This window comes from Pseudomonas sp. HLG18 (assembly GCF_051903985.1).
Taxonomy (GTDB): domain Bacteria; phylum Pseudomonadota; class Gammaproteobacteria; order Pseudomonadales; family Pseudomonadaceae; genus Aquipseudomonas; species Aquipseudomonas fluorescens_BT.
On the sequence record NZ_CP195831.1, the window covers coordinates 1,807,525 to 2,038,210 of the forward strand.

At 60.0% G+C, this 230,686-nt stretch carries 185 protein-coding genes and 1 pseudogene (2 of these 186 running past the window's edge); 84 read left to right on the forward strand and 102 right to left on the reverse strand.

The annotated features are described in order from the left end of the window. From ACSPX5_RS08395 to ACSPX5_RS08410, 4 genes are all read left to right on the forward strand, one after another. On the forward strand, positions 1-190 hold the final stretch of the coding sequence (locus ACSPX5_RS08395) for a class I SAM-dependent methyltransferase (protein ID WP_207864497.1). 620 nt of this gene lie to the left of the window's left edge; only the last 190 of its 810 coding nucleotides appear in the window; its start codon lies off the left edge, out of view; the stop codon is at positions 188-190. A 217-nt stretch (positions 191-407) separates the two neighbouring features. Further along, positions 408-725, forward strand: coding sequence for a hypothetical protein (locus ACSPX5_RS08400; RefSeq protein WP_207864495.1), 318 nt, complete (start codon positions 408-410; stop codon positions 723-725). Between the two features lie 114 nt (positions 726-839). Then, positions 840-1,814: a hypothetical protein gene (locus tag ACSPX5_RS08405; protein WP_323161415.1), complete on the forward strand. Its 975-nt coding sequence runs from the start codon at positions 840-842 to the stop codon at positions 1,812-1,814. Positions 1,815-1,955: 141 nt separating this feature from the next. Next, complete coding sequence (locus tag ACSPX5_RS08410; RefSeq protein WP_207864491.1) at positions 1,956-2,627, forward strand: DUF3313 domain-containing protein; 672 nt, start codon at positions 1,956-1,958, stop codon at positions 2,625-2,627. Between the two features lie 61 nt (positions 2,628-2,688). Here the strand turns inward: ACSPX5_RS08410 and ACSPX5_RS08415 are convergent, their stop codons facing one another. Further along, complete coding sequence (locus ACSPX5_RS08415; RefSeq protein ID WP_169430234.1) at positions 2,689-3,114, reverse strand: YciI family protein; 426 nt, start codon at positions 3,112-3,114, stop codon at positions 2,689-2,691. A 219-nt stretch (positions 3,115-3,333) separates the two neighbouring features. On the opposite strand from ACSPX5_RS08415, the gene tpx reads away from it, so the two are divergent. From tpx to ACSPX5_RS08450, 7 genes are all read left to right on the forward strand, one after another. Next, on the forward strand, positions 3,334-3,834 hold the full coding sequence (tpx, locus tag ACSPX5_RS08420; RefSeq protein ID WP_007968505.1) for a thiol peroxidase: 501 nt from the start codon (positions 3,334-3,336) through the stop codon (positions 3,832-3,834). 188 nt (positions 3,835-4,022) lie between these two features. Then, a complete protein-coding gene (locus ACSPX5_RS08425; protein ID WP_439821445.1) occupies positions 4,023-5,330 on the forward strand; it encodes an MdtA/MuxA family multidrug efflux RND transporter periplasmic adaptor subunit in 1,308 nt (435 codons plus the stop codon). Further along, the gene (locus ACSPX5_RS08430) at positions 5,327-8,431 is read left to right on the forward strand and encodes an MdtB/MuxB family multidrug efflux RND transporter permease subunit (RefSeq protein ID WP_207864487.1); all 3,105 of its coding nucleotides are present in this window, start codon (positions 5,327-5,329) and stop codon (positions 8,429-8,431) included. Before ACSPX5_RS08425 ends, ACSPX5_RS08430 begins: the two co-directional genes overlap by 4 nt. Beyond that, positions 8,428-11,535, forward strand: coding sequence for an efflux RND transporter permease subunit (locus tag ACSPX5_RS08435; protein WP_169430238.1), 3,108 nt, complete (start codon positions 8,428-8,430; stop codon positions 11,533-11,535). Before ACSPX5_RS08430 ends, ACSPX5_RS08435 begins: the two co-directional genes overlap by 4 nt. Beyond that, positions 11,532-13,001, forward strand: a complete 1,470-nt coding sequence (locus ACSPX5_RS08440) for an efflux transporter outer membrane subunit (RefSeq protein ID WP_439821446.1) — start codon at positions 11,532-11,534, stop codon at positions 12,999-13,001. Before ACSPX5_RS08435 ends, ACSPX5_RS08440 begins: the two co-directional genes overlap by 4 nt. Positions 13,002-13,225: 224 nt before the next feature. Continuing rightward, the gene (locus tag ACSPX5_RS08445; protein WP_439821447.1) at positions 13,226-15,307 is read left to right on the forward strand and encodes a putative bifunctional diguanylate cyclase/phosphodiesterase; all 2,082 of its coding nucleotides are present in this window, start codon (positions 13,226-13,228) and stop codon (positions 15,305-15,307) included. 84 nt (positions 15,308-15,391) lie between these two features. Continuing rightward, positions 15,392-16,138 (forward strand): SDR family oxidoreductase, encoded by a 747-nt coding sequence (locus tag ACSPX5_RS08450; RefSeq protein ID WP_169430241.1) that lies wholly within the window; start codon positions 15,392-15,394, stop codon positions 16,136-16,138. Positions 16,139-16,314: 176 nt separating this feature from the next. Here the strand turns inward: ACSPX5_RS08450 and ACSPX5_RS08455 are convergent, their stop codons facing one another. From ACSPX5_RS08455 to ACSPX5_RS08470, 4 genes are all read right to left on the reverse strand, one after another. Then, complete coding sequence (locus tag ACSPX5_RS08455; RefSeq protein ID WP_439821448.1) at positions 16,315-16,773, reverse strand: hypothetical protein; 459 nt, start codon at positions 16,771-16,773, stop codon at positions 16,315-16,317. Positions 16,774-16,999: 226 nt separating this feature from the next. Continuing rightward, positions 17,000-18,409 (reverse strand): GntR family transcriptional regulator MpaR, encoded by a 1,410-nt coding sequence (gene mapR / locus ACSPX5_RS08460; RefSeq protein ID WP_439821449.1) that lies wholly within the window; start codon positions 18,407-18,409, stop codon positions 17,000-17,002. A gap of 274 nt (positions 18,410-18,683) precedes the next feature. Beyond that, on the reverse strand, positions 18,684-20,114 hold the full coding sequence (gene ccoG, locus ACSPX5_RS08465; RefSeq protein WP_169430243.1) for a cytochrome c oxidase accessory protein CcoG: 1,431 nt from the start codon (positions 20,112-20,114) through the stop codon (positions 18,684-18,686). A gap of 195 nt (positions 20,115-20,309) precedes the next feature. After that, positions 20,310-20,558 (reverse strand): DUF3203 family protein, encoded by a 249-nt coding sequence (locus tag ACSPX5_RS08470; protein WP_007952135.1) that lies wholly within the window; start codon positions 20,556-20,558, stop codon positions 20,310-20,312. A gap of 123 nt (positions 20,559-20,681) precedes the next feature. Here ACSPX5_RS08470 and ACSPX5_RS08475 point away from each other — a divergent pair, with 123 nt between their 5' ends. Next, positions 20,682-21,218: an MgtC/SapB family protein gene (locus ACSPX5_RS08475; RefSeq protein ID WP_169430244.1), complete on the forward strand. Its 537-nt coding sequence runs from the start codon at positions 20,682-20,684 to the stop codon at positions 21,216-21,218. Here ACSPX5_RS08475 and ACSPX5_RS08480 read toward each other — a convergent pair whose 3' ends face one another. Continuing rightward, on the reverse strand, positions 21,219-21,377 hold the full coding sequence (locus tag ACSPX5_RS08480) for a hypothetical protein (protein ID WP_170928915.1): 159 nt from the start codon (positions 21,375-21,377) through the stop codon (positions 21,219-21,221). It lies immediately after the preceding gene. Between the two features lie 218 nt (positions 21,378-21,595). Here ACSPX5_RS08480 and ACSPX5_RS08485 point away from each other — a divergent pair, with 218 nt between their 5' ends. The 3 genes from ACSPX5_RS08485 to glgB are packed head-to-tail and all read left to right on the forward strand — an operon-like array spanning position 21,596 to position 29,206. Continuing rightward, on the forward strand, positions 21,596-23,593 hold the full coding sequence (locus ACSPX5_RS08485) for an alpha-1,4-glucan--maltose-1-phosphate maltosyltransferase (protein WP_439821450.1): 1,998 nt from the start codon (positions 21,596-21,598) through the stop codon (positions 23,591-23,593). Between the two features lie 37 nt (positions 23,594-23,630). Further along, on the forward strand, positions 23,631-26,972 hold the full coding sequence (treS, locus tag ACSPX5_RS08490; protein WP_439821451.1) for a maltose alpha-D-glucosyltransferase: 3,342 nt from the start codon (positions 23,631-23,633) through the stop codon (positions 26,970-26,972). 2 nt (positions 26,973-26,974) lie between these two features. Then, complete coding sequence (gene glgB, locus ACSPX5_RS08495) at positions 26,975-29,206, forward strand: 1,4-alpha-glucan branching protein GlgB (RefSeq protein ID WP_439821452.1); 2,232 nt, start codon at positions 26,975-26,977, stop codon at positions 29,204-29,206. Between the two features lie 95 nt (positions 29,207-29,301). Here the strand turns inward: glgB and ACSPX5_RS08500 are convergent, their stop codons facing one another. The 18 genes from ACSPX5_RS08500 to ACSPX5_RS08585 form a co-directional block, all read right to left on the reverse strand. After that, positions 29,302-30,372, reverse strand: coding sequence for an autotransporter outer membrane beta-barrel domain-containing protein (locus ACSPX5_RS08500; protein WP_439821453.1), 1,071 nt, complete (start codon positions 30,370-30,372; stop codon positions 29,302-29,304). Between the two features lie 385 nt (positions 30,373-30,757). Further along, positions 30,758-31,555: an endonuclease/exonuclease/phosphatase family protein gene (locus ACSPX5_RS08505; protein ID WP_207864470.1), complete on the reverse strand. Its 798-nt coding sequence runs from the start codon at positions 31,553-31,555 to the stop codon at positions 30,758-30,760. A gap of 89 nt (positions 31,556-31,644) precedes the next feature. Next, entirely contained in the window at positions 31,645-32,406 is a 762-nt protein-coding gene (locus ACSPX5_RS08510; RefSeq protein WP_439821454.1) for a PIG-L deacetylase family protein, read from the reverse strand. A 174-nt stretch (positions 32,407-32,580) separates the two neighbouring features. Continuing rightward, positions 32,581-33,240 (reverse strand): glycosyltransferase, encoded by a 660-nt coding sequence (locus tag ACSPX5_RS08515; protein WP_323161400.1) that lies wholly within the window; start codon positions 33,238-33,240, stop codon positions 32,581-32,583. After that, positions 33,237-33,836 (reverse strand): SAM-dependent methyltransferase, encoded by a 600-nt coding sequence (locus ACSPX5_RS08520; protein WP_439821455.1) that lies wholly within the window; start codon positions 33,834-33,836, stop codon positions 33,237-33,239. The genes ACSPX5_RS08515 and ACSPX5_RS08520 overlap by 4 nt, the downstream gene beginning before the upstream one ends. Then, positions 33,833-34,591 (reverse strand): PIG-L deacetylase family protein, encoded by a 759-nt coding sequence (locus tag ACSPX5_RS08525; protein WP_439821456.1) that lies wholly within the window; start codon positions 34,589-34,591, stop codon positions 33,833-33,835. The genes ACSPX5_RS08520 and ACSPX5_RS08525 overlap by 4 nt, the downstream gene beginning before the upstream one ends. After that, complete coding sequence (locus ACSPX5_RS08530) at positions 34,588-35,586, reverse strand: acyl-CoA dehydrogenase (RefSeq protein ID WP_439821457.1); 999 nt, start codon at positions 35,584-35,586, stop codon at positions 34,588-34,590. The genes ACSPX5_RS08525 and ACSPX5_RS08530 overlap by 4 nt, the downstream gene beginning before the upstream one ends. 1 nt (position 35,587) lies before the next feature. Continuing rightward, positions 35,588-37,747 (reverse strand): glycogen debranching protein GlgX, encoded by a 2,160-nt coding sequence (gene glgX, locus ACSPX5_RS08535; protein WP_169430256.1) that lies wholly within the window; start codon positions 37,745-37,747, stop codon positions 35,588-35,590. 108 nt (positions 37,748-37,855) lie between these two features. Continuing rightward, entirely contained in the window at positions 37,856-38,188 is a 333-nt protein-coding gene (locus ACSPX5_RS08540; RefSeq protein WP_439821458.1) for a DUF2934 domain-containing protein, read from the reverse strand. Between the two features lie 29 nt (positions 38,189-38,217). Continuing rightward, positions 38,218-40,995, reverse strand: coding sequence for a malto-oligosyltrehalose synthase (locus ACSPX5_RS08545; protein WP_439821459.1), 2,778 nt, complete (start codon positions 40,993-40,995; stop codon positions 38,218-38,220). After that, entirely contained in the window at positions 40,992-43,070 is a 2,079-nt protein-coding gene (gene malQ / locus ACSPX5_RS08550) for a 4-alpha-glucanotransferase (RefSeq protein WP_439821460.1), read from the reverse strand. Before malQ ends, ACSPX5_RS08545 begins: the two co-directional genes overlap by 4 nt. Then, the gene (gene treZ / locus ACSPX5_RS08555; RefSeq protein ID WP_439821461.1) at positions 43,067-44,869 is read right to left on the reverse strand and encodes a malto-oligosyltrehalose trehalohydrolase; all 1,803 of its coding nucleotides are present in this window, start codon (positions 44,867-44,869) and stop codon (positions 43,067-43,069) included. Before treZ ends, malQ begins: the two co-directional genes overlap by 4 nt. An 18-nt stretch (positions 44,870-44,887) precedes the next feature. Further along, positions 44,888-46,474, reverse strand: a complete 1,587-nt coding sequence (glgA, locus tag ACSPX5_RS08560; RefSeq protein WP_169430261.1) for a glycogen synthase GlgA — start codon at positions 46,472-46,474, stop codon at positions 44,888-44,890. Between the two features lie 528 nt (positions 46,475-47,002). Then, positions 47,003-47,956 (reverse strand): D-2-hydroxyacid dehydrogenase family protein, encoded by a 954-nt coding sequence (locus ACSPX5_RS08565; RefSeq protein ID WP_169430262.1) that lies wholly within the window; start codon positions 47,954-47,956, stop codon positions 47,003-47,005. Between the two features lie 13 nt (positions 47,957-47,969). Beyond that, positions 47,970-48,995, reverse strand: a complete 1,026-nt coding sequence (locus tag ACSPX5_RS08570; protein ID WP_207864452.1) for an alpha/beta fold hydrolase — start codon at positions 48,993-48,995, stop codon at positions 47,970-47,972. Between the two features lie 85 nt (positions 48,996-49,080). Beyond that, the gene (locus tag ACSPX5_RS08575; protein ID WP_169430264.1) at positions 49,081-49,515 is read right to left on the reverse strand and encodes a YqaA family protein; all 435 of its coding nucleotides are present in this window, start codon (positions 49,513-49,515) and stop codon (positions 49,081-49,083) included. Continuing rightward, positions 49,515-49,961: a DUF411 domain-containing protein gene (locus ACSPX5_RS08580; RefSeq protein ID WP_169430265.1), complete on the reverse strand. Its 447-nt coding sequence runs from the start codon at positions 49,959-49,961 to the stop codon at positions 49,515-49,517. The genes ACSPX5_RS08575 and ACSPX5_RS08580 overlap by 1 nt, the downstream gene beginning before the upstream one ends. A gap of 157 nt (positions 49,962-50,118) precedes the next feature. Then, on the reverse strand, positions 50,119-52,110 hold the full coding sequence (locus ACSPX5_RS08585) for a methyl-accepting chemotaxis protein (protein WP_169430266.1): 1,992 nt from the start codon (positions 52,108-52,110) through the stop codon (positions 50,119-50,121). A 382-nt stretch (positions 52,111-52,492) separates the two neighbouring features. Here ACSPX5_RS08585 and ACSPX5_RS08590 point away from each other — a divergent pair, with 382 nt between their 5' ends. Further along, positions 52,493-53,026: a hypothetical protein gene (locus tag ACSPX5_RS08590; RefSeq protein ID WP_169430267.1), complete on the forward strand. Its 534-nt coding sequence runs from the start codon at positions 52,493-52,495 to the stop codon at positions 53,024-53,026. 38 nt (positions 53,027-53,064) lie between these two features. Here ACSPX5_RS08590 and ACSPX5_RS08595 read toward each other — a convergent pair whose 3' ends face one another. From ACSPX5_RS08595 to ACSPX5_RS08620, 6 genes are all read right to left on the reverse strand, one after another. Next, positions 53,065-53,982: a GNAT family N-acetyltransferase gene (locus tag ACSPX5_RS08595; protein WP_439821462.1), complete on the reverse strand. Its 918-nt coding sequence runs from the start codon at positions 53,980-53,982 to the stop codon at positions 53,065-53,067. After that, on the reverse strand, positions 53,982-55,271 hold the full coding sequence (locus ACSPX5_RS08600) for a phenylacetate--CoA ligase family protein (protein WP_439821463.1): 1,290 nt from the start codon (positions 55,269-55,271) through the stop codon (positions 53,982-53,984). The genes ACSPX5_RS08595 and ACSPX5_RS08600 overlap by 1 nt, the downstream gene beginning before the upstream one ends. Next, positions 55,255-57,705, reverse strand: a complete 2,451-nt coding sequence (locus ACSPX5_RS08605; RefSeq protein ID WP_439821464.1) for an aldehyde dehydrogenase family protein — start codon at positions 57,703-57,705, stop codon at positions 55,255-55,257. The genes ACSPX5_RS08600 and ACSPX5_RS08605 overlap by 17 nt, the downstream gene beginning before the upstream one ends. A gap of 1 nt (position 57,706) precedes the next feature. Continuing rightward, positions 57,707-58,837, reverse strand: coding sequence for a LuxE/PaaK family acyltransferase (locus ACSPX5_RS08610; protein WP_323161386.1), 1,131 nt, complete (start codon positions 58,835-58,837; stop codon positions 57,707-57,709). Between the two features lie 9 nt (positions 58,838-58,846). After that, positions 58,847-60,100, reverse strand: a complete 1,254-nt coding sequence (locus ACSPX5_RS08615; protein WP_323161385.1) for an MFS transporter — start codon at positions 60,098-60,100, stop codon at positions 58,847-58,849. A 262-nt stretch (positions 60,101-60,362) separates the two neighbouring features. Continuing rightward, a complete protein-coding gene (locus ACSPX5_RS08620) occupies positions 60,363-60,500 on the reverse strand; it encodes a hypothetical protein (RefSeq protein ID WP_167443772.1) in 138 nt (45 codons plus the stop codon). A 156-nt stretch (positions 60,501-60,656) separates the two neighbouring features. Here ACSPX5_RS08620 and ACSPX5_RS08625 point away from each other — a divergent pair, with 156 nt between their 5' ends. Continuing rightward, complete coding sequence (locus ACSPX5_RS08625; protein WP_169430273.1) at positions 60,657-60,845, forward strand: hypothetical protein; 189 nt, start codon at positions 60,657-60,659, stop codon at positions 60,843-60,845. Between the two features lie 18 nt (positions 60,846-60,863). On the opposite strand, the gene ACSPX5_RS08630 is transcribed toward ACSPX5_RS08625, so the two are convergent. Continuing rightward, positions 60,864-61,241 (reverse strand): fe2+ zn2+ uptake regulation protein, encoded by a 378-nt coding sequence (locus tag ACSPX5_RS08630; protein ID WP_169430274.1) that lies wholly within the window; start codon positions 61,239-61,241, stop codon positions 60,864-60,866. Between the two features lie 299 nt (positions 61,242-61,540). Between ACSPX5_RS08630 and pvdQ the strand changes: the two genes are divergently transcribed. Then, on the forward strand, positions 61,541-63,883 hold the full coding sequence (gene pvdQ / locus ACSPX5_RS08635; protein WP_439821465.1) for a bifunctional acylase PvdQ: 2,343 nt from the start codon (positions 61,541-61,543) through the stop codon (positions 63,881-63,883). Positions 63,884-63,939: 56 nt separating this feature from the next. On the opposite strand, the gene ACSPX5_RS08640 is transcribed toward pvdQ, so the two are convergent. Together ACSPX5_RS08640 and ACSPX5_RS08645 are read right to left on the reverse strand one after the other, a co-directional pair. Continuing rightward, positions 63,940-64,941, reverse strand: coding sequence for a FecR family protein (locus ACSPX5_RS08640; RefSeq protein ID WP_439821466.1), 1,002 nt, complete (start codon positions 64,939-64,941; stop codon positions 63,940-63,942). 229 nt (positions 64,942-65,170) lie between these two features. Next, positions 65,171-69,799, reverse strand: a complete 4,629-nt coding sequence (locus ACSPX5_RS08645) for a dermonecrotic toxin domain-containing protein (protein WP_439821467.1) — start codon at positions 69,797-69,799, stop codon at positions 65,171-65,173. Positions 69,800-70,168: 369 nt separating this feature from the next. Between ACSPX5_RS08645 and ACSPX5_RS08650 the strand changes: the two genes are divergently transcribed. Beyond that, on the forward strand, positions 70,169-71,200 hold the full coding sequence (locus ACSPX5_RS08650; protein WP_439821468.1) for an Ldh family oxidoreductase: 1,032 nt from the start codon (positions 70,169-70,171) through the stop codon (positions 71,198-71,200). Positions 71,201-71,255: 55 nt separating this feature from the next. On the opposite strand, the gene ACSPX5_RS08655 is transcribed toward ACSPX5_RS08650, so the two are convergent. Continuing rightward, a complete protein-coding gene (locus ACSPX5_RS08655) occupies positions 71,256-71,573 on the reverse strand; it encodes a DUF883 family protein (RefSeq protein ID WP_096820293.1) in 318 nt (105 codons plus the stop codon). 154 nt (positions 71,574-71,727) lie between these two features. Here ACSPX5_RS08655 and ACSPX5_RS08660 point away from each other — a divergent pair, with 154 nt between their 5' ends. Beyond that, positions 71,728-71,982: a hypothetical protein gene (locus ACSPX5_RS08660; protein WP_007957535.1), complete on the forward strand. Its 255-nt coding sequence runs from the start codon at positions 71,728-71,730 to the stop codon at positions 71,980-71,982. On the opposite strand, the gene ACSPX5_RS08665 is transcribed toward ACSPX5_RS08660, so the two are convergent. After that, positions 71,983-72,897: a LysR family transcriptional regulator gene (locus ACSPX5_RS08665; RefSeq protein WP_169430279.1), complete on the reverse strand. Its 915-nt coding sequence runs from the start codon at positions 72,895-72,897 to the stop codon at positions 71,983-71,985. An 84-nt stretch (positions 72,898-72,981) separates the two neighbouring features. Here ACSPX5_RS08665 and ACSPX5_RS08670 point away from each other — a divergent pair, with 84 nt between their 5' ends. Then, complete coding sequence (locus tag ACSPX5_RS08670; protein WP_439821469.1) at positions 72,982-73,905, forward strand: carbon-nitrogen hydrolase family protein; 924 nt, start codon at positions 72,982-72,984, stop codon at positions 73,903-73,905. Here the strand turns inward: ACSPX5_RS08670 and ACSPX5_RS08675 are convergent. From ACSPX5_RS08675 to ACSPX5_RS08690, 4 genes are all read right to left on the reverse strand, one after another. After that, on the reverse strand, positions 73,895-74,452 hold the full coding sequence (locus tag ACSPX5_RS08675) for a GNAT family N-acetyltransferase (RefSeq protein ID WP_439821470.1): 558 nt from the start codon (positions 74,450-74,452) through the stop codon (positions 73,895-73,897). The genes ACSPX5_RS08670 and ACSPX5_RS08675 overlap by 11 nt on opposite strands. A 50-nt stretch (positions 74,453-74,502) precedes the next feature. Next, positions 74,503-74,976: an LEA type 2 family protein gene (locus ACSPX5_RS08680; RefSeq protein WP_169430282.1), complete on the reverse strand. Its 474-nt coding sequence runs from the start codon at positions 74,974-74,976 to the stop codon at positions 74,503-74,505. Positions 74,977-75,046: 70 nt separating this feature from the next. Beyond that, complete coding sequence (locus tag ACSPX5_RS08685; protein ID WP_169430283.1) at positions 75,047-76,513, reverse strand: nucleobase:cation symporter-2 family protein; 1,467 nt, start codon at positions 76,511-76,513, stop codon at positions 75,047-75,049. Between the two features lie 99 nt (positions 76,514-76,612). After that, on the reverse strand, positions 76,613-77,512 hold the full coding sequence (locus tag ACSPX5_RS08690; protein ID WP_439821471.1) for a LysR family transcriptional regulator: 900 nt from the start codon (positions 77,510-77,512) through the stop codon (positions 76,613-76,615). Between the two features lie 99 nt (positions 77,513-77,611). Between ACSPX5_RS08690 and ACSPX5_RS08695 the strand changes: the two genes are divergently transcribed. The 7 genes from ACSPX5_RS08695 (at position 77,612) to ACSPX5_RS08725 (ending at position 83,222) form a co-directional block, all read left to right on the forward strand. Further along, complete coding sequence (locus ACSPX5_RS08695; RefSeq protein ID WP_439821472.1) at positions 77,612-78,703, forward strand: polyamine ABC transporter substrate-binding protein; 1,092 nt, start codon at positions 77,612-77,614, stop codon at positions 78,701-78,703. A gap of 26 nt (positions 78,704-78,729) precedes the next feature. Then, the gene (speB, locus tag ACSPX5_RS08700) at positions 78,730-79,689 is read left to right on the forward strand and encodes an agmatinase (RefSeq protein WP_439821473.1); all 960 of its coding nucleotides are present in this window, start codon (positions 78,730-78,732) and stop codon (positions 79,687-79,689) included. Between the two features lie 88 nt (positions 79,690-79,777). After that, entirely contained in the window at positions 79,778-80,494 is a 717-nt protein-coding gene (locus ACSPX5_RS08705; protein WP_169430287.1) for a helix-turn-helix transcriptional regulator, read from the forward strand. Positions 80,495-80,545: 51 nt separating this feature from the next. Then, a complete protein-coding gene (locus ACSPX5_RS08710) occupies positions 80,546-80,887 on the forward strand; it encodes a nuclear transport factor 2 family protein (RefSeq protein WP_169430288.1) in 342 nt (113 codons plus the stop codon). A gap of 22 nt (positions 80,888-80,909) precedes the next feature. Beyond that, positions 80,910-82,028 carry a cell division protein ZapE gene (gene zapE / locus ACSPX5_RS08715; RefSeq protein ID WP_439821474.1) on the forward strand — a complete coding sequence of 373 codons (1,119 nt, stop codon included), beginning with the start codon at positions 80,910-80,912 and terminating at the stop codon, positions 82,026-82,028. A 17-nt stretch (positions 82,029-82,045) separates the two neighbouring features. Then, positions 82,046-82,627, forward strand: coding sequence for a DinB family protein (locus ACSPX5_RS08720; protein WP_323161377.1), 582 nt, complete (start codon positions 82,046-82,048; stop codon positions 82,625-82,627). 97 nt (positions 82,628-82,724) lie between these two features. Further along, positions 82,725-83,222, forward strand: a complete 498-nt coding sequence (locus ACSPX5_RS08725) for a GNAT family N-acetyltransferase (RefSeq protein ID WP_169430291.1) — start codon at positions 82,725-82,727, stop codon at positions 83,220-83,222. A gap of 81 nt (positions 83,223-83,303) precedes the next feature. On the opposite strand, the gene ACSPX5_RS08730 is transcribed toward ACSPX5_RS08725, so the two are convergent. From ACSPX5_RS08730 to ACSPX5_RS08745, 4 genes are all read right to left on the reverse strand, one after another. Further along, positions 83,304-83,510 carry a hypothetical protein gene (locus ACSPX5_RS08730; RefSeq protein WP_169430292.1) on the reverse strand — a complete coding sequence of 69 codons (207 nt, stop codon included), beginning with the start codon at positions 83,508-83,510 and terminating at the stop codon, positions 83,304-83,306. A 186-nt stretch (positions 83,511-83,696) separates the two neighbouring features. Beyond that, complete coding sequence (locus ACSPX5_RS08735) at positions 83,697-85,943, reverse strand: TonB-dependent siderophore receptor (RefSeq protein WP_439821475.1); 2,247 nt, start codon at positions 85,941-85,943, stop codon at positions 83,697-83,699. 146 nt (positions 85,944-86,089) lie between these two features. Next, positions 86,090-87,838, reverse strand: coding sequence for a phosphoethanolamine transferase CptA (locus tag ACSPX5_RS08740; protein WP_207864413.1), 1,749 nt, complete (start codon positions 87,836-87,838; stop codon positions 86,090-86,092). A 213-nt stretch (positions 87,839-88,051) separates the two neighbouring features. Continuing rightward, positions 88,052-88,234: a DUF6026 family protein gene (locus ACSPX5_RS08745; protein ID WP_439821476.1), complete on the reverse strand. Its 183-nt coding sequence runs from the start codon at positions 88,232-88,234 to the stop codon at positions 88,052-88,054. Positions 88,235-88,506: 272 nt separating this feature from the next. Between ACSPX5_RS08745 and gnd the strand changes: the two genes are divergently transcribed. The 3 genes from gnd to ACSPX5_RS08760 are packed head-to-tail and all read left to right on the forward strand — an operon-like array spanning position 88,507 to position 91,813. Then, positions 88,507-89,487 (forward strand): phosphogluconate dehydrogenase (NAD(+)-dependent, decarboxylating), encoded by a 981-nt coding sequence (gene gnd / locus ACSPX5_RS08750; RefSeq protein ID WP_169430296.1) that lies wholly within the window; start codon positions 88,507-88,509, stop codon positions 89,485-89,487. Continuing rightward, complete coding sequence (gene zwf / locus ACSPX5_RS08755) at positions 89,484-91,007, forward strand: glucose-6-phosphate dehydrogenase (RefSeq protein ID WP_439821477.1); 1,524 nt, start codon at positions 89,484-89,486, stop codon at positions 91,005-91,007. The genes gnd and zwf overlap by 4 nt, the downstream gene beginning before the upstream one ends. Continuing rightward, positions 91,004-91,813 carry an HAD family hydrolase gene (locus tag ACSPX5_RS08760; protein WP_169430298.1) on the forward strand — a complete coding sequence of 270 codons (810 nt, stop codon included), beginning with the start codon at positions 91,004-91,006 and terminating at the stop codon, positions 91,811-91,813. Before zwf ends, ACSPX5_RS08760 begins: the two co-directional genes overlap by 4 nt. A gap of 46 nt (positions 91,814-91,859) precedes the next feature. Here ACSPX5_RS08760 and nhaB read toward each other — a convergent pair whose 3' ends face one another. The 3 genes from nhaB to ACSPX5_RS08775 form a co-directional block, all read right to left on the reverse strand. Continuing rightward, on the reverse strand, positions 91,860-93,362 hold the full coding sequence (gene nhaB, locus ACSPX5_RS08765) for a sodium/proton antiporter NhaB (protein WP_439821478.1): 1,503 nt from the start codon (positions 93,360-93,362) through the stop codon (positions 91,860-91,862). A 74-nt stretch (positions 93,363-93,436) separates the two neighbouring features. After that, positions 93,437-94,726, reverse strand: a complete 1,290-nt coding sequence (locus ACSPX5_RS08770) for a hypothetical protein (RefSeq protein ID WP_439821479.1) — start codon at positions 94,724-94,726, stop codon at positions 93,437-93,439. A 281-nt stretch (positions 94,727-95,007) separates the two neighbouring features. After that, positions 95,008-95,274, reverse strand: a complete 267-nt coding sequence (locus tag ACSPX5_RS08775; protein WP_169430301.1) for a hypothetical protein — start codon at positions 95,272-95,274, stop codon at positions 95,008-95,010. A 344-nt stretch (positions 95,275-95,618) separates the two neighbouring features. Between ACSPX5_RS08775 and ACSPX5_RS08780 the strand changes: the two genes are divergently transcribed. Next, complete coding sequence (locus ACSPX5_RS08780) at positions 95,619-96,944, forward strand: sigma-54 dependent transcriptional regulator (RefSeq protein WP_169430302.1); 1,326 nt, start codon at positions 95,619-95,621, stop codon at positions 96,942-96,944. Between the two features lie 81 nt (positions 96,945-97,025). Here the strand turns inward: ACSPX5_RS08780 and ACSPX5_RS08785 are convergent, their stop codons facing one another. From ACSPX5_RS08785 to ACSPX5_RS08825, 9 genes are all read right to left on the reverse strand, one after another. Next, positions 97,026-98,330 (reverse strand): hypothetical protein, encoded by a 1,305-nt coding sequence (locus tag ACSPX5_RS08785; protein ID WP_323161370.1) that lies wholly within the window; start codon positions 98,328-98,330, stop codon positions 97,026-97,028. A gap of 45 nt (positions 98,331-98,375) precedes the next feature. Beyond that, entirely contained in the window at positions 98,376-99,122 is a 747-nt protein-coding gene (locus ACSPX5_RS08790; protein WP_169430303.1) for a hypothetical protein, read from the reverse strand. A 44-nt stretch (positions 99,123-99,166) separates the two neighbouring features. Then, positions 99,167-99,847 carry a C39 family peptidase gene (locus ACSPX5_RS08795; protein ID WP_169430304.1) on the reverse strand — a complete coding sequence of 227 codons (681 nt, stop codon included), beginning with the start codon at positions 99,845-99,847 and terminating at the stop codon, positions 99,167-99,169. 63 nt (positions 99,848-99,910) lie between these two features. After that, entirely contained in the window at positions 99,911-100,879 is a 969-nt protein-coding gene (locus ACSPX5_RS08800; RefSeq protein ID WP_323161369.1) for a heme utilization protein, read from the reverse strand. Between the two features lie 71 nt (positions 100,880-100,950). After that, a complete protein-coding gene (locus tag ACSPX5_RS08805; RefSeq protein ID WP_207864402.1) occupies positions 100,951-101,520 on the reverse strand; it encodes an adhesin in 570 nt (189 codons plus the stop codon). A gap of 1 nt (position 101,521) precedes the next feature. After that, positions 101,522-101,971 (reverse strand): hypothetical protein, encoded by a 450-nt coding sequence (locus tag ACSPX5_RS08810; RefSeq protein ID WP_323161368.1) that lies wholly within the window; start codon positions 101,969-101,971, stop codon positions 101,522-101,524. A gap of 356 nt (positions 101,972-102,327) precedes the next feature. Beyond that, positions 102,328-102,852: an AAA family ATPase gene (locus ACSPX5_RS08815; RefSeq protein WP_439821480.1), complete on the reverse strand. Its 525-nt coding sequence runs from the start codon at positions 102,850-102,852 to the stop codon at positions 102,328-102,330. Then, the gene (gene pnuC / locus ACSPX5_RS08820; RefSeq protein ID WP_323161367.1) at positions 102,849-103,412 is read right to left on the reverse strand and encodes a nicotinamide riboside transporter PnuC; all 564 of its coding nucleotides are present in this window, start codon (positions 103,410-103,412) and stop codon (positions 102,849-102,851) included. Before pnuC ends, ACSPX5_RS08815 begins: the two co-directional genes overlap by 4 nt. An 81-nt stretch (positions 103,413-103,493) precedes the next feature. Further along, the gene (locus ACSPX5_RS08825) at positions 103,494-105,128 is read right to left on the reverse strand and encodes a methyl-accepting chemotaxis protein (RefSeq protein WP_323161366.1); all 1,635 of its coding nucleotides are present in this window, start codon (positions 105,126-105,128) and stop codon (positions 103,494-103,496) included. 303 nt (positions 105,129-105,431) lie between these two features. Here ACSPX5_RS08825 and ACSPX5_RS08830 point away from each other — a divergent pair, with 303 nt between their 5' ends. Together ACSPX5_RS08830 and ACSPX5_RS08835 are read left to right on the forward strand one after the other, a co-directional pair. Continuing rightward, entirely contained in the window at positions 105,432-106,262 is an 831-nt protein-coding gene (locus tag ACSPX5_RS08830) for an undecaprenyl-diphosphate phosphatase (RefSeq protein WP_169430311.1), read from the forward strand. After that, complete coding sequence (locus tag ACSPX5_RS08835) at positions 106,259-106,687, forward strand: DUF1294 domain-containing protein (RefSeq protein ID WP_323161365.1); 429 nt, start codon at positions 106,259-106,261, stop codon at positions 106,685-106,687. Before ACSPX5_RS08830 ends, ACSPX5_RS08835 begins: the two co-directional genes overlap by 4 nt. A gap of 2 nt (positions 106,688-106,689) precedes the next feature. Here the strand turns inward: ACSPX5_RS08835 and ACSPX5_RS08840 are convergent, their stop codons facing one another. After that, a complete protein-coding gene (locus ACSPX5_RS08840) occupies positions 106,690-107,049 on the reverse strand; it encodes an MmcQ/YjbR family DNA-binding protein (protein ID WP_169430313.1) in 360 nt (119 codons plus the stop codon). Further along, entirely contained in the window at positions 107,046-107,954 is a 909-nt protein-coding gene (locus ACSPX5_RS08845) for a LysR substrate-binding domain-containing protein (RefSeq protein ID WP_169430314.1), read from the reverse strand. Before ACSPX5_RS08845 ends, ACSPX5_RS08840 begins: the two co-directional genes overlap by 4 nt. A 131-nt stretch (positions 107,955-108,085) precedes the next feature. Here ACSPX5_RS08845 and ACSPX5_RS08850 point away from each other — a divergent pair, with 131 nt between their 5' ends. Beyond that, positions 108,086-108,697 carry an FMN-dependent NADH-azoreductase gene (locus tag ACSPX5_RS08850; RefSeq protein WP_439821481.1) on the forward strand — a complete coding sequence of 204 codons (612 nt, stop codon included), beginning with the start codon at positions 108,086-108,088 and terminating at the stop codon, positions 108,695-108,697. 235 nt (positions 108,698-108,932) lie between these two features. Then, positions 108,933-109,970: an alpha/beta hydrolase family protein gene (locus ACSPX5_RS08855; RefSeq protein ID WP_207864390.1), complete on the forward strand. Its 1,038-nt coding sequence runs from the start codon at positions 108,933-108,935 to the stop codon at positions 109,968-109,970. Positions 109,971-109,973: 3 nt separating this feature from the next. Here the strand turns inward: ACSPX5_RS08855 and ACSPX5_RS08860 are convergent, their stop codons facing one another. Together ACSPX5_RS08860 and ACSPX5_RS08865 are read right to left on the reverse strand one after the other, a co-directional pair. Next, positions 109,974-111,161, reverse strand: a complete 1,188-nt coding sequence (locus tag ACSPX5_RS08860; RefSeq protein WP_439821482.1) for an MFS transporter — start codon at positions 111,159-111,161, stop codon at positions 109,974-109,976. A gap of 138 nt (positions 111,162-111,299) precedes the next feature. Further along, a complete protein-coding gene (locus ACSPX5_RS08865; protein ID WP_169430318.1) occupies positions 111,300-112,886 on the reverse strand; it encodes an ABC-F family ATPase in 1,587 nt (528 codons plus the stop codon). A 514-nt stretch (positions 112,887-113,400) separates the two neighbouring features. Here ACSPX5_RS08865 and ACSPX5_RS08870 point away from each other — a divergent pair. Further along, entirely contained in the window at positions 113,401-113,877 is a 477-nt protein-coding gene (locus ACSPX5_RS08870; protein WP_243433207.1) for a hypothetical protein, read from the forward strand. 568 nt (positions 113,878-114,445) lie between these two features. Then, positions 114,446-115,345 (forward strand): lipid A hydroxylase LpxO, encoded by a 900-nt coding sequence (gene lpxO / locus ACSPX5_RS08875; RefSeq protein ID WP_169430320.1) that lies wholly within the window; start codon positions 114,446-114,448, stop codon positions 115,343-115,345. Between the two features lie 40 nt (positions 115,346-115,385). On the opposite strand, the gene ACSPX5_RS08880 is transcribed toward lpxO, so the two are convergent. After that, on the reverse strand, positions 115,386-116,246 hold the full coding sequence (locus ACSPX5_RS08880; protein WP_439821483.1) for a Ku protein: 861 nt from the start codon (positions 116,244-116,246) through the stop codon (positions 115,386-115,388). 193 nt (positions 116,247-116,439) lie between these two features. Between ACSPX5_RS08880 and ACSPX5_RS08885 the strand changes: the two genes are divergently transcribed. After that, positions 116,440-116,763, forward strand: coding sequence for a hypothetical protein (locus tag ACSPX5_RS08885; protein WP_169430322.1), 324 nt, complete (start codon positions 116,440-116,442; stop codon positions 116,761-116,763). Between the two features lie 50 nt (positions 116,764-116,813). Further along, a complete protein-coding gene (locus ACSPX5_RS08890; RefSeq protein ID WP_323160354.1) occupies positions 116,814-117,959 on the forward strand; it encodes a PQQ-dependent sugar dehydrogenase in 1,146 nt (381 codons plus the stop codon). Positions 117,960-117,964: 5 nt separating this feature from the next. Here ACSPX5_RS08890 and rimI read toward each other — a convergent pair whose 3' ends face one another. Next, positions 117,965-119,068, reverse strand: coding sequence for a ribosomal protein S18-alanine N-acetyltransferase (gene rimI / locus ACSPX5_RS08895; RefSeq protein ID WP_439821484.1), 1,104 nt, complete (start codon positions 119,066-119,068; stop codon positions 117,965-117,967). 92 nt (positions 119,069-119,160) lie between these two features. On the opposite strand from rimI, the gene ACSPX5_RS08900 reads away from it, so the two are divergent. Then, positions 119,161-120,735, forward strand: a complete 1,575-nt coding sequence (locus tag ACSPX5_RS08900; protein WP_323160356.1) for a RimK family protein — start codon at positions 119,161-119,163, stop codon at positions 120,733-120,735. Between the two features lie 7 nt (positions 120,736-120,742). Then, complete coding sequence (locus ACSPX5_RS08905) at positions 120,743-121,666, forward strand: magnesium transporter CorA family protein (RefSeq protein WP_169430326.1); 924 nt, start codon at positions 120,743-120,745, stop codon at positions 121,664-121,666. On the opposite strand, the gene ACSPX5_RS08910 is transcribed toward ACSPX5_RS08905, so the two are convergent. Continuing rightward, the gene (locus ACSPX5_RS08910) at positions 121,647-121,985 is read right to left on the reverse strand and encodes a DUF2834 domain-containing protein (protein ID WP_439821485.1); all 339 of its coding nucleotides are present in this window, start codon (positions 121,983-121,985) and stop codon (positions 121,647-121,649) included. The genes ACSPX5_RS08905 and ACSPX5_RS08910 overlap by 20 nt on opposite strands. 250 nt (positions 121,986-122,235) lie before the next feature. On the opposite strand from ACSPX5_RS08910, the pseudogene ilvA reads away from it, so the two are divergent. Beyond that, positions 122,236-123,225 (forward strand): annotated as a pseudogene (gene ilvA, locus ACSPX5_RS08915) (threonine ammonia-lyase, biosynthetic); the annotation flags it as partial. Between the two features lie 26 nt (positions 123,226-123,251). Here the strand turns inward: ilvA and eco are convergent. Beyond that, on the reverse strand, positions 123,252-123,737 hold the full coding sequence (eco, locus tag ACSPX5_RS08920) for a serine protease inhibitor ecotin (protein WP_207864374.1): 486 nt from the start codon (positions 123,735-123,737) through the stop codon (positions 123,252-123,254). A gap of 371 nt (positions 123,738-124,108) precedes the next feature. Between eco and ACSPX5_RS08925 the strand changes: the two genes are divergently transcribed. Beyond that, positions 124,109-124,378, forward strand: a complete 270-nt coding sequence (locus ACSPX5_RS08925) for a DUF1652 domain-containing protein (protein WP_207864367.1) — start codon at positions 124,109-124,111, stop codon at positions 124,376-124,378. Here ACSPX5_RS08925 and ACSPX5_RS08930 read toward each other — a convergent pair. Next, entirely contained in the window at positions 124,375-124,773 is a 399-nt protein-coding gene (locus ACSPX5_RS08930) for a hypothetical protein (RefSeq protein WP_207864365.1), read from the reverse strand. The two genes, ACSPX5_RS08925 and ACSPX5_RS08930, sit on opposite strands and share 4 nt — an antisense overlap. A gap of 91 nt (positions 124,774-124,864) precedes the next feature. Beyond that, positions 124,865-125,134: a DUF2790 domain-containing protein gene (locus ACSPX5_RS08935; protein ID WP_207864364.1), complete on the reverse strand. Its 270-nt coding sequence runs from the start codon at positions 125,132-125,134 to the stop codon at positions 124,865-124,867. Positions 125,135-125,627: 493 nt separating this feature from the next. Here ACSPX5_RS08935 and ACSPX5_RS08940 point away from each other — a divergent pair, with 493 nt between their 5' ends. Then, positions 125,628-125,924 (forward strand): hypothetical protein, encoded by a 297-nt coding sequence (locus ACSPX5_RS08940; protein ID WP_323160361.1) that lies wholly within the window; start codon positions 125,628-125,630, stop codon positions 125,922-125,924. 150 nt (positions 125,925-126,074) lie between these two features. Here the strand turns inward: ACSPX5_RS08940 and ACSPX5_RS08945 are convergent, their stop codons facing one another. From ACSPX5_RS08945 to ACSPX5_RS08980, 8 genes are all read right to left on the reverse strand, one after another. Beyond that, complete coding sequence (locus ACSPX5_RS08945; protein WP_323160362.1) at positions 126,075-126,608, reverse strand: hypothetical protein; 534 nt, start codon at positions 126,606-126,608, stop codon at positions 126,075-126,077. 140 nt (positions 126,609-126,748) lie between these two features. Further along, positions 126,749-127,186, reverse strand: coding sequence for a sel1 repeat family protein (locus ACSPX5_RS08950; protein ID WP_439821486.1), 438 nt, complete (start codon positions 127,184-127,186; stop codon positions 126,749-126,751). A 19-nt stretch (positions 127,187-127,205) separates the two neighbouring features. Further along, positions 127,206-127,733 carry a hypothetical protein gene (locus tag ACSPX5_RS08955; protein WP_439821487.1) on the reverse strand — a complete coding sequence of 176 codons (528 nt, stop codon included), beginning with the start codon at positions 127,731-127,733 and terminating at the stop codon, positions 127,206-127,208. A gap of 175 nt (positions 127,734-127,908) precedes the next feature. Beyond that, on the reverse strand, positions 127,909-128,895 hold the full coding sequence (locus ACSPX5_RS08960) for a tetratricopeptide repeat protein (protein WP_439821488.1): 987 nt from the start codon (positions 128,893-128,895) through the stop codon (positions 127,909-127,911). Positions 128,896-129,119: 224 nt separating this feature from the next. Continuing rightward, complete coding sequence (locus ACSPX5_RS08965) at positions 129,120-130,094, reverse strand: tetratricopeptide repeat protein (protein WP_323160365.1); 975 nt, start codon at positions 130,092-130,094, stop codon at positions 129,120-129,122. A 15-nt stretch (positions 130,095-130,109) separates the two neighbouring features. Further along, positions 130,110-133,400, reverse strand: a complete 3,291-nt coding sequence (locus ACSPX5_RS08970; RefSeq protein ID WP_439821489.1) for a hypothetical protein — start codon at positions 133,398-133,400, stop codon at positions 130,110-130,112. A 35-nt stretch (positions 133,401-133,435) separates the two neighbouring features. After that, positions 133,436-134,299: a hypothetical protein gene (locus tag ACSPX5_RS08975; RefSeq protein WP_439821490.1), complete on the reverse strand. Its 864-nt coding sequence runs from the start codon at positions 134,297-134,299 to the stop codon at positions 133,436-133,438. Then, complete coding sequence (locus ACSPX5_RS08980) at positions 134,290-136,338, reverse strand: type VI secretion system Vgr family protein (protein WP_439821491.1); 2,049 nt, start codon at positions 136,336-136,338, stop codon at positions 134,290-134,292. The genes ACSPX5_RS08975 and ACSPX5_RS08980 overlap by 10 nt, the downstream gene beginning before the upstream one ends. 361 nt (positions 136,339-136,699) lie before the next feature. Here ACSPX5_RS08980 and ACSPX5_RS08985 point away from each other — a divergent pair, with 361 nt between their 5' ends. Then, positions 136,700-138,001, forward strand: coding sequence for an OprD family porin (locus tag ACSPX5_RS08985; protein ID WP_207864354.1), 1,302 nt, complete (start codon positions 136,700-136,702; stop codon positions 137,999-138,001). A gap of 144 nt (positions 138,002-138,145) precedes the next feature. On the opposite strand, the gene ACSPX5_RS08990 is transcribed toward ACSPX5_RS08985, so the two are convergent. From ACSPX5_RS08990 to ACSPX5_RS09050, 13 genes are all read right to left on the reverse strand, one after another. Further along, the gene (locus ACSPX5_RS08990) at positions 138,146-138,766 is read right to left on the reverse strand and encodes a hypothetical protein (protein ID WP_169430337.1); all 621 of its coding nucleotides are present in this window, start codon (positions 138,764-138,766) and stop codon (positions 138,146-138,148) included. 44 nt (positions 138,767-138,810) lie between these two features. Further along, the gene (locus ACSPX5_RS08995) at positions 138,811-139,749 is read right to left on the reverse strand and encodes a carbohydrate kinase family protein (protein WP_439821492.1); all 939 of its coding nucleotides are present in this window, start codon (positions 139,747-139,749) and stop codon (positions 138,811-138,813) included. 13 nt (positions 139,750-139,762) lie between these two features. Beyond that, on the reverse strand, positions 139,763-141,259 hold the full coding sequence (gene xylB, locus ACSPX5_RS09000; protein ID WP_439821493.1) for a xylulokinase: 1,497 nt from the start codon (positions 141,257-141,259) through the stop codon (positions 139,763-139,765). A gap of 308 nt (positions 141,260-141,567) precedes the next feature. Continuing rightward, positions 141,568-143,040, reverse strand: coding sequence for a mannitol dehydrogenase family protein (locus ACSPX5_RS09005; RefSeq protein ID WP_439821494.1), 1,473 nt, complete (start codon positions 143,038-143,040; stop codon positions 141,568-141,570). 16 nt (positions 143,041-143,056) lie between these two features. Continuing rightward, positions 143,057-144,160, reverse strand: a complete 1,104-nt coding sequence (locus ACSPX5_RS09010) for an ABC transporter ATP-binding protein (RefSeq protein WP_169430341.1) — start codon at positions 144,158-144,160, stop codon at positions 143,057-143,059. 23 nt (positions 144,161-144,183) lie between these two features. Beyond that, complete coding sequence (locus ACSPX5_RS09015) at positions 144,184-145,014, reverse strand: carbohydrate ABC transporter permease (RefSeq protein ID WP_007957423.1); 831 nt, start codon at positions 145,012-145,014, stop codon at positions 144,184-144,186. 8 nt (positions 145,015-145,022) lie between these two features. Next, on the reverse strand, positions 145,023-145,949 hold the full coding sequence (locus ACSPX5_RS09020) for a carbohydrate ABC transporter permease (RefSeq protein ID WP_207864344.1): 927 nt from the start codon (positions 145,947-145,949) through the stop codon (positions 145,023-145,025). A 145-nt stretch (positions 145,950-146,094) separates the two neighbouring features. Continuing rightward, entirely contained in the window at positions 146,095-147,405 is a 1,311-nt protein-coding gene (locus ACSPX5_RS09025; protein ID WP_439821495.1) for an ABC transporter substrate-binding protein, read from the reverse strand. Between the two features lie 226 nt (positions 147,406-147,631). After that, positions 147,632-148,537, reverse strand: a complete 906-nt coding sequence (locus ACSPX5_RS09030; protein WP_169430344.1) for an AraC family transcriptional regulator — start codon at positions 148,535-148,537, stop codon at positions 147,632-147,634. 75 nt (positions 148,538-148,612) lie between these two features. After that, a complete protein-coding gene (locus ACSPX5_RS09035; RefSeq protein ID WP_169430345.1) occupies positions 148,613-149,458 on the reverse strand; it encodes a phospholipase in 846 nt (281 codons plus the stop codon). A gap of 151 nt (positions 149,459-149,609) precedes the next feature. Then, positions 149,610-150,899 (reverse strand): glycosyltransferase family 4 protein, encoded by a 1,290-nt coding sequence (locus tag ACSPX5_RS09040; RefSeq protein WP_169430346.1) that lies wholly within the window; start codon positions 150,897-150,899, stop codon positions 149,610-149,612. 83 nt (positions 150,900-150,982) lie between these two features. Beyond that, positions 150,983-154,849, reverse strand: coding sequence for a hypothetical protein (locus ACSPX5_RS09045; protein ID WP_439821496.1), 3,867 nt, complete (start codon positions 154,847-154,849; stop codon positions 150,983-150,985). 208 nt (positions 154,850-155,057) lie between these two features. Continuing rightward, positions 155,058-155,423, reverse strand: a complete 366-nt coding sequence (locus ACSPX5_RS09050; RefSeq protein ID WP_207864338.1) for a response regulator — start codon at positions 155,421-155,423, stop codon at positions 155,058-155,060. Positions 155,424-155,689: 266 nt separating this feature from the next. On the opposite strand from ACSPX5_RS09050, the gene ACSPX5_RS09055 reads away from it, so the two are divergent. The 5 genes from ACSPX5_RS09055 to ACSPX5_RS09075 are packed head-to-tail and all read left to right on the forward strand — an operon-like array spanning position 155,690 to position 162,234. Further along, entirely contained in the window at positions 155,690-159,181 is a 3,492-nt protein-coding gene (locus tag ACSPX5_RS09055; protein WP_207864336.1) for a response regulator, read from the forward strand. Further along, complete coding sequence (locus ACSPX5_RS09060; protein WP_039768267.1) at positions 159,181-160,014, forward strand: CheR family methyltransferase; 834 nt, start codon at positions 159,181-159,183, stop codon at positions 160,012-160,014. Before ACSPX5_RS09055 ends, ACSPX5_RS09060 begins: the two co-directional genes overlap by 1 nt. Beyond that, positions 160,011-160,604, forward strand: coding sequence for a chemotaxis protein CheB (locus ACSPX5_RS09065; RefSeq protein WP_169430350.1), 594 nt, complete (start codon positions 160,011-160,013; stop codon positions 160,602-160,604). The genes ACSPX5_RS09060 and ACSPX5_RS09065 overlap by 4 nt, the downstream gene beginning before the upstream one ends. After that, complete coding sequence (locus ACSPX5_RS09070; RefSeq protein WP_169430351.1) at positions 160,598-161,812, forward strand: hybrid sensor histidine kinase/response regulator; 1,215 nt, start codon at positions 160,598-160,600, stop codon at positions 161,810-161,812. The genes ACSPX5_RS09065 and ACSPX5_RS09070 overlap by 7 nt, the downstream gene beginning before the upstream one ends. 44 nt (positions 161,813-161,856) lie before the next feature. Beyond that, positions 161,857-162,234, forward strand: a complete 378-nt coding sequence (locus tag ACSPX5_RS09075; RefSeq protein WP_007954537.1) for a response regulator — start codon at positions 161,857-161,859, stop codon at positions 162,232-162,234. Positions 162,235-162,247: 13 nt separating this feature from the next. Here the strand turns inward: ACSPX5_RS09075 and ACSPX5_RS09080 are convergent, their stop codons facing one another. The 3 genes from ACSPX5_RS09080 to ACSPX5_RS09090 form a co-directional block, all read right to left on the reverse strand. Next, the gene (locus ACSPX5_RS09080; protein WP_169430352.1) at positions 162,248-163,918 is read right to left on the reverse strand and encodes an ATP-binding protein; all 1,671 of its coding nucleotides are present in this window, start codon (positions 163,916-163,918) and stop codon (positions 162,248-162,250) included. Further along, a complete protein-coding gene (locus ACSPX5_RS09085) occupies positions 163,915-165,417 on the reverse strand; it encodes an ATPase domain-containing protein (RefSeq protein WP_323160378.1) in 1,503 nt (500 codons plus the stop codon). The genes ACSPX5_RS09080 and ACSPX5_RS09085 overlap by 4 nt, the downstream gene beginning before the upstream one ends. Before the next feature lie 128 nt (positions 165,418-165,545). Next, positions 165,546-166,601: a tetratricopeptide repeat protein gene (locus ACSPX5_RS09090; RefSeq protein ID WP_439821497.1), complete on the reverse strand. Its 1,056-nt coding sequence runs from the start codon at positions 166,599-166,601 to the stop codon at positions 165,546-165,548. A 191-nt stretch (positions 166,602-166,792) separates the two neighbouring features. On the opposite strand from ACSPX5_RS09090, the gene ACSPX5_RS09095 reads away from it, so the two are divergent. From ACSPX5_RS09095 to ACSPX5_RS09105, 3 genes are read left to right on the forward strand one after another with little or no spacing between them, the layout of a single operon-like run. Next, on the forward strand, positions 166,793-168,928 hold the full coding sequence (locus tag ACSPX5_RS09095) for an FUSC family protein (RefSeq protein WP_439821498.1): 2,136 nt from the start codon (positions 166,793-166,795) through the stop codon (positions 168,926-168,928). After that, on the forward strand, positions 168,918-169,118 hold the full coding sequence (locus ACSPX5_RS09100) for a DUF1656 domain-containing protein (RefSeq protein ID WP_207864329.1): 201 nt from the start codon (positions 168,918-168,920) through the stop codon (positions 169,116-169,118). Before ACSPX5_RS09095 ends, ACSPX5_RS09100 begins: the two co-directional genes overlap by 11 nt. A gap of 4 nt (positions 169,119-169,122) precedes the next feature. Then, positions 169,123-170,103, forward strand: a complete 981-nt coding sequence (locus ACSPX5_RS09105; RefSeq protein ID WP_169430357.1) for a biotin/lipoyl-binding protein — start codon at positions 169,123-169,125, stop codon at positions 170,101-170,103. A gap of 58 nt (positions 170,104-170,161) precedes the next feature. On the opposite strand, the gene ACSPX5_RS09110 is transcribed toward ACSPX5_RS09105, so the two are convergent. The 5 genes from ACSPX5_RS09110 to ACSPX5_RS09130 form a co-directional block, all read right to left on the reverse strand. Then, entirely contained in the window at positions 170,162-171,583 is a 1,422-nt protein-coding gene (locus ACSPX5_RS09110; RefSeq protein ID WP_169430358.1) for an efflux transporter outer membrane subunit, read from the reverse strand. Beyond that, positions 171,580-174,771 carry an efflux RND transporter permease subunit gene (locus ACSPX5_RS09115; protein ID WP_207864327.1) on the reverse strand — a complete coding sequence of 1,064 codons (3,192 nt, stop codon included), beginning with the start codon at positions 174,769-174,771 and terminating at the stop codon, positions 171,580-171,582. The genes ACSPX5_RS09110 and ACSPX5_RS09115 overlap by 4 nt, the downstream gene beginning before the upstream one ends. 15 nt (positions 174,772-174,786) lie before the next feature. Next, on the reverse strand, positions 174,787-176,040 hold the full coding sequence (mexE, locus tag ACSPX5_RS09120; RefSeq protein ID WP_207864325.1) for a multidrug efflux RND transporter periplasmic adaptor subunit MexE: 1,254 nt from the start codon (positions 176,038-176,040) through the stop codon (positions 174,787-174,789). A gap of 270 nt (positions 176,041-176,310) precedes the next feature. After that, positions 176,311-176,763, reverse strand: coding sequence for a DUF805 domain-containing protein (locus ACSPX5_RS09125; protein WP_169430361.1), 453 nt, complete (start codon positions 176,761-176,763; stop codon positions 176,311-176,313). Positions 176,764-176,779: 16 nt separating this feature from the next. After that, positions 176,780-177,127, reverse strand: coding sequence for a DUF4190 domain-containing protein (locus ACSPX5_RS09130; RefSeq protein WP_439821499.1), 348 nt, complete (start codon positions 177,125-177,127; stop codon positions 176,780-176,782). Positions 177,128-177,453: 326 nt separating this feature from the next. On the opposite strand from ACSPX5_RS09130, the gene ACSPX5_RS09135 reads away from it, so the two are divergent. Beyond that, positions 177,454-178,620 carry a sugar transporter gene (locus ACSPX5_RS09135; protein WP_207864323.1) on the forward strand — a complete coding sequence of 389 codons (1,167 nt, stop codon included), beginning with the start codon at positions 177,454-177,456 and terminating at the stop codon, positions 178,618-178,620. 68 nt (positions 178,621-178,688) lie between these two features. On the opposite strand, the gene ACSPX5_RS09140 is transcribed toward ACSPX5_RS09135, so the two are convergent. Continuing rightward, positions 178,689-179,603: a LysR family transcriptional regulator gene (locus ACSPX5_RS09140; protein ID WP_085709803.1), complete on the reverse strand. Its 915-nt coding sequence runs from the start codon at positions 179,601-179,603 to the stop codon at positions 178,689-178,691. Between the two features lie 270 nt (positions 179,604-179,873). On the opposite strand from ACSPX5_RS09140, the gene ACSPX5_RS09145 reads away from it, so the two are divergent. From ACSPX5_RS09145 to pgm, 4 genes are all read left to right on the forward strand, one after another. Further along, a complete protein-coding gene (locus tag ACSPX5_RS09145) occupies positions 179,874-180,896 on the forward strand; it encodes a zinc-dependent alcohol dehydrogenase family protein (RefSeq protein WP_207864321.1) in 1,023 nt (340 codons plus the stop codon). Between the two features lie 545 nt (positions 180,897-181,441). After that, the gene (locus ACSPX5_RS09150) at positions 181,442-182,896 is read left to right on the forward strand and encodes a hypothetical protein (RefSeq protein ID WP_169430365.1); all 1,455 of its coding nucleotides are present in this window, start codon (positions 181,442-181,444) and stop codon (positions 182,894-182,896) included. Between the two features lie 49 nt (positions 182,897-182,945). Further along, the gene (locus ACSPX5_RS09155) at positions 182,946-184,346 is read left to right on the forward strand and encodes a PLP-dependent aminotransferase family protein (RefSeq protein ID WP_169430366.1); all 1,401 of its coding nucleotides are present in this window, start codon (positions 182,946-182,948) and stop codon (positions 184,344-184,346) included. 109 nt (positions 184,347-184,455) lie between these two features. Continuing rightward, positions 184,456-186,102, forward strand: a complete 1,647-nt coding sequence (gene pgm / locus ACSPX5_RS09160; RefSeq protein ID WP_207864319.1) for a phosphoglucomutase (alpha-D-glucose-1,6-bisphosphate-dependent) — start codon at positions 184,456-184,458, stop codon at positions 186,100-186,102. A 63-nt stretch (positions 186,103-186,165) separates the two neighbouring features. Here pgm and ACSPX5_RS09165 read toward each other — a convergent pair whose 3' ends face one another. Continuing rightward, entirely contained in the window at positions 186,166-186,861 is a 696-nt protein-coding gene (locus ACSPX5_RS09165; protein WP_169430368.1) for a pirin family protein, read from the reverse strand. Between the two features lie 279 nt (positions 186,862-187,140). Between ACSPX5_RS09165 and ACSPX5_RS09170 the strand changes: the two genes are divergently transcribed. Continuing rightward, positions 187,141-189,615: a UvrD-helicase domain-containing protein gene (locus ACSPX5_RS09170; RefSeq protein WP_439821500.1), complete on the forward strand. Its 2,475-nt coding sequence runs from the start codon at positions 187,141-187,143 to the stop codon at positions 189,613-189,615. A gap of 58 nt (positions 189,616-189,673) precedes the next feature. On the opposite strand, the gene ACSPX5_RS09175 is transcribed toward ACSPX5_RS09170, so the two are convergent. Next, positions 189,674-189,946 (reverse strand): DUF1652 domain-containing protein, encoded by a 273-nt coding sequence (locus ACSPX5_RS09175; protein WP_169432639.1) that lies wholly within the window; start codon positions 189,944-189,946, stop codon positions 189,674-189,676. A 264-nt stretch (positions 189,947-190,210) separates the two neighbouring features. Between ACSPX5_RS09175 and ACSPX5_RS09180 the strand changes: the two genes are divergently transcribed. From ACSPX5_RS09180 to ACSPX5_RS09245, 14 genes are all read left to right on the forward strand, one after another. Next, entirely contained in the window at positions 190,211-191,026 is an 816-nt protein-coding gene (locus ACSPX5_RS09180) for a helix-turn-helix domain-containing protein (RefSeq protein ID WP_439821501.1), read from the forward strand. 51 nt (positions 191,027-191,077) lie between these two features. Next, entirely contained in the window at positions 191,078-192,484 is a 1,407-nt protein-coding gene (locus ACSPX5_RS09185) for an NAD(P)/FAD-dependent oxidoreductase (RefSeq protein ID WP_439821502.1), read from the forward strand. A 29-nt stretch (positions 192,485-192,513) separates the two neighbouring features. Then, entirely contained in the window at positions 192,514-192,858 is a 345-nt protein-coding gene (locus tag ACSPX5_RS09190; protein WP_439821503.1) for a cupin domain-containing protein, read from the forward strand. Between the two features lie 56 nt (positions 192,859-192,914). Continuing rightward, entirely contained in the window at positions 192,915-194,000 is a 1,086-nt protein-coding gene (locus ACSPX5_RS09195) for a polyamine ABC transporter substrate-binding protein (protein WP_169430373.1), read from the forward strand. Between the two features lie 389 nt (positions 194,001-194,389). Next, positions 194,390-195,847, forward strand: a complete 1,458-nt coding sequence (locus tag ACSPX5_RS09200) for a serralysin family metalloprotease (RefSeq protein WP_169430374.1) — start codon at positions 194,390-194,392, stop codon at positions 195,845-195,847. 92 nt (positions 195,848-195,939) lie between these two features. Then, entirely contained in the window at positions 195,940-196,368 is a 429-nt protein-coding gene (locus tag ACSPX5_RS09205; RefSeq protein WP_439821504.1) for an AprI/Inh family metalloprotease inhibitor, read from the forward strand. 205 nt (positions 196,369-196,573) lie between these two features. Beyond that, positions 196,574-198,358, forward strand: a complete 1,785-nt coding sequence (locus tag ACSPX5_RS09210) for a type I secretion system permease/ATPase (protein ID WP_439821505.1) — start codon at positions 196,574-196,576, stop codon at positions 198,356-198,358. Beyond that, a complete protein-coding gene (locus ACSPX5_RS09215; protein WP_207864303.1) occupies positions 198,355-199,704 on the forward strand; it encodes an HlyD family type I secretion periplasmic adaptor subunit in 1,350 nt (449 codons plus the stop codon). Before ACSPX5_RS09210 ends, ACSPX5_RS09215 begins: the two co-directional genes overlap by 4 nt. 2 nt (positions 199,705-199,706) lie before the next feature. Continuing rightward, on the forward strand, positions 199,707-201,074 hold the full coding sequence (locus ACSPX5_RS09220; RefSeq protein ID WP_169430378.1) for a TolC family outer membrane protein: 1,368 nt from the start codon (positions 199,707-199,709) through the stop codon (positions 201,072-201,074). Positions 201,075-201,116: 42 nt separating this feature from the next. After that, entirely contained in the window at positions 201,117-204,068 is a 2,952-nt protein-coding gene (eprS, locus tag ACSPX5_RS09225; protein ID WP_439821506.1) for an autotransporter serine peptidase EprS, read from the forward strand. Positions 204,069-204,167: 99 nt separating this feature from the next. Then, positions 204,168-207,254, forward strand: coding sequence for an autotransporter domain-containing protein (locus ACSPX5_RS09230; RefSeq protein WP_439821507.1), 3,087 nt, complete (start codon positions 204,168-204,170; stop codon positions 207,252-207,254). Between the two features lie 57 nt (positions 207,255-207,311). Next, positions 207,312-209,000, forward strand: coding sequence for a polyurethane esterase (locus ACSPX5_RS09235; RefSeq protein ID WP_439821508.1), 1,689 nt, complete (start codon positions 207,312-207,314; stop codon positions 208,998-209,000). Between the two features lie 151 nt (positions 209,001-209,151). Next, positions 209,152-211,005: a polyurethane esterase gene (locus ACSPX5_RS09240; protein WP_439821509.1), complete on the forward strand. Its 1,854-nt coding sequence runs from the start codon at positions 209,152-209,154 to the stop codon at positions 211,003-211,005. Between the two features lie 163 nt (positions 211,006-211,168). Continuing rightward, positions 211,169-211,543, forward strand: a complete 375-nt coding sequence (locus tag ACSPX5_RS09245; RefSeq protein WP_169430383.1) for a hypothetical protein — start codon at positions 211,169-211,171, stop codon at positions 211,541-211,543. 46 nt (positions 211,544-211,589) lie between these two features. Here ACSPX5_RS09245 and ACSPX5_RS09250 read toward each other — a convergent pair whose 3' ends face one another. Beyond that, positions 211,590-211,814, reverse strand: coding sequence for a YgdI/YgdR family lipoprotein (locus tag ACSPX5_RS09250; protein WP_085709821.1), 225 nt, complete (start codon positions 211,812-211,814; stop codon positions 211,590-211,592). Positions 211,815-212,012: 198 nt separating this feature from the next. On the opposite strand from ACSPX5_RS09250, the gene ACSPX5_RS09255 reads away from it, so the two are divergent. The 4 genes from ACSPX5_RS09255 to ACSPX5_RS09270 all read left to right on the forward strand — a co-directional run bounded on the left by ACSPX5_RS09255 (position 212,013) and on the right by ACSPX5_RS09270 (position 218,522). Further along, positions 212,013-213,665: a VRR-NUC domain-containing protein gene (locus tag ACSPX5_RS09255; protein WP_439821510.1), complete on the forward strand. Its 1,653-nt coding sequence runs from the start codon at positions 212,013-212,015 to the stop codon at positions 213,663-213,665. After that, positions 213,662-215,980, forward strand: a complete 2,319-nt coding sequence (locus ACSPX5_RS09260; protein WP_439821511.1) for an ATP-dependent DNA helicase — start codon at positions 213,662-213,664, stop codon at positions 215,978-215,980. Before ACSPX5_RS09255 ends, ACSPX5_RS09260 begins: the two co-directional genes overlap by 4 nt. A 10-nt stretch (positions 215,981-215,990) precedes the next feature. Then, a complete protein-coding gene (locus ACSPX5_RS09265) occupies positions 215,991-217,910 on the forward strand; it encodes a PAS domain S-box protein (RefSeq protein WP_439821512.1) in 1,920 nt (639 codons plus the stop codon). Positions 217,911-217,985: 75 nt separating this feature from the next. Further along, positions 217,986-218,522: a hypothetical protein gene (locus ACSPX5_RS09270; RefSeq protein ID WP_207864288.1), complete on the forward strand. Its 537-nt coding sequence runs from the start codon at positions 217,986-217,988 to the stop codon at positions 218,520-218,522. Positions 218,523-218,577: 55 nt separating this feature from the next. On the opposite strand, the gene ACSPX5_RS09275 is transcribed toward ACSPX5_RS09270, so the two are convergent. The 4 genes from ACSPX5_RS09275 to ACSPX5_RS09290 form a co-directional block, all read right to left on the reverse strand. Then, complete coding sequence (locus ACSPX5_RS09275) at positions 218,578-218,874, reverse strand: hypothetical protein (protein WP_169430388.1); 297 nt, start codon at positions 218,872-218,874, stop codon at positions 218,578-218,580. A 186-nt stretch (positions 218,875-219,060) separates the two neighbouring features. Further along, a complete protein-coding gene (locus ACSPX5_RS09280; RefSeq protein ID WP_439821513.1) occupies positions 219,061-220,404 on the reverse strand; it encodes a cation:proton antiporter in 1,344 nt (447 codons plus the stop codon). A gap of 60 nt (positions 220,405-220,464) precedes the next feature. Beyond that, entirely contained in the window at positions 220,465-221,322 is an 858-nt protein-coding gene (locus ACSPX5_RS09285) for a glucose 1-dehydrogenase (RefSeq protein ID WP_439821514.1), read from the reverse strand. 91 nt (positions 221,323-221,413) lie between these two features. Next, a complete protein-coding gene (locus ACSPX5_RS09290; protein ID WP_439821515.1) occupies positions 221,414-222,568 on the reverse strand; it encodes a MalY/PatB family protein in 1,155 nt (384 codons plus the stop codon). 218 nt (positions 222,569-222,786) lie between these two features. Here ACSPX5_RS09290 and fdnG point away from each other — a divergent pair, with 218 nt between their 5' ends. The 6 genes in view from fdnG to selB are tightly spaced (at most 48 nt apart) and all read left to right on the forward strand, a layout consistent with a single transcriptional unit that may run on beyond the window. Next, positions 222,787-225,852, forward strand: coding sequence for a formate dehydrogenase-N subunit alpha (gene fdnG, locus ACSPX5_RS09295; protein ID WP_439821516.1), 3,066 nt, complete (start codon positions 222,787-222,789; stop codon positions 225,850-225,852). 14 nt (positions 225,853-225,866) lie between these two features. Beyond that, positions 225,867-226,802 carry a formate dehydrogenase subunit beta gene (gene fdxH / locus ACSPX5_RS09300; protein WP_439821517.1) on the forward strand — a complete coding sequence of 312 codons (936 nt, stop codon included), beginning with the start codon at positions 225,867-225,869 and terminating at the stop codon, positions 226,800-226,802. Beyond that, positions 226,799-227,452: a formate dehydrogenase subunit gamma gene (locus ACSPX5_RS09305; protein ID WP_169430394.1), complete on the forward strand. Its 654-nt coding sequence runs from the start codon at positions 226,799-226,801 to the stop codon at positions 227,450-227,452. Before fdxH ends, ACSPX5_RS09305 begins: the two co-directional genes overlap by 4 nt. 3 nt (positions 227,453-227,455) lie before the next feature. After that, positions 227,456-228,382, forward strand: coding sequence for a formate dehydrogenase accessory protein FdhE (fdhE, locus tag ACSPX5_RS09310; RefSeq protein WP_439821518.1), 927 nt, complete (start codon positions 227,456-227,458; stop codon positions 228,380-228,382). A gap of 48 nt (positions 228,383-228,430) precedes the next feature. Continuing rightward, on the forward strand, positions 228,431-229,837 hold the full coding sequence (selA, locus tag ACSPX5_RS09315; protein ID WP_439821519.1) for an L-seryl-tRNA(Sec) selenium transferase: 1,407 nt from the start codon (positions 228,431-228,433) through the stop codon (positions 229,835-229,837). After that, positions 229,834-230,686, forward strand: the start of a protein-coding gene (gene selB, locus ACSPX5_RS09320) for a selenocysteine-specific translation elongation factor (protein ID WP_439822018.1). The gene runs 1,067 nt beyond the window's last position; only the first 853 of its 1,920 coding nucleotides appear in the window; its start codon is at positions 229,834-229,836; its stop codon lies beyond the right edge, outside the window. The genes selA and selB overlap by 4 nt, the downstream gene beginning before the upstream one ends.

A 230,686-nucleotide genomic window follows, 5' to 3' on the forward strand; every position in this document is an offset into this window, starting at 1 on the left:
CAGTGACGCCAATCGAAAAAGCCTGCTGTGGAGGTCCTTTATGGTGATCATGGATCCTCTTGTTGCATGCGGTATGGCGGCCAGAAATGAGGTGGAGAAAGTACTATCAGACTTGAAAATGATAGCCGTAAATCCCTTATATGTTGTGGGTGCTTTGCGGATGATTCAGTTGCATTTGGTGAAACTATAGCGGAGAGGGTCTCCAAACAAATCGGGAACGGCCTTGTCTCTTATGCATTTTGGGTTGGGTTTTGGTTTCCAGTGTCGGTAATTGTTATAAAAAACTGTTATTTCTTACAGTGGAACAGACACTCGTATCGAATTTTAATTAATGCCGGCAAAGCGTCCTTCAATACGGGTTGCCATCAAGGTCTTGTATTCAAATAAACGAGCGTAAGGAGTTTTTTATGTCTATCAAATCGAAAAGAATATTGTTTTCGGCACTTCCTGCCGCTGTCCTGAAAGAAAATCAGGACGGTCTCCACTTCTCTGCCCCGGCGATAAAAATAGCTACAGAACACGAAGTCATAGTTTTTGCTATTTCTGACGCAGGAGAAGGGCTTGCCTTAGATGTTCAGGTATCTAAAGAGCAGATAGGGCATCCCATTAATATTCTTATCCCGGAATCCGACCTGCCTCGTGGGAACCTGACAGTCGATTACGGAGTTCTGCAGAGTGAAAAATCAGTTTTCCGTTCGAAGGTTTCTCATTACAAGCCGAAATAATCGTCCGCCGCCCTTCGCTCCAGTTTTTTAACTTGGGGCGATGGTGGCATTTTGGTAGAGTCCTTTTCGCCGTCGGATTATCGGCTGAGCAAATCAGGAAGGGAGTCTGCTGTTGTGAGTGTTGGCAAGAAAATTCTGGGCCTCACCGCGTTGCTGTTGATGCTGACGCTGTGGGCCGGTTACATCTATGTGTTCAACGAAAACCGCGGCGGCCAGCTTGGCGGTGTCGGCGAAAGCACCGCATGGTGCGGCACGCCGCCGAACACGGAAGCGGCGCTGCTGGGCAAGGATCAACTGACCTTGCGCATCACCAATAACCTGCGCGGCGAGTTCATGCTCAGCGGTGCGGTGGTGGTGTCCGAGCGCACCTTCAACCGCTATGACCTGGGTCGCAACGAACTGCGTCTGCGCCTGGAACCGTTGCAGTGGACGTACGGCGTCACGCCGATCTTCCTTGAGCAAGTGAAAGTCCTGCCCCTGAGCCGCAACCTCGCTTCGACCGACAAAAGCGCCTTCGCCCAGCTCGAATCGCGCCCGATCGGCGTTCAGGGCCGGGTCACCGAGTTCCCTTTCGACACCTATCGCTACGGCTACAAACCGGTACTGTATTACCTCAAGGGTAACGAGCGCATCGACCTGCGCTTCAAGAACATCACCACGCTGATGGAGATGTCCAACACCTTCACGCCGATCCAGAAGTACAACCGCGCCGACTACATCAACGAGAAAAATTCGGTGGTCCGCGACGAAGACTACAAAGCCTACGGCCACCACGAGTGCGCGTTCAGCGTCGAGCGTAAAGGTTCGTTCAAGGTGGTGGTGCTGCTGATGTTGCTGGTGTTGTGCCTGCCGTTGTTGCTGGTGTTCTACCGCGACGAGCCGGGGATCGACTTCCTGGCCACGCTGGTGGGAATCGGCGTGGTGCGCACAGTGCTGGTGGGGCCGGTGCAGGATTTCCAGCTGTACAACATCGATTTCCTGTTCGGCGCGGCGCTGTTGCTGGTGGGCACCGTGTCGCTGATCAAGGCGATGCGGCTCAACAGCCGGCGGGAGATGGCGTTACGCAGCGGGGAAACGTCGACCTGGTGAATCTGATCTGAATCGGGTTCTATCGTGCTTCAGTCCGGGGGCGGGATTCATTTCCCGTCCGGCAAAGCGCAAAGCCTGTGGTTTTAGCTATACCTGTAACTCCCCATGCAATAAATCAGGCCTTCTGACAGGAGTTACAGCATGAAGCTAGCCTTAATGATGAGCACCCTATGCATTGCCTCGCTTGGCGTGGTGGGTTGCTCCAGCAAAACCGTCGCTCCGGATGAGTATTCAGGCTTCCTCAAGGACTACAGCCAGCTCAAGGAGGCCAAGTCACCGTCCGGTGCCGAGGTGATGCGCTGGGTCGATCCCAAACTCGATATCAACAAGTTCACCAGCGTCTACATCGAACCAACCCAGCTGTATCCCAAGCCTCAGCCAACGGCAAAAATCCCGCAACAGACCCTCAACGGCATCACTGCTTACTATGATCAGGCGCTCAAGCGTGAAGTGGGCAAGTCTCTGCCGTTGGCCAGCGGGCCCGGCCCGGGTGTGATCGTTGTGCGCGCGGCCATCACCGCCGTCAACAGCAAGACCGAAGGCCTGCGTGCCTATGAAGTGATCCCGATTGCCTTGGTGGCGGCAGCGGTCACCACCGCCAGCGGCAGTCGCGATCAGGAAACCACCCTGGCCACCGAAGCAGTGTTCATCGATGGCGGCAACAACAAGGTGGTGGCGCAGGTCGTGCGCAAGGGCACCGGTAAACCTCTGGAAAACGATTCTCAGGTAATGAAGGCCGATGACGTTAAAGCCGTGATCGATGGCTGGGCGTCGGACATGCACCAGTCCTATCTGAAAATGAAGTCCAGATAAGGCGGGCCTGATGACCTCCACGGCGTGAGTCGTGGAGGCCGGTCGGGAGCGGAGTGGACTGTCAGTGCTTTTTGGCCTGTTCGCGAATCCGTTCTTCCTGCTCGCGCAGTTGCGGAGTGAATTCGGCGCCAAAATCTTCCGGGCAGAATATCTGGCGAATCTCGATTTCGGCCTCGGTGCCCGGCATGGGATTAGGGCAGCGCTTGACCCATTCGATGGCTTCTTCCTTCGATTTCACGTCCCAGATCCAGTAACCGGCGATCAGCTCCTTGGTTTCGGCGAAAGGGCCGTCGATCACGCTGCGTGTTTCCCCGCTGAAACGTACGCGGGCACCCTTGCTGCTTGGATGCAGGCCATCGGCCGAGACCAGGATGCCGGCCTTGGCCAGTTCCTCGTTGTAGTTGCCCATATCGGTGAGCAATTGCTCGCTTGGCATCACGCCGGCTTCGGAATCCTGGCTGGCTTTGACAATGATCATGAAGCGCATGGGGTTTCTCCGCTGGAAAGTGAGGGATTCAATGCCTTGTCGAACGGCCAGGGCTTGAATCGACAGCCCGTTAAATAAAAGATGCTGACGGTGGCGGCGGGTGAGGGCGGTACGCTCTACACCGACCAATTTCGGTTCAGGCATAGGTCGTCGGACAATTTCGTGGTTAACTTCCGCCTCTTGCATGCTTTCCCAACAACGTTAAGAAGGACTCCGTTCATGGCTCAAGTCACTCTCAAAGGCAACCCGGTTCAAGTCAACGGCCAACTGCCACAAGCCGGTTCCAAGGCGCCAGCCTTTTCCCTGGTAGCCGGCAATCTGTCCGACGTCACCCTGAAAGACTTCGCCGGCAAGCGCAAAGTGCTGAACATCTTCCCAAGCGTCGACACCCCGACTTGCGCCACTTCCGTGCGCAAGTTCAACGCCCAGGCCAACGAGCTGGCCAACACCGTGGTGTTGTGCATCTCGGCTGACCTGCCATTCGCCCAGGCCCGCTTCTGCGGCGCCGAAGGTCTGGAAAACGTACAGAACCTGTCGACCCTGCGTGGCGCCGAGTTCATCGAGAACTACGGCGTGGCCATCGCTGACGGCCCGCTGAAAGGCCTGACCGCCCGTGCGGTGGTTGTGCTGGACGAAAACGACAACGTGCTGCACAGCGAGCTGGTCAAGGAAATCGCTGAAGAGCCGAACTACGATGCAGCGCTGGCTGTATTGAAATAAGTGTTCTGAAACAAGCGCTTTACAATTGTTAACGGCCTGGCCCTGTCCAGGCCGTTTTCATTTGTGTATCAGTGTTTTGGCTCACACCTTGAAACGTAAGTTGAAGGTAAATTGCCGGTAAAGCTGCTTTGCTTTACCCCCACCAGTGCTTATCGTTCAGCCTTCCGTAAAAGAAGCCCACGCGCCCAATGGTTAATCACTCCATGCAATCGTCTTCCCGAAACTCTCGTCGCTGGCTGCTCAGTCTGCTGGTCCTGCTGGTCATCGCCGGCCTGTGCTGGAAATTCTGGCCTGCCGGATCGGCCCACAAGGAGGGCGGCGAGAAGGCTGCGGCCGGTCACACCGGGCGTTCGGGGATGATGCGTCCGGGCTTCGGCGGGGCGGCGGGTCCGATCCCGGTGCGCGTGGCGCCAGTGGTCACCGGTGATTTCCCGCTGTACTACAAGGCGCTGGGCACCGTGACCGCGCTGAACACCATCAACGTGCGCAGCCGGGTCGGCGGCGAACTGGTGAAGATCTATTTCGAAGAGGGGCAGATGGTCAAGGCTGGCGACCTGCTGGCGGAGATCGACCCGCGTCCGTACCAGAACGCCTTGCTTCAGGCTGAAGGCACCTTGCTGCAGAATCAGGCACAGCTGAAAAACGCCCAGGTCGATGTCGAGCGCTATCGCGGTCTTTACAAGGAAGACAGCATCGCCAAGCAGACCCTGGACACCGCTGAAGCACTGGTCGGCCAATACCTCGGCACCGTGAAAACCAACCAGGCGGCGGTCAACGACGCCAAGCTCAACCTCGAATTCACCAAGATCCGCGCGCCGATTGCCGGTCGCGTCGGTCTGCGCCAACTCGACGTCGGCAACCTGGTGGCCGCGAATGACACCACGTTCCTCGCCGTCATTACCCAGACCCAGCCGATCAGTGTAGCGTTCACCCTGCCGGAAAACAGCCTGGAAACCGTGCTCGCCCGCTACCGCAGCGGCGCCAAACTGCCCGCTGAAGCCTGGGACCGTGGCGATACCAAACTGCAAGCCACAGGCGTGCTGCAAAGCCTCGACAACCAGATCGACGTGACGACCGGCACCCTGAAGTTCAAGGCGCGCTACGAAAACCGCGATCAATCGCTGTTCCCCAACCAGTTCGTCAACGTTCACCTGCTGGCCGACACCCTCAAGGGCGTGCTGCTGGCGCCATCGGCCGCGATCCAGTTCGGTACCAACGGCACCTTCGTCTACGCGCTGGACGGCGACAGGAAAGTGACCATCCGCCAGTTGAAGATCGGCGCCAGCGACGGGCAGAACACCGTGATCACCGAAGGCCTGGCCCCCGGCGACCGCGTGGTGCTGGAAGGCACAGACCGCTTGAAGGAAGGCAGTGAAGTGGAAGTGGTCAACGACAGTCAGGATGTGCCGACCACGCCGACCGGACACCTGCAAGGCAAGTCCGCCGCCAGCGCTCCTGATGCTGCCGTCACCGACAAGGCCAAGAAGGGCGCATGAACATTTCGCGTCTGTTCATCCTCCGCCCGGTCGCCACCACGCTGAGCATGCTGGCCATCGTACTGGCCGGTCTGATCGCCTATCGCTTGCTGCCGGTTTCGGCCTTGCCGCAGGTGGATTACCCGACCATCCGGGTCATGACGTTGTACCCGGGCGCCAGTCCGGACGTGATGACCAGCGCCGTCACCGCGCCGCTTGAACGTCAGTTCGGGCAAATGCCGGGCCTGACGCAAATGGCTTCGACCAGTTCCGGCGGAGCCTCGGTGCTGACCCTGCGTTTCAGCCTCGACATCAACATGGACGTCGCCGAACAGCAGGTGCAGGCGGCGATCAACGCCGCAACCAACCTGTTGCCGACCGATCTGCCGGCGCCGCCGGTGTACAACAAGGTCAATCCGGCGGACACCCCGGTGCTGACCCTGGCGATTACCTCGAAAACCATGCTGCTGCCCAAGCTCAACGATCTGGTCGACACGCGCATGGCGCAGAAGATCGCCCAGATCAGCGGCGTCGGCATGGTCAGCATCGCCGGCGGTCAGCGTCAGGCGGTGCGGATCAAGGTCAATCCGGAGGCACTGGCGGCCAACGGCCTGAACCTGTCGGACGTGCGCACGCTGATCGGTGCGTCCAACGTCAACCAGCCCAAGGGTAACTTCGACGGCCCGACGCGGGTGTCGATGCTCGATGCCAACGACCAGCTGACTTCGCCCAAGGACTACGCCAACCTGATCCTGGCCTACAAGAACGGCGCACCGCTGCGGCTCAAGGATGTCGCGCAGATCGTCGACGGCGCCGAAAACGAGCGTCTGGCGGCGTGGGCCAACCAGAATCAGGCAGTGTTGCTGAATATCCAGCGCCAGCCGGGCGCCAACGTGATCGAGGTGGTCGACCGGATCAAGGCGCTGCTGCCGAGCATCACCGACAACCTGCCGGCGGGCCTCGAAGTGACCGTGCTGACCGACCGCACCCAGACCATCCGCGCCTCGGTCACCGACGTGCAGCACGAGCTGCTGATCGCCATCGCGCTGGTGGTGATGGTGACGTTCCTGTTCCTGCGTCGCGCCAGTGCGACCATCATTCCGTCAGTAGCGGTTCCGCTGTCGCTGATCGGTACGTTTGGCGTGATGTACCTGGCCGGATTCTCGGTCAACAACCTGACCCTGATGGCACTGACCATCGCCACCGGTTTCGTGGTCGATGATGCCATCGTGATGCTGGAGAACATCGCCCGTTTCATTGAAGAGGGTGACAGCCCGATGCAGGCCGCGCTCAAGGGCGCGAAGCAGATCGGCTTCACCCTGATTTCCCTGACCCTGTCGTTGATCGCGGTGCTGATTCCACTGCTGTTCATGGCCGACGTAGTGGGGCGGTTGTTCCGCGAATTCGCCATTACCCTGGCGGTGGCGATCCTGATTTCCCTGGTGGTCTCGCTGACCCTGACGCCGATGATGTGCGCGCGCCTGCTCAAGCGTGAGCCGCAAGAACATGAACAGGGCCGTTTCTACCGAGCCAGCGGTGCGTTCATCGACTGGATGATTGCCGCTTACGGGCGCAAGTTGCAGTGGGTGCTCAAGCACCAGCCGCTGACACTGCTGGTGGCCATCGGCACCCTGGCGCTGACCGTGTTCCTTTATATGGTGGTGCCCAAGGGCTTCTTCCCGGTGCAGGACACCGGGGTGATCCAGGGCATCTCCGAGGCGCCGCAGTCGATTTCCTTTGCCGCCATGGGCGAGCGTCAACAGGCGTTGGCCAAGGTGATTCTCGAAGACCCGGCGGTGGAAAGCCTGTCGTCCTACATCGGCGTCGACGGCGACAACGCCACGCTCAACAGCGGTCGCCTGCTGATCAACCTCAAACCCCATGGCCAGCGTGATCTGACGGCGACCGAAGTGATTGCCCGCCTGCAACCGCAGCTGGACAAGCTTGTCGGCATCCGCCTGTTCATGCAGCCGGTGCAGGACCTGACCATCGAAGACCGCGTCAGCCGCACCCAGTACCAGTTCAGCATGTCGTCGCCGGACGCCGAACTGCTCAGCCTGTGGAGCGGCCGGCTGGTCGAGGCATTGGCCCAGCGTCCGGAGCTGACCGACGTCGCCAGTGATTTGCAGGACAAGGGTTTGCAGGTGTTCCTGGTGATTGACCGCGATGCAGCCTCGCGCCTTGGCGTGTCGGTGGCGAACATCACCGATGCGCTGTACGACGCCTTTGGCCAGCGGCAGATCTCGACCATTTACACCCAGGCCAGCCAGTACCGCGTGGTGCTGCAGGCTCAGGCCGGGGAGAAGATCGGCCCCCAGGCGCTGGATCAGATTCACGTCAAGACCACCGATGGCGGTCAGGTGCGGTTGTCGAGCCTGGCCCATGTCGAGGAGCGTCAGGCGCAACTGGCGATCACTCACATCGGCCAGTTCCCGGCGGTGATGATGTCCTTCAACCTTGCCCACGGCGTGGCGCTGGGGCATGCGGTGGACATCATCGAGCAGGTGCAGAAAGACATCGGCATGCCGATCGGCGTGCAGACCCAGTTCCAGGGTGCAGCCGAAGCGTTTCAGGCCTCGCTGTCGAGCACCTTGCTGCTGATTCTGGCGGCGGTGGTGACCATGTACATCGTGCTCGGCGTGCTCTACGAGAGCTACATCCACCCCATCACGATTCTGTCGACCTTGCCTTCGGCGGCGGTCGGTGCGTTGCTGGCGCTGCTGCTCAGCGGCAATGACCTGGGCATGATCGCGATCATCGGCATCATCCTGCTGATCGGTATCGTCAAGAAGAACGCGATCATGATGATCGACTTCGCCCTCGACGCCGAGCGTACTCAAGGCATGGCGCCGGAGCAGGCGATCTATCAGGCGGCGCTGCTGCGGTTCCGGCCGATCCTGATGACCACGCTGGCCGCGTTGTTCGGCGCGGTGCCGTTGATGCTGGCCACCGGTTCGGGTGCTGAATTGCGTCAGCCGCTGGGTCTGGTGATGGTCGGCGGATTGCTGGTGAGCCAGATCCTGACGCTGTTCACGACACCGGTGATCTACCTGTATTTCGATCGTCTCGGCCGGCGTTTTGGCCGTGCGCCTTCGGCCGTGGAGCCGGTAGAACAGCCATGAACCTGTCCGGTCCCTTCATCAAGCGCCCGGTGGCGACCATGCTCCTGAGCCTGGCGATCATGCTGCTGGGCGGTGTGAGCTTCGGCCTGCTGCCGGTGTCGCCGCTGCCACAAATGGACTTCCCGGTGATCGTGGTGCAGGCGAGTCTGCCCGGCGCGAGCCCGGAAGTCATGGCGTCCACGGTTGCTACGCCGCTGGAGCGTTCGTTCGGCGCCATCGCCGGCGTCAATACCATGAGCAGCCGTTCCAGCCAGGGTTCGACACGGGTCATTCTGCAATTCGACCTCGACCGCGACATCAATGGCGCGGCGCGGGAAGTGCAGGCGGCAATCAACGCTTCGCGCAACCTGCTGCCGAGCGGGATGCGCAGCATGCCGACCTACAAGAAGGTCAACCCGTCACAGGCGCCGATCATGGTGTTGTCGCTGACCTCGGATGTGCTGGAAAAAGGCCAGCTCTACGACCTGGCCTCGACCATCCTGTCCCAGAGCCTGTCCCAGGTGCAGGGCGTGGGCGAGGTGCAGATCGGCGGCAGCTCCCTGCCGGCGGTACGCATCGAACTCGAACCCCAGGCCCTGAACCAGTACGGCGTGGCGCTGGACGATGTGCGCAAGACCATCGCCGGCGCCAACGTGCGCCGGCCGAAGGGCTCGGTCGAGGACGACCAGCGCCTGTGGCAGATCCAGGCCAACGATCAACTGGAGAAGGCCAAGGACTACGAATCGCTGATCATCCACTACAACGGCGGTGCCGCGCTTCGTCTGAAGGACGTGGCCAAGGTCAGCGATGGCGTGGAAGACCGCTACAACAGCGGTTTCTTCAATGACGATGCGGCGGTGTTGCTGGTGATCAACCGGCAGGCCGGCGCCAACATCATCGAGACGGTCAACGAGATCAAGGCGCAGTTGCCGGCATTACAGGCCGTGTTGCCGGCCAGCGTGAAGCTGAATCTGGCGATGGATCGTTCGCCGGTGATCAAGGCCACGCTGCACGAAGCAGAGATGACCTTGCTGATCGCTGTGGCGCTGGTGATCCTGGTGGTGTTCCTGTTCCTCGGCAATTTCCGTGCTTCGCTGATCCCGACTCTGGCGGTGCCGGTGTCGCTGGTCGGCACTTTTGCGGTGATGTACCTCTACGGATTCTCGCTGAACAACCTGTCGCTGATGGCGCTGATTCTCGCCACCGGGCTGGTGGTGGACGATGCCATCGTGGTGCTGGAAAACATTTCCCGGCACATCGACGAAGGCGTCAAGCCGATGAAGGCCGCGTATCTGGGGGCCAAGGAAGTCGGGTTCACCCTGCTGTCGATGAACGTGTCGCTGGTGGCGGTGTTCCTGTCGATCCTGTTCATGGGCGGGATCATCGAGAGCCTGTTCCGTGAATTCTCCATCACCCTGGCCGCCGCCATCGTGGTGTCGCTGGTGGTTTCCCTGACCCTGACACCGATGCTCTGTGCCCGCTGGCTCAAGCCGCACACGCCGGGCCAGGAAAACCGTCTGCAACGCTGGAGCCGGCGCACCAACGACTGGATGGTCGGCAAATACGCCACCAGCCTCGACTGGGTGTTGCGTCACCGACGTCTGACACTGTTGAGCCTGATCATCACGGTCGGCGTGAACGTCGCGTTGTATGTAGTGGTGCCCAAGACCTTCCTGCCGCAACAGGACACCGGCCAGTTGATCGGTTTCGTGCGCGGTGACGACGGCCTGTCGTTCAGCGTGATGCAGCCGAAAATGGAAACCTTCCGCCGCGCCGTGCTCAAGGACGAAGCGGTCGAGAGCGTTGCCGGTTTCATTGGTGGCACCAACGGAACCAATAACGCGTTCATGCTGGTGCGCCTGAAGCCGATCAAGGAGCGCAATATCTCGGCGCAAAAAGTCATCGAGCGCCTGCGCAAGGAAATGCCCAAGGTGCCCGGCGCGCAATTGATGCTGATGGCCGACCAGGACCTGCAGTTCGGCGGTGGCCGTGAGCAGACCACCTCGCAATACAGCTACATCCTGCAAAGCGGCGATCTTGGGGCCCTGCGCGAGTGGTACCCGAAAGTGGTCACCGCATTGCGCGCCTTGCCGGAACTGACCGCCATCGACGCCCGTGAAGGGCGCGGTGCGCAGCAGGTGACGCTGATCGTCGACCGCGATCAGGCCAAACGTCTGGGCGTGGACATGAACATGGTCACCGCCGTGCTCAACAACGCTTACAGCCAGCGGCAGATTTCGACGATCTACGACAGTCTCAACCAGTATCAGGTGGTGATGGAGGTCAATCCGAAATACGCCCAGGACCCGGTCACGCTCAATCAGGTGCAGGTGATCACTGCCGATGGCGCGCGGATTCCGTTGTCGACCATTGCCCATTACGAAAGCAGCCTGGAAGATGACCGGGTCAGCCACGAAGGCCAGTTCGCCTCCGAAAGCATCGCGTTCGACATGGCCGAAGGCGTGACGGTAGAGAAGGGCAGTGCGGCCATCGAGCGGGCGATTGCCAAGGTCGGCCTGCCGGAAGACGTGATCGCGAAAATGGCCGGCACCGCCGACGCCTTCGCGGCCACCCAGAAGAGCCAGCCGTTCATGATCCTCGGTGCGCTGCTGGCGGTGTATCTGGTGCTGGGCGTGTTGTATGAAAGCTACATTCATCCGCTGACGATCCTGTCGACACTGCCGTCGGCCGGGGTTGGCGCGCTGTTGTCGATCTACGTGCTGGGCGGCGAGTTCAGCCTGATTTCGCTGCTCGGGTTGTTCCTGCTGATCGGTGTGGTGAAGAAGAACGCGATCCTGATGATCGACCTGGCGCTGCAACTGGAGCGTCATCAGGGCATGGCGCCATTGGAATCGATTCGCAGTGCCTGTCTGCAACGCCTGCGGCCGATCCTGATGACCACGCTGGCGGCGATCCTCGGCGCGTTGCCGTTGTTGCTCAGCCGTGCCGAAGGCGCGGAAATGCGCCAGCCACTGGGCCTGACCATTATCGGTGGTCTGATTTTCAGCCAGATTCTGACCCTTTACACCACACCTGTGGTTTACCTCTATCTCGACAAGGCCCGTCACCGCTTCAACAAGTGGCGTGGCGTACGTACCGATGCCGCACTGGAAACTCCGCTATGAATGACCGTTCGCTTATCCAACTGGCCAGTGTCCGCGGTTCGCGTCTGCTGAGCCTGTCACTGTGCGTGGCGATGCTCAGTGCGTGCGCCGTCGGCCCGGACTACCAGCGCCCGCAGACCGCCGAAGTCGCCCAGTACAAAGAGGCCAAGGGCTGGCGTCAGGCCAGTCCCTCGGATTCCCTGGCCCGGGGCGCCTGGTGGGAGTTGTACGGCGACCGTCAGCTCAATGAGCTGGTGGAAAAGCTCAACCGTTCCAACCAGACCGTCGCCCAGTCCGAGGCGCAGTACCGTCAGGCCCAGGCCTTGGTGCGCGATGCCCGTGGAGCGTTTTACCCGACGCTCGACCTGAGCCTGGGCAAGACCCGCTCCAGCCAGGGCACCGGCAGCAGCAGTTCGAGCCTGAGCAGTTTGTCCAGCGGTATTCGTGATACCTACAACGCCCAGTTGGGCGTCAGTTGGGAAGCCGATGTCTGGGGCAAGTTGCGCCGGGGGCTGGAGGCCGACGAGGCCAGCGCGCAGGCCAGCTTCGCCGATCTGGCGGCGATGCGCCTGAGCCAGCAGTCGGAACTGGTGCAGAACTACCTGCAGTTGCGCGTGATCGATCAGCAGAAGCGTTTGCTCGAGTCGACGGTGGAAGCCTACGAACGTTCGCTGAAAATGACCCAGAACCAGTACAACGCCGGGATCTCCGGGCGTGATGCCGTGGCGCAGGCACAGACGCAACTCAAATCCACCCAGGGCGATCTGGTGGACCTGATCTGGCAGCGGGCGCAGTTCGAAAACGCCATTGCGGTACTGACCGGCCAGCCGCCGGCGCAGTTCAAGCTCGCCGAAACCCAGGACATTCCGAAGCTGCCGCAGATTCCGTTGAGCCTGCCGTCGCAACTGCTGGAACGGCGCCCGGACATCGCCTCGGCGGAACGCTCGGTAATTGCAGCGAATGCCAATATTGGCGTAGCCAAGGCCGCGTACTACCCGGACTTCACCCTGAGCATGAGCGGCGGCTACAGCAGCAGTACTTCGCGGGATTTGATCAGTCTGCCGAACCGTTTCTGGTCGGTTGGGCCGAAAATGAGTCTGCCGCTGTTCGACGGTGGCCGACGCTCGGCGGAAGTCGACCGTACCGAAGCCGTGTATGACCAGACCGTAGCCAAATACCGCCAGACCGTGCTCGACGGCTTCCGCGAGGTGGAAAATTACCTGGTGCAGTTGAAGGTATACGAAGACGAAGCGGCCGTGCGCCAGGAAGCCCTCGATGCGGCACGGGATTCGCTGCGTCTGACCGAAAACCAGTACAAGGCCGGGGTGATTGCTTATCTCGATGTGGTGACCGTGCAGGCCACGGCGTTGAGCAACGAGCGCACTGTCCTGAATATCCTGCAGAGCCGTTTGATTGCCAGCGTGCAGTTGATCGCGGCGCTGGGCGGTGGCTGGGACGGGCAGCTGGAAACCACTGATAACCGCTGACGTGAGGCCATGATCGTTCCGCATGGGAACGATCTGCCGGCGAGGCGGACGATCTTCTCAAGCCCCTGAATTAGAGCCTTGTCAGACGATCAAACAAGCGTTTCATCGGGTTGATGGCCATTTGATTACTTTGTCAGTGAATTCTTTTTCGCAATCAGTACAATCGGCGCATTTGGCCCCGCCGAGAACGGAAGCAGTACGGTGGGGTGGTCACGAGAATTCTCATGCTCATCGGTAGCTATTCCTTCACCCTGGTTTTCATTTCGCTGTGTGTGGCGATCCTCGCTTCCTACACCGCGCTCGATCTCACCGGGCGCATTGCCACCGCCAAGGGACGCGCCGTGCATATATGGACGGCCGGCGGGGCGTTTGCCATGGGCGTCGGCGTCTGGTCGATGCACTTCATCGGAATGCTGGCGTTCACGCTGCCGATCAGCCTCGGTTACGACATTTCGATCACGGCGCTTTCATTGCTGATCGCCGTGCTTTCCTGCGGTTTTGCCCTGTGGCTGGTCAGCCAGCCGAAACTGCCGGCCTGGCAACTGGCCTTTGGCGCGTTGATCATGGGCGCCGGCATCAGCGCGATGCATTACACCGGCATGGCCGCGATGCGCATGCAACCGGGCATCGACTACGATCCGACATTGTTTGGCGCCTCGCTGCTGATCGCCGTCGGCGCCTCGGCGGCAGCGCTGTGGATCGCCTTTCGCCTGCGTCAGCATTCGCCCTATGTGCGGCTGTTCCGTGCCGGGGCGGCGATTGTCATGGGCGTGGCGATTGTCGGCATGCACTACACCGGTATGGCGGCGGCGCGGTTTCCCGAAGGCAGTTTCTGCGGCGCGGTGCTCAGCGGTCTGAATGGCAATGGCCTGGACAACCTGGTGCTGATCACCACGCTGGCGGTGCTGGCCATCGCGCTGCTGACCTCGATTCTCGACGCGCGCCTCGAAGCCCGCACCGCTGATCTGGCCCATTCGTTGACCGTGGCCAACCGCGAACTCACCCAGCTGGCTTTGCACGACACCCTGACCGGGCTGCCGAACCGGATGTTGCTGGACGACCGGATCAATCAGGCGATGAAAAAGGTCAACGAGCAGGGCGGCTGTTTTGCGCTGATGTTCATCGATCTGGACGGCTTCAAACCCGTCAACGACGCTTTCGGTCACCACATGGGCGACCAGTTGCTGCGCGAAGTGGCGGTGCGCCTGCGTGAAGATTTGCGCAGCCTCGACACGCTGGCGCGGATTGGCGGCGATGAGTTTGTGCTGCTGGTGCGCCTGGCCGAGCCTGACGACGCGCTGGGTCTGGCAGCACGTCAGGTGGGCCTGATCGCGCAGTCGTTCCGGGTCGCCGAACATGACCTGCAGATTTCCGCCAGCGTCGGCATCGCCCTGTATCCGGGCAATGGCCAGAGCGCCCAGGAACTACTGATGAACGCCGACGCTGCGATGTACCACGCCAAGGGCGGCGGCAAGAACGGCTACAGCTTCTTCGACGTCTCGATGAACAGTAACGCCCGCAAGCAACTGCAACTGCTGCAGGATCTGCGCGCGGCGTTGGAGCACAGCCAGTTCAGCCTGCATTACCAACCCAAGTTCCATGCCGCCGATGGCCACCCGGTCGGTGCCGAAGCACTGTTGCGCTGGGAACATCCGGTTCACGGCATGCTGATGCCGGACAAGTTCATCGATCTGGCCGAGAAAACCGGGTTGATCATTCCGATCGGCGAATGGGTACTCAATGAAGCCTGCCGGCAGATGCGCGAGTGGTATGTGCTGGGCTACACCGACTGGCGGATCGCGGTGAATCTGTCCGCTCTGCAGTTCTGTCACGCCGGATTGGTGCGCAGCGTGGCCAAGGCGCTGGCCACGCACCATTTGCCGGCCAACAGCCTGACCCTGGAAATCACCGAGACCACCGCCATGAGCGACGCCGACGCAAGCATGACGGTGTTGCAGGAGCTGTCCGACATGGGCGTCGACCTGTCCATCGATGACTTCGGCACCGGTTATTCGAGCCTGATGTACCTCAAGCGCCTGCCGGCCAACGAGCTGAAGATTGATCGCGGTTTTGTCCGCGACCTGGAGCACGACAGCGATGACGCGGCCATCGTTTCGGCGATCGTCGCGCTCGGTCAGGCACTGGGTTTGCGCATTGTCGCCGAGGGCGTGGAGACCGGTGTGCAGCAGGACTTCCTGACGCAACTGGGCTGCGATTCGCTGCAGGGTTACCTGCTCGGCCACCCGATGCCGGCCGACCGCTTCCTGCAGGACATTGCACGCGGCAAACAATTGGCGGCGAGCTGAACGGCTGACGCAGGCCATGCAAAACCCTGCAATGACGGTTATTCTTGCCCCGACTGTTACGTGTACATCGGGGGGAAGGCCAGCATGGATAAAGTCATAGTGATCACCGGTGGCGGGCGCGGAATCGGAGCCGCGACCGCGCTGTTGGCTGCCGAGCAAGGCTATCGGATCTGCATCAATTATCAGTCTGACGAGCAGGCGGCCCACCACGTACTCGATCAGGTACGCGCGCGTGGCGCCACGGCCATCGCGGTACGCGCCGACGTCAGCATTGAAGACGAAGTGATCGGCCTGTTTCACCGGGTCGACACCGAGCTGGGCCGGGTCACCGCACTGGTGAACAACGCCGGCACTGTCGGGCATAAATCCCGGGTCGAGGAAATGTCGGAATTCCGCATCCTCAAAATCATGAAAACCAACGTCCTGGCGCCGATCCTCTGCGCCAAGCACGCGATCCTGCGCATGTCGCCCAGACACGGCGGGCAGGGTGGCAGCATCGTCAACGTCTCCTCGGTCGCCGCACGCCTGGGCTCGCCGAACGAGTACGTCGACTATGCCGCGTCCAAGGGGGCCCTCGACACGTTTACCATCGGCCTGTCCAAGGAAGTGGCGGGCGAGGGGATTCGGGTCAACGCGGTGCGTCCGGGGTACATCTACACCGATTTCCACGCGTTGAGCGGCGATCCGGATCGGGTCAGCAAGCTGGAATCGGCCATTCCAATGGCCCGTGGCGGGCGGCCGGATGAGGTGGCGGAGGCGATTGTCTGGTTGCTGTCGGACAAGGCTTCATATGCCACCGGGACCTTCGTCGATCTTGGCGGCGGCCGTTAAAAACTCGAATATATATGGGAAGTTCCGGTCTCTTTGTGATCAAGTACCTCCCGTATTGTTTTTGCGCATATCACAAAGTGAAAGGCCCCGGTTATGGGGGGGCGCTCTTTTTAAGCCATCTGTCTATTCCTGAATAAGGTTTACACCTGTTTCAGGACTAGGCAATCAGGGGCATATTAATCATCGGGCACAATCAAAATATTGTCGATATATAAGCGGGAGGTCGGCTTTTGATCACCCCTGTAGAAGGCTCCAATATCGAGCGATCCATCCGAAGGCTTACGCAGATCCATATGAAATGAATAGCGTTGCCACTCGCTATTCGGCACAGGGTCTTTCACAGAGGAAATGTTATTTGCACCGGCATTCACCATAATCAAAACATAGTCGTCAGGAGCATCTTTAATACGAAGGTCGAAAGAAATGATAATTTTCTTGCCCTTAAGATCCTGAAATGTTCTGTTTGGGCATTCAAGCAAAGCGCGAGGATCCGCTTGTCGGGTGACTAGACACATACCTTGGCCAGTCCGTTCATCAGGTACCAAATCACAAATTTTTACATGACCAACTTCTCCCCAGCCATTTCGTTCGCCATCATCGAAGTTGCTTTCATGTAGAATTTTTTTGCCAGACATTTTCAAAGTTCCCGTATTTAAAGTGCATCTTTATTAAATCAGGCCAAATCAATACTGGCACCTGTCAGAAATGACAGGTATTTATCGAATAAACTACCGTTTGTCGTAAGTACATATAGCTGTATGCGAATGAAATTGCGTGGGGATGCTGGTGTTTACCGCGACATTGATTTCGCAAGTGCAACATTCTTCGACGCGCGAAGGCGATACTCGTAGCAACAATCGCTCAGAACGACCGCACAATCCGCCCCAACGTCTCCATCGCCTTCTCTGAACTCTCGGTCCACGGGCTGCCGTAATTCAACCGGATGCAATTCCTGAATCGTTGAGTCGGCGAGAAAATCGGCCCCGGCGCAATGCTGATCCCTTGCGCCAACGCCATTTGAAACAACTTCAACGAGTCCATTTGCGGCGGCAGTTCCAGCCACAGGAAATACCCGCCGGCGGGTTGGCTCACGCGGGTCTGCGCCGGGAAGTAGCGGGCGATGGCCGCGAGCATGGCGCTTTGCTGTTCTTCCAGGGCGTAGCGCAGTTTGCGCAGGTGGCGGTCATAGCCACCATGTTGCAGGTAGTCGGCAATGGCTGCTTGCGCCGGCATCGAAGCGCACAACGAAGTCATCAGTTTCAGGCGTTCGATTTTCTGTGCGTAGCGTCCGGCGGCGACCCAGCCAATGCGGTAGCCGGGGGCCAGGCTCTTGGAAAATGAACCGCAATGCATCACCAGACCCTCGGTGTCGAAGGCCTTGGCCGGTTTGGGTGCCTGCTGGCCGTAATAGAGTTCGGCGTAGACGTCGTCTTCGATCAGCGGCACTTGATGCTGTTTCAGCAGTTCCACCAGTTCCTGTTTCTTGGCCTCGGGCATGGTCGCGCCCATTGGGTTCTGGAAACTGGTCATGCACCAGCAGGCCTTGATCGGGTGTCGTTCCAGGGTCTGGGCCAGCACGCCGAGGTCGATTCCGTCGCGCGGGTGTACGGGGATTTCCACAGCCTTGAGTTTCAGCCGCTCCAGCACTTGCAGGCTGGCATAGAACGCCGGGGCTTCGATGGCCACCAGATCGCCGGGTTCTGTCACCGCCTGCAGGCACAGGTTCAGCGCTTCGAGGGCGCCGTTGGTGATCAGCAATTCTTCCATCGGCAGCATCAGGCCGCCGACCATGTAGCGCAGGGCGATCTGCCGGCGCAGTTGCGGGTTACCCGGCGACATGTCGGTGACCACCATCCGCGGGTCCATCTCCCGTGCGGCGCTGGCCAGCGAGCGTGACAGACGTTGCAGCGGGAACAGTTCGGGGCTGGGAAAGGCCGAGCCGAACGGCACGGTGCTCGGGTCCTTGATCGATTCCAGCACCGAGAACACCAGTTCGCTGACGTCGACCTCGGTGGACTCGTTGACCTGGCTGCTGATCACCGGCTCCGAGAACGGGCTCGGGGTATGGGTATTGACGAAGTAACCCGAGCGCGGCCGGGCGCGGATCAGGCCGCGACGCTCCAGCAGGTAGTAGGCCTGGAACACCGTGGACGGGCTGACGCCGTAGGTCTGGCTCGCGTAGCGCACCGACGGCACCCGCTGGCCGGGGCCGAGGACGCCGGAGCGGATCAGTTCAGCGATGTCATCGGCGAATTTTTCGTAGCGTTTCATCGGGGGCCTTGGTGCTGGTTGAATGTGTAGAGTGTCAGGGAAAAGCCCCTCACCCTAGCCCTCTCCCGGAGGGAGAGGGGACTGATTGCGGGATGCTTCAGAGTTACGCCGACCTGAACGTTCTGCTGTGAATCCATAATCGACCCGGTTTTTCAGGTCGATGTGTAGCGCGAGACATCGCAGACGGCTCCCTCTCCCTCCGGGAGAGGGCTGGGGTGAGGGCCAATCGCACTGACACACTACAACCCCACGAAACCGCCGCCATCTTAAAGCCTCACCGATTCATCGGCGCAACAAACCGGCTCTTCGCCACGCTATAAATCGCGGGCTCATCGCTGTCGGCAATCTTGAAGCTCAAGGTCTGCGAGCTGCTGGCCGCACGTTCCGTGGTCATCGCCACCGACACCGGTACATCGACGATCTCGCCCGGCGCCAGGCTCAGCTCGGTCTTGCCTTGCAGCTGGAAGCCGTCGCCGTCCAACAGCGTCAGCTTGTAATCCTGGCGTTGCTGGGTCTTGTTGATGACCTTGAGGGTGTAGATGTTTTCGATCTGGCCCTGACCGTTTTCACGGAACAGGCCCCGGTCCTTGGTCACGTCCAGCGACACCATCGGCCGTTCGACCAGTGCCAGGGCGAGGGCGCCGATCATCACCACCAGCACCGCGACGTAGCCAATCAATCTCGGGCGCAGCAAGTGCGTCTTGCCGCCCTGCAACTCGCGCTCGGAGGTGTAGCGAATCAGGCCACGGGCGTAATTCATCTTGTCCATGATCGAGTCGCAGGCGTCGATGCACGCTGCGCAACCGATGCATTCCATTTGCAGGCCGTCACGGATGTCGATGCCGGTCGGGCAGACCTGCACGCACAACTGGCAGTCGATGCAATCGCCGAGGCCGGCTTCGGCCGGTTTCACCTCGCGTTTGCGCGGGCCGCGGTTTTCGCCGCGAGCTGCGTCGTAGGAAATCGTCAGTGTGTCCTTGTCGAACATCACGCTCTGGAACCGCGCATACGGGCACATGTGCATGCACACGGCTTCGCGCAGCCAGCCGGCGTTGATGTAGGTGGCGGCGGTGAAGAACAGCACCCAGAACAGGCTGACCCCGCCGATCTGCAGGGTCAGCAGTTCTTCGGCCAACGGGCGGATCGGGGTGAAGTAGCCGACGAAGGTCAGGCCGGTGAGCACGCTGATCGCCAGCCACAACGTGTGCTTGGCCGCACGCCGCGCCAGTTTGTTGAGGCTCCAGGGCGCAGCTTGCAGTTTGATCCGCTGGTTGCGCTCACCCTCGGTGATCTTCTCGCACCACATGAAAATCCACGTCCACGAACTCTGCGGGCAGGTGTAACCGCACCAGACCCGGCCGGCGAACACGGTAATGGCGAACAGGCCGAACGCGGCAATGATCAGCAGCGCCGACAGCAGAATGAAATCCTGTGGCCAGAAGGTCGCGCCAAAGATGTGGAATTTGCTTTCGGAAAGGTCCCAGAGCACCGCCTGACGCCCACCCCAGTTCAGCCACACGGTGCCGAAGAACAGCAGGAACAGAAACCCCGCGCCGCTCATGCGCAAGGTGCGGAACAGGCCGGTGAAGCTGCGGGTGAAAATCTGGTTGTCGCTGGTGGCGTGTTTCGCCTTCATTGGGCGCGCCGGTACTTTTTTTATCTGGGGAGATGCTTCTACGGTTCGGACGGGAATTCGTTCGCTCATGGTCGTTCGCTCATCAGCCTCCATCAGGCCAGTGAACTATGAGCGCCGATCTGTTTGCATAACAGACTCAGGTATTTCAATAAAAGGCGTATCAGATGGGATTTGCACCCACGCCTGCGACAACTTGAAGCAGCCCGCAGGCCAAGGCGCAGAGGCCTATCCCAGACGTCTGCGCCAGTTCTTGACCGGGGTCAGTCAAATCACCGAATCACTGTCGTCAGCCTTCAGGTGTTTGCGTCCGTCCCTGGCGCCTGCGACGGTCAAGGCGTCAGCTTCGGCTTCGGTGACGTAGATGCGCCGTCCTTCCACTTCGACGAACGACATGGCTTTTTCGCTATCTGTCCTGACTTCCAGCGTGTCGCAGATCCGGATTTCCTCACCATTTTCAACGGTGAAAAAACAGACTTTCGATTCCGGATTGCTTTCATCGATACGAAGGGGCATGGCGTTGTCCTTTTTTCACGGGAGTCTGAAACGTTAGGGTGCGAGGTTCTGCAGATCGTTCGACGCAACCGATTAATGGTCGGCGCTGTCCATCCACTATCAACGCATTAAAAGGACTGCACGATGAACGCCTGGTGGCATGAAGTGTGGGAAACCCTGCAAGCGGAATTCGCCGATATCGGCGATGCGTCGCAACTGACCCGGATTACCGTGCGTCTGCTGATGGCGGCAATATTGGGCGGGATTCTCGGGTTCGAGCGCGAGCACAAGGGCAAGGCCGCCGGGGTGCGAACGCACATGCTGGTGGCCCTCGGCGCGGCGCTGTTTGTACTGGTGCCGCAATTGTCCGGATCACAGGCCGACGCGATGAGCCGTGTGGTTCAAGGTGTGATTGCCGGTATCGGCTTTCTGGGGGCCGGCACCATTCTGAAAAATCACGAAGGCGATGAAGGGCACGTCAAAGGCCTGACCACCGCTGCCGGCCTGTGGATGACCGCCGCCATCGGCGTCGCGGCCGGTCTGGGCCGCGAGGCGACGGCGCTGCTCAGTACATTGCTCGCTTGGGGGATCTTCAGTGTCATGCCACGGATCGTCAGAGTCTTCGAAAACGATCACGTCGAGAAAGACCGCATCGAGAAAGACCACAACGACCCGCGCTGATCAGACGATTACCGGCGGCATGGTCGTCGGCGGTTCTTCCTTGGGCGGTGGCGTGGAGCCAGGCGGTTCCTGTTCGGGAATCGGTTGCGGCTCGGTCTCGGGCAGGGTCGGTTTATCGATGTTCGGATCGGGTGTTTCGGCTGGAATCGGGATAGTCATCGGGTGAACCTCCGTGTGGCACTTGGCGTGGGAAGTGCTTAAGTGGATTGACCACTTCACTGCGAAATCGATCCGATTTTGTGGCGGGGCAAATCCCTGTGAACTTTTCCCGGCGTGAGTCGCTCGGAACCTGAGAGAGTTCATCATCGGGCGCAGGCCCGGCCGTGATCGCCAAACAGGCAAACGAGCGTCCTTGGGGCGTTAAGGAGAGATGCTCAATGACTGCTGAAAAACCCTCAGAACAGAGCTACAACCCGCATATACCGCTGTCGCAGGCCTTGCTGCTGCCGCGTATCGTCATAGAAAACACCGCGCCGACCCTCGACGGCGGACAGTTTGCCGTCAAGGCAATCGCAGGCCGCAAGATCGTGGTCACCAGCAAGGTGTTCGCCGACGGCCACGACAAACTGGCGGTGCGTATCCGCTGGCGTGAAGAGGGCGATGAAACCTGGCAAACCGAAGTCATGAGCGATCAGGGTAACAACGGCTGGCGCGGAGTGTTCCAGCCGCACCGCATGGGCCGGTACCTGTTCCTGATCGAAGCCTGGATCGACCAGTTCGCCAGTTTTCAATACGAGCTGGAGAAGAAACACACCGCCGCCGTTCCGGTCAGCCTCGAGCTGCAAGAAGGACGCACCATGGTGCAGCAAGCTGCCGAGCGCAGCGAAGGTCAGCTGAGCGAACAACTGGCAGCCTTGCACCACGAATTGTCCGGCCTGCTCGAAACGGAGCAGGTCGCGCTGTTTCTGCACCCGCAAAGTGCGCAGTTGATGACCGAGGCCGATCACCGCCCTTATTTGAGCATCAGCAGTGAATTCCCGGTGGACGTGGAGCGTGAACTCGCCGAGTTCGCCAGTTGGTACGAGTTGTTTCCCCGCTCGATCACCGACGATCCCGCCCGCCACGGCACCTTCAACGATGTGCACTCGCGTCTGCCAATGATTCAGGACATGGGTTTCGACGTGTTGTATTTCACGCCGATCCACCCGATTGGTCGCAGCCACCGCAAGGGCCGCAACAATTCCCTGACCGCCGGCCCCGACGACCCCGGCAGCCCTTATGCGATCGGCAGTGAAGAGGGCGGGCATGAAGCGATTCACTCGCAGCTCGGCACCCGTGAGGATTTTCGTCGACTGGTGACTGCCGCTGCCGAGCACGGTCTGGAAATCGCCCTCGACTTTGCGATCCAGTGTTCCCAGGACCACCCTTGGCTCAAGCAGCATCCGGGCTGGTTCAACTGGCGGCCGGACGGCACGATCAAATACGCGGAGAACCCGCCGAAGAAATACCAGGACATCGTCAACGTCGACTTCTATGCGCCGGAAGCGATTCCGAGCCTGTGGGTCGAGCTGCGCGACATCGTGGTCGGCTGGGTGCAGGAGGGCGTGAAGATCTTTCGCGTCGACAATCCGCACACCAAGCCGCTGCCGTTCTGGCAATGGCTGATCGCCGATGTGCGCACACTGCACCCGGAGGTGATCTTCCTCGCTGAAGCGTTCACCACGCCGGCGATGATGGCGCGACTGGGCAAGGTCGGTTACACCCAGAGCTACACCTATTTCACCTGGCGCAACACCAAGGCCGAACTGGCGACTTACTTCAGCGAACTCAATGAATCACCCTGGCGCGAGTGCTACCGGCCGAATTTCTTCGTCAACACCCCGGACATCAACCCGGCGTTCCTGCATGAGTCGGGGCGTCCCGGGTTTCTCATCCGTGCGGCGCTGGCGACCATGGGTTCGGGCCTGTGGGGCATGTATTCGGGGTTTGAACTGTGCGAATCGGCACCGGTGCCGGGCAAGGAGGAATACCTCGATTCGGAGAAGTACGAAATCCGCGTCCGCGACTTCAACCAGCCCGGCAACATCATTGCCGAGATCGCCCAGCTCAACCGCATCCGCCGGCAGAACCCGGCGTTGCACAGCCATCTGGGCCTGAAGGTCTACAACGCCTGGAACGACAACATTCTGTATTTCGGCAAGCGCAGCGCGGACGGCAGCAATTTCATTCTGGTGGCCGTCAGCCTCGATCCGCATAACGTGCAGGAGGCGAATTTCGAGCTGCCGCTGTGGGAAATGGGCCTGGCGGACGATGCCACCACCCACGGCGAAGATTTGATGAACGGCCATCGCTGGGACTGGCACGGCAAGTACCAGTTCATGCGGATCGACCCGGCGTATCAGCCGTTTGGAATCTGGCGCATTACTGCTTCCTGATCGTGGGCGCCCCAACAGAATTCAACAGGAGTTTCATATGGCGAAGAAACCCAAGGCTGCCACCTTCATCAAGGACCCGCTCTGGTACAAGGACGCGGTCATCTATCAAGTTCACGTCAAATCCTTTTTCGATTCGAATAACGACGGAATCGGCGACTTTCCCGGCCTGATCGCCAAACTCGATTACATCGCCGACCTCGGCGTCAACACCATCTGGCTGCTGCCGTTCTACCCGTCGCCACGGCGCGATGATGGCTACGACATCGCCGAATACCGGGGTGTGCACAACGATTACGGGACGATGGCTGACGCCAGGCGGTTCATCGCCGAGGCCCACAAGCGTGGTTTGCGGGTCATCACCGAACTGGTCATCAACCACACTTCCGATCAGCACCCGTGGTTCCAGCGGGCCCGCAAGGCCAAACCCGGTTCGGCCGCTCGCGACTTCTATGTATGGTCGGATGATGATCAGAAATACGACGGCACGCGGATCATTTTTCTCGACACCGAAAAGTCCAACTGGACCTGGGACCCGGTGGCCGGGCAGTACTTCTGGCACCGTTTCTATTCGCACCAGCCCGATCTGAATTTCGACAACCCGCAAGTCATGAAAGCCGTGCTGTCGGTGATGCGCTACTGGCTGGACATGGGCATCGACGGCCTGCGCCTGGATGCCATTCCGTACCTGATCGAGCGCGACGGCACCAACAACGAAAACCTGCCGGAAACCCACGACGTCCTCAAGCAGATCCGCGCCGAAATCGACGCCAACTATCCGGATCGCATGCTGCTGGCCGAAGCCAACCAATGGCCGGAAGACACCCAGCTGTATTTTGGTGACACCGACGCCGAGGGCGTGAATGGCGACGAATGCCACATGGCGTTCCACTTCCCGCTGATGCCGCGCATGTACATGGCGCTGGCCCAGGAAGATCGCTTCCCGATCACCGATATCCTGCGCCAGACTCCGGAGATCCCGGCCAATTGCCAATGGGCGATCTTCCTGCGCAACCACGATGAACTGACGCTGGAGATGGTCACCGACAAGGAACGCGACTACCTCTGGAATTACTACGCCGCCGACCGCCGCGCACGGATCAACCTCGGCATCCGCCGACGTCTGGCGCCGCTGATGGAGCGCGACCGCCGCCGTATCGAGTTGCTTAACAGTCTGCTGCTGTCGATGCCCGGCACGCCCACCCTGTATTACGGCGATGAGATCGGCATGGGTGACAACATCTACCTCGGCGACCGCGACGGCGTGCGCACGCCGATGCAATGGTCGATCGACCGCAACGGCGGGTTCTCCCGCGCCGATCCGGCCAGTCTGGTCCTGCCGCCGATCATGGACCCGCAATACGGCTATCAGTCGGTCAACGTCGAAACCCAGGCCGGCGATCCGCATTCACTGCTGAACTGGACTCGCCGTCTGCTGGCCGTGCGCAAGCAATCCAAGGCATTCGGTCGTGGCACGCTGAAAATGCTCTCGCCGGCCAACCGTCGCGTGCTGGCCTACACCCGCGAATACACCGGCCCGGATGGCAAACACGAAATCATCCTGTGCGTGGCCAACGTCTCGCGCAGTGCCCAGGCGGTGGAGCTGGACCTGTCGGCCTACGTCGGCATGGTGCCGGTGGAGATGCTCGGTGGTAACGCATTTCCGCCCATCGGCCAGCTCAACTTTCTACTGACCCTGGCGCCTTACGGCTTCTACTGGTTCGGCCTGGCGGCGGAAAACCAGATGCCGAGCTGGCACGTCGAGCCCGCGCAGAGTCTGCCGGACTTCACCACGCTGGTGCTGAAAAAACGCATGGAAGAACTGCTCGAAGCGCCATCACGAGCCACCCTCGAACAGGGCATCCTGCCGAACTGGCTGCAGAATCGCCGCTGGTTCGCCGGCAAGGATGCTGCCATCGAACACGTGAAGCTGGCCTACGGCGTGCGCTTCGGCGATGCACAGCATCCGGTGCTGTTGAGCGAAATCGAAGTGCAGAGCGGCGGGCAGACCAGTCGCTATCAACTGCCGTTCGGCTTTATTTCCGAAGATCAGGTCGGGCCGGCGTTGCCGCAGCAATTGGCCCTGGCGCGGGTGCGTCGGGTGCGTCAGGTCGGGCTGATTACCGATGCATTCAGCCTCGAAGCCTTTATTCGCGCAGTGCTGCAAGGCATGCAGTCCGGGACGGTGCTGGAATCCAGTGATGGCGAGATCCGTTTCGAGGCAACGCCTGAGCTGGAAAAACTCGGTCTCGGCGCGGAATCCGAAGTGCGCTATCTGTCCGCCGAGCAATCCAACAGTTCGGTGGTGATCGGTAACAGTCTGGTGCTCAAGCTGATCCGCAAAGTCGCTTCTGGCGTACACCCGGAACTGGAGATGAGCGCGTACCTGACCGCGGCCGGATTTGCCAATATCTCTCCGCTGCTGGGTTCGGTGATTCGCCGCGACGGGAAGGGCGAAGACAACCTGCTGATGATTGCGCAGGGCTACTTGAGCAATCAGGGCGACGCCTGGGAATGGACACAGAACAACCTCGAACGGGCGCTGCGCGATGAACTGGCCGACGCCGTTTCCGAACAGGCGCAACACTACAATGCCTTGGGTGAGTTGAAGGATTTCGCCGGCATGCTCGGCCAGCGTCTGGGGGAAATGCATCAGGTGCTGGCAGCGCCGAGCGACAACAAGGACTTCGCACCGCAAGTCAGTTCGACCAAGGACGCACAGGCGACCGGCAAGGATGTCGCGGCTCAGGTCGAGCACGCGCTGAAGCTGCTCAAGCAACATCAGGGTGAACTCGACGCGACGGATCAGAAGCTGGTCGGTCGCTTGCTCGACCACAAGAAAACCATCCTGGCCCACGTGCAGGAACTGGCGAAGCAGTCCGCTGGCGGCCTGCGGATTCGCGTGCATGGCGACCTGCATTTGGGGCAGGTGCTGGTGATCAAGGGCGACGCTTACCTGATCGACTTCGAAGGCGAACCGGCGCGGCCATTGCCCGAACGCCGAGGCAAGCACAGTCCGTACAAGGATGTCAGCGGGGTGCTGCGTTCCTTCGACTATGCCGCCGCCATGGCCCTGAATGTGCACAACGTCGACAACAGCCCCGAGGCCGAAGCCGCGCGTCGGCGGGTCACGGAGCGCTACCTGCGTGAAGCCCGGGAAGCATTTCTCCAGGCATATCGCCAAGCGGCAGCTAGTCTTGATCATGCCTGGCAAGATCCTGAAGGTGCCGACGCCGCACTGGCGTTGTTCGGTCTGGAGAAAGCGGCCTACGAAGTGGCCTATGAAGCCGAAAATCGCCCCACCTGGCTGCCCGTGCCGTTGCACGGTCTGTATGGGTTATTGACGGGGCTGGAACCCTTTTCCGATCTTGATGGAGAGTAGTCATGAGTTTCTCGAACAGGGAACAGGGTCACGCTAAAGAAAGATTGCTGCCCACTGCAAAAGATATCGATGCATTGGTGCGCGCAGAACATCAAGACCCGTTTTCCATTCTTGGCCCCCACGGCGATGGCGCCGGCGGGCAGTTTATCCGGGCGTATCTGCCCGGCGCGTTGAGCGTTTCGGTGCTGGACAAAAACACTGGCGAAGAGCTTGGTCCGCTGGACGCCACCGAAACGCCGGGGCTGTTCGTCGGGCATTTCGAGGGCGTACGGCCTTACCTGTTGCGCACCCGCTGGGCCGGTGGCGAACAGGTCGCCGAAGATCCCTACAGCTTTGGCCAGTTGCTCGGTGAAATGGACTTGTATCTGTTCGCCGAAGGCAACCATCGCGACCTCAGCAGTTGCCTCGGCGCACAGTTGAAAACCGTCGAGGGCGTCGATGGCGTGCGGTTTGCCGTGTGGGCACCGAATGCCCGGCGGGTGTCGGTGGTCGGCGACTTCAACGTCTGGGACGGGCGCCGGCATCCGATGCGTCTGCGGCATCCGTCCGGGGTCTGGGAGCTGTTCATTCCGCGCCTGCAAGCGGGGGAGCTGTACAAGTACGAAATCCTCGGCGCCCACGGCATCCTGCCGCTGAAGGCCGATCCGATGGCGCTGACCACCAGCTTGCCGCCGGACACTGCGTCAAAAGTCGCCTCGCCGTTACAGATCGACTGGCAGGATCAGGACTGGATGACCGGCCGCCGCGAGCGCCAGCAACACAATGCGCCGCTGTCGATCTATGAGCTGCATGCCGGATCCTGGCAATGCGAGCTGGACGATCTGGGAGAAGTTGCCCGTCAGTACACCTGGCCGGAGCTGGCCGAGCGGCTGATTCCCTACGTGAAGGAACTGGGTTTCACCCACATCGAACTGATGCCGATCATGGAGCACCCGTTCGGTGGTTCCTGGGGCTATCAGCTGCTGTCGCAATTCGCGCCGAGCGCTCGTTACGGCACGCCGGACGAATTCGCGGCGTTCATCAACGCCTGCCATCAGGCTGACATCGGGGTGATTCTCGACTGGGTGCCGGCGCATTTTCCGACCGATACCCATGGTCTGGCGCAGTTCGACGGCACCGCGCTGTACGAATACGGCAACCCGCTGGAAGGCTTTCATCAGGACTGGGACACGCTGATCTACAACCTGGGTCGCACCGAAGTGCATGGCTACATGCTGGCGTCGGCACTGCACTGGCTGAAGCATTTCCATGTCGACGGCCTGCGGGTCGATGCAGTGGCGTCGATGCTCTACCGCGACTATTCGCGCAAGGCCGGCGAGTGGGTGCCCAATCGTCATGGCGGCCGGGAGAACCTGGAGGCCATCGACTTCCTTCGTCATCTGAACGATGTGGTGGCGCTGGAGGCACCGGGAGCGCTGGTGATTGCCGAGGAATCCACGGCGTGGCCGGGTGTCAGCCAGAGTACCCAACGGGGCGGGCTCGGTTTTGCCTACAAGTGGAACATGGGCTGGATGCACGATTCGCTGCATTACATCCAGCAGGATCCGGTGTACCGCGCCCATCATCACAACGAGTTGAGTTTCGGTCTGGTGTACGCCTGGTCCGAGCGTTTCATCCTGCCGATCTCCCACGATGAAGTGGTACACGGCAAGCACTCGCTGATCGACAAGATGCCCGGCGACCGCTGGCAGAAGTTCGCCAACCTGCGCGCCTATCTGAGCTTCATGTGGACCCATCCGGGCAAGAAACTGTTGTTCATGGGCTGCGAGTTCGGCCAGTGGCGCGAATGGAATCACGATCAGCAGCTGGATTGGTATCTGCTGCAGTATTCCGAGCACAAAGGCGTGCAGAAACTGGTTGGCGACCTGAATCGCTTGTACCGCGAAGAACCGGCGCTGCATGAGCAGGACGATGCACCGCAAGGGTTCCAGTGGTTGATCGGTGACGATGCGATCAACAGCGTCTATGCATGGCTGCGCTGGAGCAAGGCGGGGACGCCGGTGCTGGTGGTGGCCAACTTCACGCCGGTGCCGCGTCAGTCGTATCGAGTGGGTGTGCCGTTTGCCGGACGCTGGAAGGAGCTGCTCAACAGTGATGCAGACACCTATGCGGGTTCCAACTATGGCAACGGTGGCGGGGCGTATGCCGAAGAGGTGCCCAGCCACGGCCAGGCGTTGTCGCTGGAGCTGAACCTGCCGCCGCTGGCGGTGTTGATCCTCAAGCCGGAGGGGTAGGCCAGACACCGTTAACCCCGCTGCGGTTCGGCGATTCGGCTGGCCAGTCGAATCGTCGATCCGCAGCTCCCACAAGGTCCTTCATGATCCGGATATCACCAGCGCATCCGCACCCCCAGACTGCCGATCAACCCGTTCAGATCATTGTCATCCACATCACTGCTGTAGTCGGCGCTGACGTACAGGCTCACGGTCGGCGTGACCTTTGCCACCAGACCCAAGCCCAATTCCACCGTCGATGACTTGCGACTGCTGCTGATCTTGTCCACTTGATCGAGGGTCACCGTGTTGCCGGTGTACACCGTGTGCCAGAGGTTGGTGCGCACGTAGGGTTCCACGGGCAGGCCGCTGAGGTCGTAACTGCCTTTGAGGCGCGCTCCGACCCGGCCGCTCCAGGACGAAAGATCGCTGGACGATGCATGGCCTGAGCCGGCGTAAGGCGTGTCGAGGGTAATTCGCTGATTGATCAACTGCGCCTGCGGTTCAACCACCCAGTTTTCGCCCAGGCCGATCGGGAAGCCGCCTTCCACGGAGAACGTCAGCGCGCTGCCTTCGGTGGCCAGGCGCGCGCCTTGTTCATTGCGACTGAACCCGCTGACCCGGCCACCGCTGGCTGACAGGTCGACGTGCCAGCCTTCGGACCCGGTCAGGCTGTAATAGGCGCCGAGGCTCTGGCCTTGCAGGTTGAGGATATCGGTGGTCGGGTCGGCGAGAGCGCTGTTGACGATCAGCCCGCTGCCATTTGCCAGAATCCGCGTGGTGCCACCGATCAATCCGAACCGCTGGGTCGGCCCGCCGCTGCCTTGCAGAGTCAAGACCGGTGGCCCTTTGATTGCTGTGGAACCGGAAGCCGTAAATCCCGGGCCGAAGGCATCGGGTTGTGCCTGATGATCAGATTGTCCGTAAAGCTGATCCCAGGCCGAGGGTGCCGGATCCTCGGTCATCAGGTTCGAGCCGCGCAGGTCGGGGCGCGGGCTTGTACGCGGCGGATCGGGGGTGATGATGGTTTCAGGCAGGGTCAGGACGGTGACGTCCTGCCGATACCAGGGCGAGGTTTCGTCCGCCGCAGGGCCGGCCTGCGCCTCCATGGACGAACACAGCAGGAGGGAGCTTGAAACGGTGCAGAAGGTGATTTTGATCTCTTGTGAAGTGAGTGAGGTTTTCATGAACGTCTGCCTTGCTATCGCATGCGGTGTCTCGCCTTGGCGTCTCTCCTACCCGAATGAGGGGCGACCGAATGGAGCGAGGCGAACCTTGGGGACTCGTTTTCACGAATCTCCGGGGGCTCGCCCCAGGTAGTGTTTCCGGGGGTAGTAAGGTAGAGCTAAGAAGACCGCTGACACTGCGTCAAGAAAATGAACGATGAGTGGTCGATCTCGAACGGAAGTTGCAAGCTTTTGTTTTTACGTATTTATATAAGCTTTTGTTTGTAGGGTGAATCGCTGCGTCAGCCGTTCGAGTGAGGCCGACAGCAGCCGACAGTCGGTCTGTCACGGGGGTGCTTTGACGTGCCCGCTCCATCGAAACGCCACAGAGCTGTCAATAGTGCGCTTACAAATGCACCTCGACGGCCAGCGGCAGGTGATCGGAGAGATGCGTCCAGGGTTTGCTGCCGAGAATCTGCGGATCGTGACTGCTGGCATTGCGCAGGTAGACCCGGTCCAGTCGCAACAGCGGAAAGCGTGCGGGGTAGGTCTTGGCCGGCCGGCCGTGATGACGTTCGAAGGCTTCATGCAGGTAGTCTCGACGGGCGAGGGCGACGTTGCCCTGCATTTGCCAGTCGTTGAAATCGCCGGCGATGATCACTGGCGCATCGTCTGGCAGGGATTCGAGCAACTGACAGAGCAGCTGCAACTGCAATTGCCGATGGCTTTCGAGCAGGCTCAGGTGCACGCAGATGGCATGCACTTCGGCATGTCCCGGCACATCCAGTATGCAGTGCAACAACCCGCGTCGTTCCGGGCCGGTGATCGAGACGTCGAGATTGCGATATTCGCGGATCGGATATTTCGACAACAGGGCGTTGCCATGATGCCCATCGGGATAGACCGCATTACGGCCGTAGGCAAAATCGCTCCACATGCTGTCGGCGAGGAATTCGTACTGCGAGGTCTGCGGCCAATCGTTGTAGCGACTGGAATGCCGCTCGTGCTCGCCTACCACTTCCTGAAGGAACACCAGGTCGGCACGGGTACTGCGCACGGCCTCACGCAGCTCGGGAAGAATGAAACGCCGATTGAGTGCGGTGAAACCCTTGTGTGTATTGACCGTCAGCACGCGCAGGCGATGGATGACGGATGGGTTCAAGGGTTGTGCGTCGATGGCATGACGCTTGGGGTCGCTGGACACGGTCACTCCTCTGAATCATGACTGCCTGTTCATGCGACTGGCCGGGAGGGCGGGCAGTTCACTTTGAGTGAGGTGCCCGCGGCCGTTGATCACTCTACGAAAACGATCTCATAGGGCAAACGCATGCGCTCCAGAATAGCCTTGGGCAACAGCGGCGCAATGCCGATCGCCGGTTCGCCATTGAGCTGACTGGCGTAGGCATGAGTGGCGTGGCTCTTGCGCGCGACGGTCCAGGTGTCGAGGCGCAGCTTGCGCGCGCGGTGCCAGGGAATCTGTGCCTGATCGCGCTCCGGCCAGTGCCAGGCCCAGACCGGCACATCGTGGTAGGCCGCGCCGACCTGGCGGGCAGCCTCGGCGCTGGCCCGGCCGACCACTTCATGATCGTCGGTGCCGTCTTCGCGCCAGGTGCTGAACACCACGTCGCCGGGGCGCAGGTAACGGGAGATGAACCCGGTCAACAGGGCTTCCTGGTCGAGCAGGGCACTGTCGGTGAAGCCGCCGCGGACCCATTTCAGGCTGTGCATCGGCAAGCCCAGGCGACGCAAGGCCTCGACGCTTTCCTGAGGGCGAAATACGCTCAGGCGTTTCTCCGACCACTGACGCGAACCGGGATGGCTGGCGCTGCCATCGGTGATCGACAGCAATTGCAGGGGATGACCCAGGCTGCACAGCAGTTGCAGCAGGCCGCCGCAGGTGACCACTTCGTCGCCGGGGTGAGGGGCGATGACCACGGCGCGGGCGCCGGCCGGGACCAGATTATGGGTGCTGATGACGGGAATGTTGTCGAGTTGCGCCGCCCTGTTCCAGATTTGTGCAGGCAGGCCGCTTTCATTGAGGGATAACGGTTTCATGGGGCAGGACATCCTTGTGGTGTCGGGCCTTCCGTCGCGCACGGCCACGCGTGCTTGACCCTTGAAGGCTGGTTGATAACCCGGCAGCGCTCCGAACCCTGGATTGCCGCGATGCAGAGTATTGCTCAAGACCGGCGATTCGTCGCGCCGCCGATCAATCTGATCCGCTTTTTTTTATTCAGTCTGTGCCAGCTGTCGCAGATAGTCGCCGAAGCCACCGCGTGCGCGACTGTCGAGACGGGCGCTGGTGACGACTTGCGGCCGATGACTCCAGGCGATGCTGGCCCCGCAACGTTCCAGTTGACGCACCAGTTGCACGTCTTCGTCGCAGGCCAGGGGCTCGAACCCGCCGGCGCGCCGGTAGGCCTGCGCGCTGACTCCCAGGTTGGCGCCATGGATGTGCCGGTGCCCATCGCGGGCCTGGTAGTGGCGGTGATAATGAATCTGCGCCGCGTCATCCAGGGAATCCTGCCAGTGCTCGACCGTCACGGTGCCGCATACCGCGTCGACCCCCAGTCCAAGCTGTGCCACCAGCCAGTCGTCGGCGACACGACTGTCCGCGTCCGAACAGGAGATCCAGCGCGCACCGCGCTCAAGCAGGTGTTGTGCGCCGCAGGCTCGCGCCTTGCCGACATTGCGCGCCTCGATGCTCAGCGTCAGGACCGGGTACTGACTGACGACCTCTGCCGAGCGGTCGGTGCAACTGTCGAGCACCACCAGCACCTCGACCGGCTCGCCACCCAGCAGGGTATGGGCGGCAGCGCGCAGGGCCGCCCGCAGGCAGTCATCGAGCCGTTCCTCCTCGTTGTGCGCAGGGATCAGGATACCGATCATCGCAGGCCCTCCAGCGTGGCCACTGAACGGGGATCGCGACTCCACACTTCCAGCAGGAAATCCGCTTCCTGATGCAGCACCAGTCGCGGCAGGTGCAACTGTTCGTGGATCAGGTCGTGCACCTGGCGCGCATTGAGCGGGCAGCCCTCGATGGCCGGCCGCCAATGACAGGCCAGCAACTGCCCGTCGGCGGTCAGGGAGTCATTGATCCGGCGGATCACGGCGGTCAGATCCTGCCGATCCAGGTAATAGCCGATTTCGCTGAAAACGATCAGGTCGAACTGCTCATCGGGCCAGTCCCCCGGCAGACGACATTGCCGGACTTCGGTATGTTCGTACAGGCTCAACCGGGTGCGTGCCAGATTCACCGCCGCGCCACTGGTGTCGCAGCACAACAGCCGGTCGCAGCGCTCGGCCAGGGCTGCGCTCAGTTCGCCGTTGGCGCAACCCGGTTCGAAGATTGCCCGATAGCGCGGCCGGGGCAGGGCTGCCAGGGTGGCCAGACGTTTGCGTTGCTCGTACCAGCGCTGACGAAATCCCCAAGGGTCATTGTTGTCGGCGAACAACCCCTCGAAGTAACGATCGTCGACGCTCACAGAAACACCACTTCAAACGGTTGCAGCAGTCGGTCGAGCACATGCGGCGGGAGAACCGGCGCCAGGCACGCGTCGGGATCGCCTTCCAGCTGACTGGCGAAGGCGTGCACGGCATGACGTTTGCGCGCCACCTGCATTTTTGTCAGGGCGATTTTTCGCGCCCGCTCCCAAGGCACTTTGGCGTCTTCCGGGTCTGCCCAGTGCCAGGTCCAGACCGGCAGTTCGTGGCAAATCGCCCCCACGCGCCGGGCCGCTTCGACACTGGCACGGCCGACGGCTTCGTGGTCGCTGTGGCCGTCCTCGCGCCAAGTGGTGAAGACCACGTCGCCGGCTTGCAGATAGCCTGTCAGATAGTCGCAGAGTGAAGACTCGCGGGCCGCCACTTGGGTGTCGGGGAAGCCGCCGCGAAGCCATTGCAACTGATGCATCGGCAGGCCGAGGCGGCGCAAGGCCTCGGCGGATTCCTGCGGACGTACCACGCTCAAGCGTTCCACGGGCCAGCGCGCGGATCCGGGATGACTGGCGCTGCCGTCCGTGACCGAAATCAGTTGCAGCACACGCCCTGCAGCGGCGAGCCGTTGCAGGAGACCGCCGCAGCCCAGCACTTCGTCATCTGGATGAGGCGCGATGACCACGGCCCGCGAGCCCGGTGGTACGAGATCAAGAATGTCGATGCTGTCCAGCGCCGCCAACTGACGGGACGCTTGCCATTGCTCCAGACTCGTGCCCTGGCCGACGATCGGATTGTTTTTCATAACGCCCATGCCTCAGCCGGTTGCCGGGCGATCAGTTGGCCGAGTGAGGCGAGGTCGCGTTCGGCATGGCTCTGGCGCAGATACACCGGGAGGTCGGCGATCAGTTGCGCGAAATGTCGATCCTTGCAAAACGGCCCGGCCCCCAGCGCGTGCCCGGTATCACGGATGATCTGTTCGGCAGCTTGCTCGACCACCGCACGGACCCGCCGCGCCAGCAATTCGGCGTTGGCCTGAGGGTGACAGTCAATGTCCAGCGCACTGACGCGCAGGACCTGGGCAGCAGCCTGCAACGCGGCGTCGACCGCACCCAGACTGGCCAGTGCGTAGGGCTCTTCGCGTCTGGCGCAATGCCGGTGCAGGCGTTCGGCAATTTCCCGCGCGGCACCGTACCAGCAGGCGGCGATGCCGATGCCGCCGTGCCAGAACCCCGGTCGTTGCAGGTAGTCCCCGGGGTTGCCGATGGCCTGAGCCTCGACATTGTCGAACAGCACCTCGACGCTGCCGGTGGCCGCCATGCCGATGGCTTGCCAGCCTTGGTCGGTGACGGTCACACCCGGTTGATCGAGCGCCACCGCTACCAGTTGCTGACGATCGTCGTCATCCCAGGCGGTGAGCAGCGCATGGCTGAGCACTGCCGCCCCGGAACACCACGCCTTGCGTCCGTGCAATCGCACCATATGCCCCGAAGGCGTGACCCGGACCCGTGCCTGCGGTGGTTCGGCGGCCCACATGCCCCACGTGCTGCCGGGGGTTGGCGAACCGCCCAGTTGTTCGATGATGGCCAGCGCATCGGTATGGCCTTCGTAGAGTTTGCACAACCCCAGATCATGGCCGCCGACCTCGGCCAGCCGTTGCCAGCGTTCCAGCGTGCGACCGCTGCCGGGCAACGGCAGACGATCCAGTCCCGCCTCGACCATCTCCCGCAGGCAGCGTCCAAGGGCGGCGGTATCGCCATAGTCCGGAGTACGCAGTGCCAGATAGTCAGACAGCTCCATGTCAGTCTTCCTCTTCCCGTTGCAGCTCGAACAACAACAGCGAGCGCCCGGTGACCGAGTACTCGTGGCCGAATTCGAAGCGTTCCTGGCCACGAATCGAAGGTTGATTGGTGTCGACCATGCAGGTCCAGAAACTGCCCTCGGGCACTTCCGGCAAAGTGAAGTTGACGATGTCGTGATGAGCGTTGACCACCAGCAGCAATGTCGCGTCGGCGCCCTTGCGGCGGATGCCGGTTTCCTGGGCACGGCCATCGAGCAGCATGCCGAGACAACGGTTGTGCGCATCGTGCCAGTGCTCGGTGGTCATCTCCGTGGCGTCCGGTGCCAGCCAGGTCACGTCCTTGACCCCGATGTCTTCGTTGTATTCGCCGACCAGAAAACGCCCGCGGCGCAGGATCGGATACGCCAGGCGCAACTTGATCAGGCGCTTGACGAATTTCAGCAGCGCCTTGCCGTCTTCGCTCAGGTCCCAGTTGACCCAGCCAATCTCGCTGTCCTGGCAGTAGGCGTTGTTATTGCCGTCCTGGGTGCGGGCGAATTCGTCGCCAGCCACCAGCATCGGCGTGCCCTGGGCCAAAAGCAGCGTGGCGAAGAAGTTGCGCATCTGCCGGTGGCGCAGCGCATTGATTTCCGGATCGTCGGTGGGGCCTTCGACGCCGTGGTTCCAGGACAGGTTGTTGTTGCTGCCGTCCTGATTGTTTTCGTCGTTGGCCTCGTTGTGCTTGTCGTTGTAGGACACCAGATCGTTGAGGGTGAAACCGTCGTGGGCGGTGACGAAATTCACCGATGAGTAAGGACGCCGACCACGCTGATTGAACATCTCGCCGGAAGCGGTCATGCGGCTGGCGAAGTCGGCGAGCTGGCCGTCGTCACCTTTCCAGAAGGCGCGCACAGTGTCGCGGAACTTGTCGTTCCATTCGACCCAGCCCGGTGGGAAGTTGCCGACCTGATAGCCGCCCGGACCACAATCCCAAGGCTCGGCGATCATTTTCACCTGACGCAGTACCGGATCCTGACGGCAAGCAACCAGGAAACTGTGACGTTCATCGAAACCGTCGTGATAGCGACCGAGAATGGTTGCGAGGTCGAAACGGAAGCCGTCGACGTGCATTTCGCTGGCCCAATAGCGCAGCGAGTCGGTGACCATTTGCAGCACACACGGATGGCTCAGGTCCAGAGTGTTGCCGGTACCGGAATCGTTGATGTAAAAGCGCTTGTCGTCCGGCATCAATCGATAGTACGAGGCGTTGTCGATCCCGCGCATCGACAGGGTCGGGCCTTGTTCGTTGCCTTCGGCAGTGTGGTTGTAGACCACGTCGAGGATCACTTCGAGATTGGCTTCGTGCAGGTGCGCGACCATCTCCTTGAATTCTGCAATCTTGCCGCTGGCCAGGTAGCGCGGGTCCGGGGCGAAGAACGCAATGCTGTTGTAGCCCCAGTAATTGGTCATGCCTTTGTGCAGCAGGTGCTGGTCGTTGACGAAAGCGTGGATTGGCAACAGTTCGACGGTCGATACACCCAGTTTGCGGATGTGTTCGAGCACGTCGTCGACCATCAGCCCGGCAAACGTCCCACGCACATTTTCCGGCACCGACGGGTGGCGCATGCTGATGCCGCGCACGTGGGTCTCGTAAATGATCGTCTTGTCCCACGGCACGCTGACGCGATGGTCGTTGCCCCAGGTGTGCGCCGGGTCGATGACTTTGCATTTGGGCACGTAGGGCGCGCTGTCGCGTTCATCGAAACTGAGGTCGGCATCCGGGTGGCCGATGGTGTAGCCGAACAGCGCTTCGGACCATTTCAACTCGCCCACCAACTGCTTTGCGTACGGGTCGATCAGCAACTTGTTGTGATTGAAGCGATGTCCGTTGGCCGGGTCGTACGGACCGTAGACCCGGTAGCCGTAGATCAGCCCCGGATGCGCATCGGGCAGGTAGCCGTGGTAAATCTCGTCGGTGTATTCCGGCAGCTCGATGCGTTCGAGTTCGACCTCGCCGGCATCGTCGAAAATGCACAGTTCGACCCGGGTGGCGTTGGCGGAAAACAGCGCAAAGTTCACCCCCAGACCATCCCAGGTTGCGCCGAGCGGGAAGGGCAGACCTTCACGGATTCGCGAGGGTTCGGGGTGCGCGGCGGGCTCGGCTTTCTTTGGACGGGTCATAGGTGCTCCTGCAAAAAAATCGGGGGGTGGTTTTTTTCGAGGACGAGTCAGCCCTCGGTGGCGAGCGAACTCGCCACACGGTTACTCAAATCAATGGTTCGGGGAGCGTCAGACCGCAGGCGGCTTGCGCGGCGCGCGGGGCTTTTTCTCGGTGGCTTTTTCGCCCGGGGGAATCACTTTGGCGACACCGGCAGGCTTGGCCTTGGCCGTCGTGGCCTTGGGTTTGGCAGCGGGTGCCTTGCCATCGACGGCTTTGCTGGTGGCGGTCTTGCCAGCGGTTTTACTGCCGGCGGCTTTCGGCGATTTCTTGGGCGCCAATGCCTCGGCTTCAGCCAGTTTGCGCGCCATCTCCCAGTGGCGGGCGTCCTGGCCATCGGGTTTTCCTTCCGATTCCCAGATCTGATAGGCGAATTCGCGGATGCGTTTATCGTCGGTACTCATCGCAATGCTCCTGAACTGAACTCATGCTTCTAGAAGTGTTGGATAAACAGATTGACCGGGAAGTCCCCCAGCGCAGCGCTGACCTCCAGCTCCCTGTTTTTTGTGACTGCGGTGCTCGAAAAAAGTCCCTTCAGATTTTCGTCGGAGGCGGCGAACGGTAATTCAACCCGCGTATCGCCCCAGCGCAGCGCATCGACCTGCGGTACGGCACCGTTTTCCAGCAGGGTTGCGCAACGGATCGGCACGATGACGATGGCCCGTTGCCCCTCGTGCTCGCGGGCAAACGCGAGCACGTTGTGCGCCTGGCTGCCCAGCACCTCGAGGGCCTGGTACGAACCCTGACGAAACAACTGGGCGTAGTCGGCGCGCAGGCGCAGCACCTCGGCGATCAATGCTTGCTTGACTCGTCCGTCGCGCCAGTTCACCAACAGTTCCTGAACCGGCCCTGGTGCCTGCAGCGCCTGCTGCCTGGCGGCATAGTCCACTGGCCGACGGTTGTCCGGATCCACCAGGCTGAAGTCCCAGCGTTCATTGCCCTGATACAGATCCGGCACCCCCGGCACCGTCATGTGCAGCAAGGTTTGCGCCAGACTGTTGAGGGCGCCGGCAGCGGCGATGCTGTTGGCGCTCTTGGCCAGCGCCCCGCGCAGCAGCTCGCCTTCGGGCGACAGCAACAGCCGCTCGGTGAATGACTGGGCGGCGTTTTCGTAAGCCTCGTTCGGCGCACTCCAACTGCTTTGCAACTTGGCTTCGCGCAGAGCCTTTTGCTGCCATTGCCAGATGCGTCCGGCGTACTCAGCGAATCCGCCGTGGTCATCGCCGCGCAATTGCAGCGGCCAACTGCCGAGCAACGCTTGATAGAGGATCAATTCGTCAGCGGCCGACGGCATCTGATGGTCATTGCGCAGCGGCCGGGCGAGGGCGCGCCACAGCTCGACCTGTTCGGCGTACCAGTGGCTGCGCTCGCTGAGCACGGCCAACCGTGCGCGAGTGTCTTCGCCGCGTTTGTGATCGTGGGTGGCGGTGGCCAGCAGGTTGTCGGGGAATGTCGCCAGGCGTTGCTGGTTTGTCGCATGAAAGTCGCTGACCGGGGCGCTGAACTGTTCGGTGTTGTAGCCCACGTCATTGCGCGACAGCAGCACTGCCGAGCGATACAGCGCGGTGTCTTCCACGGCCTTGGCGGCAGCGGGCGAGGTGAGTTGCTGAAAGCGCACGCAGGCGTGGCGCAGGAGCTTGCGCGAACGCCCACGGGGTTTGCGCCGCCATGGCTGGCCGCCGAGCCAGCCGGCCACAGACTCAAGCACCGGCCAGTCGCTTTCGCTCAGTGCCTGACGCGCACCGTCCATGGCTTGCTGGAAAAACACGTCGTCCTGCGTCGTACGACCCATCGCACTGATGTAGGTGCGATACACCGGGAAGTGCACGATCAGCGCCTGCAACACCCGGCGGATCGAACCGAGCGTGAGGTCACGGGTCATCAGGTCGTCCCGCGCCACTTGCAGCAGCGCCTGGGCAACGCTTTCGCAGTCGCTGGCCAGCGAACCGTTGAGGATCTGCTGACGCGCCAGTCGTGCTTCGTCGATGAACGCGGCGGGGCGCTCGGTGCGGCGGTGCCACAGGTCGCCCAGCACGTGTTCACCGGCCGGGTCGTGTTGCAGCAGCGACAGCTGATTCATGAATTCGTAACCGGTGCTGCCATCCACCGCCCAGTCGGCGTGCAGGGTTTCGCCAGCCCCGAGAATTTTCTCGACGTAGATCGGCAAGTGTCGCCCGGGTGCCAGAAAATCGAGGCGTCGCCTTAACTTGCGGCAGTAACCCCGCGGATCGGCGAGGCCGTCGACGTGGTCGATGCGTAAACCGTCGATCAGGCCTTCTTCGATCAACTGGAAGATCTTGCCGTGGGTCGCTTCGAATACCGCAGGCCGCTCGACCCGCAGGCCGCCGAGTTCGTTGATGTCGAAGAAGCGCCGCCAGTTGATGTCGTCCGCCGCCGTGCGCCAGCTCGCCAGACGATAGCTTTGCCGCTCCAGCAATTGATGCAGGCGCTGGAAGCCGTCTTCGGTCTTGGAGTCGTAGCGCGTGAGATGGTGCTCAATGGCTTGCAGGATGTGCGGGTCGCTGGCCAGTTGCTGGAGTTCCTCCTTGAGCGATATCGACAGCGAACGGGCATCGGTCTGGTAGCTGAGGCTGCTGAAGCGGTCCGCCAGCGACTTGAGGGCTTCGTTTGCCGGCTCATCGGGCTTGAGCAGTTCGCCGTAATCGCCGGGGCAGATCGGGAAGTGATGCTCGTAATGCTCGACGTGGAAGGTGCCGGACTCGGCGTTGAACACCAGCGGCAGTGTGCCGTCCTGCAACGCAATGCCGTAATCGGTGCCGAGGAAAGGCAGCAGCAACTGGCCTTCCATCAACGGGTCGGGCGAGTGCCATTGAATGTCGAAGAACTCGCCATAGGGGCTGAGCCGGCCCCATTCCAGCAGGTCGAGCCACCACGGATTGTCACCGCCGCCCACTGCCATGTGATTGGAGACGATGTCGAGGATCAGCCCCATGTCGTGTTCGCGCAAGGCCGCGACCAGTCGGCGCAGCGCCGGTTCGCCACCCAGTTCGGGATTGACCCGGGTCGGGTCGACCACGTCGTAGCCGTGCATGGAGCCGGCGCGGGCCGCGAGCAGCGGCGAGGCGTAAATATGGCTGATGCCGAGCCGGGCAAAGTACGGCACCAGCGGCACCGCCTCATCGAGGGTGAAGCCCTTGTGAAACTGCAGGCGCACCGTGGCTCTCAATGTCTGGTTTTGTACTGCACTCATTGGTCACGCTCGGCGGCTTGCAGGCGGGCACAGGCCAGCAGCTCGAGGCGTCGCGCAGCATCGACGCCATCGAGCAGCGTTTCGCTGTTGCCGGGCAAGCGTCGCGACCAGTTCGGATGAGTGTCGATGGTGCCGGGCAGGTTGGCCTGTTCGTCCAGGCCCAGCGCGTCTTCCAGTGGCAGCAGCACCAGCGGCGCGCGGGTGTGGCCGAGGAAACGCACAGCGGCGTCGACTACCTGATCGGCCTCGTGGGATTCCTCGCGAAAGTTTTGCGGGTCCTGACTCAAGGCGCCGCGCAGGCCTTCACGCTCGCGTTCGCGGTAGCGGCGCCAATCGATTTCGCCGTTGGCGTCGATCAGCCCGAGTCGCGAATTCCAGTCGATATCCCGGCCATGCCACCAGCCATTGAGCGTCGGCAGATCGTGGGTGCTGGTGGTGGCCAAAGCGTTGTCCGGCCAGTCGAGGATCGGTTTGAAATGGGTGTTGTCCTGTTCGAACAACAGCACGCGCATGCCAAGCATGGCCCGGGCGATCAGCTTTTCCCGCAGGCCATCGGGCACGGTGCCGAGGTCTTCGCCCAGCACAATCGCCTGATGGCGGTGGGATTCGAGGGTCAGCAAGCGCAGCAGGTCGTCCACCGGGTAATACAGATACGCGCCGTCCGCCGGCGCTGAACCGTTGGGAATCACCCACAACCGTTGAAGGCCCATGACATGGTCGATGCGCAAACCACCCGCATGAGCGAAGTTGGCGCGCAGCATGTCGATGAAGGCCCGAAAGCCATTGCGTACCAGACCTTCCGGGGAGAACGCCGAGATACCCCAACCCTGGCCGGAGCGATTGAGGATGTCCGGTGGTGCACCGACGGTCAGCGACGCCAACAGTTCATCCTGAAAACTCCAGGCCTGGCTGCCGGCGCCGTCGGCACCCACGGCCAGGTCGGCAATCAGACCGATGCCCATGCCGGCGCTGCGGGCGGCGGTCTGGGCGCGCTCCAGACAACGGTGGATCAGCCATTGGCAGAACGCGAAATAACTGATGCGCTCGGCGTATTCTTCGGCAAACGCGCCAAGTGCGGCGCCGCGCGGGTCGTGCCAGTGTTCCGGCCATTGGCGCCAGTCGAGACTTTCGCCTCGGGCGGCACGCATTTCTTGAATAGTTTCGAAGCGGCAGTGGTTTTCCAGCGCTTCACCGCCGGCATCGCGGAAACTGGAGAAATCGGCATGCAGCGGATGTTCGCCGCTGATGAAACCGTCATACAGGGCTTGCAGCAGTTTCAGTTTGGCATCGGCCGCTTTCGGCCAGTCGGTCAGGGGCAGCTCTTCAAGCTGCTTGAATTGATCGGCCAGGCCGGCCGCCTCAATCGCATCGCGCAGCGCACGCTCACCGAGAATGGCACCCGGCGCCGCGTAGAGCGGATTGAGAAACAGCCGACTGGACGGCGAGTAAGGGCTGTAGCGCCCGGTATCGGCGCTGAACATCGCGTGCAGCGGGCTGATCGCCAAGGCATCGGCGCCGCGCTCGCCGGCCACCCGGGCCAGTTCTTCCAGGGCCTGAGTGTCGCCGAAACCGCCATCGCCGGGGCGGCGCAAGCCATAAAGCTGCACGCTCAGCCCCCACACGCGAGGGATCGGGTTGTCCACCGCGTCACCCACGCTGAAGCAGCGTTGCGGTGCCACGGCGAGAGTGAACTGCTGATCGGCGATGTGCACTTGCTGGTAGCCGACCGGAATCTCGCCGGGCAGCACGGCCCGGGCATCCAGCTTGAGGCTCAGTCGCGAGCCGTCCTCAAGGTGAATCTCGCATGGGGTCTCGGGTTCGAAATAGCGGGCCAGATCCACGCCCACGCCGACATCGGCAGTGAGCAGCGGCGGTAGCTGGCGATTTTCCTGTACTTGTTGCAGTTCGAGCAGGCTGGCGTCGATTTCCTGGGCCGTTCCGGCCGGGTGACCGAGGCCGATCAGCACATTGCGCAGCACCGCCGGGGCGACTTTTTGCGCTCGCCCGTTGGCGTCGATCCAGTCGACGGCAAGGCCGGCTCGGCTGGCGAGAATTTCCAGTTGCGCATCGCTCATAGGCGCTCTCCATCCAGGGGTAGCAAAGGGGTTGCGGCCGTGAGGCTGACGAGCGCGCAATACGGGGGCAGTTGCCCCTCATCCGACAGGCCGGCGTCGGATGGCTGGCGAAACAGCCACACCGATTCGGTCTGTGGAAGGTTGACCACTGGCGTGTCGCTGAGGTTCAGGTCGATTCGCAGCTCGCTGCCATCACCCAGTCGCCAGCGTGCGCTGACGGCGCCAGGCCCCAGCACTTGGGCGCCGAGTGCTTGAGTGCCGGACAGGTTTGGAATGATGTATTGATGGCGCAATTGCAGCAGCCGGCGATACAGCGCCAGTGTTGTCTGTTGCCGAGGTGTGCCGTTACCCATCAGACGCGGTTGTGAGGCGTGAAAGGTCTGCCCGGCGTTGGGGTCGGGAATCTGCTCGCGCTTGTGCGGATCCGAGAAGGCACTGAATGCCGCAAACTCATTGCGTCGACCTTCGCGCACCCGCTTCGCCAGTTCGCCGTGGTGGCTGGTGAAGAACAGGAATGGCTGTTGGGCCGCGTATTCATCGCCCATGAACATCAGGGGAATCATCGGCGACAGCAACAACAACGCTGTCGCAGCATCCACTGCGCGCGGGTCGGCCAATTGATGCAAGCGCTCGCCGAAGGCGCGGTTGCCGATCTGGTCATGATTCTGCAGGAACAGCACGAAGGCGGTGGAGGGCAGATGCTCGCTTGGCTCGCCACGGGGTTCGCCGTGGCGAGTGATATGACCCTGAAACACGAAACCCTGGCTCAGACAGCGGGCCAGTTGCTCCGTGGGTTGCAGTGCATAGTCCGCGTAATAGGCGTCGGTTTCACCGGTCAGTAATACATGCAGGGCGTTGTGGCCGTCGTCGTTCCACTGGGCGTCGTAATTTTCCTCAAGCAGGCTTGATTGGTTGAGTTCGTTCTCGATGGTCAGCCATACATGCCGGGACGGGTCGATCTGCTGACGTATGCGACGTGCGAGTTCCGGCAGGAAGTCGGGGCTTTCGATGGCATGCACCGCATCCAGGCGCAAGCCGTCGAAACGGTATTCCAGCAGCCACATCAGTGCGTTTTCGACGAAGAAGTCCCGCACTTCACGACGACGGAAATCGATGGCCGCGCCCCACGGGGTATGTTTGTCATCGCGAAAAAAGCCCTTGGCGTAGCGATGCAGGTAATTGCCGTCGGGGCCGAAGTGGTTGTAGACCACGTCGAGGATCACCGCCAGACCATAACCGTGGGCGCTGTCGATCAGGTGTTTGAGTTGTTCCGGCGTGCCGTAACTGGCTTGAGGCGCATAGTGCAGCACGCCGTCATAGCCCCAGTTGCGATCGCCGGGAAACTGCGCGATCGGCATCAGTTCAATGGCGGTGATGCCGAGCCCGGCAAGGCGTGACAGGTGCTGCTCGACTTCGGCAAACCCGCCGAGCGCACCGACATGCAGTTCATAAATGACCGCTTCATTCCAGGGGCGGCCTTGCCACGTGGTGTTGCGCCAGGAAAAGAGGTGCGGATCGACCACCACGCTGTGACGGTCCAGGTCACCGTCCTGCGCCCTGGAGGCCGGGTCGGGCACCTCCAGTTCGCCATCAATGTTGAAACGGTAGCGGCTGCCGGCAGGGCAGCGGGTCTTGATGACAAACCAGCCCTCGCCCTGGGGCAGCATGGGCAGGGACTGGCCGTTGTCCAGCTCGACGCTGACGTAAAATGCATCCGGCGCCCACAGCGCGAATTGTGTGTGGTCGGCATCCAGCATGATCGCGCCGTGGGGCCAGCTTTCAGGTGTCCGTGACGGCATCGTTGAAAACCTCCCTGGTTATTTGTGGTGCGTTTTGCCCAGCGCCTTGGCCACCAGTTGTTCGTAGAGTTCGGCGTAGGGTTCGACGGCCTTGCACCAGTTGAACGGTGCCGCCATCGCCCGGCAACGCATGGCGTTGAGCAGTTCGGGAAAGGCAAAGACCTTGAACGCGCGGCTCAGGGCTTCGCGGTAGCTGTCCGCTGTCGATTCGTTGAAGAGAAAACCGGTGACACCGTTTTCGATGGTGTCGGCCAGCCCTCCAGTGTTGCGCGCTACCGGCAGCGAGCCGAAGCGTTGGGCGTACATCTGACTCAGACCGCAAGGCTCGTATCGCGAAGGCATCAGCAGAAAATCGCTGCCGGCAAACATCCGTCGGGCATCGGTTTCGTTGAAGCCGATGCGCACGCCGATCTGGCCGGGGAAGCGCAGCGCCAGTTCGCGCATGGCCTGTTCTTCTTCCGGCTCGCCACGGCCGATGATCGCGATCTGGCCACCGTTCTGGACGATGTATTCCGACACGGCTTCGGTCAGGTCCAGGCCTTTTTGATAGACCAGACGCGAGACCACGGCAAACAGCGGGCCTTTGGAGTCTTGCAGGCCAAACAGTTCGCGCACGTGGGCGGCGTTGACGGCTTTGCCTTCCCAGTCGCCGATGGCAAATGGCGCGAACAGGTGTGGGTCGGTGGCGGCGTCCCAGCTCTCGTCGATACCGTTGGGGATGCCGCTGAGCAAGCCTTGCTGGGTCTTGGCGGCGAGAAAACCGTCGAGACCGCAGCCGAAATCCGGGGTGGTGATTTCCTGCGCGTAGGTGGCGCTGACCGTGGTGATGTGGCTCGAATAGGCCATGCCGGCCTTGAGGAACGACATCTTGCCGTAGAACTCCATGCCTTCCTGTTGCAGGGCATGGGCGGGGATCCCGAGTTCCGGGCATGAGCCCAGGCTGGTCACGCCTTGATAAGCGAGGTTGTGAATGGTGAACAGGGTCGGCGTGCGTTGCCCGCGCCAGTGCATATAGGCAGGCGCCAGCCCGGCCGGCCAGTCGTGGGCGTGCACCAGATCCGGGCACCAGTGGATTTGCGCGAGGTTGGCGGCGATATCCGCGGCGGCCAGACCCAGTCGGGCGAAACGGATGTGGTTGTCCGGCCAGTCGCGACCGTTGTTGGCACCGTAAGGGCCGCCGTCGCGGGCATACAGTTCAGGGCAGATCAACACATAAATGACCAGACCGTCAGGCATGTCCATGCGCCCGATCTTGCAAGGCGGCAGCGCGGCGTGGCCACCCAGTTCACCGATGATGTGGATCGGATTCTCGCTGTTCATCACTTGCGGATAACCGGGGATCAACACCCGGACATCATGCAGATGCGCCATGGCGCGGGGCAGGGCGGCAGAAACGTCTCCCAGACCGCCGGTCTTCACCAGATCGGCGATTTCCGAGGTCACGAACAACACTTTCTTCTTGTTGGGGTTCTGACTGGCCACTGGTGTCAGCGTCTTGGTGCTCGGGACGTTGATCGACCGGCTGCCGGGAACGCTTACGGTGCTCGATTCACCCATCGGCTGATGAGCCCGTTCTCCCTGAATTTCCAATGCCGCACTGATCATATGAATCTCCCGTCTTTTTGATCTGATTCTTGTCTTGAACAAGCGATGTCCACGGCCAGGTCCTGTGGCCGGGCGCAAACGCGCCACGCATCGGTGAGCGAACGCTACCCAACACGCGCAAGCAGAATGGGTGAAGGGGCCGTTGCAAGGAATGAACCAGTCGCTTTGGCCCTGTCTTTCAGATGACCCGTCGCGATCAGCAAAAGTTTCGACAAAATTTCCGCGTTGTGACCGGTCGGTTTCGCCTCGCGAAAACCAGTCTAGGCCAGATCCTAGAGCGGGCCAGGGCAATCGGACGAATTGTTCGACAATCTGTTGCGAGGTCGCAAAAACCGTGGCTTGGGGACGAGACGCGCCCCGACGAAGTGCATGTCTGGCGGCATCGATGATGCAAATTGGTGACCGGTCAGTCACGTTTTCGGGCGCTTGAAAAGTGTGCGCGCACTGTTGCGGTGCGTGCAGGAATGTTGGCGTGCGGTCAGTGGGTGCTGCTTCGCGGGCAGGGGTTGCCCGCGAATGGGACGAAGGTCAGTTCAGCAGGCGAAGCGGATCTCCCGCCGACCAGGCCTGAATGTCCTCGATCATCTGCGAAAAGAACTGCTGATAGTTCTGTCGGCTGACGTACCCGACATGAGGCGTGGCCAGTACATTGTCCAGCGTGCGAAACGGGTGCAGTGCCGGCAAAGGCTCCTGATCGAATACATCCAGAGCCGCCCCGGCGATGCGTTGTTTCTGCAAGGCCTTGATCAGCTCGGCTTCGTCGACAATGGGCCCGCGTGCCGTGTTGACCAGCAGGGCGGTCGGCTTCATCCAGCCCAGCGCCTGGGCATCGACCAGACCACGGCTGCGGTCGCTGAGCACCAGATGCACCGACAGCACGTCGGCCTGTTCGAACAATTGCTGCTTGCTGACATAAGTGACGCCGGCCTGTTCGGCGCGCTCGGCGGTAAGGTTTTCGCTCCACGCAATGACGCGCATGCCGAACACCTGCCCGAACTGCGCGACCCGTTGGCCGATACTGCCGAGCCCCAGAATACCGAGGGTCTTGCCGTGCAGGTCGCCGCCCAGACCTTGCTGCCATTGTCCGGCACGCAGGGCATTGGCCTCGTTCACCAGATTGCGGGTGGCGGCCATGATCAACGCCCAGGTCAGTTCCGGTGCGGCGTGTTTGTAGCTGTCGGTGCCGCAGACCCTGATTCCGAGTCGGGCCGCGGCCGGCATGTCCAGCGCTGCGTTGCGCATGCCGCCCGTGACCAGCAGTTTCAGGTTCGGCAAACGCTTGAGCAGGTCTTCATCGAAGCGCGTGCGTTCGCGCATCACGCAAATCACCTCGAACCGGCCCAGTCGTTCGGCCAGTGTGGCGTTGTCCGCCGGGTACTCATGGACAAAGGTCACTTCACCGAGACTGTCCAGCACCGACCAGTCGACCACGTCCCGCGCCACGTCCTGCCAGTCATCGATTACTGCAATCTGCACCGCCATCAGCCTTGACTCCTCAACGAACGGGATTGGTTTTGTTCAGCCAGTCGAGCAGCGCCTGGTGGAACTGCGTCGGTTCTTCCATTTGCGGCGCGTGGCCCAGGCCGGGGAATTCCACCAGTGTGGATTGCGGGATCAGCTTCGCCACCTGCTTGCCCAGCACCTCGTAGTGACCGATTTTCGCCTTCACTTCGGGCGGTGCGATGTCCTTGCCGATGGCCGTTGTGTCAGACGTGCCGATCAGCAACAGGGTCGGCATCTTCAGATCCTTGAACTCGTAGTACACGGGCTGGGTAAAGATCATGTCGTAGATCAGCGCCGAGTTCCATGCGACCTGAGTCTTGCCCGGCCCGTTGCTCAGGCCGGCGAGCATGTCCACCCAGCGGTCGAATTCCGGCTTCCAGCGACCGTCGTAATAAGTGCTGCGCTCGTAGTCGCGAATACCCTGGGCGGTGACTTTCAGTTCGCGCTGATACCACTGATCGACGCTGCGCCACGGCACGCCGAGGGCTTTCCAGTCCTCCAGGCCGATCGGGTTGACCAGCGCCAGTTGCTCGACCTGATCCGGGTATTGCAGGGCGTATCGGGTGGCGAGCATGCCGCCGGTGGAGTGGCCGAGCAGGGTGGCTTTCTGAATGCCCAGCGCCTTGAGCATTTGCTGGGTATTGGCCGCCAGTTGCTGGAAGCTGTATTGATAATGTTCGGGTTTGCTGGAAGTGCAGAAACCGATCTGGTCCGGAGCGACCACCCGGTAACCGGCCTCGCTCAGGGCCTTGATCGAACTGTCCCAGGTCGCGCCGCAAAAATTCTTGCCGTGCATCAGCACCACGGTGCGCCCGTTGGCCTTGCCGTGGGCGGCGACGTCCATGTAACCCATCTGCAGAGACTGGCCCTGGGACTGAAAGGCAAAGTGCTTGAGGGTGTAGGGATACTCGAAACCTTGCAATTGCGGGCCGTACTGCGGGCCTTCGGCATGAGCAAGCAGGGGCAGGGCAGCGGTCAGCAACAGGCCGGGCAGCCAGCGGGTCAGCGACACAGACATGGGACAACTCCACAGGAAATCGGCCGATGCTGGAACGGCCGGATTAGGGCGACGTTAAACACAGGCAACGTCCACCGCAGAACGTTCAACCGAGCCAGCCGAGGGTGAGCATCGCCAGCACCCCGTAGCGAGCGCCTTTGGCGAGGGTGACGATCAGCAGAAAACGCCCGAGGGGTTCGCGCATGACCCCGGCGATCAGCGTCAGGGGATCGCCGATGACCGGCAGCCAGCTGAGCAGCAGCGACCAGTGACCATAACGCTGATAGTGAACACGGGCGCGGGCCATGTGCTTCGGGCCGACCGGAAACCAGCGGCGGTCCTGAAACCGTTCCAGCCCGCGCCCCAGCCACCAGTTGACCAGCGAACCGAGGACATTGCCCAGTGTCGCCACAGCCAACAGCCCCCACAGCCAGTAACGATCGCTGACCAGCAGCCCGACCAGCACGGCTTCCGATTGCAGCGGCAGCAGCGTCGCCGCGCCAAACGCGGCCAGGAACAGCCCGAGATAACCCGCCGTCATCAATGGGCCGGGTAATCCGCCACCACCACATCGGCACCGTCCTTCTTGAGGCCGATCACCTGATAGGCATCGCTCATGCCGTCCATTTCCATGCCCGGCGAGCCCATCGGCATGCCCGGTGCGGCTACGCCCAGCAGGTCGTCACGCTTGCTCAGCGCCAGCACCTGTTCGGCGGGCACATGGCCTTCGACGAATTTGCCGTTGATGATCGCCGTATGGCACGAGGCCAGGCGTGGCGGTACGCCGTGTTGTTGCTTGAAGGAGCTCATGTCCGCCTCGACGTGATCCTCGACCTTGAAGCCATTCGCCTCCAGGTGGCTGATCCACTTCTTGCAGCAACCGCAGTTGGCGTCGCGATGGACTTCGATCGGGATGAGGTCGGCGGCTTGCGCCAGGGAGGAAAGGAGCAGGGCGCTCAGGGCGGCCAGACGCAGAGGGTTTTTCATGCAGGGTTCTCGACTCGGGTGACGGTCAAAAAGAACGCATTTTGACCGGTTTTTCCGACCCGGCATCAACGGAGTGTTTCCAGTTGATACAAGGCAGGCTGTCAGCATGATCGTAGATCAAAGCTGACAGCCTCCTGAGTGCGAGATGACAAATCCGTCAGCTGACCTTGAACCGGCCCATGATTGCGCTCACCCGACCGTTGGCCTCTAGGAGCTGGCGGGTATTGGTTTCACTGGCCTGGCCGCTTTGCACCAGCTCATCCACCATGTGGCGGATCTGCACCATGCTGCGATTGATTTCTTCGGTGACGGCGCTTTGCTGTTCGGCGGCCGTGGCGATCTGGGCACTGAGGCTGTTGATATGGCTGACGGAGCCGGCCATGTCGTCGAGCCCGCTGGTGACCCGGGCGGTGGCGTCGGCAGCGGACTGGCAACTGGCCTGGGTGTTTTCCATGGCGCTGACCGAGGAACTTACGCCCTGGGTCAGGCGGGTCAGCATTTCGTTGATTTCCGAGGTACTGGCCTGGGTCCGGGCAGCGAGGGCACGTACCTCATCGGCGACCACGGCGAAACCGCGCCCCTGTTCGCCGGCGCGGGCAGCCTCGATGGCGGCGTTGAGCGCCAGCAGGTTGGTCTGCCCGGCGATCGCACCGATCACCCCCAGAATCTCGGTAATGCGCTGGGCGTCCTGCTGCATGTTTTCGACTTTGTGCGTCGCACTGGCCACTTCATCGATCAGCGCGACGACGCTGCTGGTGGCTTCGCCCACCACGACCCGAGAGCGGTCGGCATTTTCGTTGGCCCGTTGGGTAAACGCCGCGGTTTCGGCAGCGTTTTGCGCGACGCTTTCGGCAGTGGAGCTCATCTCGTTGATAGCGGTAACGGTCTGGTCGGTTTCCGAGGCATGGCGCAGCAGGATCTGGCTGGTGTGTGCCGAGGTGCGCTGCAGGTTGTCGAGGCTCGAAGCCATGGCGCCGGTAGCCTGGGTGACCTCGCCGATCATGTTTTGCAGATAGGCGATGAAGGTGTTGACCGAATGGCCAATGGCACCGAGTTCGTCTTCGGCACGGATGGTGATGCGGCGGGTCAGGTCGGCATCGCCGCTGGACAGCGAATCGATGTTGGCCTTGAGCGCTTTCATGCGCGAAACCAGTTGGCGAATGGCGTAGACCTGCAGCAGCACCAGCAGGATCACCAGCGGAATCTGCAGCAGGCTGAGGCTGCTGAGTACGTCGTCACGTTGCGCGGTGAGCATTTTGGTCGGCAGTGCAGTGGCGAGGAACCACGGTGTGCCTTCGATCGGGCGCATGAAGAAGGTGCTGGCTTCACCGTTGTTGTCGAATTCGACACGCTGCGCCTGATCGCGATTCTGCAGGCCAGCCTTGACCTGGCTGGCGAAGGTAGAACCGGCGGCCAGTTCGCTGATGTTCTTCAACACGATCGGGCCGCTGATACGCGAGCTGTTGCTGATGATCTTGCCGTCGGCCTCGACGATCAGCATTTCGGCGTTGAGGTCTTTTTCCTTGCGCGCCACCAGGTCGTTGAAGAAGCCCAGGGTCACATCGATGGTCGATACGCCCCAGGCGCTGCCGTTTTTCTGGATGGCCATGGCGCAGTTGGTGCGCGGCTCGGCGCTCGCATCATCTTTATAGGCAGCGGCCCAGGCGCATTGCCCGCGCGGGGTCTGCATGCCGCCCTTGTACCAGCTCTGGTCGTAGTAGTTGGGGGCCGCGTCGCTGTTCCAGAAGGTGTTCACGGCGAGCTTGCCGGAGCTGTCACGGTGCCAGAAGGTACTGAACTTGTTGCGTCCCGCCTCACGCTGACCTGGCAACGGCCAGATACCACCGCCGAACACCTTCAATTCGCCGTACTGATCCACCAGCCCCGGCAGCACGGTATCGATGGCGGCGCTGTCGAGCAGTGGAATGGTCTGGGTGATGCTGCGTTGCTGCGACTGAACCTTGTTCAGTTCACCCTGGATCTGCTGGGCCACCTCGGCGATGCGGTTGAGCACGACTTGCTCTTCGGTATGGCGCAGTTTGGGGGCGACCAGTTGGCTGATGCCCACCACGGTCAGGACCGACAACAGCAGGATGAACAGAACCAGAAACAACGTATAGCGAGCCTGAATGGTACGGAATGCGGGCATGGAGACCGGTCCTTGAGCAACGTTCTTATTAGGGGATGGGAGCAAAACAGTAGGGGTATCCCTTACATATCGTCGCGACGCGAGGAAGCTTTAGGTACTGGCGTACTAAAAGAATCCCGGAACGTTGATCGGCCAGTAACAGGCTCGACACATTCAAACTAACCAGCCCGTTTGTTAGAGTAAAAAGTCGATTTTATTGAAGCCGTGAAAAGGGCTTCGGATCAGTAAATCTGGGGCTTGCATTCATTTGTATCGGAAATGTACATAAATTGTAAAAAAGTGAAAAATGGGTTGGTGGCATTCGTTTGCCGGCCGATACTCCGGGCAATTCAAGACGTTCCACAAGGATATTTTTCATGTTCTTTTCGCAAGGAGCACGCTCATGACCGTTGGTTATACCGGCGCCTGGCAACCCAAGGCGGGTTTGCTGGTTCGAGATACCGCAAGTTCAAGCAAACCGGTTTCTCAAAGCCTGAAGGTCAAGCAGATGCTGGCGCTGGTCGGTAACGACCCCACCGCGATCAATACGGCGGAGATGGACAAGCAGGGGCTGCACAAGAACATCAAGGGTTTCGATCCCACCAGTGTTTCAGCCAAGCAGTTGGGCAGCCTGAGTGCAATGTTGCGTAGCCGGGGCCTGATTTCCGAGATCACGTCCATGACGTTGCTCAACGCCGGCGACAAGTTTGATCGCTTCGGCGTACAGAAGGATCCGGACGCCAAGTTCAATGCGCTGGAGTATTTCGCGACGCAGCTGGAAACCATCCAGAACAACAATCTCAAGGGTAACAAGTACGCGAATACGTTGATCCCCGAGTACAAGAAAGCCATCTATGTGCTGCAGAACCTGAAGACTTACGGTCAGGGCGGGGAGCGCAAGCCTCCAACCGATCAAGGTGTCAAAGCCAAGGCATGAAAAAAGGCCCGCCCGGGAACGGAGCGGGCCTTTTCATTTTATGGAGCGGTCAGTTGCCGGTGCTGCATGTCGTCATGCAAGCGCTGCATCTGTGGGCAATGCAGGGTCAGGGGCCTGGGTTGGAATCCGCGATGAAACAGCGCCAGCCATCCCTCACCCCGGCCATCGGGCGCCATTCCGGTGAACACGAACCCGATCGCCGAAAGCCGGCGCCAGGCATTGTCGAAACCCTGTGCGAGCCTGAGCCTGATCGATATCAGCCAATGGGCGGGCAGTTGCTGCAATTGCTTGAGCAAACTGTCGTCGACTTCACTGAAGACTCCGTCATAACGCCCCCATTGTTGTTTCAGCTGCGCCGGCGCGCCGATCCAGGGCGAAACGTTCAACCGCGTTCCGAACACTTCGCACATCTGCTGCATGAACTCACGGCATTCCTGCGGCCAGGTCAACGCCGGCAGCGGGCGCCGATAGCCATCGACGGGGGCGTAACCCAAAACGAGCGATTCCGTCCCGGCCGCGCCAAAGGGCGACGGAGCATGATCGGGCAGGAGACCGGTGTTGTGAAAACCAAGACTGGTGGCCATTTTCTGCGTGTAGGGGTGATGGGTCATCTGCTTGATCGTGACCCCCTGATAACCGAGCGCCTGCGCATGGATCAGCAAATGTCGGCTCAGGCGCGTAGCGACGTTCCGACCACGGAACTGTTCATCGACCACGCTCAGCGCCAGTTCGGCGACGGTCGATCCCTGGTCGAGAATCAACGTGGCATGTCCCGCCACCTGATCGTTCGTCACCGCCACCAACGAGTGCCAGTGGCCGTCGGCATGGTTCTGACTGATCATGCGGGGCAGATAGACATGCGGCTGGGCGTAATAATCGCCATAGATCTTTCTGAACAGACGACTCACGGCGGCGGCGTCACTGGCGCGGTAACCTCGCAGCGTAATCGATTCCATCAGCAACGCTCCTTGCCAGAGGCGTTATAGTCGCGCCGGTCCAGCACGCGCTGACGTTTACCGGAGCGTGGATGACGTACCAGTTCCTGAACCGTGCAGCAGCGAACCCGCAACGCCAGCAAGTGATCGGCGCTCAGTTGCTCGATCAACGGATAGTCTTCGATCAATGCACGGTGCAGCGTCAGGTCGGTTTCAGCCATTGCCGGAGTCATGGCGTTCGGTGCCCAGTGCAGGCGCAGGATATCCATCGCCTCATCCTGCTCGATCACCAGTTGCCAATCATCGCTCCCGGTGACCCGCCGCACGGTCTCGCCGATCGCCTGCGGCAGCAGGGTCAGAATACCCACCCGTATTCGCTGGCTGTCGGCGCAACGACCCATCAGCGCGAACTTGCGCCGGGATGTCCCGCTCGGCTCTCGCCAGCAGGCCCGGTCGCCGACCGGGTAGCGGATCAAAGGCATCAACCGGCGCGTCAGGTTGGTTATCACCAGGCGTCCGACACGGTCGCATTCCTCGATCACTTCGCCGGTCTGCTCATCGAGAATTTCCAGCACAGCGTGGCGTTCGGGGACCCGATGTTCTCCCAGGTCGCAGTCACGATGGCTGGCTCCGATGAACCCGGCGTCCACGCTGGCGTAGCCGATAGAGGCTGCACGGGCATTGGGAAGCACCTGCTTGAGTCGTTGCAACTGTGCGTCAAACAGGCTTTCGCCGGCGTAGAGCAGGGTGGTGACGCCTTCGAGGACTTGACCTTGGTGCTCGAGCCAGGCTGCGAAGGTCAGCAGATGGGCGGGCACACCTGCCAGCACGTTGATCCGGTGCCGGGCAATCGCATCGGCCAGGGCGCCCGAGGCGACATGGCCGGTGAACGGAAACTCGACGACCTCGATTTCCATATGCGTCAGCGCATCGTGAGTGAAGATAAAACTGGCATACAGATCCCCGACAAAAAACAGGTTGGCGACCCGGTCCCCGGTGCTCAACTGCGCGTCGAGGCTGCGACCGAAGTCCGTCACCAGTGTTCGCCACTCCTCGCGCCGGAACAGTGAAAACTTCCCGGCACTGGTGCTTCCTCCCGTTTTGAAGATCAGCGCGTCATTCAGCGGCGCGGTCAGGACAGGCCATTGGTCGAGGTCATGACTGCCTTTCCAGTATTGAACGGGGTCAATCACCGGCAGTTTTTCCAGCGATGGGATCTGCCGGGGAAGCCCGGCAAAATGGCGTGCATAAAAGTCTGAATGCTGTCGCGCAAACGTCACCAGTTCTTCCAGTTCAAATCGTGTGTTCATCATTGGCTCCTTGCCTGTTTGCGCCGGGACCAATGCCCCGATTGTCGATCAGCAGCGGCGTCTTGCCGCTGTGTTTGTTGCGGGTGAATTCGGTGCTGCCGCAGACTTCCACCTCCACCGTCAGCAGGCCTGTCTGGATGAGCGTGGCCAGCGTCGGATAGCCCGACAGGCGATGCTGAACATCATCGGGTTGCCGTGGGCTGCGAAACCGCATGCGTTCCAGGCCGTCCGGAGCATGTTCGAGGATCAACTGAAAATCGCTCTGCAGATGCTTTGCCAGTTGCGACAGGCAGATGAAGTCCGTACCGATGCGCACGAGTCTGCCGTGCCGCTGCAACAGTTCGAAGCGCGGAGTGGGCAGGCCGCAGTCACAATTGCCGGGTATCCAGCGGCCGCTGTCACCGACGTCGTAGCGCTGGACATCCTGACCCTCCCGTTCGATGGAGGTGAATACCAGGCGTCCGGTTTCACTACCGGTCACTGGTCGATCGGCGTCGAATTCGACAATTTCCAGATGCTGGATATCACTCATCAAATGGAACACGCCATCGCCGGTGGCCGGGCAGGCGTGGCCGAGCGGCCCGGCATCGACACTGCCGTAAACGGCCGAACGGATGAGCCTGACGCCACAGTCGCGCATCAGCGCAAGGCTTTGTTCGCCAGGGTGTTCGCCACCGAGAAATACCTTTTCGATCCCGCCATAGTCACGCAGCCGTGCCTGCTCGTTGAGAAACAAACGATGCAGAGTACTGGGCATGCCAACCAGTACGGTGACGCGCTGATCGATGATCAACTGCGCGATGTCGCGATAGTCGTCATCGGCCGGTGCGCCCATCGGCAGGTGTGTGGCACCCAGCAGTTCCAGCACCTTGGAAAAACTGAAGAAGCCACCGTACAGCCCGCCGCTGAAGAACAGGTTCATCACCCGGTCCCGGTTCGGGTCGAGACCGGCCGCGAACAAGCCGTCGGCGCTCGCGCGCATCTGCCGATCGAAATCCCGGTAGCTGTAGCCGGACAGCGCAGGAGTGCCGCTGCTGCCGCCGGAACGGAAGTACAACCGGGCCGCCGGGTGGATCGGGCGGGTGACAAAGACGTCTTTGCTCATGATCGGCAAGTCGGTCACGCCGGGAAACGTCGGCACAGGGTCGAGCGTGGCGCGGGTTGCCAGCGTGGTGCCCGGCAGGCTGACCGACACGCGTCGGCTCAAGCGTTGCAAGGCATAAACGCCATCGTGGGGTTCGCCTTCGTAGCCGTCGTGAATCGCGTGTACCGGGGTGACTCGTGTGACGCCTGCGGCAATCAGCGTCTGGGCCAGCTCGGCGATGTCGTGTTCAGTGCAGATCAGACCGGCGCTTTGCAGCACGTTTCGCCAAGGCAACAGTGTGTCCGTGAGCTGCGTGCGTGGCAGTGGTTTGAGCAACAGGCTACGAAACAGGGGGGAGGGGCCAAGTTGCGGGTCGTGGGTCCAGATGACCCGCCAGTCCGGGGTCTGCCAGACATGACCGGTGGCCCCGGCAAAGCTGTAAGCCAGGCGTGCCATCGCCGTGCGGGTGGTGATTTCCGAGGCTTCCTGAACAGAAGGCAACAGGGCCGGCCAGTGCCGGGCGCGGCGTTCGAACGCCTCGGCCAGGCCTTCGCCGATGGAACGCAGGGTGCTTTCGTCGTCACTGTCCACCAGCAGCCATTGCGGGCTGGAGCAGGCCTGCTGGTCAAGGCGACAGACTTCATCGGCCACGGCGTCCAGGGCCGCCGGCGTGACCGCTGCCGGTGTCAGGTAAATGAAGCTGATACGGTGGCCCCAATCGATCCAGCGACATCCGGGTGCCAGTTGCTGGCGGATCGCTTGCAGCGCCGATTCGCCTCCCCACGCCGAGACGCCGTTTGCGCGTTGGCAGAGTTGGCCGATCCGGGCGGTGGTTGCCGGAACGACCGCGACATGCCCCGCGATCTGGCCGGTCGCATCACACTGCGTCAAAGCGTGGAGCAATCGCGCCGTCAGGCCCTGATCGCTGCTGCTGGGGCGCAACCAGTTGACGTTGCCGGCCAGCAGGCTTTCGATCACGGCGCAGAACGCCAGCAGCGGCGCATTGCCGGGGGTGATGTGAACCACCAGGCCCAGCGGGCTCCAGCGCTCGAAGCGCGGCTGACGATAATCGAAGCGGCGCAGGCTGCCCGGTTGTTCGCCGAGTTCGCGCAAAAGCTTTTGCCGCAGCGCATCCGGTTGGCAGAACTCGATCAGCGACTGGCGTTGTTCAGCGTCGAGGGGCAATGCCAGGTCCGGGTTCTGCAGGCGTGCGGCAAAGGTGGCCGCTGCGTCAAGGACGATCGCCGTGTCCAGCGTCTTGGCCAACCGTTGTGGCAAATCCAGGTCAAGCTGTTGCAGTGCGGCGTCGAAGGTGCAGTCGGTGTGGAGCTGTCCGTTGATCAGGTACATGTCAGTGCTTCCCCAGCAATTCAGAGGCGGCCATGGCGCAGCTTCTGCCGGCCGTGGTCGCGGCGCGGCCATGCAGTTCGAACCAGTCGGTGGCCAGACCGCAGCTACAGCTGGTGCCCGGATGCAGGGTGGCGAGATCGCTCATGACCACGGCATGGGCCGGGCTCGACGAAATGTAAGGCGAGACAAAACTCAGCAAGCCCTGACGGCCGTAAGGCTGAACCGTGAAGTCAGATGGATTGCGCACGAAGACCTTCGAATAGACCGGAACATGGAAACGATGGTGAGCACACTCGAGATACGGCACCGGATGCTCGACCGCGCCGTAACCGTCACGGCAGCGGGACATCTTGATGCCCAATTGGCGGTGGATACGTTCGTACAATTGCTGACGGGGGATCTCTTGCGCCGCATGGGTCTTCCAGCCGCCGCCAAACAGTGCCAGCGAGCCTTCTGCCAGTTGCAGATCAGCCACCCCGGTGGCCCGCATGCGTTGCAGGGTCTGCCAAAGAACGGCAGGGAAGCCGAAGATCCGCACCGGCAAGCCTTCATCGGCGAAGGACTGCAATGCCGCGATCACGCCAAAGCCGTCGAACTCATGACCGCCGCCTGTGTGGCGCAGTGCATAGGCCACGCGATTGACGGGCGCGAACCGACACAGAAACTGATCGGTGAAGGACGTACCCAGGCGGCTGCCGGACTCGGGCTCGTAGCTCAGGAGCAAGTAATTGCACGGTGTCTGCGGGTTGTCCCAGCCATAGTGGTTAAAGATCCGTTCGACCATGAACTGGGCGGCCTCAAGGCTGCGCTTGTCATAGCGCATGCGGCTTTTCTGGCCGCTGGTGCCTGACGATGTCAGCTCCAGAGCGTCTGCACCGGTCGGGCTGAGCAGTTGCTGCTGTTTGAAGAAACTGGCGAAGACCGGGGGCAGTTGCGACCAGTCGTCGAGGCTGTCCACGTCGGCCACGGTGAGACCGTTGGCGTTCAACCAGTGTTCGTAACCGGGCGTGTGGTCACAGTGAAACCGGCAGATTTCGGCCATGGCCTGGTCGAATAACCCCGCTGGCATGGATTGCGCGCAATAGGGTTGCGTCAACGCACAGAGCGCGTCGCTGTGAGGGAAATGGAACATGGGATGTCCTTATGGATGTGTCGAGGAGACGGTTTCCTGGCGGGAGGCCCGAAGAAACCGGTACAGGAATGGAAGGCTCAGCAGGCCACCCAGTGCGGCCCACAAGGCGAAGGATTCAAGGCGGGAGCCCCCGCCGATCGCGGCGATGATCGAGCCGCCGGCGCCCATCACTGCAATCGAGATCATGCCGATCGCCGCCGACACCAGGCCTTTGCTGTCATCGCTGGAAAACAGCGCCAACCGATAGAGCGCGGCATTGCTCATGCCCAGTCCCACGGCGTACAGCACCAGACCGCAGATCAACAGGCCAAGGGTGGCGCCGGTCAGCGCACCGGCCAGCAGAATCAGCAGTCCCAGGCAGAACGGCCAGAGCGCCAGACGAATCAGCTGCGGCAGTTCGCGAGATGCCAGCAAACGGTCAAGGATCAGATTGCCGGCGATGACCGCCGCGAAGATCGGGATCTGCCATAAGGCGTACTCTTGAGTCGACAGCCCCAGCAGCTGGATCAACAACAGGGGGGAAAGACCGATCCAGACGATCAATGGCAGGCTCATCAGCCCGAGTGCAAGGCTTGCACCGAGGAACATTGGGGTGCGCAAGAGCGCCGCGTATCGAAGGCGAGTCTGGTGCCAGGACAGTGGAACCGGCGCCTGCTGCCTGCCATCGCGCCGGACGATCCCGACGGTTTCAGGCATGCAGGCATAGAGCCCGAGCCACGCGATGGCGGCGGCCAGACTCAGACCCAGAAACAGCTCGCGCCAGCTCAGCCATTCCAGCAACAGACTGCCGAGTAACGGGCCGAGCAATGGCGACAGCAACGCGATGTTGCCAAGCAGCGCCATGAGCCGTACGGCATCCGCCTCGCAGAACACTTCCTGAAGCGCGGGGTAGCTGACGGCCACCACGAATCCCAGGCCCATGCCTTGCAACAGCCGTAATGCGTTGAAAACTTCGATACCGGGTGTCGCGACCGCTGCTGCGCAGGTCATCCCGAACAGCGCGCAGCCGACAAGCAGCAGCGTGCGGCGGCCGAACCGGTCGGACAGCGGCCCGATCAGCCATTGCAGGCACACGCCTCCGATCAGATACAGATTGAACGCATTGGGGATATGGCGTGGGTCGGCATCGAGGTCCTGGGTGACCGTGAGCATGGCAGGCATCACCAGATCACTGGCCATATAGGTCAGTCCTTCGAACAGTGAAATCGCCAGGCAAAAGCCAAGGATCTGTAGCGGCGGGAGTTCAATGAGGGTTCTTTGCATACGCTTCCATGCCTTCAAGAGAGGGAGCGCAAAGGGTAGGGAGAGGGGAGCAAGGTTCCTACGTCGTAGCTACTACTCAGTATGTCGCAGGTTTGCTGGGTATTGCGGTTGACGGATTACTTACTCGGGATTGCGAAACATCCGACATTTTGAGCCGGGATATATACGGAAAATGCCCACATCCTCGTGGGCATTTTTTATGGGTATTCAATTAAATGTTTCATTTGAAGAGAACGTAGTCGGTGCTCTTCAACGGTCGGATTTACCGATGCTGGTAGTAACCAGGGCCTCCACCATAGTAGCGATGATCGCCATGCCAGCCGCCGTGGGGGAAAATGATGCAGCCGCTCAGTGTGAGCAGTGCCAGAACTGGAATCAGCCAGGTGATTCGACGCAGCATTTCAAAAGTCCTCATGGTTGACGCCGCATGGAGCCAAAGCTCTATCGGCTGTAACATGAGACCTCGTTTGCAGCGGCGCATCCCCGTGAGTCGGTATGCGCATGGCATCAGCGCCGATACAAACCCGATACATTTCCAAGTTTTCAGGAACCCGTAATGACCCAGTCGCAACGTTTGAAATACTCGATTCTGATCGCTCTCTGCGTGTTGGCAATCATGCTTGGCCTGTCGTGGATGCAGAACGCCGGGATGCTCAGCGAAAAAATGTTCCAGTACATCGCCATCGGTGTGGCGGTGGTCGTGGTGGTGATCAACGGCGTGATGCGCCGCAAGGTCAAACCCTGACGGCGCTCAAGAAGGAATTCAGTGGCTGTTGAGGACGGCAGCAGCCTGTGGATGCAGGCTGTAGCTCTTGTCGGCGTTGAAGGTGATCACGCCTTCGGCGCACAGGCGCTTCAACACTTCGCGCACACTGAGAAACGACAGCGGAATGCCCAGGTCCAGCAATTGGCTGTGGACACCGCGCACGCCCAGACTCCGGTCGCTTTCAGCGGCGATCAGCAAGGCGTCGATGACTTTCAGGCGAATCAGACTGGTGCGCAGGCCGAAGCTCTTGAGCAGCAGACGAATACGTTCATTGCCGTGGCGTTCGGCCCGTTGTCCGAGTACGCCGGCGTGCGAACCCATGGAAGCTCCTTGTGGTGCCTGGCTACCGTCCGATGGTAGTTGCAGGTTGTACATGCGATTACTCCTTTTCAGAGCCTGATCAGGAAGGGTTTCTGGTGCTCTCTCTAATCAAGACGTATCAGCCCGACAAATCATGAAGCGAAAAATGTAGAAAATTTGTCGTTGATTCGTCTTTTCCGCGTGATCAAGGCTTTGAGCGGACGGTAAATCCGCTAAATTTTTTTTCATCTGTTTCGTTTCCCGGTCAGGCTCATTGCGCGTGGACGCGTGGGTGTTTTCCAGAACGGATCCGCCGCCCCTCAAAGGTTCGATACGCGAGGATCCGCTCTCAGGCATTTCGATCAGGAGCGAGCGTGATTATTTCCAGGCAGTTAACCGGGCTGACCCTTGCCGGCATGTTTCTCGGGCTGAGCCTGTCGGCGCAGGCGTTCAGTCCTGCCACCCAGGCCGGGGCCGATATTCGGCGCACAGGGTTTGGCGTACCGCATATCCGTGCGCAGAACGAGCGTGGCCTCGGGTTCGGCATTGGTTACGCCTATGCACAGGACAATCTGTGCCTGCTGGCCAACGAGATCGTGACAGTCAACGGCGAGCGTTCACGTTATTTCGGACCCGAGCAGTTCACGGTCGAAGAGCGCGAGAACCGCGTCAGCGATGTGTTCTTCCAATGGCTCAACACCCCGCAGGCGGTCAATGCCTTCTGGCAGGCACAGCCGGTCGAGGTGCGTGATCTGGTGCAAGGTTATGCCGCCGGCTACAACCGCTATCTGGCCGAGCGTCGCCAGCAGGGGCTGCCACAACAGTGTCAGGGCGAGTGGGTGCGGGATATGACCGCCCAAGACCTGGTGAAGCTGACACGCCGGCTGCTGGTGGAGGGCGGCGTCGGACAGTTCGCCGAAGCACTGGCAGGCGCCGCGCCACCGCAGGCCAGCGCTCAGGTCGGACAGGATGTTCGGGCCTATCGACTGGCTGCCACACGCCTGCAACGTTTTGCCCTGGACCGGGGCAGCAACGCGGTGGCGGTGGGCAGCGAGCGCTCATTCAATGGCCGTGGAATGCTGCTGGCGAACCCGCATTTTCCGTGGGTCGGCGGCATGCGTTTCTATCAGATGCACCTGACCATTCCCGGCAAACTGGATGTGATGGGCGCGGCGTTGCCGGGGCTGCCGATGATCAATATCGGCTTCAACCAGCATCTGGCCTGGACCCATACCGTCGACGCGTCCAAACACTTCACCCTGTATCGCCTGCAACTTGATCCGCAGGATCCGACCCGCTACCTGCTGGACGGGAAATCCCTGCCATTGAGCAAGCAGACCGTCACCGTTCAGGTCAAACAGGCCGATGGCCAGGTCGTGCCGGTTTCGCGGGACATCTATAGCTCGCAATTCGGTCCGATCGTGCAGTGGCCGGGCAAGCTCGACTGGGACAATCAATACGCCTACAGCCTGCGCGATGCCAACCTCGACAACGACCGCGTGCTGACGCAGTGGTACGCGATGAACCACGCCGCCAGCCTCAAGGAGTTGCAGGATTCGGTACACAGGATTCAGGGCATCCCGTGGGTCAATACCCTGGCAGTGGATGACAAAGGCCAGACGCTTTACATGAACCTGTCGGTGGTGCCGAACGTCAGTGCTGACAAACTCGCCAGATGCAGCGACCCGCGTATCGGCCTGCAAATGATCGTGCTCGACGGCTCCAACAGTGACTGCGCCTGGGGCATCGATCCACAAGCGGCACAGAAGGGGATCTTTGCAGCCAGCCAATTGCCGCAACTGCTGCGCAAGGACTTTGTCCAGCATTCCAATGATTCGGCGTGGCTGGCCAACCCGGCACAACCGCTGACCGGTTTTTCTCCGCTGATCAGCCAGCAGGACCAGCCACTGGGCCTGCGTTCGCGGTTTGCATTGGATCGTCTGGCGAGCCTGGGCAAAAAAGGGCCGGTGTCGGTGCAGGATCTGCAGCACATGGTGATGGACGATCAGGTGTACCTGGCCGGCCAGGTGCTGCCGGATCTGTTGCAGTTCTGTGGTACGCCTGGCGCGGCCGAAGTGGCATTGAAGCCTGTGTGCGCCAGTCTCAAGGCATGGGATGGTCGAGCCAACCTGGATTCGGGAATCGGACTGGTGCATTTCCAGTCCATCATGCAAGCCTTGCAGGAGTCGCCGGATGTCTGGCGCGTACCGTTCGACCCGAAAGACGCGCAACACACCCCGCGCGGTCTGGCGGTCGAAAAGCCCGAAGTGGCCGGCGCGCTGCGCGAGGCAATGCTGGCGTCAGCCGAGTCGGCCGACAAGATGGGGCTGACAGCGCAAACCCGCTGGGGCGATGTTCAGGTGGCCAGCAGCGGCGGCCAGCAGACGCCGATCCATGGCGGGCCGGGCACGTTGGGTATCTATAACGCGATCCAGAGCGTTGCGCGTGAAGACGGCAAACTGGAAGTGGTCAGCGGCACCAGTTACCTGCAAGTGGTAACGTTCGACGACACGGGGCCGCACGCTCAGGGGCTGCTTGCGTTTTCATTGTCCAGCGATCCGGCGTCGAAATATTCCAGAGACCAGACCGAGGCTTTCTCGAAAAAACAGTGGAGCGCCTTGCCGTTCACCGAGCAGCAGATCAAGGCGGATCCGCAGTATCAGGTGCAAAGCGTGCGTGAAGAACCGGATAAAACGGGGAACGTGGCGGCGCAGTAATCAGTCGTCACGATGTTGCATCAACCACTGAAGGCCGCTCCCTCACAGGAGCGGCCTCAGCTTTTTGGTGGCTGTTGAGGCATCGGATTGATCACCGGATTGCCTTCCTGGTTGCGGGTGATGAACACCGGCAGGACCTTGGGCATCGAGTTGGCGAAGCTGTTCAGCTCCTTGACGTTATAGATGCCGCCGACCCGGATCGAGCCTGTGGCGCTATCGGCCAGCATCAGCGGTTTGTCCAGATAACGGTTGATCAGCGGCAGGGCTTCGCTCAGTGCCAGGTTGTCGAGCACCAGTTTGCCGTTGCGCCAGGCCAATGAGGTGTCGCTTGCATAGGTCTGGCTGATTTGCGGCATGTCGTCGCCATGCTTGTAGCGCGCCTGCATCGCAGGACCCAGGCGCAGACCGTCACCCGACAGCTGCGTGTTGCTGGTGACCAGCACCGAACCTTCGACCAGGTTCACTTTGACCTGGTCTTCATACATCCAGACGTTGAAACGGGTACCGGTGACGCGAATCCTGCCTTCGGCCGCCTTGACGATGAACGGGTGGCTCAGGTCATGGCTGACTTCAAAGAAGGCTTCACCCTTTTTCAGCGTGACGCGACGCTCGTTCTTGTAGTTGCTGAAGGTCAGATCGGTGTTGAGGTTCAACTCGACCTGACTGCCATCGCCAAGGGTGACATGGCGAACCGTGTCGGTGGCTGCGAAGTGCTGATAGCTGTCGGGCAGCCAGCCAAGGTTCCAGCCGGCCCAGGCTGTCAGTGGCAGCGCCAGCGCGCAAACGCAGGCTGCTGCCGCGTATTGGCGCCAGGAGCGGGGTGGTTGGCTGATCGATATGACCGCCGCCGGTTCGGGGCGCGGCAAATGTTCGGCAACCTCCCAGATTTCCAGCATGGCCTCGTATTCGAAGGCATGAAGCGGGTGCGCATTGCGCCATTGTTCGAACGCCCGCCGTTCCTCGGCGGTGCAGTCGACGGCGTGCAGGCGCATGCACCAATGCGCAGCGGCATCGGTGATCGCATCGTATTCAGCTTCGGATAGGGTGTTCTGGGTCATTGACTCGTCCTGATTTACTGCATTCTAACCTTGACGGGAAGGTGGCGAGAACCGCCGTCATGGCGATTTCCCATCAATGGGGGCCGGTTTCCCCGTCATACCTCCTCAAAACAGGATGTATTGAGAACAGTATTCATGAATCGAGTGAAAAATTGATCAAAAGCGCACTCTTCGCATTTGCGGTCGCCCTCAAGGAATGCGCGGGCATCGAGCCCGCGCTCTGCCTGTTTCAAGGAGACTGAACCGGATCCAGCTGTCTGCCGATTTCACAGATCAGGCGGGCGATGGAGTCGGCATTGCGCAGGATGACGTCGATTCGCACGTCCGGCCTCTGCGGATCGAGGAAGGCGTTGCGCGCCTCCTCAATGGTTCGGCTGCCCGTCAACCTTAGAACTTCGTCACTGATGAGCTGCATTTCGGGGATGTTGTCGATGCTGACCCAGGACTTGAGTGTGGTATTCCATTCCGCGAACAGTTGAGCCCGAGGGGTATTCAGTGACAAGGCCGATACCTGATCGAACACCAGTTCCTGAAACAGCAGGGCTCCGGAAGCGGTGAGGGTCGAGATCAGGTCGCTGAACGGCTCCCGGGCTCTTAATGAAGCAATGTCCAGCGCCTTGCTGAACTGATGGGAAAATTCGTGAATCAGCGTTGATGCCTGTGCATGGGCATCGATATCGAACGGCTCCATCAGGTAGATCTTGTACTGATCCAGTTGCTGATCGAAAAAGTGTTCGGTGAAATGCACTATTTTTTTTGCGTCACCGTCCAGCACGAACGCAATCACGTCGTTCATGAGCCTGTTCGAGCCGACGACGAAACGGTCGGTATCCAGCAACTCGTCGGCGGGATCCACCAATGCCCGACAGATCGGCAGGATCGCATTGTTGATCTTGGCAAGCATTGCGGTGTCGATGGCAGGTACATCAAAGAAGCTTTCAAGAAAACGGCTCACCCGAAGATTCTCAGTGCCGTGGCGCAGGAGAGTCAGGTTATGCAGGCAGTAGAAAGCGTAGCGTCGGGCGAGATCGATGGCGTTCACCAGCACTCTGGCCTTTTCCGGGTACTTCAGGCGGATCTCATCCATCCCGCGCGCCTCGACGTTCAACATTGAGTGGCGCAGGTTCGAGAGGCTGGGTCGGCCGGCCAGTTTCCTGAAAGCCTGGCCGTAGTGAACGCTCTGGTGAGCCGGCACACGAACCATGGCCAGCCCTTTTTTCTGAAACAGTGGGCTGTATTTTCCTGCACCTGCCAGTTGCCAGGACGCGTCACTCTTCGTGACCTGATAGACCTTGCCATCGATGGCTGCATAATCTCGATGGCTGGCCGGTTGCCGGTAGGTGCCCGCCGCCGAATCATAGGCAAGATCCTTGAGTTGAACGTCGATGACTTCTGATGACTGCATCAGGGTGCGCATCGGCGAGGCCGGTTCGACGTCGCCAATATCGGACCCCGCAAGCTCGTCGGCTTCCAGCTCGGCAACCTCGGCCCCGGCCGATATTTGCGGCAACAGCGCCATCTGGACCATCTGCACGCCACCGGCAATAAAGGATTTCAACGCCTGTTTCCAGTGATGGTTCTGCAAGGCTTCGGCCGAATCCTTGAAGTTTTCGTAGGCGCGCCAGAGAAACGGCACGATGGCCAGTTTGCCTTGCAGCGTATTCGACACCAGACTGATTCCACCGCTGAACAGCGTTTTGGCTGTATCCCAATCGGACTGCGCTTCGCGCTCGACCTGTGATTCAAGCTGCTGTTGCAAGAGCTTGAGGTTATCGCTGTACAACTGCTCCAACAGGTTGCCTTCGATCGGGCGGCTCGCCAGCGTCATCTCGCTGGTCTGACCCGCCGTGGCTGCCAGCAGATTGCGAAAGATGGCTCGTCGTCCGGCAGGCAAGCGCCGAAGCAGCAAATTCTGTAGAGCCCCCGGTGTATTCAGTGCGGCGATCAGCGCCTCTTCGTTCTTGAACTCCTGAAACACCTGTTCAGCATACGGTGCGTAAAGGACCAGCGGCCCCACGTGATTCTGACCCGGAGCAAAAACATAAAGCCCTGCTGCGGTCTCGGCACTTGCCCCGGGGGTCTTGATCAGCGAAAGCGGACTGACGACGACATGCGCACCAGGAACGGTGGCTCGGGCGTAGCCATCGGGCATGTCCAGCCCCTGGCAGACTTGTGTATAGGCGCCAGCAGACAGGTGCTGCTGCAGTTTCAACGCATGGGCGTGTTGCATCAGTTGCCAGGGCACCTGGTGGAAAAAGCGCTGCTTGCGTTCACGACTTTCGACCGTATCCGTCGAGAGGGCGGCCATCACTTTGTGACCGTAGGTAGCCGGAATCTCCAGCGACAACAACAATTGATCGACGGCGTTGCGATCCAGTCCGGGAGGCAAGGTTTCGGCGGTTTTCGAAACCACCCGGTACCCCGTGCCCTGGAGTACGTTGACGTGATTCAGGGCAAACTCGACCAGATCGAGGGGCGGGCCGGCCAATGCCAGATCGGGGATGATCTCGATCTGCCGGGGATCGAGATGCTCGCCCGGAAAACGCAGGTCGAGCGAAGTCTTCAATGCTTGTTCGACATGATCGGCCAGCGGCGTAACGCCAGTCAGGTAATCCTTGTCATCAATGACATTGCGGTTCCACCGCTCCAGCAGCTCGATGTGTCGTTTCTGATCACGGACCGGAGCCGTGCTGAGCCAGGCTGGAAAAGTCTGTTGATTTTCGATGGCTCGGGCATGCTCAATCGCCAGACGCAGGTTGGTTCCGGGCGGTGTCTGGCGCAGTACTGCAAGTGCCTTTTCCCGTTTCGCCCCTTCATCCATGCGTTGACGCACTTGTTCGCAGCACGCCAGATAGTGCTCGATCCCCGACTGCATGCGCTCATGCAACACATTGCGATTGATGATCTGAAACTGTCCCAAGGTATAGAGCTGATGCGGTTGATACTGTGCGGGCGAGATGTTTTCCAGCAGTGACAGTCTTTCAACGTTGTCGAGCAATCGCCGGCGCAGTGCTTGTCGGGCGCGGGCTACGTTATCGAACACCTCAAGTCCCAGCGCTGGCGTCCATAGCACGGTACGCCCGGAATGATGGGCGTCGAGGCCTCCGCGCTCGGTCATGAACACACAATGGGCCAGGCGCCAGACTGTCCTGCCGTCGGGAGCCTCAAGCGTCAGGGCGTAGGCATCGGGTCGAAAGCCTCCGACTCCCTGACGTTCCGTACGGCTCGGCCGATCGGCATCGATGACGGTTTCGACGACAGCCCGGGCCCACGCAGGCAGACTGCCGCTCGAGGCCCTGAGCCGGGCTTCGCCATTCACGCCGACGAACCAGGCGTGCGCCAGATCCGCTTTGATATTTTCAAACCAGTCGCGCTGGGCATCGCGGGTTGTCATGGGCTGCTTTGCGAGTTTCTCCAGAAGAGGAGACTCGACGGCATGGAACGTCTTGATGGCTGCGCGGGCCTTGTCGGCCAGGAGCAGCGAAGGCTGCTGACTGCCGGACCAGACCGGTTGTGTGCTCCAGCGTCCCTGCACATCGAGTCGTTGCAAGCGCTGGTGAATCATCGAGCGGATATCCAGGCTTTTGTCGAACAGCGCGTGAAGGTTCACCGTTCCGTCAGCGAGGCGAAACACTTGCAGGGCATACTCGAGGTTCTGTCGTTGCTTGGTGATGATCGACTCGCTCAGGAACCCGAACACCTCGCCGGCTACCCGGTCCCCCGACACCTGAGGCTGATCGAAACCCAGAAAGCGGCTGCGCTCCTCCAGGCTCAGCAGCGCATAGAGTTCGTCTTCGTGGCCTTTGGTGATGAATTTGCTTTGCAGGGTCGCTTTCAGATCCTGATAGTCCTCGAGCTGCTGCAACCCTTGAGAAGGCGTGTAGAGAAAAGCATCAGACCCACTACTGATCATGAGCGAACCTGCCAGCTCCACATGGTTGGCCGGGTTCTCCCAGAGACGTACGGTTTCAGCGAAGGGGCCGGGGCCGCCGTCGACAGTCGGCCGGATCAACTGATGCAGCGTGTTGAACTGCTTTGCCTCGAGGACTCCGGCTTCACGCTTGAGCATCCAGTCGACGCGGGCCTGGTCCTCCAGCACCCGGGCCAGGAATGTGCGGCGCGTTGACCCGAAGACTGCGGCGGCATTCCAGTAATGTTCCAGCTGGCGAAACAGCAGGGCCGGCAGCATGCCCGACGCCTGGATGGCGGCGGTTCTCCATTGTTCCTGATCGTGGGGGCCTGGTGTCCTGGCGGGGTGGGAAAACTCCGCAAGCCGAATACTCGGCCAGCGCTGATGGCGGTAGTGAGTCAGCACCGCCTCGCTCAGAGTCATGGACTGTGCCTTGCGGGTATTCCCGATGGGCTCTTGATTGCCTTCTTTTTCGCTGATTGTGTAAACGCTCACGCGGGTGCGGCTTTGTTGCAATGCTCCGAAGTGAGGCATGAGCAGTTCATCCAGCACGCTGTCGAGCAATTGCGTAAGGGTCGGCAGTTTTTTGAGTTCGTCCAGCATGGCCTGGGCATTGAGCAGCGAACCCTGGCTCAGGGTGGCATCACGATCCTCGAATACATCACCTTCAATGATCGAAAACGTCACCGAAACACGCTTGGCATTTTGCAGCCTTCGAATTTGGGTCAAGGGCACAAACGCCAGCAACGTGTCCTGATCGTCGGCCTCTCTGAGGCGTTCTTCAAGTTGAGCCGTCAGGTTCGCGCGACTGTGGTGTTTGCGGATGCCGTCATAGGGGGTGTAGAGAATCTGGCCCTTTTCGTACGGTATATCACTCAGAACGAATGCGCCGGGCAGTGGCACCGGGTTCTGTCCGTCAGGACTGAGCAGAATGCGTTCGGCCAGCATGGGCGGCCGTTGCTGGCGCCGCAAGGCATCGGACGCCAGCCTGACGTTGGCCAGCCATCTGAAATCCTTTTCCGCCAGGCCATGGGTTCTGCCCAGCTCGGGCCACAGCCCCGGGTTGTCGAGCGCTTCGGGGAACAGTAATGCGCCAGTGGGTACGGTCATCGTCAAGTCTCGAAAAAATGAAAGTGCAGTGAGGTTCGAGACCGGAAAGTAAAAGCAGGCAGACAGACGAAGGTGGTACCGGGGTATCGCACGGTAACCATGGCTGCATGTATTGCAGGGTTGACAGGCCACCGGCTGCCCGTGGTTAATCCGGATGCGTCAGTTCGTACGCTGTTGTTCCCTCCAATAATCATTCTGGAGCTTCAGATGTCTGCGCCAAACGATCATGCGGTCTCGTCCAGGGTGTCTCTGGACGAGTTGACTCAACTGCTGGAAACAATCTTCATCCGTCACGGCACCTCGCACGAGGTCGCCAGGGCCCTGGCATACAACTGTGCCAACGCCGAGCGGGACGGCGCCCACAGCCATGGCGTTTTCCGGATTCCCGGTTATGTCTCGACCCTCGACAGTGGCTGGGTCAACGGCCAGGCCGTGCCGAAAGTCGAAGATGTGGCTTCAGGGTTTGTCAGCGTCGATGCCGGCAACGGTTTTGCCCAACCCGCCCTGGCGGCGGCACGTCCATTGCTGGTGGAAAAGGCCCGCAGTGCCGGGATCGCGATATTGGCCATTCGCAACTCCCACCACTTTGCCGCGCTGTGGCCGGACGTCGAGCCGTTTGCCGACGAAGGCCTGGTGGCGCTGAGCGTAGTCAACAGCATGACCTGCGTGGTGCCGCACGGCGCCGACCGACCCCTGTTCGGCACCAACCCGATCGCCTTCGCCGCGCCACGGGCCGACGGTGCGCCGATCGTGTTCGACCTGGCCACCAGCGCCATCGCTCACGGCGACGTGCAGATTGCCGCGCGCAAGGGCGAAAAACTGCCGGCGGGCATGGGCGTGGATAGTCTCGGCCAGCCGACCTGCGACCCGAAAGCGATTCTTGAAGGCGGCGCGTTGCTGCCGTTTGGCGGGCACAAGGGCTCGGCGCTGTCGATGATGGTTGAACTGCTCGCCGCTGCGCTGACGGGTGGCAACTTCTCGTTCGAATTCGACTGGAAGAATCATCCCGGGGCCAAGACCCCGTGGACCGGTCAGTTGCTGATCGTGATCGACCCGAGCAAGACTTCCGGGCAGAGCTTTGCCGAACGCAGCCAGGAACTGGTCAGGCAGATGCATGGGGTAGGGCTCAAGCGTTTGCCGGGTGACCGGCGGCATTTGCAGCGGGCCAAATCATTGGCTGAGGGCATCGTGCTGGATGAGCAAACCCTGGCGCAGTTGCGGGAACTGGCGGGCGAGTGACGTTTGCCGGACATGAATAAGGCGAGCCGCAGGGCTCGCCTTTTTTTCGTTGCGCTCAGCGGCGGCCGAGCAGCAGACCGACCACCAGACCGAAACCGGCCGAGATGGCGACGGTCTGCCACGGATGGCCACCGATGTAGTTTTCGGTGGCATCCACCGCCGGTTTCGTACGGTCACGTACGCTGGAGACGGAATCCAGCGCCTGCTGCAGTTTCAGGGCGATTTGTCCGCGCAGGGTTTCCGCTTCCTCGCCGACCAGTGAAGCACTGCTTTTGAGCAGTTTGTCCGACTCTTCGATCAGAGCCTGAAGTTCGCTGAACGCTTGATCCTTGATTTGGTCTTCAGCGGCTTGAACGGCGCTTTTGCGGGCCATTGGGTGACTCCTTGCAGGTGAATGGACAGTGAACAATGGAGTATGGCGCTGTTTGAAAAGTTGCAGCGAATTTCTCCGCGAAGGAAAAACCAGCGCCGGAGATTTCCCTCCAGCGTGTAAGATGTCGCCATTTTCACGCAACAGGTATTTCCCCATGAGTTTCAATCTGGCCGACAAATCCCTCGCAGAGCGCGCTGCGCTGGAAGACGAGAAATCCCGACTGTTCGAACTCTGGCAGAACAATCTGGGCAAAGCCAAGGGCGAAGCCGCGCGGTTGTTCGGCGAGCGCTCCAAGCGCAAGGGCAAATGGGCCGAGTTCGTACGCGCTGAACTGGACGGCATGTCGCCGCCGGAGTTTGCCAACATGGTGCGCAGTGAAGTCAATCGGCTGATGGCAGCCAACAAGTAATCATTCGGTCTTGAAACTGGCAACAATCGCTTCGCGAACCTTCAGCACCACTGGATCGATCTGGGTATTGGTGCGCCAGCCCAGTTCGACCGGATAGCGTGGCAGCGCCAGCGGGCAGGGCAGCAGTGCCAGCCCGCTCAGCGATGCGATGGCCTGCGCCGCATGGGCCGGGATGGTTGCGACGGCCGTACTGCCCCTGAGCAGATGCGGCAATGCCGCAAAGTGCGTGGTCGAGGCGCAGACCCGGCGAGTCAGCCCCAGCGCTGCCAACCCTTCATCGGTGATTCCGATAAAACCACCCGACGACACCAGAATGTGTTCCCGGGCGACAAACTCTTCCAGACCGATCTGCTGCTGGCCGGGCTCAAGGCTCGCCGGGTCCACCAGACACGCGTAACCCCCTTCACCCAGCACCTGACGGCTGAGCAGCCGCTCGGCGAACCCGCCGGCGGTGATCGCCAGGTCGATGCTGCGCTCCATCAGGGCCCGGGCGACGATCTGGCTGTGGGTCTGGCGGAAGATCAGACGCAGCTTCGGCGCGCGTCGGCCGATCTCTTCGATCAGACGGCGCCCATAAGCAATCTCGAAATCATCCGATAGCCCGACGCTGACCGAGCGCCCGTCGTACTGATTGGCCGCCGGGTCGACCATCGCCAGGCTCTGCCGGCACTTGTTCAGCGCATCGCTGACCACCGGTTTCAACTGATTGGCCTTGAGGGTGGGCGCCAGGCCCCGACCGGTGCGCACGAACAATTGATCGCCGTACACCTCGCGCAACCGCCGTAACGCTGCGCTGACCGCCGACTGGGTCACGCCCAGACGCAACGCCGCACGGCTCGCACTGGATTCTTCATGCAGCGCTTCGAAGACTTTCAGCAAGTTGAGATCGATGTCTGCGATATTCATTTGGTTCATATCATTCAGCAGTGAGTCGGGCTTTATTCATGATCCCGTGGCGCCGGAGAATGAGCAACACCTGAACTTCACGGAGTGACCGCCATGCCAAAATCAATCGTTGCCGCCCTGCAGATCGGCGCCTTGCCCGGTGGCAAGGGTGAAACACTGGAACAGATCCTGAGCTGGGAAGGCGCAATCATCGAATCCGGCGCCGCGCTGGTGGTAATGCCCGAAGCCTTGCTCGGTGGTTACCCGAAGGGCGAGGGCTTTGGCACGCAGCTGGGTTATCGCTTGCCGGAAGGCCGCGAGGCCTACGCCCGTTACTTCGCCAACGCCATCGATGTGCCGGGCGCTGAAACTGAAGCACTGGCCGGGCTGTCGGCGCGTACCGGGGCCAACCTTGTGATCGGCGTTATCGAGCGGGTCGGCAGCACCTTGCATTGCACCGCGCTGTATTTCGACCCGCAGGCAGGCCTGGTGGCCAAACACCGCAAACTCATGCCCACCGGCACCGAACGGCTGATCTGGGGCAAGGGCGACGGTTCGACGCTGCCGGTGCTCGACACTCAGGTCGGCAAGCTCGGCGCAGTGATCTGCTGGGAAAACATGATGCCGCTGCTGCGCACGGCGATGTACGCCAAGGGCATTGAAGTCTGGTGCGCGCCAACCGTGGATGAGCGCGAGATGTGGCAGGTCAGCATGCGCCATATCGCCCATGAAGGGCGCTGCTTCGTGGTCAGCGCCTGTCAGGTGCAGGCCTCGCCGAACGAACTGGGCGTGGAGATCGCCAACTGGCCCGGGGATCGACCACTGATTGCCGGTGGCAGCGTGATCGTCGGGCCGATGGGCGACGTATTGGCCGGGCCGTTGCGCGGCGAGGCCGGGTTGCTCACCGCCGAGATCGACACCGAAGAACTGGTGCGCGCCCGCTACGACTACGACGTGGTCGGCCACTATGCGCGGCCGGATGTGTTCGAGCTGAGCGTCGACGAGCGGGCCAAGCCAGGCGTGCGTTTCACGGTTTGACGGTTTGTCGGCGCCGCCATTCTTCGCGGGTGATTTCCCAGATTTCCCGTGGGAAGCGACCGCCGACAAAGTCATCCTCGTCCGTGCGAATCAAGCGCATGCCGCTGCGTTCCGATAGCTTTCGCGAGCCAAGGTTCGGGGCGGCTTTCGGTACGCGCATCAACGGTCGATCGAGGGTTTCGAACCAATATCGGGTCACGGCTTCACTGGCTTCGGTCATCAAACCCTGGCCCTGCCAGGCCGGTGCGAGCCAGAACCCGCGATGGTTGTCCGGCTCGCCCATCAGGCTGATGTTGCCGATCAATTGCTCTGGCGCCGATCTGAGGCGAATCGTCCAGTGCCACTCTTTGCCTGCCGCAATAGCCGGCAGCGCAATGTCACGCAGGTAGGTGAGGGCGCCGTCGTCCGGATACGGCCAGGGCACGAAGACGTTCAGATAACGCACCACTTCCCAGTGGGGAAATTGCTGCTGGATGGCCTCGGCATCCGCGAGTTCAAGCGGGCGCAACATCAGCCGTTCGGTGTACAGCGTGGGCGTGTCTTCCATAAACCACGACTTCCATGTTCTGACAGTGGGCCTTGCAGCCTAACGCATCTTTACCAGGTGGCGGCACTGGCCCTGGGCAGACTCAGCTTGCCGGTGTCGACAAAGCGCATCGTGCCAAACAACCCGCCCGCCAGTTTGCCGCGCAGCACATAGGGCAGGTTGTCGAGGGTTTGGGTCTGGCTCAGGCCCAGGGTCTGGCGCAGCACCGAGAACGCGGAAATGCTCACCGGCACGCTGACGATGGTTTCCGAAAACCGTGGAATCGAGCCGGTCTGATCGCTCACACCCGACGCCAGGGAGTGGCCGTTGACCTCCAGATCCAGCGCGATGCCGTTGTAGTCGATGGGCGTTTCGTTGGGGTTCTGCACGCGCAGCTTGATCGCGAAGCGCACTTCCAGATCCTGGCTCGGCAGCGGTTCGAGGCCGACCACGTTGATGTTCACCGGGTCGCGGTTGGGAAACAGCGCACAGGCGCTGAGTGAGAGCAGAAGCAGGGACAGGATGACGGCTTGGATACGACGCATTGATGCTCTCTCATTGAAAAAGGGCTGAACCGTTGCCGGTATCAGCCCTTTTTTCATCGAGCGGACAGGATCAGCGGTTCAACTGTGCGACAGCGGCCGGCGCGACGGGTTCAGCTTTGGCCGGCAGGTCGGGGTTTTCCATGACCTGAAGGATAGAGGCTTCCGGGTCGAAGTCATCTTCTTCCAGTTCGATGAACTCTTCCGGCAGGAAGATATTCAGCACGATCGCGCACAGTGCGCCCACGGTGATCGGCGATTCGAAAATATTGCGCAACGCCTGCGGCAGTTCGCGCAGCACTTCCGGCACGGCAGCGATGCCCAGGCCCATGCCGACGGAAATCGCCACGATCAGCATGTTGCGCCGATGCAGGCCGGCCTCGGCGAGGATCTTGATCCCGGCCACGGCCACGGTGCCGAACATCACCAGCTCAGCGCCGCCAAGTACCGGCTTCGGCATCAGTTGCAGCACCGCGCCAATCATCGGAAACAGACCCAGCAGCACCAGCAGGCCGGCAATGAAGAAGGCCACGTAACGGCTGGCCACGCCGGTGAGCTGAATCACCCCGTTGTTCTGGGCGAAGGTCACCATCGGCATGCTGTTGAACACGGCCGCCATCGCGGAGTTGAGGCCATCGGCGAGCAGTCCGGACTTGATCCGGCGAATGTACAGCGGGCCTTTCACCGGTTGCCGGGAAATCATCGAGTTGGCAGTCAGGTCACCGGCCGCTTCCAGCGGCGACACCAGGAAAATCACTGCCACCGGCACGAACGCCACCCAGTCGAAGTTGAAACCGTACTTGAACGGCACCGGTACGCTGACCACCGGTACTTCGGGGAGGTTGGCGAAGTCCACGGTGCCCATCAGCCACGCCACCACGTAGCCGAGGGTCAGGCCGATGACGATCGCGCCCAGGCGCAGGAACGGCACGTCGACCCGGTTCAACACCACGATGGTGCCCAGCACCAGCGCCGCCAGGAACACATGGCTGGCCGCGCCCAGATCCGCCGCGCCGAAGCCGCCGGCAATGTCGGTCATCGCCACCTTGATCAGCGACAGGCCCATCAACGTGATGATGGTGCCGGTCACCACCGGGGTGATCAGCATGCGCAACTTGCCGATGAACTGACTCAGCACCACTTCGATGAACGCGGCGAAGAAGCACACGCCGAAGATCGTCGACAGGATTTCATCGGTGCCGCCGCCCCGTGCCTTGACCATGAAACCGGCGCTGAGAATCACGCTGATAAAGGAAAAACTGGTGCCTTGCAGGCACAGCAGCCCCGAACCGACCGGGCCGAAGCGCTTGGCCTGAACGAAGGTGCCGAGGCCCGAGACGAACAGCGCCATGCTGATCAGGTACGGGATTTCGCTTTGCAGGCCGAGGGCGCCGCCCATGATCAGGGTCGGGGTGATGATGCCGACGAAGCTGGCCAGCACGTGCTGCAGCGCGGCAAACACCGTTGCGGTGAAGTGCGGACGGTCGTTGAGGCCGTAGATCAGATCGTTGTTGCGCGGGGCTTTTTCAGAGGCGGTCATGGTGGTTTGCGTGCCGCAATGCGGGGCCGGGTCGGAAAATGGGTGCGCAGGATGCCGCAAGCGAGGGGCGAGGGCAACGCATTAAAACTGCCCAAAAGGTCAGGTTCGACCAAAGGCTGACAGCAGATCTTCTTCAAAAGCCTTCTGTGCATCGCCGGGCACTTGCGCCCGATGCCGGGCCAGATGGAACGCCACGTCAAAGCTCAACTCGCCTTCGCGCACCGGTCGCAACAGACCCTTGTCCTGCCATTGGCGGGCGTAATGGTTGGGCAGATAACCGACGTGTTTGCCGGACAGAATGAAGGCGAGGGTGCCTTCGACCTGTTCCGAGCGTGCCGAGCAGACCTTGCCCTGAAACGGCTCGTCACTGCGCAGAAACCGGTAGGGGTGATCGACCCGGTCGCAGGCCTGCAACGCTGCATCATCGGGAGCATCGTTGGTGAACAGAGGATGGCCGGGCGCGCAATACAGATGCTGGGTTTCGCTGAACAGTTCGCGGTAGTCGAACGCGTTCTGCACCTGGGAGAAGTAACCGATGGCCAGGTCCAGCCGCTGTTGCAGCAGCAGGCGCTCCATTTCGCCGGGCATGGCGCTGATCAGCTCGATGCGCACCGATTCGTCCCGCTCGCGAAACCGCCGGATCGCATCCGCCACCCGTTGCAGCACCGATTGATCGACCGCTTCCGACAGGCCCAGGCGTACTTCGCCGATCAGGCGTCCGGCCACGCCATTGGATTGATGACGAAAAGTCTCGATCGAATCGAACAGGCCTCGCGCAGCGATCAGCAGTTGTTCGCCTTTGGGCGTCAGGCTGAAACCACCCTTGCCACGGTTGCACACCCGATAGCCGAGACGGGTTTCCAGCTTGGCCATTTGCTGGCTGATGCTCGACTGGCTCAGCCCCAGTTCACCCTGGGCTGCGCTGAAACCATTGGACTCGACCACCCCGAGAAACAGGCGCAGCAGCTGCAAATCGACATCGTGGAGTTGACCGAGCATCACATTAGTCCAGCATAAAGTCAGGTTAACAAACTTGATATTTTTCCAATGTATCCGACGGCGCATCCTGCCACCACTTCCTCCGGTCAGGTGTTCGTCATGGCTCCCTTGTTCAAGCTGTGTTTGCCCGCGCTGTTGCTTTCCGTCTCCATCGCCGCCCAGGCCGAAGAGAAAACCCTCAATCTCTACAGCTGGGCCGATTACGTGGCGCCCCAAACCCTGCAGCGCTTCGAAAAGGAAACCGGCATCCACGTGCGCTACGACACCTTCGATACCTCCGAGGTGCTGGAAACCAAATTGCTTACCGGCGGCAGCGGTTATGACGTGGTGGTGCCTTCGTCCAGCGTGCTGGCCCGTGGTCTGGCCGCAGGAGCGCTCAAGGAAATTCCTCACGAAGGGCTCAAGGGTTACGCCAATCTCGATCCGGATCTGCTGGAAAAATTGGCGGCGGTCGATCCCGGTAACCGCTACGGCGTGCCGTACACCTGGGGCACCCTCGGCCTGGGCATGAACGTCGAAGCGGTCAAGCAGCGGCTGCCGGATGTGCCACTCAACAGCCTCGATCTGCTGTTCAAGCCCGAATACGCCAGCAAACTCAAGGATTGCGGGATCGCGATTCTCGATTCGCCGCAGGAAGTGATTGGCCTGGCGCTGCACTATCTCGGTAAAGATCCCTACAGCACCGACAAGAACGATCTGGCCGCCGCCGAATCGTTGTTGCAGCAGTTGCAGCCCTCGGTGCTCTACGTCGCCACGGGCCGGCAGATCAATGATCTGGCCAACGGCAGCGTGTGCCTGGCGCTGACCTACAACGGCGATGCGAGCATGGCCGCCGATCAGGCACGCAAGGCCAACAAGCCGTTTGAGGTCGCCTACCGAATCCCGAAAGAAGGCACGCTGGTGTGGCAGGACAATCTCGCCATCCCCAAGGACGCGCCGCACCCCGAGGCCGCTCGTACCTTCATCGAGTTCATGTTGCGCCCCGAATCCGTGGCGGCGCTGACCAATACGCTGTTCTTTGCCACCGCCAACCAGGTCGCCACGCCGCTGGTGGACGAAGCAGTGCGCAACGACCCGGACATCTACCCGAAACCCGAGGTGCGCGAGCGTCTGTACGCCGACCGCAGCATGAGCCTCAAGGACATGCGCCAGCGCACACGTTTGTGGACCACTTTCCGTAGCCGCCAATAGCCTTCCCTAACAACAGGAGCACACCGATGGACGTGCCAACGCAAAACGATCAGGCCCTGACCCGTAACAGCCTTTTCGGCACTGCTGCCGAAAGCACCTACGCCGGGATCACCAGTTTCATGCGCCGGCGCTACAGCCGCGACTTGCGCGGCGTGGACGTGGCGGTCAGCGGCGTGCCGTTCGACACCGCCACCAGCAACCGTCCAGGCGCCCGTTTCGGGCCTCGCGGGATTCGTGCTGCATCCACCGGGATTGCCTGGGAACGGCACTGGCCATGGGCGTTCGACCCGTTCGATCATCTGGCGGTGATCGACTACGGAGACTGCGACTTCGATTACGGCTCGCCGCACACCATCCCCGAAAGTATCGAGGCCCACGCCGAGCACATCCTCAGCTCCGGCAGCGCGATGCTGACATTCGGCGGCGATCACTTCATCAGCTATCCGCTGCTCAAGGCTCACGCCCGCAAGCACGGCACATTGTCGCTGATCCACTTCGATGCCCACAGCGACACCTGGCCGGACGAGGGCGGCAAGCGGGTCGATCACGGCACCATGTTCTGGCACGCGGCGCGGGAAGGGCTGGTGGATCCGGCGAGTTCGGTGCAGATCGGCTTGCGCACCACCAATGACGATCACCAGGGTTTTCAGGTGCTGGATGCGCGGCAGGTGCATCGCCGCGGCTGCGAAGCGATCGTCGAGGCCATTCGCGCGCGGGTCGGGGACAACCCGGTGTACCTGACGTTTGACATCGATTGTCTGGATCCGGCCTTTGCTCCGGGCACGGGGACGCCGGTCTGCGGCGGGTTGAGCACGGTGCAGGCGCTGGAAATCCTTGGCGGATTGCGCGGGATTCATCTGGTGGGCATGGACGTGGTGGAAGTGGCGCCGGCCTATGACCATGCGGACGTGACGTCGCTGGCGGCGGCGACCCTGGCCATGGAGATGCTGTGCCTGTACGCGGCCAGGCACAAAGTCGACGCGTGATCAGCTCTGAGCCTGGTGAAAGCTCCTGACAATTTCTGACACCAGGCTCTGCTAAGCTCCGGCAAATTTCTGCCCGGAGCCTCACACCGTGTCGCGCACCACTCGTCTGTTGACCCTGCTGCAAGTGCTGCGTGGCAAGAAGCGCCCGGTGACCGCGGCGACGCTGGCCTGCGAGCTGGAAATCTCCGAACGCACCCTCTATCGCGACATCGCCGAACTGACCGCACTCGGTGCGCCGATCCATGGCGAGGCGGGCATCGGTTACGTGTTGCGCAGCGGTCTGTTTCTGCCGCCGCTGATGCTCAACGCCGATGAGACCGAAGCCATTGTGCTGGGCCTGCGTTATGTCGATCAGCGTGGCGACGAGGTCCTGAGCAAAGCCGCTGCCGACGCGTTGGCGAAAATTGCGGCGGTGCTGGACCCGCAGGCCCAGGAAGCGCTGCGCAATCCGACGGTGATGCCCGGGCCGCCCGGTTACGGGTTCCCGCAGAACGCGGTGCCGTTGAATGTGTTCCGTCAGGCGATCCGCGATCAGGCCAAACTGCACATCGATTATGCCGACGCACAACAGGTGCCGAGCCAGCGCTTGATCTGGCCCCTGGCGCTGGGGTTTCTCAACGAGGTGCGGATTATCGTGGCGTGGTGCGAGTTGCGCAGCGCGTATCGCACCTTCAGAACCGACCGGATCTCCGCCGCCAGTCTGCAGGGCGAGCGTTATCCGGGACGACGCAGTGACCTGCTGCGCACCTGGCAGCGGCAGATGCAACTGGACGAAAGCGGGCGTTTCACTCCTGACAAAAACTGACGCAGGGCTGTTCTAGGATGGCGACAGAATCGAAAACAAGGAGTTGCGCTCATGTTCCATCCCACCTCGATACTCGCTCCGGCCATCGTTGAGTACATCAACGCCGCCAATGCTCGGGATACGTCCCGGGTCGGCAGTTTTTTTGCCGAGGATGCCCACGTGTTCGATGAAGGTCATCATCAGGTCGGCCCGCAGGCCATCGCGCAGTGGATGCAAGATACTGCGCAGCGCTATCAGCCGCGGGTCGAAGTGCTCGGCGTCCAGCAGCGCACCGGCAAGGTGCTGGTGCAAGGGCTGATTTCCGGGACGTTTCCCGGTAGCCCGCTGGAACTGCGGTACACCTTCCGCCTCAACGAGCAGGGCAAAATCGCACGGCTGGATATTTCCGTGTAGCCATCGTGGCATACTGCCGCGCATGACTTTCGACTCCCCTTTAAGCGCCTGGCAACATGCCGTCGAGCACAAGGGCTTCATCCAGGATGAAGCCCAGGAGCACGCGGTCTGGGCGTTGCAAAAATGCCATGAATCCCTGCACGCCGGTGCCCGTTCGGTCACCGGCGTTTACCTGTGGGGCCCGGTCGGGCGCGGAAAGACCTGGCTGATGGACCAGTTCCATCAAAGCCTGCGGGTGCCGGCCCGGCGGCAGCACTTTCATCACTTCATGGGCTGGGTCCATCAGCGCTCGTTTCAACTGACCGGCATCGCCGACCCGTTGCGGGCTCTGGCTCGGGAACTGGCGGCTGAAGTGCGGGTGTTGTGTTTTGATGAGCTGTTCGTCAATGACATCGGTGACGCGATCATTCTCGGGCGCCTGTTCCAGGTGATGTTCGACGAAGGCGTGGTGGTGGTCTGCACCTCCAATCTGCCGCCGGATCAACTGTATGCCGACGGCTTCAACCGCGACCGCTTCCTGCCGGCGATCACCGCAATCAAGCAGCATATGCAGGTGGTCGCGGTGAACGGCGCCGAGGATCATCGTTTGCATCCGGGCGCCATCGAGCAACGTTATTGGGTGGCGGCGCCGGAGCAGGATTGCGCGCTGGCCGGGGTGTTTGACGCGCTGGCGGCCGGGCAGAGCGCCAGCTCGGAACCGGTTCCGGTCGGCTACCGTGCCTTGAATGTGGTGAAGGCCAGCGAGTCGGTGTTGTGGTGCCGTTATGCCGATCTGTGCGAGCAACCGTTCGCGGCCATGGACTTCATCGCGCTGTGCGACACCTACCGGGCTATTCTGTTGAGCGAGGTCCCGAACCTGAGCGCACAAAAGCGCGAAGGGCGGATTGCCCGTGGCACCGAGGATGGCGCGGAGCGGGTGTTGGCCGGCGACCGCGAGTTGCCGCAACTGTCGGTGCACGATGACGGCGTACGGCGTTTCATTGCCCTGGTCGACGAGTGCTACGACCGCAAGGTGCCGCTGTACATCGAGGCCGATGTGCCGATGGACGCGCTGTACACCGAGGGCTACCTGGAATTCCCGTTCCGCCGGACCCTCAGCCGTTTGCAGGAGATGCAGCTGCAACGCTTTGCCGACACTTGATGCACGGAGGGCGCGACATGACTCAGCCACTGTCCCACCATTTGCTGACCATGGCCTATCAGAATGCCTGGGCCAACCATCGACTGGCCAAGGCCTGGAGCCAGCTCGACGACGCGCAGCTGGCAGCGCCACGGGTGAGTTTCTTCCCGAGCATCCGCCTGACCCTCAACCACATCCTCACCTGCGACTGGTTCTACGTCGATGCACTGGAGCGCGAGTTGCGGGGTGATGAGCCGCATCCCGATTGCTACGTGTTCTTCAATGCGCACGAGCCTTTCACCGAGGCGCAGGCCTTGCGTCGCGAACAGGGCCATGTCGACCGCCGCTTGATCGCCTACTGCGAGCAACTGCGCGATGCTGATCTGAGTCGCATCGTCACCATCGCCCGTGAAACGCCGCAACACGACAGTCGTCTGCGGATGATCTCGCACCTGTTCGAACATCAGATCCACCATCGTGGTCAGGTCCACGCCATGCTCAGCGGCACACCGGTGAAACCGCCGCAGCTGGACGAGTTTTTCTGTGCGGGCGAGTCCGGTCTGCGGGCCGAGGATTTCGCCGAACTGGGCTGGACCGAAGCACTCATCTGGGGCCACTGAAAACGTCGGGTTGTGGCCGGGCCTGCCTCGCGCTAAGGTCGCCGAGCCTATCAGTGCGTATCAAACGCACCGGGGCCCCGTGCGATCGAGGATGGAAATGGATTCCGCAGAGATTCTTGTACTTCAAGCCAGTTACACCAACCCGCTGCATGCCGAGGCCATCGGTGTGGTGCTCAATCATTACGCCGAAGACCCGATGGGCGGCGGCCATCCCATTGCCCCTGAACTGTTGCAGCAATTGCCCGCAGAACTGGCCAAACGGCCCCACGCGTTCAGCGTCCTGGCCTTTGTCGGTGGAGAACCGGCCGGGCTGGTGAACTGCTTCGAGGGCTTTTCGACCTTCGCCTGCAAACCGCTGGTCAACGTCCACGACGTGTCGGTGGTGACAAAGTTTCGTGGTCTGGGACTGAGCCAGAAAATGCTGCGCAAGGTCGAGGAAATCGCCCGGCAGCGCGGCTGCTGTAAAATCACCCTGGAGGTGCTTGAAGGTAACGCCGTCGCTCAGGGCTCCTACACCAAATTCGGCTTTGCGCCGGGCATGTTTGACCCGAGTCACGGGCGCATGCTGTTCTGGATCAAGGAATTGCAGGCATAAAAAAGGCGCCCTGAAGGGCGCCCAACTGTCATCTGCGAAGCCAGAACGCAGCCGTCGCAGGTCCATCGGTAAACTCTTGTCTCACGGACGGTAATGTTCGGTGACCTGTGCGGTCTGGTCGTCCGGGACCCGAAGTTCGCTGGTTTTGGTGTCAGCCTGCTGGCTTTGGGCGGTGTGGACCGGGAAGTTTTCCCAGTGATACCGCATCCGCTCGGCACCGCCTTCGGCGAAAGCGCTGGCGGATGCAAGTGTGATCAGACCGGCCAGGAGTGCAGTCGTGGTTTTCATGGTTGTCTCCTACGAAAAAATGTCGGAGCCGTTCGTCCATGAATCCGTGCTTCGGGGCGCACTTTCAGCCACGGGTATTAACCTGGGGTTAACGCGCGTTTCGTGCAGGTTTTACTGATTGTTTCCGAGGTGTGGCAGACGAATGCTGCACGCGCCGATGGCGCGCGCAGGTCGCAGGGAAGGGCTTCAATGTTTCCAGTCGAGGCTCAGCGTTACGGTGCGCGGATCACCCCAGTAAACGCCGTTGTAGAAGCCGACGTTGTCGTAATACTTCTTGTCGAACAGGTTGTCGACGTTCAGCGATGCCGACAAGTGTTTGTCGAATTCATAGCGCGACATCAGCTTGACCACGGTGTACGCCCCCTGACTGATCCGCGCTCGCTCGGTGATGATCCGGCCATCGGTGCCACGGCTGACCGGTCGGTTCGAACTGCCATAGACATCGCTCTGCCAGTTCACCGCGCCGCCCACGGTCAGGGCGTGCCAGTCGCCCGGCAGGCGATAGGCCGTGGACAGACGCAGCATGTTCAGCGGCTGGTTGGTATTGGCGCGATTTTTTTCGCCGTTGACCGCGTGGGTGTAGGTGTAGCCGGCGGTCATGTTCCAGCCATCGAGGACCTCGCCCGAGACTTCGGCTTCGAAACCGTTGACCTTGTTGCCCTTGCCGCCGGACTTGTAGAACTCTTCGCCCGTCACCGGATCCGGCGCGACCGAGTCGTCCAGCTCGGCGACATTGTCCTGCTTGCTCCAGAACACGGCGGTGGCCAGGTTCAGGCGCTCGTCGAGCAGGCTGCCCTTGAGGCCCACTTCATAATTGCTGCCGACCACCGGCTCGATGAACTTGCGGTTGGCGTCGCGATATTCCTGCGGGTTGAAGATGTCGGTGTAGCTGACATACACGGTGTATTCGGGCGTCAGGTCGTAGAGCAGACCCGCGTAGGGCGTCCACATGTCGTTGTGTTGCTGACGGCTGGCGTCGATACCGCTCACTTGCAGGTGGTCATCGAACGCGGTGGAGGAGGTCGAGGATTTCCAGCTGCCGTAGCGGCTGCCGAGTACCGCATGCAGGTCATCGGTGAAGCTCAGGCGCGTGGCCAGGTAACCGGCCTTCTGCCGGGTGCTTGAGGTGGAACCGGTCAGGCCGGTGACAGTGTCCGGAAATTTGGCGATATCACCCATGTATTTCCAGTCGCGAATCTGCCCGTAACCTGGCGGCACCACGCCTGCGATCGTGTAAGGGTTGCGTTCGCTGCGATCGGCTTCGCCGTAACCGAACATCAACTCGTGTTCGCGACCGAGCAAGGTATAGGGCCCCGAGACATTGAAGTCATACGTCTTCATTTTCTGCGTGCCGATCATGTGCGACGTGTAGGCCGTCATCCCGCTGCGGTCGTGCGCAGGGAACCCCGCGCCGCCGTAGTAGACCTTGCCGTCGGTATCGCTCTGGCGATGGGTGTAGGCCGCTTTCAGATGCCAGCCACCGGCCAGTGCTTGATCGAGAGTGGCGAAGGCCGTCTTGTCCTTGATCGGCCAGGAACTCCAGGACGTCGCCATGTTGGTCGAACGACCCAGGCCGGCCCTGCTGCCGTCGGCGTTCCAGTAGGGCACCGTGCCCCAGGAGCTGCCTTGCACCTGCTTGTCCTGATAGTCATAACCGACTGCCAGTACCGTCGACTCCGTCAGGTCGGCTTCGAGAATGCCGTAGCCGACTTCCCGTTGCAGGGCATATTTGTCGCGAAACGACTGGCTGTCGCGATAAGCCAGCACGCTGCGCCCGCGCAGACGGCCGTCGAAGGCAAGCGGCCCGCCCACATCCACGTAACTGTAGTAATCGTCGTAACTGCCGCCGCTGACCCCGGCCAGCGCCTGCAATTGCGCAGTGGGGCGCTTGCGCACCATGTTGATCGTCGCCGAAGGATCACCGGCACCGGTGGTCAGGCCGGTGGCGCCGCGAACCACTTCGATCCGGTCGTAGATAATCGTGTCGGCGTCGGACTTCATCCGGCTGAAGGTGTTGAGCATCCCGTCGATCTGGAAGTTGTTGATCGGGTAGCCGCGTGCCGAATAGCTGACCCGGTCCGAGTCGTTGTGCTGGACCACCACGCCGGTGGTCTGGCTCATGGCCTCGGATAACGTGCCGAGCTTGAAATCGTCCATCTGCTGACGGGTGACCACGGACACCGATTGCGGGGTTTCCTTGATCGACAGGTTCAAGCGCGTCGCCGTGTTCATGGCGCCAGTGGTGTAGGACGCAGTGTCTTCGGTGGTGCTGCCGAGACTTTCGGCGGTGACGCTGGTGGAGGCCAGTTCCAGTGCCGAGGCGGCGCTCTGTTGTTGTTTTTCAGCCTCGGTTTCAGCCAGCAGGTCGGGGCTCAGTGCAGCGCTGCACAGGCCCAGGGTGAGGGTCATGGAACGGGTGATGGGCGCGAACATCGCAGCCGACTCCTTGTCTTCGGGGGAAAATTTCCTTTGGTTCAAAGACGAAGGGGGAGAGGGCGATTTAGTGACAAGCGAGAAATATTGTCATTTCCAGGTGTTGCGAGGGCATGAAAAAAGGGCCGTTTCCGGCCCTTTCCAGGTTACTGCTTGACCACTTCCTTCGGTGCGTCCTCGGGCTTTTTCGGCTTCATCAGGCTGAAGTCGATCAAGGCGCGCTGTTCGCGCTCGTAAGGGTTGCCGATCAGCAGCGGACGCTGCTTGAAGCTGTCGCTGACCACGCTTTTGCTGCGGTCCAGTTCATCGAAACTCAAACCCGCCAGGTCCGCCCAGGTGTGGATCAGGTGCGCGCTGCTGTAAGGCCGGCTCAGATCCGCGGCAAAACTCCAGTCGTGGTTTTCGCGCCACTTCGGCGACGCCCAGGCCATGAACGGAATGGTGTACATCGGCGCGGTCGGTTTGTTTTCGTTACGACCCAGGGTGGTGTGGCCCGCCGAGTCGAACACGTCTTCACCGTGGTCGGAGAGGTACAGCAGGAAACCGTTCGGATCGGACTTGGCGTAGTCCTTGATCAGGCTCGAGACCACAAAATCGTTGTACAGCACTGCGTTGTCGTAGCTGTTGTAGGTCGGTACCTGATCGTCACGCACGCCGGCCGGAACGCCGTTGCGGTCCTGGAACTTGTCGAAGCTCGGCGGATAACGGTACTGGTAGCTCATGTGCGTGCCGAGCAGATGCACGACGATCAGCTTGCGCGGTGCCGGATCGGTCAGAGCCTTGTTGAAGGGCTCGATCACGTCGCCATCGTATTGCGCGGCGTTCTGGTTGCGGTTGTTGTTCAGGTACACCTGCTCGTCGGCCTGTTCGGAAAAGGTCGTGAGCATGGTGTTGCGCTTGGTCATGGTCTGCTGGTTGGTGATCCAGAAGGTCTTGTAGCCCGCCTGTTTCATCATGCTGACCAGCGATGGTGTGGACAGGTACAGATCCGGGTTTTCTTCGTCGGCGAAGGTCAGCACCTGTTGCAGCGCCTCAATGGTGTACGGGCGCGGGGTGACGACGTTATCGAAGACCGACAGTTGATCCTTGAGCTTGTCCAGCTCCGGTGTGGTCTTGCGCTGATAGCCGTAGAGGCTCATGCGCTGACGGTTGGTGGACTCGCCGATCACCAGCACCAGTGTTGCGGGCTGATTGGCACCGGAGTCCTTGAGGTTATGCAGGGGCGGAATCTTGCTCGCGCTGTGGAGCATGCCCTGCATTTCGCCGAGGGTTTCGAGGTAACGGTGATAGGCCACGGCCATCTGCCATGGCACGGCCGGTTCGATGCGGGTTTCGAACTTCTCGAAACCGCCGGCGAAGCTGCCGGTGCGCTGGGTCTGCTTGACCAGCGGATAACCGACCACTGCGATCAGAATCGCCATGGCCGCCACGAAGGCCCGCCCGCGAGGCATGTAGACCGGGCGCAGGCGAGTCCACAGGAAGTAGGCGAAGGCGGTGTGAGCGAGGAACGCGGGGATCATCCACCATGCGAAGTATTGGGTGATGTACTCGCCGGCTTCCGACACGTTCGACTCGAACATGATGAAGATGACGCTCTGGGAGAACTCCTGCTGATAGATGAAGAAGTAACCCAGGCTGGCCATCGAACAGGCCCACAACACCACGCCGATCACGGCGGCGAGCAGACGGGTGCGCTTGGGAAACAGCAGCATCGGCGCCAGCCAGACGGCGCTCATCACGAACGCCTGACGGAATCCGGTGAAGCCGGAGGTGCCCGTCAGCTGGATCAGCAGTTGAGTGATTCCGGAGAAGTACCAGAAGAATACAAACAGCCAGATGAAACCGGCCCAGTCAAAACCTGCCGCAGCAGTCTTGCTGCGTTTAAACAATGCCATTCAGCACTCCAACTCAGTCACCATTGCCACCGCCGGGACGTTTCATGAACTCGGGAGCATGAAACCGACGAACGGAAGCCGCGCGCGGACACGCACGGCAGAATGGGCCGGAGTATCAACAAGCGAATGTGAAAACTTCGTTAGTTGCTGCAAATGGCAGAGGGCGGATCATGTCGGGAACAGCAGGGCAGCGGTTCCCGATCAGGCGGGCGGTCAGGCGCGGGGTGAGCGCTGGACGCGTGGCAGAGGCTGTGGCTCGACGCCTTGGGTCATCAGGCGCAGTTGCGCCAACTCTTGTTTAAGCTGGTCGCGTTCGTCCTTCAGCTGACGAAGTTCATCGCGGCGGATCGTGACGTAGAGGGTTTGTGGCGGCATTGCTGTGTGTACTGTGCCCATTGCTCACCTCGCAAATGGCGTGTCTCAACTGCAGATCAGCCCCGGTTTCGAGCCTTGACCTGCTATCGGCGCCGATTCTGGTTTCTTTTGCTCGTGAATGGAACTTTTTTATTTTTCATGGTCGTTGTGTCTTCGCCACGTTTCCCGACGTTATCAGTCTGGATCGGGCACAATGCCCGGAAACTTCACACCGACGCTCTGGACTAACCTCCTTGAGAGCGTTGGGCTATAACCTTTGACACACTTTTATTTGTAGTAAGGAGCATCAGCACATGCAACTCGGGATTATTGGACTGGGCCGCATGGGCGGCAATATTGCACGGCGTCTGATGCTCAACGGTCACACCACCGTTGTTTACGACCGCAATACCGCCTTTGTCGACACCCTGGCCGCCGAGGGCTCTACCGGCGTCGCCGATCTGCCTGCGCTGGTCGCGGGCCTGGCCAAGCCGCGTGCCGTCTGGGTCATGCTGCCGGCCGGCGCACCGACTGAAGACACCATCGAAACGCTGAGCAATCTGCTCGAGGCCGGCGATACCATCATCGACGGCGGCAACACCAACTATAAGGATGACATCCGTCGGGCCAAGACGCTGGCCGAGAAGGGCCTGCACTACATCGACGTCGGTACCTCCGGCGGTGTCTGGGGCCTGGAGCGCGGCTACTGCATGATGATCGGCGGCGATGCCGACACCGTTAAGCGTCTGGATCCGCTGTTCGCCGCTCTGGCGCCGGGCATGGGCGACATCCCGCGCACCAAGGATCGCAAATCCGATGACCAGCGTGCCGAACACGGCTACATCCACGCAGGTCCCGCCGGTGCCGGTCACTTCGTGAAGATGATTCACAACGGTATCGAGTACGGCATGATGGCGGCCTTCGCCGAGGGCTTCGACATCCTCAAGACCAAGTCCAGCGAGCTTCTGCCGCAAGACCAGCGTTTCGACCTGAACGTGGCCGACATCGCTGAAGTCTGGCGTCGTGGCAGCGTGGTGTCGTCGTGGCTGCTCGACCTCACCGCCGATGCCCTGGCGGTCGACCCGAAACTCGACGGTTTCTCCGGCTCCGTGGCCGACAGCGGTGAAGGTCAATGGACCATCGAAGCGGCCATGGAACAAAAGGTGCCGGTACCGGTGCTGTCCAACTCGCTGTTCTCGCGCTACCGCTCCCGCGGCCAGGGCACGTTCGGTGACAAGATCCTCTCGGCCCAGCGCTTCGGCTTCGGCGGCCACGTAGAGACTGCGAAGAAATGACCCATACGATCCGCAGAAAATCCAAGGCAGAACCCGCACCACCGACCACGCTGTTTTTGTTCGGTGCCCACGGCGACCTGGTCAAGCGCTTGCTGATGCCGGCGCTGTACAACCTCAGCCGCGACGGCTTGCTTGACGAAAATCTGCGGATCGTGGGCGTTGATCACAACGCCATCACGGATGAAGCCTTCGCCCAAAAGCTTGAAGACTTCATCCGCACCGAAGTGGCAGCGAAGGTCGGCAAGGGCGATCAGATGCTTGATCCAGCCTTGTGGGCCAAGCTCGCCAAAGGTATCAGCTACGTCCAGGGCGATTTCCTGGACGACAGCACTTATTCTGCGCTGGCGGCGAAAATCGCCGACAGTGGCACTGGCAATGCGGTGTTCTACCTGGCCACCGCGCCGCGTTTCTTCAGCGAAGTGGTGCGCCGACTCGGCGCCGCAAAACTGCTGGAAGAAACCCCCGAAGCGTTCAGAAGGGTGGTGATCGAAAAGCCGTTCGGCTCCGACCTGCAAACCGCCGAGGCGTTGAACGCCTGCCTGCTCAAGGTCATGTCGGAAAAGCAGATCTACCGGATCGATCACTATCTGGGCAAGGAAACCGTACAGAACATCCTGGTCAGCCGGTTCTCCAACAGCCTGTTCGAGGCGTTCTGGAACAACCACTACATCGACCACGTGCAGATCACCGCCGCCGAAACCGTCGGCGTCGAAACCCGTGGCAGTTTCTACGAGCACACCGGCGCCCTGCGGGACATGGTGCCCAATCACCTGTTCCAGTTGCTGGCCATGGTCGCAATGGAGCCGCCGGCCGCGTTCGGCGCCGATGCGGTGCGGGGCGAGAAGGCCAAGGTGGTCGGCGCGATTCGTCCATGGACCACCGAAGAGGCGCGGGCCAACTCGGTGCGCGGCCAGTACAGCGCCGGTGAAGTCGCAGGCAAACCGGTGGCCGGTTATCGCGAAGAAGCCAACGTGTCACCCGACAGCACCACCGAAACTTACGTGGCGCTGAAGGTGATGATCGACAACTGGCGCTGGGTCGGCGTGCCGTTCTACCTGCGCACCGGCAAGCGCATGAGCGTGCGCGACACCGAGATCGTCATCTGTTTCAAACCGGCGCCGTATGCGCAGTTCCGTGACACGGAGGTCGATGAGTTGCAGCCGACCTATCTGCGTATCCAGATCCAGCCCAACGAAGGCATGTGGTTCGACCTGCTGGCCAAACGGCCCGGGCCGGCGCTGAACATGGCCAACATCGAACTGGGTTTCGCCTACAAGGACTTTTTCGAAATGCAGCCTTCCACCGGCTACGAAACCCTGATCTATGACTGCCTGACCGGTGACCAGACGCTGTTCCAGCGTGCCGACAACATCGAGAACGGCTGGCGTGCGGTGCAGCCGTTTCTCGACGCCTGGCAACAGGACGCGAGCGTACAGAGATACGCCGCTGGCGAAGACGGGCCTCAGGCCGCCGATGATCTGCTGACTCGCGATGGTCGCGTCTGGCATGGTCTCGGATGAGAGAGCCGATCCGTTTTCTGCTGAGCGACATGGACGGCACGTTGTTGCTGCCCGATCACAGCCTCAGTCAGCGCACCATTGATGCGGTTCGCTCGTTGCGCGAAGCGGGCGTGCTGTTCAGCCTCGCTACCGGGCGCCCGCCCAAGGCCATGTTGCAGCAGATCGAAGCCCTGGGCGTCGATCTGCCGACTGCGGCATTCAACGGCGGCACGATCGTCAACCCGGACGGCAGCATTCTGGTCGCTCACTACCTGCCGGCCACAGCGGCGCTGACGGCACTGGCACTGTTTGCCGATCAGCCGGAGGTCGAAATCTGGGTGTTCAGTGGCGGCGACTGGCTGCTCAAGGATCCGCACGGGCCGATGGTCCCGCGCGAGCAGCATGGCCTGGGTTATCCGCCGGTGGTGGTCGACAGTTTCGAGCCGTACCTGGAGCGCATCGACAAGATTGTGGCGACCAGCAACAACACCGGCCTGTTGATCGAACTGGAGGCGCGTTTGCTGCCTACGGTCGAGGGAATGGCGCAGGTCTCGCGTTCGCAGCCGGTGTATCTGGACGTGACGGCGCTGGAAGCCAACAAGGGCGCCGCACTGGTGACTCTGGCCGAACACCTGGGCGTGCCGCTTGCCCAGACGGCAGCGATCGGCGACGGCGGCAACGACCCGGCAATGTTTCATGTCGCCGGCCTGTCGATTGCCATGGGCCAGGCAGAAGACGCAGTGAAGCGTCAGGCCGATGTGGTGACCGGGCCAAACACCGAGGACGGTGTGGCGCAAGTCATCGAGCAGCACATACTGTCGCGTTGATCGATGCTTAAAAAAAACGGGAGCCCCAGGGCTCCCGTTGTTGTTTTTACAGCCAGTAACTCACGGCATACCAGCCCAGCAATCCCATCACCACGGTGTAGGGCAACGCCATCCACACCATTCGCCCGTACGACAGCCGCACCAGCGGCGCAATCGCCGACGTCAGCAGAAACAGAAATGCAGCCTGACCATTGGGTGTCGCTACGCTTGGCAGGTTGGTGCCGGTGTTGATGGCAATGGCCAGCGTCTCGAAGTGTTCACGGCTCATGTGGCCGGACAGGAATGCCTGTTTGACCTCGGTGATGTAGATCGTCGCCACAAACACGTTGTCACTGATGGCCGACAACAGACCATTGGCGATGAACAACATCCCCGGTTGCTGCTCGGCGGGCAATGCCAGCACCCACTGGATCAACGGCGCGAACAACTGTTGATCATGGATTACCGCCACCACGGCAAAAAACACCACCAACAGCGCAGTGAACGGCATGGCGTCCTTGAACGCGCTACCCAGCCGATGCTCGTCAGTGATGCCGCTGAAAGCGGTAATCAGGACAATCACCATGAGGCCGATCAGGCCCACTTCAGCGATATGAAATGCCAGCCCGGCAATCAGGATCAAGGCGGCAGTGCCCTGTACCAGCAGCGCGGCACGCTGGCGAGGCGTGCGTTCGGCATCGTCTTCGGTGGCGTAATCGGCGAGAACGGCGCGGACGTTGTCCGGCAGCAAGGTGCCGTAGCCGAACACGCGCAGTTTCTCCAGCAGCATGCAGGTCAACAGACCGGCCACCAGTACCGGCAGGGAAACCGGCGCAACCTTGAGGAAAAATTCGGCGAAGTGCCAACCCATTTCATGGCCGATCAGCAGGTTCTGTGGCTCGCCGACCAGCGTGCAGACGCCGCCCAGTGCAGTCCCGACAGCGCCATGCATCAGCAGGCTGCGCAGGAAGGCACGGAACTGCTCCAGATCCTCGTGATGCAGCTTGGGCAAATGTTGATCGTCGCTGAACTCACTGTCCTGGCGCGGATCGTTGCCGGAGGCGACCCGGTGGTAGACCGAATAGAAGCCGACGGCTGCGCTGATGATCACGGCGGTCACGGTCAATGCGTCGAGAAAGGCCGAAAGAAACGCCGACAAAAAGCAGAACATCAACGCCAGCAGCATCTTCGAACGCACGCCCAGCAGCAGGCGCGAGAACAGAAACAGCAGCAGATCCTTCATGAAGTAGATGCCGGCGACCATGAACATCAGCAGCAGAATCACCGGAAAGTTGTGCTGCAACTCTTCGTACAGTGCCTGGGGTGTTGTCATCTTCAACAGCAGGGCTTCGATCAGCAACAAACCGCCAGGCATCAGCGGATAGCATTTGAGCGCCATGGCCAGGGTGAAAATGAATTCGATCACCAACAGCCAGCCAGCGGCCACCGGGCCTGCCGACCACAGCACCACGGCATTGAGAATCAGGAACCCGACGATGCACGCCTTGTACCAGCGGGGCGAATGCCCGAGAAAATTGTGCGCGAACGCCTGAGCCATCGAACCGGACATCGGTTGCTCCTTGCTTTAAGAAGCGCGCAAGGTGCCGCAAGCGTTGAGCAAGATCAAGTGCAGGAAGTTTCTGTTCATGGGTTCAGATAGCGCGCCACTACGGCGCGGTAATTGCCATCCAGCGAATAGCCGCCCACCAGAATGCCTCCTTCCGGTCGCAGCGCCAGCGACGTGGCGGTATCGAGGCTGCGGCCCAGTCGCGTGCGCAACCAGCCGCGGCCCGCTCCGAAGCTTTGGTCGAGGCGCCCGTCGGCCAGATAGCGCGCGACGATGAAGTCGGCCTCGACCCCGCCAATCGTGGCGCCTGCCGCGATGAGTCGACCGTCCGGCATGCGCTGTGCGGCGCTCCACTGGCAGCCGCTGGGGCCGATGTCCAGCAGGGTGGATTGGCCGTTGTGGCAATGCAGGTCGGGGCGGCCGTTGATGTGGACAGACAGCGCCAGGCAGCGGATCGGGTCGCGGCTGCTGCCAAAGCAATGCAGGTGATCCGAGGATTCGATGACCTGGTTGACCAGCGCGCTGTGCCCTTGAGCCTTGAAGGCCAGGAAACCGTCCAGCGCAAAGCGTTCGTCGAGCCGCCCGTCCGGCAGGTAGCGTGCGAGCAGGCCTTGCTGGGGGAAGTCGATGGCGCCGGCCACCACGATGCGTCCGTCTTTCTGCAACAACAGGCCGCCCAGCCAGGTGTTGAGCAACAAGTGCCGAACCATCACAAAGCCCCGGCCATTGAAGGTCTTGTCCAGAAGGCCATCGGGGGTGACGCGGATCAGCATGCCGACGTGGTCCGCCAGTGAGCAGTGGTGATTGGCAATAAGCAGGATATGCCCGTCATCCTGGACTGCGAAATCGCAGGCTTCTGCCCCCGGGACGCCGGGTGGCAGCCAGGTGTCGCGAGTGCCCATGGACAGATCGCCGGGCAAACACACTATTTTCCGGCCGTTGTCGCCGAACTCCGGGGCGCGTCGGCCCTGCGCATCGAACAGGGCGAGGGCGGGCAAGGTGCGATGTTCGGACTCGTAATGCAGGCCGGCCAGCAGGATTCGCCCGTCGGACAAGACCTGAACCTTGCTGCCCGTGGCTTCAAAACCAGAGGCGAACTGGCCGATCACGCTGCCCTGAAAGCCGAAGCCTAGATCCGCAGAGCCATCATCCAGCAGACGGGCCAGGCCGAAACGGCTGCCTTGAGGCGTGCCGACCTTGGCGGCAATCAGGATACGACCTCGCGGGTCAAGAGCTACATGCTGGGTCAGGCTGGATGTGCTGCCGGCAAAATAAACCTGAGTCACGCCGTTGTTGGCAAACGACTTGTCGAGTTGTCCGGCATTGTTCGTCAGCGTCGGCAGCGCAATAGCGGTTTGGATTGACATGCATGTTTCTCCTTGCGAGTCGACCCGTATTCATGAGGAGGGGCGATAACGGCATGGCGAAACATTCAATCCCTGAACAAGCGCAAGTACAACTGACAGAACTAACAGGTGGAGGGTCGCACTGTGCCAGAACAGTGACTTTTTGAACCAGTCGCAAGCCTGCCAAGCATTCAGGCGCGAAAGTACTGAGGAAAGTTATACAAAGTGGCTGAAGTTAAAAAGGATTCAGCAACTTGAAGAAGAGGGCGGATGACTGGAAAGTCATCCGCATTGCCCTCGGATCAGTGTGGCATCGACCAGGACTGCAGTGCGTAACCTTCGTCGCTCAGTTCGGCACGGGCTTGTTGCAGCAGGTATTCGAGTTGCGCAGGATCGGAGTAGGCGCTGCTTGGGATGCAGGTGCGGCCAATCTGCGAATTGGTGCGGTCGATGACGGTCAGGCTCAGTTCGCCATTGCCGTCTTGTGGAGCCCAGGCCACGCACTGGAAAGGTTTGAAGGCGTGGTTGGCAATCAAAAGAGCTTCGTTGATACGGAGCGGGGCGGTCATGTGGTCTTCTCTCTATAGTGCCCAATCAAGTGATGTGCCGTCGGTTGGGCTTACCGTTCGGCGAGTTACTTGTACTGATGCACGCAACCCGCTGACAGGTCACACCGGATTTAAAGAAATTTCGACTTTCTTTCATACAATCTCTGTTACGGCGTTTTTTGAAAGCTGGGTGAAAGATTCGAGTCGATAGCTGACTAATAAAACGGGCTCTTATAACTGCTTCGCTTGTACGCCTATAAGCAATTGATACAAGGCGCCGTCAAATTCTTGCTAATGTTACAGCCAGGTCTGCCAAATGACTGTTTTTACAATCATTTCCTATAATTTGGCGCCAAGGAACAGTCATGAGCGAAGCGCCTGCGTTACGACGTTTATTGGTAGTCGACCCTTGTGACGACTGTCACCGATTACTGCCCGGTCTACGTTCGGTCGGCTGGGATGTTGACAGTTGCAGCCTGGAAAATGCCGCCGACCGCAGTTGCGATGTCGGCTTGCTGCGTTTGCAGCCTTTTCACCTGGAGCGACCCGAAGCGGTCAAGGAATTGATCAGCCGTAGCGGCACCGAGTGGATCGCCGTACTGAATCAGGAAGTGTTGCGCCTGCAGAACGTCGGGGACTTCGTTTGTGAATGGTTTTTCGACTTTCATACCTTGCCCTTCGACGTGTCGCGGGTGCAGGTCACACTGGGCCGGGCGTTCGGCATGGCGCGCCTGCGTGGCCAGGGCACGATTCATGTCGACCAGCCGGAACACGAGCTGCTCGGCGACAGCAAACCGATTCGCGAACTGCGCAAGCTGCTCAGTAAACTGGCGCCCACCGAGTCGCCGGTACTGATTCGCGGCGAGAGCGGCACCGGTAAAGAACTGGTCGCCCGAACCCTGCATCGACAATCGCAACGGCACAACAAACCGTTCGTGGCCATCAACTGCGGGGCAATCCCCGAGCATTTGATTCAGTCCGAGCTGTTCGGCCACGAAAAAGGCGCGTTTACCGGTGCCCACCAGCGCAAGGTCGGGCGTATCGAGGCGGCCAACGGCGGGACATTGTTTCTCGATGAAATCGGCGATCTGCCGCTGGAGCTGCAAGCCAATCTGCTGCGCTTTCTCCAGGAAAAACACATCGAACGGGTGGGCGGCAGCCAGCCGATCCCGGTGGATGTGCGCGTGCTAGCGGCCACCCACGTCGACCTTGAAGCGGCGATCGAGAAGAAGCGCTTTCGTGAGGATTTGTACTACCGGCTGAATGTGCTGCAAGTCGTCACCGCGCCTTTGCGTGAGCGCCATGGCGATCTGTCGATGCTGGCCAACCATTTTTCCCACTTCTACAGCCACGAAACCGGGCGCCGGCCGCGCAGTTTCAGTGAAGATGCCTTGATTGCAATGGGCAAGCACGACTGGCCGGGCAATGTCCGGGAACTGGCCAACCGTGTACGCCGGGGCCTGGTGCTGGCCGAAGGACGACAGATCGAAGCCCGTGACCTGGGCCTGATCAGCCAGCAATCGATTGCCACCCCGATGGGTACTCTCGAAGACTACAAGACCCGCGCCGAACGCCAGGCATTGTGCGATGTGCTGAACCGGCACAGCGACAACCTCAGTGTGGCCGCCAAAGTGCTGGGGGTTTCACGGCCGACTTTCTATCGATTGCTGCATAAACACCAGATCCGCTAGGGCGCGGTGCTTCTTCGGGGAAGAAGCTGAAAAGGCCCGTTGCGATGCAAGTCGCAGCGGGCCTTTTCATTGTGTGGCGGGTTAGAAGTAGTACGGGAATTTCAGGCTGAAGGAGAAGTCCGGGGCATCGTCGGTCATGCCGATGGACAGGTTGGGTACGATGGTCAGATTGTCGGTGGCCGCGATGGTCATGCCGACGTTGAAGTAACCGGCGTTGGCGTCGCTGGACACCACCGATTCCCAGTCCCCGCCATCCTGTTTCAGCTTGCTCTTGCGTTGCACAAGGTCGGATACGGAGAACGACATACTCATCTTCTCGTTCAGTGCGAAGGCAACCCCGGCGCCAATCTGGAAGCTGTCGCCGATGCGTACCTTGCCCGGGTTTTTCTGGTTGACGGTGGAGCTGATGTCGTCGAACGACTCCTCGAAGTTGTGGGTGTAGGACAGACTGCCGAACAGCACGGCCGGGTCAAACGTCTTGACCAGCGAGATGCCCGGTGTGATCGACCAGACGCCGTTGCCGGTCGGCAAGGTGTCGGGAACGAACAGGTTGCTGTTGTCGTCGGTCTTGCGCAGCTTGATGCCGAACGGATCCTTGCCGGTTGGCGCCTTGACCCGCAAGGAGACCACGGCGTCCGGGGTGTTGACCGATTCGTCCAGGAACTTGTACGCAATGCCGAAGTTGACGTCGCCGATGGTCGGGTCGCGGCTGACGTCCTGTTCGGTGGTGACGTTGGAGGCGCCGCCGTTGCCGCCGCCGGACTGATAGGTCGATTCCCGGTAGACCACTGGCACGTTCAGGTCGAATTGCCAGCGGTTGTCGAAGTTGTAGCGGCCTGTCAGGTCCAGCGTCCAGGTGTCGGCCTTGATCCGGTCGAGGTTGATGTTGCCGAGAAAAATCGAGTCCAGAGCCAGGAAACCGTTGAGAATCAGCTGGCGCGTGTCATAACGCGAATAGGTGATACCGGTTTCGAAGCTGAATTTGCCGCCCCCGAAGAAACCGCTGGCTTCGTCGTACAGGTTGGACACACTCTGTGCCGGTTGTGAATCGTCGGCCAACGATTGGCCATAGGATGCGCCACTGCCCCCGGCGGCGCCCCCCGACGCTGCTGCAGCCCCGGTGCCGGTGGCGACCCGGTTGCCTTTCATGTCCGAAGGCGATTTGGCCAGGCGTTTTGGGGGTGGAGAAGCGGGTTGCTCTTCGACCTGGCGGACTCGCTGTTCGAGCACCGCCAAGGCTTTTTGTTGTACTTCGTATCGTTGCTTAAGCTCCAGAAGTTCCTGTTTCAGGGCTTCTACATCGGCATCGGGTGCTGCTTGCAGCATCGCCGCGGGTAGAAGAGTACTCAAACATACAGCGGCACGCAGTGATACTGATCGATACATGAATAAGCCGTCCCTTTAAGCCCAATGATCGAGACTCAGCGTAGTTCAATATCCGATATTGCGTAGTGCTCTGAGTTGAGTCAGGTTGCAGTCCAGTGCGCCGGCACTCATACCGTTATTGTTAAGGACAACGTTGAGTTGTGTCAGGTTGTTGACTACGTTCGCGTTACCCAGCAAGCGGGTATTTTGCAGCAGTCCGCCCTGGGCGACCTGTTGCAAGGCTGTACCCTGATTGCCGGAGGCCTGAATGGCCATTTGCACACCGCCGTTTGTGGCTGAAACCGCGACGCTGCCGGCACCGTTGCTGCCCGAAATGGTCTGGCCGGCCATCAAGGCCTGGCCCTGGGCGGGCATCAGGGCAGGTGCCTGACTGGCTTCTTTGACGTTGATCGCAACGTTGTTGTAGGCGGAGTTGCCGTCGCCAGCGGCGCGCACACTCTGCGTCACGCCCTGGCTGGAGTTGAGTCCCGCGCCACCCACGACCGAGCCAGTCCCCAGTTCCGGTGTACTGCCATTGCCGTGTTCCTTGATGGTCGAGACGTAGAATTCAGGTTTTACCGAAGCGGCCTGCAATTGCATCGTGGCCGAGGCCCCGATCAGATCTCCACTGGCGTTGCGCCAGGTACTGCTCATGACGACACCGAAGCTGATGATCCGGCCCGGCATGACGTAGCGACCGCGAAGCTGTGACAGCTCCGAATCCTGGATTTCGATGGGTTTGAACCCTGCATTGGCATAGCCTGACGCGCTCGCTGCCAGGCAGGCGGCGGCCAGCCAGTATGAGGTTTTCATCTGCTGCTCCCGGGACATCCAGCCCCACTCTTTATAATCGGCGATTAAAAGAAGTCGCTCTGTATGAACCCGAAGTCCATCAATTCAGCATCTTTGACGGGGTTGAAGTTATCCAGCTTGTTCTTGGCGGTCAGCGGTGCCGGAGGACTGCGTAATGCATTGGTTTTGTCGTATCCGGGGCCGACGATGGCAAAGACAATGCCGTTCCAACCTTTGACAAAGTCATCATGGCTGTAGCGTTTGTGTCCTAAAACGGGGTCTCCGATGTAGACCCAATCCTTGTCCGCCCGCTGCAGCACCACGAAATGCTTGTAGCCGCGAATTTCCATCAGTACCACCACCGGGATAGTGACCGCATCGAGTTTTTCCGGTGGGATCTTGTAGCCCCTGGCACGCATGCCGATGCTTTCTATGTAGCGCTTCATGTCGAGCATGGAGAAACCTTGCGTACGGACAAGGTCCTGGTCGGAATTGACCAGCATGCCTTTGATGATGTGCTCTTCATCGACGTCGAGCCAATAAGCCTGGCGCAGTACCGTTGCCAGCGCGGCGGCGCCGCAGCTGAAATCGGTTTTTTGTTCGACGATGTCGGCAAACTTGCGCTCACGGATGCTTTGCACGTTTTTGTAGACGAGCGTGCCGCCGGGCAGGGCAGCAACGGGAATCTGAGCAGCCTGGGTCAGGCCACAGAAGCAAAGCAGAGCGAGGAGGGCAGTCTTACGCATGATCGATACGCCTTTGCGGACTGAGGAAAAGCCCCGTTTCCGGGGCTTTCGTTTCGATCGCGATTACATGCAGGCTTTGCAACCTGCAGCGATGGACAGCGAGTTGCTTTGTTGGTTGCCAACGCCAGCAGCGTTGTTGAAGCCGCCGTTGCCGGACCAGTTGTTGCCTACGTTGGTCATGCTGGCGGTGTTGGTGACTGGGTTTTTCCAGCCGTCTGGAGTCAACACTTGTTGAGTGGTCACGCCAGCCAGACCGAAGACACCCACGGCAACGAAATCAGATTTCTGATCTTTGCCATGGCCCCTGTCGTTGTTGCCATAGCCACCGTGACCGTGATCATCGTCTTTGGTGACTGCGGTGCCTGCGGCCACGAATGCGCCGGCGGCGTTGACAGTGCCAGTGAGGGTATCTTTTTTGTAGGTTTGAGTGCCGTTGTTGGCGACGCCCAGACCCGTCGAGGTTTGGTTGGCGGCAGCAGCGGCGTTAGCTACACGACCACCGGATACAGCAATTGCCAGGTTGTTTTTCTGTTGGTTGAAGTCGCCGGCAGCGTTGTTCACGCCGATGTTACCCGAGCCACCGTTGCCGACGTTGTTGAGGCTGGCATTGGCTGTGCTGGAGTAGTTCGCAACGGTGTTGCCGGTGTTCATTTGAGTTGCACTGGAGGCGGAAACCGCAGCGCCGAAGATGAAGCTTTCGTCAGCAGTGGCCAGAGCGGCGGCGTTGTCTTGTTGGTTGCCATCGCCTGCGGCGTTGTTCATGCCGATGTTGCCGTTGGCGCCGTTGACAGCGTTGCTGGCGTTGGCATTGTTGTTGGTGCCTTGATTCAACACCACATTGCCGTCGCTGGTTTGCTGGTCGATGACTGCAGCGCCTGCACCGGCGGTGATTTGCAGCAGTTCTTCCAGGGTTGGGCCTTTGGGTCCGTGATGATGACCGTGATGTTCATCACGGCCGCCTGCCTGAGCTGCGATTGCCATCACTGCGGCGAGTGCGAAAACCAGTGGTTTGAGAGCCATTGTAGGTTTCATGGTGTTTCTCCGTCGTGCTTATTAGTTGGTTAAGTGTTGGTACTTTCTAATTGCACTGCTTCTTGTTTGGGTCAGTCAGCGACCCGGATGCTCAGGGTGTTAGCCATTCGGTTCCCCACCCCGGCACTCTGGTTCACCTGGATTACCCCGCGACTGCCGGTGAAGGCCTGATCACTTGTCGTGACCTGGCGACTGCCGGGGATGCCAGTTGCTCCTGAGCTCGGTAACAACGCCACGTTCTGTTGGGAAAGGGCGCTATCGTCAACGCTCTGCGGTGCAGCACTGATGCTGATCCGCATGGCGTTGGCCATCTGGTTGTTGGCCCCGGAACCCTGGTTCACGCCCAGTGCGCCGTTGCCGTTACTGAATGAGGTACCGCCGATAGTGGAGCTCGCATTGATCGAGCGGTCGGCGGGGGTGTCGAGTTTCTGGTGAATGATGGTGGTGGCGCTGGCCGACGTGCCGATGGCAATCGACTTGACGTTGGTCTGTTGCTGTTGATCGCCGGCGGCCTGGTTGACGTTGAAGTTGCCGTTGTACTGCGCGCCGGAGTTCTGAATGTTGGCGCTGTCCACGGCGCCTGGATCGGCCATCACGCTGGTGCAGCCGAGCAACGCCAAAAGGAGCAGGGAACGATTCATTTCATTGGCCTCCGGCCATGCGGGTCAGCGGAGCCAGACCACTGCTGAGCGAGCGGTTGATGGTGTTGGAAATCGTCCCGCCACCGCCGCCGCCATGGCCGGCGCTCATGCCGGGCAGACCGTTTGGATTGGTCAGAACGTTGGTGCCCGGCAGGCTGGACCCTACGGATATGTTGCTGCGGATAGATGAGCCACTGGCTACACTGGCAAAGTCACCGTCATTGAGTTCGGTGCTGGTCATTGCCTGGTCGATGCGCGCGGACGGGTTGGCATTGACAGTGGTCGGGTAGGGGTCTTTGCCGAACGCGCTGCGTCCGATCGGAATCGGCTGCACGTTGCGATTGAGCACGATCACGCCATTGCCTTCAGCCTGAACGTGGACACTGAGGAAAGTGCTGGCGGCTGATCCGATCAGCAGAAGGCAAGTGAAGGCTTTGTTGATGTTTCCCACGGCGGCAATTCCTTCTTCAGTGGGCTGGCCCGAGTCAGCGTTGTGAAGGAGAGAGCGAAAGCTGTGCCGGTTTTTAAATCTTCCGGGTTTTCAATGGGTTGGCTGACGAGTGTGCAGCGCTGATACAAATGCTGTTTCAGCGCTGAAACAGGTCCCTGCCGTTTCTGCGGGGCAAAGCCATTGCGATGCTCTGGGACAAGGGTTTGCAGAAGGGTGTTTCAGCGATGTAACAAGTCGCATGACAAAGCGATGAAGGCCGTTGAGACGGGGGCTTTGCAGGGGAAGGAGTGTTTCAGGATCGGACACTTTTACCCCGAATCGGGGAAAATGCACGGGGCAGGCAACCCGGACCCGGGTCAACCTGCCAGCAGGTTTCGTACGGCGTCGAAGGCTTGAGCCTGGCGCTCGGCCCAGTCACCCTGAATGATCTGCAAAGGTTGCCGGTGCTGTTCCAGCCAGGTTTTGGTGGCGTCGTAGAAGGCCAGACGTTCGCTGAGCGCTGGCTGGCAACGTTGACCGTCGTCTGTCCAGTCGATCTGTTGCGCAGACAGCAGCAGGTGCAGGTCGTAATGACGCGCCAGCAGTTCCGGTTCCAGCCAGTCGGGACAGTCGCCGAACAGCGTCTGGCTCCAGAGGATGTTGCTCAAAAGATGCGTATCGAGAATCAGCAGGCTCGGCTGTTGCGCTCGCGCCTCGTCTTCCCATCGCAACTGGCCGCGGGCGATCTCGGGAATGTCGGCAAGGCAAGTATCACGGGGATTCTGCTCGAGGAACCAGCGCACGTACTCGTCGACCCGCAGACCGCCGAACTGTTGCTGCAGTCCGGCCGCCAGCCAGCTCTTGCCGGTGGATTCCGGCCCGGTCAGAACCACGACTTTCATGTGCGCAACGCCGGATCGGCGCGCCATTCCCGCCAGCCTTGCACCGCGATCAGGGTGAACAGGGCGTACAGCGCCGCCGTGAGATACAGCGCCTTGTAGAGAAACAGCCCGACGAAGATCACGTCCAGCACGAACCACAGCGCCCAGCATTGCAGGCGCTTGTGGGCCATCCAGAATTGCGCGACCAGGCTGAAAGCGGTCAGCGCCGCGTCGAGCCAGGGTTGCGCCGCGTCCGTCCAGTGCGCCATGGCCGCGCCCAGCAAAAGGCTGCCGACGGCGCCGATGGCCAGCCCTTGCAGAATCGAACGGGAATCGAGCCGGCTGACCTCACGTCCGTCGTGCAGCGTTCCGACGCGGGTCCATTGCCACCAGCCATAGACTTGCAGCGCGGCGTAGACTACCTGCAGCAACATGTCCGAATACAGCTTCACTTCAAAGAAGACCCAGCTGTAGAGCAGCACCATGACCAGCCCGATCGGCCAGCACCACGGGTTCTGTTTGACCGTCAGCCAGACGGCGATTACACCGAGGGCGGCGGCAAACAGTTCGAGCCCGGACATGCAAGATCCTTGGAGGGGATAAAAGAGGGGGCGGATTGTACCCAAAAACCGGTGGGCGTGAGCGCCCACCGGTGACTGAGATCAGACACGGAATTGACGCAGCAATCCGTTCAATTGCTCGCTCAACTGACCGAGTCGCACGCTGGCCAGGCTTGACTGCTCGGCCGCCAGCGCCGTGCTGTGAGACAGGCCCGCCGCCTGAGTAACGTTCTGGTTGATGTCCTCGACCACGTGCGCCTGTTGCAGGGTCGCGCTGGCGATCGAGGCGTTCAGACCGTTGAGGTTGCGCAACGCCTGGCCGATGGCATTGAGACTCGCCCCGGCCAGTCCCGCCTGCTCGATAGTCAATTGCGAAGCCTTGCTGCTGTCGCCGATCACCTTCACGGCGGCCTCTGAATGGTTTTGCAGACGCTCGATCATCGACTGGATTTCCGCCGTGGATTTCTGCGTGCGTTGCGCGAGCAAACGCACTTCGTCAGCTACCACCGCAAACCCGCGACCCTGTTCACCGGCACGGGCTGCTTCAATCGCGGCGTTGAGGGCGAGCAGGTTAGTCTGCTCGGCAATCGAGCGGATCACTTCCAGCACGCTGCCGATCTGCGTGCTTTCGGTCGCCAGCGTGCGGATGACTTCGACGGCCTGATCGATGGTGCCGGAGAGCTTGTCGATCTGTTGCAAGCTGCCGTCGATGTTGACCTGGCCCTGTTGAGCCTGGGCTTCTGCGTCACGCATTTCGCTGGCGGCGTGTTCGGCGTTCTTCGCAACATCCTGCACGCCGTAGGTGACTTCGTTGATGGCGGTCGCCACCAGCTCCATCTGCTGCGACTGTTGCTGGCTGCGCTGCTGGGCCTGGGTTGCGTCGTTGCCCAGCTCCCGCGACGACTCGCCCAGCGCGCTGGCGGACACCTGCAAATCGCCGATGACCCGGCGCAGCTTGGCGGTGAAGGCATTGAAGTGATGCGCCAGTTGCGTGACTTCGTCCTGGCCATGGGTATCGAGGCTGCGGGTCAGGTCGCTTTCGCCGCTGGCGATGTTGGCCATGGCGTTCACGGTTTCCTGCAAGGGGCGGACAATGCTGCGGGCAATCAGGATCACCAGCACGCCCATGATCAGTGCGATGACCAGCCCTACAACGGACGCCTTGATCACCTGGCCCTGAAACTCGGCCTGCACATCGTCGACGTAGACGCCGGAACCCAGCACCCAGCCCCATGGCTCGAACAGTTTCACGTAGGAGGTCTTGGCCACCGGCTCGCTGGCACCGGGTTTCGGCCAACGGTAATCGACCATGCCGGCGCCCTTGGCCCTGGCAATGGCAACCATTTCGTTGAATACCGCAAAACCGTCCGGATCGCGAATCGCCGAGAGGTTCTGGCCTTCAAGCTTGGGATTGGTCGGGTGCATGACCATCACGGGTGTGAGGTCGTTGATCCAGAAGTAGTCGTTCTGATCGTAGCGCAGGCCGCGAATCGCGGTCAGCGCCTGTTTCTGGGCGGCGTCGCGGGTCAGGGTCCCCGCCGCTTCCAAGCCTTGGTAGTAGGCCAGCAATCCACTGGCGGTCTGCACCACATGCTGGGTTTTCTGGGCCTTGGCGTGATACAGGTCATCGTGGATCTGCTTGAGCATCAACAGGCCCAGGGTCAGCAGCATGACCACCGCCACAATCAAGATGAGCCACAAGCGTCGGCTGATCGACACACTGCGCAAGCTGTTCATAACGCTGTCACTCCGGTTTTTTTTCTTGTAATAAATCACCGCCAGCATCCAAGCACGTTTCCGTGCCCGGGCATACGCGACCCAAGTCGTAGAGCGCGGCAGCGCTATTACGGCTTGTCTGATAGGATTTCGGCCCCGTGCGTGAAAACCTGAATCCAAGTTGCCATTTCACGGAATTTTGACCGTTTCGTGTGGATCCTTGGCGCGCGGAATCGGTACAGCGACAAACAGCTACGCTGAACGCAGTGAACGTAAAAAAATACTATCGGGGCATGCCTGAGCGCATCGCTCTTTGGGGGATTGATGGACCTTTGGACCGCCTTGCAGGCACTGATTCTTGGAGTTGTAGAAGGGCTGACGGAGTTTTTGCCCATTTCCAGTACCGGACACCAGATCATTGTTGCCGACTTGCTCGATTTCGGAGGCGAGCGAGCGATGGCGTTCAACATCATCATTCAGCTCGGCGCGATTCTCGCAGTGGTCTGGGAATTTCGACGCAAGATTCTCGACGTGGTCATCGGCTTGCCGACTCAGCCGAGCGCCCGGCGCTTTACCGCCAACCTGCTGATCGCCTTCCTGCCCGCCGTGGTGCTCGGCGTGATCTTTGCCGATCTGATTCACAAATACCTGTTCAACCCGATCACCGTGGCCGCGGCGCTGGTGGTGGGCGGGATCGTGATGTTGTGGGCCGAGCAGCGTCAGCATGAAGTTCACGCTGAAACGGTCGACGAAATTCGCTGGACGGATGCGCTGAAGATCGGCTTCGCCCAGTGCCTGGCGATGATCCCCGGCACCTCGCGCTCCGGCTCGACCATCATCGGTGGCCTGTTGTTTGGCCTGTCGCGCAAGACCGCCACCGAGTTTTCGTTCTTTCTGGCGATGCCGACCATGGTCGGTGCGGCGGTGTATTCGGGCTACAAGTATCGCCACCTGTTCGTGCCGGCCGACTTTCCGGTGTTCGCCATCGGTTTCGTCACGGCGTTCATATTCGCCATGATCGCGGTGCGTGGCTTGCTGAAATTCATTGCCAGCCACAGTTACGCGGCATTCGCCTGGTACCGGATCGTGTTCGGTCTGTTGATTCTGGCGACCTGGCAGTTCGGCTGGGTGGACTGGGCGGCGGCCAGGGCATGAGTGATTCCCGCGCACGTCGTCCGGATCGCGGCTCGTCCGGCGGCCGCATCCAGCACCTCAAGTTGAAGCTGTTCGTGCTGCTGATCGTCTGCGCGTTGCCGCTGTTCGGCTCGCTGTCGATGTGGTTGCGCGGGATTTCTCGCGTGCCGCTGGCGGCCTACGGGATTGTCAGCGTGCTGGCGTTCTTCCTGTACTGGGCCGACAAGCGCAAGGCCCGCGCCGATGCCTGGCGCACTCCGGAAAACATCCTGCACGCCGTGGAACTGGCGGGTGGCTGGCCGGGCGCGTTGATCGCCCAGCAGGTCTTGCGGCACAAGACGCGCAAGGTGTCGTTTCAGATTTTGTTCTGGGTGATCGTTGCGCTGCACCAGGTGTTCTGGATCGATCAGTTGTTCCTCGGTTCGAACCTGCTGGCGTTGGGGTAGAGCTACAGCAGCAACCCGACCCGGGTTTTCTTCGGCAATTTGCTCACCACCAACTGGTGAGAACGTTGCAGTAACCCTCGCAGTTCCTCGGCGCCCAAGGGGTAGGGCGGGTGCATGATGATCCATTGTGCCCGCGCCAGATAAGGCGCCGGGTGAATGCCCGGCCGGTCGCAATGACCGAGAAACAGGTCCTTGTCGACCTTGAACGCCAGCGACTCACCGCGCAGCCCCTGCAAGGCGAACATCTTGTTGCCGGCAATCGAAAACACCCGCACACCGCCCCATTTGTAGTCTTCCCGGGCGCCGGGCAATGTCAGGCAGAAATCCGCAACGTCCGCTTCGCTCATCTTTCCTTGTTTCATAACAGCCGTTCTCCACAGGCATTGAACGATTCCACCAAATGATCGATCCAGGCACGCACCGCCGGCATCACCCCGCGTCGATGCGGGTATACGGCTTGCAGCCAGCCGCCGGGCAACGACCAGTCCGGCAGCAATTGCACCAGCGTGCCGTTGTTCAGTTCCGCTTCGCAATACATCATCGGCAGCAGGGTGAAACCCTGGCCGGCCAGCACGCAGGCCTTGCGTACGATGAAGTCGTCGATGCCCAGCCGGGCTTCCAGCGCCAGATCGCAACTCTTGCCGTGCTGATCGAGCAGGCGCACATGCACCATGCGATCGGCTTCCAGCGCGCCCAGCACCGGCAGGGCTTTGAGGTCCTGCGGATGATTGATTTCCACGCCCTGTATAAAGGAAGGACTGGCGACGACCACCATCTGTGCCTGGCGCAGACGGCGGGTCACCAGCATCGGCTCTTCGTCGCCGTGTTCGCGCACGCGCAGGGCCACGTCGATGCCTTCAGTGATCAGATCCACGCGACGATTGATCAAGGTGACTTCCAGTTGCACCTGCGGGTATTTGCCGAGGAAGTTGCTGATCACCACCGGCAGCATTTCATGGGCCAGCCCCGTCGGACTCGAAACCCGTAAACGGCCACGGGGCTCGCTGGACATGCTGGCCACCGTTTCATCGGCCATTTCCGCTTCCAGCAGCATCGCCTGGCAGTGACGCAAATAGCGCTCGCCAACCGCAGTCAGCTTCAACTGGCGGGTAGTGCGTTGCAGCAGGCGCGCACCGAGGCGTTCTTCCAGTTCGGCAATGCGCCGCGACAGGCGCGACTTGGGAATGCCGAGCAAGCGGCCGGCAGCAGCGAATCCGCCGGCCTCGACCACTTTGGCGAAATAGTAGAGATCGTTGAGGTCTTGCATGTGGGGCGAATCCAACTGTTCTATCGGTGGGACGAACTATCGCATTGTTGCCGTCTAATCAGCTATTGGTTTCGTAGGTAGGATTGTCTCCATTCCGTCGCCACCGGCGATTCTTTCCAGGAGATTCCACTATGAAACTGCTGCACATCGATTCAAGCATTCTGGGCGACAACTCCGCTTCCCGTCAGCTGAGCACCGAAGTCGTGAAAGCCTGGCAAGCCGCCGAACCAAGCGCTGTCGTGACTTACCGCGACCTGGCCGCCGACGCCATCAGCCACTTCTCATCGACCACCCTGGTGGCCGCCGGCACCGCCGCTGAACTGCGCAACGCTGCACAACAGCACGAAGCCGAACTGAGCGCCAACACCCTGGCCGAATTCATCGCGGCTGACGCCATTGTCGTTGCCGCGCCGATGTACAACTTCACCGTGCCAACCCAGCTCAAGGCCTGGATCGACCGCATCGCCGTCGCCGGCCAGACTTTCCGCTACACCGAAGCCGGCCCTGAAGGTCTGTGCGGTGGCAAGAAAGTGATCATCGTATCGACTTCGGGCGGCATCCACGCCGGTCAGGCCTCGGGCGTGGCTCACGAAGACTACCTGAAACTGGTCTTCGGCTTCCTCGGCATCACCGACATCGAAATCGTCCGTGCCGAAGGCCTGGCCTACGGCGAAGAAGTTCGCAACAACGCCATGAGCGCGGCCCACGTCCGCATCAGCGAGCAACTGTTCGCCGCTGCGTAAGGCTTTCGTAAAGAACAGCTCTTGTTCAGGCAACACCCAAAAAACTCTGTATTCTGGTTCTGCAAGGGCCAGATACGGAGTTTTTTGTGTCTGACTGTTACATAATCTGGCCCGGGTTATGCAGTCTTACGATCAACGTCTGAGTGCAGCGCCGCGCCGGATCACCGAACCTCGGAGTTTCGGGCGTCGAACACAACGGATCTTTCGATTGAGTAACAACAGGGTGGGGCATCCCATGATGCGTCTTTGTGCAACGTTACTGATTTGCCTGCTCGGCAGCCTGAATTCAGTGCACGCAGCCCCCGGCCAGTACCCACGCTGGAGCGTCGGTTATCACGAGATGACGTTCCTCGATCCGCTCGACCTGCAACCGATGCGTGCCATCGCGTTCTATCCCTCCAGCGACCGCGAGCACATGAGCCTGATCGAGGGCTATTCGGTCGAGGCCGGCGAAGACACCAAAATCGCCCTCGGCCGCTTTCCGATGCTGATGCTGTCCCACGGCAACACCGGTACGCCGCTGGCCCTGCACGATCTGGCCACATCCCTGGCCCGCAAGGGCTTTGTGGTGGTGGCGGTGATTCATCCCGGTGACAACTCCAGGGATCACAGCCGCCTCGGCACCTTGAGCAATCTTTATGGCCGGCCGATCCAGATTTCCGAAGCCATTACCGCCACCCTTGGCGACCGCATGCTGGCGCCGTTCGTCAACGCCGACCAAGTGGGCGTCATCGGTTACTCGGCGGGGGGCGAGACCGCGTTGATTCTCTCCGGCGCGCAGCCTGACCTTGATCGCCTGCGTCGTTACTGCCAGGAACGTCCGGATGATCGCGACGCCTGCAACACCCAGGGCGAACTGATCGTCGATCGCGATGACCTGCAACCGGTGGCCGACCCGAGAGTCCACGCCTTGCTGTTGATGGCGCCGCTGAGCCTGAAATTTGGTCGGCACACCCTGGCCGACGTGCATGTGCCGGTGCTCCTGTACAGCGGCGATGGCGACAAACTGGTGGCGTTCGACAAGAACGCCGCCGCCCTGGCGCGCAAACTGCCGACTGCGCCAGACTTCAAGTTGCTGGCCGGTGCGGGACACTTTGTGTTCATGGCGCCGTGCAATGAAGAGCAGATCCGTGCGATGCCGGCGCTGTGCACCGATGCTGACGGGGTGGATCGTGAAGACATTCACCGCAACCTGATTTCCGAAGCCGGGCGGTTCTTCTCCCATGCACTGGGCAAGCCTTCCCGGGCGGGGATGCAGACGGCGGATCAGTAAGCGTCAGGCCATTGCCCGACGCTTGAGCCACAAGGTCAGCGCCAGTCCGGTCACGGACAGCAGTGCTGCGACCAGGAATATCCTCGAATACCCCAGATTCAGCGCCACCGCGCCCATCAACGGCCCGGCGACCGCCAATGCCAGATCGAAAAACACTGCGAAAGCACTCAACCCGGCACCACGGCTGGAGTTGGGCACCTGCTGGATGGCTTCAACACCCAGCGCCGGGTACACCAGCGACAGCCCGAACCCTGCCATCCCCGCGCCGATCAGTGCGTAACCAGTCGAGGGGGCAAGCCACAGCAACAACAGCCCGACGGTTTCGATGCTCATGCAGGCGATGGCCGAAGCAAAGCCGCCGAATCGGGCGATGGCGCCAATGAACAGAAGCCGCGACAGGATGAAGCACACGCCGAACACCGTCAGGCAGTAGGCCGCGCCGCTCCAGCCGCGATTGAGGTAATAAAGGGTGATGAACGTGGTCAGGGTGCCGTAACCGATCGAGGCCAGGCTCAAACTGGCACCGAACGGCGCAATCCGCCCGAATACCGCCCAGAACGGCAACCGCTCGCCGCGCACCACCGGTACGGAGGGTTTGTTGCGGATCAGCAGCAGGGCGCCAGCGGCCAGTACCGACAGCGCGATACCGAGGCTGGTAAACCCGTAGTCGGCCACCATCAGCACACCCAGCGGCGCTCCGATGGCAATGGCGCCGTAAGAGGCGATGCCGTTCCAGCCGATGGAGCGGGCGGTGTGCTCTGCACCGACCTGGCCCATGCACCAACTGATGGTGCCAACACCGATCAGGCCCTGCGCGATGCCGAGCAGCAGACGCCCGGCAATCAGAATGATCAGGCTCGCCAGCGGGACGTCCTGCAGCAGCGTGGAAACGAGCGTCAGCAAACCGCTGAGCACGATTCCCGACAAGCCATAAACGATCGCCCGTTTGGTCCCGACGGTGTCCGACATGCGCCCGGCCATCGGCCGGCTGAGCAGGGTTGCCAGGTATTGCGATCCGATCACCAGACCCGCGATGACGGCACTGAAGCCCAGTTGTTCGTGCACATAGCCTGGCAACACGGCAATCGGCAGGCCAATGCAGAGGAAGGCGATAAAGGTGTAGAAAACGATGGAGACGATCTGCAGGGTGATCGCCATGGAGCTTTGCGGTGGCTGTTGCTGCGCAGACATGAGGGCTCGTTCGCGGGCGGCGGTGGGAGAGTCCGCATCATGGCTTGGCGGTGAAATAAAAGAAAGCAGGCTAACTATCTTTCCCGGACGCAATAAAAAGCCCCGCCATGGGGCGGGGCTTTCGACTCTAGGCCGCTATCAGAACACGACGCCCTGGCTGCGCAGGTAATCGTCGTAGGTGCCGCTGAAGTCGGTCACGCCGTTCGGGCTCAGCTCGATGATGCGCGTGGCCAGGGACGATACGAACTCACGGTCGTGGCTGACGAAGATCAGCGTGCCCGGGTAGTTTTCCAGCGCCAGGTTCAGCGCCTCGATCGACTCCATGTCCAAGTGGTTGGTCGGTTCGTCCATCACCAGTACGTTCGGCTTTTGCAGGATCAGCTTGCCGAACAGCATGCGACCTTGCTCACCACCGGAGATGACCTTTACCGACTTGAGGATCTCGTCGTTGGAGAACAGCATGCGGCCCAGGGTGCCACGAATCACTTGCTCGCCCTGAGTCCACTGACCCATCCAGTCGAACAGGCTCACGTCGTCTTCGAAGTCGTGGGCGTGGTCCTGAGCGTAGTAGCCCAGTTCCGCGCTTTCGGTCCACTTCACGGAACCGGCGTCCGGGGTCAGTTCGCCCATCAGGGTGCGCAGCAGGGTGGTCTTGCCGATACCGTTCGGGCCGATGATCGCTACGCGTTCGCCGGCTTCAACGGTGAAGCTGAAGTTCTTGAACAGGGTCTTGCCGTCGAAGCCCTTGGACATCTGCTCGATGGTCACGGCCTGGCGGTGCAGCTTCTTGGTCTGTTCGAAACGGATGAACGGGCTCACGCGGCTCGATGGCTTGACCTCGGCCAGCTGGATCTTGTCGATCTGCTTGGCGCGGGAAGTGGCCTGCTTGGCTTTCGAGGCGTTGGCCGAGAAGCGGCTGACGAACGTCTGCAGTTCGGCAATCTGGGCTTTCTTCTTGGCGTTGTCCGACAGCAGTTGCTCGCGGGACTGGGTCGCCGCGGTCATGTACTCGTCGTAGTTGCCCGGGAACAGACGCAGCTCGCCGTAGTCCAGGTCGGCCATGTGGGTGCAGACGCTGTTCAGGAAGTGACGGTCGTGGGAAATGATGATCATGGTGCTGTTACGCACGGTGAGGATCGATTCCAGCCAGCGAATGGTGTTGATGTCTAGGTGGTTGGTCGGTTCGTCGAGCAGCAGCACTTCCGGATCGGAGAACAGTGCCTGAGCCAGCAGAACACGTAGCTTCCAGCCCGGCGCGACTTCGGACATCGGACCGAAATGCTGTTCCAGCGGAATGCCCAGGCCCAGCAGCAGTTCACCGGCGCGGGATTCAGCGGTGTAGCCGTCCATTTCGGCGAACTCGGTTTCCAGCTCGGCCACGGCCATGCCGTCTTCTTCGCTCATTTCCGGCAGCGAATAGATACGATCGCGCTCGGCCTTGACCTTCCACAGCTCTTCGTGACCCATGATCACAGTGTCGATCACGGTGAACTCTTCGTAGGCGAACTGATCCTGACGCAGCTTACCCAGGCGCACGTTCGGCTCGAGCATCACCTGGCCGGCAGACGGCTCCAGATCGCCGCCGAGGATTTTCATGAACGTCGACTTGCCGCATCCGTTGGCGCCGATCAGGCCATAACGGTTGCCGTTGTTGAATTTCACCGAAACGTTTTCGAACAGCGGCTTTGCGCCGAACTGCATCGTGATATTAGCTGTGGAGATCAATTGCTTTACCTATCAATGGGTTGCGAGCCGCACATTTGGCGCTTGGGCCACTTCTGGGGCATTTTGGAGCTTTTTCTTCCCGGGCACGGTCACCGTCAGCGTCGAGCCAGCGGGCGTGGGGCGAGAGCAGCCTCTGGACGCAGCGTCCAAGCTGTTGGGCAATAAAGGCGGGATTCATGCCAGACATTGCGCGCATTGTCGCATAAGTAATGCGGCAGTTGTATGGCGGACGATAACGAACCTGCGGCCCGCCCGGCGGCGTCGCGTCCTTCGGTCACTCCGCGCAAGCGCTAATACCTGCAATTTCGTCCAGGTTTCAACAAGGGATTTTTTCACTGAGGAGCAGCCCGCCGGGTTCGGATGTTTCCTGACCATTTCACGGGTAGCAATAGCGACATGTTCTCACCCACTTTATATGTGAGGTATCGCTACCTTGTTTTATCGCTCGTGGTTGAACTCGATGTCCCCGAGTGCGTCCTAGATGGCAGTAAAATCAACCCTTGTGGATGCCATCATGCGTTTCAAAAGTAAAAACCTCGTTGCCGTCATGTCGTGCGTAATGATGTTTGCTGCGGCGCCGTTACTGCCTGCCGGACTGTCCGTCATGGCTTCTGCCTATGCCAAGGATGGCGGTGGTCATGGTGGTGGTAACGGTGGCGCGGGTGGCGGTGGCGGCAGTCACGGTGGTGGTGTCGGCGGTGCCGGGCATGGCGGCGATAGCGCCGGGCACTCAGCCAGCGCTTCCAATAATGGTCGTGCCGAAGGCCAGGAGGCGGATCATGAAGGCAGGGCCGTTCGGGATCACGGCGTGAGTGGTCAGCACACGGGACGTGACCACAACGCTGATCGTGGACACGGTACAGCGACTTCAGGTGTTGCACATTCTAAAGCGACACGGGGCTTGTCGAAGGCGACGGCGATCTCGGCTACAACGCCAGGCGATCACAATACCAAGGGATTGAGCAAGGCCAGCCTTTCCACCTCCAAATAAACGCGATTCACAATTCGCCAGGTCGATTGGTTTCATTAAACCTCTGGCCTGGCGGATCACCCGTATCTCGCTTCAGCATTTGCGGCACTCTGCTCCAGTCCCCCCGGGCCATTCGTTTGTTGTGGCCGGGTTCCCATCTGTTCCGATCCTGAATCGTCCTGCCAAGCACACGCGCATTCAGAGACAAACTCTGCAGTGCTCTTCTGATTTCTTCGGTTCCAGGAAATCAACGCCTCAAGCTGCCTTCAGCACCACGTCTGGCGCGCTGCCGCCACTTCTTTTCGTCGAACTCAATCTGCCGTAATGCTGATGTCACTGGCATGGCTGGCGCGCGCGTGATCGCAACGGCTGCCGTTTGGCCGAATCAGCGGACAGTTTTTCACAGATGAGGTTCACCATTGGTTACAAAGTATGGCTAAAATGCCATCCGATCACCCAATAGCCGCTATCGGCAAGGGCTCAAGGAAGTGCCACCGGGACAGTATTTGTATTCATGCCACTGCATCAGACCCTGAGCCAATGGCCGGCAGGCGCGCAGTTTGTTCATTTTTGACGTGTGACGATTTCCGTGAAACTCATCATTGCTGCTATTTATGTCATTTCCATTGCATACGTACACCTGCGCGGTCGTGTGCGTCACAAACTGGGCCGTCAGTTGAGCGACCACTCGACGTTTCTCGCGCCGATCAACTGCTTCCTTTATCTGTTTTCGAAGAAACCGAACAAACCCTACCTCGACCCGAAGGACTTTCCCGATCTGAGCCCGTTGCAGGCCCATTGGGAAGAAATCCGCGAGGAAGGTCAGAATCTGCTGCGAGCCGGTGCGATCAAGCGCTCCAACCAGTACGACGATGTCGGTTTCAACTCCTTCTTCAAGACCGGTTGGAAGCGTTTCTACCTGAAATGGTACGGCGACAGCCATCCGTCGGCGCTGCAACTGTGCCCGCGCACCACTGAGCTGGTGCAGAGCATCGGTTCGATCAAGGCGGCGATGTTCGCCGAGCTGCCACCGGGGTCTAAACTGGTGCGTCACCGTGACCCGTATGCCGGTTCCTACCGTTATCACCTGGGGCTGGAAACGCCGAACAACGCCGGTTGCTACATCAACGTCGATGGCGAGAACTATCATTGGCGCGACGGTGAAGCGGTGATGTTCGACGAGACCTACATTCACTACGCGGAAAACACCACCGACCAGAACCGCATCATTCTGTTCTGCGACGTCGAACGCCCGATGAAGTATCGCTGGGCCGCCGCATTCAATGGCTGGTTCAGTCGTACCGTGATGTCGGCGGCGGGTGCACCGAACGATGCGGGCGACCGCACCGGCGGTATCAACCGCTTGTTTACCAAAATCTACAAGATCCGCCTGCGTGGCAAAGAGCTGAAAAAGCGCAATCGCGCGCGTTACTACCTGGAAAAGTGGGCGATCTTTGGTGGTCTGCTGGCGATCTTCATTCTGATCTGATAGATCGGGCGACTGTTGAAAGACAGTCGCCCGATTTCATTTACGAGGCATTTCTGGTTTTTTTGGCCGTCGTTGTCTTGCTGGCAGCCTTGGCCTTGGGTTTGGCGGCAGCCTTGCCACCCAGACTGCGCTTGAGCAGTTCCGTCAGATCGATCACATCCGCAGACTTGCGTTCTTCTTCGCCATCAACGGTCTCAACGTCCTCGATCTTGCCTTCATGGGCCTTCTTGTCCACCAGGGCCATGATCTTGTCCTCGAACTCGTCGCGGTAATCCTCGGGATTCCAGTCGGCGCTCATGTCTTCAACAAGCCGTTTGGCCATGTCCAGCTCGGCTTTGGCCAACTGGGGTTTGGTCACTTCGCTGCCCAGCGCCAGTTCGTCCAGGCTGCGTACTTCCTGCGGCCAGCGCAGTTTCACCAATACCAGCGCAGACTCCAGTGGCATCAACGCCGCCAGATACTGGCGTGTGTGTAAAACCACCCGGGCGAGGGCGACCTTGTGGGTTTTGTTCAGGGTTTCGCGCAGCAGGGCGTAGACCTTGCCGCCGCGCTTGTCGGGCGCCAGGTAGTAGGGCGTGTCGATGTTCTGCAGCGGGATCTGCGCGCTGTCGACGAAGGAAAAAATATCGATGGTCTGGGTCGAAACCGGGTGCGCCGAGCGAATCTCCTCCTCGCTGAGCACCACATACCGGCCTTTTTCGAATTGCACGCCTTTGACAATGTGGTCCTTGGTGACTTCCTTGCCGGTGACCTTGTTGACCCGTTTATAGCCCACCGGGTCCATGCTGCGGCTGTCCAGCCAGTCAAAGTCCACGCCCTGCGACGAGGTGGCCGAGACCAGCGCCACAGGGATGTGCACCAGACCAAAACTGATTGCGCCTTTCCAGATTGCCCGAGCCATGGTGCTGTTCTCCGAGTGATGTTCGGGTGACCTGTTTGCCAGCGCAAAAGTTTCTGTTGTTTGCGGGGTCGGCGGTAAACGGCAGGTCAAGCCGTGTTACATCTTGTTTAGCGGTGACGGGTTAACAAATCCGAACCCTCGGCGTAGCGTGGACTCGAAGGCTCTGACCCCAGCGCATCGAGAGAGGCCGTTCATGAACCGTTTTCTGTTTGGCATCACATTGCTGGCCCTCACTGGCGGGCTGGTTCACGCCGATACTCTGCGGCTGGCGCAAAGTCCGACCGGCAACAGCAGCAATCCCTACAACAGCCCGATTCACCGGGCCAATCCCAACAGCATGCAGGGCACCCAGCCTGCCAATCCGGTGATCCGCGGGCCGAATACGGCGCCAGTGCCGCGCCAGCCTACCGTCGAGAACGGCGGCATCGGCAATGGTCAGCCATTGCGTTCGGTGCCGAGCACACCGCCGAAATTCATTCCCAATCCACCCGCCCGTGACGGCGACAGCAACCGTTGAATGGCAGAACCGTTTCTGTCAGCCCTTCAAACGAACAAAAGGAATCGTGCATGTTGCGTAAAACCCTTTTAGCCGGTTTGTGTGCCAGCGCAGTGATCTGCGGCCCGGTATCCGCCGCTGCTCCCAAAGCGCTGCAAAGCGAACAGGGCACCCTTGAAGTCACCACCATTACGCAGGGTCTTGAGCATCCGTGGGCCCTGGCGTTCCTGCCGGATCGTCAGGGCATGCTGGTGACAGAACGTCCGGGCAACCTGCGGGTGGTCGGGGCTGACGGCAAGCTGTCGGCGCCGATCGATGGCGTTCCCAAGGTCTGGGCCAAGGGGCAGGGCGGATTGCTGGATGTGGTGCTGTCGCCGGACTTCAAACAGGATCGGCTGGTGTACCTGTCTTACGCTGAGGGCGGTGGTGCCGGTGACAAGGCTGGCACGGCGGTAGGGCGCGGGCGTCTGTCGGACGACCTGAAAACCCTGAAGGATTTCAACGTGATCTTCCGTCAGGAACCGAAATTGTCGGTCGGCAATCACTTCGGCTCACGCCTGGTGTTCGACCGTGATGGTTATCTGTTCATCACTCTCGGCGAAAACAACGACCGCCCGACCGCGCAGGATCTGGACAAGCTGCAGGGCAAAGTCGTGCGGATCTATCCGGACGGCAAGGTGCCGGATGACAATCCGTTTGTCGGTCAGTCCGGTGTCCGCCCGGAGATCTGGTCCTATGGCCATCGCAACCCGCAGGGGGCAGCGCTCAATCCATGGACCGGCACTTTGTGGGAAAACGAACACGGTCCTCGCGGCGGCGACGAGGTGAACATCATCGAACGCGGAAAAAACTATGGCTGGCCGCTGGCAACCCACGGCATCAACTACTCGATGCAGCCTATTCCGGAAGCCCAGGGTAAAACCGTCGAAGGCACCGTCGCACCGCATCATGTCTGGGAAAAATCACCGGGTGTCAGCGGTATGGCGTTCTACGATGGCGACCGCTTCAAACCCTGGCAGCACAACGTGTTCATCGGCGCGCTTGTCACGCAGGAGCTGATCCGCCTGCAGTTCGATGGCGACAAGGTGGTGCATGAAGAACGTCTGCTGGGCGACCTGAAGCGACGGATCCGCGACGTCCGGCAAGGGCCGGATGGTTACCTTTATGTGCTGACGGACGAGTCCGACGGTGCGCTGTACAAAGTCGGACTCAAATGAACGCGTCATACAGGTGAGCGGGCGTAGAGCACCACTGCTGCCCGCAGCTTGCCCCGGCCGAACCGACACATTTTTTCGAACTCCCCTTGGCTGACCGGCACATGCTGGCAGTCCATGGGCTGGCGATGCTGGCTGTGGTCGACATCCGGGTCATGCAGATAAACGAAGTCTTCGTCGCAGTCGGTGACGATCACCCAGTGCGGTGACTTGGAGCGAGTCAAACGATAGCTGCTGATCAGCACCAAAGGTTGCCCGCCGGCGTTGAGCAGGCGGGGCAAATCCAGTGTCGTGCCGATGATTTGATCGACATCGGTGTCGTTCAGCTGTGCCATGAACTCGTCATGCACCAGGCGCATGACGTCTTTTTTATGCATGTCACGCACGCCGTCGAGAAACAGCGGCCCGGTCATGCTCAGCTGCAAACGCACGCGAAACCCTCTGCGCCATGCAGCCAAAGCCAGCCCTTGAGGGCTGCAGCCACCATGACCGGCGGTCATGAACACCGTGGTTGCTTCGCGCCAGAGCTGCAATTCTTCGCGACGCTCCAGCACACGAGCTGCCTGCAAGGCACCCATTGCCATCAGCAAGCAGGCCGGACCGCAGGTGAAATCGGTGGTCTGCCGGTAATAGGGCACCTTGATGCTGCGTGAGTCGTGGTGTTGCAGAATGCGCTTTTCCAGACGCAACGCGTCCGCATGGTCTTCGTAGTAGTCGTGAATCAGCGCAAAGCGCCGATAGCCACTGCGTTCGTACAACGCGATGGCGGCGGGGTTGTCAGTGCGCACCTCCAGCCGCAGGTAAACGCAGTCGTGCTCAAGGGCACAGGCCTCGATGCGCTGCAGCAATTGCTTGCCCAGGCCTGCACCCCGGGCATCGGGGGAAATGGCAATGGAATACAACCGCGCAAGTGACGTGCCCCGATGAAACAGCACCAGCGCATAACCCAGCAGTTGACCTCCGCGTTCGGCCACCCACAATTGGCCGTGGGCGCGGGTGATCATCCATTGAAAGCTGCGGCGGGTGAGCCGGTCCGTGGTGAAACAGTGCATTTCCAGTGCCAGCAGCGCCGGTAAATCATCAACTGTCGCCAATCGAAAAACAGTGTTCATATGACCGCCGTAAAAGTTGCGTAACGAAACGGGACTTTCGAAAAAGTTCGTGCTTAATAGAAAAGGTCTTGTTCTCCAACGGATCAATTTCTATGTCAGCGGTACAGGGTCATTGGCGCGAAGTATCCATTCAAAGTTTGCCACCGGCAACTTATTTAAAACCGCAGGTCAGAACTTCCAGTCAAGTGAAAATTATCGTCGAACGCAAGGAGGACTGGGCCTCGTACTTTCCCAGCGAAGACATCCTGACGGCCCAGGAATATCTCGAACAACCGCCCGACAGCGAGCCGGGAAAACGGGTGCAGGTGATCAACCTGTGCCGCAGCTACAAGTATCTTGGGCACGGCTACTATTGCTCGCTGCTGGCTGAAGCCCGAGGGCACAAGGTGATTCCGTCGGTACGCACCATCAGCGAGCTGACCCGAAAATCGCTTTACGGTCTGGCGCTGGACGACCTGGATAAAACCCTGGAAAAAGCCCTCAGTCATCATCTCTACAACGACACTGAAGGTTTTACGCTGACACTTTATTTCGGCAGAACGCATATCGAACCGTTACAGGATCTGGCCCGGCAATTGTTTGAAGTGTTCCCGTGTCCGATTCTGTTAGTTGAATTCCGTCGAACTAACGGATGGCACATCGAAGGCATAAAGTCCGGTGCCCTGCACAAGTTGCGCGACGATCAGGAAGATCAGTTCGCCAATGCGCTGGACGGTTTCAGCCGCAAGATCTGGCGTGTACCGCGTTCGCCGCAAGTGGCGCGTTATGACCTGGCAATCCTGCACGATCCGCAAGAAGCCTTGCCACCGTCCAATGCCCGCGCACTGGAAAACTTCGTGCGAGTCGGCAAAGGCATGGGCATCGATGTCGAGCTGATCGAACGCAAGGACTACGCACGGCTGGCCGAGTACGACGGCTTGCTGATCCGCGAGACCACCAGCGTCGACAACCACACCTACCGCTTCGCCAAGAAAGCCGAGAGCGAAGGGCTGGTGGTGATGGACGACCCGACGTCGATCCTGCGCTGCACCAACAAGGTCTATCTCACTGACCTGCTCAACAGCCATCAACTGGGCATGCCCGCCACGGAAATTCTCTACAAGGAGCGACCCGAAGACTTCGAACGGGTCGGCGAACGCCTCGGTTTTCCGTTGGTGCTGAAGATCCCGGATGGCTGTTTCTCCCGTGGCGTGATCAAGGTCGAGAGCCAGGAGGCTTTGCTCGAAGCCACCGCCGAACTCTTCGAACACTCGGTGCTGTTGCTGGCCCAGGAATTTTTCTACACCGAGTACGACTGGCGCATCGGCGTGCTCAACCGCAAACCGATCTTTGCCTGCCAGTACTTCATGTCCAAGGGCCACTGGCAGATTTACAACCACAAGGCCAAGGGCCAGGACGTCAACGGCGAATGCCGCACGTTGGCGATTCACGAAGCACCGCGTGCCGTAGTGGAGCTGGCGGTGAAGACCGCCAACCTGATCGGCGACGGTTTGTACGGCGTCGACCTGAAACAGGCCGGCGACAAAGTGGTGGTGATCGAGGTCAACGACAACCCGAACCTCGACGCCGGCATCGAAGACGCTTACTTGCAGGACGATCTGTATTCGTTGGTACTGGAAGAGTTCGTGCGCCGTCTCGAGCTCAAACGCCGTGGCCAGGCCTGGTGACCGGCCGATGATCAACAGCTTTGCACTGAGCCAGGGCGCCCTGCAGCGGGTCGAACGGCTGGACGCCGAGGTGATGCTGTTCAGCAACCCTGACGCCGCCGAGCGTGACTTGTTGCACAGTCATTTCAAGCTCGATGAACACGCGCTGGCCTCGGCGCTGGACCCGGACGAGGTGTCGCGGATCGAGTTTCACCCGGATCATCTGTTCCTGATCTGGAAACGCCCCGAGAACTATTCCGGCGGTGGCAGCCTGGCGTTCGAGGTGTCGTCCTGCGGTTTGCTGTTTTCACCGAGCCAGTTGCTGGTGATCGCCACCGACGACACCCCGCTGCACGGGCTCGGCACGGGCCGGCCACTGAATGCGCCGCTGGATGTGTTGCTGGACCTGTTGTTCAACAACATCCATCACTACCTCGGGCATCTGAAGGTGATCAAACTGGTCGCCCGGGAGTTGCAGCAAAAATTCAACGCCTCGATGCAAAACCAGCATCTGGTGCAGATGTTCAACCTCAGTGAAAGCCTGATCTATTACATCAATGCCCTGCACAGCAACGGCGCGGTACTGACGCGGCTGCGCAATCACGCACAGAAACAACATTTCGACAGCGACGTTCTCGGCCTGATCGACGACCTGATCATCGAAAACAACCAGTGCTACAAGCAGGCGGAAATTTACTCCACGGTGTTTTCCGGGCTGATCGATGCCCGGGGCAACCTGATGAACAACAGCATGAACAACCTGCTGCGCAAGCTGACGCTGATCAACGTGGTGTTCCTGCCGCTCAACCTGATCGCGAGCATTGGCGGCATGTCTGAATTCAGCATGATGACCGCCGGCACGCCGTGGTGGGTGTCGTACCCGTTGTTCCTGGCGGCGATGTTGCTGGGGGCGGGCGGGATGCTGTTCGGGCTCAGACGTCTGGCGAAATGACCGGGGCCGGGCGTTTGCGATCCTGCAGGCCCCGGACCACCAGGTACAACAACGGCCCGACCGAAACAAACACCGCCGTCAGCAACAGATAAGGCACCACCGACCAGCCCGACTGCCCGCGCTTGCGCGCATCCTTGAACATCCAGACACCGGCCAGCGTTGCCAGCAGATAAAGATCGATCACCACTTGCGCGGTGTCCGGCCGCGACATCAGGCTGATGCCGAAGTCGATCAGCGATTGTTCGGCTTGCAGCATCACGCTAACGGTGTAGCCGCTGAACGCGATCAAAGCGGTGAGGGGCAGGGCGATGGACATCATGCGTTCCTTCCTTGGTCAGATGTGCGAAAGGCCAGCCTACAGACTCGCTGCAAAATTCGCCATTGACTTGCCAGCAACGCCCGGGCTAATTTCCAGCCCATGACTTCCACCGTACTGCGCTGCCAGCCAAGCATTATTACCGCCATTCCTCATTTGGCGGGCTAGCTCACGACTGCAGCACCCAACCCGCCCTAGAGGCGGGTTTTTACTTTCTGTCTCCGGGGTTCTGAATAAAAGTCAGGAGACGACCATGCGCCACAGCCCCGACCAGCAAGCCTTGCTTGAACAGTACGTGAAAAAGATCCTCGCCGCGCCGGTGTATGAACTGGCGGTGCGCACACCGCTGCAACCTGCGCCGGCCCTGTCCGGAACACTGGGCAACAGGATCCTGCTCAAGCGCGAAGACCTGCAACCGACGTTCTCCTTCAAGATCCGTGGTGCCTACAACAAACTGGTGCAGCTGAGTGATGAGCAAAAGGCGCGCGGGGTAATCACGGCGTCGGCGGGCAATCATGCGCAAGGCGTGGCGCTGGCGGCAAGGGAACTGGGCATTGCCGCGACCATAGTGATGCCGGCAACCACGCCTGAGTTGAAAGTGCTGGGCGTCAGTAGTCGCGGAGCCGAGGCGCTATTGCATGGCGAAAGCTTCCCCTTTGCCCTGGCCCACGCGCTGCAACTTGCCGAGCAGACATGCCGAACATTCGTCTCGCCATTCGACGATCCCGATGTGATCGCTGGCCAGGGCACCGTCGCCATGGAAATCCTGCGCGAACACCAGGGCGCACTGGACGCGATCTTCGTTCCGGTGGGCGGTGGCGGGTTGATCGCGGGCATCGCGGCGTACGTGAAATACCTGCGGCCGGAGGTGCGGATCATCGGTGTCGAGTCGGAGCACTCGGCCTGCCTGAAGGCTGCCATGCAAGCGGATGAGCGAGTGGTGCTGCCCAACGTGGGCACTTTCGCCGATGGCGTGGCAGTGGCGCAGATCGGCGCCTATGGATTCGAGGTCTGTCGCTTCTGCGTGGATGAAGTGATCACCGTCAGCAACGACGAACTCTGCGCGGCGATCAAGAACATCTACGACGATACCCGCTCGATCACCGAGCCTTCCGGCGCGTTGGCGGTTGCGGGCATCAAAAAGTACGTAGCGCAGACCGGCGCACGGAATCAGACGCTGATCGCCATCGATTCCGGTGCCAATATCAACTTTGACAGCTTGCGTCACGTCGCCGAGCGAGCGGCGGCGTGTGGTGTTGTGGCTTGAGATTATTCGGGAATGGCCACGCCAATCTTGTCGGAAGCCGACCAGATACGGAAACGCACTTCAACGTCCTGCGGTGCGTAAACCACGATCGGCAGTTTGCTGTTGTAGCGAACGGTGAAGCCGTCACCGATCACCGGTACGAACGCGCGTTTTTTCTGAGTGCCGGGCGGGCAGGCCATCAGCGTGCTCATCGGGCCGCTGACTTTTTCCAGGCGGTAGAACGGATAGCCCCAGCCTTCCAGGTTCTTCTCTTCAAGGGTGCCGCCCAGACGCTGGCGGTTGCAGTCCACCTCGAGGGTCTTGCCGGCAAGAATTTCGACTTTGAAGTTTTCTTCCTGGGCCTGTTGCGGCAGATGGATCACCTGGCGCGTGAAGCCCGCTTCGGCCTTCGGATAAGGCGCGGTGTCTTCAAGTTTGGCGGCGTGGGCGAGGGTGGACAGGCTGGCGAGCATCAGGCCGGCGGTCGCGTAAACAGTGAAATTTCCCATTGAAGCCTCCTGGCGGGTGTACGTTGGTTGACGGGCATTCTCACTGTCACAGGCGATGAATGCAAACCGCCAGCCGCTTGCAAATTGCAGTGCCTGCACAATCGAATCTTGCATTTTGCAACTGGCCAGTTGCCTGTCTTTTTGCCAAGCCATTGATTTGCAAGGAGGTGAATGCGACCCGATGAAAGGCACGTTTTATGCGTCGATTTGGTGCGGCGCACCGAGTTCGGGCGCCTACACTCCAATGGGCATTTCGCATCACAGCCGCTTGTCACACCCAAGGATTCAGCGGGGATACACCCGTGGGAAGCCGTGGCAACGGTCGACGTGAATACTTGATTGGCAGTCTCACAGTAAGGAGAGGTTTCGCCATGTTTCTGTCTGCCTTGGAACTCCGCAACATCATTGAAAGCAGCTTTCTGCCGAAGCGCTGCCAGTGCACGCTGTCCCCGGATCTGTCGATGACCGTCAAGGTCTATGGCGATCACCAGACCGATCAGGTTGAGCTGCAGGTGAGTGGCATCGATGCCAGTCACTTGAACAGCTGTCGCGAAATCAATGGCCTGATTGCCGGGTTGCGTTCTGATCTGGCGCAAAACGCGACAAGTCAGCCCTATACCCCGCGATCGAAAGTCGTTTAACGCACCGTTTCACCCAGTTCGACCGTCACGCGCCGGGCCTGCAAGAAGCCAAGGCCCAGCGCGAACTCGACCAGCACCGCGAGCAGAATCCCGGGGCCGGCGTGGCCGTTGAGCCATTCAGCGAACCCCAGCACCGCCAGACCAAAACAGCCGACGATAAAACCGTTGTTCATTGCATTGCGCGCGATCGACACCGGCGCGTTGCGCACCAGATAAAACATCACTCCCAACGCCGCGAACAGCACCGCCATGCGTCGTGCGACAAATCCTGCTGCCTCGGAGTATTCAATGCTCCAGATCGAAAGCAGTACTTGCGGTACGAGGCCCCAGGCCAGCGCCAACATAAAACACAGGGAAAAGGTGATGGTCGACAACGTGCGAAACGACAACTGCATGGCGAATCCTTGCGGCAGTGAGGAGGGGCCCCGAGCATACCCCTCGAGACCTGTGCTCGCCTACCGCAAAGGCGCAAATCAGAGCTTTCTGTCAGTTCTGGAAGTTGCAGGCGTCAGACATTTTCCGGTAACTGATTTCCTCGGGTTTGCCGGCGTTGTCGAGGTACTTCATGTCGGCGGTAATGACCTTGCATTGCTGCGTCTGCGGCTCGGTCATCGAGATCACTTTGCTGACGTGCAGCGGCATGCCGTATTCGTAAGGCACAGCCTTGGCGTTGGTGGACGTGTCATTGGCCTGGGCCAGCCCGGCAAACGCGGTGCAGGCGAGGGCGGTGGTGAGCAGGAACGGACGAATGTTCATGGAGGGACTCCGTGCGACGGAAAGAAAGCCCGGCGTGAAACACGCCAGACCTGCCGCACTGGGCGTCAGCATCAGCTGAGAACGTGCGGATGAGTAGAGTCTTTGACCACGGCGTTAAGCGAGGGTTAACCCGGCTGAATGCCGGCTGTCTGAAGGGGGATTGTTTCTCGGGGGATTCTCGGCGCCTTCCTACAGGAACCGGTGCCTTGTCTGCTTCCGGTGGCTGGAGCGGGGCGGTTATGGTTTTGGTGTCGCTGCAAAATCAGAGACTTAGGTTTGGTCACCTAACGTAATCACCTGTGCATGTGTGCCATTATTCGCCCGACGGACATTCGTGTCCGTGGAGTGCATTGCTGTGGCGGCTGTGTGCAGGGTCGCCTTCGGGCGAGCCGAGTCAGGTGGTTCTCGGTTGACCAAGCCTGTACACAGTCCGCCTCCCCATCGTTTGGTCACGGTGCTGGCGGTTACTTTCAAGCTGCCTTGAGTAATTCCAATGCCAATCCTGAAATTAAGCTCCGCCCGCTATCTCCCGCTCAACAGCGGCGTCACCGACAGCGCACCGCTGGTCATCGACACCGAAGCCAACCCCCAAGATATTTTCGAAGCCGCCGTCCAGCGCGTACGCGCCGCCGCCGACCTGCTCGAAACCCTGCATTGCCTGTGCTTCAAACACGCCGATGTCCAGGACATTCCCCACATCACCCATGCGCTGTACCTGCTGGCACAGGACGGCAATGATTTGCTGCAGGTTGCGCAGCAGAAAATGTTGAACTGGCAGGCTCCGGTTTGATTGTTATCACGACGGCCTAGCATTCACGGGCAGAAAACTTGAATTATCTGCCCGTGCTTTCGCCGGTTCAAAGTAGCTAACAGAGCAATTTAGACTCTCACGGGGAGTGACCCTACGATCGAATAGAACGCGAAGCCCAATGCAGAGTCGTTATTTGAGATCGATGACTTTGAAACCTTTTTTATCGGGTACCGTATTCACTCCCTTGGGTTCTTCCGGCTGGCCTTTTGGGGTGATGTAGTCGTAAACGACAAATTTTTCGGGGATTTCATAGCCATCGTTGGGAATGACCAGGCGCATCTCCCGAGCACTCAGGTACAAAGAAACCGGCAGGGCCTTTTCGGCAAAATCGATGCGTTCCAGCGTTCCGCTGTCTGGATTCTTGCGTAAAACGGCGCCCTTCAAATAGGGAGAGCCATAGTTCATGGCGTAGATCAAAACGGAGCCCGTGCATTTTGCCAATGCAATTTCACCGACGAAGTCCGAGTCGGGCATGTCAGTGAAGGCAGTTTCTGTCTGGTTGTTGAGTTTTACGAAGAGTCGCTGCCCGTCCTCATTTGAAGCGGACAGCAGTGAGGCAGTGGTTCCATCTGAAAGCGGGCAGTCCAGTAGCGTTTTCTTCGTTTCGGCGAAAGCAGGAAGGCACGCTAGAGCGAGGACAAAAGCGAATCCGGCTTTTATCATTTCAATGTATTCCTCAAAACATCCATCGAGTTGCGCTCTTTCGCGTTGTCCACATCGACCAATTCGCCGGGAGCACGGGATCCATCAATTGCAGGCTGGCAAACAGGCAGAAGTCTGCCGGGCCGACTAGCCTTCTGCGCTCACTGTGTCCAAAAACCTGACTTTTCTGGAAAGAAAGAAAGAGGTGGATGTGTAGCTTTCCATTCAGTAGCGTATTTTTTTGCTTCTTCAATTTGGGTGGAAGTCATCTTTTCTGCAATTGCAGGAAGCTTTCCTTCAACATAGGATTGGATATTTCCTCCGCCATTAAGTTCTTGAAGTTGTGATATCAATGCATAATCTTTTATTAGGTCAATTGGATATCCAACTTTGTCAGGAGTGTGAGCAACGTACGCCCCATAACTACTGACCCCATTTACATATCCGGTTTTGGCTGCTGCCTCCAACCAGTACCGAACGCCTTCAAGATCATTTCGCTCAGAAAGAATAGTGCTGTACTCCATCATCGCCTTGGGAAATCCACCCTCGGAGGCACTTTTCAATAATTCCTCTTCTGCGTCTTTACGCTTCCATGGCAATAAAAATGTGTCTTCGCCATCAGCGTAACGAGTGGCGAGTAACCATTGTCCAGGAGCATAGCCTGCTTTGGCTGCCTTCTTTAGCCCACTCTACGTTGGCTGTCGCATCATACAAGACCACCATTGCTTCGCCGCTACCGTTCAACGCCAGTGGCTCTGCTGTTTTTATCAGCAGTTCATGCCAGTCACTGGGTTTTTTAGTACCTGCAGGACACTGATTTATAACGGAGCATAGATCTCCAGTGGTGGTAGCAAGTTTGAACATCGCATAATAGTTACCTTGGGATGCTGAGGCTTCGTACCATTTTTGCGACTCGGTTGTCATTCGCTGCTTTTGTAGACGCAGCTCTTCGCCTAAATAAAATTGAGCTTCCGCATCTTCAGCTTCTGCTGCAATACGTAATTCGGGTTCGGCTGTTTTATATTGATTGAATAGTGCAATTCCGCGCTTTTTCGCGGCTTCTTGATCAGGAGTGAGCTGTGCGAAAGCGTAGTTTGAAAATATTAATGCAATCAACGCCATGGATTTTATTAGTGTGCGTAACATCTTGCTTCGTCCTTCTGTGTATTGCATCCTCTTAACTGTTTTTCCACATGTGACAAAAGTATTTCTTGAAATTTAGCGCGATGACGTGAGTGGTTCAATTTTGCGTAGCTCCCCACGTCAATGAATATAGTAGTCCCAAGCGCTGTCTTTAAAAGTAATTAAGGGGGCGGCCGTATTAGTCACCTAACTTATCAGGGAAAAAAGAGAGCGGCGGGTGTGTGGCTTTCCACTTCTGTGCGAATATTTTTGCTTCCGCTATTTGCGTTTGTGTCATTTTTGCTGCGATTTTAGGAAGCTTATCATTGACGTTGGCATCCATACCGCCTCCGCCATCAAGTTCTTTCAATAAATAAATCAACGCGTACCCTTTGATGATGTCATAAGGGAATCCATACATATCAGGCTCATGGGCCAGGTCTGATCCATACCCATACACCGTAGTGGCGAAGCCAATTGAGGCAGCCTGTTCGTTCCAATATCGAAAACTTTCCATGTCACCCTTCTCGAAAAGAATGGCAGCGTACTCCATCATTCCTTTGGGATTGCCTCCTACAGCAGACGCCTTTGCCCAGTTCTCGACAGCTTCCGACCGTTTCCAAGGCAACAAAAAGGATCCATTACCTTCCTTATATCGAATAGCAAGCAGCCATTGACCTTGAGCAAAACCAGACTCTGCGGATTTTTTTAACCAATCCAACTGGCCAGTCGCCAAATACATGACATAAGCGGATTCGGCGTCACCATTTTCAGCTTTAGATGTAGCCAACTCTTTAACTATACTCATCCACTCTGCCGAAGTTTTTTGCCCGGGAGGGCAGCTTTTCATCGTCGTACAAAGATCATTATCCGAGCGGGCGAGCCTAAGCATGGCGTACAGATCACCCTGTGCACTTGCCGCTTCCAACCATTTTTTTGCCTCAGGCGTAATGTATTGGCTTCTTTGTCGGATTTCTTCAGCTAGGTAGAATTGTGCTTCAGCGTCACCTGCTTCTGCAGCAATCCGAAGTTCCGTTTCAGCAGATTTATATTGATAAAAAAGCGTAATTCCTTTTTCTTTAGCAATCGCCTGAGTGCCTGTAAGCGCCATCGCGGAGTAAGATGCGAATGCTAGGAAAACAAAAATTATTGAGGCTAATGATCTCAGGTGCATAGTTTTAATCATCTGGCGCTGCCTTTCGGTCCGACATAGATTATTTGTTTGCCTGATGTTTATCTTCTCCAATAACGCGCGACTCGTCAGCCGTAACTGTCGAGCCTTTCGCTAAATGTTTTGGATGGCTTCCTGTTATTTGGCCACCACTTTGAGCATTCGATCTGTTCGGTGTTTTTTTTGCCGCCAGTTGCTTAAGCTTTGTTTTGGTAAACCTTGAGTGATAAGTCCCTGCATCACAGTCCATATTTTCCTGGGTAAAAAGAAAGTGGTGGGTGAGTGTCTTTCCATTGCTTTGCAAATGCTTTTGCTTCTGTAATCTGCGCCGGACTCATTTTGTTTGCTATTTCTGGCAGCACTTCATCGACATAAGGTTTTATATTTCCACCGCCGTCAAGCTCCGTTAAAAGTGATGTGAGCGCGTAACCTTTAATCAAATCAAGTGGGAAGTCATAAAGCGAAGGGGCGTGGGCTAAATATGCTCCATAACTGCTGACCCCTGATTGATAGCCGGTCTTGGCCGCTTCTTCGATCCAGTAGCGAGCATCGCTGAGATCTCCTCCGTGTTCATACAGATACGCCGCATATTCAAGCATACCTGCGGGGAAACCATTTTCTGCCGACGCTTTCAATAATCGCCCAACTTCCTCCGTACGTTTCCAAGGTAGAAAAAATTTCTCACCTTCCTTGTACCGGTTTGCCAGTAGCCATTGGCTTCTCGCGAATTTGAATTCAGCGGATTTTTCAAGCCACTCTAATTGCCCAGTGTATAAATACTTAACATACATGGCTTCGCCATCATTGTTGTTCGCTCTTTTTTCCGTTTCTTTGTTTAAAAGGTCAATCCAGTCAGTACGTTTTTTTGAGCTTTGAGTGCAGTTGTTCATTACGCTGCACAGGTCGTTTTCTGATGTTGCTAATCGCAGCATTGCATAGAGGTCGCCTTGAAGAGCTGCTGCTTCATACCATCTCTGAGCTTCTGCGGTTATATACTGATTCTGCTGACGTAGTTCCTCTGCTAAATAATACTGAGCATCTGGATCTCCCGCCTCGGCGGCGATTTTTAGCTCAGAAGTTGCAGGTTTGTATTGGTTGTATAGTGTTATCCCTTTGTCCTTGGCTGCTTTTTGGAAAGAGGAAAGTTCAGCGAATGCCTGGCTGTTAAAGGACAAAATTAGTAAGGCTGTGCAAATAAAATATCTAATAGGCATAAAAGTGTCTTCTTGTTAATTAGGAGGGCCGATATAAGTGGCTTGACCGCCCGGCAGAAAAGTATTGCCATAGTATTTTATTCTTTTGCAATACCCATCCATCCGCGCGCCCAGAGTTTCAATGTGCGTTTTGTATCGGCTACGCATCCTGTCATTATCGACACTAACCAGTCTGAGTACTGCTTCAGACATGAAATTGTCCATTCTCAGCCTATTTTCACAATATTTTTGTTCTGCATCGCTTGAAGCCTTTGTTCCGAAACGATTCATGCTCATGCATGCTTCTTCGAATTGTGCTTGCGCCAGCGGCACGGTTCCTTGTGCTTTAGCCTGATTAACAATTAACCCAAGTATACGTTCAATGGCTTGCTGTTGAAGTAGGTGGCACTGGTCTTTAGAGTACGATTTTTCTGCAGAGTTAGCACTTTGCGCTCCATATTCTCTGATTTTAAAAGATTCGGCTGCAGAAGTAAGTGTCATTAACATAGGGCCAAGCGCGCCAGGTGTGGCTGATAGTATCCACTGTTCAAGTTCTGCCTGGTTACGATAATTCATAATCGTATGAGCAATAGATGCTCCTCTGCCACCCCCCGTTAACGCCTCATACAACGACATCACCATATCAACACCCTGCATATAAGACATCGCCACTTCCATGCCGGCAGCACCTAGGAAGTTGAGTTTATCGATGTAATCAGCCGCATCATCCGTCACAAAAATCAGCGATTTGTCCTGATTTTTGTGCATCTCACGGCGCAGCAGGTTAATCAGGTCAGTAACGCCGTCATACCCGACTTCAAACTGGAATTCGCCGCCGGCACCTGTGCCGACAATGAGAGAGGCCTTGAACCGCATGATGAAGCGGCCTTCGTGCAAGGAAATGCCAATGTCTGCGTTTGCACCGAGGCCGTAAGCGGCAGTAAATCCAGCTGTCAGTCTCGCTAGACTCGACCATTGGCTGGCTTTCGTGCTGTTGACGCTGTTACTCATTCCCGGTGTTGGCGCTGCGCGCAGGGCTGCTATGTCTTTTGGTGGTGCCCAGTTCAAGGCACCGGTCAGCAGAATCCCGGCTTGCACCCCAGCAAAAAGATTGAATTGGGCTTTAGCGCCGTCTTCCACCCGAACCTTGGCAGCGTCGCCCTCAAGTACAGGTTCACTTCGCGCGGTTGCGGCAGTTGCATTGGTGGTATCCGCGCGTTTTGCATCGGTGATTTCCGGAAGGTTAAGCCCGCCTTGCACGTTCGCACGGCCCAACTGAACGCTGGAAGAAAGGAGGAGGGTTGCACCCGTATACCCCCAGGCTCTAGCGCCCAAGTGAATCGAGAACCGACCCAGGTTCAGATTTTTGCGGTTTTTCTCATAATCCAGGTAAGGCACCAGGATGTCTTTCGCTTGATCTCTCCCCGGAAGATCCATTTTCATCAATTCAACCTCACCGCGAGCGAGGTCAATTCCCAGACTTGCTTCGGCTTTGGCGGAGACTTTGAAATTATCCGCAACGCTGAAGCTTGGGCCGCTGACTTTGGTAGCGGTGTGAATTGATGACTGCGGTGGGGTGAGGCAGCGAACCAGTTGAGCTTGAGGGCTGTTGTCGAACAGACGCAACGAGCTTCTGACTTCTTCCTTAAAAAGCAACTGACGAAGACGGAGCCCCCAATCTTTGCGCGCTCCCGCATCCTCAAACGTTTCGACCTTGTAGTTCTTTGACTTCAAGTAAGAGTGGAACATCTCAACGTCAAACCAGCCTTTTTCATCAAACCAGTCGCTCTGTTGGTCCTTGATGGCCAAAGCGCCTTGTTCACGAAGCCATTCATGGAAGGGGTTGTCGTCAGAGTCCGACTCTGCCTTTCCGTTGCTGTTACCTGGAAGTTTCTGCAAGTCCTTGCTTGCAGCGGCACCGATTTCGCTTGCGTCTTTTTTCAGCACCTTTGTGATGCCTTCAAGATTGAGCAGGCTCAAGTGTTTGACTGGACTGTTGGGGCTATTGAAAAGCGCGACTTCGCGCAAAGGAAATCCTGCCTTGACCAAGCGCTCTTCCGGTTTCGGTTGAAACTGCTCGGGCTCCCATAACAGGTGACGTAATGGCAAGGCAGCAGCCACTGCTGCCTCGGCGTCTTCACGAAGCTTCAGACGAGCTTGCTGGATACGCTGCCATTCTGCTTGCTCCGCTTCAACGATACCTGTAGGTGCCGCGACGTTCTGCCCGCTCGCGTCAATCCAGGCTTTATATTTCGAACGGATCTGCTCGGTGAGCTTGATCTGTTGCTGTTCCATCTCAAGGTAAGCCTTGAATTTCTCGATGCCTGCACTGATATCGCCAGTGTCGGGAATGAGTGCAAACTCCGGCAGGGCCAAACCGTAGTCAGCAACTTTCAAGATCGAATCAATATACGCGGCGAAGTCTTTTTCGACTTTCTTGCGCTCGTTGGCGACTTCCTTCAAATAGCCACACATCCGGGCTTTGCCATCGATTACGCAGTTAGTCGCGTCCAGATAGGCTTTTTTGTTTTTTTGGAAGTCTTCTTCTTTCAGAGTCGTCAGCTTGCCACTGGAGGTGAGTGCCGAACGTGCCTTCAGATAGGTCTGTACACGACTTCTCGCTTCGAGTGCTCCCGGAGAAAACAGGTTGCCACTTTCGTAGGTGTAGCCTGCTACTTTGGCTTGCGCGACGGCGATGTTTTTCAGCTTCTTCCATTCGCTGTAGAGCCGCTGCAGTTTCTGCCCATCAGAGTTGGCTTCAAGCAGACTCGCTTGTTGTTGATTGGCAAGTTCCCGATTGCGAGCGTATTCGCTCTGGTCCGGTTGCTTGTCCAGCGCCGCACTATTGCGGGCTTCTCGGCTGACAGCCTTCAAGCGCATAGCCATCGTGGGTTGCGCGATATCCGGCTCCTGCGCTTCGATTTCCAGCATTCGGCTTTTTTGCTCGCCTTGCAGGAAGTTAGTCAGCTTTGGCTCAAGGAAGTATTCCAGCAGCCCTGCGGTGTTCATCCCCTTGAGCCGTTCTTCTGGAGACTTGCTTACGCTGATATGTTGTTCAAGTTCATTCATCGCTTCTTTGATCGAGCTGGCAGCACGTTCTGGCAATAGATAGAACATTTTTTCCTTGGTGGCGTAAATCACCTCACCATAGGACGTCGAGCAAGGTGTCTTTACCTTGTCGAACGCGTTGGAACAACTGTCAGGCGCTTTGGGCTGCGGATCAAGCTCCAGCGCTGGCTTGCTTTCAACCGGTGCTGTTTGGGTCGATGCATTTGCAGTTGGACCGTTGAGATTTTCCTTGGGGGCTTTCGAAATACCAGTTTCCATTTCGCTTCCATTCATTCTTTACGCGGACGGGGTCATCAGGCAGCGCTGGTGGAGAGTTGCTGCAGCTGCTGAACCTTGATGAACGACTCTTCCCTGGATTGCAGGATGGTCATTGCCGGAGGCTGCGCTTCGAGCAGCGGGCCGTTGGTGATCTGGCCCAGCTTCAGTAAATGACGACCTTCATAAATGTTGTGGGCAACCAGTACATTGAGGTTTTCGACGAGGTTGGGCAGTTCCTCGTCAGTGGGTTCGCCATAGATGGCGTAATGCTCATCAACCCAATAAACCCAACCCAGATATTCCTGAACCTTTGGCGCTGCTGGCGGCAGGTTGAACGCTGAGACGTCGCCCAGCCATTCAAGTTCCGAAACGCTGCGCCAGCTTAGCCAATGGCCCCGACTGCTGCCAAAGTGAACCGGGGCAGGGCTGTAGACGCGTTGCCATGGGCCGAATAACTGATGCGAAGTTTCGTCTGCGGTATAGGCCAATGCGGCCCAAAGGCTTGGCTTTTGGTAACTCAGAAGGCTTTGACCGCCGGACCCATCGTTGGCACGCAGCAGCCAGCGAGCATGGGCCAGTGCCTTGGCCGGCTCATCAGTGATGAGTGCAATGCCGGCGTAATTTTCTTCGCAGAGTTTTGCTGCTTCGGCAGCCAGACGACTGCCCCAAGGCGCGATCAGCCATAACGGGCCGTCATTGGCCATTTCAGCGAAATCGGTAGCGAGAAACAGGCCTTGAGAGTCGATAGGCTCGCCGATGCGATAGAGGCGGCTCATGGTGTCAGGCTGACGGGTACGGTCAATGATGAAACAAAGTGTCGAGCCGGCGTTCTCTCGGGGTAGCTGTTCGAATGCGTGGCGCGGAGCCGCCAATAAAGCACTCAGCGCTTTTACATGCATGTGCAATCCTTACGGCTGCAAGCGCCGTTACTCTGTTTTCCGCACAGCGGTGTGATGCCTGATTCGTTCAGGCGAGCGGGCAGCGGTGCTTTCCCGGCCTTATCCGCATCCACCACCTTCATCGGCCCGGGCAACAACGGTGCTGCCGGTGTACCCACGCCCGGGGCGCCGCCGGTGTTGATCTTCACTTCGGCGCCGCTGATGGTCACGCCGCCGGCATCGGCTTTGACGAAGCTGCCGCCAGCCTTGGCGGTCAGTTCCATCGCACCTTCGATCACGACTTTCTGGCCGGCGTAGTAGTGGATCTCGGTTCCCGCTTCGACCAGTTGCGCCGTGCCGACCTTGAGGTGCTGGGTCACGGCGACGGTCAGGTGATCGTTGGCGCGCATTTCACTGATGCGATCCAGGTGAGTGATGCGGTGTTCTTCGACCTTGAACTCGCTGTAGGTGTTGGCTTCGACGGTGTCATGCCGTTCGTTGCCAACGCGAATCTTCTGGTCGTGCTCGATGTTCTCGTCCCAGTCGCGCTGGGCGTGGATGTAGATCTGTTCCGCGCCTTTCTTGTCTTCGATGCGGAATTCGTTGTAGCCCTTGCCGCCCGGTGAACTCAGGGTCTTGAAGGTGCTGCGGGTCTTGTTCGCCGGCAGGTCGTAGGGGACGACGTTTTCCTTGTGGTACAGGCAGCCGGTCACCAATGGCTGGTCGGGGTCGCCTTCGAGGAAGGTCACCAGCACTTCCATGCCGATCCGTGGAATGGCGATGCCGCCGTACGCTGCGCCGGCCCAGCCGCTGGCGACGCGCAGCCAGCAGGTAGTCTTGTCGTCGGCCTGGCCGTCGCGGTCCCAGTGGAATTGCACTTTCACGCGGCCGTACTGGTCGCAGTGGATTTCTTCGCCGGCGGGGCCGGTGACGATGGCTGTCTGGCTGCCGAGGACTTTCGGTTTAGGGTGTTCGAGGGCAGGGCGGTAGTGGGCGTCCCAAGGGGTGGCCACGAACGAGTTGCGATAGCCCTGGTGGAAATCGCTCTTGTTGTCGGTGACGTCGCTGGTGACGTTTTCGCCCAGCACTTGCGGCTGTTTGCCTTCGTGGAAGATTTCCAGCAGCAACCACAGGTCGTTCCATTCGGCGCGGGGATGCTCGGCCAGGGTCAGAAAGTGGCCGCTGGTCAGGGTCGGCTCATCACCTTTGCCTTCGGCGAGTTTGTAGTCGCTGCGATGGCGTTCAAGCGCTCGGGTCGAGAGGAATTTGCCGCGCTCGCGCGTGGTGAAGCGGCCCGGGTAGTCGTAGTCTTCCAAGTCCGGCATGAATTCGGATTTGACGGCACCTTCGGGCAGGATCTTCGGTTTTTCGAAATCGTAGTCGCGGCGGCTGACGCGGCTGGTGCGGGTTTCCAGGCGCAGGTTGAAGCGCTTGATCACCGGTTTGTCGGCGGTCATGCCGGAGTCTTGCTGGTAGTTCACCGGTTTCAGTTTGCGGAACACGGTCTGGTCATCGCCGAACACCAGTTTGTGGCCGCTGCTGCTGTGCTGGAAGTGGAAGTGAATGCCTTCCTCTTCGCACAGACGCTGGATGAAATGCAGGTCGGATTCGTCGTACTGCACGCAGTACTCACGCTCCGGATACTCGGCGCCGAGCTGGAAGCTGTAGGCGTCGGCCAGGATCCCGCGATCTTCCAGCACCTGGGCAATGATCTTCGGCACCGTCATCTGCTGGAAAATCTGCTGGTCATGGTTGTGCCGCAGGTAGGCCAGTTGCGGCACCAGGCTCAGGCTGTAGCGGGTCAGGGTCTTGCCGGAGTCGCCTTGCTCGATGCGATACACCTGGCCATGAATCTTGCCCTCGCCAGTGGCGCCGAAGGTCAGGCAGCCGGGCTTGTGCAGGAGTTCTTCAAGGTTGAGGTCGGGACGGGCGCTGACCAGTTCGAGGTCGAAACGGAACGGCTCGTTGAGGGCTTCGCGACCGGTGAAACTGAGGACTTGCAGATCGGCCGAAGCGCCTTCGAGCGTGAGGGTAATGTGGGTAGCATTGGCGTCCAGCATGCCTTGTTTTCCGTCCTTTGGATTAGCGTGGGCGGATGGTGCAGGATTAAACCGCCTCGTTCAAGGCGCAAATGCCGTAGAAGCACAGGCCTCAAGCCATAGGGAAAACCCTTAGGCCGGTTGTGTCCCCCCGTGAAACGGGCACTTGCGCGCAAGAGACTCCGTGCAATCGCCACCATCAGCGTTCAAGAACAACCAGTCAGTTTCAGACTAAAGTCGCCTGTAGCACGTCAAAGCCATCTGCCATCATTGCCGTTCACCCCCGCGTGTTCACTGCCTCCCGGTTCTTCATTGTTCCGGGACGGGAGCTATTTCAGTTTGTTTGCGCCCCCGCGCAATCGTTGTTCTGTTGGAGTTTTCAATGCGTCCCCCATTTCCCCTCATCACCCCGCGCCAGTCGCTTGGCTTCGGAGCCTTCGTGCTGTGTGCCGGTTTTACCGCGCAGGTCCAGGCCAGCGGTTTTTTCGAAGACACCACCGCGAAGATCGAGTCGCGCACGGTGTACTTCAACCGCGATTTCCGTGATGGGCACACCACCAGTGATCAGGGCGCGTCCAAGCGCGAAGAGTCTGCGCAGGGTTTCATTCTCAATCTGCAATCGGGCTACACCGAAGGCACCGTCGGTTTCGGCATTGATGCGCTGGGCATGGCGGGTTTTCAGCTCGATTCCAGCCCCGACCGCAGCAACAGCGGCCTGCTGCCTTCCAGCGGCGATAACCCGCGTGGCTCGAAAGGCCAGTACGCAAAAATGGGCCTGACCGCCAAGGTGAAAGTTTCGGACACGGTGTTGAAATACGGCGCATTGCTGCCGGATCTGCCGTTGCTCAAGTACAACGACGGCCGTCTGCTGCCGACCATGTTCAACGGCGCGATGCTGACTTCAAAGGAGGTGAAGGACCTGACCTTCATGGCTGCACGTCTGGACAAGTACACCGCCCGGGACTCGACCGATTCCCAGGACATTCGCGTGCACTGCAAGAACAAGCGCTATGCCTGCAACACTACCGCCGATCATTTCGACATGTACGGCTTCGACTACAAGATCAACGATCGTCTGACCGCGCAGTATCACTACGCCGAACTGGAAGACATCTATCGCCAGCACTTCGTGGGTCTGTTGGCCAATCAGCCGCTGGGTGACGGCGTGCTGAAAGCCGATCTGCGTTTGCTGAAAAGCGCCGACAGCGGTGATGCGAAAGCGGGCTCCATCGACAACCGCGCCTTGAGCGGCATGCTGTCCTACGGTATCAGCGGTCACACCTTCAGTGCCGGCTGGCAGCGCATGAACGGCGACAATTCGATGCCGTATCTGGATGGCAGCAACCCGTACCTGGTGAACTACGTGCAGGTCAACGACTTCGCCGCCGCGCAGGAGCGTTCCTGGCAGCTGCGTTACGACTATGACTTCAAGGCCATCGGCATCAACGGCCTGAGCTTCCTGACCCGTTACGTGAACGGTGACCATATCAAGGTGCCGGGCAGTGATCAGGAAGGCAAAGAGTGGGAGCGTGACAGCGAGTTGAAGTACGTGATTCAGACCGGCACGTTCAAGGACGTCAGCCTGCGGTTGCGTAATGCGACGTACCGCACCAACTACGAGAAGTTTGCCCGAGATGTGGATGAGACCCGGTTGATTGTGAGTTACAACTTTTCGGTGTTGTAACCCATAGGTCGGCGGTGTCTGAGCTGACGTCTTCGCTGGCAAGCCCGCTCCCACAGGATCTACGTCGTTCACTAAAGTTGTGGTAACCGTAGATCCCTGTGGGAGCTGGCTTGCCAGCGATGGCGTCCTAATGGGCGCCGAGGGTCAGAGCCAATGCCAGAACCGGCTCCAGAACCCGCGATTCAGATCATCCTTGCACGCCGCGTATTGCTGGCCGTACATGTCCGAGCGGTTCTGCACCTTGCGCGCCACCGGCGGCAGCCACGCTTTGCTGGCATAAGTCTTCTGGCGAAAACCGCCCCAGCCTTCGTGGTAGTTGAGGTACTGGTTGTAGGCGTCGTACTTGTACACGCCGTTGATCGAAGTGGTCTTGTCCATGTACCAGCCGACGAAGTCGATGGCGTCGTCGAAGTCTTCGCGATCGGCGCCGTGGCGGCCGGTGCTTTTCTGGTAGTCGGACCAGACTTCATCCTTGGCCTGCGCATAGCCCGACGCTGTCGTGACGCGGCCCCACGGGATCACCCACAGCAGGTATTTGCGCGGCGTCTTGGCGTCGTAGCGGTAGCCGGACTCCTGATACATGATCGCGAACGGCACCTGGATCGGCACGCCCCAGCGCTTTTGCGTGACTTGCGCCGCGTCGTACCAATCACTCTTTTCCCGAAAAATCTCGCAGAGGTTTTCCGGCGAACGCGGCGGCGATGTTCCGCAACCGCTCAACAGTGTCGCCAGTACCAACAGTCCAACCGTGCGCCCCGAATTCAAAAGCCGTCATCCCGTCGTGCAAAAAAGGGCGCCAGTCTACGCGGTCAGGTCAACTGGTGGCGATAAGGCAAATCCGGACCTGTTTTGCTGCATGTAAGGGCGGCGGCCCGTACGGCAAACCTGAGCATGGCGTCGATTTGTTCGCGACCGAGGTGCTGAACACCCTCCACCGAATCCAGCTCATGCTCGGTCAGCCAGGTGATCAACGCGGCCTGGAAAGTATCCCCCGCGCCGACGGTATCGGCGATCTTCACTGAAGAGGCCGGCACCGACCATGAACCATGAGCACGGCTGAACACGGTCGCGCCTTCACCGCCACGGGTCAGGAAAACCACCTGACAGCGATGCTGCAGCCAGCCTTCGATGACGCGTTGCGGATCCTGCTCGGGATACAACAGGCTCAAGTCCTCGTCGCTGACCTTGATCAGATCCGCCAGTTGCACCAGCGTGGCGATCCGCTCGCGCCACAGGTCGATGTTCGGCTCGGGGTTGAGGCGCACGTTCGGGTCGAGGCTGATCAGGCGTTTGCCGCTTTCACGCTGAATCAGCGCGAGCAGGGTATCGGCCACCGGTTGCACCACCAGCGAGAAGGAACCGAAGTGCAGGCCGCGCACTTGCGGGCCCAGCGTCGGCAGATGTGCCTGACTCAACTGCCGGTCGGCGCAACCTTCGCCACGGAAGCTGTAATGGGGCGAGCCATTGGCGCCCACCGCGACCATCGCCAGGGTGGTCGGCGCGGCGAAATCCACCAGGTAATCCGGACGGACGCCTTCATCCTGCAGGACTTGATGCAAACGTCGGCCGAGGTAGTCGGTGGACAACCCGGCGAACAGCGCCGAGTCCACACCCAAACGGCGCAAACCCACCGCCACGTTGAACGGCGAGCCACCGGCAATGGCCTTGAAATTGACTTTCGATGCCTGCCCGCCGGCATCGTCTTCGCTGAAGAAATCGAACAGCGCTTCGCCACACACCAGGTACATAGTTGTTTGCTCTTTATAAGGTTGCGACATGCAGTCGATAGCGTTCATAGGCCTGCTGGAAGGCCGCGACATTCGCGGCAACCGGCAGGGTTTCACTGTTCAGGTCGAGCTTCACGCAGCGCTCGCACAGGTCGGCCAGGGTGTCTTCGTGGCCGTTCGACCACGACTTGCACCACGCCGCCTGAATCGCCGCGCCGAGGGCGGCGGCTTCGCTCTGCTCGGTGCAGATCACTGGGGTGTTCATGATGTCGGCGACGATCTGCCGCCACACCGCACTTTTCGAGCCACCGCCGATCAGGCAAATGCTGCGGCTTTGTAAACCATTCTGGCGCAGCAGATCCAGTCCATAACGCAAGCCGAAGGTGGTGCCCTCAACCGCAGCGCGGCACAGATTGGCCCGGGTCAGGTTATCGATCGTCAGGCCGTGCAGGCTGCCGGTGGCGTGGGGCAGGGGAGGCACGCGTTCGCCGTTGAGGAACGGCAGCATGCTCACGCCTTCAGCGCCAATCGGCGCCTGAGCCACCAAGGCGTTGAAGGTATCAAGGTCAAGATCGAACAGTTCGCGGATCGCCCCGGTGGCGTTGGTCAGGTTCATGGTGCAGATCAACGGCAGCCAGCCGCCGCTCGACGAACAAAACGTCGCGACCGACGCATCCGGGCTGACCTTCGGCGCTTCAGCGTAGGCGTACACCGTGCCGGAAGAGCCGAGGCTCATGGTGATCGCGCCCGGCTGAATATTGCCGGTACCGATGGCGCCCATCATATTGTCGCCGCCACCGCTGGACACCACCGCGTTCGGGTTGATGCCCAGCTGTTCGGCGATTGCGGGCAGAATCGTGCCGACCGCTTGATGGGCGTCGATCAGCTCCGGCAGCGCGGATTGCAGACGACCGCTGGCATCGATGTCGCGCAGCAGCTGCAAATCCCATTGGCGGGTGCGCACGTTGAAATAGCCGGTGCCGGATGCATCGCCGTATTCGCTGCACGCACGGCCGGTGAGCCAGAAGTTAAGGTAGTCGTGGGGCAGCAGAATCCGTGCGATTCGGGAAAACGCGTCTGGATGCTGTTCCTTGGTCCACAACAGTTTCGACACGGTGTAGCCCGGCGCGATGACCACGCCGAGGCGTTCCAGCGAACCGTTTTCGCCGCCCAAATGAGCCAGCAGACGGTCGTTTTCAGCCGTGGTTTCGGTGTCGCACCAGAGCTTGGCCGGGCGCAGGACCTGACCTTGATCGTCGAGCAGCACCAGCCCGTGTTGCTGGCCGGAAACACCGATGCCGAGAATCGCCTGACCGTCGACATTCGCCACCAGCAAGGCGCGGCGGGTGGCGAGGGCGAAGGCTTCCAGCCACTGGTGGGTGTCTTGTTCGCGACGGCCGTTGGCGCCGCTGATCATCGTGTGGGCGGCGGCGCCCTGGCCAAGAACCTGACCGCTGACAGCGTCGAGGATGATGGCTTTGGTGCCTTGGGTGCCGCAGTCGATGCCGAGGAAGAGCTGTTGGTTGTGCATGGTGTGAACCTGTTGGTTTTTTGGCGACTTCTAAAGCCACCCCTCACCCCAACCCTCTCCCCAGAGGGGAGAGGGGGAAAGGGAGCAGATTGTGGAGCCTTTCAATTCCTGAGTTCGACTCAAAACGTTCAGGTCGATGTATCTCGAAAGAGCACCTCGGTCAGTTCCCTCTCCCTAAGGGGAAGGGAGCAGATCTCGGTGCTTTTCAATTCCTGAGTTCGATTCCGGACTTTCAGGTCGATGTACCTCGGATAAACACCTCGGCCGGCTCCCTCTCCCTCTGGGAGAGGGCTGGGGTGAGGGGCTTTTCAGGTCAGAATACGCTCGAGAGTCCGCGTCACGCCTTCTTCGCGCAAGCTGTTCAGGCACCACTCAAACGCCGCCACAAACTCCTTCGAGCGCGGTATCACCGTACCGAAGATTTCTTCAACCCCCAACAACCGCTCAGTGATCAAAGCATCCTCCGCCACCAACGCCTGACAAAACGCCGCCCGAGGATCCGGAATCGAATATGTGTCACCATTCTCATCCACGCCCTTCAAGTAAAGCGCCCAGGCCGCCACCACCAACGCTGCGCGTTTGGTTTCGCGCCCATCGGCAATCAACCGATTGATCGTCGGAATGGTGAACTTGGGAAACTTCGAAGAACCATCCGAACACACCCGTTCCAGCTGATCAGCAATCGCCTGATTGGAGAACCGCGCCACCAGCGTGTCTTTGTACTCGGTCAGGTCGATGCCCGGCACCGGCGCCAGTTGCGGCGTCACGTCCAGGTCCATGTAGGCACGCATGTAGCGCACGAACAGTGGGTCGTTCATGGTCTCGTGGACGAAGCGGTAACCTTTCAAAAAGCCCAGATACGTCAGCGCCAGATGGCTGCCGTTGAGTAGTTTGATCTTCATCTCTTCGTAAGGCGAAACATCGTCGGTGAACTGCACGCCGACCTTTTCCCAGGCCGGGCGGCCGTTGACGAACTTGTCTTCCAGTACCCATTGCACGAACGGTTCGCACACAACAGGCCAGGCGTCGTCGACGGCGTGTTTGTCCGCCAGTTGCAGGCGATGCGCGGTGCTGGTCATTGGGGTGATGCGGTCGACCATGGCGTTGGGGAAACTGACGTTGGCGTCAATCCAGTCACGCAAGTCCGGATCCAGCAGCGCGGTAAACGCCAGCAGCGCCTTGCGGGTGACGGCGCCGTTGTGCGGCAGGTTATCGCAGGACATCACGGTAAACGCCGGAATACCCGCCGCCCGCCGCTTGGCCAGTGCCGCGCAGAGGAAACCGAACACGGTTTTCGGCTGTTGCGGGTTCGTCAGGTCGTGCTGAATCTGCGGCAGGTGCGCCATGAACTCGCCGTTGCTGTCATCGATGCAATAACCGCCCTCGGTGATGGTCAGCGAAACGATGCGGATCTGCGGGTCGGCGAGTTTGTCGATCAGCACCTGGGCGCTGTCCTCGGCCAGCAGCATGTCGCGGATCGCACCGATGACGCGGACTTCGGTGTCGTCGCTGTCGCCCAGTTCGAACAGGGTGAACAGGTAATCCTGTTCCTTGAGGTCGTCCCGGGCGCGGCGGTCTTCGGCGCGCAGGCCGACGCCGCAGATCGCCCAGTCCAGTGCTTCGCCGGTGTTCATCAGCGCATCGGTGTAATACGCCTGATGCGCGCGATGGAAACCACCGACGCCAATGTGTGCAATGCCCTGGCGGGTGTCGCTGAGGCTGTAGGCCGGCAGTTTCACTTCGGCGGCGAGGCGGTTGAGGTTTTGCTTGTTCAGTTTCATCGGGTCAGTCTCGAAATCAGGCGGCTGCGCGCAACGGGCGGGTCAGCGCCACGCCGTCGGCATCGAACAGATGGCAATGGGCGGCGTCCAGGTGCAGGTTCAGTTGTTCGCCGTAGCGGCTCGCCAGGTCACCGCGTACGCGCATGGTCAGGGCTTCGCCGGCGTTGGTCTTGACGTGGCAGAAGGTGTCGCTGCCCAGGCGCTCGCTGACGTCGGCGGTGACTTGCAGGGTGCAGTCGCCCGGTTGCGCCAGTTCCAGATGTTCCGGACGAATGCCCAGGGTCACGGCGCTGCCGACGCTCAGGTTCGACGCGTTGAACGGCAGGATGATGCGCGTGCCGGCGTCCAGCGAGACTTCGCAGCTTGCACCATCGAGCCGGGCGATCTTGCCCTTGAGGAAGCCCATTTTCGGCGTGCCGAGGAACCCGGCGACGAACAGGTTGGCGGGGTGGTGATACAACTCCAGCGGCGAGCCGACCTGTTCGATCTTGCCGCCATTGAGCACCACGACCTTGTCGGCCATGGTCATGGCTTCGACCTGATCGTGGGTCACGTAGATCATGGTTGCTTTGAGGTCCTTGTGCAGGCGCAGCAGTTCCAGGCGCATTTGCACCCGCAGGGCGGCGTCGAGGTTGGACAGCGGCTCGTCGAACAGGAAGATTTTCGGGTTGCGCACAATCGCCCGGCCGATGGCCACGCGCTGACGCTGGCCGCCGGACAGTTGCTTCGGCTTGCGTTCCAGCATCGGGCCCAGTTCGAGAATGCGCGCCGCTTCGCCGACTTTCTTCTCGACTTCGGCTTTCGGTACGCCGGCCAGGTCGAGGGCGAACGACATGTTTTTCTTCACGGTCATGTGCGGGTACAGCGCGTAGGTCTGGAACACCATCGCCAGATCGCGTTTGGCCGGGCTGACTTCGGTGATGTCACGCCCGTCCAGCTCGATAGTGCCGCCGCTGACTTCTTCAAGGCCGGCGATCAGTCGCAGCAGGGTCGATTTGCCGCAGCCCGACGGACCGACGAACACCACGAATTCCTTGTCGTTCACCTCAAGGTCGATGCCCTTGATGATGGAAAAACCTTCGAAGCCCTTTTGCAGATTCTTGATTTTCAGGTTGGCCATGGTGGCGCTCCTTTTGCGAATTCTTATTTGACGGCGCCGAACGACAGGCCGCGCACCAGTTGTTTCTGGCTGATCCAGCCGAAGATCAGAATCGGCGCGCAAGCCAGCGTCGAGACGGCCGACAACTTGGCCCAGAACAAGCCTTCGGGGCTCGAGTAGGAGGCGATCAACGCGGTCAGCGGCGCGGCTTTGGACGAGGTCAGGTTCAGCGACCAGAACGCCTCGTTCCAGCACAGGATCAGCGACAGCAGCACGGTCGACGCCAGGCCGCCCTTGGCGATCGGCAGCAGCACGCGGAGCATTTCCTGGGCGAGGGTGGCGCCGTCGAGGCGGGCGGCTTCGAGGATGTCTTTGGGGATGTCCTTGAAGTAGGTGTAAACCATCCAGACCACGATCGGCAGGTTGATCAGCGTGTAGATCACGATCAGCGCGATGCGCGTGTCGAGCAGGCCGAAACTCTTGGCCAGCAGGTAGATCGGCATCAGCACGCCCACCGGCGGCAGCATCTTGGTGGAGAGCATCCACAGCAGCGTGCCTTTGGTGCGCTGGGTTTCGTAGAACGCCATCGAGTAGGCCGCCGGCACCGCAATCAGCAGGCACAGAGCCGTGGCGCTGAAGGAAATCACCACCGAGTTCCAGGCGAAACTGAAGTAGTCGCTGCGCTCATTGATGTGCAGGTAGTTCTCCAGTGTCGGCGTGAAGATGAACTGCGGCGGCGTGGCGAAGGCGTCGATTTCGGTCTTGAAACTGGTCAGCACCATCCAGAAGATCGGGAAGAAAATGATGATCGCGATTGCCCAGGCCAGCGTGCCGAGCAGCAGGCTTTGCAGCCGGCGGGATTGTTGAAGAGTCATGGCAGGCCTCAGGCTTTGTCAGTCAGGTTTTTGCCGATCATCCGCACCAGAATGATCGCGGCGATGTTGGCGATGACCACGGCGATCAGGCCGCCGGCCGAGGCCATGCCGACGTCGAACTGCACCAGCGCCTGGTTGTAGATCAGGTAGGCGAGGTTGGTCGAGGCGTAGCCGGGGCCGCCGTTGGTGGTGGTGAAGATTTCGGCGAACACCGACAGCAGGAAGATGGTTTCAATCATCACGACTACGGCAATCGGCCGCGCCAGATGCGGCAGGGTCAGGTGCCAGAAGATCGCGATCGGGCCGGCACCGTCGAGGCGGGCGGCTTCTTTCTGTTCCTGGTCGAGGGACTGCATGGCGGTCATCAGGATCAGGATCGCGAAGGGCAGCCATTGCCACGAGACAATGATGATGATCGACAGCAGCGGGTAGTGGGCCAGCCAGTCCACCGGCTGCGCGCCGAACAGTTTCCAGATGTAGGCCAGGATCCCGGACACCGGATGGAAGATCAGGTTTTTCCAGATCAGCGCACCGACCGTGGGCATGATGAAGAACGGCGAAATCAGCATCACCCGCACGATGCCGCGGCCGAAGAATTCGCTGGCCTCCAGCAATGCGCTGATCAACACACCGAACACCACGCTGATCAGCAGCACGCTGCCCACCAGCAGCAAGGTGTTGGTGGCTCCGGGCAGGAACCCGGAATCGGTGAGAAAGTAGGTGAAGTTATCCAGCCCGACAAATTCGTTGATGCCCGGGTCGAGCAGGTTGTAGCGGATCATCGAGAAATAGACGGTCATGCCCAGCGGCACGATCATCCACAGCAGCAACAGGGCCACCGAAGGGCTGACCAGAAACCAGCCGGGATTGGCCACGCGGTTTTTGCGCCGGGGCTGCGACAGGTCGATGTGGGCTTTGGCAGTTGAAGTATTCATGGTGATCACAACCGTTTTAAAAGGCAGACTCGATCCACTGTGGGAGCGAGCCTGCTCGCGATGAGGGTGGTCCATCCGCCACATTTATTGAGACCGGATTACCGCTATCGCGAGCAGGCTCGCTCCCACATGGAAATGCGCAGGATTACTTCGGATAACCCGCGCGCTTCATCTCGCGTTCGGTGGTTTGTTGCGCGGCGGTCAGCGCCTGATCGACGGTGGTCTGGCCGATCAATGCGGCGGAGAACAGCTTGCCAACCTGGGTACCGACACCCTGGAATTCAGGAATGGTCACCAGTTGAATGCCGATGTAAGGCACCGGTTTGAGGGTCGGTTTGCTCGGGTCAGCGGCTTTCAGCGATTCCAGCGTGACCTTGGCAAACGGTGCGGCGCTCATATAGGCGTCGCTGTAGGTCGAGGCGCGAGTGCCCGGCGGTACGTTGGCGATGCCGTCGGTCTTGGCAACCAGTTCGCCGTATTCCTTGGACGTGGCCCAGGCGCTGAATGCTTTGGCAGCATCTTTGGCCTTGGAGCTGGTCGGAATCGCCAGCGCCCACGAATACAGCCACGCCGAGCCTTTGTCGGTGACCTGATGCGGCGCAAAGGTGAAGCCGACATGATCGGCGACCTTGCTCTGGGTCTTGTCGGTGACGAACGAGCCGGCGACGCTGGCATCGACCCAGATCGCGCACTTGCCGCTGTTGAACAGCGCCAGGTTTTCGTTGAAGCCGTTGCTGGAGGCTCCCGGCGGGCCGGATTTCTTCATGGTGTCGACGTAGAAATTCAGCGCGTTCTTCCATTCCGGGCCATTGAATTCCGGTTTCCACTGCTCATCGAACCAGCGCGCGCCGTAGGCGTTGGCCACGGTGGTGATCAGCGCCATGTTCTCGCCCCAACCGGCCTTGCCGCGCAGGCAGATGCCGTATTGTTCCTTGTCCTTGAGGGTGAGTTTTTCGGCGAAGCCTGCGATCTGCTCCCAGGTCGGACGCTCCGGCATGGTCAGGCCAGCGTCCTTGAACAGGTCGGTGCGGTAATAGGTGATGGAGCTTTCGGCGTAGAACGGCAGCGCGTACAGCGAACCCTTGACCGACAGCCCTTCACGCACCGACGGGAACACATCGTCGAGGGCATAACTGGCCGGCAGATCCTTCATTGGCTCCAGCCAGCCCTTGGCGCCCCAGAGTGCGGCTTCGTACATGCCGATGGTCAGCACGTCGAACTGGCCACCCTGGGTGGCGATGTCGGTGGTCAGCCGCTGACGCAGGACGTTTTCTTCCAGCACCACCCAGTTCAGCTTGATGTCCGGATGCTCGGTCTCGAAGGTCTTCGAGAGCTTTTGCATGCGGATCATGTCGCTGTTGTTGACGGTGGCGATGGTCAGGGTCTGGGCGCCAAGGCTGACGCTGCTGAGGGTCATGCAGGTGAGGGCAAGCAGAGCTTTTGCAGTGGGTTGCATCGTGCACTCCTTTTCTGCACCCGGCGGGAGCAGAAGGACAGTTATTGTTTTTGTGTTCTTCCGGCGGGGGAAGAATGTGCACTGATTACAGCCTTCTAACGCAGGGCTGACAAATCATCCCTAGCACTTGAATCGATACTTTTTTGCACTCTGGATTGGCGCGATAAGCGCAGGTAAGGGCGTTTCAGAAGGGCGACAGCCATGAATCCGTACAGGTTTTCGGCGATCAGCCGTGGTTTTGCTCGGTCAGGCGTTGCACCACCAGCCGCCGATAATGCGAAGGCGTCATGCCTTTGAGCTGCTGAAAGCGCCGGTTGAAATTGGAAATATTGTTGAAGCCCGACTCGAAACACACTTCGGTCACCGGTTTGTCACCATCCGCCAGTAGCTCGCAGGATTTGCTGATGCGCAGGCGATTGACGAACTCGATGAAATTGCGCCCGGTGGCCTGCTTGAACACGCGGCTGAAATAGGTGGGTTTCATGCCCAGATGCTCGGCGACTTCCTCCAGCGGCAGTTCGCGAGCGTAGTGGGCGAAGATGTAATCGACTGCGCGGTTGGTGCGGTCGATGTTGTGCTCATCGGCCAGTTGCGGGGTGGTTGCGCCGGACAGCAGTTGGTAGTCGTCGCAGGCAGCGAGCAATTCCATCAGGATGAAAAAGTGCCCGAGACGGGTGATGCCGTTGGAATCGGCGATGCGTTGCATCAGGGTCATGGCCTGGCTAATCGTCTGCGGTGAGCGGAACTCGATGCCGTATTGCGCACGCTCAAGCAGTGGTGCCAGGGTCTTGAGTTCAGCGAACACCTGATGACCGCTTTCGAACAACTCATCGGTGAAGTTGACCAGCATGTCGCGTTTCTCGACGACTTCGTCTTCGGCCACCTGGCTGATCCAGTTGTGCGGCAGATTGGGGCCGGTCAGGAACAGCGTCTGCGGGTAGAAATTGCCGATGTAGTCGCCGATGAACACTTTGCCGGAACTGGCGACGATCAGGTGCAGCTCGTATTCCTTGTGAAAATGCCAGCGCACCAGCGGGCAGGGGAAACCGTGCTGGCGATAGATGATGGACAACCCGTTGTGGTCATCCATCAGTTCGTAGGAGGGGTCAGTCACGCGGGCGGTTCGGGTCATGGCAAGGCGCTTTTCTTGTTATCGCCCGGCGATCATGCCTCTTTGCGCGTGGGTTACGCCAGTTTTCAGTGCGGCTCAAAGCGCGCGCTGTCGGGCCTTCATCAAGCTGGCAATTCGGCAGAACTCCACCAGGTCCGACTCTTCCATGAAGTCGACGTTGATGATGTTGCACTTCAGTGCCCAGTCGCTTTTATCCAGATCGAACCACTCGTTCAATTCGTCATGAATGTCGACCGGGCCACCAAACGCGGTGTAACTGGTGGCGGACAGCGACCAGAGACGTCTGTTGTCTGTCGAGTTTTGCAGGACGCTGCCAATGTACTGCCTCAAATCATCGGGACTGGTAATGTTGTTTCCCGACCATCGGTGATTGATGAAAGTGTGGAATATTTTGTAGTCCAGTTGCCAATGTGACGTGGCAGCCGCGAACACACGTTGTTGCGCACTGACTTGCTTGAGTTCACGCAGGCTCAAATAGAAATTGTTGCGTGGGACAAGACGATGGCCCAGGTAATGGATCATGATCTTATTGAAGTCGTCGTAATCGAAGTCGGCGCCGTCCAGACTGTGAAAGTCCAGAATAATGAACTCATCCGGGTTGTTGTCCAGGAACTTATTGACGTCGGCGATCAGGTTCGCCAGGGTTCGAGAGTTTTGGAAGCCGTTATGGTGGGCGACGAATTTTTCCGGACCTTTGCCGCCGCCGTTATGGGTCAGACGAATATCCAGCGCCCTGGAACCGTGATTGAGCTGGGCAAGAAAGGAGTCATGCTGGCAGACGAGCCAGTGGCGCGGAGGGCCGAAGAACGGATACGAGGCGCGCCAGTCACTGCCGGCATTGTGGGTGCCGGGCAATGTCAGTTCGAATATCGACAGTGTATCAATGGCGGGTGTCGAGCCCATCCAGTTATTAGTGCTCATCAGTGCATCCTGCATAAGTTTTTATAAAGTTCGGCCCGATAAAACAGTCAAGGCCGTACGTGCAGGATATTTATAATGCCTAACTTGTTAGTTGGCCATGCAGGGAGTAATGCAAGTTGTTGGGTATTGTTTGTATAGTTGTCCAGCCAAGTTATCTGTTCTGGTTCTTGGCTTCAATCCACTGAGCCATATATTGGGTGCTCTTGTGTGAATGGTGGCGCAACATGCTGCCGGTGAAGTTGTTCCTTCTGAGTTGCGACAGATTTTCGCGGCAATACTTTATTTTCTCGATAAGTGCGGGCCCGTGAACCGTTTGCAGGTATCGGTCGACCAGCAGGGCTTGGCCCTGCGCCTGTGCGGTTTGCCAGAGGTCCCGGTCGTTATACAGCCGGACCGCCGCTTCGGCGAATGTTTGGGCCGTGCCGGTGACAGCGCCCGGCCAGGGATGATCCGCCTGCATCCCTTCGGCTCCGACCGGCGTGGTGACACTCGGGGTTGCGCAGAGCATTGCATCGACCAGCTTGCCCTTGATGCCTGCGCCGAAACGCAGCGGTGCCAGGCAAACCCGGGCATCGGACATGACCTGCAATGCATCCTCTGCCCAATTCATGATGTGGAAACCCTCGGCCGCATTGTGCAGGGCTGTCGCCTTCGGCGGCGTATACGCACCGTAGATATGCAATTGCGCTTTCGGAAGTTGCTTGCGAATCAGCGGCCAGACTGTCGATTTCAGCCACAGGACGGCATCCCAGTTCGGAGCGTGGCGGAAATTGCCGATGCTGAGGAAGTGCGCGCGATCCTCAAAGGGTTTCGCTGGCGTGCTCGGCGGCTCGACCATCAAGGGGCACCAATGCATCAGCTGGGGCGGCAATTTGAACTGCTGCACCAGCAACTCAATTTCCACTTGTGAAATCATCAGGTTCAGATCACAACGATACAGCGCGGCGATCTCGCGCCTGGCCAGATCCGTCTCGGCCATCAGTTCAAATTCTTCGGCGAGCGCGGGGGCGAACAATTGTTGGAAATCGTTGGTGTCATCGCTGAGTTTCAACCGATCTTTCAATCGCTGGTGTCGGGCATGTCGCAGGCTTTGCAGGTCTGAGGTCTCCAGAACACGCAAGGCGTCGGGACAGTGTTTTTCCACGCGCCAGCCGAACTGTTCTTCGATCATGAACTGGTCAAATAGCACGATATCCGGTGCCAATTCGCTGATGAAAACGTCGAAACTGCTGTTGTTCAGCTCAATCGGGACTTCGCGGATGCCCAGCGCGCTGAGGTCGGCGCGATGTTCACCGGTGCCGGCCGGGCTGGCAAAGGTGATTTGCCAGCCTTGCTGCAGGAACGTTTCGAGAATCTGCATCACATGCCCGCTCGCAGCGGAGGAACGGGGTTCCGGCCAGACGTAACCAATGACAAGGACTTTGGTTGCGGGCTGACTCATGAGAAACGATTCCTGGGACGAAGAGACGAAAAAAATGCGCGCGAATTAAAACACAATGCGCGCGCTCGCCGATCCGCTTTTTCTCAGTTCGAGGCCTTGGCCAGGTTGACCCGCAATGAACCCTTGATGAAACCGAGATCGGAAGTGTTTTTCACACCCTTGTTGATCTTCGCGAGATTGATCAGGAAGGCTTCTCGGTGAGTGCTTGCCTGATCGAGCATGGAAACTGCCAATGAATAGGAGTCGGCATTAAAGAGTGCGGGGTGTTTTCGAACCACTTCGGGCAACGTACTGGAAATGGAATCGAATGCTTCGAGCCCTTGTGCGTATGCGCTCTTATGCTGCAGGTTGGAAAGATTCCTGGGGTGCAGCGCCTTCGTATCGGTGGCACTTCCTAGCTGGAGCAAACCGGCCACGTCAAACTCGGCGGGGCCGGTGGCCCTCTCTTTCACTATTCCGTAGTAAAGATCCAGGGTGTCGGGCGCGCCGTGCGCCAGTTCGTGAATCACGATATCGGCCACGCGGCTGTCGTCATATTTCGACATGCGGTAATAGTCATCCAGTCCTTCGGGGAAGATATCCAGAAACGTCGGGACTGGCTTCTGTCGATGCGTACCCGCCTGTACACGGGCCTGCCAGCGTTTGTACGCTGCCGGTCGCAGTGCTGCATAGGCATCTGAACCCTTTCTGAAGGACATGTTGGCGACGGTGACCGAATCCAGATCCTGACGCATCGATTTGAGATTCATCGCCACATGTTGCAGGACATCATCGGTATCGCTACCGAATATATGTTTAATGATCGAGCGCGTGTCGTCGTTTGGTGTCTGCGCCAACAGACTCAATGCGTTATCGATTTTGCGCTTCGCAAAAGGCATTGCCCTCTTCACGATTGCCCGAGAATAGTCAAAAGGTTTGGCAAGGCCGAAGAACCGGCGAAGCGGCGCCAGAGGCGACACCTTAAGGTTTCTCAGCTTCGGCCCCCAAGCGCCACCGACTCTCAGGTTCAGCGCATACCAGTCGTTGTTGCGCTGCAGTGCCAGCAGGTTGATCGTATCCTCCAGGTTATCCGCCGCTTTCCAGGTGCCTTGAAACAAGTCGTTTTTTTGCGCGGCCCTGACCAGGTCGTAGGACTGCGCGCTCCCCGTCAGTTTACGCAGTTGGCCCGTGGCGGTTTCCACCACGTTGAGCCCGTGTTTGCTCAAAAGCAGAACGCCTCGCTTGGCCAGGCGCCCGCCTTGTAAAGCCAGCGTCGGTAAGCCATCCAGGGGATTCAGGAACGATACCGAGAGGTGGGCAGCCGCTTTGGCGATGCTCAGAGCCTTGGCGGTTGTCGAGGTTGTCTTGCCCGCGATGCCGACAATCGTGGCGCCAAAGCCGACCACCAGCCCCAGCAACGCCAGGCCGTCAAGAATGCAACCGCCGATGCCTTCGGATACCCGGGGCGCATCGCCTGAGCGGATGTCTTCAATACATTTTTTGAACGGCACGATCACATTGATCACAGCTTCATTGATCTGAGCGTTTTTAGCGCGAATCCTTTGCAGTTCGGTCTGTTGATACAGCGATGAGTACAGTTCGTCGCGCGTCGCGACCGGGTGATTGCCCAGAACGCCTTCGGCCAGGGCGTCCAAGGCACGGGAAAAAAACAGTGGGACTGGCTGGACTTCATCTGAGGCAAGGACGAAGTTCCAGAGTTTTTCCACGACCACTTCGGACCAGACTCCCTGTTTCGGCGCGTCGCCCTTCAGGTAGGCATTAAAGTCGATCGGCCATCGTTGTGCAGGGTTCTTGGGCTGGAAGTCCGTGTCCTGGCCGTCATACGCCAGCGAAGGCTCTTCGAACAGTGTACCCCTGGACCGCAACAGGGCGGCCAGCTCCGGGCGTTCACGACACAACCCTCTGAGGGTAAACAGCTCATAACAGCGAAACGCCTTTTCGTGCTGGCATCCGATAATCAGGCCGTAGCGCCCCTTGGCCGCTTCACGATGTCGCTGAGTTTCTTCAAACGGGTTGAGCGGATTTACCGATTCCCTGACGGTATATAACGTAATAAAACCATTGGCGATCATTGTCCTGTCACGTTCGGGCAAGTTGGACACTGCCATTTTGAGAATGGAGGCCTGACTTTTCTTTAGCGTCAGATGGTATTGCTCGAATGATTTTTCAAATAAGGCGTCGATCGGTTTCAGTTCACCGAGTCGGGCAAAGGCATTCCGTGGCGGGTTGAAGTATCTGGCGCTTTCAAACTTGTCGGTCAGTTTGCCGTTGACCACCAGATCACCCGACATGTAAAGGTCTAGAATCGAGACACGCAGCCTCCCTACAGCAGAAGTGTCTTTCACACTCCATTCGGTGGGGGGAACAATAAGCGCCAGCCATTCCAGTGCACTGCGCTCGTCAAGCGCAACATCGAAGTTGGCCTTGAATGCCGGTTGCTCCAAGTAACTGCCATCTGGCAAGACGCGTTTGAGCTCTTGAAGCGCGAGTTGCCGTCGATCAGGCGGAACTATCGCAATACCGGTTTCGACTTCGTTCAACGCTTGCGCATATTGGCTGAAACGGTTGGCGGCGGTTGTAAAGGCGTTTACGTCATCATCTTCGGTAGTACCGGGCAATATGCCGTTGAGCATTGCCCATTGGATGATGGGCGTAATGGTCGCCAACTCATGCAGCGTGCGTTGGGCAGCACTGACAGGAGTCAGTTCGGAAAACGCCTTGATCCGGTCATAGGTCATCAGGCGCGATGCGCCTGGCGCCGTGAGTTCGACCAGCGCAACGGCCTGGGACACGATCACCCAGCCGGGTTTACCGATCGTCAGTTCGGCGGGAGCCTGCTGCACAAGCAACTGTGGCGCAGCGCAGGCCAGCAGAAGGTGTGCGGCCAATGGTGCGTAGAGCGGATCCAGTTGCAGTTCGCGAGTGAGTTGCCATTCCAACGCTTCAACCACCTGCGGTGCAGTTTTCGAGACATTGTCCGGGTGATACAGCTGAAAACCGGCAATGACTTTTGCGTGTCGCTCGACCTCAAGTCCGAGATCCAGAATCAGCGCTGTTGCAACCATGCATTTGATCTGTCGCAAAGCCGCTTCATGGTTGCCTTGGTCCAGATGCCAGCCGAGCCGGTCATGCAGAAGGATTCCCAACGCCCAGGCATTCGGTGTCTGCAGCAACTGGTCCAGATGAATGCCGGCACGTTCGCGACTCGATGCCACCTCAAGTGCCTTGAAATCCGGGGTAGCGATATGTTGCAGGAGGCTGACTCGACCCTTTGTCGTGTCCTTGGCGATCTGTTTGATCGTTTGACGCTCGGTCGCTGAAAGATGGAAGGGCGACTCAACCGGCGCCAACAGCAATTCGTGATAATCCCCCGTTACCGGACTGGTCGGCAGTTGGAATTCGAGCCAGGCAATCAGACTGCGTGTTTCGGCGACGGTTGTCGGGAGGGTGTATTGATGGAAGTTAAGCCATTGCTCAAGGCCGAAGACCTCGGTGGAAAATACGTAACCACCGGTGCGTACTGCACACTCTCCGACCATGAGGATTTCATCTTGCAGATCTGCACTGATGACATTGTCACCCGTCAAGTCGATCCAGGTGCCACCCGCCGAGGCGCTGAGTCGAGCCTGTTCATTGATGCAGACAATCGTGTCGCCGGGCAGTGCATGTTTTTCGGCGAGAAAAAGAAAGTCCTCGGTCTCCAGCATCTTCGCAAGAGCGACGCGGGCAAATTCCTGGGCGTTATCAAAAGCGCTATTCGATGTTCGGGGCACCGTAATGAAGTGCAGATCAATGATTTCGGCACTTGCGCGGTCCCCGACCAGATCGGAAAGTGCCAATACGATATTGGACTTCTCTGCGAGATCAAGTTTTTGGCGTTCGACAATATAACCTAAATCCAATGCCGGATTGTCGGTGCTCAGCAGACTTCCGTCCTGTGAAAGTTGCATTAACAATTTATCCTTTAATTGTTTATTGGTAGTGACCTCGCTGTTTGTGCAAATGTTGGGGATGCAACAAATCTTCAACTACGGGGCGGCGTCAGAGTAAATGCGCGCTTTAGTTGGTGGATAGCTGCAGTTGGTTTCAAAGTTGGTCAGGGCAGGTTGCAAGTCTGCCCGAAGAGGGGGCCTGGAGTGCAAGTTCCCGGTTCGGCGTTCAGGATTGCCCAAGAACCGCTTTCACCTTGTCGCGCAATTGATCAATGGAAAACGGCTTGCCAATCACGTGCATGTCCGCCGGTACTTCAATAGTCTCGGCATAACCGCTGGCAAACAGAATCGGCAGTGCGGGGCGAATGTTGCGGGCTTCGGTGGCCAGTTGACGGCCATCCATATTCGGCAGGCCGACGTCGGTCATCATCAGGTCGATGTGCTGATTCACATCCTCGAGAATTGCCAGCGCCTGTTCGCTGCCATCCGCCTCCAGAACCTTGAATTCCAATTCCTCCAGCACGTCGACGATCAGCATGCGCACGATGGCGTCGTCTTCTACTACAAGGATGGTGGACACAGGGCTGGACATAATGGCGGCTCTCAAAAAATGGGGGTCAGGGGCGCCGGTCGATCAAAAATGCCGGGCTCTTGCATGAGTAAGTGGCGCATGGCCACAAGTTCCCGAATGAATACAAAAAAAGAGTAGGCGCAAACGGTTGGGCAAGGATAACCGCTGGCTTGGGATTCGGCGCAGGCAAATGTGGGAAAACGGTGCTATCTCTGTGAGAAAAATGGATCCATGCCGCCGTTTTGGGGCAAACTCCCTGTTTTTCAACAGTTCGACAAGGCTGCCACATGTCCTCTCCGTCTTCGGTTGATGAGCAACGGTTTCGCAAACTCCTGACCCGCAACGTCAGTTTGCCGTTGGGCGTCGGCGTCGTCAGTGCCGTGTTCTTTGTTTCACTGATTACTTATCTGTTGTCGGTGATCCAGTGGGTGGAGCACACCGACCGGGTGATCAATAACGCCAACGAAGCAGTAAAACTCACCGTGGACCTGGAAACGGGAATGCGCGGCTATCTGCTCAGCGGCGACGAGCATTTTCTCGATCCGTACGAAACGGCCAAGCCGCGCATCGCCGTGGCACTCAATACCTTGCTTGAACTGACTGCGGACAACCCGGCTCAAACCGACCGCCTGCGTCGTCTTCAGGCGCTGCAAACCGAGTGGGCGACGTATGCGCAATCGATGATCGATCTGCAACGCTCCAGCGGTGATTACAAGTCGGCAGTCAAAACGGGGAAGGGCAAGCGCCTGACCGACGAAATACGTAAACAGTTCGAAGATGTGATTGAAACCGAACAGTTGTTGCGGGCTTCACGTAACGAGGACGTGCGCCGCACCACGATCTGGAGCATCAGCCTTTACTTGCTGTTTGTGGCCGGCATCAGTGGCCTGCTGGCCTACGTCGGCCGGCGCGATCTGCTCAACCTGTCACAAAGCTACGGCGCGACCCTGGCGGCGCAAGAGGCCAGCGCCAAACGCCTGGAACAGCAAGCCTGGTTGCGCAACGGCCAGACCCAGCTTGCCGAGCAAGTGCTGGGGCAACTGACGGTCAATCTGCTGGGGCGCAACATTCTGCAGTTCTGTGCCCAGTACCTCGGCACCGCAGTGGCCGCGCTGTATGTGCGCGAAGAACATGGCGGCCTCAAACGCGTGGCAACTTACGGTTTTTCTCGCGAACAGGAACAACAGGATCAATTGATCTCCAGCAATGAAGGTCTTGTCGGGCAGGTCGCCCAGCAGGCTCGGCTGATTCGTCTCGACTCGGTACCGTCCGACTACTTCAAGGTCAGTTCCGGTCTGGGTGAAGGTCTGCCGCACAGTGTGCTGGTGGTGCCGACCAGTGATGACGAACGGGTCAACGGCGTGATCGAACTGGGTTTCCTGCGTCCGCTCACCGACCGTGATGTGGCGCTGCTGGAACTGATCGCCGGCAACATCGGCACGTCCATCGAAGCGGCGCGTTATCGCCAGCGTCTGCAGGAAGTGCTGGCCGAAACCCAGCAACTCAATGAAGAGTTGCAGGTGCAGCAGGAAGAGCTGAAAACCGCCAACGAAGAGCTCGAAGAACAGTCGCGGATTCTCAAGGAGTCCCAGGCGCATCTGGAAACCCAGCAAGTCGAGCTGGAACAGACCAACGAGCAACTGGCCGAACAGGCCCTGACCCTGGCCGAGCAGCGCGACGCCATGGATCAGAAGAACACCGAACTCAATCAGGCCCAGGTACAACTCGAAGAACGCGCCGAAGAATTGCAGCGCTCGAGCAAGTACAAGTCCGAGTTCCTGGCCAACATGTCTCACGAACTGCGCACGCCGCTGAACAGTTCGCTGATCCTGGCCAAGCTGCTGGCGGAAAACCCGCAGGACAACCTCACCGCTGAACAGGTCAAGTTCGCCGAGTCGATCTATTCTGCCGGCAACGACCTGCTCAACCTGATCAACGATATTCTCGACATTTCCAAGGTCGAGGCCGGCAAACTCGAAGTCTTGCCGGAGAACACCAGCGTGGCGCGCCTGGCCGACGGGTTGCGCAGCGTGTTCGAACCGCTGGCGGCGGACAAGAAACTGACGTTCACCGTCGAGTTGCAGCCCGATGCGCCGATCACCTTGTTCACCGACCGCCAGCGTCTGGAACAGGTGATCAAGAACCTGCTGTCCAACGCGGTGAAATTCACCGAGCAGGGCACCGTCAGCCTGACCATCGCCGGCCAGCCGGACGATCGCATCGCCTTCATCGTGCGCGACTCGGGGATCGGGATCGCGGCGGATCAGCAGGAAAGCATTTTCGAAGCCTTCCGCCAGGCCGACGGCACCACCAACCGCAAATACGGCGGCACTGGCCTGGGCCTGTCGATTTCCCGGGATCTGGCGACACTGCTGGGCGGTTCGATCAGCGTCAGCAGCGCACCGGGGCAGGGCAGTGCTTTCACCCTGGTGTTGCCGCAGCAATACCGCGAGCCGGGTGACATGCCGGTTGTGCCATTGACTTTAAGTCCGCCGGTCCCTGCTCCGGTCATCGCGCCGGTCGCAGCGGTTTCGCCTTTGGCGACCATCGACATCCCGCGCTTCAACGATGACCGCAACAAGGCGCCGTTCAATACCCGCTGCATTCTGGTGGTGGAAGATGAGCCGAATTTCGCCCACATCCTCTACGATCTGGCCCACGAACTGGGCTACCAGTGCCTGGTCGCCCACGGCGCCGATGAAGGCTATGACCTTGCGAGAGAGTTTGTGCCGGACGCGATCCTGCTGGACATGCGCCTGCCGGATCATTCGGGTCTGACCGTCCTGCAACGCCTGAAAGAACACGCCGAAACCCGACACATCCCGGTGCACGTCATTTCCGTGGAAGACCGCGTCGAAGCGGCGATGCACATGGGCGCCATTGGTTACGCGGTCAAACCGACCACCCGCGAAGAACTCAAGGACGTGTTCGCCCGTCTCGAGGCCAAACTGACCCAGAAGGTCAAACGCGTGCTGTTGGTCGAGGACGACGATCTGCAACGGGAAAGTATCGCGCGGCTGATCGGCGACGACGACATCGAAATCACTGCCGTCGGCCTGGCGCAAGACGCGCTGGAGCTGCTGCGCACGACGATCTTCGATTGCATGGTCATCGACCTGAAGCTGCCGGACATGCTCGGCAACGACCTGCTCAAACGCATGTCCACCGAGGACATCTGTTCGTTCCCGCCGGTGATCGTATACACCGGACGTAATCTGACCCGCGATGAAGAGGCGGAGCTGCGCAAGTATTCGCGCTCGATCATCATCAAGGGCGCACGCTCGCCGGAACGCCTGCTGGACGAGGTCACACTCTTTCTGCACAAAGTCGAATCGCAGTTGTCCCATGAACGGCAGAAGATGCTCAAGACCGCCCGCAGCCGCGACAAGGTCTTCGAGGGACGCAAAGTGCTGCTGGTGGACGACGATGTGCGCAACATCTTCGCCCTGACCAGCGCGCTGGAAACCAAAGGTGCAGTCGTGGTGATCGGCCGAAACGGTCGTGAAGCGATTGAAAAACTGAATGAAGTCGAGGACATCGACCTGGTGCTGATGGACGTGATGATGCCGGAAATGGATGGTTTTGAAGCCACCATGGAAATCCGCAAGGATCCGCGCTGGCGCAAGCTGCCGATCATCGCGGTGACGGCCAAGGCCATGAAGGACGATCAGGAGCGCTGCCTGCAGGCGGGCGCCAATGATTACCTGGCCAAGCCCATTGACCTGGATCGCCTGTTCTCGCTGATTCGCGTGTGGTTACCGAAGATGGAACGCATTTAGTGGAACGTAGTAATTCCGTTGAACGGAACAGTGAAATCGAACTGCGGTTGCTGATCGAGGCGATTTATCTCAAGTACAGCTACGACTTTCGCGATTACTCCGGCGCTTCGATCAAGCGCCGGGTGCAACATGCGCTGAGCCAGTTCGAATGCGCGACCATCTCGGCCTTGCAGGAGAAAGTCCTGCACGACCCGACGGCGTTCATGCAGTTGCTGCAATTGCTGACGATCCCGGTCAGCGAGATGTTCCGCGATCCGTCGCACTTCCTGGCGATCCGCCAGGAGGTGGTGCCGCTGCTCAAGACCTATCCGTCGATCAAGATCTGGATCGCCGGTTGCAGCACTGGCGAGGAGGTCTACTCGATGGCGATCCTGCTGCGCGAAGAGGGCCTGCTGGACCGCACGATCATCTACGCCACCGACATCAACCCGCGCTCGCTGGACAAAGCCAAGCAGGGGATCTTTTCGATGGAAAACGTGCGCGCCTACACCGCCAACTATCAGCAGGCCGGTGGTCAGCGCTCGTTCGCCGACTACTACACTGCTGCCTATGGCTACGCCATTTTCGACAAGAGCCTGTGCGAGAACGTGACCTTCGCCGATCACAGCCTGGCGACCGATAGTGTATTCTCCGAAACTCAGTTAATTTCATGTCGTAACGTGTTGATTTACTTCAATAAAAAGCTTCAGGATCGAGCGTTCGGGCTCTTCCATGAATCGTTGTGCCATCGTGGATTTCTGGTGCTGGGCAGCAAGGAAACCCTGGATTTTTCCGGGTATTCCAACCAGTTCGAACCGCTGGTGAAACAAGAACGGATCTACCGCAAATCATGAACAGTGCAGCGGACTTGCCTCGGATCGAGGCGATTGTGGTCGGGGCTTCCGCAGGTGGCGTCGAGGCCTTGCTGAGCATGCTTGGCTCGCTGCGCGCCGGGTTCGGGCTGCCGATCATCATCGTCCTGCATTTGCCGGAAGAGCGTCGCAGCCAGCTCGCCGAGGTCTTCGCCCGACGGCTGGCGCTGCCGGTCGCGGAAGCCATCGATAAACAGGACATCACCCCCGGCACCGTGTACTTCGCGACGCCGGGTTATCACCTGTCGGTGGAGCAGGATTTCAGTCTGTCGCTGAGCCTTGAAGACCGTTTGCATCATTCACGGCCTTCGATCGACTTCCTGTTCGAGTCCGCTGCCGACGCTTACGGGCCGTCGCTGGCCGCCGTGTTGCTGACCGGCGCCAACCACGATGGCGCGCGGGGGCTGGCGCAAGTCAAACGCCTGGGCGGGCTGACCATCGTGCAGGACCCCGACGAGGCGCAGGTCGCCACCATGCCTCGTGCGGCGCTGAAGACGCATCAACCGGACTACATCCTTCCCATACACGGCATCGGCCGTCTGCTTGTCGAGCTGGAACGAATCGCATGCTGAGTAATATCCAGGCAAAACTGCTGATCGTCGACGATCTGCCCGAGAACCTTCTGGCCCTCGAAGCGCTGATCAAACGCGAAGACCGCACCGTCTACAAGGCGCTGTCGGCGGACGAAGCGCTGTCGCTGCTGCTGCAACACGAATTCGCCATGGCCATTCTCGACGTGCAGATGCCCGGCATGAACGGCTTCGAGCTGGCCGAGCTGATGCGCGGCACCGAGAAGACCAAGAATATCCCGATCATTTTTGTCAGCGCCGCCGGCCGTGAACTCAACTACGCGTTCAAGGGTTATGAAAGCGGCGCGGTGGACTTCCTGCACAAGCCGCTGGATATCCACGCGGTGAAGAGCAAGGTCAACGTCTTCGTCGACCTGTACCGCCAGAGCAAGGCGATGAAACAACAGGTCGAAGCCCTGGAGCAGAGCCGTCGCGAGCAGGAAGCACTGTTACAGCAGCTGCAAAGCACTCAGGGCGAACTGGAGCAGGCGGTGCGCATGCGCGACGATTTCATGTCGATCGTCGCCCACGAAGTGCGCACACCGCTCAACGGCCTTATCCTCGAAACCCAACTGCGCAAGATGCACCTGGCCCGGGACAATGCCGCCGCGTTTACCCTCGACAAGATGCACGCCATGGTCGACCGCGACGAGCGTCAGATCAAAAGCCTGATCCGGCTGATCGAGGACATGCTCGACGTCTCGCGGATCCGCACCGGCAAGCTGTCGATCCGACCGAGCCGCTTCGATCTCGCGCAACTGGTGGGCAATCTGCTGCAAAACTTTGCCCAGCAGATCGAAGCCGCCGAGACTGAGGTCAGTTTCACCGCTACCGAGCCGGTGGAAGGGCAGTGGGACGAGTTCCGCATCGAGCAGGTCGTGTCGAACCTGCTGACCAATGCATTGCGTTACGGCGGTAAAAGCCCGATCCAGGTACGGGTCTATCGCGAAGGCTATGAGGCCCGGGTCGAAGTTCAGGACCAGGGCATCGGCATCAGTGAAGAGAACCAGAAACGCATTTTTCAACAGTTCGAACGGGTTTCCGCCAAGACGGTGGTGGCCGGACTCGGGCTGGGTCTGTTCATTTCCGAGCAGATCGTCGCCGCCCATGGCGGCTCCATCGTCGTCGAAAGCAAGATCAACGAGGGCGCCCTGTTTCGCGTTTGTCTGCCGCTCCAGGAAAACGGCAAAACAAACGCAACCTCTGAGTGACCACACGGTCGTATCAGCAGCTATTGACCGAACAAAGGCTTCCCATGAGCGTAGATGCACAAGATGTAGTACTCGTCGTCGAGGACGAACCGGTGATCCTGATGGTGCTGACGGACTATCTGTCGGGGCAGGGCTATCGCGTATTGCAGGCCGAAAACGGCGAGCAGGCGTTCGAGATTCTGGCGAGCAAGCCGCATCTGGACATGTTGATTACTGATTTTCGCCTGCCTGGCGGGATCTCCGGCGTGCAGATCGCCGAGCCCGCCGTCAAGTTGCGACCTGATCTGAAAGTGATCTTCATCAGCGGCTATCCGCAGGAAATCCGCGAGACCGGCAGCCCGATCACCCGCCGGGCACCGATCCTGGAAAAACCGTTCGACCTGGACGTGTTGCAGGAGAAGATTCAAGAGTTGCTGGCCTGAGGCGTCAACCGCCTCAGCTCTTGATCATCTCCCGCACCTTCGCCGTCAACAGATCGAAAGTGAACGGCTTGGTGATCATCTGCATGCCCGGATCAAGAAACCCGCCGCGTACCGCCGCGTGCTCGGCGTAACCGGTGATGAACAGGACTTTCAACTCTGGACGGTACTGTCGGCCGATTTCCGCCAGTTGCCGGCCATTCATGCCCGGCAGGCCGACATCACTGATCAGCAGATCAATGCGCTGCGCCGAATCCAGGATGGGCACCGCGCCGTCGGCGTCGCTGGCTTCGACAAATCCGTAACCCAGTTCACTCAATACCGCGCTGACCAGCACGCGCACGGCCGGGTCGTCTTCGACGATCAACACCGTTTCGCCTTCCACGGCATCCGGCGCCTGCTCCATGCCCACTGGAACGTGGGGCAGGGACTCACCCTGGAAGCGCGGCAGATAGAGTTTGACCGTAGTGCCTTTGTCGATTTCGCTATCGATCGAGACATGGCCACCGGATTGCTTGCTGAAGCCATAAATCATCGACAGGCCCAACCCGGTGCCCTGACCGATGGGTTTAGTGGTGAAAAACGGATCGAATGCGCGGCTGATCACGCTCTGCGGCATTCCGCAGCCGTTGTCGGTGACGCTCAACACGACATAGTCGCCGGGTGAAAGGTTGTTGTAGGTCGCGGTGAATTCGCGATCCAGCACCTGATTGCCTGTCTCGACCACCAGATGACCGCCGTCGGGCATGGCGTCGCGTGCGTTGATCACCAGATTGAGCAGGGCGCTTTCGAGTTGATTGGGGTCGGCTTCCGCCACCCACAATTGTTCGTGCAGGCGCATGTCCAGCTGGATGCTTTCGTTGAGGCTGCGCTGCAGCAGCTCGCCCATCGACTTCACCAGATCATTCATCTGCACGGCCTTGGAATCCAGCGACTGCCGCCGGGAAAACGCCAGCAGACGGTGGGTCAGGCCGGCTGCCCGGTTGGCGGAGGTAACGCCCAGATCGATCAGGCTGTCGAGATCTTCCAGGCGCCCGCGAGCCAGGCGTCGGCGCAACAACTCCAGGCTGCCGATGATGCCGGTCAGCATGTTATTGAAGTCGTGGGCGATACCGCCGGTAAGCTGGCCGACCGCTTCCATTTTCTGCGACTGGCGCAGGGCTTCTTCGTTATGTCGCAATTGCGCCGTGCGTTCTTCAACCTGTTGCTCAAGGGTTTCGAGGGTTGACTGCAGGCGCCGTTCGCTTTCGCTCAGATCAATCAGGCGGTCGCGGGCCTCGTACTGTCGTCGTCGCCCGCGCAGGGCGGCAGTAATCATGCTGACCAGCGTCGCCGGATGAAAAGGGCGCTCGAGAAAGGTCACGTTGCCCAGCAAATCACTGAGCTGCGAAGACGGGCCCTGTTCGGATCCACCATGATGGGTCAGCAATACGATCGGCAGGTCGGACCAGGCAGGCTGTTGCTCAAGATACCGCAACAGGGTTTCCAGCTCCGGACCGCGCAGGGCTTCAGCGGCGATCAACAGCAAACCCGCGCCGGGTTCCAGTTCGCTGCACAAGTTGGCCAGATCCGGGGTGATCAGGCCACCATACCCGGCCTCGTTGAGGATCATCAGCGCAATCTGGCTGTCACGACCCAGGGGCGCCAGAATCAGCGCCCGTTCCGACAGCGGCACGGTGACGGTCACAAGTTGTCTTCCTTGAGCAGCGGATTGCTCGCGCCGAAGTATGAGGGCACACCGCGCAGCACACCCTGGAAAGCTTCCAGTGGTTCGCCGATGGTCATGCCCTGGGTAGAAATGCGGTATTCACGAATGGTCGATTCATGACTGCCGGTGCGTTTCTTGATGATCGAAATGGCCCGACGGACTTTGCCGAGGGCTTCGAAGTAGCGCAACAGGATCACCGTGTCGGCCAGGTACGTGATGTCCACCGGCGCCTGCATGTCGCCGACCAGCCCATGCTGGGCCACGGTCATGAAGGTCGCGGCGCCCTTGCGATTCAGGTACAGCAACAGCTCGTGCATGTGCAGGACCAGCGCGTTCTCTTCCGGCATGGCGGCCTGATAACCGTTGATGCTGTCGATCACGACTGTCTTGATGTCACCGTCATCGACGCAGCGACGCACCCGGTGAGAGAACTCCCCGGGAGACAGTTCGGCGGCATCGACTTGTTCGATCAGCAGATTGCCGGTGGCTTGCAGGGCCTTGAGGTCGATGCCGATGTTTTTCATGCGCTCGAACAGCAGGCCCAGTTCTTCATCGAAAATGAACAGCGCGGCTTTTTCGCCACGAGTGACTGCCGCTGCGGCGAAAATCATCGAGATCAATGATTTGCCGGTACCTGCAGGGCCGAGGATCAGCGTGCTGGAACCGGTCTCGACTCCGCCCCCCAGCAGCGCGTCCATTTGGTTGATCCCGCTGCTCAGTTGCAGGCGCGGGTAATCGTTACGATGCTCCGCTGCGACCAGGCGCGGGAACACATGCACGCCATCGCCCATGATGGTGAAGTCGTGAAAGCCACCGCGATATTTCTGGCCTCGATACTTGACCACCCTGACACGCCGGCGTTCGGCGCCGTAGTTGGGGGTCAGTTCTTCGAGGCGGATCACGCCGTGGGCCACGCTGTGGACGGTCTTGTCGAGGGACTCGGTGGTCAGGTCGTCCAGCAGAAGTACCGTTGCGTCATAGCGCACGAAATAATGCTTGATCGCCAGGATCTGTCGACGATAACGCAAGGAGCTTTGTGCCAGCAGGCGAATCTCGGAGAGGCTGTCGAGCACCACCCGGGTCGGTTTGAAGCGCTCGACCACTTCAAAAATCTGTCGGGTGGCTTCGCCCAGTTCAAGATCCGAGGAATACAGCAGGCTCTGCTGATGTTCGGCATTGAGCAGGCTTTCCGGCGGAGTCAGTTCGAAAATGTGAATGTTCTCGTCCAGTTCCCAGCCGTGGGACAGCGCGCCCTGGCGCAACTCCCGCTCGGTTTCCGACAGCGTGATGTACAACGAGCGTTCCCCGGCGCGCGCGCCGGCGAGAAGAAAATGCAATGCGACCGTGGTTTTACCGGTACCGGGCTCGCCCTCCAGCAGAAAGACATGACTGCGAGACAAGCCACCGGCCAGGATATCGTCCAGCCCTTCGATGCCGGTGGCGGCTTTGGCACTGATCAACGCGTTCGATGTAGACAAAAAATGCCCTCTCATGACTAGGGGAAACGCGGCAGCTGGCGGTGTACGCCATCAAGGGCTGCCTGTTCACTTGACCCCGGGCCGGGATGGCGGTTCCGAATTTCTTGCCGGCAACCTTCTGGAGGCGTTCAAAGACCCTGCTGCAAGGCCGGGTCGTCCGGGTTCATCTGTTCGAGCTGGGCCAGCAGAATCTGCACGTTCTGCAACTGACCGCTTTCCTTCCAGTAATTGATCAGCAGCACCCGGGCCTTGCGATTGGCGGGGTGGCGCTGAACGATTTCCTGCAATTGTTTCTGCGCCGCTTCAAGTTCCTCGGCGGTGTGCAGTGTGGTGGCGAGGTCGTAGCGATAGTCCTTGTTATCGGGCTCCAGCTCCACCGCCTTGGACAGACCGAGCAGCGCAAACTCGCGTTGATCGTGATGCAGCAGCCACAGACCCAATGCATGTTGCAGATAGGCGGAGTCAGGCTGGGCCTTCAGCTGTCTGGCCAATAGCTGGCGGGCGGCATCGCTCTGGCCCTGGCGGTCGAGCACTTCAATCTGCATCACCAGCGCCGGCAGGTTGCCGGGGTCCAGGCGCAGGGTCTGATCGAGATCTTCCTGCGCCTGTTTGAGCTCGGCATTGTGCAGGTGCAGGCGCGCCAGCTGAACGAAGTTGTCGGCGCTTTCCGGCTGGCTTTGCAGGGCCAGTTCCCAACTGTCGATACCTTGCTGCAACGGCGCGAAATACAGGCCCAGTTGATCCGGCGACAAGCCGAGCAAGGCGTTGATCGCGGCAAATCGTACGGTTTGATCTTCATCGTCGAGCAACGGGCCCAGCAGAAGGCTGCGTTGCCCACCCGGTACCAGGCCGGTCACACTCCTGATCGCTGCCATGCGCACTTCGGGCGACGTGTTCTGCAGATCGGCATCTGCCAGCTTCAAGGCTTGAGGGCTTGGGTAGTTGGGCAGTTCGGCATGCAGCCAGACGCGGCGCCTGACCGACAGGTCGGGGCGTCCCAGTTGCTGATACAGCAGGCGTGCGGCGCCCGGTTGCCCGGCACGGGCGGCGGAAAGCGCTTCGCTGTAACCGTGCCTGATCGCCTCCGGCACCACCGGAGCGGTGTTGCGCAGGGACAGCCACGCAACCACGAGGATGACCACGAGGCCAAGGCTGATGAGCAAGTAGCGGCGGGACTGAGGCATGCAGGTATCCGAAACTTTCTATTGACGCAGAGGGGGCAAGCTTCGGTCAGCCGACGCCGTGAGTCAAACACTGAGCCTGATATGGCCCACCATGGATGTTGAATCGGCCTACAAGATCTGTCGGCTGCGGAAATCATCCAGCTCTCGAAGCATTGACTACGATTGATGAAGTTCCTTCGATGAGCGTGTCCATGCAAGCCCTGTTCGGTTACTTCAAGGCAGTGATCCATCCTGGTCTGACGGTGTTGCTGTTCGCCCTGCGCACCATTGCGGCGGGGTTGCTGACCCTGTACCTGGCGTTTCTGTTCGATCTGGATCAGCCCAAGTGGTCGATCATGGCTGTAGTCATCATCAGCCAGCCGCTGGCCGGGATGGCATTGGCCCGCAGTTTCGGGCAAGTCATCGGCACCACCCTCGGCGCGGCGGTGGCGGTATTGATCATGGCGATCTTTCCCCAGGCGCCGTTGCCGTTCATTACAACCCTCGCGTTGTGGCTGGCCCTGTGCACGGCCGGCGGCACGCTGTTGCGTTACACCAGTTCACAGGCTTTTGTGCTGAGTGGCTATACCGCCGTGGTGGTGGCGCTGCTGGCGATCCCGGATCAGGACGGTACATTCCTGCTGGCGGTCACGAGGGTGACCGAAACGCTGCTGGCCGTGGCCTGCGTGTGTATCGTCAGCTTGCTGACGGCCCGTCCGGAGGCGGTTTCGCGCAACTACTTCGCGAAAGTCGATCAGGTGATCAAACTGGTCGCTACACATGCCGCTGCGGTGATCCGCACTGAAGAAAGCGAAGCCGAATTCCAGCGCCGGCAAATGCAGTTGCTCGGAGAAATCAGCGCACTGGAGGGCCTGCGGCGACACCTGTATTTCGATGCCCCACGCTTGCGCAGCGCCAACAATCTGGTGCTGCTGCTGGGCAATCAACTGATGTTGCTGACCTCACGTCTGACCGCCCTGCGTCATCAACGCCAGTTGCTCACCGAGCGATGGGAGGGCGACTTGCCGTTGGAGGTTCAGCGATTGCGCGCCGATGAGCTGGCGTTTCTCGATGAACTGGCCCGATACGGGCGTTCATTGCCGGAAGAAACAAGACATCGGTTGGTTATTCTGCAGCAGCAGTTCGAGGAACTGGCCTACAGGGCCGAACAGCAGACGGAAGAAATGAGTGCGACCCTGCGCTCGCTGGCCTGGGCATTGCGTTGGGAGCAGGCGCGGCTGTTGCAGCAGATCGAGCAGATTCTCGAACTGAGCGAAGCCATACAGGAGGGGCGGGAGGCCAGTTGCATGTTTCGTGGCCAAGCCAGCCCGTTGCATCTGGATTTCACTCTGGCAACCATGAATGCCATTCGTGCCTTCAGCGCCTTGTTGATTGCCGGGTTGATCTGGATCGAAACAGCCTGGGATGGCGCACGTGGCGGAATGATTCTGGTCGGGATTCTGTGTTCGCTGATGGCGACGTTCCCGCGCCCCTTGATAGCCGCGCAGAGTTACGCCCGCGGACTGGGTCTGGCATTGGTGGTTTCGGCGCTGTACCAGTTCATGCTGGTGCCGGCGGTCAGCGACTTTGAATGGCTGGCCTTGCTGCTTGCGCCGCTGCTGTATGTGATTGCGGTCGGGCTGGCCAGTCCGGCCACCGCAGGTATCGGAATGGGGCTGGGTTTGTCGAGTTTCCTGATGCTCGGGCCGCAGAACGTTGGTACCGGTCAGAACACCGCCATTCAATGGTTCGAGTTTGCTGGCGCTTACGTCAGTGCGGCGATGCTGGCCCTGATCGTCTATGCGTGGATCTTTCCGTTCCGCCCGGTGCTTCGAATCCGTCGCTTCTACAACGAAGCACGGGAACAGGTGTATCAATTCACCCAATCGCCCGTCACCGACGAGCAGCAGTTCGCTTTTGAAAGCCGTATGGTCGATCGTCTGACGACCATGTTGGGGCTATTACCCGCAGCCAATGATCCGGACATGCAGAGACGTTATGAAATCAGCCTCGCCTGCGTGGCACTCGGCGTTGCGATTCACCAACTGAGGCAGCAGATGCAGAACAACGCTTTGCTTTCGGAGGCCTTCGGTCAACGACTGACGGCAGCCTTGCGCCAGACCGGGCGGTTCGTCGCCGGTCGGGCGGACACGGACCTGAAACCCTTGTTGACGACGCTGCATGCACTGGGCGACGAACTGGATGATCTGCATGCCGCGACCCATGAACATCTGTGGTCTGTGTTCCGCATGCGGGTGGCGTTGCTGATCGTCGTGTCGTTTCTTGAGCGCCATGGCGAGTATCTGCAACACAACGCCCCTGAAGGAGAACCGAGCCTTGCCCATTGATTTCGAGATCGGTGGGGTTTACCTGCCACCAATCGCCCAAGCGCTGATCCTCGCCGTACCGGTCTTTCTATTGCTGGACTGGGTATTGCGTCGCCTCGGCGTGCTGCGTCTGGTCTGGCACGAAGCGTTGTTCGAAGGCGCGCTGTACGCCTGCGTTTGTGCCACTTTGATTCTGCTGATGGGAGCCTGATGCCTTGAAGACGTTGCTCACCCGATTGACTACATTGGCAGTGGTGCTGCTGGCCATCGTGCTCGGCTGGTTCGCCTGGGAGCATTACACCCGGGCTCCCTGGACGCGGGATGCGCGGGTGAGGGCAGATGTGGTGACACTGTCGGCGGATGTTTCGGGTCGCATCGTCAGTCTGGCGGTGCAGGACAACCAGCACGTTGAAAAGGGGCAACTGCTGCTCGAGATCGATCCGGCCCGCTACAGTCTGGCGGTTGAACATGCCAGGCGTTCGGTCGAGGTGGCCAAGGCCACCCTGGGTCAGTCCCGGGCGTCCATCGTGGCCAGCGAGGCCTTGCTCAAACAGCGCGAGAGTGAGGAACGACGCAGACGCACACTCAAACAGGGCTTTGCGATTTCCGGTGAAGAGTGGGAAAAGTCCAGCACCGATGTGGCTGTGGCCCAGGCTGACCTGCTGCGTAACCAGGCCAATCTGGGATTGGCTGAGGCCAACGTGCAATTGGCGATTGCGGCACTGACCCAGGCGGAACTGGATTTGCAGCGTACCCGTGTCGAATCGCCGGTCAGCGGCTACGTCACCAACCTGTTGACCCGGCAGGGCGACTACGCGGTGGCCGGCGGCGCATTGCTGGCACTGGTGGACAGCGACTCGTTCTACGTCAGTGGTTACTTCGAAGAGACCAAATTGCCACGGATCGAGGAGGGTGACAGGGTTCGGATCGAATTGATGAGTGGAGAGAAATTCGGCGGCACCGTACAAAGCATCGCATTCGCCATCGCCGACCGGGAGAACGCGCCGGGCAGTCGATTGCTGGCCAACATCAACCCCAGCTACACCTGGGTGAAACTGGCACAACGGGTACCGGTGCGCATCGGCATCGACTCCGACTATGCGGGCAAGGACCGGCTCAGGGCAGGCACTACAGCCACCGTCACCGTTCTGGAAAACCACGAAAGACGGGTACAAAAAAGCCCCGCGACCGAATGATACGCGGGGCAAAAAATTGGTTGGTTGCGGCCAACCAAAGGAGCTCTTTAAAAACCTGTTACTTGCTGGCGACCGTTTCCGGTTGCCAGCCGCCACCGAGGGCCTTGTAGATCGCGACGATGCCGCGGTACAGATCGACTTCGGCCTGGGCCTGGCTGTCTTCGGCGTTCAGGCGCTCACGCTGGGCGTCGAGCAGCACGAGGAAATCCGTGGTGCCTTCGCGATAGCGGATTTCAGCCAGATCGGCAGCCTTGCGACTTGATTCGCTCTGGCGGATCAGCGAGATCAGGCGTTGCTGACGTTTGCCGTAATCGCTGAAGGCATTCTCCGACTCTTCCAGGGCCAGCAGCACTTGTTGCTCGTAGGTCGCCAGTGCGCCTTCGGCATCGGCATCGGCGCCGCGCAGGCGGGCCCGCACGCTGCCAAGGTCGAACGCTGCCCAAGTGATGCTCGGGCCCAGTGCCCAGGCGTTGGCCGCCGAGGAACCGATCTGCGAGCCACGCCCGGCGGTCCAACCCAGGAAACCGCTGAGGCTGACACGAGGAAACAGGTCGGCCTTGGCCACACCGATACGTGCCGTGGCCGAAGCCAGTTTGCGTTCGGCGCTGAGGATGTCCGGACGACGTTGCAGCAGCTCGCCCGGATCACCGATCGGCAATGCCTTGGCGATGGCTGGCAAGTCTTTCGGGCTCAGGTCGACGGTCAGCTTGTCCGGACGTTCACCCAGCAGGGTGGCGATGCGGTTCTTCTGCCGAACCTGCTCCGCCTGCAATTGCGGCACGCTGGCTTCGACCGAGGCCAGACGGGCATCGGCACGCTCGACATCAAGCTGATCGCCCACGCCGGCGTCACGCAGGCTGATGGTGATCTTGCGCGACTCCTGCTGGTTTTCCAGGTTGGCCACGGCGATCTTTTCTCGCAGTTGTGCACCGCGCAGTTGACCGTAAGCGTCCACCAGTTCGGCAATCATGGTGACTTGCAGTTGGTACAGATCCGCTTCGGCAGCCTGCTGATCGGCTTCACTGGCTTCCAGGTTGCGCTGGATGCGGCCAAACAGATCGACCTCCCAGGCCATGTCCAGACCCAGGTCGTAGCGTTCGCTGTTGACCCGCTTGGTGGTCTGGCCGGGAATCTGCCCCTTGGCCAGATCGCTGCTGGCGCGGCTGGTGATGGTCGGCATCGCGTCATTGCTGACGTCGTCACGGATCGCCCGGGCGGCTTTCCAGCGGGCGAACGCCACGCGCAATTGACGGTTGCCTTGCAGCGATTGAGTCACCAACTGGTTGAGGGTCGGATCGTCGAACTGCTGCCACCAGATGCCTTCGAACTTCGAACGGTCAAAGTTCTTCTGGCCGGCGGCGCCGTCGGTGGCGGCCGTGATGTTGGCCGCCTCCGTGGCTGGGGTCTTGTAGTCGGGGCCGACTGCGCAGGCACTCAGGGCCAGCACCAGCAGGCTCGGCAGGAAGACTTTCAGACTCATTGGTGCGCCTCCAGTGGCTTTTGAAGATTCTGCGCCTTGGCCGCTTTGCGGGCTTCACCGCGCTCCACGAAGTTGCGGATCAGTACATAGAACACCGGCGTCAGCAGCAGACCGAAGAAGGTCACCCCGAGCATCCCGGAGAACACCGCCACACCCATGGCGTGACGCATCTCGGCACCGGCACCGCTGGAGAACACCAGTGGCACCACACCCATGATGAACGCGAACGAGGTCATCAGGATCGGCCGCAGACGCAGACGGCAGGCTTCCAGTACAGCGGCCAGCGGGTCGAGACCTTCCTGCTGTTTGTCCTTGGCGAATTCGACGATCAGAATCGCGTTCTTACAGGCCAGACCCACCAATACGATCAAACCGATCTGGGTGAAGATGTTGTTGTCACCGCCAGAAATGATCACCCCCGTGATGGCCGACAGCAGGGTCATCGGCACGATCAGGATCACCGCCAGTGGCAGGCTCCAGCTTTCGTATTGAGCGGCGAGCACCAGGAACGCCAGCAGTACACAGAGCGGGAACACGAACAACGCAGTGTTGCCGGACAGAATCTGCTGGTAGGTCAGATCGGTCCACTCGTACGTCATGCCGTTCGGAAGTTCATCCTTGAGCAATTTCTCGATGGCTTTTTCGGCCTGGCCGGAGCTGTAGCCGGGTGCTGCGGCACCGTTGATTTCAGCGGTGATGAAGCCGTTGTAGTGCATCACGCGATCCGGGCCCGAGGTGTCGCTGACCTTGATGAAGGTCGCCAGCGGGATCATTTCGCCTTTGTTATTGCGTACTTTCAGCTGGCCGATCTGGTCGGATTCGAGGCGGAACTGCTGTTCGGCCTGAACGTTGACCTGATAGGTACGCCCGAAGCGGTTGAAGTCGTTGGCATACAGCGAACCCAGGTAGATCTGCAGGGTGTCGAAGATGTCGCTGACGGCCACGCCGTGGGTCTTGGCTTTTTCGCGGTCGATGGCAGCATCGACCTGCGGCACGTTCACGGTGTAGCTGGTGAACAGGTTGGCCAGTTCCGGAACGTTATGGCTCTTGGCAATGATGTTCATGGTTTCCTTGTACAGCTCTTCGTAGCCCAGGTTGCCCCGGTCTTCGATTTGCAGGCGGAAACCACCGATGGTGCCCAGACCTTGTACTGGTGGCGGCGGGAAGATCGCCATGTAGGCTTCCTGGATCCCGGCGTACTGGCCGTTCAAGGCACCGGCAATCGCACCGGCGGACATGCTCGGGTCTTTACGCTCGTCGAACGGTTTGAGGGTCACGAACACGATGCCGGCGTTCGGGCTGTTGGTGAAGCCGTTGATCGACAGGCCCGGGAACGCTACGGCGCTTTCCACGCCCGGCTGTTTCAGTGCCAGGTCGGACATGCGTTTGATCACGTCTTCGGTGCGGTCCAGGCTCGCGGCGTCCGGCAGTTGTGCGAAGGCCACCAGGTATTGCTTGTCCTGGCCGGGTACGAAGCCGGTTGGGGTGCTGGAGAACCCGAAGAAGGTCAGCACCATCAGGCCTGCGTACAGGAAGAGGGCGATGCCGCTGCCACGGATAACCCGGCGCACGGTTCCGACGTAGCCATGACTGGCACGGTCGAAGAAACGGTTGAATGGACGGAACAGCCAGCCACCGAAAATCTTGTCCAGCACTCGCGAGAAGCGGTCTTTCGGCGCGTCGTGACCTTTGAGCAACACAGCGGCCAGCGCTGGCGACAGGGTCAGCGAGTTGAAGGCCGAGATCACGGTCGAGATCGCAATGGTCAACGCGAACTGCTTGTAGAACTGGCCGGTCAGACCCGAGATGAATGCCGCCGGTACGAACACCGCACACAGTACCAGCGCCGTGGCAATGATCGGGCCCGTTACTTCACCCATGGCCTTTTTGGTTGCATCGAAGGGGTTGAGCCCCAGTTCAATGTTCCGCTCGACGTTCTCCACCACCACGATGGCGTCGTCCACCACGATACCGATCGCCAGTACCAGGCCGAACAGCGACAGTGCGTTGAGCGAGAAGCCGAACAGGTGCATCACCGCAAACGTACCGATCAACGATACCGGCACCGCCACCAACGGAATGATCGAGGCGCGCCAGGTCTGCAGGAACAGGATCACCACCAGAACCACGAGGATCAGTGCTTCGAAGAGGGTGTGAACCACCGCCTCGATGGAGCCGCGCACGAAGATCGTCGGGTCATAGACGATGCTGTAGTCCATGCCTTGCGGGAAGCTTTTCTTCAGTTCTTCCATCTTGCCGCGAACTTCGTTCGAGATTTCGATGGCGTTGGACCCCGGGCGCTGGAAGATCGGGATCGCTACGGCTGGCTGGTTGTTCAGCAACGAGCGCAGGGCGTACTGGCTGGAACCCAGTTCGACGCGGGCGATATCCTTCAGGCGAGTGATTTCACCGTTGTCGCCTGCGCGAATGATGATGTTCTCGAACTCTTCCTCGGAGACCAGACGGCCCTGAGTGTTGACCGACAGCTGGAAGCTTTGCGCAGTTGGCGCAGGAGGGGCGCCCAGTTGGCCGGCGGCCACCTGACGGTTCTGCTCACGAATGGCGGTCACTACATCAGTGGCAGTCAGATTGCGCGAGGCGGTCTTGTTCGGATCCAGCCATACACGCAGCGAGTAGTCGCCCATACCGAACAGCTGCACGTCACCGACTCCACCGAGGCGAGCGAGCTCATCCTTGATATTGAGGATCGCGTAGTTGGACAGGTACAGCATGTCGTAGCGTTTGTCCGGCGAGGTCAAGTGCACAACCATGGTCAGGTCGGGCGAGGCCTTGTCGACGGTGATACCGATGCGCGTCACTTCTTCCGGAAGCTTCGGTTCGGTCCGGGTCACGCGGTTCTGCACCTGCACCTGCGCGTTGTCCAGGTCGGTACCCAGGGCGAAGGTGATGGTCAGGGTGATCTTGCCGTCAGCGGTGGATTGCGAGGACATGTACAGCATGTTCTCGACCCCGGTGATGGCCTGCTCCAGCGGAGCCGCCACGGTTTCACCGATGACTTTTGGGTTGGCGCCCGGGAAGTTGGCACGTACCACCACGGTGGGCGGCACGACTTCCGGGTATTCGCTGATCGGCAACTGGAACAGCGAAATCGCACCGGCAATCAGGATCAACAGCGACAGCACCGCTGCGAAGATCGGCCGTGAAATGAAGAATTGGGAAAAATTCATCGGAGTTGTCGTCCCTTAACCGCGTGGGGTCGCAGCAGCCAGTTTCACAACCGAACCCGGCGCGCCTTTGGCTGGTGCGACTTTGGGCAGGTTGCTGGCTTCCAGCGCTTGTCGTTGTTGAGCGAGAGCGGCAATGGTTTGCTCGCTGGCCATCGGAATCACTTCAGGCGAAACCGGGGAGCCTGGGCGAACCCGTTGCAGACCCTTGACGATGATCGTGTCGTCCTTGTTCAGGCCGCTGCGCACGATACGCAGGCCTTCGATCTTCGGACCGAGTTCGACGGCGCGGTAGGCGGTCTTGTTGTCGCCATCCATCACCAGCACAAACTTCTTGCCGAGGTCGGTACCGACCGCTTCGTCGTTGATCAGCATGGCGTTGTAGGTGCCGCTGCCGACCAGTTTCAGACGCGCATACAGGCCCGGGGTATAGGTGCCGTCGCTGTTGTCGAAGACGGCGCGACCACGGATGGTGCCGGTTTTCGGGTTGACCTGGTTGTCGACGAAGTTCATCTGGCCCAGGTGCGGGTTGCCGTCTTCGTTGGACAGGCCCATGTACACCGGGGTGGTTGCACCGCGCTGACCCTGACGGGCGAGTTGGGTGTATTTGAGGAACACACGCTCGTCGGCGTCGAAGTAGGCGTAGACCTTGTCAGTGGAAACCACGCTGGTCAGCGGGGTGGTGTCGGCGGTCACCAGGTTACCGGCGGTGATCTCGGCACGGCTGACACGGCCACTGATCGGTGCGGTTACACGGGTGAAGCTCAGGTTCAGTTTGGCCAGATCCAGTTGCGCTTGAAGGGCGCCGACAGCGGCACGTGCTTCTTGTGCAGCGCTGGTGCGCGAGTCGGCCAGTTCGGCGGAAATCGCGTTGCTGGCACGCAGGCGTTCGCCACGGCCAGCTTCGTTTTCACTGCGGGTGGCGTTGGCGCGGGCCTGGGCGACCAGCGCTTCAAGACGGCGAACCTCAGCCTGGAACGGACGCGGGTCGATCTGGAACAACAGGTCGCCTTTCTTCACCAGTGCACCTTCGGTGAAGGCGACTTCGTCGATCTGGCCGGAGACCCGTGGACGGATTTCAACGGTTTCCGGCGCCTCGAGGCGCCCGGTGAATTCGTCCCACTCGTTGACGGGTTGTTCCAGCACCTTGGCCACGCTGACTTTGGCAGCAGGCATGGCGGCGGCGGTTTCTGGAGTCTTGCCGCAGGCGCTCATCACCATCACGGCCAACAGAGCCAACGGGAAGCGCAAATGTTTGAGTGATTGTTCCATGGATGCATCCGCCAATGTATTGAAGATGGGCGGATGATGCTCGGCAGGTAGATAGCAAACGAATCGAATGACACGAAGGTAACTATCATTCGGAATGATATAAGGCCGAGCGAAGCCCTCTAGCATGCACCTTTCGTTAGGGGGCTATCAATATGGCCGATGACAAATCTGTGTTGCGCGACCTGCAAGGATGAGATCGACAGGCATTCTTTGCGGCAGATGCAAAGAGACGGCCATGGAGGCCGTCTCGATCAGCGTGTAGCGGGTGACTCAGTTGATGCCTTTGCGGTTCGGCCCGAAACGGTTCGGACCTGGCTGGCTGTCCTGCACCAGAAACACCAGGTTGACGATCGGCAACAGCAACCACCAGCCACTGCGGTCGGTGTCGTGCATGCGGCGTGCACCGACCGCGATGCTTGGCAGCAACATCGCCAGGCTGTACAGGTTGTAAAGGACGCCCTTGGTATTGAGGATTGCATCGAGAACACCGATGACAATGCAGATACCCATGTTGATCAGGATGAACATCCAGTACTCGCGACGGGTGGCGCGCCCCTTGAACTCGGCGTAGTTCTTCAACGCTTCCATGTAGGGGTTGCCCGTCGTGATGGCGGGGCCGCTTGCAAAGGACTGTTGGGTCGCCTGAGGCGCTCCGCACTGTGGGCAAGCCACGGCCAGGCTGCTAATTTCCTTGGCGCAACCGCGGCAGAAAACCATGCTCATATTTTTTTCCCTAAAATTATTCAATCGATAGGCAGGACAAAACGAACGCGGTAAGGCCTGACAAAACAATGCCGGCAATCGCGAGGTTTCTTCCTGGATGTTTTTGGTTGATGCAGACGATGCCGCAAAGGAGACCAGCAATGCTGAGAACTCCCACACCGACAATCGCGTCTCTGTCCCATTCGGAATCATCGAACAAAGTGAGTGCGCTGATAATTCCGATGATCAATGAAACGATGGCGAGCCAGGGAGCTTCGGCTTGAGTTTGCGGCACCGAGGCCTGCTGGGGAGCCCCGCATTGGGGGCAGGTGAGCGCCGATTCGTGAAGCTCCTTGGCGCAAGCACGACAATAGACCATTGCCATCGTTTTCCTTAACTGAGTGCGTATACCCGAACTGCCATGTATCGGGGCGGCGACACGTTAAACTTTATTGCCGAATTTGTCATTAGGCACTTTGCCAGCACTCACGATGTGCACCGAAATGACGAGCTTGCGAGGGGCGTCCGGATCACCAGCTCCGACCGATAACGCGCATTGCAGAAAGAACAGCGAGGCGCTCGCGCCAAGAGTTTCGCCCCCAACGGACAAGTCGCCGTTTCTTTATAGTAAAGTCGCCATCGAACCACCTGTCGTCTGAGGCTTTCCGGCAATTGGTGTACGCAAAACCGACAGATGGGCACGACTTTCAAATGAGCAATTCTACGACGACCACCAGCGGCAATTGGTATGCGGTCATTGCGCTGGCACTGGCTGCGTTCGTCTTCAACACCACCGAGTTTGTTCCTGTCGGTCTGTTGAGTTCGATTGGCAGCAGTTTCGACATGACATCGGCTCAGGTCGGCCTGATGTTGACCATTTATGCATGGGTGGTGTCGCTGACGTCACTGCCGATCATGCTGCTGACGCGCAATGTCGAGCGGCGCAAGCTGTTGATCGTACTGTTCGGGATATTCATCCTCAGTCACATCCTGTCGAGTCTGGCGACCAGCTTCGCTGTCCTGCTGGTAAGTCGGATTGGCGTGGCGTTGTCGCATGCGCTGTTCTGGTCCATCACCGCTTCACTGGCTGTGCGCCTGGCGCCGCCGGGCAAGCAGGTTCAAGCGTTGGGCCTGCTGGCAACCGGCACTTCACTGGCGATGGTGCTCGGCATTCCCCTTGGCCGGATATTGGGCGAGGCGATGGGCTGGCGAACCACTTTTATCGTGATCGCAGTGCTGGCCGCTACGCTGGTGTTCTGGCTGGCCAGGGTCTTGCCGTTGCTGCCGAGCCAGAACTCAGGCTCGCTCAAAAGTCTGCCCATTTTATTGAAGCGACCTGCGCTCATGGCGATCTACGTCCTGACGGCCATGGTCGTGACGGCGCATTTCACCGCCTACAGCTACATCGAACCTTTCGTGCAGGTCGTGGCGGGCATGAGTGGCGAGACAGTCACGCTGATCCTGCTGTTATTCGGCGGCGCGGGTATTTTCGGGTCCCTGCTGTTCAGCTGGCTGCACCGCTACAGCCCGCCGCGTTTTCTGATCGTCGCCGTTTCGTTGCTTGCGTTGTGCCTGGTGCTGCTGTTGCCTTTGAGCGGTAGCGTTTCGTACCTGTGCGCACTGAGCGTGTTCTGGGGAATGGCAATCATGGGATTCGGCCTGGCGCTGCAGTCCAGGGTCCTGGTGCTGGCGCCCGACGCGACCGATGTGGCGATGGCGCTGTTTTCAGGGATCTACAACATCGGTATTGGTGGCGGGGCCCTGATGGGGAGCTGGGTGGGCAGCCAGCTCGGCTTTGCTTATGTGGGGATCGTGGGTGGCACGCTGGCGGCGCTGGCGCTGTTGATCTACTGTCTGTCGGTCAATCGCGTGGCTTGATCCGGGGCTTGTGTTTGAGTTTTTGAACCGCTTTGCTGACGACAACAAAGCGGTTTCGGAAAGGTTTCTCAGAGACTGTCCGGATCACCGAAAAACATCTGAATCCGCGACCTCAACCACCGCTCCCCCGGATCGTTATCCTGCGACCCGCGCCAGGCCATATGCAGTTCGAACGTGCGCGTCGGCAACGGCGGATCTTCCGCCCGAACGCCACCCGCAGACGTCAGCGCATCAGCCGTGTAATCCGGCACGGTCGCGACGATATCGGTTCCGGCCAGCAACGTGCTCAAGCCATTGAACTGCGGTACGGCCAGTACCACGTGGCGTTTGCGTCCGAGTTTTTCCAACTCCTCATCAATAAAGCCACTGAGGTCGCCGGCGAACGACACCAGCGCATGGGGGCGGGCGCAGTAGTCGTCCAGGCTCAGCGGCCCGGGTACGGTGTCGGCGCGCAGCAGTTTTGGCTGGCTGCGGCGCAAGACCTTGCGTTTGGCGTTGGCCGGAAGGTCGGTGGTGTAGCTGACGCCGATGGAGATTTCGCCGGAGGCGAGCAGGCCAGGCATCAGGATGTAGTTGACGCGTCGCACCACCAGCACGATGCCCGGCGCCTCGGCGCGCAGGCGCTTGAGCAGCATGGGCAGCAACGCGAATTCGACGTCGTCCGACAGGCCGATGCGGAAAACCGACGTGCTGGTGGCCGGGTCGAATTCGGCCGCGCGGCTCACGGCAGTCGAAATCGAATCCAGGGCCGGGGAGAGCAGGGCAAAGATTTCCACCGCCCGAGCGGATGGTTCCATGCTGCGCCCGGTGCGTACAAACAGCGGATCATCGAACAGACCACGCAGGCGCGAGAGCGCCGCGCTGATCGCCGGCTGGCCGAGAAACAGTTTTTCCGCAGCGCGGGTCACGCTGCGTTCGTGCATCAGTGTTTCGAATACGATCAACAGGTTCAGGTCGACACGACGCAGGTCATTACGATTCATCTGGAGTCCTGGCAGAGTCATCAAGCTTGACGAGGGCAGCCATATGAGAACAATGGCCGGCATGAATCTTACGGGGAAAGGCTGGTAGTCTGCACCGGGTAATTCAGCTTTACTGAGAAGGCAGTGGCAGTTTTTTCATGGATTTTCTCAATGCTGGCCATACTGCGGAATCAATGACAGGCATGTCGACTATTAATAGCCACTGATGGTCTTGGCTGGAAAGCCCAGATAGAGTTCAGGGCATTAGAGGTTACTTTGACGAGGTTTGCGATGTCCCGCACGATCCGTTTTCACAAGTTTGGTCCGGCCGAGGTGCTCAAATGCGAAGAGCATGCGGCCGCTCAGCCAGGTCCTGGCGAAGTGCAGGTGCGTGTCGAGGCAATCGGCATCAGCTGGTACGACACACTCTGGCGTCAGAATCTGGCATCGTCGCAGGCACGCCTGCCGTCCGGCCTGGGCCATGAGATGGCCGGTGTGGTCACGGCGATCGGCGACGGTGTCGAAGACCTCATCGTCGGTGACAAGGTAGCCAGTTTCCCGGCGGAAAGTCCCAACGACTATCCGGTCTACGGCGAACTGATCGTTCTGCCACGTACCGCGCTGACCCGTTATCCGGACGTGCTGAACCCGATCGAAGCCAGCGTGCATTACACGCCGCTGTTGATCGCGTACTTCGGTTACGTCGATCTGGCACGCGTCAAACCCGGACAGTTTGCCCTGGTCACTGACGCCAGTCATTGCGCCGGCCCGTCCTTTGTCCAGTTGGGCAAGGCGCTGGGCGTGCGAGTGATTGCCGCTACAAAAACCGCAGAAGAGCGCGAATACCTGCTGTCTCTGGGTGCCGAGAAAGTGATCGTCACCGAAGAAGAAGACCTGTTGATGCGGGTCAACAAGATTACCGACAACCGCGGCGTCAACGTCGTGTTCGACGGTCTCGGCGGCCCACAGATGTCACTGCTGGGTGATGTGCTGGCACCTCGTGGCAGCTTGGTGTTGTATGGCCTGCAGGGTGGCAACCAGACGCCATTCCCGGCCTGCGCAGCGTTCCAGAAGAACATCCAGTTCTTCGTGCATTGCATCGGCAACTTCACCGGGAAGCCGGAGCTGGGCATCGTCCAGGATCACGTCGCGCTGCAACGTGCCCTGCGCGATATCAATCAGTTGACGGCCGATCGCGTGCTGGTGCCGCTCAAGACGCGAGTCTTCCCGTTCAACGAGTTTGTCGAAGCGCATCGTTACATGGATGAATGCCCTTGCCGTGAGCGCGTTGCGCTGCAAGTCGAACCTGCCTGACCTTTACCTTTAGAGTCCGTGGCCCACGGACTCTTGTGCGCTCTTTCCTTCAGACCATGAGAAACCCTGGGCGCGATGCCTGGGGACGTTCAGCAACTGAACTGGTTTTTACTCGTGATCTGTATCTTCTAATCGCCCTCCAGACCCTGATAATTGAATGACTACTTTCATCTCAAGGAATGAGCGATGTCTGTGCATTCTATTTGCTTTGTGCAATACCAAACGGCTGTTGAAGATCGATGTTCCGGTTTCTGTTTAATTGCTGTAGGGCGGCTATGTAATCCCTTCTTTTTTTCCTGTGCTCATCGTGCGCAGGTCATTGTAAGAATTTTCCTAAGAAAACTTGAAGCCAGGGAAACCTCCGTAAAGACAGGGGGTTGCGCCATTCGTGTCGCGGGCGTGAATTATTTCAAGTACAACTGTTTCAAATAACTACAAAACTTTAAGTGTTAGCATTTTAGCGTCTATTAATTAATGAAGAATGATTGCGCGTCCGATGTTCTTGGCTGCGCAATATGAAACCTTTGATATCGGGTGAAGTACTGATGAGCACGATCCATGATCAGGCAATGAATTATGTCTACCAGCAAGTATTGCAGCGATTGCTGAGTTTCTTTTCCCGTGCCGAGCGCACGGCATTGCAGTTGTTGATTCAGCGGCTGGCGGTAGCGGCCGGGGGCATGGATCGTATCGGCGAATTCAAGGTGCTGGTGACTCAATCCGGAACCCGAGACTGTTGTTACAGCCTGGCCCTTATGCGCGCTGCCCAATTGAGCATCGCCGGGCGCGCTCCGGGCACCTTTCAGCTGCGGGTTGCGACGTTGCGCGGAGGTGCCGTACCCGCGTCGGCACTGCACAACATGCATCGCAGCTTCAGTGCACTGTTTCTTTATGATGATCCAAGGGTCGAACTGTTGATGGTCGATCATCGAGAGGTGTTGCCCTTCAATCACCAGGCACCCGTCTCGGAGGTGGGGCGCGAGGCAAGCTGCATCAATTTGCTGATGGTCGGCCATCGTCGGTGCTGGAATGAAGAGCTTTATCTATGGGACGACAACTACCTGGCAACGGGCGAGTTTTTCGGCCAGGTCGCTCGATGGAACAACGGCGTCGATGCACTGCTCAGCAGTGACTCTGCACGCAGTCAGGAGGCTTTTCTGCATGGCCTCGACCGGGCGGCTCGCAAAGCCGGCATCGGTGCACTGCCAAAGCGGGGCAACGGTTTCGATGAATTGTTCAGCCTGCTCGATGGCATGGGCGGCGATTACTATCGGGAACTCTACCCGGAAGCCGACCTGCAGCCCTGGCGCCCGCTTGGCCAGTTCGAAGCCTGTCGGCGCACCAGTTACATCGGCATCGACGATATCGTGGTGGGCAAGATGGACGAGCGGTGGCCGTTGCTCAGCGATTTTCTTGGTTTTCAGGCCAATGAACTGCAGATCGAAACGGGCACCGACGAGTCGACAGACCCCGTAATCGCTGCCTACCTGCACGGCCTGCAAGTCTGTCATGTCGAAGGGCGCAGCTACGAGGCGGGCGTCTCGGAGTATGTGCAGCGTTGTCTGGCTTCGATGCGCCGCAGGAACGTTCCCGAACAGATTTGCGAGCGGTTTCTGGCGTCATTCGGCAACCTGTCTGATCTGACCGAACACCGATCGGTGGCGATGGCCGCACTGCACAGAAATGTCGGAATCAGTGAATCGCAACTCGTCTGTCTGTTGTTTGCGCCTTTTATCGAAGGCGGTGCCGGCCTTGAACGTTTTCTGCGCACTTGCCATCCGGGCATGCTGATCGCCATGCCGGATCTGCACCGGGCGATGCAAGGGCTGCATGCGCCGGAGCAGGTTCTGCAATGGATGACCGAAGTCAGCGGGTTGCCCGTACACCTGATCAGCCGGTTGTATGCCATGGATTCCATTCCCATGGATGAGCAGGTCAGGCGGGCTCCGGAGCTCTCCGACGTCGAGGTTGCCGTGGGCGACCGCTCCGCGGAAGGTTGAGCGTGAGTGTATTGCCTGAAGGCGAAAACATGCCGGCGGATGCCCGCTCATGAATGCCGCACGTGAAACCGACTTCGCCTACCAGGCCGTCTATCGATACCTCACCCAGTTGATCGAAGAGCCTGGCGGCGAAGGTGCGATTCGCTTGCCATCCCTGAGGCAATTGGCCGAACGGCTGGGCGTCTCGATTTCAACCATTCAATACGCCTATGCCTTGCTGGAAAAGGAAGGTCGGGTTTACTCCGTTGCCAAGTCCGGTTATTTCGCAAGAGCAGCCAGTACGGTCATGCCGCCCGGTCGGGGCAGCGACCTGCTGGAAACCGTCTATGTCAATGCCAGATGTTCGGGGATGCGCGTGCTGAGCGCAGATGACCCGGCATCGGTACAACCGCTGGATGGTCCGCTGCTGACGCTTGAGCGGGAGCTGATGCGCCAGTACCCCCGGCAACCTCAGGCCGTGGTTCAGCCCTGTGGCGAACTGGAGCTGCGCACGTTGCTTGCCGCCCGTTATACCTCCTCACCGACCCATTGCTGGCATGCCGAAGATGTCTATATTGGCGCCGATGCAAGAGGGGTTCTCGAGATCCTGATCGCTGTCCTTGAGCTGCGCCACGCTACCGTGGTGGTGGAGTCGCCCTGTGACTGGATGATATTGCGCCTGCTTCAGTCTGCGGATGTGCGGATCATCGAGCTGCCGGTGCAGCCCGGCGGGGTGTTCGATCCACAGCAATTGGCATTGTTGCTGGAAACCGAGCCAGTACGGCTGGTCTTGCTGTCGTCGCAATTGAACATGCCCCACGGCAGTCTGGCTCCTCAGGATAATCTCGAGGCTATTGCGAGCCTGCTCACGCGCCACGGCATCTGGGTGCTGGAAAATGACAGCTACAGCGAACTGAGAGATGACAGTGATCGGCGACCTCTGCGTGATCTGCTGGACCCCGATCGCCTGCTGGTTTTCTCGACTTTTGAAAAGGTGATCGGTGTCGAAGCCCCTTACGGCTTTGTACTTGCTCGCCAGTGGCGGGCCGATCTGCAACGGCACTTCCTGCTGCGTTCGTTCCGTCTCTCGCCGATTCGCCAGAAAGCCATTGCCCGCCTGTATGCAAGCGGTCGTGTCGATCAACACTTGCCGGTGCTCAAGCGTCTGCTCAAGGAGCGCCGAACGCAGTTGATCGAGCTGCTGCGAGACGGGCTGGGCGATGCATTGCACATCGACGAGCCGCAGGGTGGGGCGACGATCTGGGTGCGCTCGTCCCGTCGGGTGGTGATGGGGGCGGTGTTTCAGCGCCTGCTCAAACAACACGTGTTGATCGCGCCGGGGGAGCTGTTCAGCACCCAGGGCATGCATGGGCAGCACATGCGCCTGAGTGCAATCGGCAGCAGCGGGCCTGAGCTGGCCGGGGTCGTCGGTCTGCTTGGCGATGCATTGCGGCTGGCCCCCGGTGACTGAGCTGTTAAAAAACATCGGGGATGCACGGGATAGATACCATCGCACTACGGTCAAACTGCCAGTAAACTCCGCTGTAATTTCCTGAACCACTCTATTTCAGAGGTTTTGCATGACACTCAGTCCTTTTGCGGGCAAACCGGCACCGGCAGAACTGTTGGTCGATATCCCGCGACTGGTAACGGCGTATTACACCGGGCAGCCTGACGCTTCGATTTCCACCCAGCGCGTGGCATTTGGCACTTCCGGGCATCGGGGCAGCTCCTTCGACCTGAGTTTCAACGAGTGGCACGTTCTGGCGATCAGCCAGGCGATCTGTCTGTATCGCGAAGCCCAGGGCATCACCGGCCCGCTGTTCGTCGGCATCGATACTCACGCGCTGTCTACGCCGGCCGGAGCCAGTGCCCTGGAAGTGCTGGCAGCCAACGGCGTGACCGTGATGATCGCCGAAGGCGACGAATACACCCCGACGCCGGCCGTGTCCCACGCCATTCTTTGCTACAACCGCGGCCGCACCACCGGCCTTGCTGACGGTATCGTGATCACGCCGTCGCACAACCCGCCACAAAGCGGTGGCTACAAATACAACCCAACCAATGGCGGTCCGGCCGACACCCACATCACCAAGTGGATCGAAGCCAAGGCCAACGAACTGCTGGCCAACAAGCTGGCAGGCGTTAAACGCATCGGCTACGAGCAGGCGCTTAAAGCCCCGACCACGCATCGTCACGATTACGTCAACACCTACGTGGCCGACCTGATCAATGTCATCGATTTCGATGCCATCCGCGGTGCCAAACTGCGTATGGGCGTCGATCCTCTGGGTGGAGCAGGGGTGCGCTACTGGTCAGCCATCGCCGAGCACTATCGTCTTGACCTCGACGTGGTGAACAAGGAAGTCGATTCGACGTTCCGCTTCATGACTGTCGACTGGGATGGCCAGATCCGCATGGACCCATCGTCGAGCCACGCCATGCAGGGCCTGATCGGTCTCAAGGAGCGCTTCGATGTCGCGTTCGCCTGCGATCCTGATCACGACCGTCACGGCATCGTTACGCCGTCCGGCGGTCTGTTGGCGCCGAACAATTACCTGGCGGTGTCGATCGACTACCTGTTCCAGAACCGCCCGCAATGGCGCGCCGATGCTGCCGTGGGTAAAACCGTGGTCAGCAGTGGCCTGATCGATCGCGTGGCCAAGCGCCTGGGCCGACGCCTGTACGAAGTGCCGGTCGGCTTCAAGTGGTTTGCCGATGGTCTGTTCGACGGCTCACTGGGTTTCGGCGGTGAAGAAAGCGCCGGCGCCTCGTTCCTGCGTAAGGACGGTGGCGTCTGGAGCACCGACAAGGATGGTCTGATCCCGGCGCTTCTGGCGGCTGAAATGACCGCCCGTACCGGCCGCGATCCAAGCCAGGCCTATCGTGCGCTGACCGATGAGCTGGGCGAACCGTTCTCGGTGCGTGTAGACGCCAAGGCCAACCCGGAGCAGAAAGCCTTGCTGAGCAAGTTGTCGCCGGAGCAGGTGACTTCCACCGAACTGGCCGGCGAAAAGATTCAGAGCATTCTCAGCAAGGCCCCGGGCAACGATCAGGCCATCGGCGGTCTGAAAGTCATGACCGAGAACGGCTGGTTCGCTGCACGTCCGTCGGGTACCGAAGACATCTACAAGATCTACGCCGAAAGCTTCATTGGCAATGACCACCTCAAGCAACTGGTGGCCGAAGCGCAAACGCTGGTCGATGGTGCAATTTCCACACAGTGATCAGTGTTGAATAGAAAAGGGCGACCTCAGAGGTCGCCCTTTTTTTGCCCGTCATTTAGCCGATCAGGCCAGATCCACCAGCACGATTTCACAGTCTTCAATCGCTGTGACGCTCAATACCGATTCATGGCTCACCGCCACACCGTCTCGAGCTTGTGCACGCAAGCCGTTGACTTCAATCACACCGGTGGCCGGTACAAGGTAGGCGCGACGCCCCTCGTCGAGTCGATATTCAGCGGTTTCCCCGGCCTTGATAGTGGCCGCCACCAAACGTGCGTTGGCGCGAATCCGCAGACTTTCATCGTCACCGTCCTTGCCGCTGGCGAGCGTCACGAAACCTTCGCGCTCACCTTTGGGGAACGGTTTGGCGCCCCAGGAAGGCGGTGCACCGGTTTCGGTCGGCAGAATCCAGATCTGGAAGATTTTGGTGGCAGTTGCTTCCAGGTTGTATTCGCTATGGGCGATGCCGGTGCCGGCGCTCATTACCTGAACGTCACCGGCTTCAGTGCGGCCCTTGTTGCCCAGGTTGTCCTGGTGGGTGATCGCACCTTCGCGCACATAAGTGATGATTTCCATGTCCCGGTGCGGGTGAGTGGGGAAGCCGGTTCCCGGGGCGATGATGTCATCGTTCCATACCCGCAGATTGCCCCAGCTCATGCGCTGCGGATCGTAGTACTCGGCGAACGAAAAATGGTGATGGGCATCCAGCCAGCCGTGATGGGCGCCGCCCAGCGAGCTGAAGGGTCTGAGTTCAAGCATGATCTTCTCCTCAAAAGGTTCGTCATGGGGCGTTTCGGCCGCAGCCACGAAGCGAGACCGGTGATTGATGGCGAGCATCATCAATCAACCAATAATCGAGAAAAAGCGTAAAAAGTGCCGCATTCCCATCGAATTGACTGATGTTATAAATCTCGAAACGCTCTCATGCAGCCTTCAGTTCATCGCCTAACTCAATGACCTGTAAGCATTTCGCTAGAACTCAACGGCAAATGCAGACACCATAGCCCTCAACAGCCTCAGCCTCTGGAGTCCGTCAGCGTGGCGCAAAATACCCCCGATCTTCCTCCCGAACTTCGTCCCCTGGCCGAGATGCCGTGGTTCAAACGCCTGGCGGCGCGTTTTCTCGGGCATGGTCTGACGCAATTACGCGCCCAGCATCGGGCATCGTGGCTGCACGGTCAGGCCGACGGCTTTCGCAGCGGGCACACCGCGGGGTTCGATTACGGCTACAAGGAAGGCAAGGCTGAGGGGCTGGAAGAGGGCCGTCAGGTCCTGTTGATCCGCGACAGCCGCAGCACTGAGCACCGTGCGCCGGGCATCGACAACCACCTGTTCGATGACTGGCGCCTGCCACTGACGGCCGAGCTGAAGAAGCGTATGAAGGCTGACGTCGCCCGTTTGCTGCCGGCCCGTGCCCAGCCGAGCGTTGCGCAATGGAAAATGATTTTCAGCGATACGCCGTCAACGTCGGTAGTCGCTGGCGCCGGGGCTGGCAAGTCGACCACGCTGGTGCTGCGCATTCTGCTGCTGACGCACTATCTGGGCTTTGAGCTGGACTCGATGACCGTGGTGACCTTCACCCGGGAGTCGCGCAAGGACTTCATCAATAAACTGATCGAACTGTTCGCCTTGTGGGGACAGGCCATCAGCCAGAAAACCGCCCGGGATCTGGTGCGCACCTTTCACTCGCGGATTCTGCCGATGGTGCGCAGCCTGCCAGGGTTCGAGCGCTTGCAGGCGTTCGAGAATCTCAGCCACCGGCCGCAGGGCGCTGAAGACGACGTCGACAGCAACCCGTTCGATCTGCGGATCAACGACGCCCAGCGACAGCAGCTCAATGCCTGCTATTACCGCCTCTACACAGATAACGAGCGCTTTCGCCAGCTGGTCCAGCCGTTGTCCCGGCATGCCTTGCAGCTCAAGGAGCTGGAGCGCGATCACCCCGACGTGCAAAAACGCATGGCAGTGACCGAGCTTGCCGCCAGGCGCGACGAAGAACTGTGCGACGTGATTGAAGACCTGTGGTTTCGTGCCGGTGCCTGGCCAATAAAAGGTGTCGAGCCGAACCGCCAGGCGTTCGACATCAACGGCTCGACCTTCCATTGTCATGGCTATATTCCGAATCTCGATGCCTGGGTCATCCTGGGTTTCGACCCGAAGGAAAACCCGCAAGTCTGTCGTCCCGATGCCAGGCTGACGGTCCGTGCAGAATGGGCAGTCAAGCGCACCCTGTTTCAAGCTTTCTGTCGTAAGCCATTGATATGGCTGGACAGTTACGAATCTTCGCGACGAGTTCTGGCCTCCCTGGCCGGCGATGCGAGTGCCGGTCCGGGGTTCGATTACAAGGTCAAGGGCGAACTCGTGTCTGCCCCGTTGCTCGACTGTTTTGTCGCCGCCGCCGGGTTTATCGAGAACCTGGGGCTGGACGTACCGGACGCCGTTGGTCGCATGAGTTTCGCCAAGGACGATCCTGACCGGTTTTTCTTCGAGGCGCTAAGCCTGTTCTGGCGTGCGCTGGAAGATCACTTGCTCGATCAGAAACCGCCGATCATGACCTACAACCGCATGTTCGCGCTGTTCAGCGAGCACTCGCCGGAAAACCTCAAGCTACTGAGCGATGAACTGCTGCGCCCCATGTCACACCTGATGATCGACGAGTTTCAGGACGTTTCACCGCAGATCGTCTCGTGGATCCGCGCCAGCCTTGCAGAGATCCGCAGCCGTGGCCCGGCCATGCACGTCGGACGCGGGGCGCAGCGTTCGTCCTTGTTGTGCGTGGGGGATGACTGGCAGTCGATCTATGGCTGGCGTGGCAGTTCGCCGAGTTACTTTATGGAGTTCAACAAAGAGTTCTCCTCGCCAAGCACAACGCGGGTGATGCTCAGCGACAACTACCGCAGCCATCAGCACATCATCGATGCCGCCGAACACATTGTCCGTGCCGCACCAGCGATCCCGGGCAAGAAAGCCAAAGCCAGTGGCGAAGAGAAGCCTTTGCAACCGGTCAACGTGCTGGAGCGCGATGATCAGGCACTCGGCCAGCGCCTGGCGGAGCATTACAGGAACGGCGATTCGATCCTGATGCTTTATCGAAAAAGTAGCGATAAGTCGTTAATAGAACAGCATATTCAGTCGGTAGTTAATGTTGATTCGAGCTTGCCGTACGAGTCTCGACGCTTGAAACAGCTGACCTATCACAGCGCCAAAGGCTTGCAGGCCGATGCGGTGTTCTTGCTCGGTGACTGCCAGCACCTCACCAGTTCGCCCTACAAGAATCAGGTCTACCGCATGGCCGGACTGGGCAAGGCCGGTGACAACGAGCCTTACGACACGGCGCAGAAGGACGAAATCCTGCGTCTGGCCTACGTCGGCATCACCCGTGCCGTGAGCCATTGCTACTGGTACGTCGAGCCGCAGGATGCCCAAGCGGTGAACATGCCGCGTGCGTCGGACCGGGTCGCCAAGGGCAAGCCGTTCTTCGTCGATCACCGATCGGAAAAGAAAACCGCTTGAATCGATTGCCCATGAAAAAGCCCGCACTCGGCGGGCTTTTTTGTTTTAAATCATTAGGTTATGCGTAACTCTTGAGGGAATCCGGAGGTATGAAGGCCTCCAGCTCATCCTCAACGGCCTCGATTATTCGCTCGACATCCGCCGCATTCATCACCGTGGCACAGGGAATGCCGGCAATGGCGATCATGGTTTCGCCGCTGGCCCGGTCGAACAGGCGGGCAATCATGCTGCCCGGCGCGTCCATCGTGGCCTCGAAACCCATAGGATGAAAATGCCAGCGCATCAGCTGGCAGGCATTGGGGAACGTGACTTTGCTTGACCCTTTGTTCATGTATTGCCCGCCTTCTTCATCGAGCGCTTCCGTTTGCTCATGGTAGGTGGGAAGAGCCTTCATTGGCTCAACCGGTGACTATCCTTAAAAGTAGCACCTGGATGTGAAAAACCTGTGAGATTTTTCAGGCCGTTTGGCGATTGCAGGGATTTTTTTGATGTAAGTCACGGCTGATGAAAATGTCGCCAAAATGCCACTATGCGCCGCTTGGTTGATGACGCACGCGAAGTTGGGCAAGCTCGGTTCTTTTGCCAAGAGTCGCTTATGCACGCCGATGATGACGGCCCGCAGCAGACCCCGGCCACGGCCGAAACGGTCATGCGCTATCACCTGTGCTGGAAACACCGGGATCTGGACGGCGTCATGGCGCTGTACCATCCGGACATTCAGTACAACGATTTTTTCCAGAACCGCGTGCTCGGTCTCGACGAGTTGCGTGAGTACGTTCGCGTCAGCATGCCCCGTGAATCCGACGAAGCGTTGGAGCATTGCGACCGGATCCGCATCGACGGCAACACGGCGTTTATCCAATACGAAGTGACCCTGCGTGGCGGCAATGGTCTGGTGTCGTTCCGTTCCAGCGAAGCGATTACCGTCAAGGACGCCAAAATCTGGCGGGTCAACGAATACGCGTCACTGTTGCGCGAGCAGGGCTCCAGTACCTCGACGCCGAGTCAGCGTCCGGCGGCGAGCCGACTGGGCCTGTCGCCACGCCAGTTGAGTTTCATGGCCGAAGACCTGCAGCAGTATTTCCAGCGTCAGCAGCCGTACCTCGATCCCGAGCTGGACCTGCAACGCGTGGCGAAGGAGTGCGGTTACAGCCGCAATCAGATTTCCTATCTGCTGAATCAGGTGCTGGGGCAAAGCTTCTATCGCTACGTCAATCAGGCGCGTCTGCAACATCTATTGCAGTCGCTCGACAACGCTACGCCGCCGCTGCGCATTGATGAACTGGCGTTCGCTGCCGGATTCAACTCGTTGTCGGCGTTCTACAGCTGTTTTCGCCAGCACACCGGGCAGTCGCCCAAGGCCTACGCCAAACAAATTTCTTTGCGGACACGCGCGCAAGACAGTCCTTGAGGTCAGCCACTAGGATCGACGCCATCGAAATCTGGATTGGCGGAGTCTTGCATGCCGGCGTGGCGCACTATCAGTTTGTGGATGGATCAACTCGATGAGCCGCTCAGCGCGCGCCCGGCACTGGAGCAGGACCTGGACGTCGACGTGGCGATCATCGGCGCCGGCTACACCGGGTTATGGACGGCGTACTACCTGAAGAAACTGGCGCCGGGACTGGATATAGCCATCGTCGAGGCGCAAACCGCCGGATTTGGGGCCTCGGGTCGCAACGGTGGCTGGTTGATGGGCAATCTGCTGGGCGAAGATCGCCTGTTGGCGGGCCTGTCTCCCGAGCAGCGTCGCGCTTCGTTCGATCTGCTGCACGGCATCCCCGATGAGGTGGAGATCGTCATCGAACGCGAGGGCATCGACTGCGATTACCGCAAGGGCGGAGTGCTGTATTGCGCGGCCCGTTATCCCGAGCAGGAAGCCAGTCTGCGTGAGTACCTGAGCAAGCTGCATGCACAGGGCCTGACTGACGACGATTATCGCTGGCTAAGCCCGGAGCAACTGGCGCGGCAGTTGCGCATTGCCAAACCCTACGGCGCCATCTTCGCCCCGCATGTGGCGACTATTCAGCCGGCAAAACTGGTGCGCGGCCTGGCCCGGACCGTTCAGGGCATGGGCGTGAAAATCTACGAAAACAGCCCCGTGACCCATTGGCAGGCCGGCAGCCTGCGCACCGACAAGGCCAGCGTGCGAAGTCGCTGGATCGTCCCGGCCATCGAAGGTTATTCGGTGACGCTACCACCGCTGGGTCGTTATCAATTGCCGGTGCAGAGTCTGATTGTTTCCACCGAACCGTTGTCGGCGGCGACCTGGGACGAAATCGGCCTGAGTCGTGGCCAAGCCTTCAGCGAGTTCAGTCGCCAGGTCACCTACGGCCAGCGCAGCGCCGACAACCGACTGATTTTCGGCGCCCGTGGCGGCTATCAATTCGCCGGCCAGTTGCGCCACAACTTTGATCTGACCCGGGATGAAGTGGAACTGCGACGCTATCTGTTTGGCGAACTGTTCCCGCAACTGAAAAACGTACAGATCACCCACGCCTGGGGCGGCAACCTCGGCATGTCCCGGCATTTCAAACCGCACATGCTGTGTGACCGGGCCAACGGCATCGCGCTGTCAGGCGGTTATGGCGGGGAAGGCGTGGGGGCCAGCAACCTCGGCGGAAGCACCCTGGCCGATCTGATCCTCGAGCGCGATACCGAACTGACCCGTCAGCCATGGGTTCTCCCCGACGGTGGAATCCACGCGTTGCGAGCGTGGGAGCCGGAGCCGTGCCGCTGGCTCGGCTACAACGCGATCATCAAAAGCTTCGTCCACGAAGACCAGACCTTGGCCAACCCGGCGACGGCGCCTTGGCGGCGCAAGCTTGCCAGCCGGGTGGCCGGGTTCATGGAAGGTTTCATGCACTGAACGTTGTTTACTACCAGACAGGTAACGCCATGAGCATCACCCAATTCAAGAACACCCCCACGTTGCAACTGGACGAGTCCAATCCGGTGGCCGTGCCGCTCGGCACGCCGGTGGCGATTGCCTCGACCACCAGCATCGAGCGCAACGACGGCGTCGAAACCGGCGTCTGGGAATGTACGCCCGGACGCTGGCGGCGGCAGATCACCGCCCAGGAGTTCTGCCACTTCATTTCCGGCCGCTGCACGTTCACCCCGGACGATGGCGGCGAAACCCTGCACATACAAGGTGGCGACGCACTGATGTTGCCAGCCAACACGCTCGGGATCTGGGACATCCAGGAGACCGTGCGCAAGACCTATGTCCTGATTTTCTGACGTTTTGATCCTTTTGATTGCCTGCCAACAACAACAGCCAATACAGGAATCGATCCATGATCCGAAAGACCCTCGCTCTCGCCCCCTTGATGCTCGCCGTGTCCCTCGCTCAGGCCGCGGATACGGTCAAGGTTTATAACTGGTCCGATTACATCGCACCGGACACCGCCAAGAACTTCGAAAAGGCCAGCGGCATTGGCGTCACCTATGACGTCTACGACAGCAACGAAACCCTGGACGGCAAGCTGATGACCGGTAAATCCGGTTATGACGTGGTGTTTCCGTCCAACCACTTCATGGCGCGGCAGATCCAGGGCGGGGCGCTGATGAAACTGGACAAGAGCCAGTTGCCCAACTGGAAAAACCTCAATCCGGTATTGCTCAAGGCCTTGCAGACCAACGATCCGGGCAATGAACACGGCTTCCCTTATCTGTGGGGCAGTACTGGCATCGGTTACAACATCGCCAAGGTCAAGGCCGTACTGGGCGATAACGCGCCCGTGGATTCCTGGGACCTGATCTTCAAGCCCGAGAACATGCAGAAACTGCAGAAGTGCGGCGTGGCGATCCTCGACAACGGCCCGGAACTGCTGCCTGCTGCGCTGAATTACCTGGGATTGCCGCACCACAGCAAGAATCCCGAAGACTACAAGAAGGCCGAAGCACTGCTGATGAAAGTGCGGCCGTATGTCAGTTACTTCCATTCCTCGAAGTACACCAGCGATCTGGCCAATGGCGATATCTGTGTGGCGGTCGGCTTCTCCGGCGATATCCTGCAAGCGGAAAACCGCGCCAAAGAAGCGAAGAATGGGGTCGACATTGGCTATGCGATCCCCAGGGAAGGCGCCGCGATCTGGTTCGACATGGTCGCCATGCCCGCCGATGCCCCGGATGCCAAGGCCGGGTACGCCTTCATGAATTACCTGCTGCAGCCCGACGTCATGGCCGGCATCAGCAACTACGTGCATTACGCCAATGGCAACGAACAGGCTGACAGCCTGATCGACCCGGCCATCAAGAACGACACCAAGGTTTATCCCAGCCCGGAAATGATGGGCAAGCTGTTCGCGCTGGAAGCCATGCCGCTGAACATCGACCGGATCCGCACTCGCGTCTGGAACAAGATCCGCACCGGAAGCTGACAATCTGTCGGAGCGGGTTATCCCGCTCCGATAGCTGGCAACGTCTATTTAATGGGTTGATATCACTTCGCTGGCACCGCACTAATAAAGTGCGGGAAAGTGAGACGTATCCAACAAAAAAGGAACTTACCGATATTTAATATTTAAATAAGAAATCGTCAGACAATTAGGCAAACTCACCACACTTGCAACATTCTTCCAGCGGCACGCGCTTTGTTTACGGGACTTTTCCGGAAGACTTCAATTTGATCTCGAAAAAACGCTAGACGACAGATTTCAAATTGTGTCAGGTTTCTGATGCCTTCATTGGGCGAGTGATAGGACAATCTCGCCAGAGGTTGTCGCTATCGGACAAAAACTGTTCCATTGCTAAACAAGGAAGTGTGTTTATGTCGAAAGTAAAAGCGAATGCTATTGATACCGCCGAACAGGCTTTCCAGCTGAACGCGGCCCCCCTGGCTGCGCCAAGCTCGGCGTATAACCAGATCAATAGCTTCAGCCATCAGTACGATCGTGGCGGCAACCTCACGGTCAATGGCAAACCCTCCTTCTCGGTGGATCAAGCCGCCACCCAACTGCTGCGAGACGGTGCCTCCTGGCACGACCTCGACGGTAGCGGCAAGATCGAACTGACTTACACCTTTCTGACCTCCAAGACCGCCAACTTCGGTGGCCTGGGCGTTACCGGTTTCAGTCAGTTCAGTTCCCTGCAAAAAGCCCAGGCGGTGCTCGCCATGCAATCCTGGGCCGATGTCGCCAACGTGACGTTTACCGAAGCGGCCAGAGGTGGCGACGGCCACATGACCTTCGGCAACTACAGCGGCGGTCAGGAAGGCGCAGCGGCATTCGCGTTCCTGCCAGGCACCGAGCCAGGCTATGACGGTCAGTCCTGGTACCTGACCGGCAGTGGATACGACGTCAACAAAACTCCAGGTGTGAACAACTACGGGCGTCAGACGCTGACCCACGAAATCGGCCACACCCTGGGCCTGTCCCACCCGGGCGACTACAACGCCGGCACGGGCAACCCGACCTACAATGACGCTTCCTACGGGCAAGACACCCGCGGCTACAGCCTCATGAGTTACTGGAGTGAAAGCAACACCAGCCAGAACTTCAGCAAGGGCGGCGTCGAAGCCTATGCCTCCGGTCCGCTGATGGATGACATCGCTGCGATCCAGAAGCTCTACGGCGCCAACCTGACCACCCGTACCGGTGACACCACCTACGGCTTCAACTCCAACGCCGGCCGCGACTTCCTCAGCGCGACTTCGTCGACGGACAAGCTGGTGTTCTCGGTGTGGGATGCGGGCGGCAAGGACACCTTCGACTTCTCGGGTTTCACCCAGAACCAGAAGATCAACCTCAATGAAGCCTCGTTCTCCGACGTTGGCGGCCTGGTGGGCAACGTGTCCATCGCCAAGGGCGTCACCATCGAGAACGCCATCGGCGGTTCGGGCAACGACCTGATCATCGGCAACAGTGCCGCGAACGAGCTCAAGGGCGGTGCCGGCAACGACATCATCTGGGGCGGCGGCGGTGCCGACAAGCTGTGGGGCGGTTCGGGTTCGGACACTTTCCTGTTCGCGGCCAGTTCCGATTCCAAGCCGGGTGCGATCGATCAGATCCTCGATTTTGTCAGCGGTCTGGACAAAATCGACCTGAGCGCGATCACCAATGGTTCGGGCCTGCACTTCGTCAGCGCCTTCACCGGCGCGGCGGGCGATGCCATCCTGACTTCCTCGGGCGGCAACAGCCTGTTGTCGGTGGATTTCTCCGGGCACGGCGTGGCGGACTTCCAGGTCAGCACCGTTGGCCAGGCAGCGATCAGCGACATCGTGGCGTGATATGAGCCGGGAAAGCGGCGCGCATGCGCCGCTTTCTTTGCTTGCATCGTCTTGGCCGGTAAGCAAGGCTACGTGCCGGAGTGAAATTTCCTATGATCCAATTCGCTTTTACCCGCAATGCGGCGGCGCACCTGTTGCCGATGCTGATGATGATTTCTGGAGAAACAACCATGGCAAGCAGCCTGAGACTCGAAGACCCATCGGTATTTGCCGGGCCGTGGCAGGCGACACTGAGCGCCCGCAGTGACACCCCCGAAGCGCAAGCGATGCAGGACAAACCGTCGAACACCTGCCAGGTCGACCTTGAGGCCAATCAGACCCTGGGCAAGGGCGCCGATTGTCTGAGCGCGTGGCTGCAAGACAGTGCCATCGGCTGGTTTCCCGATCCCGACGGGCTCTCCATCACCGGTAAAGAGGGCTCAAGAATCCAGTTTTTCAGCCGACAACGTGACGGGCTTTATCTGAGTGATTTGAAGTCGGGTCTGGTGATTACCCTGGAGCGAGTTGCAAAGCAGCCTTGATTATTGGAACCAGCACGCAGTTTAAATATAAGGCACCCCGTTACAGTTATAAGCCTGCCTTCAATAACTCTGCCGTGGTACTTGGTCGCGAAAGTTGTTGTTGAAGTGTAAGCGGATGCTGTCGGTGTATCTCCCGCTCCGAGCGCGGGCTAATTAATAGAAGACTCGCCAAGTACGGCGGGGAATATCATTTCAGGAATAATCAATGAAGATGGCGAAGGCCCCAGCCACCGCACCCTTATTCAAGGCACTGGGTGACTATAAAAGCATTCTGATCAGCGTCGGATGCTTTACCGCACTGATCAACGTGCTGATGCTGGTGCCCTCGATATATATGCTCCAGGTCTATGACCGAGTGCTGTCTTCGCAAAACGAAACCACCCTGGCGATGTTGTCTCTGATGGTCGTGGGGTTCTTCGCGTTCATCGGCCTGCTGGAGGTGGTGCGCAGCTTCATCGTGATCCGCATCGGCAGCCAGCTGGAGCGCCGCTTCAACCTGCGGGTCTATCAGGCCGCGTTCGAGCGCAACCTGTTCAAGGGGGAAGGCAACGCCGGTCAGTCCCTCGGCGACCTGACCCACATTCGCCAGTTCGTCACCGGGCCGGCGCTGTTCGCGTTCTTCGATGCACCGTGGTTCCCGGTCTATCTGTTCGTGATTTATCTGTTCAACGTCTGGCTCGGTGTGCTGGCCACCGCCGGCGCGCTGCTGCTGATCGCCCTGGCGTGCCTCAACGAATACATGACCAAAAAGCCGCTGGGCGAAGCCGCCGGTTTCTCGCAGAAGTCCAGCCAGTTGGCCACCAGCCATCTGCACAACGCCGAAACCATTCAGGCGATGGGCATGCTCGGTTCCTTGCGCAAGCGCTGGTTCCAGGTGCATTCGCGCTTTCTCGGTCTGCAAAACCAGGCCAGTGACACCGGCGCGGTCATCAGCTCCCTGAGCAAGACCTTGCGTCTGTGCCTGCAATCGCTGGTGCTGGGCCTGGGTGCCTTGCTGGTGATCAAGGGCGACATGACCGCCGGGATGATGATCGCCGGCTCCATTCTCATGGGCCGGGTGCTCAGCCCGATCGACCAGTTGATCGCCGTGTGGAAACAGTGGAGCGGGGCGAAGCTGGCCTACCGCCGTCTCGATTCCCTGTTGCAGGCATTTCCGCCGAGCGACGACGCCATGGCACTGCCGGCGCCGAAAGGCCAGATCACCTTTGAACAGGTCAGTGCCGGCCCGCCCGGGCAACGGGCCGCGACCTTGCACATGATCAATTTCAATCTGGCGGCCGGTGAAGTGCTGGGCGTGCTGGGTGCCTCCGGCTCCGGCAAGTCGACGCTGGCGCGGGTACTGGTCGGTGTATGGCCGACCCTTGGCGGGACAGTGCGCCTGGACGGTGCCGACATCCATCGCTGGAACCGCGACCAACTCGGTCCGTTTATCGGCTACCTGCCGCAGGATATCGAACTGTTCAGCGGCACCATCGCCGAGAACATTGCGCGCTTCAGCGAAACCGATCCGCAGAAAGTCGTGGCCGCCGCACAACAGGCCGGGGTCCACGAAATGATCCTGCGCATGCCGCAAGGCTACGACACGCAACTGGGCGAGGACGGCAGCGGTCTGTCCGGTGGTCAGAAGCAGCGTGTGGCGCTGGCGCGTGCGATTTACGGCACGCCAAGTCTGGTGGTGCTGGATGAGCCGAACTCCAACCTCGACACCGTCGGCGAAGCGGCATTGTCCAGTGCCATCGTGCAACTCAAGGCCCAGGGCACCACGGTGGTGCTGGTGACGCACCGGTCTTCGGTGCTGGCCCAGGCCGACAAGCTGCTGGTGCTCAACGAGGGCCGTCTGCAAGCCTTCGGTCCGAGCCATGACGTACTCAAGGCGCTGTCCGGCAACCCGCCACAACAGCCACAACAAACAGAAAAAACCGCGCAGGCACCGGGCGGACTCAGCATGAGCCGGCAGTACCAGCCCTCGACAAGGAACTCGGGTGTATGAGCAGCGCGAGCATGAACACAGAAAACGAAGCGAACATGGAACACGCCTACATCACCGAACGCCCGGAGCGCGACGCAAAGTTCTTCGCCCGGATGGGCTGGATTCTGGCGCTGGCCGGCGCCGGCAGTTTCTTTGCCTGGGCGGCACTGGCGCCGCTGGATCAGGGGATTCCGGTGCAAGGCACGGTGGTGGTATCCGGTAAACGCAAGGCCGTGCAGTCGATGAGCAGCGGTGTGGTCAGCCGGATCCTGGTGCGCGAAGGCGAGATCGTGAAGCAGGGCCAGCCCTTGTTCCGCCTCGACCAGACTCAGGTTGCCGCCGACGTGCAATCGCTGCAGGCCCAGTACCGCATGGCCTGGGCCAGCCTGGCGCGCTGGCAGGCCGAGCGTGACAACCTCAAGCAGGTGACGTTTCCGCCAGAGCTGAGCGACAACGCCGACCCGCGTCTGGCCCTAGTGCTGGAGGGCCAGCGACAACTGTTCAGCAGCCGCCGTGAAGCGTTCTCCCGCGAGCAGGCTGCGCTGCGTGCCAGCATCGAAGGCGCTACTGCGCAGCTGGCCGGCATGCGCCGCGCCCGTACCGATCTCAATGCCCAGGCCGCTTCCCTGCAACAGCAGTTGAGCAACCTGCAACCGCTGGCGGACAACGGCTACATCCCGCGCAACCGTTTGATGGAATACCAGCGTCAGCTGTCGCAGGTGCAGCAGCAACTGGCGGAAAACACCGGCGAAAGCGGCCGCGTGGAGCAGGGCATTCTCGAGTCGCGCCTGAAACTGCAACAGCACGGCGAGGAATACCAGAAAGAAGTCCGCAGCCAGCTGGCGGATGCGCAACTGAAAAGCGTCACCCTGTCCGAGCAACTGACCTCCGCCGGATTCGACCTGCAACACAGCGAAATCCTCGCCACCTCGGACGGCATCGCCGTCAATCTTGGCGTGCACACCGAAGGCGCCGTGGTGCGTCAGGGCGAAACCCTGCTGGAAATCGTCCCGCAAGGCACCCGTCTGGAAGTGGAAGGGCACTTGCCGATCAACCTGATCGACAAGGTCGGCACGCACCTGCCGGTGGACATCCTCTTCACCGCGTTCAACCAGAGCAAGACGCCGCGGGTTCCCGGCGAAGTCAGCCTGATTTCCGCCGACCAGATGGTCGATGAGAAAACCGGCGCGCCGTATTACGTGTTGCGCAGCAGCGTCAGCGATCAGGCCATGGAGAAGCTCAATGGCCTGGTCATCAAGCCGGGCATGCCGGCGGAAATGTTCGTGCGCACGGGCGAACGTTCACTCCTCAACTATCTGTTCAAACCGTTGCTCGACCGGGCCGGCTCCGCATTGACTGAAGAATAAGGATGTTCGGCTGTATGAATAAGCTTTCCATGCTGGCGGCAGCGTTCGCGCTGCTCGCGGGCAACAGTGCAGTGGCAGCCATGGGGCCGTTCGAAATCTACGAGCAGGCCTTACGCAACGACCCGGTGTTTCTCGGCGCGATCAAGGAACGTGATGCCGGCCTTGAAAATCGGGCCATTGGCCGCGCCGGGTTGTTGCCAAAACTGGGTTACAACTACAACAAGGGCCACAACACCTCGAAGGCCACTTCCCTCGACGAGCGTGCCCGAAACCGTACCGAGGAGCGAAACTACAACAGTTACGGCTCGACCCTGACGCTGCAGCAGCCATTGCTCGACTACGAAGCCTACGCGGCCTATCGCAAAGGCGTGGCGCAGTCGCTGTTTGCCGACGAGAACTTTCGCGGCAAGAGTCAGGAGCTGCTGGTTCGCGTCCTGGACAACTACACCAAGGCCCTGTTCGCCCAGGATCAGATCGACATCGCCCAAGCCAAGAAAAAGGCCTACGAGCAGCAGTTCCAGCAGAACGAGCACATGTTCAAGCAGGGTGAGGGCACGCGAACCGACATTCTCGAAGCCGAATCCCGCTATGAGCTGGCGACCGCCGAAGAGATCGAGGCGCGTAACGAACAGGATGCAGCCTTGCGCGAGCTCGGCGCACTGGTGGGCGTGCCGGCGGTGGACATCACTGACCTGGCGCCCCTGGATCAGAACTTCCAGACGTTCGCCCTGATGCCGGCCAACTACGACACCTGGCATGAACTGGCGATCAGCAACAACCCGAATCTGGCGTCGCAACGTCAGGCCGTGGAAGTGGCCCGTTACGAGGTCGAACGCAATCGTGCAGGGCATCTGCCGAAAGTGAATGCCTACGCCGCGATGCGCCAGAACGAGTCGGAAAGCGGCAACACCTACAACCAGCGCTACGAGACCAACACAATCGGTTTCGAAGTCAGCGTGCCGTTGTACGCCGGTGGCGGTGTGTCGGCCTCGACCCGTCAGGCCAGTCGCAATATGGAACAGGCCGAATACGAACTGGATGGCAAGACCCGCGAGACGCTCATCGAACTGCGCCGTCAGTTCAGTGCCTGCCTGTCCGGCGTCAACAAGCTGCGTGCCTATCAGAAGGCGCTTGCGTCGGCCGAAGCACTGGTGGTCTCGACCAAACAAAGCATTCTGGGCGGCGAGCGGACCAATCTGGACGCCCTGAACGCCGAACAACAACTATTTACCACCCGCCGCGATCTGGCCCAGGCACGCTACGACTACCTGATGGCCTGGACCAAGTTGCATTACTACGCGGGCACCTTGAGCGAGCAGGATCTGGCGCGGGTGGACGAAGCATTCGGGCAGGGCCCACGGACGCAATAACGCCGTAACTTTTACACAAAACAACAAAAACGAGTGGTGAACATGGACGTACGCTTCAAGCCGGCATCGGTCGGCACGCTGTTGCTCGCAATTTCTGTCAGCCAGGCCCAGGCGCAGTACCTTGAGTCTGGCAAGCCCGGCGACGCCGCCAGTTGGCGATCCGCCGAGTTCCTGCGCGACTGGGGCCTGGGCCGGATGCAGGCCGATCAGGCCTACGCCGCCGGTATTACCGGCAAAGGCGTGAAGGTCGGTGCGCTGGATTCCGGTTTCGACGCCGCCCATCCCGAGTTCGCCGGCGACCGTTATCATCCGGTGTTGAGCCGCGGCAGCTATGTCGATGGCTCGCTGTTCAGCGTCAACGGCACGCTCAATCCGAACAATGACTCCCACGGCACCCATGTAGTCGGCACCATGGGTGCCTCGCGTGATGGCATTGGCATGCACGGCGTGGCGTTCAATGCGCAGATCTATGTTGGCAACACCAACAAGAATGACAGTTTCCTGTTCGGCCCCAATCCCGATCCGCGCTACTTCAAAGCGGCGTACGACGCCCTGGCCGATGCCGGCGTGCGGGCCATCAACAACAGCTGGGGCAGTCAGCCACCGGATGTCAGTTATCGAACCCTTGCAGATCTGCATGCCGCTTACGCCCAGCACTGGAACCAGGGTACCTGGCTCGATGCCGCCGCCGATGTTTCGCGCCGCGGCGTAATCAACGTGTTCAGCGCCGGTAACAGCGGTTATCCCAACGCCAGCGTGCGTTCGGCGCTGCCGTATTTTCAGCCGGACCTGGAAGGCCACTGGCTGGCGGTATCGGGGCTGGACCAGAGCAATCAGCAAAAATACAACCAGTGTGGCCTCGCCAAATACTGGTGCATCACCACACCGGGCGCGAAGATCGACAGCACCATTCCCGACGGTGGCTACGCGATCAAGTCCGGTACCTCGATGGCCGCGCCCCACGCCACCGGAGCCCTGGCGCTGGTGATGGAGCGCTACCCGTACATGAGCAATCAGCAGGCGCTGGAAGTGCTGCTGACCACCGCCACCCAACTGGATGGATCGGTGACTGATGCACCGAGCGAGCGAATCGGCTGGGGCGTGGCCAACCTGAAACGGGCGATGGGCGGGCCGGGGCAATTGCTCGGCGCGTTCGAGGCGCGTCTGGCGGCCGGGCAGAGCGATGTGTGGAGCAATGACATTTCCGACAAGGCCCTGATCCAGCGTCAGCGCGAAGACCTCGCCGAACACAGTGCGTGGCAGCAAACCCTGCAAGCCAAAGGTTGGCAGAACGGTGTTCCGGCGGGCGCGAGTCAGCAGGATCAAACCGATTACGCCATCGGCACGGCCCGGGATGCGGCCGCCGCCAATCGGGTGTATCAGGGCAGTCTGATCAAGTCCGGCGCCGGCCGCCTGCTGTTGACCGGTGACAGCACCTATCGCGGTCCGACCACGGTCAATGGCGGCCTGCTGACCGTTAACGGCTCGCTGACCTCTGCGGTCACAGTCAATGACAGCGGCACCCTCGGTGGTTCCGGACGGGTTGGCGCGTTGATCGCCAATAACGGCAGTCGTGTGGCACCGGGCAATTCCATCGGCACCTTGAACGTCGCCGGCGACGTGACCTTCGCACCAGGTTCGACTTATGCGGTGGAATTGTCACCGACGGCCAGTGACCGCATCGTCGCCGGCGGCACGGCGACCATCAGCGGTGCCACGGTCAGCCTGTCTCTGGAAAACAGCCCGACCTTGCTCAGTACCGCCGAAGCGAAAAGCCTGCTCGGTCATCAGTACGACGTTCTGCAAGCCGCCGGTGGCATTCAGGGCCAGTTCGGCGCTGTGGTGCCTGACTACCTGTTTATCGGTGGCAGCCTCGCGTCCACCGGCACCGGGATCACGCTGAGTGTCGAACGCAACGCGACATCTTTTGCGAGTGTCGGCCAGACCCCGAACCAGCGGGCTGTGGCCAGCGCGGTCGAGGGGATGGGCGCAGGCAATGCCGTCTACGAAAGCCTGTTGCTGTCGGCTACCACCCACGAAGCACGGCAAGCGTTCCAGCAACTGAGCGGGGAAATCTACCCGGCCCTCGGTTCGGTACTGATCAACGACAGCCGCCAGTTGCGCGATGCGCTGGGTGAACGCCTGCATGACGCGAACACCTCGCAGAGCAATGGCTGGATCAAGGCCCTCGGTGCCTGGGGGACAACCGATTCGCGACACGACACCGCCGGCTACAGCACCTCGATTGGCGGCCTGCTGGCAGGGGTCGACGGCGCGCTGGACGAGCAGACTCGCATTGGTCTGGTCACCGGTTACAGCGACAGTTCGTTGAGCATGGGCTCCGGCACGCATTCTTCGGCCAAGGTCGACAGCTATCACCTCGGTGCCTACGCCGGCCACGCTATCGGTGACTGGCGTCTGAGCACCGGCGTGGCCTACAGCTGGCATCGCTCGGACGTGAAGCGCGACTTGCAATACGGCGACGTGAGCGCCAAACAGAAGGCCAAGGTCGACGCCGCCACCACTCAGGTGTTCGGCGAAGCGGCGTATCGACTGAATCTGCAACCGCTGGCTCTGGAGCCGTTCGCCAATCTGGCCTACGTACACCTGGACAGCGACGGTTTTACCGAGAAAGGCGACGCTGCCGCGCTGAAAAGCAATGGCGACCAGCGCGATGCGGTGCTCGGCACCCTCGGTGTCAGGGCGATCAAGACGATCAACCTGTCAGGCTCGCAAAAGCTCGATCTCAGCGGTCGCCTCGGCTGGCAGCACAGCCTTGGCGACATCGAATCCGAACAACATTTGCGTTTCGCCAGCGGCAGCGCGCCGTACAGCGTTGAAAGCTCACCGCTGGTGCGCGACGCCGCGCTGGTCGGCGTACAGGCCAGCCTGGCCCTGAGCCGCGACGTGCGGGTGAACCTGGATTACAACGGACAACTGGCCAGCCGCGAGAAACAGCACGGCGTGGGCCTGAGCCTGAACTGGCAGTTCTGACTGATCGTGACTGATCGTTCCCATGCTCCCGCGTGAGAACGATCAGACGATCACTTCAATAGACGGATTTTGTGCAACATCACTAAGGAAGGTCGCTGGATGAAAAATAACAACACCCCCGCGCAATCGGGTGGCTGCTTTCGCCTGAAAACCCTCAACTGTGCCTTGCTCTGCGCCATGGCCACCTGGGGCAGCGCACAGGCTGCGCCCTACGTGGAGAGCGGTCGGGCAGGGGACCCGGCCAGTTGGCGCAGCGCCGAGTTCAAGGCGGACTGGGGCCTGGGCGCGATCGGCGCGGACTACGCCTACGCCGCCGGCTACACCGGCAAAAACGTGAAACTGGGGATTTTCGACCAGCCGGTATATGCCGCGCACCCGGAATTTTCCGGGACCAACAAAGTCGTCACCCTGGTCACCAGCGGTATCCGCGAATACACCGATCCGTACATCCCGGTCAAAGCCGGGGACGCGTTCCGTTATGACGGTTCGCCCTCGATCGGTTCCGACGGCAAGCTCGGTGCCCACGGCACCCACGTTGGTGGCATCGCCGCGGGTAGCCGTGACGGCGGGCCAATGCACGGCGTAGCGTTCGGAGCGCAGATCATCAGTGCCGATAACGGCGACCCGGGGCCGGAAGACGGCATTGTGCGCGGCAACGACGGCGCGGTGTACAAGGCCGGTTGGGATGCCCTGGTCGCCAGCGGTGCACGGATCATCAACAACAGTTGGGGTATCGGCATCACTGACCGATTCGACCGCGGCGGCCGCGACCCTGCTTATCCGCATTTCACCGTCAACGACGCGCAATTGCAGTTCAACGAGATCCGCACGCTGCTCGGCACCAAACCCGGTGGCGCATATGACGGCGCGATCGCCGCCGCTCGCAGCGGAATCGTGACAATTTTCGCAGCCGGCAACGACTACAACCTGAACAACCCGGACGCCATCGCCGGCCTCGGTTACTTCGTGCCGGACATCGCGCCGAACTGGATCACCGTCGCCGCATTGCAGAACAACCCGGATCTGGCCAGCGCCAACCCGTACATCATGAGTACGTTCTCTTCGCGCTGCGGCTACACCGCCAGTTTCTGCGTCTCGGCACCGGGTACGAAAATCTACAGCTCGATCATCGAAGGCACCAACGCCGACAACCTGACGACCGGCTACAAAAACTACAACGGCACCTCGATGGCCGCACCACACGTGGCCGGCTCCATGGCGGTGTTGATGGAGCGCTTCCCGTACATGTCCGGGGACCAGGTTGCCAGCGTATTGCGTACCACCGCCACCGACCTCGGCGCACCGGGCATCGACGCCCTGTACGGCTGGGGCATGATCAACCTGCGCAAGGCCATTGACGGCCCGGCGATGTTCGTCACTGAACAGGACATTCCCGAAGAGTTCCGCATCCAGGGCGCCTACGGCTCCGGTCAGTTCGTGGCGGATCTGCCGGGAATCGGCGCGATCATCGATGCAGGCAAACCCACCGAACGCGTGTGTAACGACATCACCTGCGGGCTCGACACCTGGCGCAACGACATTTCCGGCCATGGCGGTCTGACCAAGCAAGGGATTGGCACCCTGGTGATGACCGGCGCCAACACCTACACCGGTCCGACGCTGGTCAATCAGGGGCGACTGGCGATCAACGGCTCGCTGCAATCGGCGGTGACGGTCAATGACGGCGGCATCCTCGGCGGTAACGGCCGGATCGCCGCGCTGACTGCCAACAGCGGCGGCACTGTGGCGCCGGGCAATTCCATCGGGACCTTGAACGTGGCCGGTGACGTGACCTTCGCACCGGGTTCGACCTATGCGGTGGAAGTGTCCCCGACCAGCAGCGACCGCGTCGTGGCCGGCGGTACTGCCACCATCGAGGGCGCGACCGTTGCGCTGTCACTGGAAAACAGTCCGACCTTGCTGACCACCGGCGAGGTGAAATCCTTGCTCGGCAGCCAGTTCAACATCCTGCAGGCAGCGGGTGGCATCCAGGGCCGTTTCGGTCAGGTCCTGCCCAGCTATGCGTTCCTTGGCGGCACTCTCGATTACTCGGCAAACGGTGTGCAACTGGATGTCGGGCGTAACGGCAATTCGTTCGCCAGCGTCGGCCTGACCCCGAATCAGCGTGCCGTCGGTGCCGCCGCCGAACGTCTGGGCGCGGGCAATGTGCTGTTCGAAACCCTGCTGCTGTCGCCGACTGCCGCCGTGGCGCAGGACGCTTTCCAGCAACTGTCCGGCGAGATTCACCCGGCCATTGGCACTTTGCTGATCAACGACAGCCGTTACCTGCGCGATGCCGTGGGCGAACGCCTGCGCGAGCGTGATCTGTTCGACGCCGGCGCGCCGACCGATGATCGCAGCAACGCCTGGATGAAGGTGCTCGGTGCCTGGGGCAAGAGCGACGGCGGCCATGAAAATGCCAACGCCAACAGCTCCATTGGCGGACTGTTGCTCGGTGTCGATGGCCTGATTACTGAAGATACCCGTCTGGGTTTCGTTACCGGTTATAGCGACAGTTCTTTGAACATGGGTGGCGGCACGCACTCGTCGGCGTCCATTGACAGCTATCACCTGGGTACGTACCTGGGGCATCAGATCGACGCCCTGCGCCTGACCGCCGGAGCGGCTTACAGCTGGCATCGCATCGACGTCAAACGTGACCTGCAATTCGCGGGCGTCAGCGGCAAGCAGAAGACCAAGCGTGATGCGACCACCGCACAACTGTTCACAGAAGCCGCCTACGATCTTGGTCTGCAGCCGATGAACCTGGAGCCGTTCGCCAATCTGGCTTACGTGCACCTGAACAGTGACAGCTTTACCGAAAAGGGTGATGCCGCCGCACTGAAGGGCGGTGAAGACAACCGCGACGCCGTATTGTCGACCCTCGGCGTTCGCGCCAAGCGTACGTTTGCCCTGTCGGACAAACATCAGCTGGAGCTGGGCGCGACACTGGGCTGGCAGCACAACCTGAGCAGCGTGGATTCCGACAGCCACTTGGCCTTCGTCAATGGCAACAGTGCGTTCACCGTGCAAAGTGTGTCGATGGATCGAGATGCAGCGGTGGTCGGCGTACGCGCCGGGCTGGCGCTCAATCGCGATGTCCGGGTCAACCTGGACTACAACGGACTGATCGGTTCGAACGAGAAGGACCACGGTGTGGGCCTGACGCTGGACTGGCAGTTCTAAGGTGTAGCGGCAGTTCGGCAAAGAACTGCCGCTTTTTAAAGGAAGAGAGAGCACGACATGGGATTGTTTGATTACAAGAAAGCCGATGGCAAAGCGTTGTACAGCGATGCCATCGCGCTGACGCTGTATGCCTACACACCGACCGGGCAGCCTTTGCCCGGCACCGGGTGGGCGCCACTTGGCGCCACGGCACTGGGTTATCAAGGCAAGAGCGATGCGAAGGGCACGTTCTTCGGCGAGAAGGACGGCTTTACCAGCGCCGAAGCCGAAGTGCTCGGCAAGTACGACGCCGCGGGCAAGCTGATCGGCATCGGCGTGGCCTTTCGCGGCACCGGCGGCCTGGGCTACAGCGACACCTTCGGCGACATGAAGAACAATCTGCTGGCCGCCATCGGGCCGGTGGATTACGCCAAAAATTACGCGAAGAATGCTTTCGACAACCTGCTCAAGTCAGTGGCGGCGTTTGCCACGGCCCATGGCATCGCCGCCAAGGACGTGCTGATCAGCGGCCACAGCCTCGGCGGGCTCGGAGTCAACAGCGTGGCGCAACTGAGCGCGAGCGACTGGGGTGGTTTCTTCAAGGACGCCAACTACATTTCCTTCGCCTCGCCGACCCAGAGCAGCACCGGCACCAACGTGCTGAACATCGGCTTCGAGAATGACCCGGTGTTCCGTGTGCTCGACGGCACCACGTTCAGCACGGCGTCGATGGGCAAACACGACAAGCCGCACGACTCGACCACTGACAACATCGTCAACTTCAACGACAACTACGCGTCCACCGCGCAGAACCTGGTGCCGTTCAGTATCGTCAACCCGTTGAACTGGTCGGCTCACAGTTCCCTGGGCTACGCCGACGGCCTGAACCGGGTGATCGACTCCAGGTTCTACAACCTCACCAGTCAGGACTCGACCATCATCGTGTCCAATCTGGAGGTCTCGTCCCGGGGCAAGACCTGGGTCGAGGATCTGGGTCGCAGCGGTGAGCCGCACACCGGCAGCACCTTCATCATCGGCACTGACAGCAATGACTGGCTCAAGGGCGGGGCGGGCAACGACTTCCTGGAAGGCCGCGCCGGCGACGACCTGTTCCGCGATGACGGGGGCTTCAACATTCTGTTGGGCGGTCAGGGCCACAACACCTTCGACCTGCAGAAACCGTTGCAGAACTTCAGTTTTGCCAACGACGGCGACGGCACGCTGTACGTGCGCGACGCCTACGGCGGCATCAGCATGACCCGCGACATCGGCGCGCTGGTGAGCAAAGAGTCCGGTTCGATGTGGAGCAGCAAGGAAATCACCTGGACCGTCACCGGCAAAGGCCTGGCCAACGGTGCCGAGCTGACCCAGTACAACCATTCGCTCAATGGCGGCGCACTCGGCGACACGCTGAAGGCTACCGCTGACGGCGACTGGCTGTTCGGCCTGGGCGGCGACGACCACCTGTTCAGCGACAAGGCCCATGTGACCTTCGTCGGCGGCGCCGGCAATGACGTGATGAATGCGGTGGGTGGCAGCAACACTTTCCTGTTCAGCGGCGCGTTCGGCTTTGACTCGATCCATGGCTACCAGGGCAGCGACAAACTGGTGTTCATGGGCGTTCAGGGCGCAGGGCAGGGCTACGACTACAAGCAACATGCTGCGCAGTCCGGCGCCGATACCGTGCTGAAGATTGGCGACTATGCCGTGACCCTGATCGGGGTGGGTGTGGCTAATCTGTCGGATTCGAGTTTCGTGTTCGCCTGATTCCGTGTGGGAGCCACCGCGGCTTGCGACGGTTCCCATTGGGGTTGCATGACACAAGTGTTGTAAATGAAATGCTCCGGAACGCCTCGGGAGGGGCGTTCTGGTTGTGAGCTATCTCTGAATAATTCCAACAAAGAGAGAGGCAACAGCAATGGGTGTGTATGACTACAAGAACTTCAGCACAGCGGATTCCAAGGCGTTGTTCAGTGACGCCATGGCCATCACGCTGTACTCCTATCACAACCTCGACAACGGTTTCGCGGTTGGCTACCAACACAACGGTTTCGGCCTCGGCCTGCCGGCCACACTGGTCAGCGCGCTGATTGGCGGGACCGATTCGCAAGGGGTGATTCCCGGCGTACCGTGGAACCCCGACTCGGAAAAACTCGCCCTCGACGCCGTGAAAAAGGCCGGTTGGACACCCATCACCGCTTCGCAACTGAGCTATGACGGCAAGACCGACGTTCGCGGAACCTTCTTCGGCGAAAAACCCGGTTATACCAGCGCCCAGGTGGAAGTCCTCGGCAAGTACGACGCCCAGGGCCATCTCACGGAAATCGGCATCGCGTTTCGCGGCACCAGCGGCCCGCGGGAAATCCTGATCGGCGACTCCATCGCCGACGCCATCAATGACCTGCTCGCCGCTTTCGGCCCCAAGGATTACGCCAAAAACTACGTCGGCGAAGCCTTCGGCAACCTGATGAACAACGTGGTGGCCTTCGCCAAGGCCAACGGGCTCACCGGCAAGGACGTGCTGGTCAGCGGCCACAGCCTCGGCGGACTGGCCGTCAACAGCATGGCGGACTTGAGCGGCAGCAAGTGGGGCGGGTTCTTCCAGGACTCCAACTACATTGCCTACGCCTCGCCGACCCAGAGCAGCACTGACAAGGTGCTCAACGTCGGCTATGAAAACGACCCGGTGTTCCGTGCACTCGACGGCTCGACGTTCACCGGGGCATCGCTGGGCGTCCACGACGCGTCGAAAGTGTCGGCGACCGACAACATCGTCAGCTTCAACGACCACTACGCCTCGAACGTTTGGAACGTGCTGCCGTTCTCGATCGTCAACGTTCCGACCTGGATCTCGCACCTGCCGACCGATTACGGCGACGGCATGAACCGTGTGATCGAATCGAAGTTCTACGACCTCACCAGTCGAGACTCGACGATCATCGTCGCCAACCTCTCGGATCCGGCACGGGCCAACACCTGGGTGCAGGACCTCAACCGCAACGCCGAGCCCCACAAGGGCAGTACCTTCATCATCGGCAGCGACGGCAATGACCTGATCCAGGGCGGCAGCGGCAACGATTATCTGGAGGGCCGTGCCGGCAACGATACGTTCCGCGATGGCGGGGGCTACAACATCCTGCTCGGCGGCTCGGGCAACAACACCCTGGAGTTGCAGAAGTCAGTCAATACCTTCGACTTCGCCAACGACGGCGCCGGCAACCTGTACATCCGCGATGCCAACGGCGGCATCAGCATTACTCGCGACATCGGCAGCATCGTCACCAAGGAGCCGGGTTTCCTTTGGGGGCTGTTCAAGGACGACGTGATCCACAGCGTGACCGCCGATGGTCTGAAGGTCGGCAACAACGTCACCCAGTACGAGTCGAGCGTCAAGGGCACCAGTGGCTCCGATAGCCTCAAGGCCCACACCGGCGGTGACTGGCTGTTCGGTCTGGACGGCAACGATCACTTGATCGGCGGCGCGGGCAATGACGTATTCGTCGGCGGTGCCGGCAATGACCTGATGGAGTCGGGCGGCGGGGCGGATACGTTCCTGTTCAGCGGTGCGTTCGGTCAGGACCGGGTGGTGGGATTCACCGGCAACGACAAACTGGTGTTCCTCGGCGTGCAGGGCGTGTTGCCGGGCGATGACTTCCGCGCCCACGCCACGGCGGTGGGGCAGGATACGCTGCTCAAGTTCGGCGGTGACTCGGTGACGCTGGTCGGGGTTTCGCTGAGCAGTCTCAGCGCCGATGGCATCGTGATCGCCTGAGGGTAATGGTGGAGAGGGAATTCCTTCCCTCTCCCTATTAAAAGTGACTCATTGGCCACTACCTGACTCAAAGCCCTGCAACAACAGGAAATGCGGACTAAAGCCATCGCATGCGCACTCGTCATGTATGGGCAAGCCGCCAATGAGTACAGGAGATTCAAACGTGAAAGGTTTCAAGAGGTATATCGGTATCGTCGGGTTGGCGCTGCTGTCGGCCAACGCCTGGGCCGATCTGCCTCACAGCTCGATTCTGAGCCGCTACGGCGTCAGTTCCGATGATTTGCCGAAACCGGCCCCCACCGAGAACACCGAGCCGGTCGAAGAAAAAAGCCGTTTTCAGCTCCAGCCGGAACAACCCTTCGTGACGATCCGTCTGGGCGACGGCAAGCAACCGGAAACCACCGGCAACCTCAGTATCGACCGGATGGCACAGCAGGAACGCGAGCGTTGCCAGCGACTACAGGCAGAACTGGCCCGTCGAGGTGAACGTTACTTCAGTTGTGACAACAGCATTCCAGGCATGACCCTGCCGCAGTAATCGCGGCTTTCAGGGAGCTGCCGCAAGGGCAGCTCCGCTGTTGCAATCAGTCTTCCTTGCGCACCGTGGCCACTTCGTCGGCCTTGACCCGGATCTTCGCACCGGAAATATCCCGGAATTCATAAAAGCCGTCCTCGGACTTGGTTTTCGGCATGTCCTTGGTCAGATACTGCGTGCCATTCTGCAAGGTCACCACCGTCGGGGTGGAGCACCCGGCCAGTGCCATCAGCGCTACGACGGTCATCGGCATAAACAACGTCTTGAAATTCATAACCGGTATTTCCTCATTCAATTCGACCGGTGTCGGTCCTCTTACGCGGTTGGTGCCAGATCGCCTGTAAAAGTTCGATGGACTGGCGAAAAAACCTCAAGCGCGAATGCCATTGATCCTTTTCCGTTTGCACCCGGCGGGGCGGAACTGGTATCTGTACGCATAACCAGTATTCGCTTGCCATGGCCCGTTATCACCGTGACTTCCAGCCCCCTCGACGATCCGTTCTATTACCTCAACAACTTTCGACAAGTGCTTGAATGGCTTGAGCTTCGCTATGCCGACGTGATGAGCGACACGGAACACGCGTTCATCCGCGACTTCACATCGCTGCCACGCGGGTCACAGGGGTTGCTGGTGCGAATGGTGATGCGCAAGGGCGTACATTTTCGGGCGGGCAAGCTCGATTATCCGGAAATCGGTGACATTGCGTCAGCCGCGCAACCGTTGCTGGATCATGGCTGGCTGAACGAGCAGGCGCTGTTGTCGATGCCGGAGCTGTTCGATCTGCTGCTCAAGGCTGAAGTTGTGCAAGCCTTCGGCCCGGCCATCGACGACCCGAAGGGCAGGAAAGTCGACTGGTTGCCGATCCTGCATGAACAGTTTCCCGAGGTACGCCCGTGGCGTGACTGGTGCCCGCAACTGACAGACCGACTGTTCAGCCTGACACTGATGGACCTGTGCGACCGGTTTCGCCTGATGTTCTTCGGCAACCTGTATCAGGACTGGTCGGAGTTCGTCCTCGCCGACCTCGGGATCTTCACTTATGAAAAGGTCGAATTCAGCGCCGATTCCCGTGGCCTGCGCAGCCGCGCGGATGTTGATGCCTGCCTGTTCCTGCACGATTGCCAGCAGCGCTTCGAGGCGGGTGAGGCGATCGAGCCGATTGCCGGGCAGTTGAACACGCTGCAGTTCGATAACCCGTGGTTGCAGCGTCGGCTCGGCAAGCTGCTGTTCCAGATCGGCCAGCATTGCGAACGCATCGCAGCGTTTGCGCTGGCCCTGAGTCTTTATCGTGACTGCGCCTATCCCGGCGCGCGATTGCGGATGATCCGGGTGCTGGAGCGTTGCGGCGAATATGCGCTGGCGCTGGAGCTGGGCGCGGTGGCCGAACAGGCACCGCAAAGCGCCGCCGAACAGCAGGGGCTGCAACGCATGCTGCCACGCCTGCGGCGCAAACTTGGCGGCCCGATACTCAAGCGTGTCGCGCCAAAACCTGTAGAACGACTGGACCTGCATCTGCCACGGCTCGAACCGACGTTGTCGGTGGAATATCACGTGCAGGCACACCTGAATGAAGACGCAGGCCCCGTGCACTACGTGGAAAACAGCCTGATCAATTCACTGTTCGGCCTGTTGTGCTGGCCAGCGATTTTCGCACCGCTGCCAGGCGCGTTTTTCAACCCGTTCCAGCGCGGGCCGGCGGACTTGCTCCATGAGGATTTCCACGCTCGCCGCGCCGGGTTGTTCGAGTCCTGCCTGGCCGAACTTGACGACGGCCGCTACACCGACACCATCCGCAGCCGATTTGTCGCCAAGTGGGGCATTCAGTCGCCGTTCGTGTTCTGGGGGGCCCTCAATGAGGAACTGCTGGAGCAGGCACTGACCTGCCTGCCGGCCGAACACCTCAAGCACTGGTTCAATCGTCTGCTGCTCGACATCAAGGCCAACCGCGCCGGCATGCCGGACCTGATCCAGTTCTGGCCGCAGCACAAGACCTACCGGATGATCGAAGTCAAAGGCCCCGGCGACCGTTTGCAGGATAACCAGCTGCGCTGGCTGGAGTTCTGCCACGCGCACCAGATGCCGGTGGCCGTGTGTTACGTGCAATGGGCGGAGCAGGGCGCTTGAGCTACAGCATCGCGGTACGGGCCCTGTGTGAATTCACCGCCAAGAGCGGTGACCTGGACCTGCGATTCACACCGTCACCCACCGCACTGGAAGGCATTGCCGGCCACCGCACCGTCGCCTCCCGGCGCAATGACGCCTATCAAAGCGAAGTGGCGCTGGAGGGCGAATTTCGTACCTTGAAGGTCAAGGGCCGGGCAGATGGCTACGATCCGGCGCAGAACTGCCTGGAGGAAGTCAAAACCTACCGTGGCGACCTGAGCAAACAACCGGCCAACCACCGCGCACTGCACTGGGCGCAGGCGAAGATCTATGGCTGGCTGATGTGCCGCAAGCTGGAACTGGAACGGATCAACCTGGCGCTGGTGTATTTCGATATCGTCAGCGAAAAGGAAACCTGTCTGGTCGAAGACTTCAGCGCCGAAGCATTGCGCATTTTTTTCGAACAGCAGTGCGGCTTGTTCCTGGCATGGGCCGAGCAGGAAATGGCCCACCGTGAAGCGCGTAATCAGGCGGCGCAGCAACTGCGCTTTCCCCATGACAGTTTCCGTCCCGGCCAGCGACATCTTGCCGAATCGGTGTTCAAGGCTGTCAGCACCGGTCGCTGTCTGATGGCCCAGGCGCCCACAGGCATCGGCAAGACCCTCGGCACGCTGTTCCCGATGCTCAAGGCCCTGGCGCCGCAGCAGCTGGACAAGGTGTATTTCCTCACCGCCAAGACACCGGGGCGCAAACTGGCGCTGGATTCGGCGCAAGTGCTGTTCGATCACGACGCAACCCTGCCGCTGCGGGTGCTGGAAATGGTCGCGCGGGACAAGGCTTGCGAGCATCCCGACAAGGCCTGTCACGGTGAATCCTGTCCGTTGGCGCAAGGGTTCTACGATCGACTGCCAGCGGCGCGCGAAGCCGCCAGTCAATTGAAGTTGCAGGATCAGGCTGCAATCCGTGACGTCGCCGCGCAACACTCGGTGTGCCCCTACTACCTGAGCCAGGAAATGGCGCGCTGGGCCGATGTGGTGGTCGCGGACTACAACTACTACTTCGATTTCACCGCGATGCTGTTCGGCCTTGCCCAGCTCAATCAATGGAAAGTCGCGGTGCTGGTGGACGAGGCGCACAACCTGATCGAGCGCGGACGGCAGATGTACAGCGCCACCCTCGATCAGGGGATATTCAACAACGTGCGCAAAACCGCACCCGAGGCTTTGAAAAAACCTCTGCAGCGGGTCAACCGTGAATGGAACGCCCTGCACAACGCGCAACTGGCGCCGTATCAGGCCTACGACAAGGCGCCGGAAAAACTGCTGCAGGCGATCACGTCGTGCAGCGCAAGCATTGGCGATTACCTCAACGACCATCCGCAAGGGCTGGACAGCGGTTTGCAGAATGCCTACTTCGAGATGCTGCAATTCGGCCGGGTCGCGGAATTGTTCGATGCGCATTACCTGTTCGACATCAGCAAGCGCGACCTCGACCGCAAACGCCCGCTGTCGCAGCTGTGCCTGCGCAACGTGGTGCCGGCAGCGCTGCTTGGTCCACGGCTGAGAGCGGCCCGCAGTTGCGTGCTGTTTTCCGCCACCCTGAGCCCTCGCCATTATTATGCCGACCTGCTCGGGACACCGGCCGACACGGTGTGTATCGACGTTGAATCACCGTTCAACGCCGAACAGTTGCAGGTGCGGATCGTCAGCCAGATCTCCACCCGTTTCACCCATCGCCAGGCTTCGCTGGAGCCGATTGTCGAACTGATCGCTCGCCAGTTCGGCGAGCGTCCGGGCAATTATCTGGCGTTCTTCAGCAGCTTCGACTACCTGCAACAAGTCGCGCAATTGCTCGCCGAACGGCATCCACAGATCACGCTCTGGCAGCAGTCGCGGGGTATGGCCGAAGGGCAGCGGCAGGCGTTTCTCGATCAGTTCACGGCGCACAGCCAGGGCATCGGGTTCGCGGTACTCGGCGGTGCGTTCGGCGAAGGTATCGATCTGCCCGGTGCCCGGTTGATCGGCGCCTTCGTCGCCACGCTGGGGCTGGCGCAGCTCAACCCGGTCAACGAACAGCTGAAACGGCGCATGGCGGCGATTTTCGGCGCCGGTTACGACTACACCTACCTGTTCCCCGGCGTGCAGAAAGTGGTGCAGGCCGCCGGTAGGGTGATCCGCACCCAGCAGGATCGTGGCGTGGTCATGCTGATCGACGATCGCTTCGCCGAGAGCCGCATCCAGCAACTGTTGCCGCGCTGGTGGCAACTCGATCATGCAGATGCCGCTTTCCTATCCGCCGGTTTGACGCATACTCCTGTTATTGAGAATCTGCTTTGAGCCAAGCCTGATGAGCGAGAACAAGACGTCCGCTGCGATCGAAGAAATGCGCTTTCGCCTGCTGATCGATGCCGTGGTCGATTATGCGATCTACATGATCGATCCGGCCGGCATCATCACTAGCTGGAACTCCGGGGCCAAACGTTTCAAGGGGTATGAAGAAGCCGAGATTCTCGGCGAGCATTTTTCGCGCTTCTACACCGATGAAGACCGCGCTGTCGGCATGCCGCAACGGGCACTGGAAACGGCGATCCGCGAAGGACGGTTCGAAGGCGAAGGCTGGCGGGTGCGCAAGGACGGTACGCACTTCTGGTGCCACGTGGTGATCGACCCGATTTACAGTCCGGACGGGCAACTACTCGGTTTTGCGAAAATCACCCGTGACCTCACCGACCGCAAGATGGCCGAGGAAACCCTCAAGCAAAGCGAACAGCAGTTCCGCCTGCTGGTGCAGGGCGTGACCGACTACGCGATCTACATGCTCAGCCCGGAAGGCCGCGTGACCAACTGGAACCCCGGTGCGCAACGGATCAAGGGCTATGCGCCGGACGAAGTGATCGGCAAGCATTTCTCGATGTTCTACACCCCGGAAGACCGTGAGATCGGTGAGCCGCAGCGAGCGCTGGAAACCGCCGTGCGCGAAGGGCGCTTCGAGAACAGGAGCTGGCGCCTGCGCAAGGACGGCACGCGGTTTCTGGCGCATGTGGTGGTCGATGCGATTCGCGGTGAGACCGGCACGTTGCTTGGTTTTGCCAAGATCACCCGCGACGTCACCGAAGCCCACCAGGCACAACTGGCACTGGAGCAGACCCGCGAAGCGCTGTTCCAGGCGCAGAAGATGCAGGCCATCGGCCAACTCAGCGGCGGCATCGCCCATGATTTCAACAATCTGCTGACGGTGATCCTCGGCAATCTGGAGATCGTGCGCAAACGCGTGGGTGACGACCCCAAGGTCAGCCGTCTGCTGGAAAATGCCACGCAAGGCGCGCTGCGCGGTGTGTCCCTGACCCAGCGCATGCTGGCCTTCGCCCGGCGTCAGGAACTCAAGACCGAACCCGTGGAGATTGCGAAACTGGTGCAAGGCATCACTGGCCTGCTTCGCAGTTCGCTGGGCCCGGGAATTCGCATCGAAACACAGTTTCCCGACGAACTTGAAGCGGTGCTGGCCGACACCAACCAGCTCGAACTGGCGGTCCTCAACCTGGCCACCAACGCACGGGATGCGATGCCCGAGGGCGGCAGCGTGGTCATCAGCGCCGAGCCGCGAGTGGTTCTGCAGCAGAACCAGTCAACGCTGGCGGCAGGGCGTTATGTCTGCCTGAGCGTGACCGATACCGGTGAAGGCATGGATGACGCGACACTGGCCTCGGCGACCGATCCGTTCTTTACCACCAAAGGTCTGGGCAAGGGCACAGGGCTGGGACTGTCGATGGTGCACGGTTTCATCGAGCAGTTGGGCGGCCGTTTTGTGCTCAAAAGCATGAAGGGGCACGGGACTTGCGCCGAACTCTGGCTGCCGGTCGCCGTCGACGGGATGGCGGCCAAGCCTCTGAGCCCGAAGCCGCCCACGGCGGCAGTGCCGCGACTCAGCGTTCTGGTGGTGGACGACGACAGTCTGGTGCGAACCAGCACCAGCCTGTTGCTGGAAGATCTGGGGCATCGGGTCATCGGTGCGGCTTCGGGCGTGCAAGCGCTGGAATTGTTCGATCAGGGGGAAGTGATCGATCTGGTGATTACAGACATGGCCATGCCGAAAATGAACGGTGCGCAATTGGCGCATGCGGTGCGTTTGCTCAAGCCTGATCTGCCGATCATTCTTGCCACGGGCTATGCCGAGCGTCTCGAAGGCTTCGCGGCCGAGTTGCCGCGACTGTCGAAACCGTTCAATCAGATGCATCTGGTGGAGATCATCGCTCAGTCGATGAAGTGAGCCGGGTCAGGATCCGGCTGAACTTGTTCGGGGCTGGCCGGCTCCAAACGCTTTGTCTTTCGGAGCGTCCATCCCGTGCCACGCATACTGACCCATCCGACCGCCGAAGAGACCCTGACCGAACACAATGCAAAGATGTTCGGCTCGCCCAAGGAGCGCCTGGATTTCTATCGACGGGAAATCCAGTACGAAACCAGCATTCTGGCCAACCGCACCGACGCGTATCTGGCGGCGCAATCGTTTCTGGTGATCGCCTTCGCCTCCTGCATGGCCAACCTCAATCCGGAGTGGGGCAAGCTGTTTACGTTGGTGGTGCCGCCCTTTCTGGCATTACTCGGGCTCCTCAGTTCACTCAATGCCTGGCCGGGAATCCGGGCGGCCTACGACATCATCGACCACTGGCATTTCAAACAGAGTGAGTTGCTGCGCAGCGAGCCGTTGATGGGGCTGGCCTATGACGAATCGCCGTTGTTCAGTGAAATGGAGTCCAGTCACAAGGGTTACTGTAAATCCCTGCTTTTTTCCCTCCGCACACCGTGGATTTTCGCCACGTTCTGGGTACTGCTCGGCAGCTATGCCGTTTTCATACAGGTCACCAATCCTGGAAATTGAGCGACCCCAAACGCAAAAGCCCGACCATCCAGGCCGGGCTTTTGCGTTTTTGAGGTCAGGCGCTGGCTTCGAGCTCGCGGCGTAATCCCCGGGAGTTCTGCTGCGACATGGGAATGGGCGGGAAATCCTCGTTCAAGACGCACAGGTGCTCGATGGCATCCTGGAATTTCAAATCGGCCTTGCGACGCAGGAGTCGATACCGCTCGAATTGTTCGATATCCAGGTGCTCGCCTTCGAGCAATTCGTGGGCCGCCCGATTGAGCGCCTGGGCCTCTTCGAACAACTGCCGGTTGCGTTCCAGCGCCAGGGTTCTGCAAGCCTTGATTTGTGCCGATGTCGAACATTCTTTCATGACCGTTGACCTTATTCTTCCTGATTCCTTGTGCCGGGCGTCCAGCCGCGGGGAACCGAGTTTGCCGAATCTCGCCGGACGGATTCGGCGAGAGGTTAAAGCTGTGACCGGCGGCGGTCAGACGCGGATCCATTTATTTCAAGAAAAAAGTTCGATGTTTTTCGGCGATAGCGCCGGGAGAAAAAATCAGTTTTTTTGCTTTTTTTGTTGCTCGTAGCGAGCAAGGAGCGGCTGGGTGCTGATGCCGTGCAGCAAAATGCTCAGGGCCACGACCGAAAGGGTGAGATCGGTACACTGTGCGCCCACGGTGTTACCCAGGCCATGGTTCAGGGCGTAGAACAGATAGAACAGGCTGCCGATGCCACGAATGCCGAACCAGCCGATCAGCATCCGCTGACGCCACATCAGCAGTGATCCCCATGGCATCAGTGCCACACAGGCTGGCCGAATGAGACAGAACAACACGCCACCGACCCACAATGCCCGCCAGTCCCAGTGAGTGACCAGCACTACGCCGAGCAGGGTCACCAGAAACACTTCCATGGCCCGTTCCACCAGACCACCGAAGGCGAGCATGTCGCCCATCATGATCCCGGCGGCCACCTGACTGCTTTGCAGCCGCTCGGTGTCACCGTGCACCGCGTGCTGCGGTTCGACGTTCTGATGGCCGACCACCGGTTGCACCAGATGTTCGGCCGGTGGCTGATGGACGCCGGTGGACTTCACTTCCTCCTGACGCAGGCCCAGCCCGGCGGTAAACACCGACAGAAAGCCGTAGCCCCCCACGGACTCGGCCACCACAAAGGCAAGTGCAATCAAGGCCAGTGCCAGGTAGTCGTTCGGGCTGACAGTGCTGTCTTCATTGCGCGTCTGCAAGGCGAGGGTGGCCCGGCCAATGCCGCGCCCCATCCAGTAACCCGTCAGCAAGCCGACGGGTACGGCCCAGAGCAGATCGCGCAAGACCCAGTTGCTCCACTCGGCGGCCAGGCCCTCGCCTTGCAGCAGCAACAGCCCGAGGATCACAAAGGGAAAGGCCACTCCGTCGTTCAGGCCAGCCTCGCCGGACAGTCCAAAGCGCACACTGTCGACATCCCGCGCATCGTTGACCTGCACCAGCGCCGCCAGCACCGGGTCGGTGGGCGCCAGAATCGCGCCGATCAGCAACGACGGTCCCCACGACATTTTCAGACCGTAGTGCAGGAGCAGACAGACGCCAATGATCGTCAGCACCATGACCGGGCCGGCGAGGCCGAAAGCGATTCGCCAACGCTTGTCGCGTAACGGCAGGCGCAACTTCAAGCCGCAGACGAACAGCGAAAACAGCACCGCGACTTCAGTCAGGTGCTCCATCCAGGACGCGGCGTGCTCCAGCGGCAGCTTCAGCAGATCGAGCCCGCTCGGGCCGATGCCGACGCCGAGCAGCAGGCACACCGCCGACGTCGTTACCGGCATCCAGCGCAGGTACGACGAGGTCAACGCCAGCGTCAGCAGGACGGCGCCGAGCACTGCTACCCAGATAATGAATGCCATGGTCCGCGGCCCGTCCTGACAGTCGTTGCTCCGCCTCGGCGCCGGCGTGACGTGAAGGAATCACAGCATCGGCTTGCCACCCGTGACCCCGTAGCGCTGACCCGTGATGTAGCTGGCTTCATCCGATGCCAGCAACACGTAGATCGGCGCGACTTCTACCGGTTGACCCGGGCGGCCGAGCGGGGTCTGTTCACCGAAATGCTGCACTTGGTCGTCGGGCATGGTCGAGACGATCAGCGGCGTCCAGATCGGCCCCGGCGCCACGCAGTTCACACGGATTTCCCGCGGTCCGAGCATTTGCGCCAGACCGCCGGTGAAATTGGCGATCGCCCCTTTGGTGGTGGCATAGGCGAGCAGGGTGGGCTTGGGCATGTCCGAGTTGACCGAACTGGTGTTGATGATAGATGCGCCGGGACCCATGTGTTTTATCGCGGCCTGACACAGTCGGAAAATCGCCGTGATGTTGACGTCGAAGGTCATCACCCATTCATCATCGGGAATCTCTTCGAACGTTTCGTGAGTCATCTGAAATGCTGCGTTGTTGACCAGTACGTCGATGCGTCCGAAGCGTTCCACCGTCTGGTCCACCAGTGCATGGCAGTGGGTTTTCTGCGCGATGTCGCCGGGCAGCAACAGGCATTGACGTCCGGCCTGTTCGACCCAGCGTGCGGTTTCCCGTGCATCTTCGTGTTCGTTGAGATAGGCGATGGCCACGTCCGCGCCTTCACGGGCAAAGGCGATGGCCACGGCGCGGCCGATGCCGCTGTCGGCGCCGGTGATCAGGGCGATCTTGCCGGCGAGTCGACCGGAGCCGCGGTAACTTTTTTCGCCGCAATCGGGGTACGGCTCCATCTGGCGTTGAGAGCCGGGCACCGTTTGTGGCTGTTTCGGGAATGGGGGTTTTGGATAGTCGGTCATCGTCAATCTCCGAAGCTCAGGGCGGGTATGGGCGGTTGACCCGGCGCATTTGCCATGAGTTCGATTGGATTGACGATGCCGTCAGTCAGGCTCAGGCCTGGCGTTGAGTCAGGCCACGCTCCATCCGCGCAATGCCTTCCTCCAGCAGCGAACGCGGGCAACCGAAGTTCAGGCGCACGAATTGCTGGCTATGGTCACCGAAATCGATGCCCGGGCTGAGTCCCACGCGAGCCTGTTCGAGGAAGAACTGCTGCGGATTGTCCAGGCCCAGGGCCGAGCAATCGAGCCACGCCAGATAAGTCCCCTGCGGCACGTTGATCTTCACCCCGGGCAGGCGGCTGCGAACCGCTTCCACCAACCAGTCACGGTTGGCTTGCAGATATTGCTTGAGTTCATTCAGCCACGGCCCGGCCTCGCTGTAGGCCACGCGAGTGGCTTCCATGCCCAGCGGGTTGACGCTGTCGACCATGCCGCAGCGGGCGTGATTGACGCGCTCGCGCAGGGTACTGTCCTGAATGATCATGAACGAGGTTTTGAGGCCGGCAATGTTGTAGGCCTTGCTCGCCGACATCAGGGTGATAGTGCGCCGGGCGATGTCCGGGCTCAGGGACGCGGTCGGAATGTGCACGCGACCGTCGTAGCACAGTTCGGCGTGGATTTCGTCGGAGATGATCCAGGCGTCCTGCGCCACGCAGATGTCGGCCACCGCTTGCAGTTCTTCACGGCCGAAGACCTTGCCGATCGGGTTGTGCGGGTTGCTCAGCAGCAGGGCGCCGCCACCGGTGAGGGATTCACGCAAGGCATCCAGCGGCGTGGCGTAGGTGCCGTCGGCCTTGGCGTCGAATTCCAGCTCGACCTTGTTCAGGCCCCAATGGCCCGGCGCGTGTCGCAGCGGCGGGTAATTCGGGGTTTGCACCACGACATTCTGCTGTGGCTGCACCAGCGCCTTGAGCGCCATGTTGAAACCCGATTCCACGCCCGGCAGGAAGATCAGCTCTTGCGGTTTGACCCGCCAGGCGAATTTGTTCCAGAGGTCGGCAACAATGGCCTCGCGCAGGTTGTCCTGGGCGACGCTGTAGCCGACCAAGGGGTGCAGCAGACGCTGTTGCAGCGCCTCGATGACCACCGGTGGTGCCGCGAAATCCATGTCAGCGACCCACATCGGCAACACATCGGCCGCGAAGCGGCTCCACTTGGTGCTGCCGGTGTCGTGGCGGTCGAATACCTGATCAAAATTGAAAGTCATGCGCGGTCTCTAAGAGCGGAGATGGGTCGTGGCCGCCATGATAAGCCCCATCTCCTGCGGGTGCGAACTTGTGACCCCAGGATGGCCGACGGTCGGTTTTCACACAGGCAGCGGGGACGTTGTCTACAGTGAAAAAGTCGGCACTTGTGTGCCGCCACCGTGATTGTCCAGAAAAAACCCGGCTCGAGTACCGGGTTCCACCTGATCAGGAGTGCACGATGGATCTCAGCCGTCGTCAGTTCTTCAAGGTCGCCGGTATCGGCCTTGCAGGCTCTAGCCTGGGCGCGTTGGGCATGGCCCCGACGCAGGCCTTCGCCGAGCAGGTGCGCCACTTCAAGCTTGCCCACACCCATGAAACCCGCAACACCTGCCCGTATTGCTCGGTCGGTTGCGGCTTGATCATGTACAGCCAGGGCGATGCCGCGAAGAACGTTGCGCAAAACATCATCCATATCGAGGGCGACGCCGACCACCCGGTCAACCGCGGCACCCTGTGCCCGAAAGGCGCCGGCCTGCTGGACTTCATTCACAGCCCGGGCCGCTTGCAGTACCCGCAGGTGCGCAAGCCTGGCAGCAGCGAATGGACCCGGATCACCTGGGATGAAGCGCTCGACCGTGTCGCCGACCTGATGAAGGCCGACCGCGACGCCAATTTCGTCGAGAAGAACGCCCAGGGGCAGACGGTGAACCGCTGGCTCACCACCGGGTTCCTTGCAGCGTCCGCGGCGTCCAACGAAGCGGGCTACATCACCCACAAGGTGGTTCGCAGTCTCGGCATGCTGGGGTTCGATAACCAGGCGCGTGTCTGACACGGCCCGACGGTGGCAAGTCTTGCCCCGACGTACGGCCGTGGAGCCATGACCAACACCTGGACCGATATCGCCAACGCGAATCTGATCCTGGTGATGGGCGGCAACTCCGCTGAAGCGCATCCGTGCGGCTTCAAATGGGTAACGGAAGCCAAGGCACACAACGCGGCGCGGCTGATTGTGGTCGACCCGAGATTCACCCGGACCGCATCCGTGGCCGATTACTACGCGCCGATTCGCACCGGCAGCGACATCGCGTTCATGGGCGGGCTGATCAATTACCTGCTGACCGAGGACAAGATTCAGCACGAATACGTGCGCAACTACACCGACGTGTCGTTCATCGTCAAAGCCGGATTCGGCTTCGAGGACGGGCTGTTCACCGGTTACGACGCGGCCAAACGCAGCTACACCGACAAGTCTTCCTGGGGTTATGAACTGGGCGATGACGGCTTTGCCAAAGTTGACCCGACCCTGCAGGACCCGCGTTGCGTCTATCAGCTGATGAAGCAGCATTACAGCCGCTACAACATCGACCTGGCGAGCCAGATCTGCGGCATGCCGGTCGATGCGATGAAGAAAATCTGGGAGGAAATCGCCACTTGCTCGACGCCGGGCAAGACCATGACGATCCTTTACGCGCTGGGGTGGACCCAACATTCGATCGGCTCGCAGATCATCCGCAGTGCGGCGATGGTGCAATTGTTGCTGGGCAACGTCGGCATGCCCGGTGGCGGGGTCAACGCCTTGCGCGGGCACTCGAACATTCAGGGCCTGACTGACCTCGGGTTGCTGTCGAACTCGTTGCCGGGCTACCTGACCCTGCCGACCGACGCCGAGCAGGACTACAACGCCTACATCAAGAAACGCACGCAAGTGCCGTTGCGGCCGGGGCAGTTGTCCTACTGGCAGAACTACAGCAAGTTCCACGTCAGCCTGATGAAAGCCTGGTACGGCGCCAACGCGACCGCCGAAAACCAGTGGGCCTACGACTACCTGCCGAAACTCGACATCCCCAACTACGACATCCTCAAGGTGTTCGACCTGATGGGGCAGGGCAAGGTCAACGGCTACATGTGCCAGGGCTTCAACCCGATTGCCGCGTTGCCGGACAAGAATCGGGTGATGGCTGCTCTCGCCAAACTGAAATGGCTGGTGGTGATGGACCCGCTGGCCACCGAAACCTCACAGTTCTGGGAAAACGTCGGGCCGTACAACGATGTGAAAAGTGCCGACATCCAGACCGAAGTCATCCGCCTGCCGACCACCTGTTTTGCCGAAGAGGACGGCTCGCTGGTCAACAGCAGCCGCTGGCTGCAATGGCACTGGAAAGGCGCCGACGGCCCGGGCGAGTCACGCACCGATGTGCGGATCATGACCGAACTGTTCATGCGCCTGCGTCAGCGGTATCAGACCGAGGGCGGGGCTTATCCCGATCCGATCCTCAAACTCTCCTGGCCGTACAAGATTGCGCAAGAACCCTCTCCGGAAGAAATCGCCAAGGAGATCAACGGCTACGCCACCACCGATTTCACCGACTCCACGGGCGCGGCGGTCAAGGGCAATTCGCAACTGGCCGCATTCGCCCAGCTCAAGGATGACGGCAGCACCGCCTCCGGTTGCTGGATCTTCTGCGGCAGCTGGACCGAGGCCGGCAACCAGATGGCTCGGCGCGACAACGCCGATCCGTACGGCATGCATCAGCACCAGGGCTGGGCGTGGGCCTGGCCGGCCAACCGGCGGATTCTCTACAACCGCGCTTCGGCGGACGTCGCCGGCAAGCCGTGGGATCCGAAAAAACGCCTGGTCTGGTGGAACGGCAAGGCCTGGGGCGGTACCGACGTGCCGGACTACAAGGCCGACGTGCCGCCGGAAGCCGGGATGAACCCGTTCATCATGAACCCCGAAGGCGTGGCGCGGTTCTTCGCCGTCGACAAGATGAACGAAGGGCCATTCCCGGAGCACTACGAGCCGTTCGAAACGCCGATCGGCATCAACCCGCTGCACCCCGAAAACAAGAAAGCCACCAGCAACCCGGCGGCTCGGATCTTCGATTCGGTGTGGGACAGCCTCGGCGTGGCCAAGGATTACCCCTACGCCGCCACCAGCTATCGGTTGACCGAGCATTTCCACTTCTGGAGCAAACACTGCCGGTTGAACGCGATTGCCCAACCGGAGCAGTTCGTGGAAATCGGTGAAGTGCTGGCCAAGGAGAAGGGCATCGTTGCCGGCGACCGGGTGCGGGTCAGCTGCAAGCGCGGGTTCATTGAAGCGGTGGCGGTGGTGACCAAAAGAATCCGGCCGTTGCAGGTCAACAACCAGGTGGTGCACCAGATCGGCATTCCCCTGCATTGGGGCTTCACCGGCCTGACGCGCCACGGTTACCTGACCAACACCCTGGTGCCGTTCCTCGGCGATGGCAATACACAGACCCCGGAATCCAAGTCATTCCTGGTCAACGTGGAGAAGCTCTGATGGAGAATCTTTAAATGGCCAGCCAAGACATCATTGCCCGCTCGGCCACCACCACACCGGCCCCCTCGGTGCGCAATCAGGAGGAAGTCGCCAAGCTGATCGACACCACCAAATGCATCGGCTGCAAGGCTTGTCAGGTCGCGTGCTCGGAGTGGAACGAGCTGCGCGACGAGGTGGGCCACAACCACGGCACCTACGACAATCCGCAGGATTTGAGCGCAGAGTCATGGACGCTGATGCGCTTCACCGAGCACGAAACCGACGCCGGCAACCTCGAATGGCTGATCCGCAAGGACGGCTGCATGCACTGCGCCGAGCCCGGTTGTCTGGCGGCGTGCCCCAGCCCCGGCGCGATCATCAAGCACGCCAACGGCATCGTCGACTTCGATCAGGATCACTGCATCGGTTGCGGTTATTGCATCACCGGCTGCCCGTTCAACATTCCGCGCATTTCGCAGAAGGACCACAAGGCCTACAAATGCACGCTGTGTTCGGACCGGGTGGCAGTGGGGCTGGAGCCGGCCTGCGTGAAAACCTGCCCGACCGGGGCCATCGTGTTCGGCACCAAGGACGACATGAAGACCCACGCCGCCGAACGTATCGTCGACCTGAAAAGCCGTGGTTTCGACAACGCCGGTCTGTACGACCCGGAAGGCGTCGGCGGCACTCATGTCATGTACGTGCTGCACCACGCGGATACCCCGAAAATCTACGCAGGCCTGCCGGACAACCCCGAGATCAGTCCGCTGGTGGGCCTGTGGAAAGGCATCAGCAAGCCGTTGGGTCTGCTGGCCATGGGCGCGGCGGTGCTGGCCGGGTTCTTCCATTACGTGCGGATCGGCCCGAACCGCACCGAAGAGGATGACCATCCGGAACCGCCCGACACCTCGGTCCACGTGGTCGACCCGGCGGTTCACACCTTCGATCCACGCGGGGAGGGCCGGCCATGAGCAACAAGACGATCCTGCGCTACACCGCCAACCAGCGTACCAATCACTGGCTGGTGGCGATTCTGTTCTTCATGGCGGGGCTGTCGGGACTGGCGCTGTTTCATCCGTCGATGTTCTGGCTGACCCACCTGTTCGGCGGCGGGCCGTGGACGCGGATCCTGCACCCGTTCATGGGCGTGCTGATGTTCGTGTTGTTCCTTGGCCTGGTGTTGCGTTTCTGGCGTTCGAACTTCTTCATCGACAACGACTGGAAGTGGCTGCGGCGCATCGACCGGGTGCTGGTCAACGATGAAGAGACTGTGCCGCCGGTGGGCAAGTACAACGCCGGGCAGAAGATGCTGTTCTGGACTTTACTGCTGTGCATGCTGGGGCTGTTGTTCACGGGGCTGGTGATCTGGCGCGCGTACTTCAGTCATTACTTTGGCATCACGACGATTCGCTGGGCGATGTTGTTGCATGCATTGGCCGGGTTCGTGCTGATCCTGAGCATCATCGTGCACATCTATGCCGGGATCTGGATCAAGGGCTCGGTGGACGCGATGCTGCACGGTTGGGTCAGCCGCGCCTGGGCGAAAAAACACCACGCACTCTGGTATCGCGAAGTGGAATCCAGGGATCCGCCAGAGCGACCGGTCACCAAAAAGGGCTGACACTTGCCAACCATTCTTGAACCCGGGGAAATCGAAGCGGCGGCCAGTGCGCCGCCGTTTCTGCACTTGCCGCCGCACAACCTGTTCACGCTGCGCGCCGAGCGTCTGGAACATTTGGCTATCGGACATCCGCTCGCCGACTACCTGCGCCTGGTCGCGGGACTGTGCCGCGTGCAGCAGCAAGTCCTTGACGATCCCCCATCAAACGCCCCGATTGATGAGCAACGCCTTGAGGTCTGCCGGCAACACGGCATGCCGCCGTTCGCCGCCGATACCTTGATCCGCGAGGACGTCTGGCGGACCTATCTTGAGGCCTTGCTGCAACGCTACAACGCGCCACAACAAACAGCCGTCGCCGAAGCGCTTACAAACTTGCGCATTGCCAGCCCCGGACAGTTGCGCGCCTGGGCCGTGGCGCTGGTCAGCGGTCAGTATTCGCTGGTGCCGGCAGCGCTGGTGCCGTTTCTTGGCGCGGCGCTGCAAACGGCCTGGAGCCACTGGCTGCTCAGCGCACCGAACCTGCAACTGGCGCCCGGCAACAGCCTCGGCCAGTGCCCGGCCTGTGGTTCGCCAGCCATGGCCGGTGTGATCCGCCATCGTGGCAAGCACAACGGTTTGCGTTATCTGGTGTGCTCGCTGTGCGCTTGCGAATGGCACGTGGTGCGGGTCAAGTGCGTGTATTGCGAGCAGAGCAAGGGGCTGGAATATCTGAGTCTGGAAGACGATCGCCACGCTGCCAATCAGGCGCCGCTGAGGGCCGAGGTCTGTCCGGGATGCAACAGCTATCTGAAATTGCTGTACCTGGAAAATGATGCCGAGGCCGAAGCCTTGTCGGCGGACTTGAGCAGTCTGCTGCTGGACATGCGCCTGGCTCAGGACGGCTATCAGCGACTGTCACCGAATCTGCTGCTGGCGCCCGGAGACGAATGAACCGAACGTCTACACTCTGGCGCAACGGCTTTTTATCCGGAGCGCCTGATGCCTGCCAGTGTTGCCCAGCGTTTGCCTTCCATCGACAGTCTGTTGCGTCACAACGCCTTTCAACCCGTGGCCGAGCGGCACGGGCGCGAGGCGCTGCTGGCGGCTTTGCGTCAGTTGCTCGATGACTTGCGTGAGTCGGTTGTGGCGGGGCAGCTCTGCGCTGTCGAGATCAGCCCTGAAGCACTGGCCGGCAGGATTGCCGAACGTCTGGCGCTGCAGCAGCGCAGTCAGGTGCGGCGGGTGTTCAACCTGACCGGCACCGTGCTGCACACCAATCTGGGCCGTGCGCTGTTGCCGGAAGAAGCCATCGCCGCCGTGCAACTGGCGGCCCGTTATCCCTTGAACCTCGAATTCGATCTGGCCAGCGGCAAGCGTGGTGACCGTGATGACCTGATTGAAGGTCTGATCCGGGAGCTGACCGGCGCCGAAGCCGTCACCGTGGTCAACAACAATGCCGCCGCCGTGCTGCTGACCCTCAACAGTATTGGTGCTCGCAAGGAAGGCATCATCTCCCGTGGCGAATTGATCGAGATCGGCGGTGCGTTCCGCATTCCCGACATCATGGCCCGGGCCGGTGTGCGTCTGCATGAGGTCGGTACCACCAATCGTACCCATGCCCGGGATTACGAAGCAGCGATCAGCCCTCGCAGCGGCCTGATCATGCGTGTCCATGCGAGCAACTACAGCATCGAAGGGTTTACCGCTCGCGTGCCAACGGCCGAACTGGCGGAATTGGCCCATCGCCATGGTTTGCCGTTGCTCGAGGACCTCGGCAGCGGCAGCCTGCTGGACCTGACCCGCTGGGGCCTGCCGGCGGAGCCGACGGTGCGTCAGGCACTGCTCGATGGCGCTGACATCGTCACCTTCAGCGGCGACAAACTGCTCGGCGGACCGCAGGCGGGGGTGATTGTCGGGCGCAAGGAACTGATCGCGAAGATCAAGAAAAACCCGCTGAAAAGGGCTTTGCGGGTCGACAAGATGACACTGGCCGCGCTGGAAGCGGTGCTCGGGCTCTATCGCGATCCGGATCGCCTGGCCGAGCGCTTGCCGACTCTGCGTCTGTTGACCCGCCCGCAAGATGAGATTCTGGCCCAGACCGAACGCCTGCAACCGGCATTGGCCAAGGTGCTCGGTGAAACCTGGACGGTCACGGCGCAGAAAACACTGGGCATGATCGGCAGCGGCAGCCAGCCGGTGGCGCGGCTGCCAAGCGCGGCATTGTGTGCCCGCCCTCAAGTGTCGAAACGCCTACGCGGACGCAGGCTGCTGATTCTGCAAAGCGCATTGCGCGAGCTGCCGATTCCGGTGCTCGGACGCCTCGACGATGACGCACTGTGGCTGGATCTGCGGCAACTCGACGATGAGCCGGCGTGGCTCTCGCAAATCGCGCAGTTGCAGCCATGATCGTCGGCACCGCCGGTCACATCGACCACGGCAAGACCTCGCTGCTCCAGGCTCTGACCGGGCAAACCGGCGACCGTCGTCCGCAGGAGCGTGAGCGGGGCATGACCATCGACCTCGGTTATCTCTACGCCGAACTGGTGCCCGGCGCGGGGCTGACCGGGTTCATCGACGTGCCCGGCCACGAGAAATTCACCCACAACATGCTCGCCGGCGCCCAAGGCATTGATCTGGTGCTGCTCGTTGTGGCGGCGGATGACGGCGTGATGCCGCAGACCCGCGAGCATCTGGCGATTGCCCAGCTGTTGGGAATTCCCTGGGCGCTGGTGGCGATCACCAAGTGTGATCGGGTTGAGGCGGGCAGGGTGGCAAAGGTGCGCCAGCAAATCGAAAATCTGCTGGCCCCCGGTCCGTTTGCAGGTGCGCCGATGCTCGCAGTCTCAAGCATGACGGGTGAGGGCGTCGATGACCTGCGGCAAGCGTTGCTACAGGCGCAACGTGAAGTGTTGAAACGCAGTCGCGAGGGCGGGTTTCGTCTGGCCATCGACCGGGCGTTCAGTGTCGCCGGTGCCGGGATTGTGGTGACGGGCACAGCGCTGTCGGGAATGATCGCGGTGGGCGACAGACTGATCCTCGGGCCTTCGGGCAAAACGGTGCGGGTGAGAGGGCTGCATGCCCAGAATCAACCTGCAGAACTGGCGTTTGCTGGTCAACGTGTGGCCCTGAACATCAGCGGTGATCGCCTTGAGCTTGGGCAAATACATCGCGGACAATGGCTGCTCGCCGAAACACTGTTCGCACCGACCCAACGCCTGGACATCGACTTCCAGTTGCTGCCCGATGAGACGCGCA

Excerpts from the sequence above, each read along its gene's own strand:
- ACSPX5_RS08400 (WP_207864495.1), top strand. The coding sequence starts at position 408 with ATGTCTATCAAATCGAAAAGAATATTGTTTTCGGCACTTCCTGCCGCT.
- ACSPX5_RS08410 (WP_207864491.1), top strand. The coding sequence starts at position 1,956 with ATGAAGCTAGCCTTAATGATGAGCACCCTATGCATTGCCTCGCTTGGC.
- ACSPX5_RS08415 (WP_169430234.1), bottom strand. The coding sequence starts at position 3,114 with ATGCGCTTCATGATCATTGTCAAAGCCAGCCAGGATTCCGAAGCCGGC.
- tpx (WP_007968505.1), top strand. The coding sequence starts at position 3,334 with ATGGCTCAAGTCACTCTCAAAGGCAACCCGGTTCAAGTCAACGGCCAA.
- ACSPX5_RS08425 (WP_439821445.1), top strand. The coding sequence starts at position 4,023 with ATGGTTAATCACTCCATGCAATCGTCTTCCCGAAACTCTCGTCGCTGG.
- ACSPX5_RS08430 (WP_207864487.1), top strand. The coding sequence starts at position 5,327 with ATGAACATTTCGCGTCTGTTCATCCTCCGCCCGGTCGCCACCACGCTG.
- ACSPX5_RS08435 (WP_169430238.1), top strand. The coding sequence starts at position 8,428 with ATGAACCTGTCCGGTCCCTTCATCAAGCGCCCGGTGGCGACCATGCTC.
- ACSPX5_RS08440 (WP_439821446.1), top strand. The coding sequence starts at position 11,532 with ATGAATGACCGTTCGCTTATCCAACTGGCCAGTGTCCGCGGTTCGCGT.
- ACSPX5_RS08445 (WP_439821447.1), top strand. The coding sequence starts at position 13,226 with ATGCTCATCGGTAGCTATTCCTTCACCCTGGTTTTCATTTCGCTGTGT.
- ACSPX5_RS08450 (WP_169430241.1), top strand. The coding sequence starts at position 15,392 with ATGGATAAAGTCATAGTGATCACCGGTGGCGGGCGCGGAATCGGAGCC.
- ACSPX5_RS08455 (WP_439821448.1), bottom strand. The coding sequence starts at position 16,773 with ATGTCTGGCAAAAAAATTCTACATGAAAGCAACTTCGATGATGGCGAA.
- mapR (WP_439821449.1), bottom strand. The coding sequence starts at position 18,409 with ATGAAACGCTACGAAAAATTCGCCGATGACATCGCTGAACTGATCCGC.
- ccoG (WP_169430243.1), bottom strand. The coding sequence starts at position 20,114 with ATGAGCGAACGAATTCCCGTCCGAACCGTAGAAGCATCTCCCCAGATA.
- ACSPX5_RS08470 (WP_007952135.1), bottom strand. The coding sequence starts at position 20,558 with ATGCCCCTTCGTATCGATGAAAGCAATCCGGAATCGAAAGTCTGTTTT.
- ACSPX5_RS08475 (WP_169430244.1), top strand. The coding sequence starts at position 20,682 with ATGAACGCCTGGTGGCATGAAGTGTGGGAAACCCTGCAAGCGGAATTC.
- ACSPX5_RS08480 (WP_170928915.1), bottom strand. The coding sequence starts at position 21,377 with ATGACTATCCCGATTCCAGCCGAAACACCCGATCCGAACATCGATAAA.
- ACSPX5_RS08485 (WP_439821450.1), top strand. The coding sequence starts at position 21,596 with ATGACTGCTGAAAAACCCTCAGAACAGAGCTACAACCCGCATATACCG.
- treS (WP_439821451.1), top strand. The coding sequence starts at position 23,631 with ATGGCGAAGAAACCCAAGGCTGCCACCTTCATCAAGGACCCGCTCTGG.
- glgB (WP_439821452.1), top strand. The coding sequence starts at position 26,975 with ATGAGTTTCTCGAACAGGGAACAGGGTCACGCTAAAGAAAGATTGCTG.
- ACSPX5_RS08500 (WP_439821453.1), bottom strand. The coding sequence starts at position 30,372 with ATGAAAACCTCACTCACTTCACAAGAGATCAAAATCACCTTCTGCACC.
- ACSPX5_RS08510 (WP_439821454.1), bottom strand. The coding sequence starts at position 32,406 with ATGAAACCGTTATCCCTCAATGAAAGCGGCCTGCCTGCACAAATCTGG.
- ACSPX5_RS08515 (WP_323161400.1), bottom strand. The coding sequence starts at position 33,240 with ATGATCGGTATCCTGATCCCTGCGCACAACGAGGAGGAACGGCTCGAT.
- ACSPX5_RS08525 (WP_439821456.1), bottom strand. The coding sequence starts at position 34,591 with ATGAAAAACAATCCGATCGTCGGCCAGGGCACGAGTCTGGAGCAATGG.
- ACSPX5_RS08530 (WP_439821457.1), bottom strand. The coding sequence starts at position 35,586 with ATGGAGCTGTCTGACTATCTGGCACTGCGTACTCCGGACTATGGCGAT.
- glgX (WP_169430256.1), bottom strand. The coding sequence starts at position 37,747 with ATGACCCGTCCAAAGAAAGCCGAGCCCGCCGCGCACCCCGAACCCTCG.
- ACSPX5_RS08540 (WP_439821458.1), bottom strand. The coding sequence starts at position 38,188 with ATGAGTACCGACGATAAACGCATCCGCGAATTCGCCTATCAGATCTGG.
- ACSPX5_RS08545 (WP_439821459.1), bottom strand. The coding sequence starts at position 40,995 with ATGAGTGCAGTACAAAACCAGACATTGAGAGCCACGGTGCGCCTGCAG.
- malQ (WP_439821460.1), bottom strand. The coding sequence starts at position 43,070 with ATGAGCGATGCGCAACTGGAAATTCTCGCCAGCCGAGCCGGCCTTGCC.
- treZ (WP_439821461.1), bottom strand. The coding sequence starts at position 44,869 with ATGCCGTCACGGACACCTGAAAGCTGGCCCCACGGCGCGATCATGCTG.
- glgA (WP_169430261.1), bottom strand. The coding sequence starts at position 46,474 with ATGATCAGTGCGGCATTGGAAATTCAGGGAGAACGGGCTCATCAGCCG.
- ACSPX5_RS08565 (WP_169430262.1), bottom strand. The coding sequence starts at position 47,956 with ATGGCGGTGCAGATTGCAGTAATCGATGACTGGCAGGACGTGGCGCGG.
- ACSPX5_RS08570 (WP_207864452.1), bottom strand. The coding sequence starts at position 48,995 with ATGTCTGTGTCGCTGACCCGCTGGCTGCCCGGCCTGTTGCTGACCGCT.
- ACSPX5_RS08575 (WP_169430264.1), bottom strand. The coding sequence starts at position 49,515 with ATGACGGCGGGTTATCTCGGGCTGTTCCTGGCCGCGTTTGGCGCGGCG.
- ACSPX5_RS08580 (WP_169430265.1), bottom strand. The coding sequence starts at position 49,961 with ATGAAAAACCCTCTGCGTCTGGCCGCCCTGAGCGCCCTGCTCCTTTCC.
- ACSPX5_RS08585 (WP_169430266.1), bottom strand. The coding sequence starts at position 52,110 with ATGCCCGCATTCCGTACCATTCAGGCTCGCTATACGTTGTTTCTGGTT.
- ACSPX5_RS08590 (WP_169430267.1), top strand. The coding sequence starts at position 52,493 with ATGACCGTTGGTTATACCGGCGCCTGGCAACCCAAGGCGGGTTTGCTG.
- ACSPX5_RS08595 (WP_439821462.1), bottom strand. The coding sequence starts at position 53,982 with ATGGAATCGATTACGCTGCGAGGTTACCGCGCCAGTGACGCCGCCGCC.
- ACSPX5_RS08600 (WP_439821463.1), bottom strand. The coding sequence starts at position 55,271 with ATGAACACACGATTTGAACTGGAAGAACTGGTGACGTTTGCGCGACAG.
- ACSPX5_RS08605 (WP_439821464.1), bottom strand. The coding sequence starts at position 57,705 with ATGTACCTGATCAACGGACAGCTCCACACCGACTGCACCTTCGACGCC.
- ACSPX5_RS08610 (WP_323161386.1), bottom strand. The coding sequence starts at position 58,837 with ATGTTCCATTTCCCTCACAGCGACGCGCTCTGTGCGTTGACGCAACCC.
- ACSPX5_RS08615 (WP_323161385.1), bottom strand. The coding sequence starts at position 60,100 with ATGCAAAGAACCCTCATTGAACTCCCGCCGCTACAGATCCTTGGCTTT.
- ACSPX5_RS08620 (WP_167443772.1), bottom strand. The coding sequence starts at position 60,500 with ATGCTGCGTCGAATCACCTGGCTGATTCCAGTTCTGGCACTGCTCACA.
- ACSPX5_RS08625 (WP_169430273.1), top strand. The coding sequence starts at position 60,657 with ATGACCCAGTCGCAACGTTTGAAATACTCGATTCTGATCGCTCTCTGC.
- ACSPX5_RS08630 (WP_169430274.1), bottom strand. The coding sequence starts at position 61,241 with ATGTACAACCTGCAACTACCATCGGACGGTAGCCAGGCACCACAAGGA.
- ACSPX5_RS08640 (WP_439821466.1), bottom strand. The coding sequence starts at position 64,941 with ATGACCCAGAACACCCTATCCGAAGCTGAATACGATGCGATCACCGAT.
- ACSPX5_RS08645 (WP_439821467.1), bottom strand. The coding sequence starts at position 69,799 with ATGCTGGCCGAACGCATTCTGCTCAGTCCTGACGGACAGAACCCGGTG.
- ACSPX5_RS08650 (WP_439821468.1), top strand. The coding sequence starts at position 70,169 with ATGTCTGCGCCAAACGATCATGCGGTCTCGTCCAGGGTGTCTCTGGAC.
- ACSPX5_RS08655 (WP_096820293.1), bottom strand. The coding sequence starts at position 71,573 with ATGGCCCGCAAAAGCGCCGTTCAAGCCGCTGAAGACCAAATCAAGGAT.
- ACSPX5_RS08660 (WP_007957535.1), top strand. The coding sequence starts at position 71,728 with ATGAGTTTCAATCTGGCCGACAAATCCCTCGCAGAGCGCGCTGCGCTG.
- ACSPX5_RS08665 (WP_169430279.1), bottom strand. The coding sequence starts at position 72,897 with ATGAACCAAATGAATATCGCAGACATCGATCTCAACTTGCTGAAAGTC.
- ACSPX5_RS08670 (WP_439821469.1), top strand. The coding sequence starts at position 72,982 with ATGCCAAAATCAATCGTTGCCGCCCTGCAGATCGGCGCCTTGCCCGGT.
- ACSPX5_RS08675 (WP_439821470.1), bottom strand. The coding sequence starts at position 74,452 with ATGGAAGACACGCCCACGCTGTACACCGAACGGCTGATGTTGCGCCCG.
- ACSPX5_RS08680 (WP_169430282.1), bottom strand. The coding sequence starts at position 74,976 with ATGCGTCGTATCCAAGCCGTCATCCTGTCCCTGCTTCTGCTCTCACTC.
- ACSPX5_RS08685 (WP_169430283.1), bottom strand. The coding sequence starts at position 76,513 with ATGACCGCCTCTGAAAAAGCCCCGCGCAACAACGATCTGATCTACGGC.
- ACSPX5_RS08690 (WP_439821471.1), bottom strand. The coding sequence starts at position 77,512 with ATGCTCGGTCAACTCCACGATGTCGATTTGCAGCTGCTGCGCCTGTTT.
- ACSPX5_RS08695 (WP_439821472.1), top strand. The coding sequence starts at position 77,612 with ATGGCTCCCTTGTTCAAGCTGTGTTTGCCCGCGCTGTTGCTTTCCGTC.
- speB (WP_439821473.1), top strand. The coding sequence starts at position 78,730 with ATGGACGTGCCAACGCAAAACGATCAGGCCCTGACCCGTAACAGCCTT.
- ACSPX5_RS08710 (WP_169430288.1), top strand. The coding sequence starts at position 80,546 with ATGTTCCATCCCACCTCGATACTCGCTCCGGCCATCGTTGAGTACATC.
- zapE (WP_439821474.1), top strand. The coding sequence starts at position 80,910 with ATGACTTTCGACTCCCCTTTAAGCGCCTGGCAACATGCCGTCGAGCAC.
- ACSPX5_RS08720 (WP_323161377.1), top strand. The coding sequence starts at position 82,046 with ATGACTCAGCCACTGTCCCACCATTTGCTGACCATGGCCTATCAGAAT.
- ACSPX5_RS08725 (WP_169430291.1), top strand. The coding sequence starts at position 82,725 with ATGGATTCCGCAGAGATTCTTGTACTTCAAGCCAGTTACACCAACCCG.
- ACSPX5_RS08730 (WP_169430292.1), bottom strand. The coding sequence starts at position 83,510 with ATGAAAACCACGACTGCACTCCTGGCCGGTCTGATCACACTTGCATCC.
- ACSPX5_RS08735 (WP_439821475.1), bottom strand. The coding sequence starts at position 85,943 with ATGTTCGCGCCCATCACCCGTTCCATGACCCTCACCCTGGGCCTGTGC.
- ACSPX5_RS08740 (WP_207864413.1), bottom strand. The coding sequence starts at position 87,838 with ATGGCATTGTTTAAACGCAGCAAGACTGCTGCGGCAGGTTTTGACTGG.
- ACSPX5_RS08745 (WP_439821476.1), bottom strand. The coding sequence starts at position 88,234 with ATGGGCACAGTACACACAGCAATGCCGCCACAAACCCTCTACGTCACG.
- gnd (WP_169430296.1), top strand. The coding sequence starts at position 88,507 with ATGCAACTCGGGATTATTGGACTGGGCCGCATGGGCGGCAATATTGCA.
- zwf (WP_439821477.1), top strand. The coding sequence starts at position 89,484 with ATGACCCATACGATCCGCAGAAAATCCAAGGCAGAACCCGCACCACCG.
- ACSPX5_RS08760 (WP_169430298.1), top strand. The coding sequence starts at position 91,004 with ATGAGAGAGCCGATCCGTTTTCTGCTGAGCGACATGGACGGCACGTTG.
- nhaB (WP_439821478.1), bottom strand. The coding sequence starts at position 93,362 with ATGTCCGGTTCGATGGCTCAGGCGTTCGCGCACAATTTTCTCGGGCAT.
- ACSPX5_RS08770 (WP_439821479.1), bottom strand. The coding sequence starts at position 94,726 with ATGTCAATCCAAACCGCTATTGCGCTGCCGACGCTGACGAACAATGCC.
- ACSPX5_RS08775 (WP_169430301.1), bottom strand. The coding sequence starts at position 95,274 with ATGACCGCCCCGCTCCGTATCAACGAAGCTCTTTTGATTGCCAACCAC.
- ACSPX5_RS08780 (WP_169430302.1), top strand. The coding sequence starts at position 95,619 with ATGAGCGAAGCGCCTGCGTTACGACGTTTATTGGTAGTCGACCCTTGT.
- ACSPX5_RS08785 (WP_323161370.1), bottom strand. The coding sequence starts at position 98,330 with ATGTATCGATCAGTATCACTGCGTGCCGCTGTATGTTTGAGTACTCTT.
- ACSPX5_RS08790 (WP_169430303.1), bottom strand. The coding sequence starts at position 99,122 with ATGAAAACCTCATACTGGCTGGCCGCCGCCTGCCTGGCAGCGAGCGCG.
- ACSPX5_RS08795 (WP_169430304.1), bottom strand. The coding sequence starts at position 99,847 with ATGCGTAAGACTGCCCTCCTCGCTCTGCTTTGCTTCTGTGGCCTGACC.
- ACSPX5_RS08800 (WP_323161369.1), bottom strand. The coding sequence starts at position 100,879 with ATGAAACCTACAATGGCTCTCAAACCACTGGTTTTCGCACTCGCCGCA.
- ACSPX5_RS08805 (WP_207864402.1), bottom strand. The coding sequence starts at position 101,520 with ATGAATCGTTCCCTGCTCCTTTTGGCGTTGCTCGGCTGCACCAGCGTG.
- ACSPX5_RS08815 (WP_439821480.1), bottom strand. The coding sequence starts at position 102,852 with ATGAAAGTCGTGGTTCTGACCGGGCCGGAATCCACCGGCAAGAGCTGG.
- pnuC (WP_323161367.1), bottom strand. The coding sequence starts at position 103,412 with ATGTCCGGGCTCGAACTGTTTGCCGCCGCCCTCGGTGTAATCGCCGTC.
- ACSPX5_RS08825 (WP_323161366.1), bottom strand. The coding sequence starts at position 105,128 with ATGAACAGCTTGCGCAGTGTGTCGATCAGCCGACGCTTGTGGCTCATC.
- ACSPX5_RS08830 (WP_169430311.1), top strand. The coding sequence starts at position 105,432 with ATGGACCTTTGGACCGCCTTGCAGGCACTGATTCTTGGAGTTGTAGAA.
- ACSPX5_RS08835 (WP_323161365.1), top strand. The coding sequence starts at position 106,259 with ATGAGTGATTCCCGCGCACGTCGTCCGGATCGCGGCTCGTCCGGCGGC.
- ACSPX5_RS08840 (WP_169430313.1), bottom strand. The coding sequence starts at position 107,049 with ATGAAACAAGGAAAGATGAGCGAAGCGGACGTTGCGGATTTCTGCCTG.
- ACSPX5_RS08845 (WP_169430314.1), bottom strand. The coding sequence starts at position 107,954 with ATGCAAGACCTCAACGATCTCTACTATTTCGCCAAAGTGGTCGAGGCC.
- ACSPX5_RS08850 (WP_439821481.1), top strand. The coding sequence starts at position 108,086 with ATGAAACTGCTGCACATCGATTCAAGCATTCTGGGCGACAACTCCGCT.
- ACSPX5_RS08855 (WP_207864390.1), top strand. The coding sequence starts at position 108,933 with ATGATGCGTCTTTGTGCAACGTTACTGATTTGCCTGCTCGGCAGCCTG.
- ACSPX5_RS08860 (WP_439821482.1), bottom strand. The coding sequence starts at position 111,161 with ATGTCTGCGCAGCAACAGCCACCGCAAAGCTCCATGGCGATCACCCTG.
- ACSPX5_RS08870 (WP_243433207.1), top strand. The coding sequence starts at position 113,401 with ATGCGTTTCAAAAGTAAAAACCTCGTTGCCGTCATGTCGTGCGTAATG.
- ACSPX5_RS08880 (WP_439821483.1), bottom strand. The coding sequence starts at position 116,246 with ATGGCTCGGGCAATCTGGAAAGGCGCAATCAGTTTTGGTCTGGTGCAC.
- ACSPX5_RS08885 (WP_169430322.1), top strand. The coding sequence starts at position 116,440 with ATGAACCGTTTTCTGTTTGGCATCACATTGCTGGCCCTCACTGGCGGG.
- ACSPX5_RS08890 (WP_323160354.1), top strand. The coding sequence starts at position 116,814 with ATGTTGCGTAAAACCCTTTTAGCCGGTTTGTGTGCCAGCGCAGTGATC.
- rimI (WP_439821484.1), bottom strand. The coding sequence starts at position 119,068 with ATGAACACTGTTTTTCGATTGGCGACAGTTGATGATTTACCGGCGCTG.
- ACSPX5_RS08900 (WP_323160356.1), top strand. The coding sequence starts at position 119,161 with ATGTCAGCGGTACAGGGTCATTGGCGCGAAGTATCCATTCAAAGTTTG.
- ACSPX5_RS08905 (WP_169430326.1), top strand. The coding sequence starts at position 120,743 with ATGATCAACAGCTTTGCACTGAGCCAGGGCGCCCTGCAGCGGGTCGAA.
- ACSPX5_RS08910 (WP_439821485.1), bottom strand. The coding sequence starts at position 121,985 with ATGATGTCCATCGCCCTGCCCCTCACCGCTTTGATCGCGTTCAGCGGC.
- eco (WP_207864374.1), bottom strand. The coding sequence starts at position 123,737 with ATGGGAAATTTCACTGTTTACGCGACCGCCGGCCTGATGCTCGCCAGC.
- ACSPX5_RS08925 (WP_207864367.1), top strand. The coding sequence starts at position 124,109 with ATGTTTCTGTCTGCCTTGGAACTCCGCAACATCATTGAAAGCAGCTTT.
- ACSPX5_RS08930 (WP_207864365.1), bottom strand. The coding sequence starts at position 124,773 with ATGCAGTTGTCGTTTCGCACGTTGTCGACCATCACCTTTTCCCTGTGT.
- ACSPX5_RS08935 (WP_207864364.1), bottom strand. The coding sequence starts at position 125,134 with ATGAACATTCGTCCGTTCCTGCTCACCACCGCCCTCGCCTGCACCGCG.
- ACSPX5_RS08940 (WP_323160361.1), top strand. The coding sequence starts at position 125,628 with ATGCCAATCCTGAAATTAAGCTCCGCCCGCTATCTCCCGCTCAACAGC.
- ACSPX5_RS08945 (WP_323160362.1), bottom strand. The coding sequence starts at position 126,608 with ATGATAAAAGCCGGATTCGCTTTTGTCCTCGCTCTAGCGTGCCTTCCT.
- ACSPX5_RS08955 (WP_439821487.1), bottom strand. The coding sequence starts at position 127,733 with ATGTTACGCACACTAATAAAATCCATGGCGTTGATTGCATTAATATTT.
- ACSPX5_RS08960 (WP_439821488.1), bottom strand. The coding sequence starts at position 128,895 with ATGATTAAAACTATGCACCTGAGATCATTAGCCTCAATAATTTTTGTT.
- ACSPX5_RS08965 (WP_323160365.1), bottom strand. The coding sequence starts at position 130,094 with ATGCCTATTAGATATTTTATTTGCACAGCCTTACTAATTTTGTCCTTT.
- ACSPX5_RS08970 (WP_439821489.1), bottom strand. The coding sequence starts at position 133,400 with ATGGAAACTGGTATTTCGAAAGCCCCCAAGGAAAATCTCAACGGTCCA.
- ACSPX5_RS08975 (WP_439821490.1), bottom strand. The coding sequence starts at position 134,299 with ATGCATGTAAAAGCGCTGAGTGCTTTATTGGCGGCTCCGCGCCACGCA.
- ACSPX5_RS08980 (WP_439821491.1), bottom strand. The coding sequence starts at position 136,338 with ATGCTGGACGCCAATGCTACCCACATTACCCTCACGCTCGAAGGCGCT.
- ACSPX5_RS08985 (WP_207864354.1), top strand. The coding sequence starts at position 136,700 with ATGCGTCCCCCATTTCCCCTCATCACCCCGCGCCAGTCGCTTGGCTTC.
- ACSPX5_RS08995 (WP_439821492.1), bottom strand. The coding sequence starts at position 139,749 with ATGTACCTGGTGTGTGGCGAAGCGCTGTTCGATTTCTTCAGCGAAGAC.
- xylB (WP_439821493.1), bottom strand. The coding sequence starts at position 141,259 with ATGCACAACCAACAGCTCTTCCTCGGCATCGACTGCGGCACCCAAGGC.
- ACSPX5_RS09005 (WP_439821494.1), bottom strand. The coding sequence starts at position 143,040 with ATGAAACTGAACAAGCAAAACCTCAACCGCCTCGCCGCCGAAGTGAAA.
- ACSPX5_RS09010 (WP_169430341.1), bottom strand. The coding sequence starts at position 144,160 with ATGGCCAACCTGAAAATCAAGAATCTGCAAAAGGGCTTCGAAGGTTTT.
- ACSPX5_RS09015 (WP_007957423.1), bottom strand. The coding sequence starts at position 145,014 with ATGACTCTTCAACAATCCCGCCGGCTGCAAAGCCTGCTGCTCGGCACG.
- ACSPX5_RS09020 (WP_207864344.1), bottom strand. The coding sequence starts at position 145,949 with ATGAATACTTCAACTGCCAAAGCCCACATCGACCTGTCGCAGCCCCGG.
- ACSPX5_RS09025 (WP_439821495.1), bottom strand. The coding sequence starts at position 147,405 with ATGCAACCCACTGCAAAAGCTCTGCTTGCCCTCACCTGCATGACCCTC.
- ACSPX5_RS09030 (WP_169430344.1), bottom strand. The coding sequence starts at position 148,537 with ATGACCCGAACCGCCCGCGTGACTGACCCCTCCTACGAACTGATGGAT.
- ACSPX5_RS09035 (WP_169430345.1), bottom strand. The coding sequence starts at position 149,458 with ATGAGCACTAATAACTGGATGGGCTCGACACCCGCCATTGATACACTG.
- ACSPX5_RS09040 (WP_169430346.1), bottom strand. The coding sequence starts at position 150,899 with ATGAGTCAGCCCGCAACCAAAGTCCTTGTCATTGGTTACGTCTGGCCG.
- ACSPX5_RS09045 (WP_439821496.1), bottom strand. The coding sequence starts at position 154,849 with ATGCAACTTTCACAGGACGGAAGTCTGCTGAGCACCGACAATCCGGCA.
- ACSPX5_RS09050 (WP_207864338.1), bottom strand. The coding sequence starts at position 155,423 with ATGTCCAGCCCTGTGTCCACCATCCTTGTAGTAGAAGACGACGCCATC.
- ACSPX5_RS09055 (WP_207864336.1), top strand. The coding sequence starts at position 155,690 with ATGTCCTCTCCGTCTTCGGTTGATGAGCAACGGTTTCGCAAACTCCTG.
- ACSPX5_RS09065 (WP_169430350.1), top strand. The coding sequence starts at position 160,011 with ATGAACAGTGCAGCGGACTTGCCTCGGATCGAGGCGATTGTGGTCGGG.
- ACSPX5_RS09070 (WP_169430351.1), top strand. The coding sequence starts at position 160,598 with ATGCTGAGTAATATCCAGGCAAAACTGCTGATCGTCGACGATCTGCCC.
- ACSPX5_RS09075 (WP_007954537.1), top strand. The coding sequence starts at position 161,857 with ATGAGCGTAGATGCACAAGATGTAGTACTCGTCGTCGAGGACGAACCG.
- ACSPX5_RS09090 (WP_439821497.1), bottom strand. The coding sequence starts at position 166,601 with ATGCCTCAGTCCCGCCGCTACTTGCTCATCAGCCTTGGCCTCGTGGTC.
- ACSPX5_RS09095 (WP_439821498.1), top strand. The coding sequence starts at position 166,793 with ATGCAAGCCCTGTTCGGTTACTTCAAGGCAGTGATCCATCCTGGTCTG.
- ACSPX5_RS09110 (WP_169430358.1), bottom strand. The coding sequence starts at position 171,583 with ATGAGTCTGAAAGTCTTCCTGCCGAGCCTGCTGGTGCTGGCCCTGAGT.
- ACSPX5_RS09115 (WP_207864327.1), bottom strand. The coding sequence starts at position 174,771 with ATGAATTTTTCCCAATTCTTCATTTCACGGCCGATCTTCGCAGCGGTG.
- mexE (WP_207864325.1), bottom strand. The coding sequence starts at position 176,040 with ATGGAACAATCACTCAAACATTTGCGCTTCCCGTTGGCTCTGTTGGCC.
- ACSPX5_RS09125 (WP_169430361.1), bottom strand. The coding sequence starts at position 176,763 with ATGAGCATGGTTTTCTGCCGCGGTTGCGCCAAGGAAATTAGCAGCCTG.
- ACSPX5_RS09130 (WP_439821499.1), bottom strand. The coding sequence starts at position 177,127 with ATGGCAATGGTCTATTGTCGTGCTTGCGCCAAGGAGCTTCACGAATCG.
- ACSPX5_RS09135 (WP_207864323.1), top strand. The coding sequence starts at position 177,454 with ATGAGCAATTCTACGACGACCACCAGCGGCAATTGGTATGCGGTCATT.
- ACSPX5_RS09140 (WP_085709803.1), bottom strand. The coding sequence starts at position 179,603 with ATGAATCGTAATGACCTGCGTCGTGTCGACCTGAACCTGTTGATCGTA.
- ACSPX5_RS09145 (WP_207864321.1), top strand. The coding sequence starts at position 179,874 with ATGTCCCGCACGATCCGTTTTCACAAGTTTGGTCCGGCCGAGGTGCTC.
- ACSPX5_RS09150 (WP_169430365.1), top strand. The coding sequence starts at position 181,442 with ATGAGCACGATCCATGATCAGGCAATGAATTATGTCTACCAGCAAGTA.
- ACSPX5_RS09155 (WP_169430366.1), top strand. The coding sequence starts at position 182,946 with ATGAATGCCGCACGTGAAACCGACTTCGCCTACCAGGCCGTCTATCGA.
- pgm (WP_207864319.1), top strand. The coding sequence starts at position 184,456 with ATGACACTCAGTCCTTTTGCGGGCAAACCGGCACCGGCAGAACTGTTG.
- ACSPX5_RS09165 (WP_169430368.1), bottom strand. The coding sequence starts at position 186,861 with ATGCTTGAACTCAGACCCTTCAGCTCGCTGGGCGGCGCCCATCACGGC.
- ACSPX5_RS09175 (WP_169432639.1), bottom strand. The coding sequence starts at position 189,946 with ATGAACAAAGGGTCAAGCAAAGTCACGTTCCCCAATGCCTGCCAGCTG.
- ACSPX5_RS09180 (WP_439821501.1), top strand. The coding sequence starts at position 190,211 with ATGCACGCCGATGATGACGGCCCGCAGCAGACCCCGGCCACGGCCGAA.
- ACSPX5_RS09185 (WP_439821502.1), top strand. The coding sequence starts at position 191,078 with ATGCCGGCGTGGCGCACTATCAGTTTGTGGATGGATCAACTCGATGAG.
- ACSPX5_RS09190 (WP_439821503.1), top strand. The coding sequence starts at position 192,514 with ATGAGCATCACCCAATTCAAGAACACCCCCACGTTGCAACTGGACGAG.
- ACSPX5_RS09195 (WP_169430373.1), top strand. The coding sequence starts at position 192,915 with ATGATCCGAAAGACCCTCGCTCTCGCCCCCTTGATGCTCGCCGTGTCC.
- ACSPX5_RS09200 (WP_169430374.1), top strand. The coding sequence starts at position 194,390 with ATGTCGAAAGTAAAAGCGAATGCTATTGATACCGCCGAACAGGCTTTC.
- ACSPX5_RS09205 (WP_439821504.1), top strand. The coding sequence starts at position 195,940 with ATGATCCAATTCGCTTTTACCCGCAATGCGGCGGCGCACCTGTTGCCG.
- ACSPX5_RS09210 (WP_439821505.1), top strand. The coding sequence starts at position 196,574 with ATGAAGATGGCGAAGGCCCCAGCCACCGCACCCTTATTCAAGGCACTG.
- ACSPX5_RS09215 (WP_207864303.1), top strand. The coding sequence starts at position 198,355 with ATGAGCAGCGCGAGCATGAACACAGAAAACGAAGCGAACATGGAACAC.
- ACSPX5_RS09220 (WP_169430378.1), top strand. The coding sequence starts at position 199,707 with ATGTTCGGCTGTATGAATAAGCTTTCCATGCTGGCGGCAGCGTTCGCG.
- eprS (WP_439821506.1), top strand. The coding sequence starts at position 201,117 with ATGGACGTACGCTTCAAGCCGGCATCGGTCGGCACGCTGTTGCTCGCA.
- ACSPX5_RS09230 (WP_439821507.1), top strand. The coding sequence starts at position 204,168 with ATGAAAAATAACAACACCCCCGCGCAATCGGGTGGCTGCTTTCGCCTG.
- ACSPX5_RS09235 (WP_439821508.1), top strand. The coding sequence starts at position 207,312 with ATGGGATTGTTTGATTACAAGAAAGCCGATGGCAAAGCGTTGTACAGC.
- ACSPX5_RS09240 (WP_439821509.1), top strand. The coding sequence starts at position 209,152 with ATGGGTGTGTATGACTACAAGAACTTCAGCACAGCGGATTCCAAGGCG.
- ACSPX5_RS09250 (WP_085709821.1), bottom strand. The coding sequence starts at position 211,814 with ATGAATTTCAAGACGTTGTTTATGCCGATGACCGTCGTAGCGCTGATG.
- ACSPX5_RS09265 (WP_439821512.1), top strand. The coding sequence starts at position 215,991 with ATGAGCGAGAACAAGACGTCCGCTGCGATCGAAGAAATGCGCTTTCGC.
- ACSPX5_RS09275 (WP_169430388.1), bottom strand. The coding sequence starts at position 218,874 with ATGAAAGAATGTTCGACATCGGCACAAATCAAGGCTTGCAGAACCCTG.
- ACSPX5_RS09280 (WP_439821513.1), bottom strand. The coding sequence starts at position 220,404 with ATGGCATTCATTATCTGGGTAGCAGTGCTCGGCGCCGTCCTGCTGACG.
- ACSPX5_RS09285 (WP_439821514.1), bottom strand. The coding sequence starts at position 221,322 with ATGACCGACTATCCAAAACCCCCATTCCCGAAACAGCCACAAACGGTG.
- ACSPX5_RS09290 (WP_439821515.1), bottom strand. The coding sequence starts at position 222,568 with ATGACTTTCAATTTTGATCAGGTATTCGACCGCCACGACACCGGCAGC.
- fdxH (WP_439821517.1), top strand. The coding sequence starts at position 225,867 with ATGGCCAGCCAAGACATCATTGCCCGCTCGGCCACCACCACACCGGCC.
- ACSPX5_RS09305 (WP_169430394.1), top strand. The coding sequence starts at position 226,799 with ATGAGCAACAAGACGATCCTGCGCTACACCGCCAACCAGCGTACCAAT.
- selA (WP_439821519.1), top strand. The coding sequence starts at position 228,431 with ATGCCTGCCAGTGTTGCCCAGCGTTTGCCTTCCATCGACAGTCTGTTG.